This is a genomic window from Staphylococcus sp. Ze2, assembly GCF_048568365.1.
GTDB classification, from domain to species: Bacteria; Bacillota; Bacilli; order Staphylococcales; family Staphylococcaceae; genus Staphylococcus; species Staphylococcus xylosus.
Genome location: NZ_CP183486.1, coordinates 1,960,828 through 2,191,513 on the forward strand (window position 1 = coordinate 1,960,828; position 230,686 = coordinate 2,191,513).

Annotated in this window: 206 protein-coding genes, 1 tRNA gene, 3 pseudogenes and 2 riboswitches (2 of these 212 running past the window's edge); of the genes and pseudogenes, 30 read left to right on the forward strand and 180 right to left on the reverse strand. The window is 33.0% G+C overall.

Going from position 1 to position 230,686, the window contains the following annotated elements:
- The 4 genes from ACM591_RS09260 to ACM591_RS09275 all read right to left on the reverse strand — a co-directional run.
- On the reverse strand, positions 1-221 hold the beginning of the coding sequence (locus tag ACM591_RS09260; RefSeq protein WP_029377439.1) for a poly-gamma-glutamate hydrolase family protein. It extends 412 nt beyond the left edge of the window; 221 of the gene's 633 nt are visible here — the first part of the coding sequence; the start codon lies at positions 219-221; its stop codon lies off the left edge, out of view.
- 178 nt (positions 222-399) lie between these two features.
- A complete protein-coding gene (locus ACM591_RS09265) occupies positions 400-1,266 on the reverse strand; it encodes a 2-oxoacid:ferredoxin oxidoreductase subunit beta (protein WP_029377440.1) in 867 nt (288 codons plus the stop codon).
- Positions 1,267-3,027 carry a 2-oxoacid:acceptor oxidoreductase subunit alpha gene (locus ACM591_RS09270; protein ID WP_038678391.1) on the reverse strand — a complete coding sequence of 587 codons (1,761 nt, stop codon included), beginning with the start codon at positions 3,025-3,027 and terminating at the stop codon, positions 1,267-1,269.
- Between the two features lie 115 nt (positions 3,028-3,142).
- Complete coding sequence (locus ACM591_RS09275; RefSeq protein WP_017724325.1) at positions 3,143-3,931, reverse strand: TIGR00282 family metallophosphoesterase; 789 nt, start codon at positions 3,929-3,931, stop codon at positions 3,143-3,145.
- A 166-nt stretch (positions 3,932-4,097) separates the two neighbouring features.
- On the opposite strand from ACM591_RS09275, the gene ACM591_RS09280 reads away from it, so the two are divergent.
- Complete coding sequence (locus ACM591_RS09280; RefSeq protein WP_029377442.1) at positions 4,098-4,313, forward strand: hypothetical protein; 216 nt, start codon at positions 4,098-4,100, stop codon at positions 4,311-4,313.
- 201 nt (positions 4,314-4,514) lie between these two features.
- Here ACM591_RS09280 and rny read toward each other — a convergent pair whose 3' ends face one another.
- Positions 4,515-6,074 (reverse strand): ribonuclease Y, encoded by a 1,560-nt coding sequence (gene rny / locus ACM591_RS09285; protein WP_029377443.1) that lies wholly within the window; start codon positions 6,072-6,074, stop codon positions 4,515-4,517.
- Between the two features lie 486 nt (positions 6,075-6,560).
- Between rny and ACM591_RS09290 the strand changes: the two genes are divergently transcribed.
- Positions 6,561-7,702, forward strand: a protein-coding gene (locus ACM591_RS09290; protein WP_107539410.1) for an IS3 family transposase whose coding sequence is annotated in 2 segments (ribosomal slippage) — positions 6,561-6,831 and positions 6,831-7,702 — 1,143 coding nt in all. Because the reading frame shifts where the segments join, the coding sequence is not laid out codon by codon here.
- A gap of 128 nt (positions 7,703-7,830) precedes the next feature.
- Here ACM591_RS09290 and recA read toward each other — a convergent pair.
- From recA to rbfA, 17 genes and pseudogenes are all read right to left on the reverse strand, one after another.
- Complete coding sequence (gene recA, locus ACM591_RS09295; RefSeq protein ID WP_029377444.1) at positions 7,831-8,880, reverse strand: recombinase RecA; 1,050 nt, start codon at positions 8,878-8,880, stop codon at positions 7,831-7,833.
- A gap of 173 nt (positions 8,881-9,053) precedes the next feature.
- Complete coding sequence (locus tag ACM591_RS09300; protein ID WP_326006396.1) at positions 9,054-10,196, reverse strand: CinA family nicotinamide mononucleotide deamidase-related protein; 1,143 nt, start codon at positions 10,194-10,196, stop codon at positions 9,054-9,056.
- A 203-nt stretch (positions 10,197-10,399) separates the two neighbouring features.
- The gene (pgsA, locus tag ACM591_RS09305; RefSeq protein WP_326026835.1) at positions 10,400-10,978 is read right to left on the reverse strand and encodes a CDP-diacylglycerol--glycerol-3-phosphate 3-phosphatidyltransferase; all 579 of its coding nucleotides are present in this window, start codon (positions 10,976-10,978) and stop codon (positions 10,400-10,402) included.
- A 51-nt stretch (positions 10,979-11,029) separates the two neighbouring features.
- On the reverse strand, positions 11,030-11,422 hold the full coding sequence (locus tag ACM591_RS09310; protein WP_326026836.1) for a helix-turn-helix domain-containing protein: 393 nt from the start codon (positions 11,420-11,422) through the stop codon (positions 11,030-11,032).
- A 30-nt stretch (positions 11,423-11,452) separates the two neighbouring features.
- Positions 11,453-12,283, reverse strand: coding sequence for a DUF3388 domain-containing protein (locus ACM591_RS09315; RefSeq protein WP_058625741.1), 831 nt, complete (start codon positions 12,281-12,283; stop codon positions 11,453-11,455).
- A gap of 185 nt (positions 12,284-12,468) precedes the next feature.
- Entirely contained in the window at positions 12,469-13,173 is a 705-nt protein-coding gene (gene ymfI, locus ACM591_RS09320) for an elongation factor P 5-aminopentanone reductase (RefSeq protein WP_029377449.1), read from the reverse strand.
- The gene (gene yfmH, locus ACM591_RS09325; protein ID WP_029377450.1) at positions 13,173-14,468 is read right to left on the reverse strand and encodes an EF-P 5-aminopentanol modification-associated protein YfmH; all 1,296 of its coding nucleotides are present in this window, start codon (positions 14,466-14,468) and stop codon (positions 13,173-13,175) included. The genes ymfI and yfmH overlap by 1 nt, the downstream gene beginning before the upstream one ends.
- Positions 14,468-15,757, reverse strand: coding sequence for an EF-P 5-aminopentanol modification-associated protein YfmF (gene yfmF / locus ACM591_RS09330; RefSeq protein WP_037556964.1), 1,290 nt, complete (start codon positions 15,755-15,757; stop codon positions 14,468-14,470). Before yfmF ends, yfmH begins: the two co-directional genes overlap by 1 nt.
- Positions 15,758-15,767: 10 nt before the next feature.
- A complete protein-coding gene (locus ACM591_RS09335) occupies positions 15,768-16,481 on the reverse strand; it encodes a GntR family transcriptional regulator (protein ID WP_029377452.1) in 714 nt (237 codons plus the stop codon).
- Between the two features lie 2 nt (positions 16,482-16,483).
- Positions 16,484-17,956 (reverse strand): annotated as a pseudogene (locus ACM591_RS09340) (DNA translocase FtsK); the annotation flags it as partial.
- Between the two features lie 303 nt (positions 17,957-18,259).
- Positions 18,260-18,937: pseudogene (locus tag ACM591_RS09345) on the reverse strand (cell division protein FtsK); the annotation flags it as partial.
- Positions 18,938-19,245: 308 nt separating this feature from the next.
- Positions 19,246-20,919 (reverse strand): ribonuclease J2, encoded by a 1,674-nt coding sequence (gene rnjB / locus ACM591_RS09350; protein WP_029377454.1) that lies wholly within the window; start codon positions 20,917-20,919, stop codon positions 19,246-19,248.
- Between the two features lie 408 nt (positions 20,920-21,327).
- Positions 21,328-23,421, reverse strand: coding sequence for a polyribonucleotide nucleotidyltransferase (pnp, locus tag ACM591_RS09355; protein ID WP_029377455.1), 2,094 nt, complete (start codon positions 23,419-23,421; stop codon positions 21,328-21,330).
- Between the two features lie 343 nt (positions 23,422-23,764).
- A complete protein-coding gene (rpsO, locus tag ACM591_RS09360) occupies positions 23,765-24,034 on the reverse strand; it encodes a 30S ribosomal protein S15 (RefSeq protein ID WP_029377456.1) in 270 nt (89 codons plus the stop codon).
- Positions 24,035-24,138: 104 nt separating this feature from the next.
- On the reverse strand, positions 24,139-25,110 hold the full coding sequence (ribF, locus tag ACM591_RS09365; RefSeq protein ID WP_042362823.1) for a riboflavin biosynthesis protein RibF: 972 nt from the start codon (positions 25,108-25,110) through the stop codon (positions 24,139-24,141).
- Positions 25,111-25,123: 13 nt separating this feature from the next.
- The gene (gene truB, locus ACM591_RS09370) at positions 25,124-26,041 is read right to left on the reverse strand and encodes a tRNA pseudouridine(55) synthase TruB (RefSeq protein ID WP_058625742.1); all 918 of its coding nucleotides are present in this window, start codon (positions 26,039-26,041) and stop codon (positions 25,124-25,126) included.
- A 257-nt stretch (positions 26,042-26,298) separates the two neighbouring features.
- A complete protein-coding gene (gene rbfA, locus ACM591_RS09375) occupies positions 26,299-26,646 on the reverse strand; it encodes a 30S ribosome-binding factor RbfA (protein ID WP_029377459.1) in 348 nt (115 codons plus the stop codon).
- A 610-nt stretch (positions 26,647-27,256) separates the two neighbouring features.
- Here rbfA and ACM591_RS09380 point away from each other — a divergent pair.
- Positions 27,257-28,129 carry an HTH domain-containing protein gene (locus ACM591_RS09380; protein WP_029377460.1) on the forward strand — a complete coding sequence of 291 codons (873 nt, stop codon included), beginning with the start codon at positions 27,257-27,259 and terminating at the stop codon, positions 28,127-28,129.
- 305 nt (positions 28,130-28,434) lie between these two features.
- Here ACM591_RS09380 and ACM591_RS09385 read toward each other — a convergent pair whose 3' ends face one another.
- From ACM591_RS09385 to ylqF, 26 genes are all read right to left on the reverse strand, one after another.
- The gene (locus ACM591_RS09385; protein ID WP_069796592.1) at positions 28,435-29,433 is read right to left on the reverse strand and encodes a hypothetical protein; all 999 of its coding nucleotides are present in this window, start codon (positions 29,431-29,433) and stop codon (positions 28,435-28,437) included.
- 397 nt (positions 29,434-29,830) lie between these two features.
- Positions 29,831-31,939 (reverse strand): translation initiation factor IF-2, encoded by a 2,109-nt coding sequence (gene infB / locus ACM591_RS09390; RefSeq protein WP_326026839.1) that lies wholly within the window; start codon positions 31,937-31,939, stop codon positions 29,831-29,833.
- 4 nt (positions 31,940-31,943) lie between these two features.
- The gene (locus ACM591_RS09395; RefSeq protein ID WP_017724303.1) at positions 31,944-32,261 is read right to left on the reverse strand and encodes a L7Ae/L30e/S12e/Gadd45 family ribosomal protein; all 318 of its coding nucleotides are present in this window, start codon (positions 32,259-32,261) and stop codon (positions 31,944-31,946) included.
- Positions 32,258-32,542: an RNase P modulator RnpM gene (gene rnpM / locus ACM591_RS09400; protein WP_029377463.1), complete on the reverse strand. Its 285-nt coding sequence runs from the start codon at positions 32,540-32,542 to the stop codon at positions 32,258-32,260. The genes ACM591_RS09395 and rnpM overlap by 4 nt, the downstream gene beginning before the upstream one ends.
- 16 nt (positions 32,543-32,558) lie before the next feature.
- Entirely contained in the window at positions 32,559-33,731 is a 1,173-nt protein-coding gene (gene nusA / locus ACM591_RS09405) for a transcription termination factor NusA (RefSeq protein WP_029377464.1), read from the reverse strand.
- Positions 33,732-33,754: 23 nt separating this feature from the next.
- On the reverse strand, positions 33,755-34,222 hold the full coding sequence (gene rimP / locus ACM591_RS09410; protein ID WP_029377465.1) for a ribosome maturation factor RimP: 468 nt from the start codon (positions 34,220-34,222) through the stop codon (positions 33,755-33,757).
- Between the two features lie 355 nt (positions 34,223-34,577).
- A complete protein-coding gene (locus ACM591_RS09415) occupies positions 34,578-38,894 on the reverse strand; it encodes a PolC-type DNA polymerase III (RefSeq protein ID WP_186335277.1) in 4,317 nt (1,438 codons plus the stop codon).
- 412 nt (positions 38,895-39,306) lie between these two features.
- Positions 39,307-41,007 carry a proline--tRNA ligase gene (locus tag ACM591_RS09420; protein WP_029377467.1) on the reverse strand — a complete coding sequence of 567 codons (1,701 nt, stop codon included), beginning with the start codon at positions 41,005-41,007 and terminating at the stop codon, positions 39,307-39,309.
- A 20-nt stretch (positions 41,008-41,027) separates the two neighbouring features.
- Positions 41,028-42,314 carry an RIP metalloprotease RseP gene (gene rseP / locus ACM591_RS09425; protein WP_029377468.1) on the reverse strand — a complete coding sequence of 429 codons (1,287 nt, stop codon included), beginning with the start codon at positions 42,312-42,314 and terminating at the stop codon, positions 41,028-41,030.
- Positions 42,315-42,711: 397 nt separating this feature from the next.
- Positions 42,712-43,494: a phosphatidate cytidylyltransferase gene (locus ACM591_RS09430; RefSeq protein ID WP_029377469.1), complete on the reverse strand. Its 783-nt coding sequence runs from the start codon at positions 43,492-43,494 to the stop codon at positions 42,712-42,714.
- Positions 43,495-43,511: 17 nt separating this feature from the next.
- A complete protein-coding gene (locus ACM591_RS09435; protein ID WP_029377470.1) occupies positions 43,512-44,273 on the reverse strand; it encodes an isoprenyl transferase in 762 nt (253 codons plus the stop codon).
- A 229-nt stretch (positions 44,274-44,502) separates the two neighbouring features.
- Positions 44,503-45,057: a ribosome recycling factor gene (gene frr / locus ACM591_RS09440; RefSeq protein ID WP_038678378.1), complete on the reverse strand. Its 555-nt coding sequence runs from the start codon at positions 45,055-45,057 to the stop codon at positions 44,503-44,505.
- 17 nt (positions 45,058-45,074) lie between these two features.
- The gene (pyrH, locus tag ACM591_RS09445) at positions 45,075-45,797 is read right to left on the reverse strand and encodes a UMP kinase (RefSeq protein WP_017724293.1); all 723 of its coding nucleotides are present in this window, start codon (positions 45,795-45,797) and stop codon (positions 45,075-45,077) included.
- Between the two features lie 131 nt (positions 45,798-45,928).
- Entirely contained in the window at positions 45,929-46,807 is an 879-nt protein-coding gene (gene tsf / locus ACM591_RS09450) for a translation elongation factor Ts (protein WP_029377472.1), read from the reverse strand.
- A gap of 93 nt (positions 46,808-46,900) precedes the next feature.
- The gene (rpsB, locus tag ACM591_RS09455) at positions 46,901-47,689 is read right to left on the reverse strand and encodes a 30S ribosomal protein S2 (protein ID WP_017724291.1); all 789 of its coding nucleotides are present in this window, start codon (positions 47,687-47,689) and stop codon (positions 46,901-46,903) included.
- Positions 47,690-47,987: 298 nt separating this feature from the next.
- Positions 47,988-48,761, reverse strand: a complete 774-nt coding sequence (gene codY / locus ACM591_RS09460) for a GTP-sensing pleiotropic transcriptional regulator CodY (protein WP_029377473.1) — start codon at positions 48,759-48,761, stop codon at positions 47,988-47,990.
- 24 nt (positions 48,762-48,785) lie between these two features.
- Positions 48,786-50,195 carry an ATP-dependent protease ATPase subunit HslU gene (hslU, locus tag ACM591_RS09465; protein WP_029377474.1) on the reverse strand — a complete coding sequence of 470 codons (1,410 nt, stop codon included), beginning with the start codon at positions 50,193-50,195 and terminating at the stop codon, positions 48,786-48,788.
- A gap of 130 nt (positions 50,196-50,325) precedes the next feature.
- A complete protein-coding gene (gene hslV / locus ACM591_RS09470; protein ID WP_017724288.1) occupies positions 50,326-50,868 on the reverse strand; it encodes an ATP-dependent protease subunit HslV in 543 nt (180 codons plus the stop codon).
- A gap of 3 nt (positions 50,869-50,871) precedes the next feature.
- Complete coding sequence (xerC, locus tag ACM591_RS09475; RefSeq protein WP_326026841.1) at positions 50,872-51,762, reverse strand: tyrosine recombinase XerC; 891 nt, start codon at positions 51,760-51,762, stop codon at positions 50,872-50,874.
- A gap of 117 nt (positions 51,763-51,879) precedes the next feature.
- Entirely contained in the window at positions 51,880-53,187 is a 1,308-nt protein-coding gene (gene trmFO / locus ACM591_RS09480) for an FADH(2)-oxidizing methylenetetrahydrofolate--tRNA-(uracil(54)-C(5))-methyltransferase TrmFO (protein ID WP_029377476.1), read from the reverse strand.
- 142 nt (positions 53,188-53,329) lie between these two features.
- The gene (topA, locus tag ACM591_RS09485; protein ID WP_029377477.1) at positions 53,330-55,396 is read right to left on the reverse strand and encodes a type I DNA topoisomerase; all 2,067 of its coding nucleotides are present in this window, start codon (positions 55,394-55,396) and stop codon (positions 53,330-53,332) included.
- 197 nt (positions 55,397-55,593) lie between these two features.
- Positions 55,594-56,472 (reverse strand): DNA-processing protein DprA, encoded by an 879-nt coding sequence (gene dprA / locus ACM591_RS09490; protein ID WP_029377478.1) that lies wholly within the window; start codon positions 56,470-56,472, stop codon positions 55,594-55,596.
- A gap of 318 nt (positions 56,473-56,790) precedes the next feature.
- On the reverse strand, positions 56,791-57,696 hold the full coding sequence (gene sucD / locus ACM591_RS09495; RefSeq protein ID WP_029377479.1) for a succinate--CoA ligase subunit alpha: 906 nt from the start codon (positions 57,694-57,696) through the stop codon (positions 56,791-56,793).
- A gap of 21 nt (positions 57,697-57,717) precedes the next feature.
- Complete coding sequence (sucC, locus tag ACM591_RS09500; protein WP_017724282.1) at positions 57,718-58,884, reverse strand: ADP-forming succinate--CoA ligase subunit beta; 1,167 nt, start codon at positions 58,882-58,884, stop codon at positions 57,718-57,720.
- Between the two features lie 107 nt (positions 58,885-58,991).
- A complete protein-coding gene (locus ACM591_RS09505) occupies positions 58,992-59,762 on the reverse strand; it encodes a ribonuclease HII (RefSeq protein WP_029377480.1) in 771 nt (256 codons plus the stop codon).
- Positions 59,763-59,768: 6 nt separating this feature from the next.
- Positions 59,769-60,629, reverse strand: a complete 861-nt coding sequence (ylqF, locus tag ACM591_RS09510) for a ribosome biogenesis GTPase YlqF (protein ID WP_058625820.1) — start codon at positions 60,627-60,629, stop codon at positions 59,769-59,771.
- Between the two features lie 372 nt (positions 60,630-61,001).
- Between ylqF and ACM591_RS09515 the strand changes: the two genes are divergently transcribed.
- Together ACM591_RS09515 and ACM591_RS09520 are read left to right on the forward strand one after the other, a co-directional pair.
- Positions 61,002-63,581, forward strand: a complete 2,580-nt coding sequence (locus tag ACM591_RS09515; RefSeq protein WP_232164449.1) for a YfhO family protein — start codon at positions 61,002-61,004, stop codon at positions 63,579-63,581.
- A 41-nt stretch (positions 63,582-63,622) separates the two neighbouring features.
- Positions 63,623-66,268, forward strand: coding sequence for a YfhO family protein (locus ACM591_RS09520; RefSeq protein WP_326026844.1), 2,646 nt, complete (start codon positions 63,623-63,625; stop codon positions 66,266-66,268).
- 408 nt (positions 66,269-66,676) lie between these two features.
- On the opposite strand, the gene rplS is transcribed toward ACM591_RS09520, so the two are convergent.
- The 4 genes from rplS to rpsP form a co-directional block, all read right to left on the reverse strand.
- On the reverse strand, positions 66,677-67,027 hold the full coding sequence (rplS, locus tag ACM591_RS09525; RefSeq protein WP_029377484.1) for a 50S ribosomal protein L19: 351 nt from the start codon (positions 67,025-67,027) through the stop codon (positions 66,677-66,679).
- 102 nt (positions 67,028-67,129) lie between these two features.
- Entirely contained in the window at positions 67,130-67,867 is a 738-nt protein-coding gene (gene trmD, locus ACM591_RS09530) for a tRNA (guanosine(37)-N1)-methyltransferase TrmD (RefSeq protein ID WP_038678365.1), read from the reverse strand.
- Positions 67,867-68,373, reverse strand: coding sequence for a ribosome maturation factor RimM (gene rimM / locus ACM591_RS09535; protein ID WP_029377487.1), 507 nt, complete (start codon positions 68,371-68,373; stop codon positions 67,867-67,869). The genes trmD and rimM overlap by 1 nt, the downstream gene beginning before the upstream one ends.
- Positions 68,374-68,615: 242 nt before the next feature.
- A complete protein-coding gene (rpsP, locus tag ACM591_RS09540) occupies positions 68,616-68,882 on the reverse strand; it encodes a 30S ribosomal protein S16 (protein WP_029377488.1) in 267 nt (88 codons plus the stop codon).
- Between the two features lie 213 nt (positions 68,883-69,095).
- A riboswitch (TPP riboswitch) is annotated at positions 69,096-69,194 on the forward strand.
- Between the two features lie 108 nt (positions 69,195-69,302).
- Here rpsP and ACM591_RS09545 point away from each other — a divergent pair.
- Both ACM591_RS09545 and ACM591_RS09550 read left to right on the forward strand, forming a co-directional pair.
- Positions 69,303-70,055: a 3-oxoacyl-ACP reductase gene (locus ACM591_RS09545; RefSeq protein ID WP_029377489.1), complete on the forward strand. Its 753-nt coding sequence runs from the start codon at positions 69,303-69,305 to the stop codon at positions 70,053-70,055.
- 20 nt (positions 70,056-70,075) lie between these two features.
- Positions 70,076-71,377 (forward strand): LLM class flavin-dependent oxidoreductase, encoded by a 1,302-nt coding sequence (locus ACM591_RS09550; RefSeq protein ID WP_029377490.1) that lies wholly within the window; start codon positions 70,076-70,078, stop codon positions 71,375-71,377.
- Positions 71,378-71,835: 458 nt separating this feature from the next.
- On the opposite strand, the gene ffh is transcribed toward ACM591_RS09550, so the two are convergent.
- The 10 genes from ffh to fapR all read right to left on the reverse strand — a co-directional run bounded on the left by ffh (position 71,836) and on the right by fapR (position 83,029).
- Positions 71,836-73,203: a signal recognition particle protein gene (ffh, locus tag ACM591_RS09555; protein ID WP_029377491.1), complete on the reverse strand. Its 1,368-nt coding sequence runs from the start codon at positions 73,201-73,203 to the stop codon at positions 71,836-71,838.
- A 23-nt stretch (positions 73,204-73,226) separates the two neighbouring features.
- A complete protein-coding gene (locus tag ACM591_RS09560; protein WP_029377492.1) occupies positions 73,227-73,559 on the reverse strand; it encodes a putative DNA-binding protein in 333 nt (110 codons plus the stop codon).
- On the reverse strand, positions 73,546-74,763 hold the full coding sequence (gene ftsY / locus ACM591_RS09565; protein WP_029377493.1) for a signal recognition particle-docking protein FtsY: 1,218 nt from the start codon (positions 74,761-74,763) through the stop codon (positions 73,546-73,548). The genes ACM591_RS09560 and ftsY overlap by 14 nt, the downstream gene beginning before the upstream one ends.
- Positions 74,760-78,329, reverse strand: coding sequence for a chromosome segregation protein SMC (gene smc, locus ACM591_RS09570; RefSeq protein WP_418354372.1), 3,570 nt, complete (start codon positions 78,327-78,329; stop codon positions 74,760-74,762). The genes ftsY and smc overlap by 4 nt, the downstream gene beginning before the upstream one ends.
- Positions 78,330-78,476: 147 nt before the next feature.
- The gene (gene rnc / locus ACM591_RS09575) at positions 78,477-79,181 is read right to left on the reverse strand and encodes a ribonuclease III (RefSeq protein WP_369965323.1); all 705 of its coding nucleotides are present in this window, start codon (positions 79,179-79,181) and stop codon (positions 78,477-78,479) included.
- Between the two features lie 262 nt (positions 79,182-79,443).
- The gene (locus ACM591_RS09580) at positions 79,444-79,677 is read right to left on the reverse strand and encodes an acyl carrier protein (protein ID WP_029377497.1); all 234 of its coding nucleotides are present in this window, start codon (positions 79,675-79,677) and stop codon (positions 79,444-79,446) included.
- A 157-nt stretch (positions 79,678-79,834) separates the two neighbouring features.
- Positions 79,835-80,569, reverse strand: a complete 735-nt coding sequence (gene fabG, locus ACM591_RS09585) for a 3-oxoacyl-[acyl-carrier-protein] reductase (protein ID WP_029377498.1) — start codon at positions 80,567-80,569, stop codon at positions 79,835-79,837.
- Complete coding sequence (gene fabD / locus ACM591_RS09590) at positions 80,562-81,488, reverse strand: ACP S-malonyltransferase (protein WP_069795555.1); 927 nt, start codon at positions 81,486-81,488, stop codon at positions 80,562-80,564. The genes fabG and fabD overlap by 8 nt, the downstream gene beginning before the upstream one ends.
- The gene (gene plsX / locus ACM591_RS09595; protein WP_042362853.1) at positions 81,481-82,467 is read right to left on the reverse strand and encodes a phosphate acyltransferase PlsX; all 987 of its coding nucleotides are present in this window, start codon (positions 82,465-82,467) and stop codon (positions 81,481-81,483) included. Before plsX ends, fabD begins: the two co-directional genes overlap by 8 nt.
- Positions 82,460-83,029, reverse strand: coding sequence for a transcription factor FapR (gene fapR / locus ACM591_RS09600; RefSeq protein ID WP_042362854.1), 570 nt, complete (start codon positions 83,027-83,029; stop codon positions 82,460-82,462). The genes plsX and fapR overlap by 8 nt, the downstream gene beginning before the upstream one ends.
- A gap of 470 nt (positions 83,030-83,499) precedes the next feature.
- Here fapR and ACM591_RS09605 point away from each other — a divergent pair, with 470 nt between their 5' ends.
- On the forward strand, positions 83,500-85,059 hold the full coding sequence (locus ACM591_RS09605; RefSeq protein WP_069794453.1) for a M4 family metallopeptidase: 1,560 nt from the start codon (positions 83,500-83,502) through the stop codon (positions 85,057-85,059).
- 179 nt (positions 85,060-85,238) lie between these two features.
- Here the strand turns inward: ACM591_RS09605 and recG are convergent, their stop codons facing one another.
- The 5 genes from recG to ACM591_RS09630 all read right to left on the reverse strand — a co-directional run bounded on the left by recG (position 85,239) and on the right by ACM591_RS09630 (position 91,262).
- Positions 85,239-87,284, reverse strand: a complete 2,046-nt coding sequence (gene recG / locus ACM591_RS09610; protein WP_042362856.1) for an ATP-dependent DNA helicase RecG — start codon at positions 87,282-87,284, stop codon at positions 85,239-85,241.
- A gap of 2 nt (positions 87,285-87,286) precedes the next feature.
- The gene (gene sdaAA / locus ACM591_RS09615; protein WP_029377504.1) at positions 87,287-88,156 is read right to left on the reverse strand and encodes an L-serine ammonia-lyase, iron-sulfur-dependent, subunit alpha; all 870 of its coding nucleotides are present in this window, start codon (positions 88,154-88,156) and stop codon (positions 87,287-87,289) included.
- Between the two features lie 12 nt (positions 88,157-88,168).
- A complete protein-coding gene (gene sdaAB, locus ACM591_RS09620) occupies positions 88,169-88,834 on the reverse strand; it encodes an L-serine ammonia-lyase, iron-sulfur-dependent subunit beta (protein WP_326025717.1) in 666 nt (221 codons plus the stop codon).
- Positions 88,835-89,217: 383 nt separating this feature from the next.
- A complete protein-coding gene (gene fakA, locus ACM591_RS09625) occupies positions 89,218-90,876 on the reverse strand; it encodes a fatty acid kinase catalytic subunit FakA (protein WP_042362858.1) in 1,659 nt (552 codons plus the stop codon).
- A gap of 14 nt (positions 90,877-90,890) precedes the next feature.
- Entirely contained in the window at positions 90,891-91,262 is a 372-nt protein-coding gene (locus ACM591_RS09630; RefSeq protein WP_029377507.1) for an Asp23/Gls24 family envelope stress response protein, read from the reverse strand.
- A 248-nt stretch (positions 91,263-91,510) separates the two neighbouring features.
- Here ACM591_RS09630 and rpmB point away from each other — a divergent pair, with 248 nt between their 5' ends.
- On the forward strand, positions 91,511-91,699 hold the full coding sequence (gene rpmB, locus ACM591_RS09635) for a 50S ribosomal protein L28 (RefSeq protein ID WP_002483503.1): 189 nt from the start codon (positions 91,511-91,513) through the stop codon (positions 91,697-91,699).
- 85 nt (positions 91,700-91,784) lie between these two features.
- Here the strand turns inward: rpmB and ACM591_RS09640 are convergent, their stop codons facing one another.
- From ACM591_RS09640 to gmk, 15 genes are all read right to left on the reverse strand, one after another.
- On the reverse strand, positions 91,785-92,420 hold the full coding sequence (locus ACM591_RS09640; RefSeq protein WP_029377508.1) for a thiamine diphosphokinase: 636 nt from the start codon (positions 92,418-92,420) through the stop codon (positions 91,785-91,787).
- Positions 92,421-92,425: 5 nt separating this feature from the next.
- On the reverse strand, positions 92,426-93,070 hold the full coding sequence (gene rpe / locus ACM591_RS09645) for a ribulose-phosphate 3-epimerase (protein ID WP_326025714.1): 645 nt from the start codon (positions 93,068-93,070) through the stop codon (positions 92,426-92,428).
- Positions 93,071-93,946: a ribosome small subunit-dependent GTPase A gene (rsgA, locus tag ACM591_RS09650; protein WP_029377510.1), complete on the reverse strand. Its 876-nt coding sequence runs from the start codon at positions 93,944-93,946 to the stop codon at positions 93,071-93,073. It lies immediately after the preceding gene.
- Between the two features lie 406 nt (positions 93,947-94,352).
- A complete protein-coding gene (gene pknB, locus ACM591_RS09655; protein WP_058625814.1) occupies positions 94,353-96,392 on the reverse strand; it encodes a Stk1 family PASTA domain-containing Ser/Thr kinase in 2,040 nt (679 codons plus the stop codon).
- Entirely contained in the window at positions 96,389-97,132 is a 744-nt protein-coding gene (locus ACM591_RS09660) for a Stp1/IreP family PP2C-type Ser/Thr phosphatase (RefSeq protein WP_038678348.1), read from the reverse strand. The genes pknB and ACM591_RS09660 overlap by 4 nt, the downstream gene beginning before the upstream one ends.
- A gap of 4 nt (positions 97,133-97,136) precedes the next feature.
- Complete coding sequence (gene rlmN / locus ACM591_RS09665; RefSeq protein WP_038678346.1) at positions 97,137-98,234, reverse strand: 23S rRNA (adenine(2503)-C(2))-methyltransferase RlmN; 1,098 nt, start codon at positions 98,232-98,234, stop codon at positions 97,137-97,139.
- Complete coding sequence (gene rsmB / locus ACM591_RS09670; RefSeq protein WP_232164505.1) at positions 98,234-99,541, reverse strand: 16S rRNA (cytosine(967)-C(5))-methyltransferase RsmB; 1,308 nt, start codon at positions 99,539-99,541, stop codon at positions 98,234-98,236. Before rsmB ends, rlmN begins: the two co-directional genes overlap by 1 nt.
- 2 nt (positions 99,542-99,543) lie before the next feature.
- Entirely contained in the window at positions 99,544-100,476 is a 933-nt protein-coding gene (fmt, locus tag ACM591_RS09675; protein WP_029377515.1) for a methionyl-tRNA formyltransferase, read from the reverse strand.
- Positions 100,469-100,957 carry a peptide deformylase gene (locus ACM591_RS09680; protein ID WP_029377516.1) on the reverse strand — a complete coding sequence of 163 codons (489 nt, stop codon included), beginning with the start codon at positions 100,955-100,957 and terminating at the stop codon, positions 100,469-100,471. Before ACM591_RS09680 ends, fmt begins: the two co-directional genes overlap by 8 nt.
- Before the next feature lie 247 nt (positions 100,958-101,204).
- Complete coding sequence (locus ACM591_RS09685) at positions 101,205-101,894, reverse strand: GNAT family N-acetyltransferase (protein ID WP_029377517.1); 690 nt, start codon at positions 101,892-101,894, stop codon at positions 101,205-101,207.
- Positions 101,895-101,975: 81 nt separating this feature from the next.
- Positions 101,976-102,170 carry a hypothetical protein gene (locus ACM591_RS09690; RefSeq protein WP_029377518.1) on the reverse strand — a complete coding sequence of 65 codons (195 nt, stop codon included), beginning with the start codon at positions 102,168-102,170 and terminating at the stop codon, positions 101,976-101,978.
- 343 nt (positions 102,171-102,513) lie between these two features.
- Positions 102,514-104,922 (reverse strand): primosomal protein N', encoded by a 2,409-nt coding sequence (gene priA / locus ACM591_RS09695; RefSeq protein WP_326025711.1) that lies wholly within the window; start codon positions 104,920-104,922, stop codon positions 102,514-102,516.
- Position 104,923: 1 nt separating this feature from the next.
- Positions 104,924-106,132 (reverse strand): bifunctional phosphopantothenoylcysteine decarboxylase/phosphopantothenate--cysteine ligase CoaBC, encoded by a 1,209-nt coding sequence (gene coaBC, locus ACM591_RS09700; protein ID WP_326025710.1) that lies wholly within the window; start codon positions 106,130-106,132, stop codon positions 104,924-104,926.
- Between the two features lie 402 nt (positions 106,133-106,534).
- A complete protein-coding gene (gene rpoZ, locus ACM591_RS09705) occupies positions 106,535-106,747 on the reverse strand; it encodes a DNA-directed RNA polymerase subunit omega (RefSeq protein ID WP_029377521.1) in 213 nt (70 codons plus the stop codon).
- Positions 106,747-107,370, reverse strand: a complete 624-nt coding sequence (gmk, locus tag ACM591_RS09710; RefSeq protein WP_029377522.1) for a guanylate kinase — start codon at positions 107,368-107,370, stop codon at positions 106,747-106,749. Before gmk ends, rpoZ begins: the two co-directional genes overlap by 1 nt.
- 159 nt (positions 107,371-107,529) lie before the next feature.
- On the opposite strand from gmk, the gene ACM591_RS09715 reads away from it, so the two are divergent.
- A complete protein-coding gene (locus tag ACM591_RS09715) occupies positions 107,530-109,227 on the forward strand; it encodes an Rqc2 family fibronectin-binding protein (RefSeq protein ID WP_038678333.1) in 1,698 nt (565 codons plus the stop codon).
- A 235-nt stretch (positions 109,228-109,462) separates the two neighbouring features.
- Here the strand turns inward: ACM591_RS09715 and ACM591_RS09720 are convergent, their stop codons facing one another.
- The 31 genes from ACM591_RS09720 to bshC form a co-directional block, all read right to left on the reverse strand.
- The gene (locus ACM591_RS09720; RefSeq protein ID WP_326025709.1) at positions 109,463-109,870 is read right to left on the reverse strand and encodes a VOC family protein; all 408 of its coding nucleotides are present in this window, start codon (positions 109,868-109,870) and stop codon (positions 109,463-109,465) included.
- 148 nt (positions 109,871-110,018) lie between these two features.
- Positions 110,019-110,873, reverse strand: coding sequence for a YitT family protein (locus ACM591_RS09725; RefSeq protein ID WP_029377525.1), 855 nt, complete (start codon positions 110,871-110,873; stop codon positions 110,019-110,021).
- A gap of 613 nt (positions 110,874-111,486) precedes the next feature.
- Entirely contained in the window at positions 111,487-111,669 is a 183-nt protein-coding gene (locus ACM591_RS09730; RefSeq protein WP_029377526.1) for a hypothetical protein, read from the reverse strand.
- A 22-nt stretch (positions 111,670-111,691) separates the two neighbouring features.
- Positions 111,692-112,303, reverse strand: a complete 612-nt coding sequence (gene pyrE / locus ACM591_RS09735) for an orotate phosphoribosyltransferase (protein WP_029377527.1) — start codon at positions 112,301-112,303, stop codon at positions 111,692-111,694.
- A 1-nt stretch (position 112,304) separates the two neighbouring features.
- Positions 112,305-112,997, reverse strand: a complete 693-nt coding sequence (gene pyrF, locus ACM591_RS09740) for an orotidine-5'-phosphate decarboxylase (RefSeq protein WP_326026854.1) — start codon at positions 112,995-112,997, stop codon at positions 112,305-112,307.
- Positions 112,998-113,100: 103 nt separating this feature from the next.
- Positions 113,101-116,274 carry a carbamoyl-phosphate synthase large subunit gene (gene carB / locus ACM591_RS09745; protein WP_038678330.1) on the reverse strand — a complete coding sequence of 1,058 codons (3,174 nt, stop codon included), beginning with the start codon at positions 116,272-116,274 and terminating at the stop codon, positions 113,101-113,103.
- A complete protein-coding gene (locus ACM591_RS09750) occupies positions 116,267-117,367 on the reverse strand; it encodes a carbamoyl phosphate synthase small subunit (protein WP_058625810.1) in 1,101 nt (366 codons plus the stop codon). Before ACM591_RS09750 ends, carB begins: the two co-directional genes overlap by 8 nt.
- Positions 117,367-118,641: a dihydroorotase gene (locus tag ACM591_RS09755; protein WP_418354373.1), complete on the reverse strand. Its 1,275-nt coding sequence runs from the start codon at positions 118,639-118,641 to the stop codon at positions 117,367-117,369. The genes ACM591_RS09750 and ACM591_RS09755 overlap by 1 nt, the downstream gene beginning before the upstream one ends.
- Positions 118,638-119,540, reverse strand: coding sequence for an aspartate carbamoyltransferase catalytic subunit (locus ACM591_RS09760; RefSeq protein ID WP_029377532.1), 903 nt, complete (start codon positions 119,538-119,540; stop codon positions 118,638-118,640). Before ACM591_RS09760 ends, ACM591_RS09755 begins: the two co-directional genes overlap by 4 nt.
- Positions 119,541-119,572: 32 nt before the next feature.
- Positions 119,573-120,877 carry a uracil-xanthine permease family protein gene (locus ACM591_RS09765; protein ID WP_029377533.1) on the reverse strand — a complete coding sequence of 435 codons (1,305 nt, stop codon included), beginning with the start codon at positions 120,875-120,877 and terminating at the stop codon, positions 119,573-119,575.
- Positions 120,878-121,153: 276 nt separating this feature from the next.
- Positions 121,154-121,681: a bifunctional pyr operon transcriptional regulator/uracil phosphoribosyltransferase PyrR gene (pyrR, locus tag ACM591_RS09770; RefSeq protein WP_029377534.1), complete on the reverse strand. Its 528-nt coding sequence runs from the start codon at positions 121,679-121,681 to the stop codon at positions 121,154-121,156.
- Between the two features lie 428 nt (positions 121,682-122,109).
- Positions 122,110-123,027 carry an RluA family pseudouridine synthase gene (locus ACM591_RS09775; protein WP_029377535.1) on the reverse strand — a complete coding sequence of 306 codons (918 nt, stop codon included), beginning with the start codon at positions 123,025-123,027 and terminating at the stop codon, positions 122,110-122,112.
- A gap of 12 nt (positions 123,028-123,039) precedes the next feature.
- Entirely contained in the window at positions 123,040-123,516 is a 477-nt protein-coding gene (gene lspA / locus ACM591_RS09780; RefSeq protein WP_029377536.1) for a signal peptidase II, read from the reverse strand.
- Between the two features lie 212 nt (positions 123,517-123,728).
- On the reverse strand, positions 123,729-124,523 hold the full coding sequence (locus ACM591_RS09785; RefSeq protein WP_029377537.1) for a VOC family protein: 795 nt from the start codon (positions 124,521-124,523) through the stop codon (positions 123,729-123,731).
- A 249-nt stretch (positions 124,524-124,772) separates the two neighbouring features.
- Entirely contained in the window at positions 124,773-127,523 is a 2,751-nt protein-coding gene (gene ileS, locus ACM591_RS09790) for an isoleucine--tRNA ligase (RefSeq protein ID WP_058625808.1), read from the reverse strand.
- A 250-nt stretch (positions 127,524-127,773) separates the two neighbouring features.
- A complete protein-coding gene (locus ACM591_RS09795; protein WP_326026856.1) occupies positions 127,774-128,391 on the reverse strand; it encodes a DivIVA domain-containing protein in 618 nt (205 codons plus the stop codon).
- Positions 128,392-128,544: 153 nt separating this feature from the next.
- Positions 128,545-129,324, reverse strand: a complete 780-nt coding sequence (locus tag ACM591_RS09800; RefSeq protein ID WP_047172509.1) for an RNA-binding protein — start codon at positions 129,322-129,324, stop codon at positions 128,545-128,547.
- 91 nt (positions 129,325-129,415) lie between these two features.
- Entirely contained in the window at positions 129,416-129,706 is a 291-nt protein-coding gene (locus ACM591_RS09805; RefSeq protein WP_038678326.1) for a YggT family protein, read from the reverse strand.
- 12 nt (positions 129,707-129,718) lie between these two features.
- A complete protein-coding gene (locus tag ACM591_RS09810; protein WP_029377543.1) occupies positions 129,719-130,318 on the reverse strand; it encodes a cell division protein SepF in 600 nt (199 codons plus the stop codon).
- Positions 130,319-130,323: 5 nt separating this feature from the next.
- Positions 130,324-130,998 (reverse strand): YggS family pyridoxal phosphate-dependent enzyme, encoded by a 675-nt coding sequence (locus tag ACM591_RS09815; RefSeq protein ID WP_029377544.1) that lies wholly within the window; start codon positions 130,996-130,998, stop codon positions 130,324-130,326.
- 17 nt (positions 130,999-131,015) lie between these two features.
- The gene (gene pgeF / locus ACM591_RS09820; RefSeq protein ID WP_047172510.1) at positions 131,016-131,804 is read right to left on the reverse strand and encodes a peptidoglycan editing factor PgeF; all 789 of its coding nucleotides are present in this window, start codon (positions 131,802-131,804) and stop codon (positions 131,016-131,018) included.
- Between the two features lie 126 nt (positions 131,805-131,930).
- Positions 131,931-133,106 (reverse strand): cell division protein FtsZ, encoded by a 1,176-nt coding sequence (gene ftsZ / locus ACM591_RS09825; RefSeq protein WP_029377546.1) that lies wholly within the window; start codon positions 133,104-133,106, stop codon positions 131,931-131,933.
- Positions 133,107-133,135: 29 nt separating this feature from the next.
- On the reverse strand, positions 133,136-134,563 hold the full coding sequence (ftsA, locus tag ACM591_RS09830) for a cell division protein FtsA (RefSeq protein ID WP_029377547.1): 1,428 nt from the start codon (positions 134,561-134,563) through the stop codon (positions 133,136-133,138).
- 105 nt (positions 134,564-134,668) lie between these two features.
- A complete protein-coding gene (locus ACM591_RS09835) occupies positions 134,669-135,556 on the reverse strand; it encodes a cell division protein FtsQ/DivIB (protein ID WP_058625805.1) in 888 nt (295 codons plus the stop codon).
- A gap of 15 nt (positions 135,557-135,571) precedes the next feature.
- A complete protein-coding gene (gene murD, locus ACM591_RS09840) occupies positions 135,572-136,921 on the reverse strand; it encodes a UDP-N-acetylmuramoyl-L-alanine--D-glutamate ligase (protein ID WP_038678324.1) in 1,350 nt (449 codons plus the stop codon).
- A 1-nt stretch (position 136,922) separates the two neighbouring features.
- Positions 136,923-137,888 carry a phospho-N-acetylmuramoyl-pentapeptide-transferase gene (gene mraY, locus ACM591_RS09845; protein ID WP_029377550.1) on the reverse strand — a complete coding sequence of 322 codons (966 nt, stop codon included), beginning with the start codon at positions 137,886-137,888 and terminating at the stop codon, positions 136,923-136,925.
- A 184-nt stretch (positions 137,889-138,072) separates the two neighbouring features.
- Entirely contained in the window at positions 138,073-140,388 is a 2,316-nt protein-coding gene (locus tag ACM591_RS09850; protein WP_037556977.1) for a penicillin-binding protein, read from the reverse strand.
- Positions 140,369-140,761 carry a cell division protein FtsL gene (gene ftsL, locus ACM591_RS09855; RefSeq protein WP_017724210.1) on the reverse strand — a complete coding sequence of 131 codons (393 nt, stop codon included), beginning with the start codon at positions 140,759-140,761 and terminating at the stop codon, positions 140,369-140,371. The genes ACM591_RS09850 and ftsL overlap by 20 nt, the downstream gene beginning before the upstream one ends.
- A gap of 14 nt (positions 140,762-140,775) precedes the next feature.
- Positions 140,776-141,711 (reverse strand): 16S rRNA (cytosine(1402)-N(4))-methyltransferase RsmH, encoded by a 936-nt coding sequence (gene rsmH / locus ACM591_RS09860; protein ID WP_418354374.1) that lies wholly within the window; start codon positions 141,709-141,711, stop codon positions 140,776-140,778.
- A 15-nt stretch (positions 141,712-141,726) separates the two neighbouring features.
- Positions 141,727-142,158: a division/cell wall cluster transcriptional repressor MraZ gene (gene mraZ, locus ACM591_RS09865; protein WP_017724208.1), complete on the reverse strand. Its 432-nt coding sequence runs from the start codon at positions 142,156-142,158 to the stop codon at positions 141,727-141,729.
- A gap of 148 nt (positions 142,159-142,306) precedes the next feature.
- The gene (gene bshC / locus ACM591_RS09870) at positions 142,307-143,920 is read right to left on the reverse strand and encodes a bacillithiol biosynthesis cysteine-adding enzyme BshC (RefSeq protein WP_326007598.1); all 1,614 of its coding nucleotides are present in this window, start codon (positions 143,918-143,920) and stop codon (positions 142,307-142,309) included.
- A gap of 272 nt (positions 143,921-144,192) precedes the next feature.
- Here bshC and ACM591_RS09875 point away from each other — a divergent pair, with 272 nt between their 5' ends.
- Entirely contained in the window at positions 144,193-144,639 is a 447-nt protein-coding gene (locus ACM591_RS09875) for an N-acetyltransferase (RefSeq protein WP_029377553.1), read from the forward strand.
- Positions 144,640-144,770: 131 nt separating this feature from the next.
- Here ACM591_RS09875 and ACM591_RS09880 read toward each other — a convergent pair whose 3' ends face one another.
- The 23 genes from ACM591_RS09880 to zapA form a co-directional block, all read right to left on the reverse strand.
- Complete coding sequence (locus tag ACM591_RS09880; RefSeq protein ID WP_029377555.1) at positions 144,771-145,457, reverse strand: YjjG family noncanonical pyrimidine nucleotidase; 687 nt, start codon at positions 145,455-145,457, stop codon at positions 144,771-144,773.
- Between the two features lie 119 nt (positions 145,458-145,576).
- Positions 145,577-145,711, reverse strand: a complete 135-nt coding sequence (locus tag ACM591_RS09885; protein WP_037556984.1) for a beta-class phenol-soluble modulin — start codon at positions 145,709-145,711, stop codon at positions 145,577-145,579.
- 42 nt (positions 145,712-145,753) lie between these two features.
- Positions 145,754-145,888 carry a beta-class phenol-soluble modulin gene (locus ACM591_RS09890; protein ID WP_037556986.1) on the reverse strand — a complete coding sequence of 45 codons (135 nt, stop codon included), beginning with the start codon at positions 145,886-145,888 and terminating at the stop codon, positions 145,754-145,756.
- A gap of 53 nt (positions 145,889-145,941) precedes the next feature.
- Complete coding sequence (locus ACM591_RS09895) at positions 145,942-146,076, reverse strand: beta-class phenol-soluble modulin (protein WP_037556988.1); 135 nt, start codon at positions 146,074-146,076, stop codon at positions 145,942-145,944.
- A gap of 42 nt (positions 146,077-146,118) precedes the next feature.
- Positions 146,119-146,253 carry a beta-class phenol-soluble modulin gene (locus ACM591_RS09900; protein ID WP_037556990.1) on the reverse strand — a complete coding sequence of 45 codons (135 nt, stop codon included), beginning with the start codon at positions 146,251-146,253 and terminating at the stop codon, positions 146,119-146,121.
- A 46-nt stretch (positions 146,254-146,299) separates the two neighbouring features.
- Positions 146,300-146,434, reverse strand: coding sequence for a beta-class phenol-soluble modulin (locus ACM591_RS09905; RefSeq protein ID WP_326007595.1), 135 nt, complete (start codon positions 146,432-146,434; stop codon positions 146,300-146,302).
- Positions 146,435-146,941: 507 nt separating this feature from the next.
- Positions 146,942-148,825 carry a DUF5776 domain-containing protein gene (locus ACM591_RS09910; protein WP_326026857.1) on the reverse strand — a complete coding sequence of 628 codons (1,884 nt, stop codon included), beginning with the start codon at positions 148,823-148,825 and terminating at the stop codon, positions 146,942-146,944.
- A gap of 518 nt (positions 148,826-149,343) precedes the next feature.
- Complete coding sequence (locus ACM591_RS09915; RefSeq protein ID WP_029379025.1) at positions 149,344-149,592, reverse strand: GlsB/YeaQ/YmgE family stress response membrane protein; 249 nt, start codon at positions 149,590-149,592, stop codon at positions 149,344-149,346.
- A gap of 1,182 nt (positions 149,593-150,774) precedes the next feature.
- Positions 150,775-150,942 (reverse strand): hypothetical protein, encoded by a 168-nt coding sequence (locus ACM591_RS09920; RefSeq protein ID WP_156035524.1) that lies wholly within the window; start codon positions 150,940-150,942, stop codon positions 150,775-150,777.
- A 443-nt stretch (positions 150,943-151,385) separates the two neighbouring features.
- On the reverse strand, positions 151,386-151,547 hold the full coding sequence (locus tag ACM591_RS09925; protein ID WP_326026859.1) for a hypothetical protein: 162 nt from the start codon (positions 151,545-151,547) through the stop codon (positions 151,386-151,388).
- 188 nt (positions 151,548-151,735) lie between these two features.
- Positions 151,736-151,809: transfer RNA gene (locus tag ACM591_RS09930), tRNA-Arg, on the reverse strand.
- Between the two features lie 319 nt (positions 151,810-152,128).
- A complete protein-coding gene (locus ACM591_RS09935) occupies positions 152,129-152,638 on the reverse strand; it encodes a YfcE family phosphodiesterase (protein WP_058625608.1) in 510 nt (169 codons plus the stop codon).
- Positions 152,638-153,219 (reverse strand): XTP/dITP diphosphatase, encoded by a 582-nt coding sequence (locus ACM591_RS09940; protein ID WP_029379027.1) that lies wholly within the window; start codon positions 153,217-153,219, stop codon positions 152,638-152,640. Before ACM591_RS09940 ends, ACM591_RS09935 begins: the two co-directional genes overlap by 1 nt.
- An 11-nt stretch (positions 153,220-153,230) precedes the next feature.
- Complete coding sequence (gene racE, locus ACM591_RS09945; RefSeq protein WP_029379028.1) at positions 153,231-154,031, reverse strand: glutamate racemase; 801 nt, start codon at positions 154,029-154,031, stop codon at positions 153,231-153,233.
- A gap of 207 nt (positions 154,032-154,238) precedes the next feature.
- Positions 154,239-155,051 (reverse strand): succinate dehydrogenase iron-sulfur subunit, encoded by an 813-nt coding sequence (gene sdhB, locus ACM591_RS09950; RefSeq protein WP_029379029.1) that lies wholly within the window; start codon positions 155,049-155,051, stop codon positions 154,239-154,241.
- Between the two features lie 2 nt (positions 155,052-155,053).
- The gene (sdhA, locus tag ACM591_RS09955) at positions 155,054-156,817 is read right to left on the reverse strand and encodes a succinate dehydrogenase flavoprotein subunit (protein WP_029379030.1); all 1,764 of its coding nucleotides are present in this window, start codon (positions 156,815-156,817) and stop codon (positions 155,054-155,056) included.
- Positions 156,818-156,862: 45 nt separating this feature from the next.
- Positions 156,863-157,474, reverse strand: coding sequence for a succinate dehydrogenase cytochrome b558 subunit (locus tag ACM591_RS09960; protein ID WP_029379031.1), 612 nt, complete (start codon positions 157,472-157,474; stop codon positions 156,863-156,865).
- A gap of 328 nt (positions 157,475-157,802) precedes the next feature.
- Positions 157,803-159,590, reverse strand: coding sequence for an excinuclease ABC subunit UvrC (gene uvrC / locus ACM591_RS09965; RefSeq protein WP_029379032.1), 1,788 nt, complete (start codon positions 159,588-159,590; stop codon positions 157,803-157,805).
- A gap of 328 nt (positions 159,591-159,918) precedes the next feature.
- A complete protein-coding gene (trxA, locus tag ACM591_RS09970) occupies positions 159,919-160,233 on the reverse strand; it encodes a thioredoxin (protein WP_017724191.1) in 315 nt (104 codons plus the stop codon).
- Positions 160,234-160,314: 81 nt separating this feature from the next.
- Positions 160,315-162,663 (reverse strand): endonuclease MutS2, encoded by a 2,349-nt coding sequence (locus ACM591_RS09975; protein ID WP_029379033.1) that lies wholly within the window; start codon positions 162,661-162,663, stop codon positions 160,315-160,317.
- Positions 162,664-162,672: 9 nt separating this feature from the next.
- Positions 162,673-164,385 (reverse strand): DNA polymerase/3'-5' exonuclease PolX, encoded by a 1,713-nt coding sequence (polX, locus tag ACM591_RS09980; protein WP_038678313.1) that lies wholly within the window; start codon positions 164,383-164,385, stop codon positions 162,673-162,675.
- A gap of 116 nt (positions 164,386-164,501) precedes the next feature.
- Positions 164,502-165,023 carry a CvpA family protein gene (locus ACM591_RS09985; RefSeq protein ID WP_326026862.1) on the reverse strand — a complete coding sequence of 174 codons (522 nt, stop codon included), beginning with the start codon at positions 165,021-165,023 and terminating at the stop codon, positions 164,502-164,504.
- Positions 165,023-165,289, reverse strand: a complete 267-nt coding sequence (gene zapA / locus ACM591_RS09990; RefSeq protein WP_017724187.1) for a cell division protein ZapA — start codon at positions 165,287-165,289, stop codon at positions 165,023-165,025. The genes ACM591_RS09985 and zapA overlap by 1 nt, the downstream gene beginning before the upstream one ends.
- 310 nt (positions 165,290-165,599) lie before the next feature.
- On the opposite strand from zapA, the gene rnhC reads away from it, so the two are divergent.
- Entirely contained in the window at positions 165,600-166,529 is a 930-nt protein-coding gene (gene rnhC / locus ACM591_RS09995) for a ribonuclease HIII (protein WP_038678310.1), read from the forward strand.
- A 235-nt stretch (positions 166,530-166,764) separates the two neighbouring features.
- On the opposite strand, the gene pheT is transcribed toward rnhC, so the two are convergent.
- The 6 genes from pheT to ACM591_RS10025 all read right to left on the reverse strand — a co-directional run bounded on the left by pheT (position 166,765) and on the right by ACM591_RS10025 (position 173,201).
- The gene (pheT, locus tag ACM591_RS10000) at positions 166,765-169,167 is read right to left on the reverse strand and encodes a phenylalanine--tRNA ligase subunit beta (protein ID WP_058625607.1); all 2,403 of its coding nucleotides are present in this window, start codon (positions 169,165-169,167) and stop codon (positions 166,765-166,767) included.
- Positions 169,167-170,225, reverse strand: coding sequence for a phenylalanine--tRNA ligase subunit alpha (pheS, locus tag ACM591_RS10005; protein WP_029379038.1), 1,059 nt, complete (start codon positions 170,223-170,225; stop codon positions 169,167-169,169). The genes pheT and pheS overlap by 1 nt, the downstream gene beginning before the upstream one ends.
- Positions 170,226-170,558: 333 nt before the next feature.
- Positions 170,559-171,299 carry a TrmH family RNA methyltransferase gene (locus ACM591_RS10010; RefSeq protein WP_029379039.1) on the reverse strand — a complete coding sequence of 247 codons (741 nt, stop codon included), beginning with the start codon at positions 171,297-171,299 and terminating at the stop codon, positions 170,559-170,561.
- Positions 171,300-171,325: 26 nt separating this feature from the next.
- The gene (locus ACM591_RS10015) at positions 171,326-172,285 is read right to left on the reverse strand and encodes a M23 family metallopeptidase (protein WP_225489227.1); all 960 of its coding nucleotides are present in this window, start codon (positions 172,283-172,285) and stop codon (positions 171,326-171,328) included.
- Between the two features lie 113 nt (positions 172,286-172,398).
- A complete protein-coding gene (gene rpmF / locus ACM591_RS10020) occupies positions 172,399-172,572 on the reverse strand; it encodes a 50S ribosomal protein L32 (protein WP_029379041.1) in 174 nt (57 codons plus the stop codon).
- An 80-nt stretch (positions 172,573-172,652) separates the two neighbouring features.
- Positions 172,653-173,201 carry a YceD family protein gene (locus ACM591_RS10025; protein WP_029379042.1) on the reverse strand — a complete coding sequence of 183 codons (549 nt, stop codon included), beginning with the start codon at positions 173,199-173,201 and terminating at the stop codon, positions 172,653-172,655.
- A 126-nt stretch (positions 173,202-173,327) separates the two neighbouring features.
- Between ACM591_RS10025 and ACM591_RS10030 the strand changes: the two genes are divergently transcribed.
- Positions 173,328-174,461, forward strand: coding sequence for a nucleotidyltransferase (locus ACM591_RS10030; RefSeq protein ID WP_029379043.1), 1,134 nt, complete (start codon positions 173,328-173,330; stop codon positions 174,459-174,461).
- Between the two features lie 121 nt (positions 174,462-174,582).
- On the opposite strand, the gene coaD is transcribed toward ACM591_RS10030, so the two are convergent.
- Complete coding sequence (coaD, locus tag ACM591_RS10035) at positions 174,583-175,068, reverse strand: pantetheine-phosphate adenylyltransferase (RefSeq protein ID WP_029379044.1); 486 nt, start codon at positions 175,066-175,068, stop codon at positions 174,583-174,585.
- Between the two features lies 1 nt (position 175,069).
- Positions 175,070-175,612 (reverse strand): 16S rRNA (guanine(966)-N(2))-methyltransferase RsmD, encoded by a 543-nt coding sequence (gene rsmD, locus ACM591_RS10040; RefSeq protein WP_029379045.1) that lies wholly within the window; start codon positions 175,610-175,612, stop codon positions 175,070-175,072.
- A gap of 72 nt (positions 175,613-175,684) precedes the next feature.
- Here rsmD and ACM591_RS10045 point away from each other — a divergent pair, with 72 nt between their 5' ends.
- Entirely contained in the window at positions 175,685-176,074 is a 390-nt protein-coding gene (locus ACM591_RS10045) for a DUF7147 family protein (protein WP_029379046.1), read from the forward strand.
- 120 nt (positions 176,075-176,194) lie between these two features.
- Here the strand turns inward: ACM591_RS10045 and ACM591_RS10050 are convergent, their stop codons facing one another.
- Positions 176,195-176,446 (reverse strand): DUF2129 domain-containing protein, encoded by a 252-nt coding sequence (locus ACM591_RS10050; protein WP_029379047.1) that lies wholly within the window; start codon positions 176,444-176,446, stop codon positions 176,195-176,197.
- 129 nt (positions 176,447-176,575) lie between these two features.
- On the opposite strand from ACM591_RS10050, the gene ACM591_RS10055 reads away from it, so the two are divergent.
- Positions 176,576-177,496 (forward strand): glycerophosphodiester phosphodiesterase, encoded by a 921-nt coding sequence (locus tag ACM591_RS10055; RefSeq protein ID WP_029379048.1) that lies wholly within the window; start codon positions 176,576-176,578, stop codon positions 177,494-177,496.
- A 58-nt stretch (positions 177,497-177,554) separates the two neighbouring features.
- On the opposite strand, the gene ACM591_RS10060 is transcribed toward ACM591_RS10055, so the two are convergent.
- Both ACM591_RS10060 and ACM591_RS10065 read right to left on the reverse strand, forming a co-directional pair.
- Positions 177,555-177,989, reverse strand: coding sequence for a YlbF family regulator (locus ACM591_RS10060; RefSeq protein WP_029379049.1), 435 nt, complete (start codon positions 177,987-177,989; stop codon positions 177,555-177,557).
- Between the two features lie 17 nt (positions 177,990-178,006).
- Positions 178,007-179,056, reverse strand: coding sequence for a CAP-associated domain-containing protein (locus tag ACM591_RS10065; protein ID WP_029379050.1), 1,050 nt, complete (start codon positions 179,054-179,056; stop codon positions 178,007-178,009).
- A 188-nt stretch (positions 179,057-179,244) separates the two neighbouring features.
- Between ACM591_RS10065 and ACM591_RS10070 the strand changes: the two are divergent.
- Positions 179,245-181,492, forward strand: a pseudogene (locus tag ACM591_RS10070) (ATP-binding cassette domain-containing protein).
- 395 nt (positions 181,493-181,887) lie between these two features.
- Here ACM591_RS10070 and ACM591_RS10075 read toward each other — a convergent pair.
- A complete protein-coding gene (locus ACM591_RS10075; RefSeq protein WP_029379052.1) occupies positions 181,888-182,349 on the reverse strand; it encodes a DUF420 domain-containing protein in 462 nt (153 codons plus the stop codon).
- A 25-nt stretch (positions 182,350-182,374) separates the two neighbouring features.
- A complete protein-coding gene (cyoE, locus tag ACM591_RS10080) occupies positions 182,375-183,286 on the reverse strand; it encodes a heme o synthase (protein WP_029379053.1) in 912 nt (303 codons plus the stop codon).
- Positions 183,287-183,567: 281 nt separating this feature from the next.
- Between cyoE and ACM591_RS10085 the strand changes: the two genes are divergently transcribed.
- Complete coding sequence (locus ACM591_RS10085; protein WP_029379054.1) at positions 183,568-184,476, forward strand: COX15/CtaA family protein; 909 nt, start codon at positions 183,568-183,570, stop codon at positions 184,474-184,476.
- A gap of 312 nt (positions 184,477-184,788) precedes the next feature.
- On the opposite strand, the gene ACM591_RS10090 is transcribed toward ACM591_RS10085, so the two are convergent.
- The 3 genes from ACM591_RS10090 to ACM591_RS10100 form a co-directional block, all read right to left on the reverse strand.
- Positions 184,789-188,244 (reverse strand): pyruvate carboxylase, encoded by a 3,456-nt coding sequence (locus tag ACM591_RS10090; RefSeq protein ID WP_029379055.1) that lies wholly within the window; start codon positions 188,242-188,244, stop codon positions 184,789-184,791.
- A 360-nt stretch (positions 188,245-188,604) separates the two neighbouring features.
- Positions 188,605-189,840: a cell division peptidoglycan polymerase FtsW gene (ftsW, locus tag ACM591_RS10095; RefSeq protein WP_029379056.1), complete on the reverse strand. Its 1,236-nt coding sequence runs from the start codon at positions 189,838-189,840 to the stop codon at positions 188,605-188,607.
- A gap of 371 nt (positions 189,841-190,211) precedes the next feature.
- A complete protein-coding gene (locus ACM591_RS10100; protein WP_017724164.1) occupies positions 190,212-190,487 on the reverse strand; it encodes a YlaN family protein in 276 nt (91 codons plus the stop codon).
- 351 nt (positions 190,488-190,838) lie between these two features.
- On the opposite strand from ACM591_RS10100, the gene ACM591_RS10105 reads away from it, so the two are divergent.
- Positions 190,839-191,321, forward strand: coding sequence for a hypothetical protein (locus ACM591_RS10105; protein WP_029379057.1), 483 nt, complete (start codon positions 190,839-190,841; stop codon positions 191,319-191,321).
- Between the two features lies 1 nt (position 191,322).
- On the forward strand, positions 191,323-191,496 hold the full coding sequence (locus ACM591_RS10110) for a DUF2197 domain-containing protein (protein ID WP_080661282.1): 174 nt from the start codon (positions 191,323-191,325) through the stop codon (positions 191,494-191,496).
- A gap of 184 nt (positions 191,497-191,680) precedes the next feature.
- Here ACM591_RS10110 and typA read toward each other — a convergent pair whose 3' ends face one another.
- Positions 191,681-193,528 carry a translational GTPase TypA gene (typA, locus tag ACM591_RS10115; RefSeq protein ID WP_029379058.1) on the reverse strand — a complete coding sequence of 616 codons (1,848 nt, stop codon included), beginning with the start codon at positions 193,526-193,528 and terminating at the stop codon, positions 191,681-191,683.
- Positions 193,529-193,627: 99 nt separating this feature from the next.
- On the opposite strand from typA, the gene ACM591_RS10120 reads away from it, so the two are divergent.
- Positions 193,628-193,819: a DUF5325 family protein gene (locus ACM591_RS10120; protein ID WP_038678296.1), complete on the forward strand. Its 192-nt coding sequence runs from the start codon at positions 193,628-193,630 to the stop codon at positions 193,817-193,819.
- Positions 193,820-193,920: 101 nt separating this feature from the next.
- On the opposite strand, the gene ACM591_RS10125 is transcribed toward ACM591_RS10120, so the two are convergent.
- Entirely contained in the window at positions 193,921-194,736 is an 816-nt protein-coding gene (locus ACM591_RS10125; RefSeq protein ID WP_326007582.1) for an inositol monophosphatase family protein, read from the reverse strand.
- A gap of 265 nt (positions 194,737-195,001) precedes the next feature.
- On the opposite strand from ACM591_RS10125, the gene ACM591_RS10130 reads away from it, so the two are divergent.
- A complete protein-coding gene (locus tag ACM591_RS10130; RefSeq protein ID WP_069796859.1) occupies positions 195,002-195,613 on the forward strand; it encodes a YktB family protein in 612 nt (203 codons plus the stop codon).
- Positions 195,614-195,861: 248 nt separating this feature from the next.
- On the opposite strand, the gene ACM591_RS10135 is transcribed toward ACM591_RS10130, so the two are convergent.
- Positions 195,862-196,371: a DUF4064 domain-containing protein gene (locus ACM591_RS10135; protein WP_119610091.1), complete on the reverse strand. Its 510-nt coding sequence runs from the start codon at positions 196,369-196,371 to the stop codon at positions 195,862-195,864.
- A 205-nt stretch (positions 196,372-196,576) separates the two neighbouring features.
- On the opposite strand from ACM591_RS10135, the gene ACM591_RS10140 reads away from it, so the two are divergent.
- The gene (locus ACM591_RS10140) at positions 196,577-197,932 is read left to right on the forward strand and encodes an Nramp family divalent metal transporter (RefSeq protein ID WP_037557337.1); all 1,356 of its coding nucleotides are present in this window, start codon (positions 196,577-196,579) and stop codon (positions 197,930-197,932) included.
- A 97-nt stretch (positions 197,933-198,029) separates the two neighbouring features.
- On the opposite strand, the gene auxB is transcribed toward ACM591_RS10140, so the two are convergent.
- The 12 genes from auxB to ACM591_RS10200 all read right to left on the reverse strand — a co-directional run bounded on the left by auxB (position 198,030) and on the right by ACM591_RS10200 (position 210,148).
- On the reverse strand, positions 198,030-199,220 hold the full coding sequence (gene auxB / locus ACM591_RS10145) for a lipoteichoic acid stability factor AuxB (protein ID WP_038678287.1): 1,191 nt from the start codon (positions 199,218-199,220) through the stop codon (positions 198,030-198,032).
- A gap of 72 nt (positions 199,221-199,292) precedes the next feature.
- Entirely contained in the window at positions 199,293-200,366 is a 1,074-nt protein-coding gene (locus ACM591_RS10150) for an ABC transporter substrate-binding protein (protein ID WP_029379065.1), read from the reverse strand.
- The gene (locus tag ACM591_RS10155) at positions 200,363-201,175 is read right to left on the reverse strand and encodes an ABC transporter permease (protein ID WP_326007578.1); all 813 of its coding nucleotides are present in this window, start codon (positions 201,173-201,175) and stop codon (positions 200,363-200,365) included. Before ACM591_RS10155 ends, ACM591_RS10150 begins: the two co-directional genes overlap by 4 nt.
- 5 nt (positions 201,176-201,180) lie before the next feature.
- Entirely contained in the window at positions 201,181-201,984 is an 804-nt protein-coding gene (locus ACM591_RS10160; RefSeq protein ID WP_029379067.1) for an ABC transporter permease, read from the reverse strand.
- Positions 201,977-203,071: an ABC transporter ATP-binding protein gene (locus ACM591_RS10165; RefSeq protein ID WP_029379068.1), complete on the reverse strand. Its 1,095-nt coding sequence runs from the start codon at positions 203,069-203,071 to the stop codon at positions 201,977-201,979. Before ACM591_RS10165 ends, ACM591_RS10160 begins: the two co-directional genes overlap by 8 nt.
- Before the next feature lie 12 nt (positions 203,072-203,083).
- Positions 203,084-203,623, reverse strand: coding sequence for a helix-turn-helix domain-containing protein (locus ACM591_RS10170; protein ID WP_029379069.1), 540 nt, complete (start codon positions 203,621-203,623; stop codon positions 203,084-203,086).
- A 165-nt stretch (positions 203,624-203,788) separates the two neighbouring features.
- Positions 203,789-204,061: a UPF0223 family protein gene (locus ACM591_RS10175; RefSeq protein WP_326007577.1), complete on the reverse strand. Its 273-nt coding sequence runs from the start codon at positions 204,059-204,061 to the stop codon at positions 203,789-203,791.
- Between the two features lie 258 nt (positions 204,062-204,319).
- A complete protein-coding gene (lpdA, locus tag ACM591_RS10180) occupies positions 204,320-205,726 on the reverse strand; it encodes a dihydrolipoyl dehydrogenase (RefSeq protein WP_029379071.1) in 1,407 nt (468 codons plus the stop codon).
- Positions 205,727-205,729: 3 nt separating this feature from the next.
- Positions 205,730-207,028 carry a dihydrolipoamide acetyltransferase family protein gene (locus tag ACM591_RS10185; protein ID WP_029379072.1) on the reverse strand — a complete coding sequence of 433 codons (1,299 nt, stop codon included), beginning with the start codon at positions 207,026-207,028 and terminating at the stop codon, positions 205,730-205,732.
- 133 nt (positions 207,029-207,161) lie between these two features.
- A complete protein-coding gene (locus tag ACM591_RS10190; protein ID WP_017724146.1) occupies positions 207,162-208,139 on the reverse strand; it encodes an alpha-ketoacid dehydrogenase subunit beta in 978 nt (325 codons plus the stop codon).
- A gap of 3 nt (positions 208,140-208,142) precedes the next feature.
- A complete protein-coding gene (gene pdhA, locus ACM591_RS10195) occupies positions 208,143-209,255 on the reverse strand; it encodes a pyruvate dehydrogenase (acetyl-transferring) E1 component subunit alpha (RefSeq protein WP_017724145.1) in 1,113 nt (370 codons plus the stop codon).
- 266 nt (positions 209,256-209,521) lie between these two features.
- Positions 209,522-210,148, reverse strand: coding sequence for a YkyA family protein (locus tag ACM591_RS10200; RefSeq protein ID WP_225489229.1), 627 nt, complete (start codon positions 210,146-210,148; stop codon positions 209,522-209,524).
- A 122-nt stretch (positions 210,149-210,270) separates the two neighbouring features.
- On the opposite strand from ACM591_RS10200, the gene def reads away from it, so the two are divergent.
- Complete coding sequence (gene def / locus ACM591_RS10205) at positions 210,271-210,822, forward strand: peptide deformylase (RefSeq protein ID WP_029379074.1); 552 nt, start codon at positions 210,271-210,273, stop codon at positions 210,820-210,822.
- Positions 210,823-210,882: 60 nt separating this feature from the next.
- Here def and ACM591_RS10210 read toward each other — a convergent pair whose 3' ends face one another.
- A complete protein-coding gene (locus tag ACM591_RS10210) occupies positions 210,883-211,155 on the reverse strand; it encodes a hypothetical protein (RefSeq protein WP_029379075.1) in 273 nt (90 codons plus the stop codon).
- 502 nt (positions 211,156-211,657) lie between these two features.
- Between ACM591_RS10210 and ACM591_RS10215 the strand changes: the two genes are divergently transcribed.
- Together ACM591_RS10215 and rnjA are read left to right on the forward strand one after the other, a co-directional pair.
- On the forward strand, positions 211,658-211,873 hold the full coding sequence (locus ACM591_RS10215) for a DNA-dependent RNA polymerase subunit epsilon (protein WP_029379076.1): 216 nt from the start codon (positions 211,658-211,660) through the stop codon (positions 211,871-211,873).
- The gene (gene rnjA / locus ACM591_RS10220; RefSeq protein WP_038678279.1) at positions 211,873-213,753 is read left to right on the forward strand and encodes a ribonuclease J1; all 1,881 of its coding nucleotides are present in this window, start codon (positions 211,873-211,875) and stop codon (positions 213,751-213,753) included. Before ACM591_RS10215 ends, rnjA begins: the two co-directional genes overlap by 1 nt.
- A gap of 303 nt (positions 213,754-214,056) precedes the next feature.
- Here the strand turns inward: rnjA and ACM591_RS10225 are convergent, their stop codons facing one another.
- The 3 genes from ACM591_RS10225 to ACM591_RS10235 all read right to left on the reverse strand — a co-directional run bounded on the left by ACM591_RS10225 (position 214,057) and on the right by ACM591_RS10235 (position 217,183).
- Positions 214,057-214,716: a potassium channel family protein gene (locus tag ACM591_RS10225; RefSeq protein ID WP_017724139.1), complete on the reverse strand. Its 660-nt coding sequence runs from the start codon at positions 214,714-214,716 to the stop codon at positions 214,057-214,059.
- A 98-nt stretch (positions 214,717-214,814) separates the two neighbouring features.
- Positions 214,815-215,831: a cytochrome d ubiquinol oxidase subunit II gene (locus ACM591_RS10230; protein WP_029379078.1), complete on the reverse strand. Its 1,017-nt coding sequence runs from the start codon at positions 215,829-215,831 to the stop codon at positions 214,815-214,817.
- Entirely contained in the window at positions 215,828-217,183 is a 1,356-nt protein-coding gene (locus ACM591_RS10235; RefSeq protein WP_029379079.1) for a cytochrome ubiquinol oxidase subunit I, read from the reverse strand. The genes ACM591_RS10230 and ACM591_RS10235 overlap by 4 nt, the downstream gene beginning before the upstream one ends.
- Positions 217,184-217,381: 198 nt before the next feature.
- On the opposite strand from ACM591_RS10235, the gene ACM591_RS10240 reads away from it, so the two are divergent.
- Positions 217,382-217,612: a glutaredoxin family protein gene (locus tag ACM591_RS10240; RefSeq protein ID WP_029379080.1), complete on the forward strand. Its 231-nt coding sequence runs from the start codon at positions 217,382-217,384 to the stop codon at positions 217,610-217,612.
- 198 nt (positions 217,613-217,810) lie between these two features.
- On the opposite strand, the gene ptsP is transcribed toward ACM591_RS10240, so the two are convergent.
- The 5 genes from ptsP to auxA form a co-directional block, all read right to left on the reverse strand.
- Complete coding sequence (gene ptsP, locus ACM591_RS10245) at positions 217,811-219,526, reverse strand: phosphoenolpyruvate--protein phosphotransferase (protein ID WP_038678276.1); 1,716 nt, start codon at positions 219,524-219,526, stop codon at positions 217,811-217,813.
- A 2-nt stretch (positions 219,527-219,528) separates the two neighbouring features.
- Positions 219,529-219,795: a phosphocarrier protein HPr gene (locus ACM591_RS10250; RefSeq protein ID WP_017724134.1), complete on the reverse strand. Its 267-nt coding sequence runs from the start codon at positions 219,793-219,795 to the stop codon at positions 219,529-219,531.
- A 164-nt stretch (positions 219,796-219,959) separates the two neighbouring features.
- On the reverse strand, positions 219,960-220,502 hold the full coding sequence (locus ACM591_RS10255) for a hypothetical protein (protein ID WP_029379082.1): 543 nt from the start codon (positions 220,500-220,502) through the stop codon (positions 219,960-219,962).
- A gap of 59 nt (positions 220,503-220,561) precedes the next feature.
- Entirely contained in the window at positions 220,562-221,731 is a 1,170-nt protein-coding gene (locus ACM591_RS10260; protein ID WP_029379083.1) for a class I SAM-dependent rRNA methyltransferase, read from the reverse strand.
- A gap of 318 nt (positions 221,732-222,049) precedes the next feature.
- Positions 222,050-223,351, reverse strand: a complete 1,302-nt coding sequence (auxA, locus tag ACM591_RS10265; protein ID WP_029379084.1) for a lipoteichoic acid stability factor AuxA — start codon at positions 223,349-223,351, stop codon at positions 222,050-222,052.
- 242 nt (positions 223,352-223,593) lie between these two features.
- On the opposite strand from auxA, the gene graF reads away from it, so the two are divergent.
- The 4 genes from graF (at position 223,594) to ACM591_RS10285 (ending at position 227,069) form a co-directional block, all read left to right on the forward strand.
- On the forward strand, positions 223,594-223,728 hold the full coding sequence (gene graF, locus ACM591_RS10270) for a glycopeptide resistance-associated protein GraF (protein ID WP_194185128.1): 135 nt from the start codon (positions 223,594-223,596) through the stop codon (positions 223,726-223,728).
- A 362-nt stretch (positions 223,729-224,090) separates the two neighbouring features.
- Positions 224,091-224,192: riboswitch (TPP riboswitch) on the forward strand.
- 80 nt (positions 224,193-224,272) lie between these two features.
- Positions 224,273-224,848: an ECF transporter S component gene (locus ACM591_RS10275; protein ID WP_029379085.1), complete on the forward strand. Its 576-nt coding sequence runs from the start codon at positions 224,273-224,275 to the stop codon at positions 224,846-224,848.
- Between the two features lie 12 nt (positions 224,849-224,860).
- A complete protein-coding gene (locus ACM591_RS10280; protein WP_217971716.1) occupies positions 224,861-226,270 on the forward strand; it encodes an ABC transporter ATP-binding protein in 1,410 nt (469 codons plus the stop codon).
- Positions 226,263-227,069 (forward strand): energy-coupling factor transporter transmembrane component T family protein, encoded by an 807-nt coding sequence (locus tag ACM591_RS10285; protein WP_029379087.1) that lies wholly within the window; start codon positions 226,263-226,265, stop codon positions 227,067-227,069. The genes ACM591_RS10280 and ACM591_RS10285 overlap by 8 nt, the downstream gene beginning before the upstream one ends.
- Before the next feature lie 108 nt (positions 227,070-227,177).
- Here the strand turns inward: ACM591_RS10285 and purD are convergent, their stop codons facing one another.
- The 4 genes in view from purD to purM are tightly spaced (at most 20 nt apart) and all read right to left on the reverse strand, a layout consistent with a single transcriptional unit that may run on beyond the window.
- A complete protein-coding gene (gene purD / locus ACM591_RS10290) occupies positions 227,178-228,416 on the reverse strand; it encodes a phosphoribosylamine--glycine ligase (protein WP_418354375.1) in 1,239 nt (412 codons plus the stop codon).
- A gap of 20 nt (positions 228,417-228,436) precedes the next feature.
- Positions 228,437-229,915: a bifunctional phosphoribosylaminoimidazolecarboxamide formyltransferase/IMP cyclohydrolase gene (gene purH, locus ACM591_RS10295; protein WP_326007573.1), complete on the reverse strand. Its 1,479-nt coding sequence runs from the start codon at positions 229,913-229,915 to the stop codon at positions 228,437-228,439.
- 15 nt (positions 229,916-229,930) lie between these two features.
- Entirely contained in the window at positions 229,931-230,497 is a 567-nt protein-coding gene (purN, locus tag ACM591_RS10300) for a phosphoribosylglycinamide formyltransferase (RefSeq protein ID WP_029379090.1), read from the reverse strand.
- A 2-nt stretch (positions 230,498-230,499) separates the two neighbouring features.
- Positions 230,500-230,686, reverse strand: partial view of a phosphoribosylformylglycinamidine cyclo-ligase gene (gene purM, locus ACM591_RS10305; protein WP_029379091.1) — the final stretch only. It continues 842 nt past the right edge of the window; the window shows 187 of its 1,029 coding nt (coding positions 843-1,029); its start codon lies off the right edge, out of view — the gene reads right to left on this strand; the stop codon is at positions 230,500-230,502.

Consider the following 230,686-nt stretch of genomic DNA (forward strand, 5'->3'; position numbering starts at 1 on the left):
TCATTATTTTTATTATTCCTTATACCTTTAAAGGTATAAAAGCTATGGTTACCTTGCTCACTAATTAACTGTGCTATTTCTGTCGTTCCTCGTTCAATCGCCCCACCATGTATTGCAGTTATAAGTGTTGCTGATTTCTTACTTAATGTTAATATTTCCCATTCTTTATGTTCTGCAGTCTCTGCAATCAATTCAGTCATCGACTTAAATTTATCAACCATAAATATTGCCTCCGTCATTTAATAGCCTTATAAAATTTCATAGTAAATTCATGTTTAAATCAAAACATAAAAAACTGTTACACTATCGCTAATTGTATTTTGGCATATTTGCCTAATCTAATTGGTCAATAATGTAACAGTTATATTACTTAACGATGTTAAGTTTTAATTTATATATTTATACGAATTGTTTTGTTAGGGCTTCAAATTGAGCTTCATCAATATGAAGATCTTGTTTAGCAAGTGGCGTGCCATTCATTTCTTCAATTTGTGATTCATAAGATGGCGTTTCTGCATCTTGGTAAACAATACCTTTAAGCAGTGAATTATATTCTAAAACTTTTTGAGTCGCTTTTTGTTTGTCAGTTGTGTCAAAGTCTTCAATTTCTTCAATACTTGTTAAATTTTCTTTAAACCAATCATAAGTGTTTACTTTATTGTATGTCACACAAGGTGAAAATACATTTACAAATGAAAATCCATCATGATTAATGGCATCCTCAATCATTTTCGTAAGCCCTTTGATGTCACTTGAAAATCCTTGTGCTACAAATGTTGCTCCTGATGAAAGTGCAAGTTCTAGTGGTGCAACATTTTGTTCGATATTCCCTTTTGGTGTGGATTTAGTTACAAAACCTTGTGCGGAAGATGGTGATGTCTGTCCTTTAGTTAAGCCATAAATCTGATTATCCATTACAATGTAGGTCATATTCATGTTTCTACGTAAAGCATGGATTGTATGTCCCATACCTATCGCGTAACCATCACCGTCACCACCTGAAGCAATTACCGTTAAATCTTTATTAGCCATTTTCACGCCTTGTGCAAGTGGCAATGAACGTCCATGTATACCATGAACACCATAAGAATTTACATATCCTGACAAACGTCCTGAACAACCAATCCCAGTAATAATAGCTACTTCTTCAGGTTCTAATCCTACATTTGCCGCCGCTTTTTGAATCGCTGCTTGCACTGAAAAATCTCCACAACCAGGGCACCAATTAGGTTTGACGTTATTTCTAAAGTCTTTAAATGTTGCCATTTATACCAACTCCTTTATTTCTTTAGCAATTTCTAGGCCTTTAGACTCAATTTCTCTTGGTAAAAATGGTGTGCCATCATATTTTGTCTGATTAATTAATTTATCACCTAAATTTACATTCATTTTTAAAATGCTAGCAAGTTGCCCTTGATAATTATGTTCCACGACAACAACTTTAGAAGCTTTATCTACTTCTTTTTGTATCGATTCACTAGGAAAAGGATGTAATTGTCTAATTTGAAGATGGTTTACTTTTAGTCCTTCCTCTTCTAATCTGACTTTCCCTTCTTGAATCGCGCCTTTTGTTGAAATAAAACCTAAATATAAAATATCTGCAACTTCATTTTCTGCATCTAGCTCAACAGGATCTTGGATAAGTAAGTGCTCTGTTTTACGCATACGTTTATCCATTTGCTGTTGCCTATTGTCTGCAGCTTCGCTTGTTTTACCTTCTTCATTATGTTCAACGCCGGTTACATGATGTATACCACCTTTAACACCCGGGATAGGTCTTGGTGATACGCCACTCTCTGTAAGTGCGTAACGTCTAAAGTATGATTTATCATCTTCTTCACGTTCTATATCTGATTGGATGATTTCACCACGATTGATTTCAATTTTACTATAATCTAATTTTTCAACTGTTTGTTTACCTAATGATAATTGTAAGTCACTTAATATAATTACAGGACATTGGTACATTTCTGCTAAATTAAATGCTTCCATAGTTAAATAAAAGGCATCTTCGGCATCAGTCGGTGCTACTACAATTTTAGGAATATCACCGTGTGTACCATAAATCATTTGCATCAAATCAGATTGTTCCTGTTTTGTAGGTAAACCTGTAGATGGTCCACCACGTTGCGTATTAATAACTACAAATGGTGTTTCCGTCATGCCTGATAGGCCAATTGCTTCCATCATTAATGAAAGACCAGGCCCTGCACTCGCTGTGAATGAACGAACACCTGCATAATTTGAACCAATAGCCATGTTTGCCGCTGCAATTTCATCTTCAGTTTGAACAACCGTGCCGCCAACTTTTGGTAAGTTTTCAATCATATATTCCATAATTTCAGAAGCAGGAGTGATTGGATAAGCTGCCATAAATCTAGAGCCAGCTGATAAAGCACCTAGTCCAATTGCATCATTTCCAATCATATATAAGTGGGGGTCACCCTTTGTTTCCTCTAAAACAAAATCCCCATCAACAGTAGTTAATTGTTCTTGCATTAAGCGATAACCTTCATTCAATGCTTCTATGTTCATTTCGACAACTTTGTCACCTTTTTTAGTAAACATATTCGTAATTAGCGCCTCAAAATCTGAAATATCAAAATCCATGATTGCACAAGTCGCACCTACTGCAACCATATTTTTCATTAAAGCAGTACCTAATTCCTTCGCAGTCGCAGTAAAAGGTAAATCTATTAATTGTGCACGACAATCTTCTGGTTTTTCAGGTTTTGCTTTACTATCAGCGATAATCACACTATCTTCACGCATTTCTTGATGGTTTAGCTCTATTGTTTCTTGATCAAATGCAATTAATATATCTAAGTCATCGCTAATTGCATGTACCGGCGTAGTAGAAACTCTTATTTTATTATTTGTGTGGCCGCCTTTAATTCTACTTGAAAAATGACGATATCCATATAAGTAGTATCCCTTACGATTCATAGCAGTCGCGAAGATTTCTCCAGTGGATTCAATACCTTCGCCTTGTTGTCCGCCCACTTTCCATGATACTTGTGATTTCATATCATCTTGCCTCCTAGTGGTTATAATAATTCATTATTAATCATATCAAAAAACACCACTCTATTACTATGTTAAGAGTGGTATTTTTAAAATTCATACTAATGGACGATACTTTTTAAAAAGGGTGGTCATCATTAATTAGCACGCGTTCAATGTGTGTTGTTTTTCCTTCTTTATTGATATCGATAATAACGCCTGATAGTACACTTCTTCCCTCATCTGGTACTACGTGTCTTTGAGGTAAACTTGTGATAAATCGAGTAATTACTTCATCTCTATTAATCCCAAGTATACCATCATAAAAGCCTGTCATACCTACATCTGTGATATAGCCTGTACCACCAGGTAAAATACGTTCATCTGAGGTTTGGATATGCGTATGAGTACCTACAACCGCACTTACTTTACCATCTAAAAACCAGCCCATTGCATTTTTTTCTGAAGTAGTCTCCGCATGAAAATCTACAAAAATGTAATCAGTTTCTTTTTGAGCTTCTTTAATAAGCGCATCAGCTTTTTTAAAAGGATCGTCAATATCTTGCATAAATGCACGGCCTTGTAAATTGATAATCGCTAATTTGATTTCATTGATTTGAATAAATCTCATACCTACTCCTGGTGCTTCTTCTGGAAAGTTCGCTGGTCTTACCATACGATTTGCCGATTCAATGAAATCATAAATTTGACGTTGACCAAAAGTATGATTGCCCATCGTCATAAAATCTACGCCTTCTCGCAATAAATCTTTGTATATCTTTTCAGTTAATCCTTTACCATGTGCAGCATTTTCAGCATTTACAATGGTAACTGTAGGACGATACGTCTGTTTCAATTTAGGTAAATACGTTGTAATAGCCTCACGACCCACTTTACCTACTATATCTCCGATAAATAATAATCTCATTTACATGTTCATCCTCTCTCTTAATGTTAGTTTAATGCAATTTATTTACGATGAAAAGTATCATTATATAAATTTCATTAAATTAACTAAGTTTTAATCATAAAAATGGTGGTATAAATTATAATAGGAATTAAATAATTCAAAAAATAGGAGTTGGAAGTAATACATGGCAATTAATATTGACCCTCAACATTTTGCTGACTTAGTTGTTACAGCAAATCCATCCAAAAGTGAAGATCCGGAGGATATAGCAAAAGAAAGTTTAGAACTCTATATCCATGCTTATCGTTTAGCCGAAAGATACGCTAATATTTCAACAAATTGTTATGATACAGCTGAAATTATTCAAGAAGTTAAAAATGCTGATTTAGAATTAACTTAGTTTAGTAGGTTAGTCATTCAGCACAAAACATTTAAAGTTAATTTAAAAAATGAATATAAAAGAATTTAAACACCTTATTCGTGTTATTAGCGTTTGAGGTGTTTTTATTTGTTAATAATAATTTAAACATTAAAAAAACAAACTAAACGATGATTCGCTTAGTTTGTTTAATAATTCATTATTTATTAATAATTTTAAATCTTATTTTGCATATTCAATTGCTCTAGTCTCACGAACAACTGTCACTTTTATATGGCCAGGATATTGAAGTTCATCTTCAATTTGGCTCTTAATATCTCTTGCTAAGCGATGTGATTTTAAGTCGTCGATAGTATCTGGTGATACGATAACTCGAATTTCTCTACCCGCTTGGATTGCAAATGCTTTCTCAACACCATCATAGCTTTCTGAAAGTGTTTCTAGTCTTTCCAATCTTCTAATATAGTTTTCTAAAGTCTCTTTACGAGCTCCTGGTCTTGCTGCTGATAATGCGTCGGCAGCTGCCACTAATATAGAAATAATAGAAGTCGGTTCGACATCACCATGATGAGAATGAATCGCATTGATAACTGTTTCATTCTCACCATATTTTTTAGCTAATTCAACACCAATTTCAACATGGCTTCCCTCAACCTCGTGATCAATTGCTTTACCAACGTCATGAAGTAGTCCAGCACGTTTAGCCAATGTAATGTCTTCTCCTAATTCCGCTGCCAACATACCACTTAGGTGTGCAACTTCAATAGAATGTTTCAATACATTTTGTCCATAACTAGTACGATACTGTAAACGACCTAAGATTTTCACTAAATCTGGATGCATGTTATGCACATTTATTTCAAACGTAGCTTGTTCCCCAGCATCTCTAATAATATCGTCTACTTCTTTTCGAGCTTTATCTACCATATCTTCTATACGTCCAGGATGGATACGACCATCTGAAACAAGATTAACTAATGCAGTTCTTGCAATTTCACGTCTAATTGGGTCAAAACCAGAGAGAATAACCGCTTCTGGTGTATCATCTATAATTAAATCAATACCAGTTAACGTTTCTAAAGTTCTAATATTTCTACCTTCTCTACCAATGATTCGACCTTTCATTTCGTCATTTGGTAAATTAACAACTGATACTGTTGATTCAGATGTATGTTCTGCAGCTAATCTTTGAACAGTAGTTGCTAATAACTCTTTTGCATTTTTATCGACTGCTTCTTTTGCTTCTTTCTCTTTTTCCTTAACAAGTATAGCAATATCTTGTGACAATTCCTCTTCAACTCTTTGAAGTTGCTCTTGTGCAGCTTCCTCTTGAGAGAGACCAGAGATGCGTTCTAATTCTTGTTCATGCTTATTTATTAATGTTTGAACACTACTCTCTTTTGCATCTACTTGTTGTTGTCGTTCTTCAAGTTTAGACTCTTTTTGCTCTAAAATCTCATCCTTCTTATCTAACAGGTCAGATTTTCGCTCTAAGTTTTCTTCTTTTTGTAGAAGTCTTGCTTCTTGCTTTTGAAGATCTGCACGTCTTTCGCGAAGCTCATTTTCAGCTTTTTCTCTTATGACTTGGTTTTCTTCTTTAGCTTCTAGAAGCTTTTCCTTCTTAATATTCTCTGCTTCTTTATTACCTTGTTCGATAATATCATCGGCAGTCTGTCTTGCTTGTAATTGCTTTTGATGCAATATATTTCGGGCAACGACGTACCCTACAACAACTCCGAGAATAATACCTAGCAAAATGAGTAGGAGGCTTAACAAATTCACACAAACACCCCCTTTTATCTAGGATTTTGCTCTGTATATCAAAATTCAATATGATTATATGAAGTTATATAAGAATCATACAATGTAATTGTACGGTTTTAAACTAAGAAGTGTCAAGGTTTGACTACACAATAATTCAATATTTGGGGAATCATTTTTACACTAAATTTACTTTTATGTGTGCTAAACCTTAATTCATCTTGTTTTTGAAACAAAATAATTTAACATAATATTTTTATATTCTAATATGAACATCATACATAAGCAGAAATATAATATATTTTCTCTTTGATTAAGTTATATTAGAGCTTTATCCTCATAAATTTCTATAAAAGTTACAACCAACGAATAATAAAATTTGGAGTTTTTATTTATATTGAATAAAAAAACAAACTAAACACCTGAACTGACCCCAAATAGTGGGAAGGAAATAAAAACACTTTCGTTGAATTCATTTAAAATGAATCATACGGAGGTGTTTTTTCTATGAAAATAATGTCTTATTCAATAGAAACAAAATATAAGACTATTGAAATGAAAGAAGCTGGATATACTGTAAAAGAAATTATGGAAGTATTAAATATCAAAAACAGCACACAGGTAAAAACTTGGTGGCGATGGTATCGAAATGGTGAAACTTATAGATTTTATCAACAAAGAGGCAAGCAATATACTTATGGCAAAGGAGTGAAAGAATTATCAGAAATAGAACAATTAAAGTTAGATAATAAGAAAAAAGATATTGAATTAGATATTTTAAAAAAGTACAAGGAATTAGAAAGGAAGTGGTACCAAAAGTAATTGTAGAATTAGTTAATCAATTAAAGCATAAGTATTCAATCAAAATGATACTTGATGTTTTAGAAATACCTAAATCGACATACTATAGATGGAAACACAAGAACAATGAAAAAGATAAAGTGACTCAAAAGATTATTGAATTATGTGAAGAAAATAATTTCACCTACGGTTATCGCAAAATTACAGCGTTGATTAATCAATTGTATTCAGCATCAATTAATCATAAAAGAGTTCAGCGAATCATGCGAGAGTATAATCTGAACTGCCGAGTTAGGCCTAAAAAATCTAAAAAAATTGGCAAACCTTATTATAAAACAGAGAATTTATTACAAAGACAGTTTAAAGCTAACCAACCAATGGAAGTATTAACAACTGATATTACTTATTTACCTTTCGGTAACTCTATGTTGTATTTATCTTCAATTATGGATGTTTATAACGGAGAAATTGTGGCGTATAAAATAGATAACAAACAAGATCAAAGCTTAGTAAATGATACATTGAATCAAATAGATATACCTGAGAATTGCATACTACATAGTGACCAAGGCAGTGTTTACACCTCGTACGCTTACTATCAATTATGCAAAGAAAAAGGCATTATCAGAAGTATGTCCCGAAAGGGAACACCAGCTGATAACGCCCCTATAGAAAGTTTCCATTCCTCGCTAAAGTGTGAAGCTTTCTACATAAACAATGAGCTCAATAGCTCTAACCAAATTGTAATAGATATTGTCGAAAATTACATTAAAAACTATAATAATAATCGAATTCAACAAAAACTAGGCTACTTAGCTCCCATAAAATATAAGGAATTAGCAGCCTAGAACAAAGTGTTTTTATTAAGTTCCCATTCTAAGGGTTCAGTGCCCACCTGTTGAGGGTTTAGTTTGTTTTGCTACTATATAAATACAATAACTTAATGCTTCACGCTATATTATTGTAACTATTTAACCTATTCTTCTTCATCCAAAAGTGACGCTGTATTGTTAGCTTCTGGCTCTTCAACATCTCCATCAAATATTCCTAATTTTTCTCTTAGTTTTCTATCTATTTCTGCTTTGACAGCAGGGTTTTCTTTAAGGTAAGATTTTACGTTTTCTTTACCTTGTCCCATTCTGTCGCCATTATAAGAATACCAAGCACCTGACTTATCAACGATTTCATTTTCAACACCTAAATCGATCAATTCTCCCTCTTTAGAGATACCTTTACCATACATAATATCGACTTCAGCAACTCTAAATGGTGGTGCCACTTTATTCTTAACAACTTTAATTTTAGTTCTATTACCGACAATATCTTGTCCTTGTTTTAATTGTTCTGCACGGCGTACTTCTAAACGAACAGAACTGTAGAATTTCAGTGCACGGCCACCTGGTGTAACTTCAGGATTACCGAACATAACACCGACTTTCTCACGAATTTGGTTAATAAATACGGCTGTCGTATTTGATTTAGATATCGCTCCTGAAAGTTTTCTTAGGGCTTGTGACATCAAACGCGCTTGTAAACCAACGTGTGTATCTCCCATTTCACCTTCAATTTCTGCTTTAGGTGTTAATGCTGCAACGGAATCAACAACAACTATGTCTACAGCTCCACTTCTAACAAAAGCTTCTGCAATCTCTAAACCTTGTTCCCCATGGTCAGGTTGAGATAGGTATAAATTTTGAATATCAACACCCAATGCTTCTGCGTAAACTGGGTCTAATGCGTGTTCAGCGTCAATAAAAGCTGCCACGCCTCCATTTCTTTGAACTTCCGCAATGGCATGAAGAGCCACAGTCGTTTTACCAGAACTTTCTGGACCATAAATTTCTATGATTCTACCCTTAGGGTAACCACCTACTCCTAAAGCATTATCTAATGTTACAGAACCACTTGAAACACTTGAAACTTTGCGTGCCTCGTTATCACCCAATTTCATTACCGCGCCTTTACCAAATGATTTCTCCATATTTTTAATTACTGTATCTAAAGCCTTTTGACGATCGTTATCCAATGTTGGACCTCCTAAATGAGAATTCTCTCTGAAAAATATCTTAACCATACTATACCCTTATTTAGATTATTTCGCAAGTATTTTGCGAATATTTGTTCGCTAAAGGAAAGCGTTATTCGCTCAGAATAAGAACACACGTGCTATATTTTTATGTTTTAGCATGGCGTTACTATCTATTTAAATAAATTTAGTAACCTAATTAATACATAATTTTGTGTTCTACTTTTCATTAGATTTCTTCTGCGCGTCATTTTAAATGATTGTATCGTTAAGTTTTCACCTTTTAAAACACCTAAATATACAATATCATCTTGACTCAATATCGAAATACCAACTTCTGCATTATAAAAATCTCTTATAATTTGTGCCGTTATGGAAAGTTGAGATTCAATTGTATCATGTTCATTTATAAATTGTGAGTGATGAGGTAACATACCTCTCAAGATTTGATTATCATCAAAATTTTTCAATCTAGAGTATAATTCACCATCAGTCACACCATCATATATAGCAAATGCTTCATTAACTAATGACATAACAGCTTGTTCTAAAAGTATGTCATCAGAACCATAATAATATTCACCTATGCGATTTATTATTGAGTTTTTCACAGGTGCGATTAAATCCTTACATGCTTGCTGGGATGCACCATTGGCAGTTAATCTTATATTTACTTCATGTGTTCCAGCAAGAGGAGCAATAGTTGGATTTGTCTGTTCGTCTATCAAATCCATTAATTCAGTTTCTACTTTTGACTCACCAATGCCAGCAAAACGTAGTAACTCTGAAAATATTGTTTGCTCCCCATTAAGTAAGTAAGGTAATAACTCATGTTTCGCCATTGGTTGCATTTCTTTGGGTGGTCCTGGTAGCAATACAATTTTTTTATCTCCATGATTAACAAGCATACCTGGTGCCATGCCAACTTTATTTTCTAAAATGTGTGCACCTTCAATCACAAGTGCTTGCTGTCTATTATTTGGTGTCATATCGATGCCCTGTTCTCTAAAATATGATTCAATATAATTTAGTGCATGTTCATCAATTACTAATTCACGCCCTAATATTTTAGCTACAGTATGTTTAGTTAGATCATCTTTTGTTGGACCTAATCCCCCCGTTAAAATAACGGTATCATATTGAGTAAGGGCCTGGTTCACCACCCTTTCTAAACGTTGTGGATTATCCCCAATTACAGAATGCTCTACAACACTATGACCGACGCCATTTAGTAGCTTTGATAAATATTGGCCATTGGTATTAACAATTTGTCCTAGTAGTAATTCCGAACCTACTGCGATAATTGATATATTCACAAATACTCCTCCTCCAAAAACAAAGTTCCCATAATTATACATATAATTTTAATGACCTCTGTTTATACAATACATTTTTACTTCCCTTAATTATAAAATGAAAACCACTAAAAAACGAAAAATCTGATTTCATATTTATTAAGACAACAAAAAACTGGAAGATGTCAAAACGATAAGCACATCTTCCAGTTTATTAATAATTTTTATTTTACTTTAAAAACATCTTTACCTTTATAAAAATATTCTATACCAGATAAAATTGTAAAGAACACACCAATGTACAGCAACACTTGTCCTATTGGAAAACCAACCCATGTAGCTAATGGATCACCAAATAGTATCCAGATAATTGCTACCATTGTTACTGCAGTTTTAATCTTACCTAATTCACCAGCAGCGCTTACAAAGCCTTGTTCAATTTGCAATAAACGTAAACCGGTAACTGCAAATTCACGTGCTATAATAATAATTGCAACTACTGAATTTGTTAGTCCTAATTGAACTAATGCAATTAACGCACTGGAAACTAATAATTTGTCTGCAAGTGGGTCTAAAAATTTTCCCATATTAGTAACAAGTTCCCATTTTCTTGCTAAATAACCATCTAAGAAATCACTTAGAGATGCAACAATAAAGATTATACCACTTATTAATAATTCAATTTTTATTTCATATCCACCGATAAATGATACATTACCAAATCCAAAATCTACTAATGCAAAAACAAGAAATATTGGAATTAGTATAACTCTAAACACAGTTATCCAATTCGGTATATTCATACAAAGTCCTCTTTTCTATTTGTAACTTATAGCTTACGTTTGTTTATCACTTTAAAATACCAATACAGAAAATACCCACAATAATGCTGTGACAATAATCACTAGACTAATCACAACACCAACTTGTAAAGGTTCTTTATTCTTGCTACGATATGTTGGTTTATTGTCTTTCCCGAAGGCTGCAATTGTTTGATGTATCGCTTCATCATTATTAGGAATTTCTTCTCTATGTGCATTTATTAACTGCACTGAATCAATATTTACTGCTTTAGCATATTTTCTAATAAAACCTTCCGCATATTCAGCTTTTTTTAATGATTCGAAATCGTTATTTTCAATCATCACTAACGTTTGTCGTTTAATTTGTGCACGCGATTCTAATTCATTTAATGTCATACCTAAACGCTCTCGTCGTCCTTTTAATGTCTGACCAACTAAGCTCACGATATCAGCCCTCCTCAATCAACAATTTTATTATTCAAAGAAACCAAAGCCGCCACCAAATGGGTCATTACCAAAATCCAAATTGTTTTTACTCTTAACTGTTTGTTTTTTCATTTCTTCATAATGGATTTCTTGATTTTTATTTTCTCTTAACTCAATAATATAATCAAAATCGCTCATCGTATAGTCACTGGCTTCAACAAATAAGTCAGGGTGTTCAACTACTTTAATAGCAGGAAGACTCATAACTTCTTTCACTAATTCCTGGTGTTTCTGATTAGATTCTCTTGCTGTCACAGCACCATCAATGATATAAACGTGATCCGAATCATATTCACCTTTTATTAATGAACTACGCACAGTTTGTTTAATAAGTGTAGAGCTAATAAACAACCAGCGTTTATGTGCACAGACACTACCTGCTACAATCGATTCTGTTTTGCCAACTCTAGGCATTCCACGAATACCAATCAATTTGTGACCTTTTTCTTTAAATAATTCCGCCATAAAATCAACTAGTAAACCTAAATCTTCTCTTTCAAAACGAAATGTCTTTTTATCATCAGCATCCTGCTCTATGTATCTTCCATGTCTAACTGCCAACCGATCTCTTAACTCTGGCTTTCTTAGCTTAGTAATAGAAATATCATCTATTTCAGTTACAATATTTTCGAAACGACTTACTTTTTCTAGACTATCAGATTTAATCAATAGACCTCTACGACCTTCATCAATACCATTGATTGTTACTATACTAATCCCCATCATGCCTAACAAACTTGATATATCACCTAAAAGTCCTGCTCGGTTCATTGTTATCTCATACTCTAAATACCATTCTTTTTTAGTAGCAACTGTCATGAAATAAGCACCCCTTTATTTTGAAACCACATATAAATAATTTATACGTGAATCTAAAACTTATTTGAAACAACTTAATCTTGGCATATTTTCAGCTTAAATATGCATATAACCATTTTATTGTAATGATATTATATCATTGAATGTTTCATAGTTGGTTTATTTTCTGTATATTGTTCAAAAATCTATACGTACCAACCACCATTAACTTTCTGAATTGTTCCAGTGATGCTTCTTGCCATTGAATGACACAAATAACTGCAAGTGTGTGCAATCTCAATAGGGTCAATCAGCCTTTGCTGTGGCAATTCTTCAGTAATTGCCTGTAATTCCTCTGCAGACCATACACGAGTCATATTTCCGCTAACAAATCCAGGAGCAATCGCATTTACTGTCACTGATGTCATAGCTAACTCTTGGCTCAAAGCTTTCACAAAAGCAATTTGAGCACCTTTCATTGCAGAGTAAACAGTCTCCATACTTGCTCCAGTTTCTCCCCAAATAGATGATATAACAACAATACGACCATGACTACTTTGTCGCAATTGATCTGTAAAAAATCTACAAATCCTAATTAGCTGGCGAACATGGATTTGATAACAATCGTCTATCTCTTTATCAGATACATCTTGTAATTGACCATATAAAGCTGTCCCACTAGCATATACCAAACAGTCCAAATTAGAAATACAAGCAAAATATGCTTCTAAATCTATGTCTTGATTTAAATCACATCGTAAAAACTCAACTGGTTTTCCAATATAATCATTCTGTAGTGTTTCAATATTCGTATTATTATAATGTACAATTACTTCAAAACCATCCGATAATAATCTGTTAACAATCGCTTTTCCTATCGTTCCAGAACCGCCCATAACTAATGCCTTCACTATTTTTTCATCTCCAAGCGACTATCTACTACGTGTGTTAAATTTAAGCATTTTTGTGCTGTTTCATTCACACTTTCTAAAGAGATATTTTCAACAATTTCTAATAAATCGAACAAACTTACGCCTTCAAAATATAATTTTGTATATTGGTTCGCAATGTATTCGGGTGAGTTCAAACCTGAAATAAATTCTCCGATAAACTGTTTCTTCAACAGGCTGAAGGCTTCTAAATCATCAAGTTTTCCTAAATTATTTCTAATTTCATCTAATAATAGCGTTTTTAATTTATCAGGATATTGCGTTGCACTTGTTATAACTGAAAAACTGTATGTAGGTTCTAATAAAAATTGATATCCAAAAGTTTCATCTATTAATTCATCATTAAGAAGTGACTGATAAAAATCTGTTTCTTCACCAAATATCAATTCATAAAATAAAGTCATTTCTAAATCACGTTTAACAAAAGCTTCATTAGGTTCGTTTGATAATGGTTCATTTTTAAAACCTAACATTAATCTTGGCGATTGTAATTTCATCGTTTCCGAAATATTTGGTTCTCTCACTGAAGTTTGTTCAATCAGCGGGTCCCTTACAATTTGTGGTTGTGCTTCTTTATCACGTTGATTCTCATGATCTTCAATAACTTTATAAATATGATTTACGTCTACATCTCCAACGACGAACAACACCATATTCGAAGGATGATAAAAGGTTTCATAACATAAATATAAATCGTCTTTAGTTATTTCATAAATACTTTCAACACTACCGGCAATATCAACACGTATTGGGTGTGTATCATACATAGCTCTTAGAGTATTAAACATTAATTTATAGGCTGGCTGTTCTTGGTACATCTTGATTTCTTCGGCTATTATACCTTTTTCTTTATCTACTGTTTCTTTAGTGAAATAAGGTGTTTCTACCATAGTTAATAACCGTTTGATGTTGCGTTCTATATTACTCGTTGCACTAAATAAATAGCTTGTTCTATCAAAACTCGTAAAAGCATTGACCTGTGCATTGTCTTCAGCAAATGCTGTAAACAAATCTTCTTCATCGTCATCATTTTCAAACAACTTATGTTCTAAAAAGTGAGCCACTCCATCAGGGACTGTAACAAACTCATCACTACCATGTGGTTTGAATTTATTATCTAAAGACCCAAATTTCGTAGTATAAGTCACAAAGGTTTTCTGAAATCCTTTTTTAGGAATTATGAATAATTTCAGACCATTTTTTAATTCAGCTTCAAATACTCGCTCGTCAATTTGATCATAGTAGGTTTCATTCATTAGTCATCATCCCCTTTTGTCAAAATATAAATTGTATCTAATGTGGTTTCCTGTGCTAATTGTTGAATATCTGATTTATTAACGTTTTGAATGCCCGAAATATAATTTTCTTCCGACATAGGTTCGTCTAATAATATGTTGTTATTCATGATTTCTATAATACTTTTAGCTCTGTCGTAAGATTCTTGTCTTTGAGATAAAATCACTTTTTTTGCGAGTGCTAATTTTTCTTCTTCAAAATCCCCTTGTTGGAATTTCTCAAATTCAGACACAATCGTCTCTTTAGCAATTTCATACTTATCAGTTGAAACACCACTTAATACAAATAAAAAACCATTTTTTGCGTCTATTTGAGAATGGATGGAATATGCTAAACTTTGCTTTTCTCGAACTTCATTAAATAATACAGATGATGGATCGCCGCCGAACATAACATTAAACACAATCATTGCAAAATACTCTGGATCTCCGTATTTTGCTGGTAATGTGAAGCCCATATTTAATTTAGCTTGATCGACATCGTCTGTTTCTATAATAACTTGAGGTGTATTATGATCTTGTCCTATTGGATTAGGTTGTGACAATTCAAAAGAGAACGGATTAATATTAAAATATGTTTGAATTTGGGATTTCACCTGTTGTTCATCTACATTGCCTACCACATATACTGCACAATAGTCATTTTGCAACATAGATTGATATGTATGATATAGATTTTCTGGTGTTATGTCAGCTATGTATTCAACTTGCCCAGTTGCTAAATGTCGATATGGTTGTTCTCCTAACATATATTTCAATAAGTTCAAAAATGAAATTTGAGATTTGTTGTCGATCATAGCGTTTAATTTTTTTGATAATAATGATTTTTCTTGAGCAACAAATGTTTCATCAAATTGATTGTCTGAAATTAATGGATTGTATATCATTTCTCTAAGCAATTCTAGGCCTTTTTCGAAAAGTGGCGTTTGATCTTTTAAATAACGCTCATTAACTAATTCTAAAGATATGGTAATAACATGTTTATCTTTAAACTTTGAAACAAAACTATTGACATACGCACCATACAAATGTGATAAATGTCGATTAAAATCTTTATCTGACGGCCATTGTTTTGTAGCACGTACTAAAACCTTACTTAAAATAGATCGCGCAGTCATTGTGTCACTGTCTAAGGGTGCCATAAATTTAAGCGTAATTGTTGTGGTTTTAAATTTTGTTGTCGGTAATACTTTTACATGTAAATCTTTCTGTGGGTTTTCTATTTTCAAATTGTCATACCTCACTTTCATAAATTTATTATTATAATCTGTTTTTAACCGTTTTAAATGTAACTAAACTACTTTTAAAATAATTAAATGAATATAGCATTGGTTGATCGTCGGTATCGTAATGAACTAATTTTAACAACATGAGTCCTTCATGTGGTGAAGCACCTAAAATATCTGAGATATGTGGCTCATAACTAATTGCTTCCATTTCAGTGTCTGCGTAAGCCACTTCCTTATTAGTATATGCTTCAATTGCACCTAAAAGTGACTCATCACTACTTTGATATTGTGCACAAGTTAAATAATTTGCTGGCACTTTATCTAAACAATAAACGACTGGCTTTCTATCTGCAGTTCTTAATCGTTCTATAATTGTTACAGGCGCCTTGTCTGTAATATTTAATCTTTTAGAATCTAAAGAGGTCGCCGGTTTTTCATCGAAACTAATATATTCCGTCCCCGGAGTGTAACCTTGATCTTTAATCATTCTACTTATGCTTACAACTTCTCCCAATGGATAATAGAATGGGTGCAGTGATTTAACACGTGCACCTTCTTCTAAATTATTGGATAATACTTGTTCAGTAATTAGTTCGTCTACTGCGTCATAAACATCATCTGTTTTTACGTTTAAGGTTCTTGCTATGGCTAAATTACTCGGAAGTGGTTCCCCATGCTGTAATTTGCCTTCCTTAATTTGTTGAATCATCCATTCTTTTACTTTATAAACTGAAGTTAGTTCCATATTTACACCTCATCACTATCAATATCCACTAAAATTTGTCTAGGTTTACTACCTTTTTGCGGTCCAATAACTTGATTACGTTCTAAATCGTCCATTAATCTTGAAGCCCGGTTATAACCAATTCTGAATTGTCTTTGTAATAAAGAAGTACTCGCTTTTTGTTGTTCTAAAACAAACAAATATGCTTCATCATAAAGTGCATCTTCACTTTTCATTTCTGATTTATCAACTGGCGCATCTGGTTCCATTTCTTTTACATAATTGGCTTTTTGCTGTTCTACAACGTAATTAACAACATCTTGTACTTCTTGGTCGCTTAGAAATGCCCCTTGTACACGTGTCCTAGTAGAGCCACCATTAGCTACATAAAGCATGTCACCTTTACCTAATAATTTATCAGCACCAGAGCTATCAATAATCGTACGAGAGTCGATTTGCGAACTTACTGCAAAAGCTATTCTAGATGGTATATTATTCTTAATCAAACCAGTAATTACATCTACAGAAGGTCTTTGCGTTGCAATTATTAAATGAATACCTGCTGCACGTGCCATTTGCGTAATACGTTGAATAGCATTTTCTACCTCTTTACCAGCAACCATCATTAAATCTGCCAATTCATCGACAATAACAACAATATATGGTAATTCTGATTGCTTTTCTTCTAGTTCAGCATTTTGACGTCTAATTGCTTCATTATATCCTTCTATATTTCTAGTCGAAGAGTGTTGAAATAGATCATAACGACGTTCCATTTCAGCAACTACTTTCTCTAGTGCCTGCGATGCTTTGTGAGGATTAGTCACAACTGGTATCAGTAAATGAGGAATCCCATTATATATGTTCAATTCTACCATTTTTGGGTCAATTAACATAAGCTTAACTTCATGTGGTTTAGCATTAAGTAAAATACTGGTAATTATTCCGTTTATACAAACAGACTTACCACTACCTGTTGAACCAGCAACAAGCATGTGTGGCATTTTATTTAATTCAACCGTAATAGGTTCGCCCGATATATCTCTGCCTAAACCAACTTCTAATTTATTTTTAGCAGGGAACTTTTCATCTAAAACTTCTTTTAGTGAAACAAGAGAAATCTTATCATTAGGAACCTCAATACCCACAGCAGAGCGACCAGGGATTGGCGCTTCTATACGAATATCTTTAGCAGCAAGTGCGAGTGCAATATCATTATGCAAGTTAACAATTTTACTAACTTTAACCCCTTGTGCTGGTTGAATTTCGTATTGTGTTACTGCTGGACCTATTTTTATCTGTGTAACTCTCGCATCGACACCAAAGTTCTTAAGCGTCGTTTCTAATAATTGTCCTTTTTTCTGAACTTCTGCTTTAGACGTAGCTTTTTGTTTTGCTGGTTGTTTTAGTAAAGTGAGTGGAGGTAGAGAATATGCCTCATTTTCCACTTCGCCTGCTTCAGAAATTGAATTAATTGCTTCGCTTTGTTCTGAATTTATATCATCTAGTTGTTGATTGAGTGATGCTTGATTTAAATTAGAATTTTGTTGTGATGCTTTTTGATCTAGTTGCCCTTCTTGATCAAACATGCGTTTAGTTCTTTTACCTATAGGTTTTTCTGAGGTTTGCTTGTGATTATCTTCGCTTTCACTATGGCCATATATAGGGATAGATAATTGCTCTTCAGATGTTGAATTTGTAATTTCTTTTAAATCACTAACATCTGTAACATTGTTATCTGATTGTTGCGCTGCAGAACTTGCTTGTTGTTCTGCTTGTTGTTCTGCTTTTTTCTCAGCTTTAACACGCGCTTTAGCTTCTTTTTTCACTTTATTCTGCTTACGACGTTCTCGATAGTTTTCCGAAGCATCCTTGCCTTTAACTTTCAGCTTTTCAAATAACACCTTAGATACGTCACGATGTTTTTTCTTAAGTAATAAAATAATACTTGAAGCGATTAGCAATATCGTTACTATAATAATACCCACAATAGAAATAAGTGGGATAAACAGTGCTAACAGGTAATGACCTATTAAGCCACCCCCAAATACAGGAAAATTAGAATGCTCATAAGATTTATATACAAAAGATAAAACTGGTTCACGTTGAGCTTGAGCTTTATGTGAAAAGTAAAAAACAATATGAGTAACTAATAGTAAGGCTAATTGTAATATAAATGCGCCAACAGTACGTCTCGTTTTAGGTAGCGCTTTATAATATGTAATAAAAACTGTACCTATCAAAATAAGAATGTAAGTTAAGAATCTACTTGTACCAAATAAATAATTAAAGAAACTATCTATCATTGTTCCAACAATGCCAAGTTGAAAGGCACCCAACGTCACTATTACAAATATAGCGATTGCCACAATATACCTTAATGGACTATCTCCTTGCTTTTTCTTATTATTAGTAGTTTTCTTTCTTGTATTTGTAGGTTTTCTTTTTGATGTTTGTCTCTTTTTTGTTTGTGCCAAATTTACCACCTTCTTCTTCGCCTGTGCTCAAAATTAGTTTATATATATTCACACAATACTGTATAAAACAGATTATTTCATATTGGCATTAATAATATATTTGTCAGTTAAATATATATAAATTTATGTATGATTAATGTTTAATCCTTCTATCTATAATAACATAAAAGAGGTAAGACATTTAACGCTTGTAATCATTTCAAAGGGCACGTGAATGTCATTTCACTTCAAAACATTCAACCGCAATTCACCTTTCAAAATATTTACCTGAGCGCTTGTCTTAACCTCTTTGTTTAGTACAGAAATTATTAAATTTCAGAAATTACTGGAATAATCATTGGACGACGTTTTGTATTTTCAAATAAAAGCTTACTAATTTGATCACGCATGTTTTGCTTAATTTCAGACCATTCGATACGTTTCTCTTGTAAACCTAGTTCAACGATTTCACGGACTTTTTCTTCAGCTTCATTTAATAAAGCTTCGCTTTCTCTTACATATACGAAACCTCTAGATTGAATTTCTGGGCCGGCAGCAATTCGTCTATTTTTAGGATCAAGTGTTACAACTGCGATAAAGATACCATCTTCCGCTAACAAATGACGATCTCTTAGTACGATATTGCCGACATCACCGACTCCGATACCATCAATTAATACATTACCAGAGTGAACTTTTTCATTTAAAATCATTTCTTCTCCATCGTAATTAACTACGTCGCCTTTTTCGACAAGAAAGATTTTTTCAGGCTGCACGCCTGCTTCATTTGCTAATTTAGCGTGTGCAATCTGCATTTTAAATTCACCGTTAACTGGAATAAAGTACTGAGGTTTCATAATATTAATCATCATCTTCAATTCTTCCATACAACCATGGCTTGAAGTGTGAATCTTTTTACTATTTGGAATGATTTCTGCACCAGCACGTACTAATTCATTAAGTGTATTTCCGACAATCACTTCCATATTAGCAGAAGCAGTGATAGCTAAAAATACAGAATCTCCTGGTTCAATATTCATTATTTTGTGTTTTTTCTTAGCCATTTGGCTTAAAGCTTCTACAGGCTCACCTTGCATACCAGTAGCAATAATAATGACTTCATTTTTAGGATAATTCTCAACTTCATTAATTGGAATTAATAAGTCTTTTGATATATCGAAGTAACCCATTTTTCTAGCAGTATTGAAAGAGCTCTCTAATGAACGACCTAAGAATGACACTTTTCTATTTAATCTTTGTGCAAGATTTAAAACTTGTTGAATACGAATGAAGTTAGATGCGTAGCAAGACACAATTAGTCGGCCTTTAACTTTTGTAAACGCATCATACATATGTGATTCAATTACATTTTCAGGTGTATTGTATCCAGGTTTCTCTGCTTCAGTAGAATCACTGATTAACGCAAACACTCCCGCTTCACCAATTTCAGTCATTTTCTTTAAGTCTGGTGCATAATGCCCTTGTAAACTTTGGTCAAATTTAAATTCACCTGTATATACAATTGCACCATATGAAGTATGAATGCATACACCTAAACTATCTGGAATACTGTGTGTTGTATTAAAGAATGTTACATTAACACCTTTGAAGCGCATGATAGATTCGTTATTAACCGTATAATATCTTACTTTTTTATTAATATTGCGTGCTTTCATATTCTCTTTAATTAAAGCTATTGTAAGTTTCGATCCATAAACTGGTGCATCAACTTGTTCTAATACATACGTAACAGCACCAATTGCATGTTCGTGACCATGCGTTAAAAAGATTCCTTTTAATTTATCTTTGTTCTCAATAACGTATTGAATATCTGGTATAACAATATCTACACCTAACATCTCATCTTCTGGGAACATTAAGCCAGCGTCAAGCATGAACATTTCGTCATCTACTTCGACGACATACATATTTTTCGCTATCTCTCCAACTCCTCCGAGTGGAATGATGCGAATATTTTTATTATTTTTCTTTATTAAACTCAAAATGTTACCTCCTATTTAAATTCCCGTCCATATATAAACTCATAATTTATTATAAGTTAAAATAGGCTTTATGTACACTATTAAAGTAATAACCGATATAGTTTAAAAACTTATAAATGTAATCACAATTTCATTAAGTTAAATTGCTTAAGTCGAAATTAAGTGAAAATTTCATAATAACTTAAAATATTTATAACAAATCATATATTGTATGGCAATAATTTAATAATACTGAAATTTTATGTATAACTTTATTTTAAAGATGTAATCATTGATTTTTATATAATAAAAAAGAAACTAGTTCATACTGATTTAAGCATGCTTCTACAATAGAATTAACGGCATTCTACTATAAAAGCACAAATCAATAACTAGCCTCTAATTAAAAGAATTCAATGTAATTTGATTTTACAACAAGACTTTGTGAGATGCATTAACTCGTCCTTGTTTATCAATTTCAGTTACTTTTATTTTAAATGTGTCTCCAACTTTCAACACATCTTCTACTTTTTCAATGCGTTCATTAGCAATTTGTGAAATGTGAACAAGCGCATCTTTACCTGGGAACAATTCAACGAAAGCGCCGTATTTCTCAATACGTTTTACTTTTCCTTCGTATACTTGGCCAACCTCTGCTTCACGCGTGATATCTTCTATAATTTTACGCGCTTGATCTATTGCATTCTTATCAACGGCACCAATAAATATTGTACCATCTTGCTCAATGTCTAATTTAACGCCAGTTTCATCAATAATTTCATTGATTTTCTTACCACCTGGTCCAATTACATCTCTAATTTTTTCTGGTTTAATTGTCATAGTTACCACTTTTGGCGCAAATGCGCTTAATTCGTTACGCGGTGTATCAATTGTTTGTAACATATGATCTAGAATTGCAAGACGACCTACGCGTGCTTGCTCTAAAGCTTCTTTAATAATTTCTTTTGTTAAACCATCAATTTTGATATCCATTTGAATAGCAGTAATACCTTCAGATGTTCCGGCAACTTTAAAGTCCATATCACCTAATGCATCTTCCATACCTTGAATATCAGTTAAGATTGTATAACTATCATCGCGTGTTACTAAGCCCATTGCAATACCTGCTACTGGTGCTTTAATTGGTACACCGGCATCCATTAATGCTAACGTAGAGCCACAAATTGATGCTTGTGATGAGGAACCATTTGATTCTAAGACTTCACTGACAATTCTCACAGTGTAAGGGAAATCTTTTACATCAGGAATAATATGGCTTAGTGCACGTTCACCTAAAGCACCATGACCGATTTCACGACGTCCTGGAGAACGTACAGGTCCTGTTTCACCTACTGAATAGTTAGGGAAATTATAATGATGCATAAAGCGTTTTTGTTCTTCTTCGCCTAAACCGTCAAGAATTTGATATTCGCTCATAGAGCCCAACGTTAATACTGAAAGTGCTTGTGTTTGTCCGCGTGTAAATAATCCCGAACCATGTGCTCTCGGTAATACACCAACCTCAGATTCAAGTGGACGAATTTCATCCGTTTTACGGCCATCTGGTCTGATTTTTTCTTCTGCTATTAATCTTCTTACTTCTTCTTTGACTAAATCATTTAAAATGCTATTAACTTCTTTAATTAACGCTTCATTGTCAGCATCAGTTTCATCGATAAATTCAGCTGCAACTTTTTCTTTTAAATTATCTAAGTTAATATCACGTTGTTGTTTATCAAATGTTAAAACAGCATCTTTCAAACCGTTCGCTTCAGTCAATTGAGTAACTTTTTCTACAAGTGTTTCATCTTTTTCAACAGGAACAAATGCTTTCTTCTCTGGTTGAATATGATCAACAATTTCTTGTTGGAAATTAACTAAACGTTGAATTTCAGTATGTCCAAAGAAAATACCCTCTAACATTTCACTTTCAGTTATCTCACTAGCTCCGGCTTCAACCATGTTTACAGCATCTTTATGACCAGCAACTTCTAAATCTAAACGTGACACTTCTTTTTGTGCAACTGTTGGATTGATAATGTACTCTCCATCAATATAACCAACATTCACACCAGCAATTGGCCCTTGGAACGGAATGTCAGAAACACTTAATGCCATTGATGAACCTATCATTGCTGCCATTTCAGGAGAACAATCAGGGTCTGCACTTAATACCGTATTCATGATTTGAACGTCATATTTATAACCTTTAGGGAATAATGGACGAATTGGTCTATCGATTAAACGCGCAGTTAACGTCGCTTCATCACTTGGGCGACCTTCACGTTTTTTGAATCCGCCTGGGATTTTACCAGCAGCATACATTTTTTCTTCATAGTTAACCATTAATGGGAAGAAGTCACCATCACGCGGTTCTTTTGAAGCAACCGCAGTTGATAAGACAACTGTATCACCATAACGAACGAGTACAGCACCATTGGCTTGTTTAGCAAGTTGACCAGTTTCAATCGTCAATGATCTGTTTGCCCATTCAGTTTTAAAAACTTTTTTCTCTTGAGACATTACAAATCTCCTCTCATATATCTAATAGTACTATCATATCATTTCTTAGAAAATTTTTATATTAGTATATTATTTTTTAAAAATGCTCATTTCAAATTATAAAAAAGGAGCAGGATAGAAATCTAATAATTCAAATAAGATTTCATTATCCCACCCCAAGCAAAGATGAGTGGAAAAAGCATTTAATTTCTTGTATAAACACTACTCGCATTATAAATCAAGTCACTTATATTAGCAGTAGTATGTTTTACAAATACTTTTCCAAATCTGCCAGTGCCTATATCAAAGTTGAGGCTGAGACATTTAATTATGCCCCAGCCTCTATCAATATACGCCTTAAAAATTAACGACGGATACCTAATGATTTAATTAATTCACGGTAACGTTGAACATCTTTACCACGTAAATAGTTAAGTAAGTGTCTACGACGACCTACCATTTTTAATAATCCACGACGTGAATGGTGATCTTTTTTGTGCTCACGTAAGTGTTCATTTAATGCAGTGATTTCTGCAGTTAACACAGCGATTTGAACTTCTGGAGAACCAGTGTCCGCTTCGTGTGTACGGTATTCTTTAATTAATTCATTTTTACGCTCTTGTGAAATTGCCATTGTCAATTTCCTCCTTTAATTTTTATTCGCCTCTATCCGAGCAAATCGTCGGAGTTTCGATGTGCCAAGGTAAAGGTGCTAAAATGTGTTATAACACATTCGACTTAAATATTATATGACACTTCATCGCCAAAATCAACCGATAACAAGTATTTCGCTTTTTCTTTATCTTTATTCATTTGTTCCACTAACGGATCAATACCATCAAATTTAATTTCAGGCCTCAAATAATGATGCCAAAAAACTGTAACGCGTTCACCATAAATATTATCTCCAAAACCAAATAAATTTACTTCGATTACAACTTGAGCTTTAGAAGGATCATGAAATGTTGGTTTTACACCAACATTAGCAACTCCTCTATAAATTTGTTTATCAGCACCTATTTCCATGCTAACTGCATAAACACCATTCTTAGGTAATACATAATCACCACTTGGTTGTACGTTTGCAGTAGGAAAGCCAATTGTTCTACCTCGTTTCTCCCCTTGCACAACCGTACCTTTAATACGATAGCGATAGCCTAATTCATCATTAGCTTTTTGTAACTCTCCAGTTTTCAATGATTTTCTAATATCTGTAGTAGAAATTTTTTCCGAATTAATTTCTTGTTTACTTACTACAGTCGAATTAAATTCAGTCATTTCATCTAAAATCATCATATTGCCTTTGCCATATTTTCCGAAAGTAAAGTCAAAACCAGCAATGACTTCTTTAACATGATTCTTGATGATATAGTCTTGTATAAAATCCTCTGCACTTACTTCTGCAAACTTAGATGAAAAATTAATGACAATACAATAATCAATATCATAAGATTCTAGGATTTCTATTTTATCTTGAATCGGCGTTAAATAATCAGTTCGCTTTAGTTTAGGATTTAATACAACAGAAGGATGTGGATCAAATGTCATTACTGCCTTTTTTAGATTCGCAGCTTCTGCTTTTTGATTTAAAATATCAAATACTTTTGCATGGCCTTTATGCATCCCATCAAAAAATCCAAAAGCCATAGCAACATCTTCTGTTATATATTGTTCTTCCTGAATTGGATGAGTTACTTCTATCACTTTCATGCGTATTTCTCCTTTAGTTAAACACCTTTTTAGGTTTAATTTCATCTTTTTTCTCTGGATGAGGTTCATAAATTGCTAACACTTTTTGTGTTTTCTCATCTACCATTGTAACCATATCGTCTATATTTTGCTTGAACATTGCTTTTTCAAATTTTTGACCGTTCAAAATTTTAGACTTAATATTTTCTTCTGAAATTATAATTTGTGGTAAACCTTTCAAACCATATTCTATAGGAAATAGTTTGTCTTGTAATGATTCATGCTCATGTAATGCTGCTACATCATTTAAAGTTAAACTGTCATCAATGTCAAATCCACCACTCTGTGTACGTGTTAACTTCGACATATGCGCAGGTAATTGTAACGCTCTGCCTATATCTGTTGCAAGTGTGCGAATATATGTACCTTTCCCACATTCTACAATTATATCAAATTGGCAGTTTTTGTCGTCAAAACGTAGTTCAGATGTACGTTTGATTCTATATACATTCACCTGACGTTTAGGTCGTTCAACTTCCTCGTTATTTCTAGCATATTCGTATAATTTTTTGCCATTAACTTTTACTGATGAATACATTGGTGGTATTTGTGTAATAACACCTTCAAATTGTTTAAGTATTGTATCAACATGTCCTGTAGTAATTTCACCACTTAATATATCTTTCTCTTCTATCACATCGCCAGTTTGGTCTTCAGTAGTGGTTGCGCTGCCTATGCAAACTGTCGCTTCATAAGTTTTACCCATTTCCATTATGTAATCACTAACTTTTGTAGCAGCTCCTATACATATTGGTAACACACCCGAAACTTCAGGATCTAATGTCCCAGTGTGTCCTACTTTTTTAGTTTTTAATATTTTTCTTAACTTAAAAACCACATCATGACTTGTCAATCCACGGTCTTTAAACACAGGTAATATACCATTATACATTCTTATTTCACCTTCAAAGTTTGATTTTATAAATCTTTAATTTCATATTAACATGAAATTATTATTAAAAAGTTATGTAAAAAGAGCGGGACAGAAACCAAAACTAACTTTGGTTTCGTACTCCCGCCCCACAATATTATCAAAATATCTAGTTAAGTAATCTCATTACAACTTAGAATTAATTCGACAATTGCGCAAGTTCTAATTAACAGCATGAACATCATATGCAATATGGATGTGCTAGCTATTAAGAAAGATTAATCTTTCTTATGCAAATCTTGAATCATTTGTTCTATCTTATTACCATAGTCGATTGATTCATCATATTCAAAGTTTAACTCAGGAATAATTCTAAGTCTCATTCTTGAACCAAGCTCAGATTTTATAAAACCTTTGGCCTTTTCTAAACCTTTAAATGTGTCTGCTTTTTGTTTTTCATTTCCTAAAACAGTTAGATAAACCGTCGCAATGGATAAGTCATTAGTTAATTGAACTTCTGTAATTGTTAAGAATCCAATTCTTGGATCTTTAACTTTATTATTAGCGATATCCATGATTTCTTGTTTCATTTGTTCGCCTACGCGTTCTGCTCTCATATTCATTATATTTCACCTCTCATTGTTTATAAGTCCGTTAATCTTTCCCTTACTTACAGATTATATGACAGTTTATTTCATAACGTCAAACAAATTTCACTTATACAAACCCCAAAATAAAATATTGCAAATAGATAGCACTGTTAAAAAGGTAAATTGTATAGTATCAATAAAATTTAAACATCTTATGACAGTTGGGCATAATTTTATTCCCTAACTGTTAAATTTTGTAATAATTTTTCATAGAAACGCTATAAATTTCATTTTAAATTGCCTAACTGTTATGTTTTTGTGCCTTAGCGTTAAATTCAATTCACAAAACTTTGTAATAAAACATTCCTTTACTATTCATGTGATTAAAAATAAAATATTACACATTTTATAATTTATAATGGTATACTTCTAGGGAGCGAGATAGTATCTATATATTTTTTAAAATATATTATCGCCTTCCCTCATATGCATGACTTAAATTAACAAACGCACACATAAATATATAAGCACCTCTAGCTTTAATTAGCAGATTACATGCATTATTGCTTATGCTTAAGTGCCACTTTTAACGGTCAGGTCATTTTAATAACCTGGCTTATTTTCAAAATAATAGGAGCGTATATTATTGGAGAAACCAGAACGCCTTTTGTATATTTATACACGATTTTTGAACGGAAAAGCATTGAATAAAGAAGAACTCGCACAGCGACTCAACGTAAATGTAAGATCTATCCAACGAGATATAAGTGACATAAATAATTTTTTATATGAAGATCAAGAATGGCATGGTCTAGAAGGTCAAATTGTATATGACAAGACCATAGAAAAACATCGTTTGAAAATTGACAGGTATAAATTTAAGAACAATAGGTTACTTAATTTGATTTTTCGTATGAAAAACTTTACACCCATAATTCATGAAGATACATACAACCTTATAAGAGGGTTAAATGCCAATTCAAACTTAGCAGAAAAACTATTGTCTAATAAAATGTTAAGTCAATTCAATATACATCGCGAATTTAGTGAATCAACTTTAATCTTTAGAATACAATTAGCGATTGAAAACAATCATAAAATTTCTATTCAACTACAAGAAACCCATGTTACAGACATCATCCCTATTTATACACGTTATTTTGCCGATAAATATTGGTTCACTTATTTAACCAACGGAGAAGTGCACACTCTCGATTTGTCTGTTGTAAAAGAAGTAGAACAACTTAACGATGTTTATGACCAATCTGTATTTGAAGGTATTAACAGTGTGACTATGCTTATTCAAGATCATATATGGCCAAAAATTGAACGCCAGTTTATCATAGTAAACACTAAACTTGTAGATAATGGGCGAATTGTAGATATCATTATTTCAAAAGAAGAAAGCATGCACATTGCTTATGAACATCCAAATCAAATCACATTACTAAAGCCTCAACATTATGTCGATGATTTCAAAGTAATTATAAAATCATTGTTCAACTCTTACAATATTTAAATTAATTAACAAAAAATCATTTGTTAAATAACCAACGTTTGTAATTTCTCTCGACAACAAAGTTTCCATAGCTCAGTGAACTACAAAACATCATAAAAATAAGAAAACGTCAATTTCTATAATCCCAATAGAAATTGACGTTTGTACTTTATACGTGATGGTATTTAAATTCTACTCTTTCATATATGTTTATTATGCTTACTAGATAACTAGTCACAACACATGTATTCAGGTAATAGCATTTTCTACTCATACATAGATTAATTGATTAATATTACTACTTTTTTAGACACTTTATCAATTTACTAAATTTGTCTTTCCAAAGTATGTTGTAATTTTTTAATTTTTTCATGAAAATCAGAGTCCCCATTTTCACGTGCCACTTTTTGTTCTTGATTCCATCTATAATATTCAATTTTACTAAGTTCTTGCTTTTTCTTGATACGAAGACGGTGTTCTCTATAACTCAGCACATTACATACTGTAAGATGACGGTTTTGTTTCGATGATAATACGAATAAATGATCAATTAAATACTGACATAATTCACTATCTGCAAAGTTCTTAAATATAGAAATATATAGTTCCTCTTCACTTACGATATAAATACGTGGCTTGTCATCTTTGAGCATTTTTATTAATAACTCATAATTTTTTATTTGTGATGGAAGTTTATGATTAAATGTTAAAAAATCTTTAGGTATACCTGCAGAATGTCCAGTCTGATATGGAAAGAAATTGAGAACCATAACCCTGTTAGGATCGATATTAAATTGCTTTAATGTCGACGCATTACTATATAAATATTTCACAAACCATCTATGTCTATCTATATAAGGTAAAAATAATTTTTGTCCATTAAACAATAATTTACCTTGAATGTCTAATAAAATTCTTTTTCTATATTCAATTGCTTCATCATTAGCTAGATTTAATTGGTATGTTTGAAAATCATTTTCTGGTTGTTTTTTTAATATTACTATATCTGCAATTTCTGGATTACCAAAATAAGGCCTTGCAATAGCTGGATTTAAATCTGCATTTTCAAATGTGACTCTTTGTCTATCTTTATTTAAAGTAACTTTTCCATTCGCAAAGTCTATCATTTTTTTGAACCTTGGAATTTCAGTAAAATTATCTCCGAAATGTTTTTGAAAATAAGCATAATCCATAGGATGTAAAAACGCTATTGTATCATTATTTTTAATAATTGCCTTTAAAGTTGATTCGTCATAAATAGAGTTATACTGACTAAAATATTGTTCCCAAAATTCATTTATATCTTTTAAATATTCACTCATCATTTATAACCTCCCATTTAACTTGATTATAATTAAAAGGATAGACAACTATTGTCAGTCTGCCTCAATAAGTGTACATTTATAATATTTTTTAAATCTAATTTACAACTATAAAAAGGTATATAATTTATATAAATTAATATGTCAACGTTTGCAAGATTCAATTTTTATAATTTATTATTTTTAAATAAAGAAAAATATACATTAGTGTATTGTGCGTAATCTAACGTTATTCACTTGTTAAATTACGCACGTTTTCATTAATTGTTAACAAACTACTATAAAGAAATAATTAATGAAAATGAGACAAAAAAACAAAGCAAACAACATAATATAAGTTTGCTTTGTTTCTAATATATAAGTTTATTTCTAAAATAGAAATATAATTAAAGGTTAAAAGTTATCTTTTAATTTCAACCATTTCGAACGCTTCAATAATGTCGCCTTCTTTTAGGTCATTGAATTTTTCAACTGTTATACCACATTCATAGCCTTGAGCTACTTCTTTAACATCATCTTTGAAACGTTTTAATGTGTCTAATTCACCTTCGAATTGTACTACACCGTCTCTGATTACACGAACACCCGCATTACGTGTGATTTTACCATCTATCACATAACTACCAGCAATCGTACCTACTTTAGAAACTTTGAAAGTCTGACGAACTTCTGCTTGACCAATAACTTGTTCTTCAAATTCTGGATCTAGCATACCTTTCATTGCAGATTCAATTTCTTCGATAACGTTATAGATAACACGGTGTAAACGCATATCTACGCCTTCATTATCTGCAGCTCGTTTCGCACCAGTATCAGGACGCACATTAAAGCCGATAATGATACCATTTGAAGCGTTAGCAAGTGTAACATCTGATTCATTAATTGCACCTACTGCAGTATGAATAATTCTTACATTAACGCCTTCGACATCTATTTTCATTAATGATGCTGCAAGTGCTTCTACTGAACCTTGTACATCACCTTTAATAATGACGTTAAGATCTTTCATTTCACCTTGTTTCATTTGTTCGAACAGGTTATCTAATGAAACGCTCTTACTTTCTTGACGTTGTTGCATCACATTAGCTTCATGACGTGCTTCACCGATACGTCTTGCTTGTTTTTCATCTTTGAAGACAACAAATCTATCACCAGCTTGTGGTACATCGTTAATACCAGTAATTTCTACAGGTGTAGAAGGACCAGCTGACTTAATACGTTGACCCAAATCATTTACCATAGCACGGATTCTACCATAAGTATTTCCTACTACTAGTGAATCTCCAACATTAAGCGTTCCGTTTTGAACTAATAATGACGCGGATGGTCCACGTGATTTATCCAATTCAGCTTCAATCACAGTACCCACAGCATGCTTGCTTGGATTTGCTTTTAATTCTTGAACTTCAGAAGTTAGGACAATCATCTCTAGTAAGTCTTCAATACCATCTCCACTTAAAGCTGAAAGTGGTACGAAAATTGTATCGCCACCCCAAGCTTCAGGAATTAAACCATATTCTGTTAATTCTTGCATTACACGGTCAGGATTAGCTGTTGGTTTGTCAACTTTGTTTACAGCAACAATTGTAGGCACCTCTGCTTCTTTAGCATGGTTAATCGCTTCAATTGTTTGTGGCATTACACCATCATCTGCTGCTACTACTAAAATTGTAATATCTGTAACTTGGGCACCACGAGCACGCATTGTTGTAAATGCAGCGTGACCTGGTGTATCAAGGAATGTGATTTTTTTGCCATCATTTTCAATTTGATATGCACCGATATGCTGCGTAATACCACCTGCTTCACCAGCAGTTACTTTAGTATGACGAATTGAGTCTAATAATGTTGTTTTACCATGGTCAACATGTCCCATGATTGTAACAACGGCTGGACGCTCAATGCCATTTTCTTCGTCAGCTTCATCTTCAAAATAAATTGATAAATCTTCTTCATCAATAATAACTTCTTTTTCAATTTCTACGCCATAATCATCTACGATTAATTCTAATGTTTCATCATCTAAAGATTGATTAATGTTTGCCATTATGCCTAGTAAGAATAATTTTTTAATAATACCTGATGAATCTATATTTAATTTCTCAGCAAGTTCACCTACAGTTATACCATCGTGATACGTAATTTTAGAAGGTATTTCCTTTGGCTCTTCTTGTTTAGGTTGTTTAGGTTGTTTATTGTTTTTATTAGTATTCTTATTATTTTTGTTATTTTTCTTGTTGTTTGGTTTATTATTTTGATTACCTTTGTTACCTTGATTATTTTTATTGTTTGCCGTTGATTGTTTATTTTGAGCACTTTTCTGCTCTGATTTAGCAGCTTGCTGTGCTTGTTCTGGTTTATAGATTTTATCTAAAGCCTTAATTTGATCGTCTTCTAACGTTTGCATGTGGCTAGTTACCTCAACGTTCATTTTAGCTAACTCATCTATAATATCTTTACTTTTTAATTTTAAATCTTTTGCGTATTCGTAAATTCTTTTTTTACTCATATAGTCACTCCTTACGATATTCATCAATCATTGACAATAACTTTTTAGCAAAGCCTTGATCAGTGATTCCAATGTTTACACGTTCTGCTTTCCCTAAAGCTTGTCCTAATTCAGCTCTCGTTCCAAATATGCGTAATGATATATGGTAACTTTCACATTTGTTCTGTATCACTTTAGTTGTGTTATCAGAAGCATCAGTTGCAATGATTACGAGCTTTAACTTGTTCTTTTTTAAATCATTTAAAATGACAGATTCACCTGTTTTAACTTTTCCAGCACGCATTGCCAAACCTAAAAAATTTACGATGTTCTCTTTGGTCATTTAGGAATCTCTTCACGATAAATAAGACGTATAATTTCTTTATAAACAGGTTCTAGTGTCTCAGCATCAGCTTTATAGTATTTTTCTAATACACCTTTTTGCTGTGCCTCTTCTACTAATTTAACATCTTTTGATACATATGCACCACGACCTTGTTGTTTTCCAGTTGCATCAGCAAAAATTTCGCCTTCTTTGTTTATCACAACTCTTATCATATCGTTTTTCGGATGCATTTCATTTGATAGTATACATTTACGCATTGGAATTTTTTTCTTTTTCATAAAGTTTCACTCCAATTTATTTTTCAGTATCTACATCTTCTTCAATGACTTCACTTGTAACATCTTCAGAATGTAATACTTCTGTGTCAACTGTTTCTGAAGGCGCGTCATCTTCTTCAATGATACCTTCATCAGTTGGATAAACGCCTGCTTCTCTTGCATCAGTTTCAGATTTAATATCAATCTTCCAACCTGTTAATTTTGCAGCTAAACGCGCATTTTGGCCACGTTTACCAATTGCTAAGGATAATTGATAATCTGGTACGACAACAATTGTAGATTGGTTTGCTTCATCAACAATAACTTGTAAAACTTGTGATGGACTCAAAGCATTTTTCACAAATATCTTTGGATCTTCGTTCCATTGAACGATATCAATTTTTTCTCCACCAAGTTCTTCTACTACAGCTTCTACACGAGCACCTTTAGCACCTACACATGCACCAACTGCGTCAATATCAGGATTATCAGAGTGTACACTAATCTTAGAACGGTCTCCAGCTTCACGTGCTACAGATTTAACAATTACTGTACCATCAAATATTTCAGGTACTTCTTGTTCAAATAAACGTTTTAGTAAACCTGGGTGACTTCTTGATACATAAATTTGTGGGCCTTTTGTAGTTTGTTCAACCTTGTTTACGTATACTCTAATTCTTTCATTTGGAATATAACTTTCATTTGGACTTCTTTCCGCTTCAGATAACACAGCTTCAGTACGTCCTAAATTCACATAAACATAGCGATGATCTACTCTATCAATTAAACCTGTTACGATGTCATCTTCTTTATCGATAAATTCATCATACAAGATTTCGCGCTCTGCATCACGTAAGCGTTGCATCACTGCTTGTTTAGCCGCTTGAGCACCTACACGTCCAAAGTCATTTGGTGTGACATCTTCTTCATAAATATCACCAATTTCATATGCAGGGTTTTTAACAAGTGCAGTACTCAAATCAATTTCTTCTCGATCATCCATTGATTCTTCTACAACTTCTTTACGTGCGATAACATGAAATGTACCTTTATCCATATTTAATTCAACACGCACACTTCTTGCGCTATCATAATTCTTCTTATAAGCAGTGATTAAAGCTGCTTCTATAGCATCAACTAACACTTCTCTAGGAATCTTTTTTTCTTTTTCTAAGTACTCAGTTGCTAATAATAATTCATTACTTGACACGACTTATCATCCTCCTTATCACGTTATATCATTACAGCGTGACGTGCTTTAGCGATCTTACTTCTTAATATTTCAACTTGTTTAGTTTTTGACTTATCCTTAACTTCCATAGTTATCATATCTTCATCAACAGATTTCAAAATACCTAACCATTCTTTAGAACCTTCAATTGGTGCATATAAAGATACAAAAATAGGTTTTGATACAGCATTATGGAAATCTTTTTCTTTTTTAATAGGTCTTTCTGCGCCAGGTGACGCAACATCTAAGTAATACATTTCTTGAATAGGATCTTCTGCATCCATAACTTCGCTGATTTTTTCAGAAGCTAACGCACAATCATTTAAGTCTACGCCGCCTTCTTTATCAATAGATACTCTTAAAAAATGGTCTTTTCCTTCTTTTGTAAACTCAACTTCTACTAATTCAAAATTTAAGTCATTAAGGACAGGTTGAATAATTGCTTCAACTTGTTCAGTTATTTTACTCATGCTGACCTCCTTTTTTGGCAAATAGAAAAGAGCGGGTATTATGCCCACTCTTCCTGCCTGAGTCTAATTTTTTAAGCACTGTTATTATATCATATGTTTATTTTCTATACAAATAACTATATTTTAAAAATCCCATAATGACAAGCTAGTCACTTTATTGTGCTATATTTCAAACATTTACAATATTTATTTCATTCAAGTATTGTTTCAAACAAATCATGATTAAGCTCAATCACTTTATCATTTTAGAGCACTAATTCCATAAATTTTTATTGAAAAAACGTAACCATTCAGTCTGTTCAAACTTATTTTAACTAGTAATATTACTAACTTTTTGCATTAACGATATAACACATCACATGTCAAAAATAGAAAGTTGAGCTTTATCTGGTAAGTTAGGTAACGAACCTAATTCATCTAAATACTCGATTACTTTTTGTGATAAACCAGCTTTCTTATTCAAATCTTCTTTAGACAAGAATGGTCCTTCTTCACGTGCTTCAACTATTCTTTGTGCAACATTTTCTCCGAGACCTGGAACTGATATAAATGGTGGGATTAAAGTATCACCTTCAATAATAAATTCAAAAGCTTTACTCTTTTCTAAACTAATCGGTTGCATACGGTAACCTCGTTGAGCCATTTCATTCATAATTTCCAGCACAGTTAATGTATCTTTTTCCTTTTTAGCCAAATCCATATATCTTGAATACATGTCCTTTACTGTATTACGAATACTTTCTTTGTCTTTAATCATTGATATTAAGTCAAAATCAGAGGCACGTACTGTGAAGTAACTTGCATAATAATACAATGGATAATGAACTTTGAAATAAGCAATACGTACCGCCATCAATACATAAGCGGCAGCATGCGCTTTAGGGAACATGTATTTAATTTTTCTACATGAATCTAAATACCAATCTGGCACTTCATTATCGACCATTGCTTCAACCATATCGTCTGTTAACCCTTTACCTTTACGCACAAATTCCATAGTTTTGAAGGCAAGTGATGGTTCTAAACCGTTATACATTAAGTAAACCATAATGTCATCACGACAACAAATTACGCTAGCTAAATCACATTTTCCAGAACGAATTAAATCTTGAGCGTTACCTAACCACACATCCGTACCATGTGAAAGACCAGAAATTCTAACAAGCTCTGAGAATGTGGTAGGCTTGGTATCTTCTAGCATTTGTCTAACAAATCCAGTACCAAATTCAGGTACACCAAATGTGCCAGTTTTACATAGAATTTCTTCTGAAGTTACACCCAATGGTTCTGGTGAACTAAATATACCCATTGTATCTTTATCATCAACTGGAATTGTTTTCGGATCAATACCAGATAAATCTTGTAACATACGTATCATAGTAGGGTCATCGTGTCCCAGAATATCTAATTTCAACACATTATCATGAATTGAGTGGAAATCAAAATGCGTCGTCATCCAAGATGAAGCTTGATCATCTGCAGGGAATTGAACTGGTGTAAAATCATATATATCCATATAATCAGGTACAACTATGATACCACCTGGATGTTGTCCTGTTGTACGTTTTACTCCTGTACAACCTTTTACTAGTCTATCAATCTCAGCACCTCTTTTATGGATACCTTGATCATTTAAGTAACCTTTAACAAAACCAAATGCAGTTTTTTCGGCAACTGTACCGATCGTTCCAGCACGAAACACTTTATCTTCTCCGAAGAGTTCTTTTGTATAATTATGTGCTTCTGGCTGATATTCCCCACTAAAGTTCAAATCAATATCTGGTACTTTATCCCCTTTAAATCCTAAGAATGTTTCAAAGGGAATGTCTTGTCCTTCTTTAATTAAGTCACAGCCACAAGATTCACACTTTTTATCGGGTAAGTCGAAACCAGAACCAACTGAACCATCATTAAAGAATTCACTATTTTTACATTCAGGGCAAATATAATGCGGTGGCAATGGATTTACTTCTGTGATTTCTGTCATTGTTGCTACAAAGCTAGACCCTACCGAACCACGTGAACCTACTAAATAGCCATCATTCAATGATTTTTTTACAAGTCTCTGTGAAATTAAATAAATAACAGAGAATCCGTTTCCGATAATACTTTCTAATTCTTTCTCTAAACGATCAATAACAATTTGCGGCAAGTCTTCCCCATATAATGCTATGGCATTATTATAACTCATTTCACGAATTTCATCGTTTGCGCCTTCCATTCTTGGCGTATACAAATCATCTTTAATTGGTACTACACGTTCAATTGAATCTGCTAATTCATTTGTATTTTTAATAACAAGTTCATATGCTTTTTCTTCGCCTAGAAAATGTAATTCATCTAACATTTCATCAGTTGTTCTAAAATGTGCTTCTGGTAAAGTGGAACGATTTAATGGATTACCTGGTTGTGAAGCAATTAAAATTTTACGTGCAATTGCGTCGTGTTCATTTAAATAGTGCGCGTTGCCTGTTGCAATTACAGGAATATTATTAACATCACCCGCTCTTATTAAACGATTATATATTTCATGTAATGTTTCATTATCTCTCACAAGTTCTCTATCGATTAAATCTTGATAGAGCGCTGGTGGTTGAACTTCAATAAAATCGTAATATTTAGCGATTCGTTCCACTTGGGATTGATCTTTTTGCATTACTGCTGTAAATACTTCACCTTCATCACAAGCTGAGCCTACTAATATCCCTTCACGATATTCATCTAATAGTGAACGTGGAATTCTCGGTGTACGATAGTAGTATTGAACTAACGAAGCACTTACAATTTTAAAGAGATTCTTCAATCCTTCTTGGTTTTGGACAATGAGTGTAACATGGTTAGGTCTCGCACGTTTATATGCATCCTCATTTGTTAAAGAAGTATTGATATCTTGATGATTATGAACACCAAGCTCTTCTAATTGTTTCAACATTTTTATAAACATATACGCTGTTGCTTCAGTATCATAAATCGCTCTATGGTGTTGAGTCAATTCAACACCGTATTTTTTAGCTAAGAAATTCAAACCATGCTTACCATATTCAGTATTAATTGTTCTGGATAATTCTAATGTATCAATCACACCGTTTGTAGAAGCACCTATCCCTACATGTTCATAACCGGTGTCGATGAAGCCCATATCAAATGAAGCGTTATGAGCAACAAAGATTGCATCTCCGACCCATGATTTAAATTCTGTTAACACTTCTTCAATTTCTGGTGCATCTACTAACATATCATCAGAAATATGAGTTAAATTTTTAATCGTTTCTGATAAACGTTCATGCGGGTTACTAAAGCGTTCAAATTTATCTATGATTTCGCCATCTTTAACTTTGACAGCGGCAAGCTCAATAATCTTGTCGTATTGGTTAGATAATCCTGTCGTCTCCACGTCAAACACAACATAAGTTGCTGTTTTTAAATTGCAATCCTTAGGTTTATACGCTATTGGCACTCCGTCATCTACTAGCATACCTTCCATACCATAAATCATTTTAATGCCGTTTTTTTCTGCCGCAGCGTGTGCATCTGGAAATGCTTGGACAACGTTATGGTCCGTAACAGCAATAGCTTTATGTCCCCACTTAGCAGCTTGGTCTACATATGTAGAAATATTTGGGATACCATCCATTTGGCTCATCGAAGTGTGCAAATGGAATTCGACTCTTTTTTCTTCAGATTTATCTTGTTTTGTTGCTTTTTTAATTTCTTCTATGTCTGACATCATCATAACTAAATCTCGTACGAAAGTATCTTCTTCTATTCTACCTTGTGCACGCACCCATTTCCCTACGCTTAAAGCTTTAAAATGAGCTAAGTCATCTTTATTTTTACGCGTGAACATTTTTAATACGAGTGAATCAGTATAGTCTGTCACCTTGATTTCTACAATATGTCGGCCACTTTTCAACTCTTTTAGATTAATATCAAAAATAACACCTTCAACAGCTGCTTTAAACTCTTCTTCAACAATAGAATCAATTGTACGTACGTTCTCAATTTGAATTGGTTTACCAATTTGACATTTTGAAACAGCACTTTCGTTATTATCTTGTTGTTTCGCTTTTTCAGCTTTCATTTTTTCTAATTTTTCTGTTGCTTCACGTGCACTCTTTTCATCTTCTTCTTGTATGTGTGCCTCTAATGATGCTAAATCACCATCGTTTACCGCACTATCAGTTTCAAAAACAACTTTACTTATATTAAATCCACACTGTTGATATGCTGCAATTAAACTACCGTTACAAGCTTTATCAAAATGATCACGTTCAACATCGTTTTGGCACATCACTTTTAAAATATCTCCAGACATAATCAAACGCTTCTGCTTTAATTGGCCTTTAACTTTCGGTGATAACTTTGTTTGATCGATACAATGGCTAAAGTATTTAATCGCATATTCATCTTGATTAGCTTTATCTTTTATTGTAATATTGCACTTTACCTCGGCGATTGTTTTGAATTCTTCAGTAATTGCACTTGTGAAAAGTAAGTAATCTTCTATTGTTAAAAAATATGGGAACGTGATTTGAAATACCCATGAACGATCCACTGCTTTAACATCTACGCGTGTTAATTCACTTTTTGTTAATATTTCAGAATCCAAATGCTCTGCGATTTTAATTTGGTCAGCTAGGATTTTAAACTTTTCCTCGTTTGTCATTGACATGACGATAACCACCTTACTATTAATTACACTGTTTTACTTGTATATTATTAATTACATTTTATGACGGTGTATGTATTATTTTTCATTCTCTCTATTATAACTAAATATATTCGAAATTCTAATAGTTCAACTTATTTGATACAATGCATATTTTTACAAACAAATAAATAGGAGCGGGACAGAAATCAAAATTTTAAATTTGATTTCATATGCCCGCCCCCACAAGACTGAATAAATATTTAAAAATATCGAAACTACTATTTTTAAATATTAAACAGCTACTGTGTATGCTCAAACTTATACACATCAGCATTTAATGCTTTATTTTATTTCAGCCTCATGATTTTTTATAGGCATTTTCACCTATTTACATTAGCCATTATAACAAATTGTTATCGACTCTGCTTTCAAATTATATATTTGAATATAAGTCATTTACATAATTTGTTAAGTTATCAATGTGAACATCTTCACTGTCACCAGTATCACGACGCTTAACCTCAACGATACCTTCGGCAGCATTTTTACCAACAACGACACGTATTGGTAAACCAATTAAATCGGCATCATTAAATTTCACACCCGCACGTTCTTTACGGTCATCATATAATACATCAAATTGCTCTTTTAATTGTGTGTAAAGTTGATCCGCTAACTCACGTTGATCATCTTTTTTAGGATTAATTGTTATTAAATGTAAATCAAATGGTGTGATTGACTTCGGCCAAATAATACCATTTTCATCATTATTTTGTTCAACAATCGCACTTAATGTTCTAGAAACACCAATACCATAACAACCCATTAATAGTGGTTTAGCTTTGCCTTGGTTATCTAGGAATGTAGCATTCATACTTTCTGAATATTTTGTTCCTAGCTTAAATACTTGTCCTACTTCAATACCTTCGGCGAATTGAGCTAAACCTGAACCATCTACTAATGGCTCTCCTTCTAATATAAATCTGAAATCACCATATTCTGTAACTTCAAAATCACGGCCTACATTTGCATTCAATAAATGATAGCCATCTTCATTTGCGCCCACAACGATATTATTTAAATCTTGAATGTAATTATCGGCGTAAATCTTAATATCTTTATCGAAAATTGGACCTAAAGAACCTGGTTTTGCACCAAGTAGATTAACAATCTCATCTTCTGTTGCTAATTCAATGTTATCTGTGGCAAAGTATGCTTTTAATTTAATATCATTAATTTCATGATGACCACGCACTAAGACCATAATGAATTCTCCGTCTACTTTAAATATCATAGATTTCGTAATTTCATCTAATGGCTTTTCAAGGAATGACGCTAACTCTTGTGCAGTATGGACGTTAGGTGTTTCTATTTTAGTTAATGGTTTAACCTCATCGTGCTTTTCATTTGGTTGATAAACAACTTCTGCCTTTTCAATATTTGCAGCATAATCACTTTGGTCGCTAAATACAATCGTATCTTCGCCAATTTCACTTAATGCCATAAATTCATGCGTATGACTTCCACCAATTGCACCAGAATCAGCAACAACAGGTCTCGCATTAATACCCACTCGTTTAAAGATGCGACCATATGCATTGTACATATCTTGATATGAGGCATCTAAAGATTCCTCATCAGCATGGAAAGAATAAGCATCTTTCATAATAAATTCTCTGCCACGTAACAAACCAAAACGTGGGCGTTTTTCATCTCTGTATTTAGATTGAATTTGGAATAAAGTCATAGGTAATTGTTTATAAGATTTTAATTCGTCTCTTACTAAAGAAGTAACTACTTCTTCGTGAGTTGGCCCAAGGGCAAATTCACGACCATTACGATCTTGTAAACGCATGAGTTCCGGTCCGTATGCGCTCCAACGGCCAGATTCTTTCCATAATTCTGCTTGTTGCAATGCTGGCATTAAGATTTCCACTGCATCAATTCGTTCCATTTCTTCACGAACAACAGCCTCTATATTATTTAATACTCTAGCTGCGAGCGGCAAATAACTATATATGCCACTTGTACTTTGTTTGATTAAACCTGCTTTCAATAATAAACGATGACTTAATGCTTCAGCACCGGCTGGCACTTCTTTCATAGTAGGTATAAATACTTTAGACTGTTTCATTTATATACTTCTCTCCCTCTTTATAAAAAATAACGTTGGATATCGTTCCAAGTCACTAAGACCATAACGATTAATACAAATACTGCACCTATTGCAATAATAGTTGTTTCTGCTTTTTTATTTACAGGCTTTCTGAATATCGCTTCGTAAATGACAAATAGTATGCGACCACCGTCTAAAGCAGGTACAGGTAATAAATTCATTAATCCTAAGTTGACACTTAATAATGCCGTCCAAGAAATTAAGTTTATTATACCAGTTTTAACTACAGAATCGACTGAATGATAGATGCCAACAGGTCCATTCAACATATCAAAGGAGAAATTCCCTGTGAAAATACTAGCAATCATCCCTACAATTGCAGTGAAGATGATTTTTCCAGCTTCTAGTGTGCGGTCAAATCCTGAAACGATTGGTTTAAATAAAGTATGCTCTGTACTAGCTGTATAGCCAAATAAATATCTTGTTTGACTCTTATTTTTAGTAACTTTTTGCTCTACTTTTTTAGGTTTTATATCCATCGTATGGGTTTTACCATCACGTTCTACTGTGACTTTTGTTTTTTTGTCTTTATTCTGTTCAGTAATTTTATCGATATCACTTTTGCCTTCTATTTTTTTACCATCTAATTTCACAATTGTGTCACCAGATTTAAGTCCTGCTTGAGCCGCCGGAGAACCTTTCATTACTTCATCAACTGAATTCGTCGGTGTACCTTGATAATAAGCTAAACCGATAAATAAGACTAATGTAAGTAAGAAATTAAACAATGGTCCAGCAAATAACGTTAAGAATTTTTGATAAGGCTTTTTATATGTGAATTGTCTGTCTCTTGGTGCTATTTGAATTAAACTACCATTTTCTACAAAATATGATTTTTCTGCAATAGGGAAACGATGACGTTCATCATCATAGGCCGTCACACCTTCTACAAACAAGCCGTCTTTGAAATCACATTGTTTCACTTCCATAGCTTCAATTTGTTGGAATTTGTGTTGGTCATCTAAAATGATATGTGTAATTTCTTCTTTATCATTTAATTTAATTTTTACGTGCATTCCTGGTTGAACCGGTGGCTCTTCTAGGCCATCCCCTGCCATACGAACATAACCACCTACAGGTAATAGTCGTATTGTATATAATGTTTCATTTTTTCTAAAACTAAAAATTTTCGGTCCCATACCGATTGCGAATTCTGGACACATAATCCCTGCTCTTTTAGCAAAAAACATATGACCATATTCATGCACGGTTACGAGGACACCAAAGACGATTATAAAAGAAATGATTGTTACTAGAAAACTCAATTTGATACACCTCATATATTCTTAATAAATTAACTACGTTTAACTTTAAAAACTAGCGATTTCAAGTTTACTGTTCGCACTACAGATTACAAAATTATAACACAATAATGCTAACTGACACACGTAACTATTATATAACATTGTACTCGTTTTTTTACGTAAAAACATACTAGCTTATAATTTAGTTTTATTTAATTCCTCAGAGCTATGATTATGGATTAATATTCAACTAATTTAACTTAATACTATATTTCACGATAGCAAAATATAGTATTAAGTTAAATTCTTTAGATTTATTAAAGGAGTTAAGAATCATATTAACTGTATGCTTTGCGCAGTTACTCCAATTCATTAACTCCTTGTATATAATTTATAAAATTTTAAAAAGCAAATATGTTTAGCTTTGAATTAATAATATGTTCAATAAAGGCAATACAAACATAAAACTATCAAATCTATCTAAAATACCACCATGTCCCGGGAGGATTCTACCTGAATCTTTAACACCAAAATGACGTTTAAAACCAGATTCAACAAGATCTCCCAATTGTCCGAACATACTTAAAATGATTGTAACTATAATTAATAACCAAATAGCTATATTAAAATCAACAAATTGCAGCATTACAAGCGGTACAATAATACTACAAATTAATCCGCCAATAAAACCTTCTATCGTTTTATTAGGACTGATAACTGGCCATAACTTATGTTTGCCCATCAATCTACCAAAAATATAAGCCCCTGTATCAGTTAGCCACACAACTAAAAATGCAAATAATATAAAATGTAAGCCTTCTGAGCGAGTTTCATATAAATACATAAACCCAATACCCACGTATGCAATTGACATAAGGCAGAAAGCTGCATCCATAAAGCTAAATCTATTTTTAGATAGTACAGTATAGCTTAATAATATAAAACTCATAGCTATTAAAGATTTCAATTGGAAATTATTAACCCAGTCACCCGCCTCTTGAGGCAACATAATAATTAAAATACCTAATGCACTTATAATACCTGGTATCGATAAGAACTTAATCATATTCATATTAAGCAATTCTTTTAGAGCTATAAAAGCTAATAAATATGAAAATAGCATTAGAATAAAGCCGCCCTTTAGTAATACAGGGAGAAAAATGATAAGTGCTATGATTGCTGTTAAAGTTCTAACTTTCATACTAATCTCCTAACTATTTATAACCCACCAAAGCGACGTTGGCGTGATTGATAAATTTTAATACAATTTATTAATTCTTCCTTATTAAAGTCTGGCCATAATTTTTCGTTAAAAATAAATTCACTATACGATACTTGCCAGATAAGGAAATTACTAATTCTTTGTTCTCCTGAAGTTCTTATCAAAAGATCTGGGTCAGGATATGCATGAGTCATCAAATGCTCATCAATCATTTGTTCAGTGATTTCATCACTTGATAAACCTTTAGCAGTTAATTGGTCATAGATTTTTTTCACACTGTTTACAATTTCGGCACGTCCACCATAGTTCATAGCAAAGATTAATTTTAAGCCTGTATTATGTTTAGTATCTTCTTTCGCTTTAGCTATTGCTTTAAGTGTAGAATTTGGCAAATGTTCCAAAAAGCCAATTGTCTCTACTTTAACATTATTTTCTATCAATTCCGGTAGAAAAGTTTTTAAAAATGTACCTGGTAAGCTCATAATATAGTTAACTTCATTTTCCGGTCTTGACCAATTTTCTGTAGAGAATGCATATAATGTTAAGTATTTAATTCCTAGATCACTGGCTACTTTAGTGATGTTTTTAACGGTTTGTGTACCTTGGTAATGACCTTTAATTCTAGGCAATTTCCTTTGCTTCGCCCAACGACCATTACCATCCATTATGATTGCAACATGTTCAGGTATATTATGTAAATCCAATTCAAAATCGGATTGGTTAGGCTGATTTTTCTTCTTATTTAACTTTTTAAACATGGTATTTCCTCCGAGCGTGATCATCTATGTTTATTATAATAGGTTCTAAATGCAATTATCTACCATTTTATCATAATAGATAGGTGCATTGAATAAACAAATAAAAAAACTGTACCAAAGTCTGATTTGATACAGTTCAGATAAAATATGATAAACCTCTGATTCTTGAATTCCGCTGATTAAATCTAACAACAGAAGTGAAGCGAAGTCTTACCATTCATTACCATGTTTATACTGACATAATATCTTGTTCTTTTTCTTCTAACAATTTATCGATTTCTTTAATTGATTCGTCAGTGAGCTTTTGTACATCTGCTGTTTGTGATTTTAAATCATCTTCAGTGATGTCAGCATTTTTTTGTTGTTTTTTAAGTTCGTCATTAGCATCACGACGTACATTTCTAACAGCTACTTTAGCATCTTCGCCAATTTTCTTAACATCTTTCACTAAGTCTTTACGACGTTCCTCTGTTAAAGCAGGAATACTTATACGAATAACTTCGCCATCACTCGAAGGATTGACACCTAAGTTTGCAGCATTGATTGCTTTTTCAATGTTGCCTACAGATGATTTGTCATATGGCGCAATTACTAATAAACGTGCTTCTGGCACACTGATGCTTGCAAGTTGTTGTACAGGCGTAGGCGCACCATAATAGTCAACAGTTACACCGTTTAATAAATTTGAGTTAGCTCTACCTGCACTGATATTAGCTAATTCTCTAGAAAGATTATCTACAGATTTTTGCATTTTTGATTTCGTGTCATTTATAATGTCACTCATAGTCATACACCTCTAAATTATTTTGTAATTAACGTTCCTATTTTTTCACCCATAACAGCACGTTTAATATTGCCTTCTTCTGTTATCGAGAATACATTCAATGGAATATTATTATCCATACAGAATGATGAAGCCGTTGAATCCATGACTTGTAAACCTTCTTGTAACATTTGAATATGTGTTAAATGTTCATACTTAATTGCATTTTGATCTACTTTTGGATCGGCAGAGTATACACCGTCAACGTTATTTTTACCCATTAAGATAACATCAGCTTCAACTTCAGCTGCACGTAATGCTGCTGTAGTATCAGTAGAGAAGTAAGGGTTCCCTATACCAGCCGCAAATATTACAACACGTTTCTTTTCTAAATGTCTAATTGCACGGCGACGAATATATGGTTCCGCAACTTGTTTCATCTCAATTGATGTTAAGACGCGTGTATCGCACTCTAATTGTTCAAGGCTATCTTGTAATGCTAATGCATTCATAACCGTAGCTAACATACCCATGTAGTCAGCAGTACCACGATCCATGCCTAAGTCACTACCAGTTTTACCTCTCCAAATATTGCCTCCACCAACGATAACAGCAATTTCACAATCCATTTTTGCTACTTCAGCTACTTGTTTTGCAACACTTTTAATTATAATTGGGTTGATTCCAAACCCATCGTCACCTGCTAGTGCTTCGCCACTTAATTTTAATACAACACGTTCGTATTTAGAAGTTTGAGCCATTGTCTTATCCTCTCTATTGTAAAATATGTAATTATACAAGTAAAGAAGACACAATAGGTCTTCCAATACAAAAGTGAATCTTTCATACGGAGCACAAAAGGTGTCTTCTTTCTTGTTTTAACTATGAAAAATTATTTCATTTGTCCTTTAACTTCGTCAGCAAAGTTTTCTTCACGTTTTTCCATACCTTCGCCTACTTCATAACGTACGAAGTCAACAAGTTTACCACCTTTAGATTTTAAGAAAGCTTCAACTGTTTGATCAGGATCTTTTACAAAGTTTTGGTCAACCGCACAAATTTCTTGTAAATATTTACGTAAACGACCTTCTACCATTTTTTCAACAATTTTTTCTGGTTTACCTTCATTTAAAGCTTGTTGTTTTAATACTTCTCTTTCGTGATTAATTTCATCTTCACTTACTTGTTCAGATGAAACATATTTAGGGTTGATTGCAGCAATGTGCATAGCTACATCTTTAGCAGCTTCTTCTTCAGTTGAACCTTCAACTACAGTTAACACACCAATGCGTCCGCCCATGTGTAAGTATGCACCAAATGAATCGTTATCAGTTTTAGTTCTGATAGCAAAACGACGGATACTTAATTTTTCACCGATTGTAGAGATAGCTTCTTTAACACGTTGGTCAACTGATTTACCATCTGTTAATTCAGTTTCTAATAAAGCTTCTACAGATTCAGCTTTTGTATCCAATACTTGGATAGCAATTTCTTTCACTAATTGTTGGAATCCTTCGTTACGAGCTACGAAGTCAGTTTCTGAATTAATTTCTACAATTGCTGCTTCGTTCCCTCTTGCTTCAACGTGTACTAAACCTTCTGCCGCAATACGGTCAGATTTTTTAGCAGCTTTAGCAATACCTTTTTCACGTAGGAAGTCTACTGCTTTATCGATGTCACCATCAGTTTCTGTTAACGCTTTTTTACAATCCATCATGCCAGCGCCAGTTTTTTCACGTAATTCTTTTACAAGTTTAGCTGAAATTGCCATTTCATATTCCTCCATTATTTAATGAATTTTATTATATTTATTTTAAAAAAAGGTGATAAGCTTATATATCTTATCACCCATTTTACATTATTCTTAGTTTGATTCAACAGAAGTGTTTTCTTCAGTTGTTTCTGCTTCAGTAGCTTCAGTTGATTCGTTTAAATCAATGTTTTGTTCAGCTGCTACTTCTTCATTTGATACACCTTGTTGACCTTCTAAGATTGCATCTGCCATTTTACCAGTTAATAATTTAACTGCACGAATAGCATCATCGTTTGCAGGGATAACGTAATCAATTTCATCTGGATCACAGTTAGTGTCTACAATACCAACGATTGGGATGTGTAATTTACGTGCTTCAGCAATTGCGTTGCGCTCTTTACGAGGATCAACTACAAATAATGCTTGAGGCATAGATTTCATATCACGAATTCCGCCTAAGAATTTAATTAAACGGTCATATTCTTTTTTAAGTTCTACAACTTCTTTTTTAGGTAATACTTCGAATAAGCCATCTTCTTCCATTTTTTCAATTTCAGAGATACGTTTGATACGTTTAGAAATTGTTTTATAGTTAGTTAAGATTCCGCCTAACCATCTTTGGTTTACGTAAAATTGACCAGCACGTTCTGCTTCAGATTTAACTGAATCTTGTGCTTGTTTCTTAGTACCAACGAATAAAACTTTTCCGCCATCTTCTGATACTTGTTTAATGAAGTTATAAGCTTCTTCTACTTTTTTCACTGTTTTTTGTAAATCGATAATGTAAATACCGTTTCTTTCAGTGAAGATATATCTTTTCATTTTTGGGTTCCAACGGCGTGTTTGGTGACCGAAGTGAACACCTGCTTCTAGCAATTGTTTCATTGAAATTACTGCCATAATAAAATTCCTCCTATTGGTTTTTTACCTCCACAAAAAGCTCATATAAACACGACACAAAATATGTCGCACCCTTTATACTTTCACTTTTTATGTGTGTATTGGCTTCATAGCCGTCAATAAATATAACATATACATTATTATAAATCAATACTTTCAAACTACTATTTTAAACAATTAAGAGGCTCAAACGTCGTAATCCGTTTCAGCCTCTAAGTTAGTATTGTAGGTGATTTATTGAATCTAAATCCTCTAATAAAAATTTGATTTAGATTTGTATGATTAATAATCAAACAAATTATTTAATACGGTCTAATTCGTCCAAGAATTTTTCTTTTTTAACTTTGATGAAAGTACCTTTCATTCCAAGTGAACGTGATTCGATTACACCAGCACTTTCAAGTTTACGCAATGCATTAACAATTACTGAACGTGTGATACCAACTCGATCTGCTACTTTAGAAGCAATTAAAAGGCCTTCTTTACCGCCTAATTCTTCAAAAATGTGTTCAATCGCTTCACTTTCTGAATATGATAAGGAATTAATTGCCATACTAATCGCTGCTTTATCTCTAGCTTCTTTTTCTACTTCATTATGTTTCTCACGTAAAATTTCCATGCCAATTACTGTAGCTGCATATTCGCCTAACACTAAGTCATTTTCCGAGAAATCGTCAGTTACACGACCAAGTACTAATGTACCTAATCTTTCACCACCGCCTAAAATCGGGAAAATCGTTGTCTTGCTTTCACCAAATAAATCTTTATTTTCTGGTGGGAACACAGTTAACACATTGTCAATGTTGATATTAGATTCAGTTTCTTTAACATCCATCAACTTATCGGTATATTCAACAGGTATATGTCTGTTTTCTAACATTTGGATAATACGTTCGTTTTTTAATAGTTCATTTAAACTTGATCCTAAAATTTTACCTTTTCTTGAAACTATAAATACATTAGTAACCGTTACACTACTGATCGTTTGTGCTACATCTTTAAAATCTACAGCAATACCTTTATGTTTTTGTAAAAGCGTATTTAATTCTCTAGTTTTCGATAATAAGCTCATATTCCTTCTCCTTTTTCATTTATATTATAAAATAAATGCACTTAAATCTTTATTTGTTGAAATTGTTTTCAACTTATCGTCTACATATTGTGGTGTGATATCTACAACCGCATTCGGCATACTTGGTGCTTCAAAGGATAAATCTTCCAGCATTTTTTCAAGTATAGTATGCAATCGACGCGCGCCGATGTTATCAGTATCTTGATTCACCTGGAATGCTATCTCTGCCAATCGTTTGATTGCATCGTCGGTAAAATTGACTGTTACTTTCTCCGTATCAAGTAATGCTTCATATTGTTTAATAAGTGATAGTTTAGGTTCAGTCAAGATTCTAACGAAATCTCCTACCGATAGACTTTCTAATTCAACACGAATTGGAAAACGACCTTGTAACTCTGGAATTAAATCACTTGGTTTAGACACGTGGAATGCTCCTGCACCAATAAATAGCATATGTTCAGTATTAACAGTACCATATTTCGTTTGAACCATGCTACCTTCAAGAATTGGTAAAATATCTCTTTGAACACCCTGGCGTGATACATCTTGACCTGAGCTTTGACTATTTGTCGCTACTTTATCTATTTCATCGATAAAAATAATTCCCATTTGTTCCGCTAATTCAATCGCTTCTTGATTTGCAGTCTCTTGATCGATTAACTCGTCAGCAAATTCATCCGTCAATATCTTGCGAGCTGTTTTAACAGGTACTTCTCGTTCAACTTTTTTCTTCGGCATTAATTGGTTCATCATATCCTGCATCTGTTGATTTTGATTCGTACCTAACATTCCCATCGCAGCAGGATCTTGCTCAACCTTTAACCTTACTTTTTCTTCTTCTAACTTACCATCTAATAGTTGCTGTTTGATTTCTGAACGTTTTGTTTTCACTTCTTCAGTAGGTGCTTCTTCCTCTTCGTCATTATTTTGACCGAAATTAGGCATTGAACCTCCGAAAAGTGATTCTAATGGATTAGCGTTATTGTTTGTTGCTGCCTTTTTCTTCATGCTCGGCACTAATAATTTAACTAACTTTTCATTAGCTTTATTTTGTGCCTCATCATGTACTAATGTTTTTTTCTGTTCTTTTACTAATCTTACCGCAATATCAACGAGATCACGTACCATACTTTCTACGTCTCGACCTACATAACCAACTTCTGTAAACTTCGTAGCTTCTACCTTGATAAAAGGTGCGCCCACTACTTTCGCCATGCGTCTAGCGATTTCTGTTTTCCCTACACCAGTTGGTCCAATCATCAATATGTTCTTTGGGGCAACCTCTTGCTTTTCTTCTTCAGTCAAAAGGCTTCTTCTATATCGATTTCTTAAAGCAATCGCAACTTTTCGTTTTGCATCATCTTGTCCGACTATATATTCATTAAGTTTTGTAACAATATCTTTAGGTGTTAATTTGATACCATTCGTCTCCATTAGACAAGTTACCTCCGTTATAATCATTTTTTATCTCTGTAACATATTAATAGCAATTTATGGGAAATTCTACTATTTAAACTATATCCTAATGATAAACATTTATACATTGCAATCATATTTTTATTATTTACAATTCTTCCACGATGATTTGATCATTTGTAAATACACAGATATCTGAAGCAACTTTCAAACTTTCATATGCCATTTCACTCGCTGTTAAATGTGTTGCGTTACTCTTTAGTGCTCTACCTGCACTTAATGCATAGTTGCCGCCAGAGCCTATAGCGATCAAATTATCATCTGGAGCTATAACTTCACCAGTACCACTAACTACAAGTATTGAAGTTTCATCCATAACTATGAGCATAGCTTCTAATTGTCTAAGTTGTTTATCGCCACGCCATTCTTGCGCCAATTCAACCGCAGCTCTTTCTAGATTACCGCTAAATTGTTGTAATTTAGTTTCAAACTTTTCAAATAAGGTGAATGCATCAGCCACACTTCCAGCAAAACCTGCCAAAACTTTATCATTATATAAGCGTCTTACTTTTCTAGCTGTTTGTTTCATAATGACTTGCTCTCCAAGAGTAACTTGACCATCGCCAGCCATTGCTGAGTGACCATTATGTTGTACTGCAAATATAGTTGTTGCATGGATAGATGTACTCATAAACTAATTCTCCTTTTTTGCACGTGGGTGTGCATTTAAATAAACTTTTCTTAACTGCTCATTTGTCACATGTGTATACCGCCCTGTTGTAGACAAATTGACATGCCCCAACAACGATTGTACTGTACGCAAATCAGCGCCTTGATTTAACATATGTGTTGCAAACGTGTGCCTCAATTTGTGAGGATGAATTTCTGTCACGCCTGCAGTACGTTTTACTACATCATTTAATACATAACGTATACCACGTTCTGTAATTGGTTCTCCATTCATGTTGACTAATAAGTATACATGGTCGCTATTTGCTTTGGGTTTAAATTGTGTTAAGTACCGTTCAATACTTTGCTTACAAAATTCGCCAAAAGGTATAAACCGTTCTTTGCCACCCTTCCCCAAAACTTTAACTCCTGGTGAATACATATCTACATCTTGTTCTTTTATATTAATCAATTCAGAAACCCTAATTCCAGTTGCGTAAAGTAATTCTAAGATCACTCTATCTCTCAACCCTTTTTTAGCATCACCTTCAACAGTATCAAATAAGGCTTCCATTTCTTCTTCATAAAAAAAGTGAGGTAAATATTGTTCTTTCTTAGGATGTACTAATTGTATAAATGGATTAACTACTTGTTCATCTTGTGTCATCCAGTATTCGTAAAAACTTCTCAGCGTAGAAATTTTACGAGAAACAGATGTTCTTTTCAAGTTTTTTGAATATAAGTAACTTAAATAATTCCTAGCATCTTTGTATTCGAATGTTGCTAATTCAAGATGTTCCTGTGATAAGAAATCATTAAACTGGTCTAAATCATCGTGATATGATTTCAATGTATGCTCTGAAAAATGTTTCTCCACTTTCAACATATATAAATATACTTGCTGGATTTTTTCCATTAAAAACCCCTCCATCAATATGAATTGTAGCATATTGAAAGAGGAGTCTGCGAAAAAAAAGTATTAAATTGAGTAAAACTTTCAAAATTTTCGAATTTGTTTGTTAAATACGATATTTTATAGTGTTTTTTTATAGTTATCTAAATAATCTAATGCGCGATTTGCTAACGTTTCATAACGTAACTTTTTGTCTTTAATTCTATTTTCCAAAGTAGGTAAAAGCCCAAAGTTAGCATTCATAGGCTGGAAGTTCTTTTCATTTTTAGCATGTGAAATATAATATGCCATACTTCCGATCATTGTTTCTCTAGGGAAAACGACCTCACCTTTGTTTTGAATTTTATGTGCAACATTTATACCAGCAACAAGCCCACTCGCTGCACTTTCTACATAGCCTTCAACACCTGTCATTTGACCTGCAAAATATAGTTCTTCTCTACCTTTTAGTTCATACGTTTCTGTTAAAACATCAGGAGAATTAATGAAGGTATTACGATGCATCACGCCATATCTTACAATTTCAACATTCTCTAAGCCTGGTATAAGGCGAATGACGTCTTTTTGTGCACCCCATTTTAAATGTGTTTGGAATCCAACAATATTATATAACGTACCTGCTGCATCATCTTGACGCAATTGAACAACAGCATATGGTCTTTTCCCAGTTTTAGGATCTTCAAGTCCTACTGGCTTCATAGGACCAAATAGTAAAGTCTTTCTACCGCGTTCAGCCATAACTTCAAACGGCATACAACCTTCAAAGTATTTTTCTTTTTCAAATTCATTGACTGGAGCAACTTCTGCTTCCATTAAAGCGTCATAAAATGTATTAAACTCTTCTTCAGTCATAGGACAATTTAAATAGGCAGCTTCACCTTTATCATAACGTGATTTTAGATATGCTTTTTCTAAATCTATACTATCTTTTTCAACTATTGGAGCTGCCGCATCATAGAAATATAATTGATCCTTACCAGTGGCTTCAACAATTTCATTTGCCAATTTATCTGTTGTTAAAGGTCCAGTAGCAATAATAGTATAACCTTCTGGTATGCTATTAATTTCTTCATTTAATACAGTTATATTTGGATGTTCTTTTAATGTTTCTGTGACATAACCTGCAAAATCATGGCGATCAACCGCTAAAGCACCTCCAGCTGGTACCCTTGCTTTATCTGCAGCACTGATAATTAATGAATCCAAACGTCTCATTTCTTCTTTAAGTACACCTACTGCATTTGTTAACGCATTTCCTCTTAACGAGTTAGAACATACTAATTCAGCAAACTTATCCGTGTGATGCGCAGGCGTTTGCTTAACCGGCCTCATTTCAATAAGATTGACTTTTACACCTCGTTGCGCTAATTGATATGCAGCTTCTGATCCAGCAAGCCCAGCACCTACAACGTTTACTACTTGGGTCATTTATTTACCTCCTACTTATAAAATAGCAACTTAGACATTCTAACATATTTATAAATATATCATTCAAATTATAAATATTTGTCGTAAGCTGCTACTATCATTCATATATAATTATTTAAAACAATAATCGATATTTCATTATTTATTTCTGCTCTTCTTCTTTGTAATCACAGTTAGAACATACAACTTGGCTCTTACGTCCTTGTTTTTTCTCAACAAGATATTGTTCACATTTCGGACAGTCTCGACCTATTGGTTTATCCCATGTAACGAAATCACATTCTGGATATTTTGAACAACCATAGAACACACGATTTTTCTTCGACTTACGTTCTACTACGTCGCCCTCTTTACATTTTGGACAAGTTACGCCGATTGTTTTAACAATGGCTTTTGTATTGCGGCAATCGGGGAAATTTGAGCACGCCATAAATTTACCATAACGTCCCATTTTAATGACCATTGGCGAACCACATACTTCACAGTCTTCACCAGCTGGTTCATCTTTGATTTCAATTTTTTCCATTTCCTCTTCAGCACGCTCAACATCTTGACTGAAACTACTGTAAAAGTCTCTTATTACCTTTTTCCATGGAATTTCACCATCAGCCACTTTATCAAGTAACGTTTCCATATTTACAGTAAAATCAACATCTATGATTTCTGGGAAGTAATCTTTTACTTGTTCGTGTACAATTTCGCCTAACTCTGTTGGTACAAAACGTTTACTTTCATTTTTTACATAATTTCTTTTTTGTATTGTATCAATAGTTGGTGCATACGTAGAAGGTCTCCCAATCTTTAACTCTTCCATCGTTTTAACTAGACGAGCTTCAGTATAACGTGGTGGTGGCTGAGTGAAATGTTGTGATGGTTCAATATTTGTAGCTGTAACCATTTCACCTTCTTCAATATTAGGTAATTTATTATCTTTACCCTCGTCGCTATCATCTTTAGCTTCAACATATAATGTCATAAAACCTTTGAATTTGATCGTTTGGCCATTTGCACGGAATTTTATATCATTTTGCGTTATATCCATGGCAACCGTATCTAATATTGCCGGTGCCATTTGACTAGCTACAAAACGCTCCCAAATTAGTTTATATAATCTATGTTGATCTCTAGTTAAAAATGCTTTCATTTCATTTGGCGTACGTAAAGTACTTGAAGGTCTGACTGCTTCGTGAGCATCTTGAGCTCCTTGACCTTTTGCTTTGCGACCTGATGTATAATTTTGACCATACGTCTCTTCAATATAGTTTTTAGCTTCTGCCTTAGCTTGATCAGATATTCTCGTTGAATCAGTACGCATATAGGTAATTAAACCAACAGTGCCTTGTTTTTTCAAGTCAATACCTTCATATAATTGTTGTGCTAACATCATTGTTTTACGCGCTTTAAAGTTTAACTTACGCGCAGCTTCTTGTTGTAGCGTTGAAGTTGTAAAAGGATTTGCAGGGTAACGTGTTTTTTCTTTCTTCGTTACTTTCGTTACTTCAAATTGATCTCCGTCCAACTGTGTCGTTACTTTTTCAACATCATCTTTGTTTGTTAACTTATATGGTTTGTTTTTTAAATGTAAAAATTTAGCTGTAAATTTAGACTTTTTATATCTAAATTCGCCCTCAATTTTCCAATATTCTTCTGGTTTGAAGTTTCTTATTTCATTTTCTCGATCAATGACAAGTCTCAGTGCCACTGATTGTACACGACCGGCCGATAACCCTTTTTTTACTTTTTTCCAAAGTACTGGTGAAATATTATAACCTACTAAACGATCTAATATACGACGTGCTTGTTGTGCATCAACAAGTTCCATCTCTATACCTCTTGGATGTTTGAAGCTATCTTTCACAGCATCTTTTGTTATTTCATTAAATACTACTCTATTTTCTTTTGAATCTTCTAAATTTAATATATTTGCTAAATGCCAAGCAATAGCTTCACCTTCACGGTCCGGGTCACTCGCTAGGAAAACTTTTTTGGCTTTCTTAGCATGTTTCTTTAATTCTTTAACTACTGGCCCCTTGCCGCGTATTGTAATATATTTGGGTTCATAATCATTTTCTGCATCTACGCCCATTTGACTACGAGGCAAATCTCGAACATGGCCCATCGATGCGATAACTTTGTATTTTTTCCCTAAATATTTTTCAATAGTTTTAGCTTTTGCAGGCGATTCAACTATGACTAAATTTTCTGCCAAAGTAGTTACCCCCTTGCATTTTCTAATTACAAAGATAAATGATAAACGGTGTATTTTGTTTTTGTCAATCTTTTTAATTCTTAATGTGTATTAAATCAACGTATAATTGTGGTTAAAATTCATCATTGTCATTGTTTTTACATATATTTTCTACAAAACTATATTTCTAGCTATTTAACGTGTCATATACCATTGTTTTATAATGACTGACTGTAATCTTCTAAAATATCGTACGCCTTCAACACAATCTTTGCGCCTTCTTGTGCGCTAACTAAATTTCCTTGGGTCATAGGATTATAAATAGATCCAGGTAATACATATACTTCCCTATTTTGATCCAACGCGCAATCTTTCGTTATATTTGTCCCACTTCTCACAGTGGATTCTGTGATAAAAACTCCCCTAGAAAGTCCACTAATAAGTCTATTTCGTTCGGGGAAATGATATTTTCGAGGCCTTTCTGTTGGTACATACTCACTAATCACTATACCTTTAGACTCAATTTGTGTTCGAATAGCATAAGTTTCTTTAGGGTAGTGATGTTTATGGCCAAATCCCAATACAGCAATCGCTCCCATATTATGTTTAAGCGTTTGTGCGTGAGCTATTCTATCAGCACCTTTTGCCAAACCAGACACGATAATTAAATTCTCATTTTTAAAATTAGGGAAAAAAGTTTCTAATGTTCTTCGAGTATAATTAGTAGCTTGTCTCGAACCAATAATAGCAAGTGTTCGCGTAGATTGCATTAAAGAAAGGTCACCTTTATAGAAAAGGATAAATGGCGGATCATGTATTTCACGTAATAATTTAGGATAAGCATCGGATTCAATAGCCACATAACTAATATGCCATTGTTTTAGCAGTTTGAAAATATAGTCACACTCTAAATTTAAAAAATTGTCATAAATGATGCTTTTTCTATTTATTGCTGACTTTGATAAAAAAGCTTTAAGGGTATGTTTTTGCTCTAATTCATGATCATATGCAAATGATGGTGAAAATTCAAATAGTTGGTGCAAATGACGTGTAGTTAAACCTGCAAATCTCAGTTTCAAATACAGCTGTTCTTTCATGTATCGCTCTCCTTTATATGTACATTATAAAGGAATTTCTATTGAACTTATTTTACATTATGAAATCATTTTTTTATGAAATTTAATATAACTTTAAAGAGTAATTTCTGCTATTAAAACGTGTTAGCCTTAATGAATCGAAAGACATTATTGTTCTTAGTAATATGACGTATGCAAAAAATGTTAGATCTCTAACAATAAAATTGAACATAACTTCTAATGATAGAAAATCCCACTATTAATATGGTAGGAACTCAACCTAAAAAAGCACAAACTCCGACATATTATCGGAATTTGTGCGTGTTATAAGACAAACAATTACTTAACAGTTAATAATTGTTCGTATATGCCTGCTTCTTTTGCTGCATCAATCAATGTAGTACCAATTTCAGAAGGTGTATCTGCAGTTTTCACACCACAACTATTAAGTGTTTTAATTTTTTCTGCTGCAGTACCTTTACCACCTGAAATGATAGCGCCAGCATGACCCATACGCTTACCTGGAGGCGCTGTTTGTCCTCCAACGAAACCTACGACAGGTTTAGTCATATTAGCTTTAATCCACTCTGCAGCTTCTTCTTCTGCAGTACCACCGATTTCACCAATCATAACAACTGCTTTAGTTTCTTCATCTTCATTAAATGCTTTTAATACATCAATAAAGTTTGTACCGTTAACTGGGTCTCCGCCAATTCCTACGGCAGTAGTTTGACCAATACCCTCTTCAGTTAATTGATGAACTGCTTCATAAGTTAATGTACCTGAACGTGAAACTACGCCTACATGACCTTTTTTATGGATATAACCTGGCATAATTCCGATTTTACATTCATCAGCAGTGATTACACCTGGACAGTTCGGACCAACAACACGTGTTTTCTTACCTTCTGAGTAACGTTTAACTTTAACCATATCAACTACTGGAATGTGTTCTGTAATACAGATTGCTAAATCTAACTCAGCCTCAATACATTCTAGAATTGCATCTGCAGCGAATGGCGCAGGTACGTAGATTACTGAAACTGTAGCACCTGTTTCTTCTTGTGCTTCTTCAACTGTATTGAATACTGGAACGCCTTCAACAACTTGTCCGCCTTTACCTGGAGTGACCCCAGCAACAATTTGTGTACCATATTCAAGCATTTGTTTTGTATGGAAAAGGGCAGTTGACCCTGTGATACCTTGTACAATTACTTTTGTATTCTTATCAATAAATACGCTCATCTTCGTGCTCCCATCCTTTCCTTATGCTTCTTTAACAAGTTTTACGATTTTTTGTGCGCCTTCAGCCATTGTAGCTGCTGGTTCAATTGCTAATCCAGATTCTTTAAGGATTTCCTTACCTTTTTCAACGTTTGTACCTTCTAAACGTACAACAAGTGGTAGTGTAAGTTCTACTTCTTTAACCGCGGCAACTATACCTTCTGCAATGATGTCACATTTCATAATGCCACCAAAGATATTTACAAAGATACCTTTAACTTGCTCGTCACCTAAAATAATTTTAAATGCTTCAGTAACTTTTTCTTTAGTTGCGCCGCCCCCTACGTCAAGGAAGTTAGCCGGATTTCCGCCGAAGTGATTAATTGTATCCATAGTAGCCATCGCTAAACCAGCACCATTTACCATACAACCGATATCTCCATCTAATGCAATATATGATAAATCATATTTAGATGCTTCGATTTCTTTTGGATCTTCTTCTTCTAAGTCACGTAATTCTTGAATATCTTTATGTTTAAACAATGCATTATCATCAAAGTTAACTTTTGCATCTAAAGCTAATACTTCACCTTCACCTGTAGTTACAAGTGGGTTGATTTCAACGATAGAACAATCTTTTTCGATGAACACATTATATAATGATACTAAAAATTTAGCCGCTTTATTAATCGATTCTTTTGGAATATTAATGTTGAATGCGATTCTTCTAGCTTGATATGGTGCTAACCCAACAACAGGATCAATTGTTTCTTTGAATATTTTTTCAGGTGTTTCAGCAGCTACTTCTTCAATTTCAGTACCGCCTTCCTCTGAAGCCATTAAAGTAACTCTGTCTGTTGCACGATCAATTACAAAACCAACATAATATTCTTTTTGAATATCGCAGCCTTCTTCTATGTAAAGGCGTTTAACTTCCTTACCTTCAGGCCCAGTTTGATGTGTAACAAGCGTCTTACCTAATAATTCATTTGCATAGGTTTCTACTTCGGATAGTGATTTTGCAATTTTCACACCGCCAGCTTTACCTCTACCCCCTGCATGAATCTGTGCTTTTACCACATAAACTTTTGAATCTAGTTCTTTTGCCTTTTCAACCGCTTCCTCAGCAGTATATGCTACGCGTCCTTCTGGGACAGCAACGCCCATAGAACGAAATATTGCTTTACCTTGATACTCGTGGATATTCATTCTCCATCCTCCTGTTTCTTAGGTTAAGTTCATATTCAATTATAAGAAATGAAAGCGCTATTGTAAACTCATTTATTCTAGTTATTTCAATTATTTCATTTTAACTATTAATTTGTGAGCGATTTAATTGGCTCAAACGTTTTCCTGTGTTCAGGTAGAATACCAAACTGTTTAATGCCGTCTAAGTGTTGTTGGGTACCATAACCAGCATTTTTTTCAAAACCGTACCCAGGATATTTCTCAGCTAATTCACGCATATATTTATCTCTATGCTCTTTAGCTAACACGCTTGCAGCCGCAATAGATACACTCCTAGCGTCACCTTTAATTAATGATGTTTGCGGGATATCTATATCTAACGTCATCGCATCGACAAGTAAGTGTGTGGGACGAACTGGTAATGCTGCAATCGCTCTTAACATTGCTACTTTTGTAGCCTCATAAATATTTAATCGATCTATCTCTTCCACTGATGCATACCCGTAAGCATACGCAAAAACATCATTTAGTAAATGTTTTTCTATACTTTGCCTTTGCTTTGCAGATAATTTTTTCGAGTCATTTAATCCCGCAAAATGATGATTCTCATTTAAAATGACTGCACATGTTACAACCGGCCCTGCTAACGGACCACGCCCAACTTCATCGATGCCGCAAATAATCGCATCGCTATCTTGCGCTAACAAAGCGGCTTCAAACTCTGACATTTCTTCATATTTTTTTAACAATAATGCTTCTTTTTCTAATTGTTTCCGTCTTTGTGCAATAGCATTTTGCACACCTTTACGTTCATCTTCAACAAATATGTGCGCATTAAGATCTTCTATAGATTGTATTGTTTGTAATATTGTTTTCACTTCTTGAATCGTTTGTTTCATATTAGGCTACACGTCCATTTCATTGATGATATCAAACGTGTACGTGCCAACCTTGGCATTCCTAACTTCGTGAATAATCAAATCAATTACCGCTTCATAATCTATTTCGTTACCTCGACGCAACAACCCACGTCTACGTCCGATTGCATCAAACCACTCGATATTCTCAGCATCTACTGCAACATCAATTTTATAGTGTTGTTTTAAACCTTCGTAGTCATGTACCTTCATGAAATCCAAAGCATAAATAGCTACTTCATCTAAATGGACAATACTATCTTTAATTGCCCCAGTAACACTTAGTTTCTTCCCAACGAGTTGATCTTCGAATTTCGGCCATAAAATCCCAGGCGTATCTAGCAATTGTAGTGAATTCCCTACTTTTATCCACTGTTGCTGTTTGGTTACACCTGGCGTATTGCCTGTTTTAGCTATAGATTTATTAGCTAATTTATTGATTAATGTTGATTTCCCTACATTAGGTATACCGACAATCATCGCTCTAATCGCTCTAGGCTTTAGGCCCTTTTGCTTCTCTCTTTCGAATTTTTCTTTGGTAGCTTTAATGGCCATCTGTTCTACTTGCTTCAGTCCTTTGCCATGTTTTGCGTCAATTGACACAGGGTAATAACCTTTATCTCTAAAAAATGATTCCCACTTTTCTAATTCTTTTAAATTTGCCATATCTTTCTTATTTAAAATGACTACGCGTGGTTTTTGTTGTATCACTTCATCAATCATAGGATTTCTAGAACTGTACGGAATTCTAGCATCAACTAATTCAAATACGACATCTACTTTTTTTAATTGTTCTGATACTTCTCTTTTTGCTTTAGCCATGTGGCCTGGATACCATTGTATTACCATATCTATATCACCTTTCTATTTTTGCGATTTTCAGATTTTTTATTAAATTAAATATATAATTATAGTTGCACGTTGCTTTGACTTTAAAATCATAACACGCTACATAGTGCTTGATAAACAAAATAACGTCATAGCTTATTTACCATCTTCAATTTTACACTATTCTTTAATATATAAATATAGATGATTTAAAGTTGCGCTTTAGATATCTGTATATAGGTTAATGTTTTATTTATATCTTGTTTTTTGAGAAAATTAAGATATATATATTAAAAAGATTAATTTCACATAAAATATATAGTCTTTTTAAACTAAATTCGCAAAAAATCGTTACAATAGAATTATATTTAATACATATATAGGAGATTACCTATGAAACCTAAATTATTGTACGTCTGTTTGTTTATTATATTAGCAATTATTGGACATAGTTATGTTATTTATAGATACGTTTATGATGGTGTATTGTTTACTGGTCCTAATGATGGGATAGAACAGATGGTGCCAATTCAAATGTACTTATTTGATAATTGGAGTAAGGGGAATTGGTTTTACGCCTCTGACTTCGGTTTAGGGGGAGATTTTTTCACTGATTTAAGCTACTATTTCTCCACCAACATTATTTTTATATTAAATGTAGCGGTCATTGTACTACTTAAAATTTTCATTCCTTTAAACACTTCAGATGTTTTATTTTGGACAACAAATGCCCTAATTGTGTCAATCGTTAAATCTGCTATTGCTATGCTAGGAACCTTTATATTTGTGCGTAAAATTTCATTTAATCGCAATATCGCTATACTTGCTGCGTTTATTTTTGTTATATCACCGCTTTACTTTAGGTTCACTGTATACTGGCCATTTTTTAGCGATATATTTATATGGCTTCCACTATTGTTATGGTCCATAGAACGTTTCCTCAAAAACGGGAAAATAGGTTGGTTTATATTAATTGTTACTATTTCACTAATTAATAATTTTTATTTTGCATATTATCAGTTATTAACTGGTGTTTTATACTTATCAATTCGACTCTTATTCAGACATAAAAATGATTTAGTCCCTAAATTCAAAGCATTTTTGTCGTTGACTTTAGCATCTTTCGTTGCCTTAGGCTGTAGTTTGTTTATTTTTTTCCACGCCGTCCAAGGTTTCTTTAACAATAGACGTATACCTTTTGATAGCAAAGTTGATTTGTTTGAACCTTTTAATCAGAATACAAATGTTTTTTACGATAACTATTTAATTGTTTTATCTTTTATTGTTTTACAAGCGTTATTATCGTTTAAATTATATAAGCATTATTATTTTAAATTATTTGCATTATTTACCATTGTATCTATTGGCGCAAGTTTCATTCCATTTATCGACCAAGTATTTAATGGATTTTCTGCGCCCCAAAAGAGATGGCATTTTCTTATTGCATTAAATGCTGCAGTTTTAGTTAGTCTCTACATCAAATATTTTCGAACACTATCACTAAAAAATTATATCTTGTCATCTATAGTTGCATTAAGTTATCTATTTATCAGTGCTTGGTACTATAATGACTTTGTTTCGTGGTTGTGGTTTACACCTATCGTAAGCGTAATTGGCTTTCTGATCCTTTTAGTCAATGATGCAAAATCACGTGTTAAATTAACATATTTATTTATTATTTCTATTATGATTCTAAATTCATTAATTTCATTTGTCTTCATCCGTAATCAAATTTACTTTGAAGACCATGTTGAACGAGCTAATAAAAATTATATTAATGCCAGTCTTTTTAATACTCCTCTTCAACGACAATTAGTATCACAAATGACCCATCATAAATCTGAGGATGAACGTATTGATTGGCGTGTTAATGAACAAGATAATACACCTATGTATCAACATTTCAAAGGCGTGAGTATTTATTCAAGTATTTTTAACCATAACATTTTAGATTACTACTATGATGAGTTGAAGATTAATATGCAAGAGGAATCAGTCAGTAGGTATCAATCTACCAATGCACGTCAGAATATTAACAGCTTATTTTCAATCAAATATTTAATGCTTAAAGATTATCAAAATAACGTGCCAACATTTTTCAAGACAGTAAAAACCGAAGGACAGTATCAAATTTATGAAAATACATTGAACCTTCCGTCCGTTCGTGTAACTAATCAAGTTTATGATTCAAACTCTATTAATACAGCTATCGATAGAGAACATGCCATGATTGATGGCGTTGTAGTTAATGGTGAAGGAAAAGAATATACGGACACTTCAAAAAATTTATTAAACCAAACTCAAATATCATATAACAATATAAATAAGATGAACGGGCATCGTATACATCTTAATAACGATGATAGTCAAATTCAGTTGCACATCCCAGATCACCTGAGACAACGTTTTAATGATTTTTATTTAACTTTAAAAGTCAAACGCGGTTACCCAGATAGTAATTTCACTGTAAATATAAATGACTATGCAAATCATCGATTATTTAATAATTCTACGTATCGAACAGGCGTAGATACTCAACTTTATAAAACACAACCAGATGAACAGGGCAACATAAATATTAATCTCAGTCCAACTGGAAATTATCAACTAGATATCAAAAGTTTTCACGGGGAAAATTACCATAAATTACAATCTGCCCATGGCTCAAAAACCAATATAGGTAACTATCAAGATATTAAAAACGGTGTCAAAGTTGACTTAGCTTCACATCAAAAAGGAATTACTTCTATTAACATTCCATATCGTGACGGTATGACAGCTTATATTGATGGTAAAAAAACAGCGCCATTTAAAGTAAACTATATGATGACAGGCGTTTCTGTAAATAAAGATACGAAGCAAATAATTATCAAATATCGCCCTAAATATTGGTATACCATGATAATTATTTCCGCTATATTTGTATTAACTACAATTACCTGGTTAATTCGTAAAAAATTAAAAAACAAATAAATTACTATATAAAAGGAGTTTGTCAGAGATGAGGTATGACCATGTTTCGTAAGCTTTGGTCCAATAAAACAACAAGATTACTATGTATTATTTCGATGGGTGTTTTCGTTGCACTTCTTACATTCACACCTTATATTTATCGTTACCTAACCCAAGGCGTTGTTTTTAGTGGTTCTGGTGACGGTTATAGACAAATGATGCCTTTTCAAATGTACTTATATGAACATTTTAGCCAGTTCAAAAGCGCATACGATCATTCATTTGGACTTGGGGGCGATTTTGTACAAGATTTATCTTATTACTATTCAACCTCCCCCTTTACATATATTAATTTTATATTTGTATGGTTGTCGGAAGTAATATTTAATAGTAACCCAAGTCAAATTACTTTTTGGGCCAGTAATCAGTTAATCGTTGCCTTTATTAAAGGCGTAGCAACTTTTGTTATAACTTTTTATTACTTTAAATATTTAAAGTTTAAAAGTTATTCAATATTTTTAGCTGCATTGCTCTACGGAGCTTCTACAACAGTTATATACTTTAATTTTACGTGGTCTTACTACGGCGATTTGCTAATTTTTCTGCCATTATCATTATTAGGCATTGAACGTTTTTATAAAGAAAAAAAATTTGGTCTTTTTATTTTCGCAATAGCTTTAACACTTTTTTCAAATTTTTATTTTAGTTATTATGAAGCGATTGTGATATTAGCTTATGTAATTTATCGTTTTATATTCCCACATCCAACAGATATAGTTTCTCGCAAGCAGCAATTGTGGATGATTCCTATTGCAGTTATATTGAGCACATTAATTGGTATTTGGGGATTCTATACTGGAGTATCTTCATTTCTTAATAACGACAGAGTAAGTAATCCACATTTTAGTATAGAAATATTTACAGACTTTGCACGTCAGAAAAACTTTTTTAGCAATGGATTTTACATTACAGTATCGATGATCACTATCATTGCTTTATTTTCTTTCAAACTTTACAAACACTATTACTTTAGATTTTTTGCAATTGCAACATGGGTTATGTTAATTGGTTCATTAACACCTTATTTCGATAGTATGTTTAATGGTTTTTCAACTCCTGAACGGAGATGGATTTATATTTTCGCATTAACAACATCAGGATTGATTGCTTTATTTATTCAACATCTTTCTGAGTTAAATCTAAAATCTTATATCGTCTCCTGTTTACCAGTTTTTATAATTATGGGCACTATGTCATTTGTTGTGACTGATCAAAAAATTTCATGGATGGGCATATGTTTAATACTAATACTTTTCATAGCAGTTACATTGCTTAAAAAAGATCTATTGCAACAACGATGGGTTATATTTACCACCTTATGCTTGTTTATTGTGCAGCAAGCATTTATATTATCTAACAATCATTTTAATAACGTTAAAAACTACGAATCAACAATTTCAGCTATGCACGATGCTAAATATAAAAGTCCTGCGTTAACTAAAAAAATAAATATGATTAATCGGCAACATAATGACGATCCATTAAATCGAATTGATTATATGTCGCAATACGGTTTGAATTCGCCGATGCTATATCATTTTAATGGCACAGCGTTATATTCAAGTATATTCGATGGTGATATCTTAAAATATTACGATAAAACTTTACAAATCAACATGCACACTGATAAAAATAGTACGTATCGTTTATTATCTAATCGCGCTAATCTAATGGCTTTATGGAATGTACAAGATCGTATACGCCGTCCAAATGATTTAAATATCCCTTACGGTTTTAAACACGAAAGCACTGTTGAACATTCTAAAGAAGAATCATTTTTACATTCTACAAATCAAGTAGCATACCCGAGCGCACACATCACGGATAAAGTTTTCGATTCCAAAGACCTTAAATCACCATTAGACAGAGAGCAAGCCATGTTACAAGGCGTTGTATTAAATGATAGTAGCGTTTCATCCAATCAAACATTCACAGCCAATAAAAATTTATTAGCAGATGCGACATCAACATTTAGCAGCGCTCATAGAGATAAAGATAATCATTTAATCGTTTCTAAAGACAATGGAGGCATAAGTTATCATTTACCTAAATCTATTACCGACAAATACGAAGATATGTATGTCGAAATGGATGTAGAGTTGCTCTCACCTAACAAAGCACATGATGTTAGCGTTAACGAATATAGCCAACAACGCAATGAATTAAGCTACAAATATAGACGCTTTGTTACACCAGTAACCATGCGTGTTAAAGCAAATAAAGATTTAAATATTCAACTATCTAAAGGTGAGTATCGATTTAATATCAAAGGAATTTATGGTGAAGATTATCAAACGTTACGTAACGCTACAAAATCTTTAAATCCAGTCAAAGTTTCTCAACAACGTACTGGCTATACAGTAACTAAGCACAAAGAAGATGAAGGATACATTGTACTTCCTATGGCTTATCGTAATGGTATGAAAGCTTTTTCGGGCAAACAAGAATTGCCTGTCAAACAAGGTAACGGTATTATGACGGTGATTCTTACTGAGAAAGGTCAAGAAACAATCACCTTAAAATATACACCACCGCACACCATACTATTAATCACGCTGTCTCTTTTTGGCGTAATTTCCAGCATTGTCTTCTTATGGTGGTTAAGAAATAAATCTAAAAATAATATACGCGGTAGAAAATATCATTAAAAGTGCCAATACAAAATAAATTTCTTTATTTTGTATTGGCACATCGATATTAAAACATTACTCATTTAGCTAGTATACAAAACGCTACTTTTTAGTAACTATAAGAATATTTACTATCTATATACAGCTTGTGTAGGTCCAAATGGATATTTAGAGATCGTAGTCTCTATTTAAGCTCTATTAATCTCAGTAAAAGTTTCAAGATTTTTATATGTTATACATTGAAATAACTAACCATAATTAAAAATATATTCTGTTTATACTTACATCTTATCCCACAAATGTTAACTAGTACTCTTTGAATAACGAATTACATCTTGTATATTTATGTTCTTCTTTCTCATTGTCAGTAAACAAAAAAAGCGATCCTCATAAAGAGGACCGCTTTTTTTATGCTTATTATGCTGATTAACGAATTTCTTTAATTCTAGCAGCTTTACCACGTAATTCACGTAGGTAGTATAATTTAGCACGACGAACTTTACCACGACGTGGAACTTCAATTTTTTCGATTTTTGGTGTGTGTAATGGGAATGTACGTTCCACACCTACACCTGAAGAAATCTTACGTACAGTGAAAGTTTCTGAAATACCTCCACCACGGCGTTTGATTACTACACCTTCGAATACTTGGATACGTTCACGTGTACCTTCAACAATACGTACGTGCACTCTTAAAGTGTCACCTGGACGGAATGAAGGTAAATCTGTGCGTAATTGCGATTGAGTTACTGCTTCGATTAATTTGTGATTGCTCATTATTTTTCTCTCCTTCAACCTATGTTCTTGCCTTGACAAAATATAGCAGCGGATCATAGTGATTTTTCGTGTGTCGCACACTTAAAATATGTTAGCACATAGTCAGTCTTTTTTCAAATGCTTTTTATATCTTTCTATAATCTCTTTGTCTGCTTGTGACATTGTATCGTAATTCAAAAGATCTGGTCTCTTCGTCCAAGTTCTGATAATTTTCTGCTCATGACGCCACTTTTCAATATTTGCATGATTACCTGACAACAATACATCTGGAACACCCATCCCTTTATATTCACGCGGTCTTGTATATTGAGGGAATTCTAGCAAACCATCTTGAAACGAATCATCTTCGTGTGATTGTTGATTACCTAATACACCAGGAATTAGTCTAACAATTGCATCAGTCATTACCATTGCTGGCAGTTCTCCACCAGTTAATACATAATCCCCCATAGAAATCTCATCCGTTACTAAATGTTCACGAATTCTCTCATCATAACCTTCATAATGACCACAAATAAAAACGATATGCTCTGCTTGACTAAGTTCGTTAGCAATAGCTTGAGTAAATGGACGTCCTTGAGGACACATTAGTATAACTCTTGTATCAGCTGTCTTGTCGATACTATCCATCGCATTAAAAATGGGTTCAGGCTTTAATACCATCCCTTGTCCACCACCAAATGGGTAATCATCTACTTGGTTATGTTTATTTTCTGCAAAATGTCTAAAATCTACAGTATTGACTTGTAACACATCTTTTTCTTGAGCACGCTTCAGTATAGAATGATTTAACACGCCATTAAACATGTCTGGAAATAGAGTTAAATAATCAATCTTCATTAATCTAACAATCCTTCCATTGGGGAGATTTGAATACGTCTACCTTCGACATCAATTTCTTTAACTACGTCTGCAATATAAGGTATTAAATATTCTTTATCTCCTTTAACAACCCAAACATCATTGGCTCCTGTTTCAAAAATTTCTATAACACGACCAATTGGACTATCTTCTTCATCAAAGACCGTACAACCAATAATATCTGAATAATAATATTCATGTTCTCCTAATTCAATTTCCTCATGGTCACGTTCTTGAACTAACGTTTCTCCTTTTAGATGCTCAATATCGTTAATATTATTAATTCCTTCAAATGTTAACATATGCAGTCCTTTATGCATTCTGTACGAGGCAATCGTAAATGTTAATGATTCTTTGTCTTTACGCTCTATCTCAACGGTTTCCCCTGGCTGAAAACGTATATCAGTAAAATCCGAATTAGATTTCACCTTAATTTCTCCTTTAATCCCATGTGTATTTACAATCTTCCCTACTTCAACTTTCATATATGTTCCTCCATAATAATTTGGCTATTTCATTCATATTTGTTTATGTATATTCGCTATTTTATTAGCCTATTATAACACGTAAGTTCAATCACTGTGTCTCATTACATATAAAAAATAAAGCTTCTATAATATGACTTCATTTTTTATTTTTGTTCAACTATATTTGATATTTTTCAATAAAAAAAGAGCACCTCTGGAGGTACTCTTAGAAATATACACAATGTATATTAGGTTAAAAATTATTTTTGGTCATCAAATTTTTTCAAGATACCTTCTCTTGATAAAATGTTATGAACTGTATCAGTTGGTTTCGCACCATCTTTTAACCATTTAAGTGCTAATTCTTCGTCGATTTTAACTTCAGGTGCATTTACATTGTTAGGGTTGTAAGTACCGATTTGTTCGATATTACGACCGTCACGTGGTGCACGAGCATCAGCTGCTACGATACGATAGAATGGATTTCTTTTTGAACCTAAACGTGTTAAACGTAATTTAACTGCCATTTATATTCGCTCCTTTAATTTTCATAGTTTTTATTTTCTACAAGAAATAATAATAACAGTAATCCCCAACTTTGTAAAGAGTTTCTTCTTTACCAATTTCAATATTCTACAAATTTCTTTTCTCCAACTCAAAATGATATCGTATAAAATTTTAAATTATCCTAAACTTGACATTATTCACTAAAAAATATACATTGAAATTAAATTAAATAACGAATGCACTAGGGGTGTTTCTAACTGAGATGAGTCTGACTCAAACCCTTTGAACCTGATCTAGTTTGAACTAGCGGAGGAAAGTGTGAAGTCTAGCATATTTCAAAAACTTTTTGAATCACTACATATATGTTGATATTTCTAATACACAACTTTCTTTCTGAAGGGTTGTGTATTTTTTTTATGGAAAATTAAGGAGTGTATATAATGAACAAAAACGTAATAGTAACTGGCAGTAGTCGTGGATTAGGTGCAACCATAGTAAAAACACTAGCTCAGCATGGCCATAACGTTGTTATAAACTATCATAAAAGTGAAGCCGCTGCACAAAAACTTGTTGATGAAATAGGAACTCGACAAGCAATTGCTTTACAAGCAGATGTGACACAACGAAATGAAATTGACAGGTTAGTTGATGAAGCTACACAATATTTTGGCCAGATAGATGTTGTAATTAATAATGCACTAGTTGGATTTAAATTTGATCCTGTTCAACAAAAAGCATTTGCCGATTTGTCATGGGAAGATTATCAGCAACAAATTGATGGTACATTAAAATCAGCTTTCAATATATGTCAAAGCGTTATACCTCAATTCATCCAAAGACAAAAAGGTAACATCATCTCAATTGGTACTAATCTATTTCAAAATCCTGTCGTCCCTTATCATGAATATACAACAGCTAAAGCTGGATTGATCGGATTTTCACGTAATTTAGCTGCAGAATTAGGACAATATGGTATCACATCAAACATAGTATCTGGTGGTTTGTTAAAAACAACGGATGCAAGTGCAACTACAACAACTGAGGTCTTTGATTTAATTGCTCAAACAACACCACTCAAAAAAGTTACCGTACCACAAGATGTAGCTAATATGGTTGCATATCTCGTATCGGATCAATCTGATGGCATCACAGGGCAGAATTTTACAGTCGACGGCGGCTTAACAATGAATTAATAAGGAGGACTGAGTTATTTATGACACAAACAAAACATCTAAACATCGGTGTACTCATCTATGGATGTGGTCATCATCAAGCTGCATGGCGCATGCCTAATTCAAGCGTTGAACGTATTGGTGATATTACATATTATCAATCGTTAGCAATAATTGCAGAACAAGGGTTATTTGATGCTGTATTTTTCGCTGACAATCAATCGTTTCCTGCCACATCTAAAAGTGATATGCCAGCATTTTGGTTCGATCCTTTAGTTAATTTAACAGCATTATCGCAAGTTACTCAACACGTTGGACTAGTTGCTACAATATCTAGTACATTTTCTAACCCTTTTACAGCCGCTAGACAACTACTGAGCATCGATCACATTAGTCAAGGTCGCGCTGGTTGGAATTTGGTAACTTCGATGACAGATTTAGAAGCTGCAAACCATGGTATGGATCATTTACCTGAACATGAAGAACGCTACAAAAAAGCAGATGAATTCGCTCAAGTGATGAATCAATTACTTGAATCTTGGAGTGTTGATGACTTTTTACATAATAAAGAAGAAAATAGTTTAATTAATAATTCTGCAATCGCCCCTATCAATCACCAAGGTGCACATTTCAATGTTCAAGGACCACTAACAACACCAAGTAGCCCTCAAGGAAAACCAATTGCAATGCAAGCCGGTGCATCGGATCCTGGTATCGAATTGGCAACTAAATACGCAGACGCAGTCTATGCTGTCGCTTGGAATTTTGATCAAGCAAACAATTTTAAAAAGAAATTAAATCAAAAATTAAAACAACAGGGAAAGCCAGAAAATACTTTGAAAGTATTCCCTGGTTTAGTAACATATGTTGGACGATCATATGAAGAAGCATATGCAAAGAAACAACAACTTGATGAATCTTTAGAAGTTGATACAGCTTTAAATCAACTAGAGTTTTTTATTCGCCAAGATTGTCATAATTGGGATTTAGATGAACTTGTTCCATCATTACCACCCGCAGAATCTTTTAATGGTCCTAAAGGACGCTATCAAACTGTGTTAGAAATTATCAAAGATAAAAATCCAACATTACGAGAATTACTAGGCTATTTAAGCGCAGGTGGTGGACATTTAACACTTATCGGTACACCAGAGGACATCGTGGATGAAATGGAACGCTGGTTCGATGAGGGGGTTGCAGATGGTTTTAACTTAATGCCTCCAGTGTTCCCAAATAGTTTACAAGATTTCGTCGATGATATCGTACCTGAATTACAAAAGCGTGGTTTATACCGAACTGAATACGAAGGCAAAACATTTAGGGAAAACATAGGTATTCATTAATAATTTATTTTTATTGGAGTATTCTTTTCAAAACGTTTGTTATAAGCAAAATCGCCGAAATATAAGTGGTTTCATATCATCGACAAATCCTTCAACTTTGTAAGCAGCTTTTTGTGCACGCTTACCACAGACACTGCCTTAGCCTGTATTCTCCCCTTAAGAGTCATGCCAAATCACTACTAAAATAATAGTATAAAGATGATAGTACATATAAATTAAACAGTGGTTATGTGAGATTGTTTTGAATAAATCAATTGATAATAGAACCAACTTTAATCTGAAAGACCGTTCCTATTATGAAAAAATAGCTATAAGAATATAAACAAACTTTAGTTGATAGTTCTGCTAAAGTTTGTCTACGCTCTAAAACCAATACAAAAAAAGTAGTAATCCACGCTTTCGATGTGGATTACTACTTTTTGAATTATTGTTAGATTAAACTTTTTAAGAAACATACTTTAAAATGGTAAATTCATACCATTCATCATATTTTCCATTTGCTTACGCTTACCTTTTTTGCCTTTTCCGCCACCAGAAAATTGTTTCATCATTTTCTTCATGTCGTTAAATTGTTTCATTAGTCTATTTATTTCTTGAACTGAACGGCCAGAACCTTTAGCGATACGTTTTTTACGAGATACATTTAACTTCTCTGGTTCATTACGTTCGCTTGGTGTCATAGACTGAATAATCGCCTTAATATGATCGATTTGTTTTTCGTTCATATTCAATTTATCCATGCCTTTCATCTTGTTCATACCTGGTATCATTTTCATAATATCATCAAGCGGTCCTAGATTTTTAACTTGGTCTAATTGTTCTAAGAAATCTTCTAATGTAAACGATGAAGTACGCATTTTTTTCTCTAAATCTTTCGCTTTATCTTCATCAACATCTTGTTGCGCTTTTTCAATTAAACTTAATACATCTCCCATACCAAGGATACGTGATGCCATACGTTCAGGATGGAATGGTTCTAGACCATCGAGTTTTTCACTCATACCTACAAATTTAATTGGTTTTTGAGTTACGGATCTAATGGATAATGCAGCACCACCACGGGTATCTCCATCTAGTTTCGTCAGTGTTACGCCTGAAACGTCAAGCTGTTCATCGAATGATTGTGCTACATTAACAGCGTCTTGACCTGTCATCGCATCAACAACAAGCATGATCTCATCTGGTTTTGTAATTTCTTTAACGTCTGTCAATTCTTCCATTAAGGCCTCATCGACATGTAAGCGGCCTGCTGTATCAATAATTACAAAATCTAAATGTTCATCTTTAGCATGATTAATAGCATTTTCAACTATTTGTTGTGGCTTTACTTGATCACCTTCACTGTATACTGGTATATCAATTTGTTTACCTACAGTTTGTAATTGATCAATTGCGGCTGGACGGTATATATCTGCTGCAACAAGCAGCGGTTTTTTATTATACTTTTTACGCATTAGCAACGCTAATTTACCTGCAGTTGTTGTTTTACCTGCACCTTGTAAACCAACCATCATTACTACTGTTGGTGGTTTATTAGCCATTGTAATGGTTGAATTTTCCCCACCCATTAATTGAGTCAGTTCTTCTTGCACTATTTTAATTACTTGTTGTCCAGGTGTTAATGATTTCATTACATCTGAACCTAGTGCTCTATCTGATACAGTTTTGATAAAATCTTTAACGACTTTAAAGTTAACGTCTGCTTCTAATAATGCTAATCTAACTTCGCGCATCATCAATTTAATATCCGCTTCTGTGACTTTACCTTTACCACGGATTTTTTGCATCGTTCCTTGCAAACGATCGGACAATCCTTCAAATGCCATATCAAATACCTCCTTTGTGTTCTCTAGTCTAAATCTTCTAGTGCTTGAATGTATTGCTTTATTTTTTCTGGTTCATTAACATGCTGCTTAATTTGTTCATATAATTTTTGTCTTTGTTCAAAATTACGGTATAAACCTAATTTCGTTTCATAATCTTCAACTAAATCGCCAGTTCTTCTTATGTTATCATACACTGCTTGTCGACTCACATCAAATGTATCAGCTATCTCGCTTAAAGAATAGTCCTGTAAATAGAATAACTCTAAATAGTTTCTTTGCTTTTGAGTGAGTAACGCTTGATAAAAGTCAAACAAGTAGTTCATACGAATCGTTTTAATTAAATCATTTTGACTCATCTGAGTGACCATCAATTTCTTCCGCGTTTTTATTTGGCGCTTCATTTTCATCTACATTTTGTTCAATCATATCAGCAAATAGTCCATAAACATAACTTTCTGGATTAAATGGTTGTAAATCATCTAATTTTTCACCTAAACCTACATATTTTACTGGTATGTGTAGTTCATTACGTATTGCTAACACGATACCACCTTTGGCAGTACCATCTAATTTCGTAAGTACAATACCCGTCACGTTAGTAACTTCTTTAAATGATTTCGCTTGTGACAATGCGTTTTGACCTGTAGTTGCATCTAAGCATAGTAATACTTCATGAGGTGCTTCTGGGACAGCACGTCCTATGACACGCTTCACTTTTTCTAATTCATTCATTAAATTAGATTTGTTTTGTAAACGCCCTGCTGTATCACAAATAAGAATATCTACATCCTTACTTTTCGCAGCATTTATTGCATCATACATTACTGCAGCTGGGTCTGAACCTTCGCTCTGACTCATTACTTCAACTCCAACACGTTCTCCCCAAACTTTAAGTTGTTGAATCGCACCCGCTCTGAATGTATCTCCTGCAGCTAACATTACTTTCTTACCTTCTGCTTGATAACGGTGGGCTAATTTACCGATTGTTGTTGTTTTACCAACACCATTGACACCTACCATTAAAATGACATTAAGTCCTTCATTTTCTATATTCATTACTTCTGAATTATCATCATCTTGATGATAAATTTCCACTATTTTTTCTACAATAACTTCTCGTAAATCTTCTGTTTCTGAAATATTACGACGTTGTGCTTCTTCACGCAATTCTTCAACTAATTGCATTACCGTGTTAAATCCAACGTCAGCCGTAATAAGCATTTCTTCTAAAGCTTCGAAGAATTCTTCATCAACTTTACGATAACGTGCAATTAAATTGTTAAGTTGAGCTTGGAAGTTTTCACGAGATTTCTCTAATCCTGCTCTAAATTTCGCACCTAATTGCTGTGCTTCAATTTCTTCAAAGTCTTCTATAGATATTAGGCCATCATCATCAAAATCTGCTTCTTTTAATTTTTTTGGCTTTTTGGCTGGTTGTTCATCTTGGGACTCATCTATCTCTTTTTGAGAGTCCTCAGATAATTGTTCTAGATCTTCTTGTTGCTTTGGTTCTTCTGAGTTACTAGAAAATTTATCCTTTAATCGTTTGAAAAAGCTCATGCTTGTTCCTCCTTAATAACTTCATCAATTGTATTTAAATTCACACTCACTAATTTGGATACACCAGATTCTTGCATCGTTACACCATATAATCGGTCTGAAAATTCCATCGTGCCCTTGCGGTGAGTAATCACAATAAATTGTGTTTGGTCTGATAAAGCTTTAAGATATTGTGCATATCTAATAACATTTGCTTCGTCCAATGCAGCTTCTACTTCGTCTAATATAACAAATGGTGCTGACCTTACTTTTAATATTGCAAATAATAGAGCAATAGCACTGAGTGCACGTTCTCCACCACTTAATAAAGATAAGTGTTGTAGTTTTTTGCCTGGAGGTTGAACAATAATATCTACGCCTGCTGATAAGTAATCGTCATCCGTTAAACGTAATTCTGCTTGTCCGCCACCAAATAGTGATTTAAACACTTCAGCAAAATGGCCTTGTACAGCATGGAAAGTCTCTTTAAAACGGTCTTTCACTTCTTGATCCATTTCTTCTATAAGCTGTTCCAATGTTGCTTTAGCTGCCCTTAAATCAGCACGTTGTTCATCTAAAAATGTATAACGTGCGTTAACTTCCTCAAATTGTTCAATCGCATTTAGATTAACATGTCCTAATTCTTCAATAGACATTTTTGTTAACTTGACTTTTTTACGCAACACTTCAATATCCTCATCTAATTCATATAACTCACTCGCACGTTCATACGTCATATGATAAGTATCATTCAAGTGGTTGATTGCATAATTAATTAGCACATCTAAACGTGATTGCTCAGATTTAATATCTTGGTAGCGATTTTCAATAGATAAAATATCTTGATTCGCTTCTTGTAACATTTGATCTGTTTCTTCAATTTTATCATTTAATTCTAGTCTACGCGATTTCACTTCTTCGATGTCTTGTGCTAATTGAGCTTTAGCATTTTTACTTTGCTCAATATTACTTTGAATTGTCTCAAAGGCTTTTTCACCGGTCATTTCATCAGAATTAAATAACTTTATTTGGTCATCTAATTTTTCTTGTTGACTAGCAACCGTTGAGAGTTGTTTAGTAATTCTTGTGTGTGTTTGTTTTTGTGCACTCAATCTTTCTTTTACTACTGCTAAATCCGACTGCTTTTGGTGTAACTGTTGTTGGATTTGTGTTGTACTCTCTTTGCCTTCTTTAGATAATTTTGTATAAAGGTCAATATCTTCCTCTAACTTTTGTAATTGGGTTTTAATTTCAACCAATTTTTGTTTTTTATCATTTAAGGTTTGCTTGCTCGTTGCACTTTGATATCCATCATTTTTTTCAAATTCAAATTCTTCATGTTCATCTTTTAAATGTGCTTCATTTTTTCGTAATCTATCTAACTCTAACTCATAATCATGAACTTTTTGTTTTGCTAAATTATAAATTTGACTTGTGGCGAAATAGTTTTCGCTAGTACTATCTGCATTTTCTTTGATTTCTTGGAATTGTTTCTCAAATTGAACAGTTTGCTTTTGATAATCTGCTAATTGTGCACGCATTTTAGCAAGTTCATCTTTTTGTGCTAAAATACTTTTCGATTTTCGATCGCCGCCTCCGGTCATAGATCCACCAGGATTAACTATATCTCCATCTAATGTAACAATACGTGTACGGTATCTTATTTTTCGAGCTAGTTCATTAGCATTTTTTAATTCATCAACGACAATTGTATTACCTAATAAATTTTGTACGACGTTTTGATAATCCGCTTCAACTTGAATCGCTTGAGATGCGATGTTAATAAAACCTTCTGCCTCTTGAGCTGTCGTCAATATATCACTAGCAATTTGACGTGGTTGAATAACATTTAATGGTAAAAATGTTGCTCTTCCTAAACCGTGTTGTTTAAGATATTGAATCGCTTGACGTCCTTCTTTTTCAGAATCAACAATAACGTGTTGTAAAGATGCGCCTAAAGCCGTTTCAATAGCTTTAGTTAAATCTGAAGGTACTTGGATAACTTCTGCTACCGCACCTCGAATTCCTGTTAACTGATTATTTTTTGCTTTTAATATATGTTTAACTCCATTAAAGAAATAACTATATTCTTCTTGTTGTGTCGCAGCACTATCTATACGAGACTTAAGCTTTTCATTGAACCTATATGCCTGATGTAATTTTTCTTCATATTCACTACGTTGTTGTTTGAGTTCTGTTAATTTGTGTTTATACTCATTAAGTTGCTGCTCTGCTTTTTTTAATTCTTTCTGTGCCATTGTGCTGTTTTTTTCAGCTTCGTTAATGTCGTGTTGAATTTGTTTCAATTGTTCAAATGCTTCAAGTAGTCTTGAATCTAAGCGTGATTGTTTAGATTCATTTTCTTGTATCGTATGCTCTAAAAAGCGTATATCATTATTCACATCTGACTGTTCCGACATCAACTGATAATATTTGTTTTTAATTTCTTCTAACTTTTCATCATGTTGATCATCCGTCACATAAAGTTGAGATTCAAAATATTGTATTTTTTCATTTAATTCTTTTTGTTGTGATTTAAGTCGATCTATCTCTGTTTGTGCTTCCGCTTTCTCTTGCTTTAATGTAGCAGTTTGATTCAGAAGGCTTTCTTGCTCTTCTTCAAATCTTGCGTTTGTTTTAGATTGATTCTTTTTACGTTCTTCTAACACATTTAATTGACCCGTATATTTTTCAACTTCTTCTGTAGCTTTTACGAGTTGATAATTTAAAGATTCGATGCGTTCATCTAATTGCTGTCTTTCAGCTTTAAACTTATTTAGTGATTGTGTGTGTTGAACTTTTTCACCATCTTTTGTTGATTGCTGGCTTTTTAAATAATTTAACTTTTCGTCTAGTTCGTGGATATTATTGTTATATTGTTCAATATCATAGACCGTTACTAGTACATCACTCTTTTCCATTTCTTTTGAAAGATGCTTATATTCTTTGGCAATTGCTGCCTCTTCTCGTAACGGTTCAACCCGACCTTCTAAGTCGTATAAAATATCTTCTACTCGTGAAAGGTTATCTTCAGTTTGAGCTAATTTTTGTACTGAAGTTGCCTTTCTTTTTTTATATTTCAACACACCTGCAGACTCTTCTAAAATTTGTCTTCTATCGATAGGCTTGGCATTTAATATTTCATCTACTCGACCTTGTGAAATAATACTAAACGCTTCTTTTCCTAAACCTGAATCTAAGAATAAATCTAGAATATCTTTTAACCTTGCTCTATCATTGTTCAGGTAATATTCACTTTCGCCACTTCTATACAAACGACGCGTCACTGTTAATTCATCAGCTTCTACCTGCAACTTGCCTGCACTATTATCTAACTTTAATTTTACTTCTGCATAATTCTGAGCTTTACGATGTTCTGCGCCGGAAAAAATAATATCTTCCATCTTAGCACCACGTAAAGATTTAGCTGACTGTTCACCTAATACCCATTTTATTGCATCAGTGATATTACTTTTCCCACTACCGTTTGGTCCAACTATTGCTGTTACGCCTTCATCAAACTGAACGTTTGTATGCTCAGCAAAAGATTTAAAACCAAAGGCATCTATAGATTTTAAATAAACCATGCTATTCTCCTTCAAGGTGTTCCTTCTCTTGTATCAATTTAGAAACACTTTTACATTAACCTTTAAGTTAATACATTTCTTAATAAACAACATTTTAGAATTAATCCTATCAATGTATTATTTATCATAAAAATGCATTTGCTATATTTACTTATTTTTTAATTTTTTATATGCTTGTTCAGCAGCTTTTTGTTCTGATTCTTTTTTAGTCTTTCCTTTTCCTTCTGCTACGGCTTTATCTTCTAAAATAACTTCAGAAGTAAACAGTCTATGATGTGCTGGTCCTTCTTCATTGATGAGTCGATAAGTCACATCGCCTTGGTTTTGTCTGTGCACAAACTCTTGAAATTGTGTTTTAAAGTCTACCACACCATCTAATTCATCATCTTCTACGTAAGGGAATATAATCTTTTCAGAGAATTTCCATACTGCTTCTAAGCCTTGATCTAAATACAGTGCACCTACAAATGCTTCAAAAGCATCAGAAACTAGTGAAGGACGACTTCTGCCTCCTGTTTTTTCTTCGCCTTTACCTAATAAAATTAATTCATTCAATTGAATTTTTTTCGCAAATATTACAAGTGATGGCTCACATACAATTGTTGCACGCATTTTTGTTAAATTACCTTCAGGCAATTCTGGATATTTATCAAATAAATAGCGTGAAACCGTCAATTCTAATACCGCATCTCCTAAAAATTCTAATCTTTCATTGTGATCTAAGCGATCCATATTAAAATCATTTATGAAACTAGAATGCGAAAATGCCTGTTGATATAAATCGACTTGATTAAAATTCAAATCTAATTCTTGCATTTTTTGGGCAAACTTTTTTTGGAATGCTTGAACCATTTCTTTCTTTTTATGATTGGTCAATCTCTTTCCTCCTCAGATAAAAACAACTATATGCTAAAATTACTGTATACGCTTTTATTCTACGTGAAAGTTCAATAAAACTAAAGAAAAAACTGTTTGTCATATATAAGATTGTTACGCTCTACAACTAGTGTGTAATACATTTATATTAATGTTTAATTAATCTACAGTTTAAATATAGATGTTTCTCAAATAAAAAAATCTGAGCCGTTTTTACTACGACTCAGATATTTGCTTATTATTTTTCAATACTATTGATAAAGTTAACCGCATCACCAACTGTGTTGATTTTTTCAGCTTCTTCATCTGGAATTTCAGTACCAAATTCGTCTTCTAATTCCATTACTAATTCAGCGATATCTAGTGAGTCAGCGCCTAAATCATCTTTAAAAGATGCATCTTTAGTAACTTTTTCAGCGTCAACACCTAAACGGTCAACTATAATATCTTTTACTTTGTCGAAGTTTTCCACGTCGATTCACCTCCTTTTAAAAAAGTCTAATTATAGACTTTTATATTTTCCCATTTTATCAATTGAAATACAAGTAGTAATTCATAGTATTACACTAGAAAAACTAATATCATGTTCAAACGAACAACGACTTGTGAACAATTGAATAGCTCATAGGTTACATATACATGCCACCATTGACATGAATTGTTTGACCTGTAATATATTTAGCTTTTTCAGAAGCTAAAAATGCTACAGTATGAGCTATATCGGAATCTTCACCAAATTCAGCTAATGGGATTTGTTCTAACATTTGTGCTTTAAGTTCATCACTTAAAGCATCTGTCATATCTGAAACAATAAATCCTGGCGCAACAGCATTAACAGTAATGTGTCTAGACGCTAATTCTTTTGCAGCTGACTTGGTTAATCCGATAACACCTGCTTTAGTGGCAACATAGTTAGCTTGTCCTGGATTTCCGACCGCGCCAACAACGCTTGATAAATTGATGATAGAACCGCCTTTTTGTCTTAACATTTGTGGTGTGACTTTTTGAATACAATTAAAGACACCTTTTAAGTTTGTATCAATTACATCATCCCACTCTTGCTCTTTCATTCTCATCAATAAATTATCACGTGTAATACCTGCATTGTTTACAAGTACATCTACTGAGCCAAATTGACTAACTACTTCTTTAATCATCGCTTTGACTTCATCACCGTTTGCTACATTCGCTTGAATCGCAAAGCTTTCTACGCCTTTAGCTTTGATTTCTTCTACGACAGCATCAGCTTTCTCTTTATTACCGGCATAATTTACTACAACATTATAACCTTCTTCTGCTAATTGGATAGCAATACTGCGTCCGATACCTCTTGACGCTCCTGTTACTAATGCACTTTTAGTCATTTTCATTCCAACCTTTCACGTCTTCTAGTGTTTGAATTGAAGTTACTTTTACATCTCTGTTAATTTTTTTAATTAAACCTGATAATACTTTGCCAGGGCCAATTTCAATAAATTGATCCACACCTTGATCAATTAACCACTGCGTTGAATCTATAAATTGAACAGGTGAATATAATTGTTCTATCATATTTGCTTTAATGACGTTTGCATCAGTTTCACCTTTGGCATGTACATTTTGTACCACGGGATATTGAGCATCTCGCCACTCGAACTGATCAATAAATGATGCAAAATCATCTTTGATTACTTGCATCATAGATGAATGGAATGGACCCGATACTGCTAATGGTAAAACACGCTTAGCGCCTAATGATTTACCTTCAGCTACTAAGTGATCAATTAATGTTTTATGACCTGAAACAACGATTTGTCCAGGAGAATTAATATTTGCTGGTTCAATAATTTCCTCTTCAGTTGATAATTGCTTACATATAGCATCAACTTCCTCGTAATCCAAGCCTAATACAGCCGCCATGCTCCCCACACCATTCGGGAAAGCTTCAGCCATAAGTTGACCACGCTTTCTTACAATCTTTACTGCGTCTTCGAATTTCAACACATTGCTAGCGACTAAACTCGCATACTCGCCTAAGCTATGCCCCATTGTATAATCTGCATTCAACTCATTTAACGCATTAAATAATGCAATGCTATGGGTTAATAAAGCGGGCTGTGTATTTTCAGTTTGACCAAGTTTTTCTTCGCTATCTGTAAACATTGTTTCTAAGATATCGAAGTCTAAAGCTTGTTGTGCTTGATTTAGGATTGAAGTTGCTACTTCGTCTTGTTCATATAAATCGTTTGCCATACCAACTTTTTGTGAACCTTGGCCTGGAAATATTATCGCTGTTTTACTCATCTTGTGTACCCACCGTTTCTTTCATAGTTTCAACAATTTTTTGTTCTCCGGCAATTTTTGCCTGACGAATCGCTGAATAAAATGCTTTAGCACTAGAACTACCATGCGCTTTCACTACCGTGCCGTTCAGTCCTAATAATACAGATCCACCATACTCAGCATAATCCATTTTCGTCATTAATCCTTTTAGGTCTTTTTTCAAAATTAGTGCTGCAACTTTATTTTTCAAGCTGCTTAAAAGTGTTGACTTAAACATTTTACCCATCGCTTTAGCTACACCTTCTAAATTTTTCAAAATCATATTACCGGTATAACCATCAGTCACTACAACATCAGCAGCATCATTCATCAATCCTTTAGCTTCTACGTTACCTGTAAAATGAAAGTCATTTTGTGTTTCCATTAAATGATAAGCCTTTTTGGTCAATGTATTGCCTTTGGCTGCTTCAGTACCAATATTCAATAAACTTACTGAAGGTTGTGAAATACCTCTAATCTTTTGTGCATAAATATTACCAAGTTGAGCATATTGCAATAAATGTTCTGCCTTTGCTTCAGCATTTGCGCCAACATCCATAAACACAAAACCTTTGCCCGAAACTGTTGGCAACGTCACAACTAATGCTGGACGCTCTACACCCTTGATACGGCCGACTATAAATAACCCTGCTGACATTAGAGCACCTGTGTTTCCAGCTGAAACACACCCATCTGCTTCTCCAGATTTCACCGCTTCTGCCATTCGAACCATTGAGCTATCTTTTTTACGCTTAATCGCTCTAACAGGTTCATCATGCATAGTTATAGACTCTGTACAATGACGTACTTCTACACGGTCATGCTTTAGGGTACATTTTGACTCATCACCAAATAAAATGATTTCTAAGTCTTCAAATTTGTTAACCGCCATTTCAACAGCTTCCAAAACGATTTCAGGTGCGTCATCTCCACCCATCATATCAATCGCTAATTTAACCATTTTGTTCATCCTCACTTGTATAATACATTTTAAATGTTCCTTTAAAAACAACCGTATCTTTAACATACGATTCGACTTTTATAATATAATATTTATTTGTTATTTCACTGGTTTGCGCATTAGCGCGTACCGTTTCGTTTAATTTCACTGGTTTTGTAAACACAACATTACTTTCACTTGTTAATACGACTGATTTATGTATAAGTGCTACACATAAAGAGTTTGCTTGTGCAAATAGAACGTGCCCTCTCGCGATTTTATTTTTGGTGAAGACAGATTCTTCATCAATATTAATAATTGAAGTGGCATATTTGTCAGGTTCTACATTAATCACGTCACCTATGATTTCATTTCCTTCAATAGAACGGATACTTTCATAGTTTTTCCTAGCTACAGATTTAATTCGTGTTCTTAACTCAGGAATATTTAAGTGTGTACGATCCAACCTTATTGTTTGGATGCTTACTGAAAATAAAGTACTTAAATCTAAATCTGTAATAAACGGATTTTTAGCTATCTCTTTTTTTATTGCGTCACGCCGCTCTTGTTTTTTTAATTTCATCGCATTCAAACTCCTATGTTTTTAGTACCAAGTCTTAAACACTCCTAACATATCATAACACTTTCCTTTTCAATTGCTCAACAAAAAACATACGTAAGTTCGAATTTAATAACTTTTAAGTACATATTTTTTATAATATCTAAATCAGTGTACTTTTTCAGCTAATAAACAATGATAGTCATCATTCATTAACTCCTCCAAATTCATTTAAAAATAAACTTACTAAAATTTCTTCGAATTGAACAATAACACAATACTTAATAGCGTTATTTAAATGTTTATGCATAATAAATTTCAACATTTGTTATACATATTATTTATTTATTCATTTTAAATAAATAAATATTTTCGCTATTTCCTATTGAATTAATTATAAACTATACGTATAATTTTAAATAATTTGAAATTTCAAATATATTTAAAATAATCAGAAATTTATTTTTTATACCATTCATTTCTAGGAGGATATTATGAAGAAAATTTTTTCTACCACGCTACTAGCTAGTTCTATTTTAGCTATTACATCAGGTAACGTTCACGCTGAGGAAAGTAATAGTATACAACCTGAGAGTTTTAAAAAGGCTGATAATTCAACTATTCAAAATGAGACAGACGTAAAACAATATCTAAATCAGCATGCACAAGATTTGGTCAAAGACTCAAGCAAAACTAAAAATGAAGCTTTTAATAAAAATGCTTTTAAACAATATGAAGTAGCAAATAAAAATACAGACAAAACTGGTGTGACACACTATACTCTAAAGGCTAAAATTAATGACATCACTTCTAGTGATAGTACACTTAAGGTACATGTAAACAAAAAAGGCGACGTAAAATTAATCAATGGTAGTATTGACAAACCATACATAAATGTTAAAAATTCAAACGAGATAACTTCTGCTCAAGCCGAAAAAAACGCTTTTAAAGCCATTGGTAAATCAAAATCAAAAGTTAAAAATATCAAAGGTTATGACATCGTTAGTAAAAATAATTTGGATATAAATAGTGATAAACAAAAACTCGTTTATAATATTGAATTGAATTATGTTTCACCTAAGGTAGCACATTGGAAGATTCAAGTTGATGCAGCAACAGGTAAAATCATAAAAAAACAAAACACACTTCAAAAAGCAACAACTGAAGGGAAAGGTACTGGCGTTAACGGAGATGTAAAATCACCACTTAACTTAACTCAATCACAAAATCAATATACGCTACATGATACATCTAGTAATGCAACAATTGATACACAAACTGCTAATAATACGACAAATACTATGGCGCCAATTACTAATGATAGTACAAACTTCAATAAAAAATCTCAACGAGCTGGTGTTGATGCACATTATTATGCAAAAGAAGTTTATGACTATTATTTAGATACATTTGATAGAGACAGCTATGACGATAATGGTGGCGCAATTAATTCTATTGTCAATTACGATAAGAATTTCAACAATGCTGCGTGGACTGGACAATACATGATATACGGTGATGGCGACGGCCAAACCTTTAAAGAACTATCAGGTGCTAGTGATGTCGTGGCCCACGAACTAACACATGCAGTAACAGAGCGTACTGCTGGCTTAGAATATAGCTATCAACCAGGAGCATTAAATGAATCATTTTCTGATGTATTTGGGTATTTTGTCGATCCAGATAATTGGTTAATGGGTGAAGATGTTTACACGCCTGACCAAGATGGCGATGCTTTAAGAAGTCTGAAGAACCCTGAAGATTACAACCAACCAGCTCACATGGATCAATACCAAAAAGGCAGCGAAGATAACGGCGGTGTTCATACCAATAGCGGTATACCAAATAAGGCTGCATATTTAACAATCACAGATATCGGGAAAGACAAAGCAGAACAAATTTATTATCTTGCCCTCACAGAATACTTAACACCAAATGCTCAATTTACAGATGCTAAAACAGCACTTACTGTTGCGGCAGATAAACTATATGGCGATAATAGCGAAGAAGGTAAAGCAATTGAAAAAGCATGGGATGATGTTGGTGTGAAATAATTTAAAAGTGTTTATCATTGTTAACACTTAGAAAACACACGATAAGTCAGTTTAAAAAACAAACTCAAAACTAGCATATTAATATCACATTATGTTGACCTAAAAACCAAGGCACTTTCCAGTAAAACAATGACAAAGTCATTTTATTTTACTGGAAAGTGCCTTAATTTTACTTATGATTAATCGAAGCTCATATATAGTAAATTCTTCTCAATAAATGATCTTAAAGTTTGGTATTGTGGCTCAAAAAATATTCCTGTTTGAATTAATTCTGCCGCTTCATCTCTAGCAACTTCTAACATTTTATAGTCTTCGACGACGTTTGCGACTAAGAAATCTGGCAAACCACTTTGTTTTACGCCGAAGAAATCTCCAGGACCTCTCATTTCAAGATCTCGTTCACTGAGTTCAAAACCATCTGTTGTTTGCGTCATGATATTCATACGTTCTATACCTGTTTCGGTTTTTGGTGAAGCAATCAATACGCAATAACTTTGATGTTCACTTCTACCTACACGACCTCTCAACTGATGTAATGTAGATAATCCAAAACGATCGGCATCGTATATCATCATAAATGTAGCGTTTGGTACATTTACCCCTACCTCGACAACGGTTGTTGATACTAAAATATCTATTTCATGATTACTGAATTTTTGCATAACCTCATCTTTTTCATTGGAATGCATTTTACCATGTAATAACCCCACTTTGTCAGTACCATAAAAAGCTTGTAATGATTCATATAATTCAACCACATTTTGAACATCTTCTAGGTGTTCAGAGCTTTCAATCAATGGACATATGACGTAGGCTTGACGACCTTTCTTCAATTCAGAAGTCATTTGGTTCAAAACACTTTCGTACGCTTCATGTTTTGACCATGAAGTAATAATTGGTTTTCTACCTTTTGGCAACTGCTTAATTGATGAAACATCCATTTCACCAAACACTGAAATAGCTAAAGTTCTAGGGATAGGCGTTGCTGTCATGAATAGTACATTTGTCATAGCACCTTTTTCTCTAAGTAGTTGTCGTTGATTCACACCAAAACGATGTTGCTCATCAGTAATAACAAGTCCAACATTATTAAATTTCACGTCATCCTGAATCAATGCATGTGTTCCAATTAAACAATCAATTTCATTATTATTTAATTGATCTAATAATAATCGTCGCTTTTTACCTTTTACTGAACCCGTTAATAACGCGACATTCATCCTGTCACCAAATATATCTACTAAACTTTCAGCATGCTGTTCTGCTAAAATTTCAGTCGGAACCATTAATGCCGATTGAAAACCAGCTGTTTTTAATGCATACATGCAGATAGCTGCAACAACAGTTTTCCCAGAGCCCACATCACCTTGGAGTAAACGATGCATACGTATTGGAGCCTTCAAATCACGAAAGATTTCATTAACGCTATGTTTTTGGGCATCAGTGAGTTCAAAAGGCAAACTATCAATAAAATGTTTAACTAAATTGATATCATAATCAACCTCAATAGCTTCATCCGAAGTTTTCTCAAGCCTATTCAACCATTGCATTCTTAGTTCGAACATAAATAACTCTGTAAATGCATAAGTTCTGCGCGCCTTTAGTAATGAAGCTTTATCAGTTGCAAAATGAAGTGCTTTAATTGTATTTTCTAATGATTCTAACTTATATTTTTTTCTTAACTCTGCTGATAACCATTCATGTATAGATACTTGATCTAATACTTGACGTATCATATCTCTTAATGGTTTTTGCTTAATACCCTCTTTTATGCGATACACAGGTTCGAATTGGGCAGACTCTGTAACCTGTTGATTGAAAAACATTCTATTTCCATTAATTTCTTGCTTTCTTCTATCCCATTTACCTTTTACCGTAACTGTGCCATGTAGTTCAATTTTCTTTTTTAAATAAGGCTGATTGAAAAAAGTGCATTTTACTGCAATGTTATTGACCATGATATGTACTGTTAACTTAGATTTATTACGACCAAAAAAAGCGACAGTCGGTGTTGAATATACTTCACCTACCACTGTCACTGTCGCTTGGTCTTCTGCTTCATTTAAGTCAATTACAGTATTATCTTCGTAACGTGTCGGTAGATATAAGATTAAATCTTCAACGGTATAAATATTTAATTCATTTAACACCGCTAAACGTTTAGGTCCTAGACCTTTAATTTGAGATAACGGAAATGGACTTTCTATTAAATTGACTTTTGACATTATTAATCACCAAATATTTCTTGTTTTAGACGCTGACCTGTCGGTGTGCCAGCTAAACCTCCACGACCAGTTTCACGTAAAGCAGATGGCATCGTTTGGCCAATCTTATACATTGCTTCTATCACTTCATCTGTCGGTATTCTAGATGTTACACCTGCTAATGCCATGTCTGCAGATACGATTGCATTAGAAGCACCGGCAGCATTTCTTTTCACGCAAGGAACCTCTACTAAACCAGCAACTGGATCACATACTAAACCTAGCATATTTTTCAAACAAATTGCAAAGGCTTCAGCTGATTGCTGTGGTGTACCTCCAGCAAGTTCAACTGTTGCACCTGCCGCCATAGCCGCTGCCGAGCCTACCTCAGCTTGACAACCACCAGCCGCACCTGAAATTGATGCATTGTTTGCTACAACGAAACCAAACGCACCTGAGGTTAATAAAAAGTTAAGCATATCTTTACGCGTGGGCTCAAGACGAGGTTTTAAGCCAAATAATACTCCTGGTACTACACCAGCTGAACCTGCAGTAGGCGTTGCACAAATTTTTCCCATCGCTGCGTTGACTTCGTTTGTTGCAACTGCTTTACTAACTGCATCTAATAACGTTGCACCTGATAATGATTTCCCTGTTTTTAAATATTCTTTAATTAATACAGCATCACCACCAGTTAGTCCCGTCGTTGATGTTACTCCCGCTAGTCCTTCATCCAATGCATTTTCCATTGTTTGTAAATTTTTATCCATATGTGCATAGACATCAGCTTCAGATAAACCTGTCACTTCCATCTCTTGTTCTAACATGATTTCATGAATTTTCTTATCTTGTGCCTCACACATCTCTATTAATTCTTTCACGCTTTTAAACATGCAATACCTCCGTTAGGCGTCTCCCATGAGTGAAACCGTCACTACACCATCGACGTTTTTAATTTTCTCTATAATATCTTTGTTTACAGCATCGTCTAACTCGCAAGTCATTAACGCTTGATCGCCTTTTTCTTTTCTCGATACTTGCATACTTCCCACATTAATACTTGAATCTCCTAAAATATTAGCTACTTTACCGATCGTGCCGAATGTATCCTTGTGAAATACAAGCAATGCTGGGTAATTCCCACTAATTGCAATATTAAAGCCGTTAATTGCTACAACTTCAATTTTACCACCACCGATAGACACACCTTCCACCGAAATCTCCTTTTCAGCATTACTCATATTTATAATAGCTGTATTAGGATGTGATCTCTCTTCAGCCATTTCTATAAAATTAACTTTCATTCCTGCAGTTTCTGCTGCTTCTAAACTCTTTTGTATTCTATCGTCGTCCGTATCATAGCCTAATAAGCCACCTACAAGTGCAACATCTGTGCCATGACCTTTATAAGTTTCCATAAATGAGCCATACAAATAGATATCAACTTGATTCGGTAATTGATTAAATAAATCTCTTGCTACCAATCCAATTCTTACCGCCCCTGCTGTATGAGATGACGACGGACCTATCATTGTTGGACCAATTATATCGAAAACTGTTTTATATTTCATAATTATACCCCACTCTTGTTTTTAATGTTTCTAAAGTGTTGCGCTTACATTCTCAAACATCTAGTTTATTATAACAAGTCCATTAGACATTATAAACCAAAACTGGTTGCATTGTTCTTTTTAAGTTAAAAATATAATTGACTGCAATTCATATAAATTTGCATAATTAAATTAAATCACTACATAAAAACGAGAGCGAAATAGAAATCAAAACTAAATTTGATTTCGTACTCTCGCTCTCAAAACATCAGAATGTTTAATATTAAACCTACAATAAAACAATATTCAAACCATTGTTTAACAACATAGCCTATTTACAATGATGCTTAATTTTTAGTCACATCTATATATCATTGCGTTTAAATCAATAACTATTTCGGCGATCATTCTACTGAAAATAAATATTGGTATACAGGTTGCTGGCCATCATGTTGATCTAGCTCGATATCTGGATAAGTTTCCTCAACCCATGTTTCTATCTCGGCAGTAACAGTTTCATTCGCATCTTCCCCAACAATCATAGTTATGATTTCACTATCTTCTTCAATCATTTGTGAAAGCAAGCCTTTAACTGTATCAAACTCATTATCTTGACTTGTAACAATTTTATCTTCTACTAAGCCCATAAATGCGCCTTTTTTAATTTCAACGCCATCTATTTTAGTATCTCTAACTGCATAAGTAACTGAACCAGAATTAACCGCTTCTAATGACTCAACCATACGAGATTTATTATCATCAAGTGAATCAGACGCATCATAGTTAAATAATGCAGCAATGCCTTGAGGAATAGATTTTGTTGGAATAACAATCGCTTCTGCTTCAACAATATCAGCTGCTTGTTCACTAGCCATAAGGATATTTTTATTGTTAGGTAAAATGATCGCGCGTTTACATTGTGATTGTTCAATCATTTTCACTATGTCTTCCGTCGATGGGTTCATAGTTTGGCCACCACTAATCATATGTGTTGCGCCCATTGATTTAAATAACTCAGAAACGCCATCACCCATTGATATAGCAATTACAGCAGTTTCAACAGTTTCGTTTTCATCACTTTGAGGTACAGATTGATTATTTTGCTCTTTTTTCACAACTTCTCTGTGTTGTTCACGCATATTTTCTACTTTTAATTTAATTAATTCACCATATTGTTGACCGTAATTAAATACATCACCTGGTTTTTCAGTATGTACGTGTACTTTAACTATTTCTTCATCATTAATCACTAATAAAGAATCACCAAATGCACTCATATCTTCTCTGAATTCTTGTTCATCGAAAGTTTTTTTATTTTTACCAAAACGAACCATCATTTCAGTACAATAACCATATTCAATGTCTTCAGTATTAATCACACCATGAAAATCATGCGCTTCATTTACCAATGAATCTTTGTCTAATTTTGGTGATTGTGCGGATACTTTTTCTCCTTTTAATGCTTTTAGGAAACCTTCGTAAACCACTACCAAACCTTTACCACCACTATCAACAACTCCTACTTCTTTTAAAACTGGTAATAAGTTTGGTGTGTTTTCAAGTGAAATTTCTGCTTGTTCTAAAATATAAGTCATCAACTCAATACAATCTTCAGTTTCTTCAGCTTTACGCATTGCAGCATCTCCTGCATCTCTAGCTACTGTTAAGATTGTACCTTCTACTGGTTTCATAATTGCTTTATAAGCTGTATCTACACCAGCTTTAAAGCTTTCAGCAAATTGTTGTGCATTGATTTCGTCATAATCTTCTAAATTTTTACTAAAGCCTCTAAATAATTGAGAAAGTATTACTCCAGAGTTACCTCTAGCACCCATTAATAAACCTTTAGAATATGTCTTTCCTAGTTCACCTATATGTTGTGACAAATTCTCTTCTACTGCTTCTCTACCAGATGTCATAGTCAAATTCATATTAGTTCCTGTGTCTCCATCAGGTACTGGATATACATTTAATGAATCGACTAAATCTGCATGATTTGATAAATTTTGTGCCCCTTGTATAATCATTTCGGCAAATAATTTACCATTTATTTTGCTAACCATTGCGTAATATCCTCCTAGTTCTTCGTGCCATTATTGACGCGCACACCTTGTACAAATATATTTATTGAGTTTACTTTTACTTTTAATGTTTGTTCTAATGTATATTTCACAGTTGATTGTACATTGCTTGCAACTTCTGATATTTTTGTCCCGAAGCTGACAATTGTATACATATCAACATCAATCACTCCATTGTTTTCTCTTACAACAATGCCTTTAGAATAATTTTCATGCCCTAATATTTCGGCAATACCGTCTCTTACTTGTTGTCTAGAAGCCATGCCTACAATTCCATAACATTCTACTGCTTTACTGCCCACCACTGATGCTATTACTTCGTTTGAAATATCTATGCTACCATAATCATTTGTGATTTCTAACGTCATAAAATTGCCTCCTAAAGTTAATGGTTCTGAAACTAACTGTAAATAAACAATTATTTAAGATGAGTTTAATAATAAAATACTATATTTATCCACAGTTTACAATTATACCATAATTTATTTCTAACAAAAGTAGAAGTCATGTAAATCAGAAAAATTTCTCATAACATTGCTATATTTTTCTATTTATGGTACATTATTCAAGTATGTAGTAGATACGTGTATTTATATTTATTAAAGGAGGTACTTTCATGGGCAAACAATGTTTCGTAACAGGTCGTAAAGCTTCAACTGGAAACAATCGTTCACACGCTTTAAATTCTTCTAAAAGAAGATGGAATGCTAACCTTCAAAAAGTTAGAATTCTTGTAGACGGAAAACCTAAAAAAGTTTGGGTTTCTGCACGTGCTTTAAAATCTGGTAAAGTAACTAGAGTTTAATAAATATAATGCACGAAAAAACCAATCCTTATGTGGAGGATTGGTTTTTTTTTCAAATAATTTTCTCAACGTAGAATGACTGATATTAATCTCTACTACGAATCATTAATACATTCCCTTCAATTACCTCAACTTCTCCATGCGAAGATGTAATCTCATTAGAAATAGTTAATGTAGAACCCTGTTCAAGCGTTTCTTTATAAAGATTATATTTAAAATACTTTAACGTGATGACTGTTGGATACGAAGCGGGAATAAAAGAAATATATGGATACAAGTCATTCGCTTCAATATCATATAGTCCTCGTTTTAAAAATTGAATTTCATTCGACTGATCAATTAATTTTATAACTATATCTTCTTCTACATATTCAGGTTTCTCCAAGATTTGTAAAGCACCCAAAAAATGATCTAATCTACCACCTGTAGCACCAAACACATGTATCTCTTTATATCCACTTTGTATCGCTTGAGCTATCCCTAATGCTAAATCTGTATCATCTTTTTCTGAATTATAGGGATTTATTTCAATTTGTCGCTCTATAAATGATTTCTCTTCTTGTGTAATTGAATCAAAATCACCAACTGCAAATTGCGGTGTGATACCAGCTTCTAACAAAATTAATGTACCTCTATCTATGCCAATCCAATCGGCATCAGCGCTATTAACCAGTATATCTTTAGGTAAATTTCGATTACCACATAATAAATTGGCTTTCATTAACGTCAACCTTTCAGTGTTTTAGTAACTGACTTATAATCATTTTGTTTGAAGAAGTATGATCCTGCAACTAACATATTCGCGCCATGATCAATCACGGTTTGGACTGTCTTATCATTAATACCACCATCAACTTCGATATCAAAATCTAAATTCAATCTTTGTTTAATTTCAGATAGTTGATCTAGTTTCTCAACCATATTAGCAATAAATGATTGTCCCCCAAAACCAGGATTCACGGTCATTACTAATACATAATCCACCATTTTTATAATAGGTAGAATTGCATCTACTGGTGTCCCTGGATTTATCACCACGCCAGCCTTTACATCTGCGTTCTTAATTTGTTCTATCACACGATGAATATGCGGTGTAGCCTCTACATGAACCGAAATCATATCTGCACCATGTGCTGCAAATAGTTCTACATACTTTTCTGGTTCCTCAATCATTAAATGTACATCAATAGGTAAATTCGTTCCCTTTCTAACTGCATCTAAAATTGGAATACCAATTGAAATATTGGGTACAAATTGACCATCCATAACATCAAAATGTACACCATCTACGCCAGCTTCTTCTAACTCCTTTAATTCCTGTTGTAAATTTAAAAAATCTGCTGATAATAAAGATGGATAAAGTTTTGCCAATTAATATCTTTCCTTTCTATTTGCAATCTCATTAAATAGTTGAACATAATGATCATATCTAAACTGAGTAATATTCCCTTGTTCCACTTTAATTTTGACATTGCACTTAGGTTCATTAATATGATTACAATCTCTAAATTTACATGACTCTCCATACTCATGAATTTCCATAAAATAATTTTTCAGTTCATCTTTTTGAATATGGTCAAAATCTAATGCGCTAAACCCCGGCGTATCTGCAATATATCCATGTGTTCTTTCAAAAAGTTCTACATGTCTAGTAGTATGACGACCGCGATTAAGGGCTTTTGAAATATGTTGTGTTTCAATATCTAAATCTGGAAAATATTTATTCAGCAATGTAGATTTCCCAACACCGGATTGACCACTTAATACGGCTAATCCATCACCCCATTGTGCAAAAACATTTTCGATGTCATCATTAATACTAATGAATTGAGTCTTATAACCCATGTCCTCATAAACGTTTAATAATTGTGACACCTTTTGTTGCATTTCAATTGAAGTTAAATCTTTTTTAGTTATAAGTATGCGTGGACGCATGTGATATGAGTGTGCGATAACTAAAAAACGATCTAGTAATTGTGTAGAAAAATCAGGCTCTACTGCACTCATTACTAAAATAAGATGATCAACATTACTTACAGGTGGTCTTTTGATTTCGTTTTTTCTTTCATGCACATGTTGAATATAACCTTCTGTTACATTTTCAACTTCAAAATCCACTACATCACCGACGATGGGAGAAAATTTATTTTTTCTAAATAGTCCTCGCGGCTTGGTGTCATACATTTCGCCATCTACATCTACACGATATACGCCACTAATTGATTTTATGATGCGTCCTGTCTTCACTTAGGCACCTCTCTTATAATTACTTTTACTCTTTACATTATAGCAAAGCCTTTTTAAATTAAATATGATTTGAGTTTATTTTGAATAAAAAATTAGTGATTAGTATGGAAATTTACTATAAAGACTTATACCATTTTTATAATTCACTTTAATTGATATACAAAACACCAATGTAGTCAATTAAATGATTACATTGGCGTTAAATTTGTTAGCGACACTAAACTCGTTCTCTCGCTCGGTTCGCAAGATCTTTGCTCTTGCATAAGCGACACTAAACTCGTTCTCTCGCTCGGTTCGCAAGATCTTTGCTCTTGCATAAGCGACACTAAACTCGTTCTCTCGCTCGGTTCGCAAGATCTTTGCTCTTGCATAAGCGATACTAAACTCGTTCTCTCGTTAAGTGTCGCTAAAAATCATAAGGAATATCTTTATCAGCAACAACCTTATCATCAACACGAACAGTAAAACCAGCCGTCTTACCTTTTTCAATTGTCATCGGTATCTTGATAGTCTTGTTTTCTTTAATCTTATAAGTCTGTGCTGCTGATGACCCTTGGTCATCTTTATCTCTAATATATACTTTCACTTCTTGACTTTTATCATCATCACCAGTATATTGCACTTGGTATGTTTCAGTATATTCTTTCGTTGCAGTTTCTTCATCTTTAGAATCGTCTTTCTCTTTGTCTTTAGCGTCATCCTTAGGTTCTTCTTTAGTCTCTTCTTTACCTTTAGATACGACAAAGGATATCGTAGAACCTTCATCTACTTCCTCACCTTTTGGTGACTGGCTAATAACGTCATCTTTTTTGACTTTATCATCATTTCTTTCTTCTGAAACTTCTACTTTAAAACCTTTAGATTCTAGGTCTTCTTTAGCAGCTTTAAAGGATTTATTTTCATAATCATCAACATAAACTTGTTTGGTTCCTAGTGACTCAATTAATTCAATATTACTGTCATTAACTTTCACTTTATCACCAGGTGAAATGTTTTGTGATTCAATTAAACCTTTAGCTACATTTTGTTTAGTATAAGATTGTTTAACTTTAGTATCTTTTATACCTAAATCTTCCAGCTTACTGATTGCATCAGATTTTGACATACCATATAAACTTGGCATTTCAGCTAATTGTGGTCCTTTAGACATCACAATATCAACTTTACTATTTTGCTCTAGTCGCTCGCCTTTTTCGGGCTTCGTTTTTATTATTTTATTTTCAGGGTATTTATCACTATACTCACGAGTAGTTTTACCCATTTGTAATTTATGTTCTTTTAAAATATGTTCGGCTTCTTTTTCAGTTTTCCCAGTTATATCTGGCGTTTCTAAATATTTGTTACCAAACATACCCATAGCCATAAAGCTAAACAGACCAAATAACAACAAAACAATAATTAAAGTATATAAAAATTTCTTTTTCTTAGAACGTTTTTTTCTAGGAACTGCATAGATATGTTCTTCACTGGATTGAAATTGTTGTTGATTGACAATAGGTATTTGCATTGTCTCACTAATGCTCTTCCCTTTGTCTTCTTCGCGTGTTTGATTAGCAATTTCTGATTTATTTATCGGTACTGTCTTAGTACTCGTGATAGAAGATTGATATCTGTCTTCTGATGCACGTTCATCTGACATAACAGTTTCTAAATCATTTTGCATTTCTCTTACTGATTGGTAACGCTCCATCTTGTCTTTTTCAGTTGCTTTTAGTACAACATTGCTTAAAGCTTGACGAATATCTGAACGTTCATCAGTTACATTAGGCATAGGATCTTGAATATGCTTTATAGCAATACTGACAGCTGTTTCTCCAGAAAATGGCGGTTTACCAATAAGCATTTCATATAATACAACACCCATTGAATAGATATCTGTGCCATTATCTGTAATATCTCCACGTGCTTGTTCTGGAGATAGATATTGGACAGTACCTAACACATGATTTGTTTCTGTCATTGTTGTTTCACTTAATGCTTTAGCTATACCAAAATCCAATATTTTTAATGTTTCATCTTTATCCACTAAAATATTTTGCGGTTTAATATCTCTGTGCACAATTTTTGTATCATGAGCGTGTTTAATACCATTGATAATTTGATTTATAAAATTTAATATTGTGTCTATATCTAATGGATGATTCTTTTGAATGTATTCCGATAATGTTAAACCTTCAATATATTCCATAACTAAATAGAAGTTTTCATCATCTTCTGTAACATCAAAGACATTAACAATATTACTATGGGATAATTGCGTTAAATTATGTACTTCTCGCTCAAATCTTTTAATTGCTTCTTCTTTTTCACCTGGTGGAATTCTTATAGCTTTAATTGCAACACTTCGTTTGAGGATCGAGTCTTCAGCAAGATAGACTCTGCTCATTCCACCGCCACCAAGTTTTTTAGTTACTTTGTAACGTTCATTAATTATTTTGCCTATCATACTTTATCACCTTCGACCTCAGCCAAAACTAAACTCACATTATCATTCGTACCTTCTGTTAATGCAAGTTCAATTAAATATTGACCTTGTGTTTCTAATTCGTTGTCTTGGAGCAATGCTTCTTGAATTTTATGATTACGTACAAAATCAGTTAAACCATCTGAATTCAACATGAGATAGTCATAAAACTTTGTCTTTTTCACAAAAATATCTGGTGTCACCAATCTATCTGTGCCCATTACTTTTGTAATGATATTACGTTGTGGATGCGTATATGCTTCTTCAGCACTGATTTGTCCAATCATAACAAGGTGATTCACGAAAGAATGATCATTTGTAATTTGCTCAATCTCTCTACTATTGACTAAATAGGCACGTGAATCTCCAATATTTGCAACGACCACATAATTATCAAATACTAAAGCACAAACACAAGTTGTACCCATACCTTGGTATTCTGGGTTTTCTACTGATTTGTCATAGAGTTCACGGTTAATAGCTTTTAAAGTTGTTTTTAACCAAGTTTCAGCTTGATCTGCCTCGATTAAATTTTCTTCTTCAAATCTTTGCTGTAACTCTCTTGTTACGAACTGGCTAGCTACTTCACCTGCTAAATGACCTCCCATGCCATCACAAAGCACTAATAATTGTTGTTCTGTACGATTGTAAAAAACGCCACCAGCATCTTCGTTTTTATCACGATATTGTCCTGTGTCAGTAAAAAATTGTGCATTTAGCATGTCTCTACCTCGTTTCTACTTTTCGTTCCTTAGCTCTTAGTTGTCCACATGCAGCATCGATATCTGCACCTTGTTCACGTCTAATTGTTGCATTGATACCTAATCGTTTTAACTCTTTTTCGAACTTAAAGATATCCTCTTTCGGAGTTTTAACGTAATTTCTTTCCGGTACGTGATTTACTGGAATTAAGTTAACATGACAATTTAATTTTTGTATTAAATGCGCAAGTTCCCTAGCGTGTTCTACTTGGTCATTTACACCGCCAAATAAACCATACTCAAATGTAATACGTCTGTTTGTTTTTTCTTGATAATAATTAATTGCTTCCATTAATTTTTCAACATTATAAGCTCTATTAATTGGCATCAATCGTGAACGAACTTCATCGTTTGCACCGTGCAAGCTAACTGCAAAGTTAATTTGAATATCTTCATCAGCAAAATCATAAATACGTGGAATAATACCTGAAGTAGAAACTGTAATATGACGCGCACCGATATTTAAACCGTTATCGTCATTAACAATCTTCAAGAAATCCATCATTTCATCATAATTTTCAAATGGTTCGCCGATACCCATAATTACAATTTGAGATACACGTTCCTCTGTTTCGTCTAATGCCTTTTGTACTGTTAATACTTGTGAAACGATTTCGCCCGCTTCTAAGTTACGTTTTAAACCACCTAATGTAGAGGCACAGAACGTACAGCCAATACGACAGCCAACTTGTGTAGTTACACATACTGAATTTCCATATTCATGTCTCATCAATACTGTTTCAATCGTGTAACCATCTTGTAGTTCGAAAAGGAACTTAATTGTACCATCTTTACTTTCTTGTTTAACCACTGTAGTCATTGTAGTCATAGTAAAACTGGCTTTTAAAACTTCACGTAATTCTTTTGATAGGTTTGACATCTCATCAATACTATCAACGCGTTTTTCATATAACCATTCAAAAATTTGTTTTGCTCTGAATTTTTGTTGACCATTACTAACTAACCATTCTTGCATCTCATCGTATCTTAGTGAATAAATTGATTGCTTTTCAAAATCGGGAAGAAATTTATTCTTTTTTTCTTTTCTGTAGTTATCATTTATTACGTTTCCTTTCTTTTTATCCTAGTAATGAAAAAGCCATCAGAGTTAAAATCTTGAGGTAGAACTTGCATTGTCTTCACTTTTTCTCCAGTTATTGGGTGTTCAAAAGCATCGAATTCAAAATCGTTATTCGCTTTTAAGAACGTATATATTACGTTTTCATTTTCCATTTGTTCAATCGTACAAGTTGAATAAATAATTGTGCCACCTGGTTTCACGCTATCTTTTACATTATTCAAAATTTCTAATTGAATTTCAACTAATGACTGAATTGAATGTTGTGATTGCTCGTATTTAATTTCAGGCTTGTGTCTTAACACACCTAACCCGCTACATGGTGCATCAACTAAAATCTTATCATACACTTTATCATATTTTTCAGTTGCATCGTGTTCAAAAGCAGAAATGTTAGATAAACGTAATTTTTTAATATTGAAATCAATTAAATCAATTTTGTGTTCATGAATATCAGTCGCATCAACATGACCTGTACCGTTTAATATTTCAGCTATATGACAAGCTTTGCCACCTGGTGCACTACATGCATCAAGTACTTTATCGCCTTCTGTTAATGACATAATTTCACCGACGAACATCGAACTTTTATCCTGAATTGACACGAGTCCATCTTTAAATAGTCTTGATTCAATAATTGGCTTACCACTAATATGCAGACATGTATCAATTTCTTTATCTAGTTCTACAATATAATCATCATCTGTTAATCTTCTTATTGCTTCATCAACAGTAATTCTCGTTAGATTTACTCGCACAGTAGTTGATACTTTATCTAAGAAAGATTGCGCAATCTCTTCTGTCTTTTCTAAGCCAAGATGTGTAACCCAGTGATCGACTAACCATTTAGGCAAGCTGTATTCAATAGCAATTCTCTTCTTGTCATCTGTAATTTCCGTAAAGTCTGGCAATTCACTACGCATCATGTTTCTTAAAATACCATTAACTACGTTTCCATTATGTGGTCCACCTTTATATTTAGCGATTTCTACCGCTTCATGGATGATAGCATGTTCAGGAATTTTATCTAAATAAGCATATTGGTAAATACTCATCCAAAGTAGTTGTCTAACCCAACCTTTAAGTTTTGTCTGTACAAATGGTTTTAATAAATAATCTAATGTATATTTTCTTTTCAATGTGCCATATACAAGTTCTGTAAACAAACTTTTGTCTGCTCTGTTTAATTCATTATTTGATAATACTTCGTTAATAATAATATTACTGTAAGCTTTATCATTTATAATATCTTGGATTGTTTCAAATGCTAATAATCTTACATTTGTATCGATTGTCATGATAGTACCTTCCCAACAAGCGCAGTTTGTACTCCGCTTAAATAGTTTGCAGCTAACATACGTTTTTTACCTGCAACTTGTATATCTGTTAATGCGATAGCATCGTTAGAACCTGTAGCAACAATAATTGCTTTTTTCGTTGTTTCTATAATTGTTCCGGGTTCACCTGTCTTACCCTGTTCAATACGACTAGCATATATTTTTAAGTTACCATCGTCCATTTCTGTATATGCGACTGGCCAAGGCGAAAGACCTCTTATATGATTGTATATTGATTCGGCTGACTGAGACCAATCTATTTTTTCTTGATCACGGCTAATGTTTGATGCAAATGTTGCTTCGTCTTCATTCTGTTCTATGCGTTGATTTGTTCCATTTATAATTGAAGGCAATGTCTCTTTTAATAAATCTGCACCCAAGAAACTTAATTTATCATGCATTGAGCCAACATCATCTTGCTCTGTTATTGCAATTGCACGTTGGGAGATGATATCTCCTGCATCTAATTTTTTAACCATATACATGATAGAAATACCTGTTTCTTTTTGACCATCTATAATTGCTTGATGTATTGGTGCTCCACCTCTGTATTTTGGTAATAATGACGCATGTACATTGATTGCTCCTAACTTAGGAGCATTTAATAATGATTCCGGTAAAATTTGACCGAAAGCTGCTGTGACAATTAAATCTGCATCTAAAGCAATAAGTTTTTCTAAATCTTCTGATTGAGCTAATTTTTCTGGTTGATACACCGGTAATCCATGTTTTGTCGCCACTTCTTTAACAGGCGGTGGTGTTAATGTTCTCTTTCTACCTACTGGTCTATCTGGTTGTGTTACAACAGCAATCACATTATGTTCAGCAATTAACATTTCTAATACTTTTGTTGAAAAATCAGGTGTTCCCATAAAGATAATTTTACTCATTGTCAAAATACGCCTCCATCTCAGCTTCGTCTAAAATACGCTCTGCACGTTCTGTAAATAATATGCCATCAAAATGATCAATCATATGTAAAATCATTCTAGCAATATCATCGTATGCTGTCATTTCTACTTCATTACCCTGCTTATCATTGCTTTTAACCACAATCATTTTACTTCTAGTTACTTCAGCGAATACATCGGGCATACTAATAGAACCTTCTAAATCTGTCACTTTTTCTTCAGATTCACTTACTAATTGAGGATTAATCAGTTGTAACAAACCATCTATCTCCATATCTATAATAGCTACTTTTTGTTCAATACCTATTTGGGGTGCACAAATTGCAGATGCTTCAACATCATACATCGTATCTTCTAAATCTAACAACAGTTGTTCTAATCGTTTATCAAATTGAGTTACGCTTGGTATTGTCTTTTTAAGTATTGGGTGTTTGCTTGTTACAAGCTGCTTAATTGTCATAGTTATATCTCCTCATAAAAATTCATCATATCATTATAACTTATTTTAATGGAAATTGCATCATACATTCAAATTTATGATTTTAATATATCGCGTAAATTTGTATTGTTGTATCCCTTTTCAACGCGAGCGTTAAGTTATTTGTCCTTATTATTTTTTTATAAAAAAAGGAATGATTTTATCACAATTCGATAAATTCATTCCATAAAAATTGACTGCTTTTCATATTTTATATTAAAGATTAATATTAGATAGATAAGCGATGAATTTGATTACCTAATTCATCGAAATTCTTCTCATCTAACCACTTTTCATATTGTTGCTTATATTTAGGCCATTCGCTATCAATGATAGATAACCAACAGGTGTCTCGATTACGTGCTTTATAAACTTTATGATTTCGAAAGACACCTTCGTATTTAAAGCCTAAACGTTTTGCAGCTTTAATAGAAGGTTTATTAAGTGCATCGCATTTCCATTCATATCTTCTATAGCCTAGCGTTTCGAAAACATACCTAGCTAGTAAAAATTGAACCTCAGTTGCAATACGTGTTCGTTTTAAAATATTAGCATAATGAATATGACCAACTTCGATGGAGCCATTTGACTGATCTATTCTAAGCAAAGCAATGATACCCACTGCTTGTTCTGTTTGTTTATCGATAATAGCAAAAAAATACGGATCTTTAGTTTCAAATTTTTTATTTAGGTACACTTGAAATGCTTCTAAATCTTTAGGTTGCTCATCTGGCAAATAAGTCCAATTAGGTAAATCCTCAACCGTACCAAAATGAGCATATAAGCCTTCACCATGTTTTGGTTTCAACTTTTCTAAACGACAATATCGCCCTTCTATAGATAACGCATTCGGCAAAATAGGTACTTGAAAACCAACTACTTTCTTACCAATAGGTTGATTGAATTCGTTATACTCCATATGTATTTGCCCCCTCGATTCTCAGTATCCTTAAATAGTTATGTGACTGTATCCTATTTATAACTATATAATTTTGTTTATCTAATATACATCCTCTGAAGTTGTATTAAAAAATTCTGCTAATATTTGCGCATCTTGATGATTTAATTTCGTTTTTTTCTCCTCTATCAATTCAATCATTTCAGGACTAAGTGACGTATTATATAATGATGTAATACGATTTGATAATTCCACTACGCTTAAGCCAACCGCTTCTCTATTGCTAAGCAAACTCATAAGCACAACTCCTTTAACATCAATTTTAAAAACCAACTTCAACATTAGAAAATATACTTTACTTCTTTTTTACTACAAGCTTATATCAACTTGCCTACAATTTAAGTAGTACTCCTTACTCTTTAATATAACTTCATTTATCATTAAATGCAAAGTTAAAATTGATTATTTTTTGTAAATATTATTAAATTATATATTTCTTATGTTTTTTATAAATATTTTAATGTTTTAGACCGAATTATACAAAAAAACAAGTAGCATGTGGATATTTTATCCAAACTAGCTACTTGTCTAATTGATTATCTACTTTAAGCATTACATTATTTTTCAGGTTTAAATAAAATCACATCATCATTTGTGGATTTATGTCTATCTTTAAAGATAGTTTTTCTTTTAAGTATTGATCATGATAATAATCATCTAAGTATTTTAGTGCCTCATGTAATGCAGGTTCACTTTTATATTTCACTAAAATTTGAAAACGGTATTCATTGTTGATACGAGATAATGCTGCTGGCGATGGGCCAAGTACTAATGCTTTATCCGTTAAATGTTGTAACAAAATTTTATGAATATGTTTCGATGCTTCCATAACTTTTTTCATCTCTTTATGAGCAATCGTGAAGTTGATTAAAAAGAAATAGGGAGGATATTTACCCATTTTACGATAATTCATTTCCTTATTAAAAAAAGCTGTATAATCGTTAGCTTGAACATCTTTAATAGCATAGTGTTCTGGATTATATGTCTGAATGATAACTTCCCCTTCTTTTTCATGTCTACCAGCTCGACCAGAAACTTGAGTTAATAACTGATACGTTCTTTCACTAGCTCTAAAATCCGGAAGATTTAACATGGTATCAGCATTTAAAACGCCTACTAGTGTAATATTAGGGAAATCTAAGCCTTTTGCAATCATTTGTGTGCCTAGTAAAATATCTCCTTTACCTGCTCCAAAATCATCTAAAAGTTTTTCATGTGCGCCTTTTCTTGAAGTTGTATCCACATCCATACGTATAATACGTGCCTCTTGGAACGCCTCTTGTAATAATTCTTCTACTCGTTGTGTTCCTGTACCTACTTGTCGAATATGCTCACTTTCACAGTTCGGACATTTATTGGGGGGCACTTCTTGATGTCCACAGTAATGACATTTGAGTTGATCTGTTGATTTATGATAAGTAAGAGAGATATCACAGTTTGGACATTGAGGTACATGACCACAATCCCTACATAACATAAACGAAGCATATCCCCGTCGATTTAGAAACAATACGATTTGTTCTTTTTTATCTAATCTTTGTTGTATAGCTTTACGTAATTGTTCTGAAAACATTGACCGATTACCTGAACTAAGTTCAGTTCTCATATCGACAATTTCAATTTCTGGCAATGCTTGTTGATTGACTCTATTGGGTAGTGACAACAATTCATAGACGCCTTTTTCTGCTCTCGCGTATGTTTCAAGACTTGGTGTCGCACTCCCTAAAATTAATGGACATTGATGATATTGACTTCGCCATTGAGCTATATCTCTAGCCTGATACCTAGGGTAATCTTCTTGTTTATATGAAGACTCATGTTCTTCATCAATTATAATCATCCCTAAGTTTTTAAATGGCGCGAAAACACTTGACCTTGCACCTACACTTACACTCGCTTTACCATCTCTTATTTTCTGCCATTCATCATAGCGCTCACCTTTGGACAAACCGGAATGTAACACCGCTACTTCGTCACCGAATCTCCTTTTAAACCTTAAAACCATTTGAGGTGTCAAAGCAATTTCTGGCACTAACATCATCGCTTGTCTTCCTAATTTCAAAACTTCTTCAATCGTTTGTAGATAAACTTCTGTCTTTCCTGATCCAGTGACACCATGAAGTAAATAAGTACGTTGTCGATGCGCTTGAATACTTTCAAGTATAGATTTATAAGCCTCTTGTTGGTCATAAGTAAGTTGTTGTTTTTGATCTTGTTCAAAAACGCGTGTTTCAAATGGATCACGTTCAACAATGGCATCATACTTTTCTACAAAACCTTTACGCATTAAAGTATCAATACTTGATTTAGAAAAACCCATCTCTTCTAAATCTTTTAATAGTACCGTATGATGACGCTCATCTAACAAATAGGCATAGAGCTCGTACTGTTTTTTAGATTTTTCCAATGAATTTAAGATGCTATCATAGTCGAAGCCTTCAATTATACTTACGGCACGTTGTTTCTTTTTACTAACATTTTGAGATAAAAGTGTCATTTCCGATACTATACCTTGCTTGAGTAACGGTACGATTTGGCCTAAGTCATCATTATATTGAGCTTCTTTATAAGGATACTGGCCATCCTTATCAAACTTAACTTTAAGTTCTTCTGGAACTGCGTCAACATCTACAATTGAAAATACTTTTGTGTATTTTGCCTTTATAGCACTTGGCAACATTACCTCTAACATTGAAATCCGTTTAGTTACGAAGTAATTATTATACCATTCAGTTAATTGGATGAGTTCTTCTGTTAATTCTGGTTTGATATCTTGTATTTCTTTAATTTCTTTTAATTTTGCGATATCTATATTGTCATCAGGTTTATCCGTGACTTGCATAACATAACCTTGAATGGTTCTTGGACCAAATGGAACAATAACTCGCATACCTACCTGAACCATTGACTGTAATCTCGAAGGAATTATATAGTCAAATGTGAAATCAACGCTCTTGGAAGGTATATCAACAATTACCTTAGCTATCATATTATTGCCACCTTGTTTCTAAACTATTCAGTATGTGCTCCGCTAATTCGACTTTTTTATGTTTCCCTAACGCTGCCGTGTCGCCTGTTTTATAGTACATTGTGTAGTCATTATCATCTGAACTAAAACCAATGGTTCTATCCCCTACATTATTTGCAATGACTACATCCGCATTTTTATTTTTTAGTTTCTTTTGAGCATATTCAGCTATATTTTGAGTTTCTGCTGCAAATCCCACTAAAAATTGATGTGTTTTATGCTCACCTAAATATTTTAAGATATCAGGGGTACGTTTAAATGAAACTGACAGGGTGCCTTCTTGTTTTTTCAATTTATGTTCAAGTGTATTGACTGGTGCGTAGTCTGATACTGCTGCTGCTTTAAACACAATGTCTTGATTCTCGAAATGTTTTTTTACTGCATGAAACATGTCTTCCGCACTTTGAACTTGGACTACTTCTACATTTGCTGGTGGTGTTAAATGAGTTGGTCCCGTAACGAGTGTAACTATAGCGCCGCGTTTTGTAAGTGATTCTGCTAAAGCATATCCAATTTTACCTGAAGCACGGTTAGATAAATAACGCACAGGATCGAGTTCTTCGACTGTAGGACCAGCAGTAACTAATGCGTGTTTTCCTTCAAAGCGGCTGTTTTTATAAATCGGATTTTGAGTCCCTTCATTAAAATATTGATTCAATCGTTCTACAATTTGTAATGGTTCTTCCATTCTTCCTTTTGCAACATAACCACATGCCAAAAAGCCTTCACCTGGTTCAAGGAAGTAATAACCATCTGAACTCAAAGTAGCTAAATTTTGTTGTGTTCTGCGATTTTCATACATATTGACATTCATAGCAGGTGCAATGAATTTTGGTGTCTCAGTAGCTAACAATGTAGAGGTTACCATGTCATCAGCAATACCATTAGCTAATTTGGCGATTGTATTTGCAGTAGCAGGAGCAACAACAATAGCATCCGCCCAATCTCCTAGCGCAACGTGTTGTATTTCCTCAGGGTTTTGTTCTTTAAAAGTACTTGTATACACTGGATTTCTACCAATTGCTTGAAACGCTAATGGTGTAACAAACTCTTGCGCATGATCAGTAAGCATTACTCTTACATCATAATTTGCTTGTGTTAATTTACTAGTTAAATCGATAGCTTTATATGCCGCAATACCACCTGTAACAGCGAGTAATATTCGTTTCATATTATTGTCATTCTCCTTCAAATGAATTAAATATGACTTTTTAAGTCAACATTTTTGTGTAAGCCTAAATTAAGTTTAATGATTTAAGCTTTTAAGAATACTTTGATTACTCATCATTATACACAAATTAATAACTAAATTAAAAAGAGTAAGACGGAAATCTTATTTTTCTAAAATGATTTCTTGGTCTCACCCTAAAAAGTATGATTCATTGTTAAAAATCTTTAAGTGAAAATATCATTTTAAATCTTTACTCATGTATAAGAATACGCGCAATACTTTATTTAAAGCGTGGTCTTTATAATTAAAAAGCCTGAGACATTTGTTGATGTCTCAGGCTCACTTTAAAATTCCACTTTCAAAAACGCATATGTTCTATACTATATCTCAAGTTTGTTATTTTTAGAAAGATTTTAGGAATAGTTCGTCAGGAAAAACTTCACCGTCAGCAATTTCTTCTAAGGCTTTACCTACAGGTTTTTTTGAAATATATTTATTTAATAATGCAGTTTCAGGTTTTTCATCCAATTCACGTGCACGTTTTGCAGCAGTAGTTGCTACTAAGTATTTTGAGTTTATTTTATCTGTTAATTGGTTTAATGGTGGTTGTAACATTATTTTTTTGCCTCCAGTATCATTTTTCTGTATTTTGCTTCAATACGTTCCCTCTTCAAGTGCTCAGCTTCTACTATCGATTGAATGCGTTGTTTTGCTAAGTCTACTTCATCATTCACAACAACATAATCATACAAGTTCATCATTTCAACTTCTCGACGCGCTTCATGCACTCGGCTTTGAATCTTCTCACTGGATTCTGTTCCACGACCCACGAGTCGTTCACGTAAATGATCTAAACTTGGTGGCGCAAGAAAAATAAATAGTGCATCCGGGAATTTTTTGCGCACTTGTTTAGCACCCTCTACTTCAATTTCTAAAAACACATCATGACCTTGATCCATTGTGTCTTTAACGTATTGCACGGGTGTCCCATAATAATTTCCTACAAACTCAGCATATTCTATAAATTGATCTTGCTTAATCAATTCTTCAAATTCTGATTTAGCTTTGAAGAAATAATCAACACCATCGACTTCACCTTCACGCTTGTCACGTGTTGTCATCGAAATAGAATACTTATAAGATGTGGACGGATCATCAAATATTTTTTTTCTAACTGTACCTTTTCCAACGCCAGAAGGTCCAGATAGTACAATCAACAAACCTTTCTCATTTTCCATGACTTACTACCTCTCTAAACTGTTCTACTATTATTAGACAATGATACCACAATCTCTAATTAGTTGTATAGCATAGGAAAGGACAAACTTTGACCATGAAGATTTCTTATTGCCATGTTACAATATGATGAATGACTAAAAATAAGGTGGCTGATAGTAATGGCATATGATGGTTTATTCACTAAAAAAATAGTGGAATCTCTTCAATTTCTTGTAGATGGAAGAATTCATAAAATAAATCAACCCGAAAACGATACGATGTTAATCGTTATTCGACAAAATCGTAAAAATCATCAGCTTCTACTTTCTATCCATCCTAGTTTTACTAGAATGCATTTAACGAATAAAAAATATGATAATCCATTTGATCCACCAATGTTTGCTCGTGTTTTTCGTAAACACATCGAAGGTGGTATTGTTAAAGCAGTAAGACAAATTGGTAATGATAGACGTGTAGAGATAGATGTTCAAAGTAAAGATGAAATCGGTGATACAATTTACCGTACAATTATTTTAGAAATTATGGGCAAACACAGTAATTTAATATTAGTAGATGATAATCGTAAAATTATTGAAGGATTTAAGCATTTAACACCAAATACTAATCAATATCGTACAGTTATGCCTGGCTTTCAATATGAAGCGCCCCCAACTCAAAATAAAATTAATCCTTTTGAAATTTCTGGAGTTGAAGTGTTAAAATATATCGATTTTAATAGTGGAAAAATAGCGAGACAATTGCTTAATCATTTCGAAGGTTTTAGCCCGCTCATAACTAATGAGATTGCAAATCGTAGACAATTTATGACGACGCAAACTTTACCGGAAGCTTTTGATGAAGTACTCGAGGAAATCCAAGGCGAGCCAACGCCTGTTTTCCATAAAAATCACGAATCTGGAAAAGAAGATTTCTATTTCATGAAATTAGACCAGTTCTATGATGACATAGTACTTTACGACTCACTTCATGATTTATTAGATCGCTATTATGATGCGCGTGGAGAAAGAGAACGTGTTAAACAACGTGCCAACGACTTAGTAAAATTTGTTCAACAACAACTTCACAAGTCTCAAAACAAATTAAGTAAGTTAATAGATGAACGTGAAGGTACCAAAGAAAAAGAGCAGCAACAATTATTTGGTGAACTTATAACTGCTAATATCTATCGTATTGAACAGGGTGATGAATCACTTACTGCGCTTAATTATTATAATGGCGAGGAAGTGACAATACCACTTAATCCTACAAAATCACCTGCTGTTAACGCACAAAATTATTATAAAAAGTATAATAAATTAAAAACGCGTGAACACGAGTTACAACATCAAATCCAATTAACTAAAGAAAATATTGACTACTTTGAAAGTATCGAGCAACAACTTGCCCATATTTCTGTCGATGAAATTGATGATATTCGCGACGAGTTAGCCGATCAAGGATTTATGAAGCAACGTAAACAAAGTAAGAAGAAAAAGAAACAGACGATGCAAATCCAAGCATACACATCAACAGATGGCGATACAATCTTGGTTGGTAAAAATAATAAGCAAAACGATTATTTAACTAATAAACAAGCTAAAAAACATCATCTTTGGTTCCATACTAAAGATATCCCTGGTTCACACGTTGTCATTCTGAGCGATGAGCCAAGTGAAGAGACAATTAAAGAGGCTGCAATGTTGTCAGCGTACTTTTCAAAAGCTGGTAGTTCTGCACAAGTACCAGTTGATTACACTGAAATCAAACATGTACACAAACCTTCAGGAGCTAAGCCTGGTTTTGTAACATATGACAATCAAAAAACACTTTATGCTACCCCAGATTATGATCACATTCAACAATTAAAAGTTAAATAGCATAATGGGGATGGGATATAAATTCCAATTCTCAAAAAGGACTAATCCGTATTTTAATGGATTAGTCCTTTTTTATATAAAACTCTCACGATTTTGATTGTGCGTGCTTGCCTGGGGGTATGTTTCGTGCCTATAGTCTCTCATTCATACTATTCCCTCAGGCGTCAGCACGTTACAAAATATTATAGATGATAAGACTATTTTTATAAAATAATTTATTCACTTATATTTATAATTAATTACTTTCTGGGAGTGCCAATTGGAAATTCACACCAAATTTGTCTTGTATCCATGTAAATTCTCTAAATGGTGGCATTGCTGTTTTAGGCATTAATATTGCACCACCACTTTTCAATTTATTAAATAATCTTTCCATTTCAATTGGACTATCAACTGTAACATATAGTGACATAGCTGGATTCATTTCAATATCTACGCCATTCATGTTGTCAATTGCCATGAATACTTGATCTTTCAACCTAAAAATTGCATGTTGCACGGCCCCAGTGGGTTCATTATCACTTTCACTATAACGGACCAATGCTAATATTTCAGCATCTTCAAAAGTATTTACATATAAATTTATTGCTTCTTCTGCGTTGCCGTTAAACATTAAAAATGTCGTAATTTTCGGTATTGCCATTATTTTACCCCCTAAATACTTCTTATCATTAGCATAAAGGATATTTCATAAAAAATCGACAAAGCAGAACAAAAATCAAAGAGTTACACGTTTTTTATAGTGATATCAACGAAACAATTTAATAACGTTTTACAAAGAATATCATCATTTAAGATAAGTTAATGAAACCATTGCCAAGTACATCTCGTACATCATGAATGACTAAAAAGGCGTTTTCATCTTCTTCATTCACCAATTTTTTCACTCTTGTTACTTGTGATTGAGGAACAACAACGTATAACATACTCGTTTCATGCTTACCGTAACCACCTTTACCATTTAATAAAGTAGAGCCTCTCCCCGTAAAACTATTAATTCTGTCACTAATAACTTCATTTTTACTAGAAATAACTGTAACTGCTTTTTTAGGATTAAATCCTTCAATTATAAATGAAGTTGCTCTTTCTGTAACAAATAGCATTATTATAGTAAATAACACATTGATAAGAGGTAACACAAAAAGAAAAGATAGTACGACTAAACCATCTAATAGGAAAATAGCTTGGGCTGTTTTTATATCTAAATATTTATTTAACATCTTTGCAATTACAGATGTTCCACCAATAACGCCACCTGCAGCAATAACTAAACCAATACCTACACCAACTAAAACACCACCAAAGGTTGCATTTATAACAAAGTTATCTATTCCTGTATTAAAATTTTTAGTTAAATCTAAAAAAATAGAGATGGCTGTATTCGCTATAAATGTATAAACTGCAGTACGTGTACTCAAAAATTTCCAACCAACGATGATAACGATTGTGTTAATAATCAATGATGTTAGTGCAGGTGACCATCCAAACGCATATTTTAATGCTAGTGATATACCAACTGTTCCACCATCACCTAAATTAGATCCTAATATAAAACAATTAACCGCTAGCGCACTTACAAATGCTCCTAATATACAAATAATGATATTTTTTGTGTGATCTTTAAACAACTGTTTCAACATTTTCATATAAGTCCCCCTTTTTTTAAAATTTTTCATAAATAAAAAAGCGTTTTATAAATTAATTTAAAATTATTGTGCATCAATCTTCAAAAATTTTCATTTATATTGTAACGCCCAATGTACCACAACCGATAAAGCCATACTACCTTTAATCGCACACAACGTTTATAATATAATTTAAAGCATTACATCTTAATGTCTATTATTGTTATACTTTATTTATGATCATAACACTTTTACTTTTTACGTTTCACAGTTAAAATATAAATAAAATTGCTGGAGGTATTTCATGTCTTATTATATTATTCCATTACTTATAGCTGCCTTAGTAATATTGGTGTGCTATATTATTATTAAAATAATGATACGCTAGTTTTAAATTTAAAATATACGTTTTAAATTGTACATCTATTTTAACAACATAAATAAGCGCCTCCGTTTAAACTGACGGAGGCGTTTTTTTCTATACAATACCGAGTAATAGTATTATCGTATAGCATTACTTTAAGTTGTCGTGTATAAATGAGAACGAGAGATAAAGTTATCTCTCGTTCTCTTCATTCTAAATTATGATGTTAAACAACAATAAAACTATATAGAAGTCACATTGAGTTCGTTATTAAATGTGTCCTTTTTGTTTAATAGTTGATTTGGATTTTTTATAAATATTTTCTTCAGCTGCATGCATTGAATCCATTTTGTCATATACTACATTATCTTGATTTCTATAATCTTGTTCTTTTTTTAAAAATTTGTTTAAGTGTGCGAAATGATTATAAGCTTCTTTCGGGTCATTTGCCATAACATCCCCTCCACTTAGTATCTTATGATAAGTTGTCTCTCCAATCAACTAATCTACTAATATCATTATCAGAAATTTCTCCATTTTCTTTTGCGACTTCTATAAGCTCATTATAATCGCTCAAAGTGTAAAATGGTACTCCGACGTTTTGAAATTCTTCATCAGCTTTTTTCAAGCCATAAGTAAATATAGCAACCACACCGACAACCTCTGCGCCTGCTTCTCTAAGCGCATTAACTGCTGTAATTGATGAACCACCAGTAGAAATTAAATCTTCTATAACTACAACTTTTTTACCGTTACTTGATGCACCTTCAATTTGATTTTGCTTACCGTGGCTTTTACTTTTTGAACGTACGTAATTCATCGGCAAATTAAGTACTTCAGATACATAGGCTGCATGAGGAATACCTGCAGTTGCAGTACCAGAAAGTATTTCAACATCTTCAAAGTTTGCTTTAATCAATTCGCTTAAACCATCTCTAATATCGCGTCGTACATTTGGATAACCAAGTGTTACGCGATTATCACAATAAATTGGAGATTTAATTCCTGAACTCCACGTAAACGGATCATTTGGAGATAATGAAACTGCTTTAATATCTAATAATGATTTTGCAATTGCTTTTACCATTTTACCTCAACCAACTTTCTTTAATTTTATGGTAACTTTCGACTGGATTATTACTTTTAGTAATAGGACGACCGATAACGATATGTGTCGCTCCCATTTCTTTAGCATCTTCAGGAGTTGTTACTCTTTGTTGATCATCTTTCGTTGAATCTAATGGTCTAATACCTGGCGTTACTTTTAAAAACGCTTCTCCTAGTTCACTTTTCAACAATTCAGCTTCGAGTGGTGAACATACTACACCATGCAATCCAGATGATTGAGCCAACTGAGCATAATTAAGTACAGCATCTTCAATGGAACTTTGAATATTTTGTTCATCTCTCAACATTGTTTCTGTTGTAGATGTCAGCTGCGTTACTGCTATGAGTTTGATGTTAGGGTTATGCTTTTTAATTCCTGCTAAAGCACTTTTCATCATTTCAGTTCCACCGGCAGCATGCACATTTACTAAATCGACGTTCAATTTACTTAATCCTTCCATCGCTTTTCCAACAGTATTTGGAATATCATGCAATTTTAAGTCTAGAAAAATATCATGACCGCGATCTTTAATCGATGATATCAAGTGTGGACCAGTTTGATAAAAAAGCTCCATTCCAACTTTTACAAATAATGGTTCTTCAAATCGATCTAAGAATGCATCTACCGCTTCCACAGAATCAAAGTCTAATGCAATAATAGGTAAGTTTTTCATTTTAATTACACCCCAACACTTTTAATTTCTTTATTCACTTAATTAAAAGGTAAAATAGTAATTTATTAAAACACTATTTTACCTTAAATTATTTTGATGTCTATTACATGTTTTTCATTGTAAAAGTCATACTTTCAAGGACACTTGTTAATGCGTCTACTGTATCTAATGATGTAAGACAAGGTACACCATTTTCTACTGATGCACGTCTGATTTGGAAGCCATCACGTTCAACTTCTTTTCCTTTTGTCATTGTATTGACGACAATTTGTACTTCACCATTTTGAATACGATTTAATAGATTGTCTTCGCCACCAATTTTGCCAACGATTTCTGAAGGAATTTGATTTTCAGTTAATTTCTGGGCAGTACCTTCTGTCGCTAAAATTTTATAACCGACTTCATTTAAGCGATGTGCGATAGATACAATTTCATCTTTATCTTTATCACTTACCGTCATCAAGACTGTACCATGGTCACTGACTTCCATACCACTTGCAGTTAATCCTTTGTAAAGCGCCTTTTCCATTGTAGAATCTTTACCCATTACTTCACCTGTTGATTTCATTTCAGGTCCAAGCGTGATATCTACGTTTTTCAATTTATTAAAACTGAAGACCGGTGCTTTGACAAACACGCCATCTGCGTATGGTTGAATTCCAGCTTCATAACCTAAATTGACAAGTTTTTCTCCCATTATGGAACGCATTGCCAATTGTGCCATTTGAATGTCAGTAATCTTACTTAGGAATGGTACCGTACGACTGGCACGCGGATTTACTTCTAAGACATATACACCATCGTGTGCGATAACAAATTGAATATTAATAAGACCAATTATATTTAAACCTTTTGCCAATTTAATAGTGAAATTTTCTAGCGTATCCATTTCCTCTTGAGTTAATGTTTGTGGTGGATATACTGCAATAGAGTCACCGGAGTGAACACCCGCTCTTTCTATGTGTTCCATGATACCCGGAATGATTACAGTCTCTCCATCACATATAGCATCAACTTCAATTTCTTTACCTGTTAAGTATCTGTCTACTAGTACAGGATGATCAGGGCTAGCTTTAACAGCTTGATTCATGTAGTCTTCTAATTCTGCATCACTATTAACAATCTCCATCGCACGTCCACCTAATACGTATGATGGTCTTACAACGACTGGATAACCGATGTTTCTAGCATTTTCTAGTGCTTCTTGAGGTGATGTAGCCGTCTTACCATTTGGTTGTGGCACACCAATTTTATTCAATAACGCTTCGAACTCTTTACGGTCTTCTGCTCTATTTAAATCTTCTAATGATGTTCCTAGAATTTGAACGTCATGTTTTGCTAATTTATCAGCTAAGTTAATCGCTGTTTGGCCACCAAATTGAACGACTACCCCTTTTGGTTGTTCTAAATCTATGATATTCATGACATCTTCTTCAGTCAGTGGTTCAAAGTATAATTTATCTGATATTGAAAAGTCAGTTGATACAGTTTCTGGATTATTATTTACAATAATTGCTTCGTAACCAGCTTGTTGAATCGCCCACACAGCGTGCACCGTTGCATAATCAAATTCAACACCTTGACCAATACGTATTGGACCTGATCCTAGTACTAGAATTTTCTCTTTCTCCGTAACGGTAGATTCATTTTCGTATTCATATGTTCCATAATAATAAGGTGTTGCTGACTCAAATTCTGCAGCACATGTATCTACCATTTTATACACTGGCGTAATACCATTTGCTACTCTTAAATCGTGAACTTCAGTTTCTGTCATATCGAAACGATGCGCAATGACACGGTCACTAAAGCCATAATTTTTAGCAAATTTCAGGTAATTAATATCACCTTTATTAGCCTTTAAATCATGTTCTATATTAATAATATGTTGGAATTTATTTAAGAAGAAATAATCTATTTTTGTCATTTCATGAATTTCTTCTAATGTCGTACCTCTGCGGATCGCTTCTCCTATAAAGAATAAACGTTCATCATCTTGGTCTTTGATACGCGATTTAATATAATCTAAATCGAACGTTTCACCATTCGGTAAACCTAAGTGATGTACACCGTATTCTAAAGAACGAATCGCTTTAAGTAAGGACTCTTCATATGTTCTACCGATTGCCATTACTTCGCCTGTTGCTTTCATTTGTGTACCTAGAACACGTTCACCTTTTTCAAATTTATCAAATGGAAAACGTGGAATCTTAGAAATCACATAATCTAATGTAGGCTCAAAGGCAGCGTATGATGTTTCAGTAATCGGATTCAACATTTCATCCAACGTCAATCCTACTGCAATTTTGGCAGCTAATTTGGCAATTGGATAGCCCGTTGCTTTTGACGCCAACGCAGATGAACGAGATACACGAGGATTCACCTCGATGATATAGTAATCCATAGAATGTGGATCTAGCGCAAGTTGTACATTACAACCACCTTCAATGCCTAATGCGCGTATCACTTTTAATGATACGTCACGTAACATTTGATATTCCACATCTGACAACGTTTGACTAGGTGCTACTACGATTGAGTCACCTGTATGTATCCCCACAGGGTCAATATTTTCCATATTACAGACAACGATAGCATTGTCATTTTTATCACGCATAACTTCATATTCAATTTCTTTAAAGCCAGCGATTGATTTTTCAATTAAACACTGTGTGGCCGGACTATAATGTAAACCATTACCTACGATTTCTTTAAATTCTTCATCGTTATAACAAATGCCGCCGCCAGTACCGCCCATTGTAAATGCGGGTCTTACAATTAACGGGTAACCAACTTCTTCTTTAAATGCAAATGCTTGCTCAATTGTATTAACGATATCACTTTCAGGAACCGGTACATTTAGTTCATTCATCAATGTTCTAAATAATTCTCTATCTTCGGCTTGTTGAATCGACTCCAATTCTGTACCTAATAGCTGTACATTATTAGCTTCTAATTCTCCACTATCATGTAATTGAATTGCCATATTCAACCCTGTTTGGCCACCTAATGTAGGTAGGAGTGCATCAGGTTGTTCTTTACGGATAATACGTGCAATGAAATCATGCGTTAGTGGCTCAATATAAACTTTATCAGCAATTTCAGTATCTGTCATGATTGTGGCTGGGTTTGAGTTAACTAATATTACGCGGTAGCCTTCTTCTTTTAATGCTAAACATGCTTGAGTACCTGCATAATCAAACTCTGCAGCTTGACCGATAATAATTGGTCCTGATCCTATAACTAAAATCGTTTCTATATCTTGACGTTTAGGCATTGATTGTATGCTCCTTTGTTTTATATTCTTTCATCATATCGATAAATTCATCAAATAAATAATTTGAGTCTGATGGCCCTGGACATGCTTCGGGATGATATTGTACCGAAAAAGCTGGTAATGTTTTATGTCTTAAGCCTTCAACTGTACCATCATTAATAGCAATATGTGTAACTTCTAAATCTGTATTTGTTAAAGAATCTTTATCAATTGCATAACCGTGATTTTGACTCGTTAATGCAATTTTTCCAGTTTTTAAATCTTTGACTGGATGATTAGCACCTCTGTGACCAAATTTCATTTTGAAAGAAGTCGCTCCTTGAGCTAGTGCAAATAATTGGTGACCTAGACAAATACCGAAGAATGGTACCTGTCCTAAGATACCTTTAATCATTTCCACTGCTGTTTCAACCGCTTCAGGATCGCCAGGTCCATTAGATAACATCACACCATCAGGTGACATTCTTATAATTTCTTCTGCAGTAGTGTCATATGGTACTACCGTTACATTACAACCACGAGCATTAAGTTCTCTTACAATATTTTGTTTTTTACCAAAATCAACTAAGACAACACTTAAGCCATAACCGGTAGATACATAAGGAGATTTTGTAGATACAGTTGTCACTTCATTACGCGGTAATTCTTTTGTTTTTAGTTGTGTAACTATTTCCTCAATCTCAGCTTTATTATCTGTAAACGCAGCTTTTAGCACACCATATTTTCTAATTTTGCGTGTAATACTTCGTGTATCTACACCTGAAATACCTGGTATATCATACTCTACAAGTACTTCTTCAAATGTTTTTTGTTTTCTAAAATTACTTGGTTGGCTGCTGCTTTCTTTTACAACAACACCATTTAAAGTAGGCACAAGTGATTCAAAATCATCTCTATTTATACCGTAATTCCCTATTAAAGGGTAAGTAAATGTAATAATTTGACCGGTATATGAAGGATCTGAAATCGTTTCTTGATAACCCGTCATTGCCGTATTAAAGACAATTTCACCTAGTGTTAAATTATCGGAGCCTATTTGGTACCCTTCATAGTATGAACCATCTTCTAAAACAAGATAACGTTGCTTTAACATTATTTTTCCTCCTTAAATTTAACTTCACCTTCAACCATTGTTAATACTGGTGTTCCATAAACGTTATACCCTATAAACGGTGTGTTACTACCTTTAGACGCAAAGTCATCTGCGTTTATTTCAGTTTCCTTATCTAAATTAATAACTGTTAAATCAGCTAATCCACCTTCTTCTAATTTTCCATATGGTAAATCAAATGTCTGAGCTGGTTTAATTGTCAAATAATCGACTAACTGTTGTAATGTCCACTCACCATTTTTAACAAAGTGTGTATAAAGTAATGGGAATGCTGTTTCACTACCTACGATACCAAATGGTGCTTTAGTCATTGGTTGAGCTTTTTCTTCAGCTGCATGTGGTGCATGGTCTGTCGCAATACAATCAATAGTGCCATCTAATAATCCTTCAAGCAATGCATCTCTATCCTCTTTACTTCTTAAAGGCGGATTCATTTTATAAATCGCATCATCTCCAGGAACATCGTCTTCAGTCAATAGTAAGTGATGTGGGGTAACTTCAGCTGTTACATGTATGCCTGCTTTTTTAGCATCTCGGATAGCTCTAACACTTTCTTTAGTAGATACATGGCAAACATGGTAATGAGCGCCTGCTGCTTCCGCTAATAACACATCTCTAGCAATTTGTACTGCTTCACAAATATTTGGAATACCTGGTATATCTAATGCTTTACTACGTTCCCCTTCGTGCATGGCACCGCCATAAATCAAGCTATTATCTTCACAATGCGCTACGACAGCTTTATTAACTTTTGCAGCTTCTTGCATAGCTTCGTACATCATATTTGCTTGTTGTACACCTACACCATCGTCGGTAAAAGCAAATGCACCATTTTGTGCAAGCGTAGAGAAATCAACATGTTCCTTACCTGCTTGTCTCACTGTTATAGCAGCATATGGTAATACTCTAACCTGCGCATTTTCTACTATTAATTGATTTAAGCGATTAAGATTTTCTTCAGAATCTGGTACTGGACGTGTATTTGGCATGGGACAAACTGTAGTGAAACCACCTCGAGCTGCTGCTTTAGTCCCTGTTTCAATCGTTTCTTTATGTTCTCCACCTGGCTCACGTAAATGAACATGAACATCGACTAATCCTGGTGAAACAAATTGTCCTTTGACGTCTATTTCTTCTGTGTCTGCATCAACCTCTATTTGAGGTGCAATTTTCTTAATATGTTTCCCATCTATTAAAATTGATACCTTTATTAGTTCACCGTCTTGTAATATTTGCGCATTTGTTAATAATTTCATTTTGCTGTTGCCCCTTCCATTTGTAAGATATAGTCAATAATTGCCATGCGGATATACATACCATTTTCCATTTGTTTAAATATACGAGACTTTGGTGCTTCTACAAGTGCATCTTCTATTTCTACGCCTCGATTCACTGGAGCTGGATGCATAATAATCGCTCGATCATTAAGCTTGTTATATCGTTGTTGCGTAAGTCCAAACTGTTCATGATATTGCGTAGTTTCAAAACTAGCTATTTCACTATCACCATGTCTCTCGTGTTGTACCCTAAGTAGCATCACGATGTCTATTGAATCAATTACCTCATCTATTTCTACATAAGGTGCTTCTAATGTTTCATCTTTCCATGACTCTGGACTTGAAAACATCACATTTGCACCTAAAGCACTTAAACTTTGAAAGTTACTTTTGGCAACGCGTGAATTTTTAATATCGCCACAAATCAAAATATTTAAGTTTTCAAATGTTTTATATTCTTCGTATATTGTCATAATATCCAATAAACTTTGAGTGGGATGTTGTCCACTTCCGTCACCAGCGTTGATAATCGGGATGTTCAACTTTTCTAATTCATCATAATAATTTGTTTGAGGATGTCGAATTACTAACACATCTGCACCTACTTGTTCTAATGTCTTACAAGTATCATATAGTGATTCACCTTTTTGAACAGAAGATGTATCTGTTTCAAAATCAATTAATTTTAATCCTAATTTCTGTTCGGCTACTAAAAAACTACTTTTCGTGCGTGTGGAATTTTCAAAGAATAAATTTGCTACGAATTTATCATCAAAACAATATGGTTTCGTGTCACCATTTTTCAAAGCGCTCGCGCGTTGGATCAATTCATAAATTTCAGTCGTATTTAAATGTTCCATTGTTAGTAAATTATCCATATTTTTCAGCTCCTTATTATGACAATTTTTTATTAATCTGCTAGTGTTTCTTTGGGTAAAATTAAATTCAGTGTTATACCTGCTAAAGCAGCTAGTGCCATGCCTTCAATTTCTAAATTAATACCTAGTCCGTTTAAATTAAATACAAGGTTACCTATTCCTATGACTAAAATGACAGAAGCAATAACTAAATTTCTGTTACTTGCGAAATCCACTTCACTTTCGACTAGCATCCTCAAACCACTTGCGGCGATAATACCGAAAAGTAAAATGGAAACCCCACCCATTACTGGTGTTGGTATGGATGAAACCAATGCTGTGAATTTCCCTACAAATCCTAAAATAATTGCAATTGTTGCAGCACCGCCAATAACATAAACGCTATATATTTTTGTTATTGCCAGCACACCAATATTTTCTCCATAAGTTGTACTTGGAGGGCCACCAATGATGCTCGCAAACATCGTTGATACGCCATCACCGATGATGGACTTATCTAAACCTGGATCTTTAAAAAAGTTGCGTCCTACAATTTTGTTAATTACCATTTGATGACCAATATGTTCACTAACAGTCACAAACACAATAGGTATTAGAACTAATACTAACCCCAAATGAAACGAAGGTGTGTAATCTTTAAATGGTATGTATACTTCTGGAAATTGTAACCATTTGGCCTCAGCGATGGGCGCAAAGTTTACTAATCCCATAGCAATTGAAACAATATAGCCAGTTACTATGCCGATGAGTACCGGAATTAAAGATAAGAAACCTTTAAAATAACCTTGCGCTATAATCGTTACCAGCAATGTAATCATTGCTACTGCTAAATAACTTAAGTTATAACCTTTCATATCTCCCGAGTTCTCAAACATTGCCATATTGACAGCGGTTGGCGCTAAACTCAAGCCGATAACCATAATAACTGGACCAACAACTACTGGTGGTAGTAAGTTCATTAACCAATTTGTTCCACTAATTTTAATTGCTATACCTATCAGAACATACATGACGCCGCTCATAAAAAGTGCCACAAGCATGTCGCCTAAGCCATGTGAATTTAACCCTGTAATGATTGGTGTTATAAAGGCAAAGCTTGATCCGAGATAAGCAGGTATTTTTGCTTTAGTAATTAAGATATATAACAATGTCCCGATCCCTGATGCTAAAAGTGCCGATGATATTGGTAATCCAGTTAAAAATGGTACTAGTACAGTTGAACCAAACATTGCAAATAAATGTTGCGTGCTCAAGAAAGCCCATTGTCCAATTTTAGGTCTATCACCCACATCTAATACTGGTTTGACTGTCCGTTCAAACATTGTTTCATTTTCCATGTTTATGCTTCCTCTCATAAAAAAATCTCTTTACATTGAATTCATGTAAAGAGACTAAAAAGTATATATTATCTGTTTAGATTATAGAAAACCAAGCTTTATTCGTAAGTTAAAACGATAGCTCGATATAATTAATCAAGATAATATGAAGAGGTGTTTGTATTAAGCCGGTAGCTTATCTTTCTAAAAGCCTATATGAATCCCTCTCAAATAGTGATTATCATATTAGCTTTTACCTCTTCCCTTTTCCAGTCTCTCGTACTGAATTAAAAGGTGCTATTTAATTACAACTGCATTTCTATCATCTATTTCTTGAAGAAATACTGATACATCTTCTTCTTTTGCAGTAGGAATATTTTTTCCTACGAAGTCTGCGCGAATTGGCAATTCTCTATGACCTCTGTCTACTAAAGTAGCTAAGCCAATTTTTTTGGGCCTCGCATACTGTAGAACAGCGTCTAATGAAGCTCGCACTGTACGCCCTGTGTATAAAACATCGTCAATAATAATGACGACTTGATTTGTAATATTAACGTCTATTTCATACGCCTTTTCATCAACTTGATTTATTGTTTGTTCTAAATCATCTCTAAATTGTGTAATATCTATTGTTCCAGTTGGTACGGCTATCTCTTCTATTTGTTCGATCTTTTGTTGTATACGTCTCGCTAAAAATGCACCACGTGTTTTAATTCCTAACAAGATTAAATTATCAGTACCTTTGTTATATTCTAAAATTTCATGTGCGATACGTGTAACTGTTCTTTGTATTGCTGCTTCATCCATAATAACGCGTTCTGACATTTTTAAACACCTGCCTTTAATTAAGTGATGATATAAAGAAAACCCCATGTCTTTATTAGACATGAGGTTTAGTTAAAAAAGTCTACAAACTTCAAGAGACATCACTCATTAACATGAGATGCTTTCTCTTCCATAGTTTAAAAATTATACTATGGCTCCTATTGCGTTAAGATACTATAACTACAACAGTGTTTCTTCATTCGTATGAATAAACAGTAAGTTTATAACCTTTTTTATTAAATACATGTCTTCGGAGCCTCTCTGGACTCTCAATTAAAGACGTTCGCTCTTTATTAAACTGACATAATGATACCATGAATCATATTACCTTGCAAGTCGGTAAACACGAAATAACAAGTATACTATAGTAATAGTTAATTTAATGCATCAAAAAAATCTGAGACATTTATCAATGTCTCAGATTTTAGTTATTTTTCACTTCTACGTAATTCAGTTAATAATTGTTCAAAATCATCAGGTAATGCGGCTGATTTTTCAATATTTTCATGCGTAATTGGATGTTCAAACCCTATTACACCAGCATGTAGCGCTTGGCCACCTATATCCATCGTTTTTTTCGGTCCATATTTTGGATCACCGACTAATGGGAAACCGATATATTTCATATGCACACGAATTTGGTGTGTACGACCAGTTTCTAAAATACACTCGATTAATGTATACTTATCAAAATGCTCTAATACATTAAAATGCGTAATTGCATCTTTACCATCATCTACAACATCCATCGATTGACGGTCATTTTTGTTTCTACCAATTGGCGCATCAATTGTGCCGTAATCATGAGGAATATTACCATGTACCAATGCAACATATTTACGAGTAACTGTCTTTTTAACTAATTGGTCTACTAAACTACGATGTGCTATATCATTTTTAGCAACCATTAATAATCCAGATGTATCTTTATCAATACGGTGTACAATACCTGGACGAATTTCACCATTAATTCCTGATAAATTCTTCATTTGATACATAAGGCCGTTAACTAATGTGCCTGTGTAATGACCCGCTGATGGGTGAACTACCATTCCTTTAGGTTTATATACTATAGCCACATCATCATCTTCATAAAAAATATCTAAATTTAAATTTTCTGGTTGAATATCTGCTTCTACTATTTCTTTTTCAGTTACAACTATATGGTCATTCATCTTAGTCTTGTAGTTAGATTTAATGACTTTATCATTAACTTTTACAAGATCCTCTTTAATCCAATCTTGGATTTGAGTACGTGACCAATCTGAATTATATTCAGGTAATAACTTATCAATACGTTGACCTGTATCGTTCTGGTCTTCTATCTTAAACTCATGTATATCCATACGATATCTCTCCTATTCTTCTTTCTTCATATCTGTTAACAAAGCGATTACTATTAACAACACGCCTATGGTCAAACTAGAATCCGCTACATTAAAAATCGGGAAATTATAACCAAAAATATTTGTGTCAACAAAATCTACAACTTCACCATGTAACACACGATCAATAAAATTACCTAATGCTCCTGCAAATAACAAACTGATAGCTACTTGCATTAATAAATGCTGTTTCGCTTCTTTAATGTAAAATACAATTAATACAACAAGTATTATAATTGTAATAATATAGAAAAAACTCATCTTCCCACTCAATATACCCCAAGCTGCACCGTTATTACGATGAGAAGTTATATTTAAAAAATGAGGAATTACGTTAAAAGAATCTCCAACTCTCATAGAACTGGCAACAATAAACTTTGTGATTTGATCTAATAATAATATAACGATTGTTATGAATAAAGAAATACTAATATAGTACTGACGTTTCATGCCTGTACCTCCTATTCTGCGTTCAGTCGCTTTTACAACATCTTTCATTATATCCTAATAAAACTTATAAAAAAAGTTACAGTTTGATTATATATATAAAAGTTAGTAATTCATAATCAACCATTGATATAATGCTATATTTTTAGATGAAATTCATTTAGTGAATTTTCCTAGTATCATAACAAAAATAATTTGTCTTCTTTTCACATTAATTACATAACTTTATAAAAATTAAAACGAAACAGTATACCATCTGGGCCTGTAATATTCTTGTGAGTCGTCTCAGGATAGTGATAATCTACACATGCCAATCCGTATGTTTTATGGTTTTCAATACGCTTAATTCGAGAAAACCAATTATTGACTACAATATGTTGGTGATAACCATTAGAAGATAAATACAATGCTGTGTTTGTTTCTAAGGATGAGGCTTCTAAACCAAAGAAATTTTTATAATATGAAATTACGCGCTTTAACTCAATCGTTTTAAGATTAACATATCCTATTATAGTTTCATCAGGTATGCCTTGCCATTTCTCATTCGAAACATAGGTTAATAAATTAGGTACATTGATTGGTTGTGTTTCTAAAACAACTTTGTCATCTTCAAACACCCAATCTTCAATAGGATGATCCACATAAAATTCTAAACCATTGCCTTCCGGGTCCTCTAAAAATAATGACGTTGTAATATCATGTTCACCACCATTAATAGGCAATTCATACTCACTTAATTGAACAAGCAAATCCGCTAAATCTGCTTTCGATGGTAGTCTAATAGCTAAATGAAATAATCCCGCTTCTAAAGTTAATGGTTCTCTACCATAATTGATTTGCTTTAAGGTTAGAAAATGATTTGAATTACCGATTTCATAATGGACAATCGAATATGATTCATTCACTACATTGAGCCCTAAGATATGTTCATAAAATTGTTTCATAGCTTCTTTATCTCTTACATTTAATGTTATGCCGTTTACAAAATGCGCACTTTGGTTATGAAACATAAAAAGCACCCTTCTAAAATCAAGTTTTACTTAAATTCTACTAAATTGCTTTGCTCCTGTCCTATTATCAATGTTCACCATCAAAAAATAAAATAAAGCAATCGGAAATATTGAGTGGTAATGACCCTTATATTTTATAACATAAGCTTTAATATCATCCCACTCCAGCAAAGATGAGGCTAAGACACTTAATTATGCCCCAGCCTCATCCAAATCAATATATTTAATTAATAACAACTAGCGTCTCAATTATACTAGTGTTTTGACAACTTCTTGACAACGTGGACACAGGTTATTTAGTTCACCTACAGAACCTAATGATTCACTGTAATTCCAGCAACGCTCACATTTTTCACCATGTGCATGCTCAATACGGATATCTCCATATTGATATGGAATTCCATCTTCCACATGATCTACTACTTCTGCTTGAGAAGTAATAAATAATTGTTGTAAGTCAGCAAATTGTTGTAAGAATGATGTCGCATCAAAGTTATCATTTCTTCCAATCACAACCTTAGCTTCTAATGATTTACCAATTACTTTTTCGTTACGTGCAACTTCTAATGCACGGTTAACATCATCACGTAATTTCATAAATGTGTTCCATCTATCTACAAATTCACGGTCTACTTCAACTCGCTCTGGCATGTTTGTTAAGTGTACACTTTCTTCCTCTACGTGAGGAATATGTGACCAAACTTCTTCAGATGTATGCACTAAGATTGGAGCTAATAATTTCGTCATATCAACTACGATTTGATATAAAACTGTTTGCATACTACGACGTTTATGTGAATCACGTTCTTCAATATAAAGAATATCTTTACCATAATCTAAGTAGAAGTTACTAAGTTCTACATTAATAAAGTTTTGAACTTCTTGGAAGATATCTAAATAATCATAGTTATCATAGTGGTCTAAAGTATTTGCAGTAAACTCACGTAATCTGTTCAATAAATATTTATCTACTTCTAATAAATTATCTTCAGCGATTGCATCCGTAGCAGGATTATAATCATTTACGTTACCTAACATAAATCTTAAAGTATTTCTAATTTTTCTGTAGACGTCAGAAGTTTGTTTTAAGATTTCATCTGAAATACGTACATCTGCTAGATAATCAACACTACTAACCCATAGACGTGCAATATCTGCACCTTTTTGTTTCACAATTTGATCCGGCACAATCACATTGCCTAATGATTTACTCATTTTCTTACCTTCTCCATCCATTACAAAACCATGTGATAATAACATTTTATATGGAGATTGACCTCTTGTAGCTACAGAAGTTGTAATTGATGAGTTGAACCAACCACGGTATTGGTCACTACCTTCAAGGTATAAATCAGCTGGGTATGATAATTCCGGACGTGCCTCTAATACACCACGATGTGATGAACCTGAGTCAAACCAAACATCCATGATATCAGTTTCTTTTGTAAATTCACCATTCGGGCTACTTGGATGCGTAAAGCCTTCAGGTAGTAAATCTTTCGCCTCACGTTCAAACCAGATGTTTGATCCATTTGCTTCAAATAAATCAGCAACATGGTTAACTGTTTCTGATGTCATAATAATGTCACCATTTTCAGCATAAAACACTGGTAATGGCACGCCCCATACACGTTGACGTGAAATAACCCATTCGCCACGGTCACGAATCATATTATAGATACGTGTTTTACCCCAGTCCACTTTGAATTGTGTTTCATCAATAGAATCTAAAATATCTTGACGCACCTTATCTATAGATGCAAACCATTGTGGTGTCGCTCTAAAAATAACTGGTTTTTTCGTACGCCAATCATGAGGATAACTATGCGTAATAAATTCTAAATGCAATAATGCACCATTTTCTTTTAGTAAGTCTGTGATTTCTTTATTCGCTTTATCATAAAACATGCCTTCAAATTGGCCAGCTTCATCAGTAAATACACCTTTATCATCAACTGGGCTAATAACAGGTAAATTATATTTTTGACCAACTATATAGTCGTCTTCACCATGTCCAGGCGCTGTGTGTACACATCCAGTACCTGCATCAGTAGTGACATGCAAACCATTAATCACTAATGATTCACGTTCAAAGAATGGGTGTTGCGCTTCAACATATTCTAATTCTTTACCTTTAAATTCATTTTCTAATACTAAGGTATCTTCGTCCCAGCCTAACGCTTCTACAACATCACTCGCTAAATCTTTACCAATGATATATTTTTGGCCATTTACATTATATTGACCGTAAGTTAAATCAGGATGCACAGTAATCGCCACATTTGACGGTAATGTCCACGGTGTTGTAGTCCAGATAATAAATTTCGCATCTGGATCGACAATGCCTTTACCATCTTTAACATCAAATGCTACATAAATAGATGGTGAACGTTTATCTTGATATTCAATTTCTGCTTCTGCTAATGAAGATTCACTTGATGGTGACCAATATACTGGTTTTTTACCTTTATAAATTAAACCTTTATCTGCCATTTCTCCAAATAAACGAATTTGAGCTGCTTCATATTCTGGTTTTAAAGTAATATAAGGATTATTAAAATCGCCTTTAATACCTAAACGCTTGAAATCTTTTTTCTGATTTTCAATTTGTTCTAATGCAAATGCTTCACATTTTTTTCTGAATTCTGCTATAGACAATTCTTTGCGTTTAACACCTTTTTTAGTTAACGCTTGTTCGATTGGTAAACCATGAGTATCCCATCCAGGCACGTACGGTGCATAATACCCACGCATTGATTTATAACGTGTTATGATATCTTTTAAAATTTTGTTTAATGCATGTCCCATGTGTAAGTTACCATTCGCATATGGTGGGCCATCATGTAGAATGTATGAAGAGTTTCCTTCATTTTTATCTAATACTTTTTGGTAGATATTTTTTTCATCCCATTCTTCTTGTATCTTAGGCTCTTTATTCGGCAAACCACCACGCATTGGGAAATCTGTTTTTGGCATTAATAATGTATCTTTATAGTCCATTTCTATACACTCCTCGTTCCGATTTTCATACTTTATTCATTTTAAATAATAAAAAGAACTCTAAGTTCAATTAACAGGGACGATGTATACCGCGTTACCACCCTGATTAACTCAACTTAGAGTTCTCTCATTATCTTTATTACTTTGTGATGACATAACAGTGATATAAGAAACTAACATATGAAAGGCTTCCACCATCCCTAACTCGCTGTGATATGTTTAATATTTCAAACGCGTCTGTTATCAAATATTATTTATTCTCTGAATCAGTAGCTGATGCTTGGTTACTAGCATTGGCATTATTATCTGCTTCTGCTCTAGCTTTCATAGCTTTTTCTTCTTCAGTCAATTCATTATCGTTTAAATGATTAATGTTTTCTTCAGTAACTTGTTCAGAATCAAGATCATAATTTAATAAATAATCCCAATCTTCATTTTTAAGTAAGTCTAATTGCGCTTCAACTAACATACGGAAACGTGATCTAAATATTTTAGATTGTCGTTTCATATCTTCAGTTTGGAAAGAAAGTCTACGTGCTTTTTCAACTGCATCGTTAACAATTCTATCTGCTTCTGCTTTCGCTTTAGAAACGGTTGCTTCAGCATCTTTTGTCGCAGCTACTTTAGTTTCTTCTCCTGCTTGTTTAGCTTGTATTAACGCGTCACTTACAGATTGATGTACCTCTTTATATGATTGAATATTACTTTCTTTGTCTTCAATCACTTTTTCCAATTGTGCTTTGTCTTCTTTCAAATGTTCAATTTCATTACTAAGTTGTTCTAAATAACTTTCGACTTCAGTTGGCTCAAAACCATTTCTTGCATTTGTAAAAGTTTTATTCTTAATTTCATTTGGTGTAAAAGGCATAAATATCCTCCTTCTATAATACACTATTTTCTCCATCGATTAAATAACAGAAATAGTGTTTTATCTACAATATGTTTTTATAATATATCATTTACTAAATTGTGCAAAGCGTTAAAGACGTAGTCTCAAATTATAAGATAGCTTATTATACCACTATTTGAATAACGTTTTGTAAGAAATTCTAATTTTATCTTTTTTAGTTTTACCGCCTATGTCAGTAATCATAGCTCTACCAAATCCTTGTATTGACAATAAGTCACCACTATCAAGTTGAAAGTCTGTGGCATCAATTACTGTATGATTTACTTTAACACGTTTTTTGTCTATTAGTTGTTTTGCAATAGTTCGAGATTTGCGTATCATGTCTTTTAATACAACATCTAACCTTAAGCCACTTACTGTTGTATCAAATGTTTGCCAATTCTCTTTTGATTGTATCATATCTTTTATAGGAATAGAATTAAGTTTAACTGTTGCGCCTTTGATTCTATTTAATTCTAATATAATATAAGATTCAAGTTGCTTTGTCAAAGTGAATTGAATCTTATCTGATACAACAATATCACCTAACTGTTCTCTTTCAATTCCGAGCGACATAATTGTACCTAAAATATGTTGATGTTGAAGTGTTACAAATTTTTGTGGATAATCAACATCAATCAATACAATTTCAAATGCTTCTTCAGTTGGTTCAAAGTAACTTGGTGCTATAATAGCCCTTTTTCTTTCAGCGTATGGCCCACCATAGTATGTAACGTTCAAATCGTCAAAGCTACCTGCAACAACCTCCATTATATATTGACCCCGTGGATCAAGAAACGCTGTCAATACAGGAGCATATTGATCATTTGCACGATTACATTTATCAATAAGTTGATCTATTAAATCGTGTTCTTCTTTTCTGAAATGCTGATAAATATCGATGTGTATCACTCCAAATACAATATAAAGCACCTCTCGTTATTCAACGTTAGGTGCTTGTCATTTATTTTATATTAGTTCTTTAAGTATTATACAATACCTTTTACATTAGATTCCTTAAAATCAAATTAAATATGCTCGCTAAACCACTACGGAATAGTACAAGTACTACTATGGCAACAATCGATGAAATGTCAATCATTCCTATTGGTGGTATAACTTTACGGAATTGTTCTAAAAACGGTTCATATAACTTCGCTAAAAATTGACCGAATTTATTTTCACGTGCATTGGGAATCCATGACATAACAAAGTATACAATCATCCCATAATAATAAATCTGAACCAAGAATAAAATAAAATTAAATATGTTTGCTAATAAACCAATATCCATCTACTTTTACCTCTATTCACCTTGGTATTCCATATTTTCTATTTGATCAGTGATACTTCCAGCAACTTCAACATTGTCAGGTGTGCATAAGAATATATCTGATCCAACGCGTTGAATATCTCCACCAATTGCATAAACTGTACCACTTAAAAAGTCGATAATGCGTTTAGCAGAAACTTTATCAATACGTTGTAAATTAACTAATGTTGCACGACGATTCTTAAGTTCGTCTGCAATATCTTGTGTATCTGAAAAAACACGGGGTTCAAATAAACACATCTTAGAACTTTCTTGTGTAAAATCGAATTGATCTTGTTCTTGATTATTCATATTCACAACGTTCCTTGTATTATTTTTAGATGAACTGTTATTCATTTGATACTTCCTTTCACCCGATGATTGTTGTAATCTTGTTGACTGTTTCTTGGGAACGGACTGTATTGATCTTGTTTTTTCTGTATAACCATTGTTTGATTGTTCATTAAAGTTACTTTGAGACTGTGCTTGTTGTTTGTTTTGGTTTCTATTTTGTTCTTCTTCGGGCGGCGCTTCTAATTCGTCATCTTCCTCTTCTACAACGAAAAATCCATTAAATAAATCTTTTAAAGCCACGGGGCTCACTCCTCTTTTCCTACAAGTTTAGTCCCAATTCTCACAAACGATGCACCTGCTTCAGTGGCTAAATGATAATCATTACTCATTCCCATAGATAGCTCAGTACAAGGTGCATTATTTAAATTGAGCGCTTTAATTTCATCTCTTTTTGTTTTTAATAATTGAAATAAGCTTTTTATATATGGCTCATCTTCAGTCAAAGGAGCCATCGTCATAAGACCAACGATTTCTATATTTTCATATTGCTTTAACTCTTCAATAAAAGTGTTAACCTCTGATAAAGAAACACCTTGTTTAGATGATTCACCAGATACATTCACTTGTACAAAACATTTAATTTTATGTTCTGCTCTTTTATCAATTTCTTTTGCTAATTTCAACCGATCTAATGCATGGAAATAATCAACTTCATTAATAACTTCTTTAACTTTTCTAGTTTGTAAAGAACCTATAAAATGCATCACCGCGTCCTTAGGTAAGGCTGCTTTCTTTTGTTGAAATCCTTCCAAACGATTTTCACCGAAATGTCTAATTCCTGCATTATAAGCATCATTAGCTCGGTCTATTGTAACATACTTTGTCACTGCAATCACGTTTGGCATTATTGAAATATTACTCTTTTCGCAATGTGTTTGTATTTGTTCATTTATACACTTTAAATTATATTCTACGTCCAATTCTATACACCTCTTCGTTATTGACCAATAAATGCTAACATTCGACCCGTATTTCCCTTTTCTACTCTATAAGAAAAGAATAAAGATAAATCTTCAGATGTTGCATAATCTGTTATATAAATATTACTTTCAGGAACCCCTGCATTTTCTAGCAATAATGCATTTGCAAGTTTTAAATCAATACCGTGTCTATTTACATCTCTAGTTTCTATATATTGATTAATATCTATCGGTAATGCTTCAAATTTAGACTTTATATCATCGTTAATTTCATAAGATGAGGATGTTGCCGGACCAATAACAACACTTAAATCGCTTAACTCGAAATTTAAATGCGAAACCATTTCAGTGACAATTTGACCAACAGTACCTCTCCAACCAGCATGTGCAAGACCTATGAAATGATGTTTTTCACTATAAAAGTAAATAGGTACACAGTCAGCATAGCACATTGTAAGCAAAATATTTTCATCATATGTGTATAAAGCATCTACACCATGCAAACGATCTGTGAGTGAATCAATATTAGTACCTCTATCTTGCTCAGTTACTTCTACAACTTTATTTTCATGAGTTTGAATTGGAAAAACCCATTGCTCTCTAGGAAATTCAATTGCAGTTGCAAGCATTTCTTGATGCTGAGTGATACTTTGTTGATTATCATCAATATATCTTGCCATATTAAAGGCGTTACGAGGGAAGGGACTAAAACCATCTTCTCTTGTTGTTATACCCAATTTCACTTTTTTTAAATAATCGTCCTCATATTCTAATATATGATGCTTTTTTTTAAATTTATCTTGCATGACCACAAACCTCCATAGGATATATAAAAGCAACAATTTTATTATTAATTAAATTTAAAAAAGTCATCAGATCTACTGACCTGATGACACTTTATTATTTAATTTAGTCTACAAAACTTATTGCGACTAACGTCTAGTTCTTCTAGAACGTCTTTCTTCTCTATTTCTGATGAAGCTTGGAATATCATCTTCATTAGTTGTATGCGCTCTACCTTCACTAGCACTTTCTGATGATGCTTGTGAAGCACCTACTGAACTTGAAGAAATTGTGTCTTCTTTGGTAGTACTTCCGCTTGTTGCACTATTACCAAAACCAGTGTTTGAAGCTTTGCGACCTTGTGATGAAGGTTTGTCTTCAAAGCCAGTTGCAATAACTGTTACAACGATTTCATCTTGTAACTCTGGGTTGATTACTGTACCGAAAATCATGTTTACATCTTCGTCTGCTGCATCTTGAACGATGTCTGCTGCTTCTTGCGCTTCGAAAAGTGATAATGATTCTCCGCCTGTAATATTCATAAGCACACCTTGTGCTCCTACAATAGAAGTTTCTAACAATGGTGAAGAAATTGCTTTTTTAGCAGCTTCTACTGCACGATTTTCACCTGAAGAAACACCGATACCCATTAAAGCTGAACCTTGGTTAGACATAATTGTTTTAACGTCTGCAAAGTCTAAGTTAACTTCACCAGATACAGCGATTAGGTCAGAGATACCTTGAACACCTTGGCGTAACACGTTATCAGCTTCTTTGAATGCTTCCATCATTGGCGTTGATTTATCAACAATATCTAATAAACGATCATTAGGGATAACGATTAATGTATCAACAGCAGCTTTCATTGCTTCAACACCTGCTGCAGCTTGTGTTTGACGTTTACGGCCTTCAAAACCAAACGGACGAGTTACAACACCAACTGTTAATGCGCCCATTTCTTTAGCAATTTTTGCTACAACTGGAGCAGCACCTGTACCAGTACCGCCACCCATACCAGCAGTTACGAATACCATATCTGCGCCTTGGATAGCATCTTCAATTTGTTCACGTGACTCTTCAGCAGCTTTTTTACCAATTTCAGGGTTTGCGCCAGCACCTAAACCACGTGTTAATTTTTCACCAATTTGGATTTTAGACTCAGCTTTTGATAAATTTAAAGCTTGTCCATCCGTATTAATTGAAATAAATTCAACATTATTCATACCATGATCAATCATACGGTTTACAGCGTTATTACCGCCGCCCCCTACACCGATGACTTTTAACGTCGCTAAATGATTAAATCCTTGTTCAAATTCTAACATTTATATTTCCTCCTAGTTTTAATGGCCAATCAATCGAATAGAGATTTCATAAGTTTTTTGAATTTACCTTCTTCTTTGTCTTGAGGTTTACGTTCTTCATCATGATCGATGTTTACTTCGTTATCGTACACCTCTGGCTCTTCTTCTGCTTCAACAGTATCAGTTGCTTCTCTTGACTCAGTTGATGACGTTTGAGGTTCTTCATGTTTGTTCGATTTTTTCTTAAACCAATCAAATCCACTTGATTTTGTACTATGTTCTCTTTCATCAGATTCGATGACTTCTTCCTCGAATTCTTCACTGTCATGATTACTAATTGTAACATAATCTAGTAATTCGTCGAAAGTAATGCTACTAGAAATTGTTGAAATTGCTGATGAGAACTCAGGCTTTCTAATTCCCATTTGTGATGGTGTGTGAATTCTCACTTTCTCACTCACCATATCTTGAAGCAATTCCTTAACTCCTAATAAGTTTGCAGAACCACCTGTAATAACAAAACCACCATTTACTTTTGTAAGTCCTAATTCTTGTAACACTTCAAACACATTAAAGAAAATATCTTCGACGCGTGCTTCGATAATGTCTGCTAAATCTTTTTGAGTAAATTCCGCTTCTTCGTCACTATTGACTTGTTCAACGGTAAACACATCATGATCAGAAGCAGATTCAAAGAAAGCGTGTCCATATTGGTGTTTAATTTTTTCAGCAGTCTCATATGAGGTGTTTAAGCCTGTAGCTATATCTTCAGTAATATCTCGACCTGCCATTTCTAATGCGTCTGCATCAACTAGTTCACCACGCTCGTAAAATGCAAGTTGCGTGATATCTTCACCAATGTCGATTACACATGCGCCTAATTCTTTTTCAGTAGCTGAAAGTACTGAGCCATAGTTATATGCATCTGAATATACATCAAGTACATCCACACCACATGATTCAACACATTTAATCATATTAATTAATATTGATTTTTGTATTGCAATAACACCAGCTTCAACTTTCAGGCTATGTCTAGCAATCAATTCTTTTGGATCAGAAACCTCATTCTCGCCATCAACAATAAATTTAATTGGGAATGCGTTAATAATTTCAGTTTCTGGTACGTCATTTTTATCACGAATACTTTCAAGTACACTTTCAATGTGTGTACCATCTAATTCTGTATCTTCATAAAATTCTATTTCATTGGATTCATCAAATACTTCTGTTCCGATAATAGGTAGTTTTAAAAATACTTCCTTAATATCTACTCCTGAAGCAATAGAGGCTTTCTTGATTGTATCTTTAATTGCTTGTTTAGCAATATCGAAATCATCAATAAGACCATTTTTAATCCCACTTGTGTAGGTCTGTCCTGTACCTATCACATTTATACCGTTGTGAAATTTCTCGCCTACTATCGTTTTAACGCTCGATGAACCGATATCTATACTTACGTAATAATGCTCTTCCATAGATAGGCACCTCCTGACAATAACTTATTCAAATTCACACTATTAATAGTTTACAATAGCTTTTGACGCTTGTGAACTATAAAGATAAGTATTTGTCGAAATTTTTTAATTATTTTTGTCCGTTTTTTCATTAATCTTATTTAATGCACTTTGAAGCTCATCTTTAGCCTTATCTTCTTCTGTTGTACCCTTATCCACATTTTGGTCACTTGAAGATTTTGTATTGCTACCACCATTATATGGAATAAAGGATGCACCTACTGATAAATCAATATACCCTGCTTTTTTTAACTCTCCGGATTCATCACGTTCTAATGATTGTGACATTTGCGGATAATATTTCATTTTTTTACTAATTGTGTTTAAATTACCTAAAATTTGAATATCATCTGTTGTGAATAATTTGATTTGATTTTGTGCATTTTCTTGAGGGTCAAATTTAATTTCTGCTATCATCCCTCTAACCTTCGCAGGCATTTCAGAAAGCGCTTGTATAACCTTTTCTTTTTTGTCTTTTTCAAATCCTTCAAGAATCGGGCCATTATCAGTAGCATTACCATCATAATCTTCTAACTCTGTACCGTCTTCTAAAACAGGTACATATTTATCTTTCTTTTTAGTCAGAGCTACAATTTGCTTTTCTGATACTTTCACAGTTAACTTGTTTGGAAAATGTTTTTTTACTTCTGCACTATCGATAAGTGTACTTTCTTCAAGTTTGTTTTGAGCATTCGTAGTGCTATAAGTGTACATTCTCGAATTGTCTTTTACGTTTATAGCTTTGTTAATTGTATTCTTAGATGTATTATTATTCCCACTAATCTCTACACTACTAATCTTACTTAAAGGTGTAAACATATAAATCAATATTAAAATAATTATAAATAATAAAACACCAAATACTGAATATTGAATTTGCTTTTGTCTTTTCCGTCTTTTTGCGCGTTTCTCTTTTAAGTAATCAGAGTCAAACTCACTAACTTTGTCAGACATTTAATATCACATCCTTTAAAAAGAAGGTAAATTAGCTTGGAAACTCTTAATAAATTTATCTCCGCGCTCTTCAAAAGTATTGTACTGATCCCAACTTGCACATGCTGGCGATAATAATACTACGTCATTTGGTTCTATGACTGATTGTATTTTATCTACGGCATCTTGCACATCAGAAGCTGTTATAACGTACTTACCTTGACTTTCACCTAACTTCACGAATTTTTCTTTTGTCTCACCGAAAGTTACCATAACTCTTACATTTTTCATATGTGGAATAAGTTCATCAAAGTCATTACCACGATCTAACCCACCACATAACCATATGATTGGTTGTTTAAATGAGTTTAATGCAAATTGTGTAGCTAATGTATTTGTAGCTTTTGAATCATTGTAGTACTTATTTGTTTTATTCGTTCCAATATATTGTAAACGGTGTTCAATACCTGAGAATGATGTCAAACTATCAATTATTGCTTTAACAGAAACTCCAGAAAGTAATGCAGCTAATACTGCCACAAGAATGTTTTCCAAATTATGTTCACCAGGTAGTACAAGATCATCTATATGGATTATTCTAAATCCTTTAAACACGATATAACCATTCTCAACATAAATGCCATCTACTTCTTGATGCGTTGAGAAATAATACGTTTTTGCTTTCAATGACTCAGATTCAATTAAGTGACGTTGATGATAATTACAAATTAAATAATCATTTTCAGTTTGATTAATATATATCTTCTTCTTAGCATTTTGATAATTTTCTAGAGATTCATGATAATCAAGATGTGCTGAATATATATTCGTAATTATAGCGATATGAGGTTTATACTTATCAATCCCAAGTAATTGGAAAGACGACAACTCAGTAACCAAGTAGTCATCAGCTGTGACTTCTTGTGCTACTTTTGAAGCCACATAGCCAATGTTACCTGATAGTTTGCCAGTCACCCTACTTTTTTGAAACATATCTCCAATTAATGAAGTCACTGTTGTTTTACCATTTGTACCTGTTACACCGATAATTGGTGCTTCTGATATTAAATAACTTAATTCTACTTCTGTTAATATTTTCAATCCTTTTTCGGTTGCTGCTTCTATTAGCGGAACATTATAAGGAATACCTGGATTTTTAAAGATAATAGGATTACTATCTAACAAGGAGAGTGGGTGTTCTCCACCAATCACCGTGATTCCCATATTTTCTAAATCTATTGCATGTGCATCTTGACTTAGATCTTTGCCATCGTTGACGATTACATTTGCACCAAGTTTTTTTAATAATTTGGCAGCTTCATAACCACTTTTCGCTAATCCAATAACTAATACATTTTTATTTTCCAATTCTGTATATTTCAGCAATTTAGTTCACTCCAATCCATAAACCTATGAGTCCTGTAATCAAGCCTACTGTCCAGAATACTGTCGTTACTTTCTTCTCATTCCAACCAATTAACTCGAAATGATGATGCAACGGTGACATTTTAAAAATACGCTTTCCAGTCAATTTGAATGAAGTTACCTGTATCATAACTGATAAGGTTTCTGCCACAAATACGAAACCAATGAAAATCAGTGATAATTCTTGGTTAAGCATGATAGAAATAGTAGCAAAGATACCACCTAAAGCTAAACTACCTGTGTCTCCCATGAAGACTCTAGCAGGATTTAAATTGAATGGTAAGAAACCAATCAATGCAAAAATCATAATAACACAGAACAATCCGATAGATGTTGCACCTTGGAAGTAAGCCATAATTGCATACATTACAAAGCCAATAATAGATAATCCTGTCGCTAATCCATCTAAACCATCTGTTAGATTGACTGCATTTGAAAAGCCTACTTGCCAAAAGACTATGAAAATTACATATGCTATTGAAAGTGGTACTTCAATATTTGTAAAAGGCAAATGAATTCCAGTAGAAAAATCAGTCAAGTTAAATACTTGGCTTAAAATAAAGAAAATAACTGCAATACCTATTTGAGCTAAGAATTTTTGCTTGCTTGTTAAACCTTCATTATTTTTCTTTACAACGATAATGTAATCATCAATAAATCCGATCAAACCAAAACCTACTGTTACAAATAACAACAAGATAATCGGATTAGAATTGTCCATGAAAATGATTGCTAAAATTGAAGTTACAATAATACTAATGAGAAAAGTTAATCCACCCATAGTTGGTGTGCCTGTTTTCTTCATGTGGCTCTGCGGACCTTCTTCTCTAATACTTTGTCCAAATTTCATTCGTTTCAACGTTGGTATTAGCACTGGAACTAATATAAACGTGATTAACAGTGCGATAATTGCGAGTAAATAAACCATATTGTGCTCCTTTATTTAATTGGATTAAGTCGTTATGCTTGTCGGTTTGCCATATGTATTGAGGTTCGTAGCTAATCAATTGAACATGTCGCTACTTTATTGCAACGTTCAATGATTAGTCTACTTCCAAATTCCACCTCAAAATTCATTACATAATAAATTTAAAAAATCAACTTAGCTCAGGCTATGATTCATTGTCTTTTGAATCTTTATTTTCATCTGAGTCTTTGTTTTCCTCTTTATCTTTTGAATCCTTGTTGTCTTCAGATTCTTTTTGATCGTCTGAGTCTTTGTTCGAATCAGATTCAACTTTTGAAGTTTGACCGTTAACATCTTCCGATGATAACGTTACTTCAATTTTATCTTTGCTGCTTATTTTTTGTCCTTTAGTTACTGATTGGTTCGATACAAATCCGCTACCTTTTGTTGTTACTTTCGTCTTAGTAAGTAACTCAAATGCAACAACCTCTTCTTTCGACCAACCTGTCATATCAGGCATCGTAAGATCACTGTCTGTCAGTAATAATACTTTACTGTTTGGTAATACTTCTTTATTAGCGCTCACAGATTGCTTAGTAACTTTTTCTCCATTACCAATAACTATTGGTTTTAAAGATTTACCGTTTATTTTATCTTGCGCTTTTTGAGTTTCTTGTCCTTCAACGTCAGGAACTTCACTGTATTTCACATCTGAGTTGTCTTTAGATTTTTTATCTCCAACATTTAAGTATTTCAGTGTATTTTCCATAATAGGTTTAAATGCTTTACTTACACCCATCTCATAAGCTTCTTGATCATTTTTCTGGGCTAAACTCATACCAGCATAAACGATTACCTCAGGATCATCTTTTGGTGCGTCACCTATAAAGCTAACAAAATATGGATTTTCACCTTCCACATAACCACCGTTATCTGGATCCGCAACTTGTGCTGTACCTGTTTTACCTGCAACATCATAACCATCAATTTGATAGTTCTTAGCATGGCTATCTTCACTATTTACAACTTTATCTAATTCAGTACGCACTTTTTTAGCAGTATCTTTTGTTATAGGTTTACCATCATATTCTTTCTTACCTTTATAAAAAGTATCTTTGCTAACAGGATTCGTTACGTTATCAACATACCAAGGCTTAATCATATTACCACCGTTAAAGAAGGCAGATTGCGCTTTAAGCATTTGCACTGGTGTTACCGTGGTAGATTGACCGAATGAAGAAGTTTTCTGTTGCGCTTCATTATCCCAAGCGATACCGCCAGTAGCTTCACCATCAAACATACCATTTGTAGATTGGCCGAAACCGAATTTCTCATACCAGTCTTTCATTTTATCTGCGCCAACTAAATCTTGTAGATGCATCATTAACGTATTAGATGAATATGTGAATCCTAGTGACATTGGAATTTCTCCCCAACCCACTTTATTCCAGTCAGAAATTTTTGATCCCATAACTTCTCTAGGTTCAGCTGTATATTTTTTATCTGGGTCAAATTTCCCTTCTTGAATAGCGGCTGCTAAACCGTAAGACTTAAAGGTTGAACCCGGCTCATAAGTGTTTTGATATAAATCATTTGCCCATTTCTTACCAAAGTCTTTTCCTGTTTCTGGATTAAAAGTAGGTCGCTGACTAAATGCCAGTATTTCACCAGTATGTGCATCCATTACCACAGCGAATAAATCTTTCGGTTTATAATGTTCGACCATGCCATCTAATGCTTCTTCAACAAACACTTGAATATTAGAGTCTAGTGTTAAATGTACATCATCACCACGTTGAGGTGTTTTTTCTTTCTTAGTATTAGGTGCAATATAGCCCCAAATATCATGTATATAAGATAGCGCTCCTTTTTGTCCAGATAAGTAACTATCAAAGATTTTCTCAACGCCCATTGCGCCTTTTAAATCACCGCTATCTGGATCCTTTTGAGCCATTCCAATTAAATGTGATGCAAAGTTTCCATTAGGATAAAAACGTTCAGTCTCTGGATAAAGTGTTACACCAGGTAACTTCATTTTTTCAATCTTTTCTTTTTCTTGATATGTTAAATCAGTTCCTTTTTGTCCAAATTCAACTTGGAACGCTTTTTTATTATCTAGTTTGTCTTCAATTTCTTTAGCTGACATATCAATAACTGTTGCTAATTTTTTAGCTGTTTCTTTCTTATCTGTAACGTGTTTAGGCTTCTCGCTACCTTCACTCGCTTTTTTATCAACAATAGCAACAAGTTTATACCGTTCTACATCTTCTGCCAAAACCTTTCCGTTCCGGTCATAGATTTTTCCACGTTCAGGTTGTTGCTGGCTATTTACTAAATACTTCTCATTTGCCTTCATGATTAAATCTTCACCTGAAGAATGTCCAGTTAACATTATATAAGAATATCTTAAAACCAACGTAAAAAAGAGCAGTCCAAATCCAAGAATGAGTAGGACTGCCCCTATTTTACTTTGTTTAATAAGAAACTTGGGTTTTTTTAATCTAATTTTTCGCTTCGCCATTATTACGCACTACCTTTACATTGTCGTTCTTAAGGCTCATTCCTTCGTTTTTGGCCTTATCGTAAATGCGTTCATATGAAGAATTCTTTTTAATTTCAGATTCTATTGCGCTATTTTCACTTGATTGTTTTTCGATTTTTGTATCTAAATCCGCAATTTTTCCTCGAGTATCATACGCATCCATTTTTAAAGATAGCATATAAATACTTATCAATGCAATTACTGTTATAAGTCCTATGTATAACATTTTCTCAAATTTCGTAAGTTTAACTACAACTTTGCGTTTTACGGTTTTGGGCTGGGTCGACGGTTGCGACTCAGGAATTTGTGTTTCTGGTTCATTATAAGGTTGATATATCTTTTCTACTGCCACTCAACATTCACTCCTTATTTTAGTATTTCTGCAACACGTAACTTCGCACTACGCGCTCTATTATTATTTTCTAAATCTTCATCAGTAGCGGTAATAGGTTTACGGTTAACGCGTTTCAATTTAGGTGTGTATGCTTCAGGTATGACTGGCAATCCCCTTGGTACATCTGGTCCCTTTTCGTACTCTTGAAAAATTTGCTTACATAAACGATCTTCCAATGAATGGAAAGTTATGACTGAAATTCTACCATCTACTTTTACTAAATCTATCGCTTGTTCTAATGAGTCTTCAAATGATGATAATTCATCATTTACCGCTATTCTAATTGCTTGAAAAATTCTTTTTGCTGGATGTCCACCTTTTCGCCTTGCTTTGGCAGGTATACCTTCTTTTATGACATCAACAAGTTCTAATGTCGTTTCGATTGGCTTTTGTTCCCTATTTTGTTCAATGCGTCGGGCAATTTGTTTAGCAAATTTCTCTTCGCCATAGCGATGAAATATTCTCACTAATTTTTCAAACTCCCAATCATTAACGACTTCATACGCTGATAATGTTTGGGATTGATCCATACGCATATCCAACTTCGCATCGTGATGATAACTAAACCCGCGCTCAGGAACATCCAGCTGTGGACTAGATACACCTAAGTCGTAGTAAATACCATCAACTTTTTCAATATTCAAATCATTTAAAATTTCAGTTAATTTTCTAAAGTTGTTATGGACAAAGGTTACTTTATGCAAATGATCTTTTAAAACTTCTTTTGCATTTTCAATAGCCGTAGTATCTTGATCTATTGCTATCAGTCTTCCTTTGTCACCAAGTTGATTTATTAAATATAGTGCATGACCTGCTCCACCTAATGTACAGTCGACATACACGCCATCTTCTTTTATATTCAAATAATCAATGGTCTCTTTGAGCATTACGCTGACATGATGAAACAAAATAACGCCTCCATATTAAAAATCAAAGTCAATTAAGTCTTCAGCAATATCTTCAAAACTATCTTCAGATTCATCATAGAAGCTGTTCCAAGTTTCTCTATCCCAAATTTCTATTCTGTTTGAGACACCTATTACTGTACATTCCTTACTTAAGTTTGCGTATTGGCGTAAGTTCTGTGGAATGTTAATACGCCCTTGTTTATCAAGCTCTACTTCAACAGCACCAGAAAAGAACATACGCATAAATTTACGTGCATCCTTTTTAGTCATTGGTAAGGTTTTCATTTTCTCTTCAATAACTTGCCATTCTTCCAAAGTATAACCAAACAAACATTTATCAAGGCCTCGGGTGATTATAAAACGCTCATTTAAGTCATAACGAAATTTTGATGGAACAATCATGCGTCCTTTTGTATCCAACTGATGTTCGTATTCTCCCATGAACATTTATAATCACCTCACCTTCTCATATATATAATTTACCACATCTCACCACTATCCTCCACTAATTATACAATATTCAGCAAATTTTATCGTTTTACATAAAAAAATGCCCGATTCATCAATTTGATGAATCGGGCTAACCCTTGTGGCTCTAAGGTTTAATGATAATATGATCAAAAGTGTAAGAAAGTGGTGGATAGGTGGAGGGACTGAACACATCTATCCCAAAATCATTCATAATTTGTAAAGGATTCCAAATTCTTTCTTGTAAGCCTCCCATTGGATGGAGCACTTCACTTAATTCTTTAAAATGTTTAATACTAATTTCATTTTCTCGTTCTATATTTAATAAATATCTGTTGATTAAATAATCATATTGCTTCTGGTGTATTTCATTATTTTTATCTAATAATTGTTTATTATCATTGTTATCAGCTACTTCAACTTGCAATGTTTGATATAACTGATTTTGTTGCTCTTTCAAGCGCTCTATTTGATTTATAAATTCTTGTGAAGCTTGTGCACGTATGAACTGTGCTTTTTCATCTTCAATACCATTTTCAATAATTAAATTTTTATCCAATTGATATTGTTTAACCAGTTTTTCAGTTTTTTCATATAAATAGCTAATACGTAAACGTGGTAATACAATCGGCATCTTTACATCTAATATTTTAAATACGTCGCTTAATTCAGTCCAATATTTAATTTCACTCGGCCCTCCGACAAAAGCAACTGTATTAAACAACCACTCTTCCATAACTGGTCGCGTAACAACATTATTCGAAAAGAGATGCGGATCAGAATCTACTATTTTTAATAGTTCTTCTTTTGAAAAATACTTATTTGATTTATTTAAATAAAATTTGTCGTCTTTAAAGGTTAATAATTGTCTCATATCATCATCGTGCATGAATAAATGGACATTAGTATCTGTTTGAATCATTTGTTCTAGTCCACTTGCTATGGTTTGTTTTTGTGTATTTCTAAACGCTTCATCCACTTCACTATGATGTTCAATAATATGCTTAATAAATGGTTGTTCCAAACTTCTTAAGCCAACATCATTTGCATCTATAATTAACAAACCATAAAACTTGAACACTTCATGTAACAATGCTTTAAACATATCTGTCCAGCTATCATACGCTTCAATAATGTCATTACACATTTTTAATAAAGGCTTAGAGTGAGCCGTTTCGGTCATTTGTTTAAAAAATTGTTCTAAAGTTTCTTTTAATTGTGCTTTATCCGGGTAATACCTAGAAACACTCGTTTCAGGAGGTGTCATTGTATGATATTTTATTTTTTGTAATTTAGCATTTTGTGTATTAAAGGCATAAGTATGATTAACTTCATCAAAATCATGATCTTCCCCAGCAATCCAAAATACAGGGACCACGTTTTTATCATATTCATTCGATAATTTATCACTTAATGTAATAATAGAAAAGATTTTATGGAAAGTATATAATGGACCGCCGAACAAGCCAGCTTGTTGTCCTCCAATAATCACCTTCGCACCATCTCTTAATAGCGCAATGTTACTTTCTTGTTGCTCAGTTAAAGATAAATCGCTCATATATTCTTTTATAATATTAGCTAATTCAACTTCTCTACCATTATTAGAAGCCGTTAAGCGTTCATAATAACTCTTTTCATCCATGGCATCTAAATTATAAAACTGCCCTAGCGTTGAATCACTTTTTTTAAGTTTTGATATAAATTGGTCTTTCTCATTGAGTTTTGTAGTCATACAATCCATGCGTAATTCTCCTTATGTTACTCTATTCCTAATCAGTATAAAGTTTATATCCAATATTGACAATTATACGGCTTACAAATATCAAATTTTCAAAAATCGGGGCTATATAATAAGCTTGAACATTAATGTTTTAATAGTTTAAATTTTTTATGTTTACATAGTTGTAAAAACGATAATAAATTAACAAAATAGAGTTTCAAGCAGTCATTTTTGTGAAAAAACTCATAAAATAAGGTATAATAATACTTAATAATACAAAGGGGGAAGATGCGATGAGTAGCGTAAAGCGTCTTGATATTAATTACAGAACTGACGAATTATTCGAAGATTTTAGGAACTTTGGAAATGAAGATTTATATTTAGTCGATGAGCTTCGCGGTGAGATGATTGATGCAAGTTCAGACTCACCATTTTATGGCATTTATGTCGGTGATCGATTAGGTGCAAGGATGGCACTATATCGTAAAGGTGATGTAGAAGAAAAACATTTCCCTAATTTCGACGATTATAATGTATTGTGGAAATTAGAGGTTTTACGTGATTTCCAAAATCGAGGTTACGGTAAAGCATTATTAGCTTTCGCAAAGGATCAAGGATTACCAATTAAAGTAATTGCACGTAATCAATCAAAACAATTTTTCATCAAACATGGCTTCACCGATTTAGAAGAAGCCAACAAAGAAGGTCATGATGTTTTAGTATGGTCACCAAATAAATAAATTACTTTTATAATAAGTATTCACACTAATTTCGACTGTGAATTTAGTATATTTTTTAGAAATATAGAGCATGATATAAAAGCGGGTCTTTGAAATCAATTTTTAAACTTTTGATTTCCGTCCCGCCTTTTTTATTGGATATGAACTACTATTTCATCTAGTGCAGTAATTGTATAATCAGGTCTTATTGTTGTGTCATTCACCTTTTTTCGAGGGTTAAACCAGCAAGTTGCTATTTCAGCATTTTTTCCCCCTAATATATCAGAAGTCACAGAATCACCAATAATCATTGATTCTTTACGTTTTTCTTCGCCAATTTTATCAAATACATAATCAAAAAACTCAGGCATCGGCTTTTGATAACCTGTTTGTTCTGATACAAATACACCCTTAAACCAATGACCGATATTTGTTTTCTCAATTCTACGTTCCTGTGTTTCTAAAACACCATTAGTCACTATATACAAATCATAATCATCTTTTAATATGTTTAGCGTTTCAACAGTATTTGTAAAATGTTTAATAGGCGCATTGGCTAACTCATCTCTAAATATATAATCTGCTTCTGCACCATCTATTACTAAATCGTGTAATTTAAAGTACGCTTCAAATCTTTTACTTAACACCTCATCTTTAGTAAGCTCATTTTTTTGAAATGCATCCCAGTGTGCTTGGTTAACTTTCATAAAAACTTCTAAATCTGCTTTATTTGTTTTTAAGTTATAATTTTTTGTCAGTTTATCGAATGCATAAGCTTCAGCATCATGAAAATCTACTAGCGTATCATCAAAATCTATCAATAAACTTTTGATTGTCATTTAAATCCTCCTACATTCATTATTAATAATCTTTAACCATTTCATTATACACATTTTTCACACAATAAAAAATGGCCAAGGTTATCACCTTGACCATTGTATATATATATATTGAATAACTAGAATCCGAATAATTTTGAAACTAATCCTACACCATTTTCTACGATGCTTACGATGCTTGTTCCTAATTTAGCGCCATCTCCTGCGATGCCTGCTTGTACTGTTTCTTTGATTGCGTCAAATAATCCTGCCATAATTAATTACCCCTTTAATTTGTGTTTTTATTTTTAAAAGACTTATAGTCCGAATAATTTGCCTACTAAGCTTGCACCACTTGATACGATATCTACAATACTTGAACCTAAATCTGCACCATTACCTGCTTTAGCTGCTTCTACTGTATTTGCAATTGCTTCTGCTAATTTAGTCATTTAAATTTCTCCTTTGTTAATTATTAGTTAATTGATTTATATAAAATTAAAATCTAGAATCCGAATAATTTTGAAACTAATCCTACACCATTTTCTACGATGTTTACGATGCTTGTTCCTAATTTAGCGCCATCTCCTGCGATGCCTGCTTGTACTGTTTCTTTGATTGCGTCGAATAATCCTGCCATAATTAATTACCCCTTTAATTTGTGTTTTTATTTTTAAAAGACTTATAGTCCGAATAATTTACCTACTAAACTTGCACCACTTGATACGATATCTACAATACTTGAACCTAAATCTGCACCACTACCTGATTTTGCTGCTTCTACTGTGTTTGCAATTGCTTCTGCTAATTTAGTCATTTGAATATCTCCTTTATTAGTTAATTGATTTATATAAAATTAAAATCTAGAATCCGAATAATTTTGATGCTAAAGCTACACCATTTTCCACGATAATTACAATGCTTGTCCCTAATTTAGCGCCATCTCCTGCGACACCAGCTTGAACTGTGTTTTTAATTGCTTCGAATAAACCTTCCATTGTAAACACTCCTCGTTAAATTTTAATTATAATGACTGTTTTTATGTTGAAAACGATGCTTTTAATAAATTATTTTGTTTAGCTATCGTTCCTTGAATTAACTATAAGATAATACGTAATTAAATTGTCTATTTTTTCTTACTCAACTATAAATTTGCTTTATCTGTTAATTTATTTAATTCACGAAACAGTTTCGAATTCCTAAGTGTATTACGCACAATTAAATCAATCACAACTATGTTAAAATTCAATTAAAATAGCGTGTTGAATTCATTAATGATATTAGATAATTCAAAAATCACTATTTATATTGAATTTTATCTTTCAAACAAAAAAATAGTTATTTAGCGATGATTTGAATTTAAATTTAAATTTAATATCACACCTGAAATAATTATGCTATGTAGCAGAAAAAAGCTATGGAGACATCTATACAGATATCTTCATAGCTTAATTTCAATTCTTAACATTCTATAAATTATTATAGGTCAAATAACTTCGAAAAATTTATGTTTCTGTTACAAATCCAAGATTTCCCGTAATAAAGGTACCACGGCTAGTTTTGAGTCTTGGTGTACCTTTAGGCGATAAAACTATTTTTTCAATTTTTAAATTATCACCTGCATTTAAAATATTAACTGGTTCGCCCTCAAAACTTCTATTTTTGTACTCTTTACATTTCTTCAATACAGTAACATGATTGGGTTTACTATATATATACTTATCTTCCTTGTCTTTATCAACAGGGTATACATACTTTTTATTAGTAGTTAGGTAATAACCATCAGATGTAATAAACCTCGGCGTGCCTTTAGCAGTTTTTACAACATCCGCAATATCTACCAATTCTCCAATTTCTAAACTTTTTTCAGCAAGTTGTTTAAATTCAACATCTTCATATAATTTCGCTTTTTTAATAAGCGATACCGAATTGGGCTTATATGACAGATATTCATTTAAATAACTACCTTTATTTGTAGATTTTGTTACCGATACAAACTCAGCTTTAAAGTTTTGTCTTTTTAAACTTGCCATTCTACTTGCATTAGGTAAATTCATATTCACATAAATTGATTTATATCCATCATAGATTAAGGATATATTGAATGCGAAATCACATTGGTTCAAATCTTCCGTATCGATATAAATATAATTATTAATCATTTCAAAATCGATAGTCGCATCATGTATTTCATTATTTATTTCACTCAGCACTACTTTATCAATAATTGTTTGATCATCTTTATACACACGAATTACATCTTTTAAAACGCCTTCGATTAAATGTGTACCTTCATATACAGCAAATACTGGATCTTTAATTGGTAAAACATCATTTAAAGTTTCTGGCATTAAGAAATGTACTCGGTTATTTTCAACAAATTTATTTGCTTTACCACCTTGTTGCAGCATAGTTATAAATTCAATTAGTTTTTGATATTCTTTGTTCCTCAATAATTGATAGATATTTTTAAATGTATCAGCCAATAAGTAATCTTCAATATTTTTACCATATGATTCTAATATTAATACCATTTCATCAAACAATTCATAAAACACTGATTTATTTTCAGCTTTTAAAAATCGATTGTTTTTAAATAGTCGAGACATATAATCAACTTCCACGATTCGACTAATCGCTTGAAATTCTGCGCTATTTGGAAGTTCAAGTTTCAAAACTTCATCTAAAACTGTTAAATTTAATTTAGTTTTTTTAATTATATCTGTTTGGCCAACTAACGATTGATTATAAGTATAGCGGTTCACATGGTACGTTGCTTTAGGATTCATTGAAGCTGTTTTACATTTAGATATTGCTTCTATAAAAAACAATTTATCTTCGCCATATTTCATATGTTTAAAATAAATATCATTATCAATGATAATGTCGCGCTTAATTATTTTACCTGGTGGACCAACTGCTCTAAATATTTTTTCGATTTCGTATGGAACCAAGTGATTAGCATATTTATAAGAACTAAATCTCCCAATTTTCTTTGTAACTTTTTCTGTATGTTTAATGCTTTGACCAAACGCTACATCAGAATGATGATCTTTCGCTTGATTTAATAATATAGGAAGACCTTCCGGATCTAACCAGTCATCAGCATCCAAGAAAGTTATATATTCACCTGTAGCGGTCTTCATACCTACATTTCTCGGCTCAGACGGACTACCTGTATTTTCATCTAGTTGTATTAACTTTATAAAATCATATTTAGTAGCAAATGACTCAACAATTTCTAAAGAATTATCACTTGAACAATCATCAACAAAAATCGCTTCTATTACATCTTTATTGATATTAAGTTTATTGATAGATTCTATACACGTTTCTAAAAAATATGCTTTATTATATACGGGTACTATGATAGATAGTAATTTTTTCAATTCAATAATCTCCTTCTAATTCGTTTTTTGTATTAAAACTGTTTATATTGATTTTCAAAATGTGTACTTTCTTTCGTATTTGAACTATTCAATATGGAGATATGTTTTATACAAACCCTTAAATATTTTTTTAAATAAAGAGCCCTAATAAGATAACATAATTTAATCACTTACAACACAAATAACCTATTTGATATAAATTTAAGATCGAAGTTGTTACTATTAAATCTATTTACACTTTTCAAATTATTTTTAAACAAACATTTTGAAAAATTCACATAAAAATAACCACCTTCCAAGGGAGAAGGTGGCTCAAAAAGAATGAAGTAATGGAGTACTTCATAACGCTATTTTATTACGTAAAATAAAATTGTTCAACACCTTTTACAATAACTTAATATTTCACTTTTTAAATTCTCCAAAATTGAGAGAATATAGCTAAAAGATAGATGATCAATAAATATAAAAAAGTAAATTAACACCCTAAAGGATGTTAATTTACTTGTATAAACTATAATTTATTTTCTAATAACTTTCATTACTAATGAAACAATTAAAATTAAAACAATTGCTCCAATTAAAGCTGGTAAGATTGGCACTCCACCTAATACAGGTCCCCATGTACCAAGTAAACGACTACCTATTGCTGAACCTATTAATCCCGCAATAATATTTCCAATAATTCCACCTGGGATGTCTTTACCTAAAATGGTACCAGCAAGCCATCCAATTATGCCACCTACAATAATCATTAATATAAATCCCATATAAACACTCCTTTTTTTGCTAGACAAATTAATAGACAACTTATAGGCGTCTATGTTGATAGTTTTAAAATACGACAAATACATTAATAACTAAATCTCTAAATTAACTTTACACTCAAGCATTTACCAAAAAAATGACTTTCGCTTAATTAAATAGATAACTTTATTGCCCGCTATTCTTTAATACCCTGATAATATTTATCGAAACATTTTAAGAATCTATTGTAGCAGATACTTTAATAATAAATAAAATAACAATACATGAATTAAGTTACATTTAAAAATGTTCCAGAAATTCATACAATTAATTATACTTTTAGACAAGGTATTTTTACACTTTAAATTATTAGTATGACAAATTAAAAATAACGAAATAAAATCCACCTATTCATTCAGATGGGTTTTATGATTATATTTAAGAACTAACCGTTGAATTAAAATAGAAATTAACGTTAAACGACATGGTATGAAAATTCATTATTTAAATTATTCAAAATCAACGCCTTTACTTTTACTATGGAAAATTTATTCATAATTAACTTATAGAGTCATTAAGTAAACCAAAAATAAAATCGCTATTATTACTAAACAAATAGAAACTCTATAAATTTTTCTTTTAATTTTTAAATCGCATTCTTCACATGATATTTTCAAATATTTTACTTTAATTGTAATTCTTATAAAGTCAATAGCATCCATTAATATTAAAATAGAAATTAAGTATATACAAATCAATATGAAAGTTATTATGCGAAGCACCTCCAATAATAATTATTTCATTTTTATCATTGCTATTCGCCATCATAAAGCAAACTAAAACAAATAATCTAAAAAAATAAAAACACAGTTATTACCTCTAAACAAAATTATTATCTCTTATAGAACATTACACAACTATAATAACAAAAATTAATAATTCAAAAGCCAGCATATTCGTCACATTTATTTTTTTATAAATAAAGTATAGTAAATAAATATGCAAAAAGCTCAAACACATAAACGCCTGCCCTATCATCGAGATATGACAGATATATAATTTAATTTCCTAATACTATTACATACATGAATAATCCAATCGGCAGCATGCCTTTGATAAATACCATCCTCGTCATGCTGGATGCCTATACGAGAATTAACATACTTTAAATGCTTCACTCTTCTTTGCTATTACGCATCACTGTACTAGTTATTGGAATCATCTTTCCATGTCGTATTTAATGGTTCTGCCATTGTTAATAACGTTGACTCATCAACTAGAATAGGGTTAACACCTTTATTTGATAACCTTTGGTTAACTAACGTCAAAACCAAACTTAATACTCTTGCTATTACTGTTACCTTTACATACATTTCTTTTTTCTCCTTATAACAAAAAGCCAACATGACTATGCTGACTTAAACAATTGATAATATATTTATGTTGTGTTAATTTATAGATAGAAAAAGGGCAACACACCATAAATGTATCGCCCTAATGAGCCCGTTAAAAAGACGGTGACCATTCTTTAATGATTATCTTTAATAACCATCGAACCGGTCAAAGTTAGCGATGGTTATTTTTTATGGCTATTTTTACTAACTAATAATAAGCCAATGATTGTCATAACAACCATCAACATTTCATAATCAGTCAATGTTACTCCTTTCTAGGAGTCAAACCATATTTCATAGCCATCACCCCATTTATAATGAGATTAGCCACCATCTATCCAACTTGCTCACATTAATATTTTACCACATACACTAATATTCTTTCCCCAAGTCTTCTTTGATTTCATCCACTATTTTGAGCATTATACACTCTGTGCATTAAGTTTATGAATTAATTTCAAATCCTCATTTTGTGTTTTCAAATCTTCTTTTATATCTTTCAAATCATCATGTTTACTTATCATACTTTCAATTACTGCCAACCTATTATCATTCTCTTGCTTATCTTTATTAAATTCTGACATGCTTTTACATTCTATTAACGCATCTCACGGGCAACTGAATAATCTAAATTTGCGATTAAATATTCATATTTGGCTCTTTAACAAAGAGGAATTTTATTTACTATTGTATCGCATTGTAGACAAAATAAAAGAAACCCCGTCGTAACGGGGTTTCTAAGTTTGAAATGTGCGCTATTTAACGCTATTAGTGTCCTGGGAGGGATTCGAACCCCCGACCGATGGCTTAGAAGGCCATTGCTCTATCCAGCTGAGCTACCAGGACATATTCTTTTTGAACACAAGAATTATTATATCTAACTTATCGCTATAAAGCAATACTCCAAGCAATAAAAATAAATATGATTTTTCACTTTAATAGACTTTTTATCATCTTTTTTAAATTTCGTTAAAAAATTCACTAATTTTAGCATTTTATTAGGATAAAATAGCTTAATATTTCAATAATTTTAGGAGCGAAAGAGAAAAAAACTGCTTTAATCGCTCCTAAAAAATTCTATTCCAACAATATTACTTTATTAATCCAATCACTACATAGTATTTCACATAATTTATGTAACTGTTAAGCAATATACCTTCATTACTTATAAACTGAACGTTTCACTATCAATGATTTGGTGATTACGATTATAAAAATTCAATTTTACATCTTTTTCAGTTTCATCTATCAATAATTCGGCATAAGTCTCTTCTATATTACTTCTCGACTGCGAAATACTTCCAGGGTTTATGACATGAACGTCGCTAATATGCTCATGTTTAGCCACGTGTGTATGACCATAGAAAGCAAATTGGCATCCTGATGCTTTTGCTTGTTCTGCAAGTTGCATACGTGTAAGGTTCACATTGTATAAATGACCATGTGTATAAAATGCTCTAATATCATTGACTTCTATAATTTCTTCATTTGGAAATTCTGGATAAAAGTCCGTGTTCCCTTTAACTCTATAAAAATGACTTAATTCACTGTCATGATACTCAAATTCTGAATCACCTAGATGAATCGCAACGTCAACATTATCATGATGACTTATTACATCAAAAAGAATACCTTGTTCTGTGTGGTTATCACTAATTATGATCCATTTCAACATTATTGTTCACCTTCTAAATATTGTTGTAACTTTTCAATTGCTTTACCTCTATGACTTACCTCACTTTTTTCCTCAGCTGTAAGTTGAGCCATCGTTTTATTTTTGTCTTCTAAATAAAATATAGGATCATAACCAAAACCTTGTTCTCCAATTTTACTTAAAGTAATTTCTCCTTCAACTGTTCCTTTAAATTGAACAGTTTCTTCTCCAGGAGCACTCATACTAATGACACACACAAATTGTGCAGCACGATTAGTTTCATCACCTAAAGTGGTTAGCAATTTTTCTATATTAGCATTATCATCTTTTTCAGTTCCGGCGTATCGTGCAGAATATATACCAGGTTCTCCACCTAGCGCAAACACTTCTAGTCCACTGTCATCGGCAATTACTCGTTTATTTAATGCTTTTGCAGCAGCTTCTGATTTCAACTTTGCATTTGCTTCAAATGTATCTCCTGTTTCTTCTACATCAAAGTCCTCAATTAACTCTGTGATGCCTATTACATTATAGTTAGGAAATATAACTCTAAAATCATTTATTTTCCCTTTATTATTTGATGCAATTACGATATCTTCCATCGTTTCGTCTCCTATTCTTGTATTTCAATTTTTTCAACTTTCACTTTCATTTTTAACCATTCTTCAATAATTAATTCTATATGTTCAGTTTCTCCTGTAGCAAAAAATTTATGTTCAGGCTGTCGTTTATACCCTGCATGTTCATTACTAAATGTTAGTAAGGCACTTACCTCACGAGCAGTTTCTAATCCCGAAGAAATCACTACTTTTTCTCCACCAAAATAATCATTGATTGGCTGGTATAATAATGGATAGTGTGTACAACCTAAAATCACTGTATCGGCGTTACTATTTCTCCAATGCTTTAATGTTTGATGAATAATAATACTTGTGATTGTAGGGTCTTGGTAGCGCATCTGTTCAACTAAAGGTACAAAACCAGGACATGCAATCCCAGATACTTCAACATTTGGGTTTATATTTTTAATATGATGTCTATAGGCTTCAGATTTAATTGTACCTTCTGTACCTAAAATTAAAACATCATTATTTTTAGTAGTCATAATTGCAGTTCTTGCACCGGGTTCTATTACACCAATTACGGGTATCGGCAATATGTTTTGCAGATGTTTTAACGCTACTGCTGTAGCCGTATTACAAGCAATAACTAACATTTTAATATCAAATGCCATTAATTTCTGTGCTAATTCTGTAGTGAATTCCCTAACCTGTGAACCCTCTCTCGGGCCATAAGGGCAACGCTTAATATCACCTAAATAATATATTGTTTCGTTTGGAAGTTGACGCATAATTTCTTTAGCAACTGTTAAACCACCAACTCCAGAGTCAATTACACCTATCGGTTTGTCCATATTCAATTACATCCTTATTTATTATCTTGTACTTTATTGTAGCATAGTCTTGTTTTCAAAATCATTAATCATGCTAATAGTTAAGTCGTCATTCATAATATATACAATATATATTTACCCTATTTAACTATAAAATAATTATCTAATTTTATAAAAAAGGACTTAACATTTGTTACTCAAATGTTAAGTCCTTAAAATATTGTTCAATTAATGTACTTGATGATCTGAACCAAAGAATGATTTGAACATATGGAATGATGTTTCTCTATTTAAAGCAGCAATAGATGTAGTCAATGGTATCCCTTTTGGACATGCATTTACACAGTTTTGAGAGTTACCACATTCTTGTAAACCTCCGCCACCCATTAATGCTTCCAAGCGTTCGTCTTTTGTCATTGAACCTGTTGGATGTAAGTTAAATAGTCTAACTTGTGAAATTGCTTGGGCACCAACAAAGTCATTTTTACTAGTTACATTTGGACAAACTTCTAAACAAACACCACATGTCATACATTTAGAAAGTTCATAAGCAGTTTGACGTTTTTTCTCAGGCATACGTGGACCTGGACCTAAATCATACGTACCATCAATTGGAACCCATGCTTTCATTCGTTTCAAGTTATCGAACATTCTTGTTCGATCTACTTGTAAATCACGAATAACTGGGAATGTACTCATTGGTTCTAATTTAATAGGTTGTTCTAATTGGTCAACAATTGCAGAACAAGATTGTCTTGCTTGTCCATTAATTACCATTGAACATGCACCACAAACTTCTTCTAAACAGTTCATATCCCAAATAACAGGTGTTGTTTTTTCACCTTTACTATTAACTGGGTTTCTTCTGATTTCCATTAAACATGCAATAACATTTAGATTCTCTCTATAAGGAATTTCAAATTCTTCATTATATGGTGTTGATTTGTCATTGTCTTGACGTTTTATAATTAATTTAATTGTTTTTTGGCTAGGTTGCTCGTTTTGTGCAGGAGTTTCATTAACTTCTTTTGTTTCTACCATAATTATTTACCTCCCTTTGACGCCTTAGAGTAATCACGTTTACGTGGTGGTATTAAACTAATATCAACTGGTTCGTAAGTAAACTTAGGTGCTTCTGTTTTGCCTTGATACGTAGCTAATGTTGTTTTTAACCATTCTTCATCGTTTCTTTCTGGGAATTCTGGTTTATAATGTGCGCCACGAGATTCATTTCTATTGTATGCACCAATTGTGATTACACGTGCAAGTACTAACATATTCCATAGTTGACGTGTAAAGAATACGGCTTGGTTACTCCAAGTTTGAGTATCTTCAATATCAATATTTTGATAACGTTCCATCAATTCTACAATTTTCTTGTCTGTTTCTAATAAAGATTTATTTTCACGCACAACTGTAACATTTGCAGTCATGATTTCCCCTAATTCTCTATGAAGTTTATAGGCATTTTCAGTGCCCTTCATGTTTAATAGTTGATCAAATTTTTCTTGTTGATCTTTAACGTGTTTTTCGTAAATGCTCTCATCTAAATCTGTATATGAATCTTCAATATTTGAAATATAATCTACTGCATTTGGACCAGCAACAGTACCACCATAAATTGCTGATAGTAAAGAGTTAGCCCCTAAGCGATTACCACCATGTTGTGAAAAATCACATTCGCCTGCTGCAAATAAACCTTTAATATTTGTCATTTGATCATAATCTACGTATAAACCACCCATTGAGTAATGTACTGCTGGGAAGATTTTCATTGGTACTTTACGAGGGTCATCACCAGTGAATTTTTCATAAATCTCAATGATACCACCTAATTTAATATCCAGTTCATGTGGATCTTTATGTGATAAATCGAGATATACCATGTTTTCACCGTTGATACCTAATTTTTGATTCACACATACATCAAAAATTTCACGTGTCGCGATATCACGCGGAACTAAGTTACCATAATCTGGGTATTTTTCTTCTAAGAAGTACCATGGCTTACCATCTTTATATGTCCAGATACGACCACCTTCACCACGTGCTGATTCACTCATTAATCTAAGTTTATCATCGCCAGGGATAGCAGTTGGATGAATTTGAATAAATTCACCATTAGCGTACATTGCACCTTGTTGGTATACAATTGAAGCAGCTGAACCTGTATTAATCATTGAATTTGTTGTTTTACCAAAGATAATACCAGGACCACCAGTCGCCATAATCACAGCGTCTGAACCAAATGATTGAATTTCAGCAGTTGTCATATCTTGAGCAACGATACCTCTTGCCATATTATCGTCATCTTTAACTATACCTAAGAATTCCCAGCCTTCGTATTTTGTAACTAATCCGTCAACCTCAAAGCTACGCACTTGTTCGTCCAATGCATAGAGTAATTGTTGACCTGTAGTAGCACCGGCATATGCAGTTCGGTGATACATAGTACCACCAAAACGTCTAAAGTCTAATAGTCCTTCTTTAGTTCTATTAAACATTACGCCCATACGATCAAGTAAATGAATAATTTTAGGTGCTGCATCAGTCATTGCTTTTACAGGTGGTTGGTTTGCTAAGAAGTCTCCACCATAAACAGTATCATCTAAATGCACTGACGGAGAATCTCCTTCACCTTTCGTATTTACCGCTCCATTAATGCCACCTTGTGCACAAACAGAGTGTGAACGTTTAACAGGAACAAGTGAGAACAGGTCTACATGCGCACCCTGTTCTGCTGCTTTAATTGTTGACATTAGACCAGCTAGTCCACCACCGACAACAATAATTTTCTTCTCTGCCATAAATTGTCACTCCCTCAAATATATGTGAAACTTTATTTTATAATTTTATAAAAATGCTAATATTGCGCTAATACCAATGTATGAAACTACTAAGAATACAATAAGCGAAACCCATGTAAAGATTTGCTGTGATTTTTTAGATTGTAATATCCCCCAAGTAACTAGGAATGACCATAAACCATTCGCAAAGTGGAATGTTACAGCTAATAAACATACAATGTAAAAAATCAACCATACCGGATTAGTTACAATGTCGTGTACCATATCAAAGTTCACTTCATGTCCTAATGCACGTTGTATTCTTGTCTGCCATAAATGAATCCCTATAAACACGAAAGTAATGATACCTGTCAAACGTTGTAACAAGAACATCCAGTTTCTAAACGCTGAATAGTGTCCAACGTTCTCTTTTGCCGTAAAGGCAATATGTACACCGTATACTGCATGATACAGAATTGGAATATATATAACTACAAATTCCAACACGATTAAAAAAGGTAATGATTCCATAAATCCAGCTGCCTTGTTGAACGCTTCAGCACCTTTAGTTGCTTGATGGTTTACAAGTAAATGGACTAATAAGAATCCACCTATTGGTATTACACCTAATAAAGAGTGTAATCGTCTTAAATAGAATTGATTTTTCGAGTATGCCAAAAGGAAGTCCCCCCTGTGAAACAATTAATTTTTAGATTTCTTTTTTTGATGTGAAAGTAATTAGAAATCTCATACAAACCCTGAGTACAATAACTTTCTTTGCATTGTATGTTTGTTACAACACAATATTATTGCACAATTTTAAACATAGAAGTATTATACAAAGTCTACTTTTATACATAATTTAAAATACAGTGTCGATGAGAATATTCTCAATTAGAAAACGCTTCCACATACATGTAAAAAAAGAATTCCTGTTATTTGCTATTGTAACACTAATTAAATAGAAAATGGGCATGAGAATGATTCTCATGCCACAAAGTTTTCACTATTTTTTGTCATATAACGCTTGACGAAGATTCTCAGCAACATTTTGAGGGAGACCTGATTTTTTAAAATCTTCTACACTTGCTTCTTTCATTTTCTTAATGGAACCAAATGTGCGTAATAATTTAGTTTTTCTTTTAGCGCCAATTCCATCTACAGTATCTAACACAGATTGCAATCCAGTCTTTTGTCTTGTTTGCCTATGAAATGTTATTGCAAATCTATGAACTTCATCTTGTATTCTTTGAAGTAAGTAAAATGGTTGACTATTTTTCTTCATAGGAACAACTTCAGCGTTTTCACCATAAAGAATTTCTGATGTTTGGTGCTTATCATTTTTACGTAGACCTGCTACAGGTATATCTAGGCCTAATTCATTTTCAAGGACATCAAGTACACCGCTCATATGCCCTTTGCCACCATCTACAATAATCAAATCTGGTAATGGACTGCCTTCATTAAGTACTCGCGTGTAACGTCGGCGCACTACTTCGCGCATAGATTTGTAATCATCTGGCCCAACTACTGTCTTTATCTTATATTTGCGGTAACCTTTTTTATTGGGTTTACCATCCACAAATGAAACCATAGCCGAAACAGGGTTAACGCCTTGAATATTTGAATTATCAAAGGCCTCTATACGAATTGGTGTTTGAATACCCATCACATCGCCAAGTTCTTCTATTGCTTTTACTGTACGTGATTCATCTTTTGCAATTAACTCGAATTTATTTTCAAGTGTAATTTCCGCATTATGATTAGCTAAATCTACCATATCTTTCTTCTTACCTTTAAGAGGCTGAACAATTTTGGTATCTACAACTGATTGAATGATATCTTTATCAAGTTGCTTCGGAACATGTACTTCTTTAGGTAAAATATGTTGATTTAAATCATAAAACTGGCCTATAAAAGTGTAAAACTCCTCTTCTTCGGTCTGTTGAATAGGTATCATCGTAGCATCTCTTTTAATCATATTTCCTTGTCTTATAAAAAAGACTTGTATGCACATCCAACCTTTTGACACACTGTAGCCGAATACATCTCTTACAGTACTGTCAGAGGACGTAACTTTTTGTTTTTTATTTAAATTGTGTATATGTTGAATTAAATCTCTATACTCTTTTGCACGTTCAAAATCTAAAGTTTCACTGGCTTCTTGCATTTTTTGTTCTAAATTATGCAAAATGGTTTTATCTTCCCCGTTTAAGAAATCAGTAATTTCTTTAGTCATCTCTGCATATTTTTCTAAATCAACCGGATAAACACATGGTCCTAAACATTGTCCTATATGATAATAAAGGCACAATTTATCAGGCATCTTATCACATTTTCTAAAAGGATAAATACGATCTAATAGTTTTTTAGTTTCTTGTGCTGAATATGCATTAGGATATGGACCAAAATACTTACCGCTTCCCTTTTTAACTGTACGTGTAACAATTAACCTTGGGTATTTTTCTTTAGTTATTTTAATAAAAGGATAGCTTTTATCATCTTTTAATAAAATATTATATCTAGGTTGATATTGTTTGATTAAGTTCAATTCTAACAATAAGGACTCTGTTTCACTCGATGTTACTATAAATTCAAAATTCCTAATTTCACCAACTAAGCGTGTCGTTTTAGCATCATGTGCGCCTGTAAAATAAGATCTTAATCTATTTCTTAACTTCTTGGCTTTACCAACATAAATGATTTGGTCATTGCGATCTTTCATTAAATAACAACCTGGTTCAGTAGGTACAACTGTAAGTTTTTGTTTAATCTCTTTTTGATATGTTTCCATAATTTGTGCAGCCTCCTTTCTTTATCATTTATATATCAATGGTGTTTCGTTTATATATTCATAAAATTACTGCTAAAAATCTATAGCTACTCTATTATAAAATACATTAGCTATATTATACAATTTATTGCGATCTTTACGTTTTAACTCTATGAAGGTTCATATAGCATCACAGCCATTAAATAAGCAATACTAACCTTTAAAATAGACTATTTAACCTTTTACTCATTTGTAAGATATAGGTATTATTAATCTAATAAACTATTGTCCATCTGATTAAAAAATCCAGGACATTGATATGCCCCGGACTTAGTAATTCTTTAGTATATTATAAGTGTTTTTCGATTACTTCAGCTAAGTTTTCTTTTGGTTGGAAACCTACAACTTTATCTACTGGTTCGCCATCTTTAAATACAATTAAAGTTGGAATACTCATAACTTCAAATTTAGCAGCTGTTGATGGATTTTCATCTACATCAAGTTTTAAAATATTAGCCTTACCTTCAAAATCACCAGCTAAATCTTCTAATACTGGAGCAATCATCTTACAAGGACCACACCAAGTTGCCCAAAAATCTACTAAATTTACCCCTGATTGAATATTTTCATCAAAGTTTGAATCTGTTACTTTTACGATTGCCATAACTGCCAATCCTCCTTAAATTTCAAATGATGAAGAAATTATAACAGACTTTATATTATTCTGCATACCTCTTGCTCACGATTATTTTAATTCTACCACGGTTACGCCAAATCCGCCTTCACTTGGCATACCGTTTCTATATGATGACACACTTTTATGTCGTTTTAAATGATTTTGCACACCTTTTTGTAAAGCACCCGTACCTTTACCATGGATAATATAAACTTGTTCATAGTTACTCAGTACAGCTTGATCTAAATATTGATCTACAGCAGTCATAGCTTCATCGTAACGATAGCCACGTAAATCAAGTTCCATTTTGATACTTTGTCTATTTTCACGCTTAATCATTCTAGTAGGTTCTTCTTTAGTTTTCTTAGTTTTTTCCAAGTCCTCTAGAGGTAATTTCATTTTGATGATACCCATCTGAACTACTGCCTCATTATTATCGATCAGTTCTAAGACTTCACCTTTTTGACCATAAGTCAATACTTTAACTTCGTCACCAGCTTTAATGGCATCCCATTTTTTCTTCTCAACATTTTGCTTAATTGATTTAGCTTCATATTGGTCATCCAGTTGTTTCTTCTTATCAATTAGTTCATGTTCTTTTACATCTGCACCTTTTTTATCTCTCAATTCACGTAATTCTTTTAGAATCTCATCCGCTTCATTAGTTGCTGATTTCACACGTTGATTTGCTTTTTCTTTCGCTTCATTCATAAGTTGCTTTTCATGATTTTGATATTGTTCATATTGTTTTGCTAAAGCATCATGTGTATCTTGAGCTTCTCTAAGCAGTTGGTCTAACTCAATTCGTTGCTCATCTACACGTTTTGAATTTGTTTCAAGCGAAGCTATCATTTCATTAATTTCTTGTTCGTCTTGGCCAATCATAGATTTAGCTTTTTGAATAACTTGAATGTTTAGGCCTAGTTTTTTTGAAATGTCAAAAGCATTTGAACGGCCTGGGACACCCATCAACAATTTGTAAGTTGGGCTCAATGTATTAACATCAAACTCTACACTCGCATTCATAACACCGTCTCTATTATAGCTATATGCTTTTAATTCTGGATAATGTGTAGTTGCCATTACTAAAGAACCAATATCATGTACATAATCTAAAATACTCATTGCTAATGCAGCACCTTCACTTGGATCAGTACCTGCCCCTAATTCATCAAATAAAATCAGACTATGTTTTGTAGTTTCTTGTAAAATTTCAACAATATTTTTCATATGAGAAGAAAATGTAGAAAGAGATTGTTCAATAGATTGTTCGTCACCGATGTCACAGAACACATTTTCAAACACACTCAACTTACTACCATCTAGTGTAGGTATCAACATACCTGATTGTGCCATCATAATAATTAAGCCGAGTGTTTTTAGCGTAACAGTCTTACCACCCGTATTAGGACCAGTAATAATAACCGTTTCAATATCTTCTGCAAATTCAATCGTATTAGCTACCACAGTATCTCGGTCCAATAAAGGATGATAAGCTTTTGGTAAATACACTGTTCTTTCAGTACTAAACTCTGGTTTAGTCCCTTTAATTGAACTTGCATAACGTGCTTTGGCAGTTAGAAAATCAATTTGTCCCATTATAGATTCTGACATCAAACAAGCTTCAGCTTCTTCGGCCACATAACCTGTGAGTTCCGATAGAATCCTTTCTCTTTCAACAGCTTCGTCATTGCGCAAACGACTAATTTGATTACTCATTTCTACGATAGATGACGGCTCAACATATAACGTTTGTCCTGAAGCCGATTGATCGTGAACAATACCATTAAAATCTTGTCTATATTCCGCTTTAACCGGGATAACATTACGCTCATTACGTACAGTTACGATTGCATCGGATAACTTTTTCTGATTGGCTTGACTTTTAACAATTTTATCTAAGTTTTGTTTGATACGCTGTGTGGTACTAGATATTTTACTTCTAATACCTTGTAATTCATAACTGGCATTGTCATACAAATCATATGCATCACATTTTTCATGTATACTTTGGTATAAATCAGTCAAGATAGGTAACTGTTCCATTCTGTCATTGAGAATTGGATAATTAATCGTCTCTTCTTCGTTTATAAGATTATTGTAAAATGTCTTATATTGATTTTGTATTTGTATAAGACGTTTGATTACATTTAATTCACTCACATTCAGCACACCACCAATACTGGCTCTATGGATAAATGCTGAAACTTTTGCCAATCCACTTAAACTAGGCATGCGATGCTTATTGTAAATTTGTGCAATTTCATCGGTCTCATTCATTTGAAATTCTACAGTATCAAAATCCGTTGCAGGTGCCATAGCGATAACTTTTTCTTTTCCTAAATCACTAATTGCTTCATTTTCAACTAACAATTTGATTTTATCGAATTCTAAGACATCTAATGATTTCTGTCTCATCTAATCCCTCTATTTCTTCAATTTAATATTATTTTCTATTAGCGATTTGAAATCTTTGCGAGACATTGTATTAATAACTCTGTCTTTTTTCACAAATCCTTTTTGTGCAGTTGCAATACCATATTTCATAAATTCTAAATGGTCTATATGGTGCGCATCTGTATTAATAGTTAATTTAACATTCGGGTGTTTTTTTACAGTTTCTGCATTTAAATCTAAGCGCTTAGGATTTGCGTTGATTTCTAAAATTGTATTAGTTTCAGCAGCTATTTCACACAACTTGTCAATATTCGGTTCATAACCAGGACGTTTCCCTATGATGCGTCCCGTCGGATGCGCAATGTGTCTAACATATGGATTGCGGCATGCATTTTCCAAACGTTGCATAATTTCATCTTGAGATTGATTAAAACTTTGATGGATTGCGGCTATAACATAATCTAATTGCGCTAATACTTCATCATCATAATCTAAACGTCCATCTGGTAATATATCCATTTCTATCCCTGAATAAATATCAATTTCATCATATTTCTCATTTAAAACTTTTATTTCTTCATTCTGGCGTAATAACCTTTCTACAGACAAACCATTTGCTACTTTCAAACTCTGTGAATGGTCTGTAATCACCATAAATTGATACCCTTTTGCGATATTAGCTTTGACCATTTCTTCTAAGCTAAATGCACCGTCACTATAGGTTGTATGCATATGAATATCTCCTTGGATATCATTTAATTTTATAATTTCTGATAAGTCTTTATCAAACTCACTGCCATCTTCTCTAATTGCAGGTTCTATCCAATTAACACCAAAATGTTCATAAATCTCTTTTTCACTTTGATATTGAATAATGTTCCCATCTGCTTGTTCAATTCCGTATTCACTTACTTTTTCATCTTGTTCTTTTGCTAATTGGCGTATGCGAATATTATGATCTTTGGAACCTGTAAAATGCTGTAATGTATGATAGAAAGCTGATGGTTCAATTAATCTAAAATCAACACCAATCGTTTCATCATCAAAGCTTAGTTCTAAAGATACCTTTGTTTGGCCAACTGCGACATCTTTTACTTTATTCGGAATATTTAATAATGCTTGTTGTACATCAGCTGGTTCATTTGTACTAATGATATAATCCAAATCCTTACTCATTTCTTTATATCTTCTAAAACTTCCAGCAACTTCATATTGTACAATAGTGTCTATTTGAGCCAAGTATGCATCTATTATTTTGTTCAATCCACGCATTTGATCAATAGGGTAACTATCTTTTTTAGCGCCTAATGCTTTTACAGCTTCTAATATATTCTGTTCTGTCTTTTTGGCAAAGCCACTTAATTCACTTACTAATCCTTGTTCACATGCAGCTTGTAATGATTCTTTCCCGTCAATATTCAATTCTTTATACAGTTTAGCTATTTTTTTGCTACCCAAACCTTGAATTTTCAATAATGGAATAAGACCTTCTGGCACTTCTTGCTTTAGTGATTCTAGTGTAGACGAAGTAGCGTTTTTTCGGTATTCATCTATTACTTCACCTACACCTTTGCCGATACCTTTTAACTGAGTCACATCTTCTATTTGTTCTATAGGACGTTCGTCAATTTCAAGGCTTTGAGCGGCTTTTCTATATGCCGATACTTTAAATGTATTTTCACCTTTTAATTCCATATAAGTAGCTATTTTTTCTAATAATTGAATAATATCTTTTTTTGTCATTATTTTCACTCCATAGAAAAAGGTCAAGACAGATTACTGTTTCAAATTCAGTAAATTGATTATGTCCTGACCTCCTATATTTTATAAAATCTTATATGTTTATATTTTAAAACACCCTATATATTTAGTACATAAGTTGATATGAATGGCGCATGAATGATAAGGTATTCAGCCAAATGCCCTTTCATCAACTGTTGCTGTATGAATTCAAGAGGATATATTGAAATCATATAAAACAAAGTAGCACAAATAATAGTTGAAGAAATCACACTCATTATTACACCTAACGCACGACTTATCAAATTGGGCTTTCTAGATGTTATTACATTATCAAATAGAACGATAATACCATAGCAAAGTAATTTCGTAATAGTTGCTATAATTAAAAATGCTACGATATGATCAAAACGCTGCTGTAGGTTATCAAATTGAAATGCATAGTTCAAATCATATGCACGCGTTTTAGGAAATGGCACAAATAATTCTAATCGCTGTGAAATTTGTGAATGTAAACGATGAGCCACCCAAAGTGAAAACAAGGTTGAACCTAGATGTAATGAACTTAACCAAGCGCCTCTTCTAAATCCAATCATGCCTATGTATAGGAAAATAATTACGATTATTAAATCAATGATCATTATTCTTCTCTATTTTTTAATTGTTTTATTTCTTGTTGTAAACGGTAATTTTCTTCTTCTAGCTGTACTTTTTCATGCATTATGTTTACAGCTGTGAGAATAGCTTTTCTAGTAGTATCAAGACCTGCACTTTTACTAGCTAGTGTTTTCAATCTCTCATCTACTAAATGCGCTACATAACGGATATGCTCAGGGTTGTCCTCTCCGACGATTGTATAATGTTGATCATTTATAGTTACGTTAATCCGATTTTTAAACTCACCCATATAATAACTCCTGACTTTGAATGTAAATTTCCGAACTTATTCTTTCATTAATTCCATTAAGTATGTAATCTAGTTATTTAGAATATTTATCACGAACTATTATACACGACATAATATTAATTTGTAAGTGGTGAGATTTGTTATATTAAAAATTCTTTTGAATTATTTCAATTTTGTCTATATTGATAAAAATTTTCTTCAACTTATACATATGTTATCCATACAATCTATTCTCAAATTTCATACATGTGATATGATGTTAAATGTCTAAAATTTAATTTAGCTACTTATATAAAGCGAGGTCAATTACATGTCTAATGTTGTACACAAATTAACTAAACAACAGATCGATCAATTAATGTCGAAAATATCTTTTGATACTACAAACGTTTCTCAAGGTATGAAAGCTAAAACAAAATATAAAAACACATCTATTTCTGTATATAATTCAAATAAAGTAATGTTTCAAGGTAAAGATGCTGAATCTATCGCAGCACAATTATTACCAAGTGTTGTTCCAGCTAAAAAAAATACAGCTAAATCGTCAAATTCACAGCAAACAATACAATATAATCGTTATAATTGTATTGGTAGTGATGAAGCTGGCAGTGGCGATTACTTTGGACCACTTACGGTATGTGCCGCTTATGTTTCCCAAAAAAATGTTCAAATCTTAAAAACTTTAGGTGTAGATGACTCTAAAAAATTAACCGATGCTAAAATTGTTGAACTGGCAGAACAACTTGTAACTTTCATCCCTCACTCGTTGTTAACCATGAACAATGATAAATATAACGAAAAGCAACAAGTGGGTTGGTCTCAAGTGAAAATGAAAGCTGTTCTACACAATGAAGCTATTAAAAATGTGACACAAAAAGTGGACACAGAGGAATTAGATTATATTGTCATTGACCAATTCGCTGAATCTGGTGTTTACAAGCGCTATGCGTTAACTGAACTACCATTTAGCAGTAAAACCAAATTCGAAACTAAAGGAGAATCTAAATCCATTGCTATTGCAGCTGCAAGCATCATCTCAAGATACGCATTTGTTAAGCACATGGATAGTTTATCTCGTTCAGCCAAAATGGAGATCCCTAAAGGTGCAAGTAATAAAGTTGACTTAACCGCCGCTAAATTAATTGAGCGTAAAGGCATAGCCTATCTTGATAGTATTTCAAAAAAACATTTTGCAAATAGACAAAAGGCTGAAAAACTAGTACAAAAAAAGCATAAATAAACATATATCTCTACATTCAATGTTAGCAGTATTAAATACACTAAATACTGCTAGTCTATATGTAAAACACACCTCCAAATTTGAATTCGTACTAATCCCTGAAAGTTGGACTAAAAATCTAACTTTCAAGGACACATCAAACGGAGGTGTGTTTTTATTTATGGGTTTAAATCATTTTCAATCATTTACCATGCTTGTTATAACCTTAAAAGCATATCGCACTATTTGAGTATAACTATCTGATTGTAGCGCCTTCTGCTTGTAAAGCAGTCAATATTGCTTCATGTACCGCATTCACTTTATCATCTGTAAGTGTATCTTCAGTGTCTAAATATGATAAACGAATTGCAATGGATTTTTCATCTTCAGCGACATGTTCACCTTCATAAACATCAAATACTTCAGCTTCTTGTAATATATCGCCACCATTTTGATGAATTGTATTTACTAATTTTGCTGAAGGCATATCACGGTTGATAACTAACGCAATATCTCTAGATACACCTGGGAATCTAGGTATTGGTTGATAGTTAATATAACCTACAGATACTGCCATTAATTCATCATAATTCAACTCGAATACGTAAGTACGTTTTAAATCATTGTCTTTTTCAATTTGTGGATGTAATTCTCCTACAAATCCAATAACTTTTTCATTTAATTTCACGTAAGCCGTTCTACCTGGGTGTAGACCGTTTATTTCACCAGCTTCATATTCAAATTGTATATCTAACTTCTCAGCCACTCGATCCACAATTCCTTTAGCTACGAAGAAGTCGATTTCTTCCTTCTTACCTTGCCAAGCGTTCACAGTGTAATCACCGGTTAAGATACCACTTAAATATTCAACTTCGTCTGGCAATTCACCTTCACCGTTACCAAAGAAGACACGACCAAGTTCGTATAAGCGCACATGGTTATTTTTACGTGCTACATTGTATGCAACAGCATCAATTAAATGTGGGATTAAACTTTGACGCAACGTAGAGTGAGCTTCACTCATCGGCATTAACAACGCAACTGTATCACGGTTCTGTAATGCAAAGTGGTTAGCTCGTTCTTTATCGACAAGTGAATAATTTATAGCTTGGTTTAAGCCTGCACCTTCTAAGGATGCTTTTACAATACGAGATTTAGACTGTCTATCTGTTAACGAACCATGTGTAACATGTTCAAATACTGGTAATGTTGAAGGAATTTCATCATAACCATATATACGTGCGATTTCTTCAATCAAATCTTCTTTAATTGTGATGTCTTTACGACGTGAAGGCACCATAACAGTTAGTACATCATCATTGTTCGTTGTTTCAAAACCAAGTTGCACGAAGATAGCTTCAATGTCTTTTGCAGCTAGTTCAAAACCAATTGTTTGATTAACTTTTGAAACTGAAATATCAATAGGTGTTACAAACTCACCTAAATCACCTTCAGCAACACGTCCTTGTGTGACAGTACCATCTGCGTATGTTTGAAGTAAATAACAAGCACGATCAACCGCTTCATCTACAAATTCTGTAGCAATTCCTTTTTCAAAACGGCTAGAAGCTTCACTTCTTAAATTCAAACGTCTTGATGTATGGCGAATGGATACTGGATCAAAGATAGCACCTTCAATAACAACATTAGTTGTCGCTTCAGTTACCTCTGAAAAGTCTCCGCCCATCACACCAGCAATAGCGATTGGTGAATTACCGTTTGTAATTACGATATCAGATGCAACTAATTTACGTTCTTGATCATCTAATGTTGTTATAATTTCATCTGCTTTTGCTTGGCGAACTTCGATTTGTTTAGAACCAATTTGGTCTTTATCAAACATGTGTAATGGCTGACCATATTCGATTAAAACATAGTTTGAAATATCAACCACATTATTAATAGGACGAATACCTGCTTTAATCAAACGCATTTGCATCCATTCAGGTGACGGTTTGATTGTCACATCTTTTACAACGCGTGCACTATAATAAGGTACCTTATCGTCATTTTGAATAGTTACACTAATTTCATCATTTGTGTGTTCATCATTTTCATTACTTTGTGTTTCTGGTTTGACCATTGGTACATTATATAATGCTGCTGTCTCGTAAGCTGTACCAATCATACTCAATGCATCAGCTCTATTTGGTGTAAGGTCAAATTCCATAACTTGATCATCTAAATATAATGCACTCAACGCATCTGTTCCTGGAGTCACTTCTGATGAAAATACATAGATACCGTTCTCGAATTGTTTAGGCACTAAGTTAGTTGGTACACCAATTTCTTGAAGTGAACAAATCATGCCTTCTGAACGTTCTCCACGTAACTTTGCACGTTTGATTTTCACTCCGCCAGGTAATCTACCTCCTACTGTTGCGACAATAACTGTTTGACCAGCATCTACATTTGGTGCGCCACAAACGATTTGAACTGGTTCTACTTCACCAATGTCAACTTGACAAACATTGAGTTTATCAGCATCAGGGTGTGCTGCTATTGATTGTACATAGCCTACAACTAGATTTTTAATACCTTTTGTATAATCAATAATATCGTCTACTTCTATTCCAGTGCGTGTGATACGTTCAGCAAGCACGTTAACAGGTTGATTAACCTCAACATATGATTCTAACCATTCTTTTGAAATAAACATTATTTTTCACCTCTATCTTCTACTGCTTTAAATTGACTTAAGAAACGTACATCATTGGTATAGAAATGTCTTATATCTTCAATACCATATTTCAACATTGCAATACGGTCTGGCCCCATCCCAAATGCGAAACCAGAATATTTAGTTGAATCAAATCCTGCCATTTCAAGTACGTTAGGATGTACCATTCCAGCTCCTAATATTTCAATCCAACCTGTGTGTTTACATACATTACAACCATCACCTTTACATTTGAAGCAAGATACATCTACTTCTACTGAAGGTTCTGTGAATGGGAAATAACTTGGACGTAGGCGAATCTCTCTATCTTCACCGAATAATTGTTTTGCCAATAATTCTAATGTCCCTTTTAAATCACTCATTTTAATATTTTCATCTACAACTAATCCTTCAATTTGAGTGAATTGATGGCTATGTGTGGCATCATCTGAGTCACGACGGTAAACTTTTCCTGGACATAAAATTTTAACAGGTCCTTGTCCATTACGCTTTTCCATAGTTCTTGCTTGAACTGGAGATGTGTGTGTACGCATCAATATCTCATCAGTTATGTAAAAACTGTCTTGCATATCTCTAGCTGGATGAGATTTTGGTAAGTTTAATGCTTCAAAATTATAATAATCTTGCTCTACTTCAAAACCATCTACAATTTCGTAACCAAGACCTAAGAATAAATCTTCAATTTCTTCGATTGTGCGTGTTAATGGATGTTTTGCACCATTAGCAATTTTACGGCTAGGTAATGTCACATCGATTTGTTCTTCTTTAAGTTGTTGTTCTAATTGTTCGTTTGCTAACAATTCACGGCGAGAGTCAATCTCACCTTCAATTGTCTGTCTCACTTCGTTTACTTGTTGACCATATGCAGGCTTTTCTTCATTCGGCAAGTCTTTCATATGCTTCATTAAACCAGTAACTGAACCTTTTTTACCTAGATACTTGACCTTTACATCTTGTAATTCTTTTTCATTTCGAGCTTCATTGATATCGACTAATGCTTGTTGTTTTATTTCTGACATAGCTTCTGTTTGTGTCATACTTTACCCTCCTATTTTAAAAATATCATCGAGTTATTTAAATTAAAAAACCGCACAAAAAAAGACTTTCATCCCTTGAAACTGGGACGAAAGCCTTCCGTGGTACCACCCAAATTTATGCATAAGCATACACTTGTTGTCATTGATAACGGAAATGATGTCCGACTTAAATTTCTTTAAGTAACCAAAAAGGTGAAAAAAACTAAATACAGTGGATTATCTTTCAGTCTTGAATAATCTCCCTTATACATCTGTAAGATATAGTTTACGCCTTTTTATCGGTAACTATTTAAATTTCATTGTCTTTATTATATACGATTATTCACAAAAGGGTCAACCTTTCAAGTGATACATTACGATACTTCCTGCAATAGCAACATTTAAACTTTCAGCTTTACCATAAATCGGAATTATTAAATTTTGCGTTGTTTGTTCTAATAATTTCGGATTTACGCCATCACCTTCATTACCTAGTAATAATGCAAATGCATCTTGACTTGAAACTTGATGGTAATCTACTGCATTTTCTAATGCTGTACCATATACTTCACCTTCAAAATTATCAATAAACTCACTTAAATCCTTTGTGACGATTGGTAAATGAAATACGCTTCCTTGACTTGCACGTAATACTTTATCCTGATAAGGGTCTGCAGTGCCCTTTTCAAGCACTATTAAATCTAATCCTACCGCATCTGCAGTGCGGATTAAAGTACCTAAGTTACCTGGATCTTGAATACAATCAATAAGCAACACTTGTTTAGCAGAAGTTATTTCATATTCTGGCTTCTCAATAACAGCGAAAAAACCTTGTGGTGTCACTGTTCCTGATAACACTTCCGCAACTTTCAGATTAATTTCAAATACTTCTTTTGCATAATCCTTTAAGTTGTCATCCAATCTATCTACATCGACAACGTATAACTGTTGGATTATCAAATTACTTTTATATGCTTCTTCGATTAAGTGATAGCCTTCAATCAGTGCTAATCCAGTTTTATCTCTTTCTCGTTTCTTTTTTAATTTATTTGCGCTTTTAACTTTACTATTTTGTGCCGAAGTAATCATTTCCATAGCATAGCCTCTTTACCTTTTTATTTTCAACCTTTGAATAAGTGTGTAATATTTGTATGAATATTTTTTACAATTTTAGAAAACGGTTGTTCTTTTTCTATTAATATACTATCACCATTATATGATATTTCATCTCCTTTAACAGGGGAAATATCATTGTGGAATTGAATTTTCAATGTTTGTGCTACTTGCAAGTTTTTGTCATCCATTACTTGAAAATGGATATGCGGTTCGGATGAATTGCCGGAATTACCAACGTTAGCTATATGTTGACCACGTAATAATTCGTCACCCTTTTCAATTTTGAAGGAATGTGGCTTAATGTGTGCAATTAGACTATATTCTTTGTGACCATGTTTTATAACTATATAATTCCCTTCAGGATGAACTGTATTCATCTCACCCGGTATACAATCCGAGATACCGTCGACAATTTCTTCAACAACTCCGTTCGCTGGAGCAACAATCGGCAAATCATAAATATGATAATTTTCACATTGATTTGAATCACCTTTATATGTAAATCCATCTTCAACTTTTATAAGGTCCATTGCTAATCTCTGGTTTTTATATTGATAGTGATAATTGTTTAACTCATTATCCCCACCCCAATAGACAAAACATTTGGATTTGGTTGGTATCGTATAATATTGTTTCGATTTTTTCATACCACGTTTATGCTTAATCGGTAACAACGTCATACCAATAATCTCTTGATATTTATTCAGAAGAACACTTATCCCTGTTGTCATTTTATCATCAAACCAAATGAATTCATGTTGTCGGTTTATGTGTAAGTGCTTATATAAATGATTTTGACCTCTAATAGCATTATAATTACTTAATATTTGTTCCAAGTCATTTATAGATGTAACATCTTGAAAATATTCACTAAAGTGATTATATAGCCACTGAAATTCGTTGTTTTCTATTTTATTTATAATAATTTGTGCATTTATCGTTTCCATCAATTTTACACAACCCATCAGTTGATAATAAAAAATCCTATCTCTAAAATAAAAAATCGCTCAAAAATTATCAAGTGAATAATTAATGAACGATTCGATTAGGTTATAATGTAACCTTTAAATTATTAAAATTATTTAGATACAACATCTTCGCCATTGTATGAACCACAGTTCTTACATACACGGTGAGATAATTTGTATTCTCCACAATTTGGGCATTCTGTCATACCAGGTACTGAAATTTTAAAATGCGTACGACGTTTATTTTTTCTTGTTTTTGACGTTCTTCTTTTTGGTACTGCCATGATAATCCTCCTTATATTCAAACACTAAATAGATATTTTTAGACTCAATAATCCATTATACTATAGATTAGTTAAATCCGCTATTGCTCTTCGTCATATAATTGTTGTAGTTTTTGAAGCCTAGGATCGATTTGCTCTGATTCGGAAGATTCCTTCTCTTGTGCAAGTTCAATCGCTTGTTCTTCGTCAATAACTTCCCAACCTTTACCTTCTCGTAACATCTGATCGCTTTCATTTGAAAAAGCACGCATTGGCTTTTCAATAATAACTAATTCTTCAGCAATATCCTTTAGATTTATCATACCGTTTGTTGCATCATGGTAATGTTCATCATCTTCTTCATCGTTGCCATATTGCTCGTATCCTTCTAAATCAAAAATCTCTTGAGATTTGATATCTAAAGGTACTTCAACTGGAACCAATGTACGTGCACACGCCATTGTGTATGTTCCTGTTATATGCATATCTGCAATGACTTCATTTGATTTGACGGTTAATTCACCCTCAACATCAATATCAGATAGATCTATTAAATCTAATGATTTTACTAAATAATCAAAATTAACCGTTTGATGGAACTCAAATGGTTTATCTTGGAATTTTCTTAATTGTGTTATTGACCATTTCATATGGCTTCACCTCTATCAAGCACAAAATTTATTTTAACTTTATAGACATAAGTTGTCAAGATTTTTTCTTAACACAATTATATCTGTTACAATAACTATAATGAATTCTGAAAGGAAGAATTGCAAATGAAAAGTGTTGCACTAGTCACTGAATATAATCCTTTCCACAATGGTCACTTATACCATGCTCAGCAATCAAAGTCAATAACCGGCTCTGAAGTTTCTGTCGCAATAATGAGTGGAAGCTTTGTGATGAGAGGACAACCAGCAATTTATAATAAATTTAAGCGCACGCGTATGGCATTAAGTGCGGTCGACTTGGTAATTGAACTTCCTATCTTCGCATCGTTATCGGCTGGACAATATTTTGCTGAATTAGCCGTAAAAGTTGCTGATTATTTAAATATTGATCATTTATCTTTTGGTAGTGAGTCTGGAAACATTGATGCATTTTTGACATTAGCAAAAGACATCTCAAATGCAGAACAATCATTACAATTTGCCGAAAAAACAAAAGAAGGTAAAAGTTATCCTAGAATCTTAAGTGAAATAATAACAAACAATGAGTTGCTATCTTCACCAAATAATACACTAGGTATTTCTTATATCAGAGCAATTCAAAAATGGGCGCCAACTATACAACCATGGACTATACCACGTTTACAAAGTGCACATCATGACATAGAAATAGCAAACTTAGGTTTTGCGAGTGGCACATCAATTCGCAAATCACTTCAAAATGCTAATACCCAATGGAAACAAGTAGTTCCGGAATCTTTACACCCCTACTATACTGTCCCAAATGTTTCAGTTGCTGACACATTCAATTATTTAAAATACGCAATATTAAGCCAAGATACAGATTCCTTAAATCAAATCTATACCATGAGTGAAGGTTTCGAAAATCGTGTTATTCAGTTTATTGACCAAGCAGAAAATTTCGAACAGTTTATGACACTATTAAAAACGAAGCGCTTTACCTATACACATATCCAACGGTTGTTAATGAATATTTTATTGAATTTTAAACAGCAACAAAAGCCTGAAGCAATAGATGCCGTTAGGGTTTTAGGAATGACTCAGAAAGGACAACAGTATTTAAAACAATTGAAACAGCTCTTCCCTGAACGCAATTATATTACTCAACTCAATAAACAAAATGCACATTTTTTCAAGCATGAAATACATGCAACAAAAATTTATAACCTCATTTCAGGTGAAACTGCCGATGATTTCAATACACACGTCATACGCCTTTAACGCCCATCTTTATAACATAAATTCATAAACTTTATTAATCTAAAATACTTGTTTATAAAAATAAAAAAAGAGTGGTTCAATAATCAATATCTTTAAATTAGATTATCGAACTACTCTTTTTTTATTTCTTAAATTTTTCATTTAAAGCTTTTTCAACATGTACAGGTACAAAGTCTGACACGTTTGCTTTATATGCTGCTACTTCTTTTACTACACTGGAACTTATAAACGAATAATTTGTACTCGTCATCATATACATCGTTTCTACGTTGCTGTTAAGTTTTTTATTCATAGATGTTAGTCTTAACTCATATTCAAAGTCACTCACAGCTCTTAATCCTCTGATTATTGTTTGTGCACCGATTTCGTCACAAAAATCAACCAACAATCCATTAAAATGATGCACTGTCACATTATTTAAATGTTTTACTGATTCCTCAATTAGCTCAATACGTTCTTCAATCGAAAAAGTACCTGCTTTGCTACTGTTTTTCAAAACACAAATGTGTAATTCGTCAAAGCGATCCGCACTTCTATCTATAATATCAATATGGCCGTACGTAATTGGATCAAAACTCCCTGGAATGACTGCTTTAGTTGTAGACATTTTAATCTCCCTTTTCTAATAACAAAGTGTCTGTCAATCCATAATGATAACGTTTTATCACATGGAATGGCTCAGTTTTTATATTCTCGTGATGATGGAACTCACAAACGATAATACCATTTTCTTTTAACAAATTAAACTTTGCGATACCTTCAAGCGCTTCATCTATCAAACCTTTTTCATAAGGAGGATCTAAAAATATCACATCAAATTGTATATCTCGCTTAGATAATGCTTTTAAAGCCCGGTCGGCACTGTTTTTATATACTTCTGCTTGTGCTTCAATACTTAATGCTCTTAAATTTGCTTTAATCACTTTTACCGCTTTAAAATTTTGGTCGACAAAAATCATTTGATCCATACCACGTGACAAAGCTTCGATCCCTAAAGCACCACTTCCAGCAAATAAATCCAAGCCTATGCCTGAAACTTCATGTAAACTATTAAAAATACCTTCTTTGACTTTATCCATTGTTGGTCTCGTATTGCGTCCTTCCATACTTTCTAACGCTTTACTTTTATGGATTCCAGATATTACTCTCATGTAATAGACACTTCCATTCTTAAAATAAATTTTATATAATGCTTAATGCACGATTAAGGAGGAACAATATCAATGAAACAATCATTTATAAAATTAGGTGAAGGGCTAACAGATTTGTTTGAATTTAATACATTAATCGAATACAATTTCGAAAGAATCGATCATCTTGTGTATTTCCATTCACCTAAATCTGAAAAACAACGTTCATCTGTCGCTCTAATTATGAAACCAACTAGTGGTCAGCATTTTCAAGCAATGTATATTATGCTAAATGCACTTAATTATCCATATCCAACTGCAAACAAAAAATTTGAAATGATTAACAATCAAGCAGCTAAATATAATATAGACGTAAAAGCCGTTGAAGTTCAACCTCTCGAAGTATTCCACGAAACTGAGCTGTATTTCAATTATTTAACTAGCGTCTTAAGATTACAAAGATGGATACCACCTTTACAATAAAGAAAAAAATAAGCCACACTAGACAGTCGTTGTACTATTGTGGCTTCCATATATTCATCCGCTAATGAAACTATTATTTATATACTATTGATTTGCAAAGGTTATGACCAAAAGTATAACTTACATGATTTCATGCTGCTCTTTTTCATAAGTTTTCTTCAAATACTTATAAGGTGAACCTTCTACATGTTTAACATATTTAAGTTTCATCAATTTGTTTACAATCTCATCCGCTTCTGCCTCGTTAATATACATAACTACGAAACGACTTTGTCTATTTGCACTTACAATATGACCAAATTTTCTTATCTGTCTTTCATGTTTCATATGTTTCAAATATATAATCAAACTTACTCTAGGTATAATATTCATTTCTTATCACTCCAATTATTAGCCATTATATAATATCATGTCTTTTTCCATTTATAAATAACAATTATTTTGAACTCTCTTGTACTTTTGCTATATTACTTTATATACACAACTTGAGGAGGAATTTTCGTGACTAAATTCAACAAACTAATTAAAGGTGGATTTTTAGGTACTGTTGGCTTAATAGGAAGCATTTTCTTTTATACTAAATACAGCACTAAACCACATAATCAAAGTATACCACCTTTCTTTTCTAAACCTGCACCATATATTTTTGCACATCGCGGTGGTATGGCGGTTAGACCCGAACAAACTAAATTAGCTTTTGATAACGCGGTTGCCCACGAAATAGATGGATTTGAAACAGATGTAAGATTAACTAAAGATCATGAACTTGTTGTTTTTTATGATAATGACGTAGATCGTACTACGAATGGTTCAGGAAAAATATCAGAACATACTTTAGCAGAACTTAAACAATTAGATGCTGGCTACCATTTCACTGATATCAATGGCGTTCAACCTTATCGCGGCCATGAAGATGCAAAAATTTTAACGTTTGATGAATTATTAAAAACGTATCCAAATCAACTTATAAGTGTTAATTTACAAGATGACCCAAAAAGTGAACAAGGTCAACTTGCCCCTGAAATCATCTACGAAATTATCGTTGCTAATAATGCACAACAACGTGTTTTAGTATCAAGTTTCTACAGTAAACAGATTGAACGATTTAATATAATAAGTAATGGCACTGTAGCTACTGGTGCAAGTCAAAATGAAGTAATAGAAGGTTTATTGAAATTTTACACCGGTCTGGGTAACACTTTTCAACCTCGTGCCAATACGTTCCAATTATTTGTATCATTTAAAGGCATAAAGTTAACTTCACCTAAGTTTATTAAATGGTTAAACGAACGCAATATTGTCCCAGGTTATTGTGGTGTGAATAACCTTGATTTAATGAACGATTTAGTTTTTTACGGTGCACACACATTAGTAACTGACAGACCTGATTTAGCACAACGATTTAAAAATACTTACCATTAAAATAAAAAACAGGCCAACGATACCAAAATACATTTTTGATTTCGTTGGCCTGTTTTATTTATAACGAACAGCTACATGATCCACCTGTTGCACAACCACCTGCGTCTTTTTGAAAGAATGGGTTGCCCGCTTCAATCTTTACATTTTCAGAAACAGCATATGCAATTTTCACAATTACTTGATCAATTAATTCCTGCAATGCAACTTCTTTTTGTTTGTGATCCATAACGACTGGCAGCATTTCATAAGCCCTTTTACGTTTGCGTGTATCTAACATCACGCTTTGATAATCTGGGTGATATTTACCAAAACGCATAATTTCATCATATTTATCTTTTGACTTTAAAAAAGCTTGATACAAGAGATGTGCTTCGTCATTATCAGCAAGCGCTTGTTCTGCCTCTCTGTACTCTTGATACAAACGTGATTCTAATATTTTATCGCTTAAGGCTTCTATTTCATCGAGTACGGTCAGCGTTTCTTCAGTTATCATAATCAACTAACTCCTATCTATTTATCTTCTACAAAAATGAGCGTATAGTAACCATTCGTTACTTCTCCACCCATTTCATTATATTTTGAGTTCAACATTCTAGATCGATGAATATCCGAATTTAACCAACTATGAATAAGTGTTGGCACTTCATTGAAATCATAACCTACGTTTTGGCTCGTAGATACGAATGGTATCTCTTGCTCATTCAATTGCTGTTTTAAGGCATCTTCAGTAAATTCAACACTATCAGTCCCAATTGCTTCATACAAGTTAAATGATGCAATATGAGCTAAATCATTATTTATACGCAATGGTTTAGCATCTTTTAATTTTCTCATTTCATTAGTAATTTCATACAAAGTCATCAATTGGTTGGCATTTTGCTCATATGGTAAATCTTTTTGCTTACGTGCAATTTCCTCATCGTCTTTATCACTCAACATTTGATAAGGTTTGAACGCTGCTAATGCATCACTATCTAAATACCTTACCGCAACAATTTTATTAGCTTGTTGATCAATATAGATTTGAGCATAAATGTTTTTAAATTTTATAAGCGTTTGAGTTTTCATATCTGAATCGGAAATTTCTAATTCATATTTTTTTCCATTCGCCTTGATTGTCGGTTCTGGATTAATACTAAATTTCTCAAATACATTTGAAGCATTATCAGATATTTTAACTGGATTTACTTTTGCTTCTTTTCCAGTAGCATATACAGATTTAATTATATTATGTTTAGTAGTAACTAAATAATATTGATCCTTTTCTTTAAATACATAATTTTTAAAATCACCTTTATATGAATACACTCTTTCAGCTTGTCCATATGTATCTGTAAGTTTTTTTAGGTTTTGGCCAACCCAAGTTCCTATCCCTTCCTTGGGCATTGGATTTTCAACATTTTGCTCATTTTTTTGAAAGTCTTTGTTTTGAGTTGTTTTTGTCGAATTTTTATTTGGATTTTCCAAAACATCAAACTTCAAACGTGGCGAGTAAAAAAGATATATCAAGAAAGAAATCAATAATAGCACACCAATAACTTTAATTATTAGTTTTTTCATCACTCACCCACCTATAGTTATCTTTTATTTATTGTACATGTTTCAATATATCACAAGCAAGGTATGTCATTATATAATGACGAATTAATAAAATTTATACGCTTTTCTATACGCATACACTTTTCTACTCATTTTTTAATATTACCCAATAATTTCAGGGTAAACTTTATAATAAGAGGTGGATGACAATGACAATGATTCGTGTACATGGTGCTAAGCAAAATAACTTAAAAAATATTTCAGTTGATATACCAAAACATCAAATAACCGTATTTACAGGGCGTTCTGGATCTGGAAAATCTTCTTTGGTTTTTAGTACTATCGCTGCAGAATCTGAACGTTTGTTAAACGAAACTTATTCAACTTACATACAACATCAGTTAGCTCAATTTCCAAAACCTAATGTAGATTTAATTGAACATTTGCCAGTAGCAATGATTATTAACCAAAAAAGATTAGGTGGTAATTCACGATCTACAGTTGGCACTATTTCAGATATCTATGCATCTGTCAGATTACTATGGTCACGCATTGGCAAGCCATTTGTTGGGTACTCTGATATATTCTCCTTTAATAACCCTAAAGGCATGTGCCCAGAATGTTCAGGTTTAGGTTATGTCGAAGATATCGATTTAGACGAATTGTTAGATTATGATAAATCACTCAATGAAGATACAATTCAATTCCCATCATTTAGACCAGATAGTTGGCGCGGTAAACGCTATTTATATTCTGGACTTTTTGATAATGATAAAAAATTAAAAGATTATTCTGAAGAAGAATTCAATACTTTACTTTATACAAAACCAACTAAATTAAAGAATCCTCCAGAGAATTGGCCGAAAACTGCAAAATTCGAAGGCTTAATACATCGGTTTAGACGTTCTTTTCTATTAAATGATAACTTTGAAAAAAATAGATTCAAAGAAGCTATCGATCGCGTAGTAACATCTAGAAAATGTCCAACGTGTCAAGGTAAAAGACTCAATCCAGATGTATTACAATGTAAAATCAATAATTTAGATATTGCAGACTTTACTAATTTATCCATAGACGAAGCATTAAAATTTATAAGTCAAATTGATTCACCAAAAGCAAAAGTAATTATCGAGCCATTACAGCAACAGCTATCTTCTTCAAGCTATATTGGACTCAATTATTTAACGCTTTCCAGAGAAACAACTACTTTATCCGGTGGTGAATCTCAGAGAATTAAATTAATAAGACACCTTAATAGTGCACTAAGCGACCTCGTTTATATTATTGATGAACCAAGTGTTGGGTTACATCCTAATGATATACAACGCATTAACGAAATCATTCAATCATTAAAAAATAAGGGCAATACAGTTTTAGTAGTTGAGCATGACCCTGATGTCGGATCACATTATTGATTTAGGCCCTTATGCAGGCAAAAATGGCGGAGAAATTACTTTTACAGGAAGTTATGAAACTTTGTTAAAATCAACTACTCATACAGGTTTAGCATTACAGAAACACCATCACTTAAAACTAAATCCTAGAACACCTAATGATTTTATCCATTTAGAACATATTGATAGAAATAATTTAAAAGATGTATCTGTTAAATTGCCCAAACAAGCAATGACTGTTGTTACAGGTGTTGCTGGTTCTGGAAAAAGTTCACTGATACACGCAGGTTTAAAACAAGAACCTAATACAATTTTTATAGATCAAAAACCAGTACATGCATCAAGTCGCTCAAATTTACTCACTTATTTAAGTATATTTGATGATGTAAGAACTTATTTCAGTGAAGAAACGCATTTAAAAAAAGCAATGTTCAGCTACAACTCTGAAGGTGCATGCCCAGAATGTAATGGTAAAGGTATCATTAAAACGGAATTAGCCTTTATGCCAGACTTTACTCAAACTTGTGATTTGTGTCATGGAAAGCGTTATAAACCCGAAGTATTAAATGCAAAAATAAAGGGATATAATATTGCAGATATTTTAGCATTAACAGTAGATGAAGCAATTTTATTTTTTCAAGAAAAGAAAAATATTGCCCAGCATTTAGAAGCGTTAAAATCTACTGGACTGAATTATATGACTTTAGGACAAACACTCGACACATTATCTGGCGGTGAAATACAACGCGTTAAACTCAGTAAATATTTAACACAGACTGTCCACCAACATACTTTCATATTTGACGAACCTACTACTGGATTACATGAAGATGACATCCCTATTTTATTAGACTGTTTCGAAAGTCTAATCCACGATAAAAACACAGTAGTTATTATCGAACATAACTTAACAATGATGACTCATGCTGACTGGATTATTGATATCGGTCCATTTGCAGGAGAAAAAGGTGGCAGGTTACTTTATCAAGGAATACCTCAAGAATTGTTAGCTGTAAATGATTCTGTAACGGCTAAACATTTACAAAGATATATCACGAACTGACAACACAGTGTATCATTTACCGCATGATAACAGAAGCATAGAAGTAGTTAAGATTTAAAAATAGTTATTATATAGATAGATTGCGTTTATAATAAAATCATTTAAAGTAAATTTTTTTCTACTTTTACATTTAAATTGTACTACCTATCTCTCTTTTAAATTATCATTAAAAAAATTAGCTATGAAGCAATCTACCATCTTGGATAGATATCTTCATAGCTATTTTTAACATGTTACTTATAAATCGTACTTATCAACCTAGTAAATTCATTTCGTATCTTCTAATAGTGAATAATGGAAACGGGCTAACAAACCTGTTTATAAAACAAATTTCTGCCCTCTGCCCTTTCCATATTCCCTAGTTCAAATAAAAGACTAACATTTTTTAATGTGAATTATAAACCAAATGTCGCTTTAATTAGTGACGTCGTTTCTCCACCTGGATAAAATACATAAAGTAATAAATACACAGCTACACCTGTTATTGCTGTGAAGAACCAGATTATAGAGGCAATTGGTCCTACAAATCTATGTACTTTAAACTTATCTTTAAAAGCAGTAATGATTTGTAAAAGTCCTAAAACTCCACCAATTGTTGCTAAGTTTATGTGAAATACTAAGAAAATTGTATAATAAAGTTTAACTGAGTCTGGACCACCAAATGCAGTATTACCAATAAAAATAGTCCTTGATGCGTAAATAATAAAGAACGCTAGTGCAAAAAATGCAGCAGCTAACATTACTTTTTTATGGCTTTCAATTTTTCTCAGCCAAATTTTGCGCCATCCGATAGCGACAAGGATTGCACTAATTACAATAAAGCTTGTACTGATTGTAGGTAAGATAGGTAAATTCATATATTACATCCTCTATTTATAATTATTAAAACATTTGAATTAATGACACGACAACGACGAGTACAAAGAAAACCACTAAATAGTTTAATGAGTATATAAACATTTTTGTTGCCCATTTTGTTTGATCTGAATTCTTTTTAAAGCTTGTTAATCCTAAATATAACCATCCTAAATTTAACAGCGTAGCCAATACTATAAATGTTGTTCCTAAGCTACTTAATAAGAATGGAAGTGGTAATAAGATTACTAGCCATAAAAACATACTTACTCTCGTACGTTTAAACCCTTTTACTGATGGTAACATTGGAATATTTGCTAATGAATACTCATCTTTACGTTTAATTGCTAAAGCGTAAAAATGAATAGGTTGCCAACAGAAAATCACTAAAAATAGCGCTACTGCTACCAAACTAATATTTCCTTCAATTGCCGTCCACCCAATTAAAGGTGGAACTGCACCTGGGAAACTACCAATCACTGTATTCCATACCGTATGACGTTTAGACCAAATCGAGTAAAACGATACATAACCCACTATACCTAGCAGTCCAATTACACCTGAAGGTATATTTAACGCAAATAGTAATGCTTCCCCTATTAGCATCATTCCAAAGCTGAGCATTAATAAATTTCTATCCGAAATTCTGTCATTAACTGTTGGTCTTTGTTGTTTACTTGGCATGATACTGTCAATATCTTGATCGTAGTAATTATTTAAAGCACATGCGCCCCCCATAATTAACGTAGAGCCCACCAACATCATTAAGATTTGTGGTATTGACGAGAGGAAGGAATGATTTGCCAACACAATCGCTAACCATGATCCAGCAAATGCAGGGATCAAATTACCTTGTACCAATCCCATCTTGATAATTTGCTGCAACTCTTTAAAAGTCACACGACTAGAATTATGCGACAAAGTTTGTTCTTTGTTCATAATTTCCCTCCTAATTTTTCCATATAATACAATGATATATTAAATTTGTATCATTGACTACATTTATGTAAACTTATTTGTGACACTTTAACGACATTACTAAAAAGTCATTTTTGTGACACAATTAAAATAGTTTTTATTGTTATAATTATATGTGAGATTTATTAAAATAACTTTAAATGTATCATTACGGAATAAAATAATTACAGTTACAATAGCTATATATTTAATAACTATTTATAATTTAGTTTTCTGTCTTATTTTATGTGGGGGGTTAATTCTTGTTTAGCAAAAAAAACCTAAAATGGTTATCCGTGTTGGCCGCTGTAATTATGGCTTTTGTTCAATTAGGAGGCGCATTAGTTACTAAAACCGGATCAGCAGATGGTTGCGGATCCGATTGGCCTCTATGTCATGGCGCATTTTTACCTGAGAACTTACCAATACAAACGATTATCGAATTAAGTCACCGTGCTGTTTCGGGCTTATCTTTAATCATCGTTCTCTGGTTAGTCATCGTTGCTTGGAAACACATTGGTTACATTAGAGAAGTTAAACCATTATGTATCATTAGTGTTGGCTTCTTACTAATACAAGCACTTGTAGGCGCCGCGGCAGTAATGTGGCAACAAAATGCCTATGTTTTAGCGTTACATTTTGGAATTTCGCTCATTTCATTTTCTTCAGTATTTGTATTAACTTTAATTATATTTGAAATCGATCGCAAATATGAAGCAGATGAACTATTTATTAGAAAGCCATTACGAATTTATACATGGATAATGGCAATTATTGTTTATTTAACAATTTATACTGGCGCATTAGTCAGACATAAAGAAGCTAGTTTAGCATATGGTCAATGGCCATTACCTTTTAATGATTTGATGCCTCACAATGTCCAAGATTGGGTAAACCTTACTCACAGAGGAATGGCATTAATCGCTTTTATCTGGATAATGATTACGTTCATTCATGCTGTAAATAATTACAAAGACAACCGCACAATACGTTATGGTTACACAGCTGCATTTATATTAGTTATCCTGCAAGTAATTACTGGCGCATTATCAATTATTACAGAAGTTAATTTATTTATCGCCTTATTACATGCTTTATTTATTACATTACTCTTTGGTTTAATAGCCTACTTCATTGTATTGATGTTACGGACAATTAGAAGTGGTGGCTAACTAAAACATTAAATATGTTATATCAATGAAAAACTGTCAACAAGATAAAACACTTGTTGACAGTTTTTCATTGCAAATTTTTTGTACATATACTCCAAATTACTTTTTTACATTAGATACATAATGCAACCTTGAAAATTTTCTAACAATATCAACGCCACTATGCATTATGTAATTCCATAAAAATACAAACAGATGTGATTAGCACGTAAATCACAGAAAAATAGCACTCAGATGATTCAATTCATCTGAGTGCTTCTTTTGATTCAACAATACATATTGAATAATCTTATAAATCATTTTGCTGAAAATTTAATCCACAGGTTCTTTTTCAATTTCTATTAATAAATCTCCCGTTTCAATTGCCTCTCCACTTTGCACTGTCACTTGCTTCACAACACCATCGAATGGAGCCTGAATCGTTGTTTCCATCTTCATAGCTTCAGTTATCAATAATGCCTGTCCACTTGTGACTGTTTCGCCTACTGAAGTCTTAACTTCAGTAACTGACCCCGGCATTTGAGCACCGATGTGGTTTGGATTTAATTTATCTGCTTTCGGTTTAACACTTTCATTCGCTTTTACATTTTCGTCTTGAATGAATATACGTCTCGCTTGTCCATTCATATCATAGAAAATGGTACGAATACCTTTGTCATCTGGTTCCGTAATCGTCTTCAATGTGATGATTAGACGTTTACCTGTATCAATTTCAATTTCCACTGTTTCATTTGAACGCATTCCAAAGAAGAATGTAGGTGTATCTAACAGAGATACATTTCCAAACTGTTCTTGCGTAGCAATGAACTGTTCATAAACTTTAGGATATAGAACATAACTAATAATATCTTGTTCTGTCACTTCTCTCTCTTGCTTCTCTTCTAACTCTGCTCTTACCGCTTCAAAATCAACAGGCTCTAAATATTCTCCTGGACGATCTGTAATTGCTTTTTGACCTTTTAAAATCACTTTTTGTAATTCCTTATTAAAACCATTCACTGGTTGGCCAATATCCCCTTTGAAGAACGAAACAACTGATTCAGGGAAGTCTAATTTATAGCCATCTTTTATCACTGTGTCTTCATCTAAATCATTTTGTACCATATATAATGCCATATCCCCAACAACTTTAGAGGAAGGTGTCACTTTAACAATGTCACCAAACAAGAAGTTAACACGTTGATACATTTCTTTCACTTCATTAAATCTATTGCCTAACCCTAGGCTCTTCGCTTGTTGGCTAAGATTTGAATATTGTCCACCTGGCATTTCATGTTTATAAATTTCAGTATTTGGTGATTTAATATCACTTTCAAAGTCATTGTAATATTGACGTACAGTACCCCAATAATGTGACAATGTTTCCATTCCATCAACATCGGCACGCATATTTCTATCAAAACCATTTAATGCATAATACAGTGAATTACCACTAGGTTGACTTGTTAAACCACTCATTGAAGCAACAGCTGTATCAATAACATCCACACCTGCATCTATCGCTTCTTTATAAACTAACAAACCATTACCACTTGTATCATGTGTGTGTAAGTGAATTGGTAGGTCGACAGCTGCTTTTAATTCACCAATCAATTCATTTGCTGCTTTAGGTTTCAACAGACCTGCCATATCTTTAATTGCTAATATATGGAAACCTTCACGTTCTAATGTTTTCGCCATATTTACATAATACTCTAACGTGTATATATCCGAGCGATTCGGATTTAGAATATCACCTGTATAACAAATAGTACCTTCTGATATTTTACCAGCTTTTAGTACAGCTTCATTTGCCACTTTCATTTGATCTACCCAGTTTAATGAATCAAAAATTCTGAAGACATCAATACCAGCCTCTGCACTTTCTTTCACAAATTTTTCAATGACGTTATCAGGATAGTTCTTATAACCGACAGCATTAGATGCACGAAGCAACATTTGGAATAATACGTTAGGAATTGCTTTTCTAAGTCTTTCTAAGCGTTCCCAAGGATTCTCTTTCAAGAAGTTATACGCTACATCGAATGTAGCACCTCCCCACATTTCTAGGGAGAAACTATCTTTCATTACTTGCGCTGTTTTCGAAGCAATGTTCATCATATCTTTCGTTCTAACACGCGTTGCTAGTAACGATTGATGCGCATCCCTAAAAGTAGTATCAGTTATTAAAACATCGTCTTGCTGTTTAAGCCATTCAGCTACAGCATTTGGGCCTTTACTATCTAATAGTTGTTTAGTACCTTCTAATGCTGCAACTTCTTTTTTAGAGACTTGTGGTATAGGTGAAGTTTCATAAATAGGTTTAGGGCGCTTTTCTACGTTTGGAAAACCATTAATTGAAACATTACCAATATATTCCAGTGTCTTTGTACCTCTATCGAGTGTTGGTGCAATATCAAACAGTTCTGGTGTTTTTTCTATAAATTTAGTTGTGTAATCACCTGTTTTAAATTGTTCATTTCTCATAACATTAATTAAAAATGGAACATTAGTTTTAACTCCACGAATTCTCATTTCTTGTAGTGAACGGTCCATTTTTTCATTCGCTTGTTTGAAAGACATTGCATGCGTTGATAATTTCACTAAAAGAGAATCATAATAAGGTGATATTTCGGCACCTTGGAATCCGTCACCAGCATCTAACCTTACGCCAAAACCACCACTCGAACGATAAGCAATGATTCTACCACTATCAGGCATAAAATCATTTGTCGGATCTTCGGTAGTAATACGACATTGAATCGCATAACCAAGCGTTTGTATGTCTTGTTGTTGTGGCATACTAATTGCTTCATCATATAAATTCTCGCCATCAGCAACTAATATTTGTGTCTTAACGATATCAACACCTGTAATCATTTCAGTTATCGTATGTTCAACTTGTACACGCGGATTTACTTCTATGAAATAAAATTCATCGCCAGCAACTAAAAATTCTACTGTACCCGCATTCACATACTCAATGTTTTCCATTAATTGAATCGCAGCAGCACATATACGTTCTCTTAAATCGTCTTCAAGCGCAACTGAAGGTGCTACTTCAACAACTTTTTGATGACGTCTTTGTACCGAACAGTCACGTTCATATAAATGGACTATATTTCCATGTTCATCACCAATGACTTGAACCTCAATATGTTTTGGATTATCGATATATTTTTCTATATAAACTTCACTATTACCAAAGGATTTTTCAGCTTCTGACTTAGCACGACGGAATGCATCTTCTAGCTCATCTTCTGAACGCACGATACGCATACCTTTACCGCCACCACCGCTTGTCGCTTTAATCATCAATGGATAGCCAGCTTTATTTGCAAATGCAATTGCATCTGGTTGATTATCTATCGGGCCATCTGTACCTGGTATAACCGTTAGATTTGCATTAATTGCTGTGGTTCTAGCTTTAACTTTATCGCCAAACATATCTAAGTGCTCAACACGCGGGCCTATAAATTTAATGCCTTCTTCCTGACATCTTTTTGCAAAAGTTTCATTCTCACTTAAAAAACCATATCCTGGATGAATTGCGTCTACATCTGCTTGTTTAGCAACATCAATAATTCTTTCAATGTCTAAATAAGATTCAGCTGGTCCTAAATCTTCACCCACTAGGTATGATTCATCCGCTTTATATCTATGTAATGATCCTTTATCTTCATTTGAGTAAATAGCAACTGTTTTAACATCTAACTCTGTTGCTGCTCTAAAAATCCTTATTGCAATTTCACCACGATTGGCTACCAAAAGCTTGTTTATTTGTTTCACATCATGGTCCCCCTTAAATTTAGAATTTTCAAAAAAGTTTGATATAAAATTCATTATAGCAAAATCCGAACAATGTAGACAGTAAAAAATATATAGCCATCATGTTAAAACAGCTCAAAGTTCATGTATCACTTACTGATGGATAGCTAACAACCATCGCGTTACAAACTACATAAGACCCTGCTATCATCACTTTCTCACAAAATTATATCATAAGATTTACATAATAAAAAGTTATTAATTACGATAAGTTTTAGTTATCATTATTATACTTTGCTAAAAGTTTTTCAAAATTAATTTAAAAATGTAAAAAAATAAGCAAACGTTTTCAATACATTTGTATCAAAACGTTTGCCTTTATTAAGAATATCTAGTTGAGTTAATTCTTGTTCTGTTTTTTCTTACTTTTTTATATTTTGCTTGTTCGATTTTAATTTGTTTTGCTGTTATTAACAATAAGCCCATCGCTATACTTAAACTAATCATCGAAGAACCACCAAAACTAATGAATGGTAAAGGTACACCTGTTAATGGGATCGTACCTGAAATACCACCTAAATTAACAAAAGTTTGACTACCTATATAACTTGCTACTCCTACACAAACTAGCTTATAAAAATAAGAATTTGTTTTGCTTGCAAGTTCAAAAGCTCTATAAACAATAAAAAAGAGTAAACATATAACGAATAAACCACCTAATAAACCTAATTCTTCGCAAATAATAGAAAAAATAAAGTCTGTATGTGGCTCTGGTAAATACCCTAATTTCATAATACTGTTTCCTAAACCTCTGCCTAGTAATCCTCCATTACCAATTGCAATCAACGAGTTTGAAATGTGGTACCCTGTACCAGACTCTTGACTAAATGGATTCGTTAACGTACTGAATCTCGCTGTTAAGTAATCCGGAACCAACCCAACTAGTAAGAAAAGCGAGCCAATAATTACGATCCCTACTATAATTAACAATCCATATTTGATTGATTTTTGAACACCAATACCTGCATAGAATAATATTGAAAAGAAAATAATCATAATAAGTAACGTTTGACCAACGTCGCGTTGTAATAAAACAAGACCTATACATATGCCTGCTAAAACGATAGGATATGTTAGCAATTTAGGTTCTTTGAATACTTTAGGGCGTTTTTTTTCAATCATATATGGTATATATAAAATTATGCCAATTTTTAGTAACTCGGAAGCTTGTAAATTCATAAAGCCTAAATTAATCCAACTTTTTGAACCATTGATATTGCTACCAATTAACAACGTCGCAACCAATAATATAACGATGCCAAGCATCATGCCTTTTTGGAACCTGCTCGTTTCAAGAAATTTGACGTTCATAAAGAAAGCCATAAAAAATACAATAATCAAACTCATAATTACATACATTAACTGTCTAGTATAAAAGTATGTACCAGCTACTGATATACCACCCGTTAACGACCCTTTAGTGGCAGCGACCATACTTGCGCTGTATACCATTACCAAACCTATTAAACATAGTAATAAATAGGTAATGACTAACGGATAATCAATATACTTTGCATTTCGACCTATATATCGAAAAAATTGTTTTACATTATTCATTTGACATATCATCCAATTCTCATTATTTATTATCACTAACTAAATACTTTTATTAATTCGACTTATGTTCAATAACTTAGTTGTCTTTAAAACTTTACCAACATTATGTAAAAATAAATTGTACATCAAACATTATAACAAACATTCTATCAATTTCTCGAATAAACATAATAAAATATTCTTTTTAGATACTCATATATTTAATCTTTTAAACACGACAAAAGTGGCTAAGATATAATCAACAATTATCGATATCCTAGCCACCCGCAGTATACTTATGTAGTTTGACAATGAACAATATATAAGTTTTTATATTTTTCGAACATGGAAAACAACTTTCCCAGTTATAAAACTAATTTATTTTACCCCAATTAAACGTTTGTAAATGCATCATGCAATTTAGAAAGTTCTTTTTCTAATCGAAGCATTAAATCTTTGCCCACTTCTCTATCAACTAAACCAAGTTGTACAGCGAAATCTACTTCTTTTTGTAATCCAAACATCTGTGTATCAAGTACTTCTTCATACAATGGGCATTGAGGTAATGTAAGATTATCCATCTGTACTTTAATAAGTTGGAGAATCCTATCAGCATCTTTATTCAACTGGTCATATGCCACATTACTAATATTTTGATTTTTTACCAAGACATACTCCCCCTATCAATTGTAACTTTATATGACGAGTTTATCTCAATGCATACCAAAAAGCAAGTAAATTCAGGAATATACGTAATACTAGTATTTATGATAAAATTATAATTAACAATTATTTATTTTGATTGAATTTATAACGTTACTAAGTGTCAGACGAACAATATCAATATATCTACTGATTTTTGTCAGAATTTTTTCGCTTTAACAATAGGATAAATATTTTTATTTTAAACATTTATTTGTTCACAAAAAAGTCAGATTCAATCTCATATATTTACGTTGTGAGTCATTACTTAATAACGTTTTAATTTAGAAACAAGATATGCAAATAGGAGTGGGATTATGATTCAAATTAAGGGTGAAGTTAAATTTCCAATTACTTTAGATAGTACAACTTGGATTTTTGACGACAGAAAAGTTCAAATAGAAGATTTAGAGCAAGGTATATTCGACGGTACTAAACCAATCAACTTTGATGATAACCGCGAATGGAATAGAGCAATCTTAGAAGGTCAAACTAATCCACCAACGTTAAATTCTGAAATTAAATATAAAAAAAGAGCCATATTAGAAAATTCATTTGTCATTAACATGTCTCCATTTTTCAAGAATGCTGAACCGTTTGATCACGCAAAAGCAATTCGTTTATTTAATGATAATGAGTCAATTGAAGTACCTATTGACTTATTACCATATCTTTTTTTCCAATTTGCAAAAGACGGCAAAAAATTATATGACGATTATTCAGTAGATAGCTTTGTATATATTCCAGAAGAAGGTTATTCATACGAATTTAAGTATGTCACTCATATCGAGGTGATTTAATATGAAGAAAGTTCAATGCATAATTTGTGATACTGAAGTATTTATAGATCAAAATACTTTAGAAGCTAAAAGATTACGCAATGATCCAATGCATACCTTTATGTGTGATGAATGTAAAAGTAGACTTGATACCCCTAAACAGCGCAATCAAGTAACTACTTACAATCATCGTTAATATAAACATAATAAATACTCCCCATCGTAAAACGATGGGGAGTATTTATTAACATATTATTTAACCTAACTATAAACAAGAATAGTTACCGTTATTTTTGTGTTTTATTGTTATGCTATTACTTCAACAATAAATGGTATGAGCCTTTTATGCCCCTATAAAATACTAAATATAATTTAGTATTTTATTCATCTTCTTGCATTAGTTGTTTAATACGTTTCGCTTCTTTTTCACGAGCATTTTTTTCTAATACTGTTTTTCTAATACGGATATTTTCTGGTGTAGCTTCTACAAGCTCATCATCATTAATAAATTGTAAAGCTTCTTCAAGAGTTAAAATTCTTGGACGCTTCATAGTTACAGTTTGGTCTTTGTTAGATGAACGTACGTTAGTTTGGTTTTTCTCTTTCGTAACATTAACTGTTAAGTCGTTTTCACGATTATGTTCACCAACAACCATACCTTCATAAACTTCAGTACCTGGTTCCATGAAGTTAATACCACGGTCTTCTAAGCCCATAAGTGCATATGAACTTGCTTTACCTGTGTCTAATGATACTAATGCACCATTTCTTCTACCGCCAATACGACCTTTAACACGAGGTTTAAATTCTTCAAATGTGTGGTTGATAATACCATAACCACGTGTTTGAGACATAAATTCAGTAGTATAACCAATTAATCCACGTGCTGGTACCATAAAGATAATACGCGTTAAGCCATTATCTGTAGTTACCATATCTAACATTTCACCTTTACGTTGGCCTAATGATTCAATAACAGCGCCTGTATATTCTTGAGGTACTTCACATTGTACACGTTCAAATGGTTCACATTTTACGCCATCAATTTCTCTTAAAATAACTTGTGGTTTAGAAACTTGTAATTCGAAACCTTCACGTCTCATATTTTCAATTAAAATTGATAAGTGTAATTCACCACGTCCAGCAACTATCCATTTATCTGGTGAATCAGTTTGTGTAACTTTTAGCGACACATCTGTTTCTAATTGTTGATCTAAACGTTCTTGAATTTGACGAGAAGTTACATAATCACCTTCACGTCCAGCAAATGGTGAATTATTTACTCTGAATGTCATTTCTAACGTTGGTTCGTCAATTCTTAATACAGGTAAAGCATCTCTATTATCTGTTGGGGTAACAGTTTCACCAACGTTGATGTCTTCCATTCCTGATACAGCAATTAAGTCGCCTGCGTATGCTTCATTAACTTCTTCACGTTTCAAACCAAAGTAACCAAAAATCTTAGTTACACGGAAATTTTTAACAGTGCCATCTAATTTAATTAACGAAACGCTATCACCTACACGCATTGTTCCTCTAAACACACGTCCAACACCAATACGACCTAAATAATCACTATAATCTAGTAATGCCGTTTGGAATTGTAATGGCTCATCTCTATTATCAACAGGAGCAGGAACATAATCAATGATTGTTTCATATAATGATTGCATGTTTTCGTCTTGTTTCTCTGGATCTAAACTTGCTGTACCATTAACAGCTGAAGCATAGACTACTGGGAAATCTAATTGCTCATCATTTGCTTCTAATTCGATAAATAAGTCTAATACTTCATCTACTACACCTTCAGCTCTAGCTTCAGGTTTATCAATTTTATTAACTACAACTACTGGTTTTAAATTTTGTTCTAAAGCTTTTTTTAATACGAAACGAGTTTGTGGCATTGTGCCTTCATATGCGTCAACTACTAAGACAACACCATCAACCATTTTCATAATACGCTCAACTTCTCCACCAAAATCGGCGTGACCTGGTGTATCTAAAATATTAATACGATTATCTTTATAATTTACTGCTGTATTTTTAGCAAGTATTGTAATACCACGTTCTCTTTCGATATCATTTGAATCCATTGCTCTTTCGTCTACATGCTCATTCTCACGGAAAATTCCTGATTGTTTTAATAATTCATCTACAAGTGTCGTTTTACCATGGTCAACGTGAGCGATGATTGCTATATTACGAACATCTTCTCTTAATTTAGTCATTTTATACAATTTCCTTTCTCGAGTAAATTCCCACTTTTCTTTGCAACTTTTTTATTATATCATATAATTGGTTAAAGAAAACTATAAAGGTGTGGTATAATGCAACAAAAAAAATCCAAATCAATTTTCTGGGTACTCGCTGTAATAGCTATTGTCTTTTTGCTATTATTTAGCTTTAGTATAGCTGCTACAAATGTTCCATTCATGATTTTAACATTTATATTATTCATTGCAACATTTGGTTACGGTTTCACATTAAAAAAGAAATATCGTGAAAATGATTGGCTATAATTGAATGATTTTGACTATATATAATAACTGAGTGTCCCATTCCTTCAAACTAGGATTGAGACGCTTTTTTTATAAATAATTATAAAATATATACACTAATTCTATTTTTTTAATCGCTGCTGTAATAATTCAATAATTTCGTTATTTTTTTGAAAATGGCGTTCGATTAATTCGGAATGTAACTGTGCATTAGCCATAACGATTGAATTAGGTTCATAAATCGATAATGTATCTCCCATTAAATTTGTACCAAGCCCGCCTACTTCATTTAAAACAATCAAACCACCTGCGAAATCCCAAGGTTGTAATCTGGGGGTAACATAACCACCCAATTTTCCTGTTGCGACATGTATAATCTCTAAAGCTGCGGAACCATATGCTCGTGCACTTCTGGCTTCCTCTACTATAGGTTTAAACACTTCTCCTAATCTAGGCTTTGTAAGCCAATTCGGATTAATTCCAATAATACTTGTCTTTAATGGCGTATTCTCGATTTCAGGTAACAACGTACCATTTTCATATGCACCTTCACCGCTTTTAGCATGATATAGCACATCATTCATAACGTCATAAACAAATCCAGCGTATGGTTTTCCGTTATTATAAATACCAATAGATATTGCAAAATTCTCTTTTTGGTGCACAAAATTTAATGTACCATCTATTGGATCGATGACCCATACTACACCTGTTTCATCTTTTAGGTGATGCCCATGACCTTCTTCTCCAATAACTAAATGATTAGGATAAGTTTCTGTTATATTGTCAAAAAGGTATTTTTCTGTAGCTTTATCGACATTTGTCACTAAATCATTAGGATTAGATTTAGTTTCTACTTTTATATCTTCTTTCATTATTTTTCTAACATTAATTCCTGCTTCTAATATAAGTCCTTTGGCATATTCATAGACAGTCATCGTATCAGCTCCTTATTCACTCTTCATTATACATTAACTAACTTTCAAAAAGATATTAACCAACCTTTATTTTTTCAATATTTATACGAATTAAGAATAAGGTAAATTTAAGATTATTCAATATAATTTATCTCTACCCTTTTCAAACATAGTGTACACAATACACAGCAAATCATTTACTATCTTAAATAAGAAGCATGTAAAATGTCTATATGAGTATAATGTGCTACAATACATACGAAAATAATGATTATAGGAGGCACAAATGACTCAATATACATTTAAACCAAAAGACTTCAAAGTATTTACAGTAGATGGCTTAGATGCCAGAATGGAAGCACTTAACAACCATATCAGACCACAATTACACGCCTTAGGTGATTATTTCTCACAATATTTAGAAACCGCTACAGGTGAAGTGTTCTATCCTCACGTAGCCAAACACGCTCGTCGAAGTGTTAACCCACCTAAAGATACATGGGTAGCATTTGCGACTAATAAACGTGGTTATAAAATGCAACCTCATTTCCAAATAGGACTTTTTGAAAATCAATTATTTATTATGTACGGCGTTATGCATGAGGCGAAAGATAAAGCGCAACAAGTTACTGTTTTCGAAAATCAATTTGAAACATTAAAAAATCTACCAAATGATTTTAGTATAAGCTTAGACCATATGAGCCAAGAAAAGACATACATACACGAAATGACCGATGAAGATATATACAAAGCATTTAAACGTGTTAAAGAAGTTAAAAAAGGTGAATTTTTCGTAGCTCGTACGTTAACACCTGGTTCTGAAGTCCTTAAGAACGATAAGTCATTTTTAGAATTTTTAGAAGAAACCTTTGAATATCTATTGAAATTTTACAAATAACACATTCCTTATTTTTTATTCGTAAACTTCATAAAACCAAAGAAAACATCAATTTCTATATATTTTCAGTAGAAATTGATGTTTATTCTTTAGTCACAGATATTTATGTCCCGGACCTAATCATTATATTAGGAATAGCTTAAAATCTTACTTCTTTGAAAGATTACTTTAAAATCCATTGAGTTAGTGTTCCTTATACAACAATTCAAAGTCTTGTAAATTCATTAAATCACCTAATCAAAACCATTTTAGTAAATATATGGGTCATCCTCTTTTTTCTTTTTCATTTCATTTTCTGGGTTTATTTCTGATTGTTTGCGCTGATTATTTTGCTCATCAAAATTTTGTTGATAAAATGCTCTATCATTTTGATTTTGTCCATCGTGCGGATCTTTTCTTACAAACAACATGATAGCAACAACAAACCATAATATCAGTGCAATAAAGTTCCCTGCAAATATACCAGTAATTGCTGCAATAATTAAAATACAACCTGCTAATATACGATTACCTTTAATAGTCAATGTTCCAATAATACCTAGTATCGTTGAAATAATTAAAAAGGTACCTTGGAAAATCACAGAAGTTTTAAATGCTTCAACTGACATTTCTACACCTTGTTGCTGATTCATCTCTTTAAATGTTTCTTGAAACTCTGGCACATTTAGGAAAGAAAATACAAGGATCATGAGTAACAAGAATAGTATACTTAGACCATTTGCTACCCAGGCTGTGATTCTTTCAGCTTTTCTTTTCATAATCTTCCTCCTACTTATTTTATTAATTCTATCATAGCAAATTTATATTGAGTAAAAAATCATCACGTCCTAATTGCTACACATCTTTATTCAATATGTTTAAATTTAATAATAAATTCAGTAAAAATAAAGTGACTATCACAGTACTGTTTAGGTTGACCTAATATTTTTTTTGGAGTAATCTATGAAATGTTAATAAATGTATATGGAGGTGAGGGTATTGACCAAAACGAATCAATCCCATAACAAGAGTTTAGATGAAATCAATAATACGGTTTCCGTCAATGCTCATGGCAAGTTTAGCCAAAAACTTTTTTCATATTTAGGACCTGGCCTATTAGTAGCAGTAGGTTATATGGATCCTGGTAATTGGATTACATCTATGCAAGGTGGTGCACAGTTCGGCTACATTTTGCTATTCGTGATTTTACTTTCAAGTCTGTCAGCCATGTTATTACAAAGTATGACAGTAAGGTTAGGAATAGCAACAGGTATGGACTTAGCACAAGCAACAAAACACTATTTAAATAAACCGATTGCTTTTATATTTTGGATTATTGCAGAACTAGCAATTATCGCAACAGATATTGCTGAAGTAATAGGTAGTGCAATCGCACTTGATTTACTCTTTGGCATCCCCTTATTGGCAGGGGCATTAATCACTGTCTTAGATGTTTTTCTATTATTGTTCATTATGAAATTTGGCTTTAGAAAAATTGAAGCTATTGTAGGCACACTTATTTTTACAGTGCTTGTTATATTTATCTTTGAAGTCTTTGTAGCTTCCCCACATGTAACAGAAGTTTTAAATGGATTCGTCCCTAATAAAACAATCGTCACAGATAATAGTGCTCTCTTTATTGCTTTAGGTATAATTGGAGCGACAATCATGCCTCATAACTTATATTTACATTCATCCATTGTTCAATCAAGAATGTATGATCGTAAAAGTACTAAATCTAAAGCACAAGCGATTAAATATGCAATTATAGATTCAAACATTCAATTGTCCATTGCTTTTATAGTTAACTGTTTACTTTTAGTACTAGGTGCCGCGCTTTTCTTTGGTGTTAATTCAGACCAACTCGGTGGATTTTATGACTTATTCAATGCGTTACAAAATCAACCTGTATTAGGAGCTTCGTTAGGCGCAATCATGAGTACACTTTTTGCTGTTGCATTACTAGCTTCTGGTCAAAATTCTACAATAACCGGGACAATGGCTGGTCAAATTGTGATGGAAGGTTTTATCAATTTAAAAATACCAAATTGGTTACGTAGATTGATTACTCGTTCAATCGCGATATTACCAATTATATTGTGCTTAATTATCTTTAAAAGCAACGAAGCAAAAATGGAACAATTACTAGTGTTCTCACAAGTTTTTTTAAGTTTAGCCCTACCATTCTCACTAATCCCATTACAACTTTCAACTAATAACCATAATTTAATGGGACAATTCAAAAATAAAACGTGGGTTAATATCATCTCTTGGATTTTAATCATTATTTTAAGTTTATTAAATATATACTTAATTATACAGACTTTTCAAGAACTATAAACGAAGCACAAAAAAGGAACGAGACCTAATGTCTCGTTCCTTTTTTAACTTTCAAATACGCTATCATATCTCATAACACATTTTAAAATATTTATACTTATTTATTGTCTTCTTTGTCGTCGGATTCAGATGCTTTCTTATTATTATAATCAGCTGAATCATCCGTAGTTTGTGAAGTCATTTTTTTACGTTCTTCAAAATTTTGTCTGCGTTGATTTACTGCACTTGGTTGTTGTTTACGTCTTTCTTTTTCACGTTTTCGACGTTCTTTTTTCTCTTGTTTAATGCGAGCCTTTTCTTCTGCTTTCTCTTGTTTCAATCTTGCCGCTTCTTCTGCTTGAGCTTGCTTACGACGTTGTTCTTCTTCGTATGCTTCTTGCTGTTTTCGTTGCTCTTCTTCATACGCTTCTTGTCTTCTCTGAGCAGCTTCTGCTTGAGCTTGTTCTTCATACTCTGTTGTTGTATCATCAACTTCTGTTTGACTTTGATTTGAAACTGGCTCTCCATCTTCATCATAAACATCACTAACTGCACCAAATTCATCAGTTTGCTGTTGGTTATCTTCTGTCTGTTTTTTCTGTTTATAATTGTATTTCGCTTGTCTTGAAAGTACTTGGGGTTCTTCATGTGCCTCTTGTGTTTCAGCGTTCACTTTTTCTGCTATTTCAGAAGAATAGCCACCTCTTCTTAGCTGATTCTCTTTGCTCACTTGTTGTTCAACGTCAGAAGTATGTTCTCTCTCACTATATTGTGGTGTTGATTCAACCTGTGGTTCATATTCTGAATAACGACCTTGATATCCTTCACCATAATAAGTAGGCACCGTTTCCAACTTATCTTTACGTGCAAACATCATAACTGCTACGATTAAAAATAAGATTGGAATAATAAGTGGAACAAACAATAACACTAACGGCAATGTAACTATTGTAGCTAAAAGGAATAAAAATCCTGATAGCATTCTAATATTCATTGAGATAAGTGCTAAGAATGATAATAATAAACATACAATAAAGTAAACGATAATAGCCCAAACTCCATTTTGTAACCAAATAACAAATTGAGTTGTATTCAAGCTATTATTAGCTAAAATTTGCTGAACAAAATCATTACCATTTAATGTTGTTTCTAAATTTTGTATTGATGTCTCACTACTAAAAGATACTAGTGCAATAAACATCGTAATAATGGTTAGTAATAATAAAAATACCCAGCTTAACCAACCTAATACTTTTTCTGCTAGTCGACTCACAGGTCGTCTAACTTGAGTATATTGCTCTCCTGACATGTCTATACAACTCCTTATAATGCTTTCAAACTATTATAGCGAAAATACGCTAAAATAACTACTAACTTAGATTTATTTTAATGACATTTTAAAATTTAAAAATCGTTCATTATATTCACTCAATGTTTCTTTTCCTAAATCTCTGTATACTTCTAATTTTTCTTGTGACTCTTGTGATGGATAAAATCGTTCATCATTTTTCACATCATCTGGAAGTAAATTTCTTGCTGCTTTATTTGGTGTTGCATAACCGACCCATTCTGTATTCTGTTTATTATTTTGTGCGTCTAGTAAGAAATTCATAAACTTATATGCGCCTGCTTTATTTTGAGCAGTTTTAGGTATAACCATATTATCAAACCATAAATTTGAACCTTCTTTAGGCACAACATAATCAAATTCATCACTACCCTGAACCATAGGAGCAGCAACACCACTCCACACAACAGCAACATTCGCTTCATGTTGTTCTAGCATCATTGTGATTTCATCACCTACGACACCTTTAACGTTTGGACCTAAATGCCTTAAAGTTCTTTCCGCTTTTTCTAGGTGTTGTGAATTCGTATCATTTAAACTGTATCCTAATTTATTCAATGCTAAACCTATTACTTCTCTTGCACCATCTACTAATAATACATCATTGCTATACTTTTTATTATATAATTGATTCCAAGAGTCAAAATTGTCATTAGGATAAGCTTTTTTATTATAAATAATTCCTACAGTTCCGAAAAAATACGGCAACGAATATCGATTATTTTTATCAAAAGACATATTCATATAATCCGAATCTAAATTTTTGATATTAGGGATTTTATCATGATTTATTGGTAATAACATGTTTTGTCTTTTTAATTTTTGAACAGTATATTCACTAGGAAAAGCAACGTCGTAGTGCGTACCGCCGTTACGTATTTTTGCTTCCATAGCCTCATTAGAATCAAAAGTTTCATAGATTACTTCAATACCTGTTTCCTTTTGGAATTTTTTAATTAAACTAGGATCGATATATTCTCCCCAATTATAAACGTAAATTTTTTCGCCAGTTTTTGAATGATCTTTCGCTGTATACTTATGACTGACAAACAGACATATCAATCCCACAACAACTGAAACTATGATTAATTGTAAGAATCGCTTCATTGCTGTAAACCTCGTTTCACTTGCTTTTTATGTTTCATCATATTTCGAATGAAGTAATAACCAAAAATACCTAACATAATAACTACAAATAATATTGTAGAAATAGCATTGATTTCCATGCTTATACCTTTTCTAGCCATGGCATACACTTCTACTGATAATACACTAAACCCGTTACCTGTCACAAAGAAACTTACAGTAAAATCATCTAGTGAATATGTGAGAGCCATAAAAAACCCACCAATGATTGCTGGCATCAAATGCGGTAACATTACTTTATTTAGTACTTGAAATTCAGTTGCACCTAAATCACGCGCTGCATTAAGTGTATAATCATTCATTTCATAGAGTTTGGGTAAAACAATAATAACAACAATGGGTATACAGAATGCAATATGAGATATTAACACAGTCGTGAATCCAAGTCCTAGACCCGTAAAATGACCAATTGCTGTAAACATAATTAAAAATGATGCTCCAATAACAACATCTGATGAAACCATCAATACATTATTTAATGTTAATAATGAAACTTTTAACTTTTTATTTCTAAAATGAAATAAACCAATCGCACCCATCGTACCAATCACCGTTGCAAAGGCTGCAGCTAATAAAGCAACAGCAATTGTATTAAAAATAACTGCCATAAGGCGTTCATTACTAAATAATGATTGATAATGTTCTAATGTAAATCCTTCAAAGTGAATCATGTTACCTGCGGAATTAAAGGAATAAAGCATTAAAAATAAAATTGGAACGTATAATACTGCCGTTAATATGCAGATATATGCCTTACCATACCATTTCACGTGATTCACCCTCTCCCATTCGAAGATTTAGTATTAGTAATGATTAACACTATTGCCATAAACATAATGAGGCATAGCGCAATCGTTGAACCCATCCCATAATTTTGAATTACAAGAAATTGCTCTTCAATCGCAGTTCCTATATTAATTACTTTGTTTCCTGCAATTAATCTCGTTATCATAAACAATGATAAGGCAGGAATGAACGTCACTTGAATACCTGTTAATACACCTTGTTTAGTTAAAGGAAGTATTACTTTTCTAAAGGTAGTGAGCGGACTTGCACCTAAGTCGCTAGATGCTTGTAATATATTATTGGGAATGTCTTTCATACTATTAAAAATAGGCAAAATCATAAATGGGATATAAATATAGCTTGCTACAATTAAAAATGCTGGAACAGTAAACAATAAATCCATTTCAGGTAAATGTAATAATTTGAGCATTTGATTGATAATACCATCATGACTTAATAACCCAATAAATGCATAGGTCTTCAGTAGTAAATTAATCCATGTAGGTATGATTAATATCAGTAACCATAAATTTTGAAATTTTGAAGACCTGATAAAATAAGCTGCTGGATAACTGATAAGCAACGTGATGAGCGTAATAACAGCTGCAAAAACTACTGAGTCCCATATCATATGAAAATATTTCCATGTCAGAATTTGCTTATAATTGTCAAAACTAAAATGCCCGTGTAAATCAAATAATGAAAAGTACACAAGCAAAAGTACTGGAACGATAATAAATAGTATCATCCACAACACATACGGAATAAATAAGAACTTGTTTATTTTACTCATGGTTAAGCTCCTCATAACTTTCGATACGTTGATCAAATTCTTCTTCAGTTTCTCCTGGTACCATAATGTGAATCGCTTCAGGATCAAAATACAAGCCAACTTTGCTTCCTATTTCCGCTTTTTTAGTAGAATGAATCATCCATTCATAGCCTTTTCTATCTATACAATTAATTTCATAATGAACGCCTCTAAATAGCATTGAATCAACAGTAACCTCAAATAGACCTTCTTCCGCTGCTATCAAACTAATATCTTCTGGCCTTATAACAACTTCAACCTTTTTCTGTGAATCTATCCCCATATCAACACAGTCAAAATCTTGACCATAAATATTAACTAAATAGTCATCGATCATTGTACCTTCAACGATATTAGATTCTCCTATAAAATCTGCCACAAAGCGATTGACCGGTTCATCATAAATGTCAGTAGGCGTACCAAATTGTTGAATTTTACCATCTTTCATAACAAAGATATAATCACTAAGTGCTAAGGCTTCCTCTTGGTCATGTGTTACAAAAATAAACGTTATTCCTAATCTTGATTGTATCTCTCTTAACTCATATTGCATTTGTGTACGTAATTTTAAATCTAGTGCAGACAGTGACTCATCTAACAAGAGTATTTCAGGCTCATTGACAATAGCTCGTGCAATTGCAATACGTTGCTTTTGACCGCCACTCATACCATCAATTGTGCGGGTCTCATACCCTGTTAATTTCACAAGCTGTAAAGCTTCATCAACTTTGTTTTTAATTTCAGTCTTAGTCATTTTTTTAAGTTTTAATCCAAAAGCTATATTGTCATAAACATTAAGATGAGGAAACAATGCATAATCCTGAAACACTGTATTTACTTTACGTTTATTTGCAGGTGTTTGATTGATTTTCTTATTTTGATAAATAATTTCTCCATTATCTGCAGTCTCAAAGCCAGCAATGAGTTTTAATATGGTTGTTTTACCACAACCCGACGGACCAAGTAGCGTATAAAAATAACCTGACTCTATATCAATATCAATCTTGTCTAGAATCTGTAAATCATCATAGCTTTTACTTACAGATTTGAAAGATAATAAAGGTTCCATGTATATATCCTCCTATAAATAAGAAGCAGTAGCGACTATCATCACTTGAGCTTCCTCTGATGTTGGGTTTATTAATCTATGTAACTGGTTTGCCTTAAAATAAAGTGCGTCACCTACTACAGCATGGTGCTCATCATCGCCTAATTTCAAAGTAACTTGCCCTTTTAAGCAATAGATGAAAGTATCTGATTCTGAAGGTTCAAAGTTTTTATATGAGGCATTTCCTTTTAAAGTTAATAATAATGGTTCCATTTCAAATTCATTTGATTGTGTAACCGGCCAATTTAATATATAACCCTTATCATATTCATCATAAGTAACTTGTGATGCTTTTTTGTATAATACCTTTTCTGTTCGGGCTTCTTTGAAAAAATCACCAGGGGTCGTGCCCAAAACTTCTAATATATTCAAAAATGTTTCCATACTTGGCGATGCATGTTGACTTTCTATCTGTGATATATAACCTTTTGATAAGTCAGTACGTTCTGCTAATTCTTCTTGTGTTAAATGCTTTATAATACGTAAATTCTTAATTTTCTTACCTATATCCATTTCTTTCACCTTTTCAAAAATTATAGTGAAAAGTTTTAATTTTTCATTATAAAAAAGTTTATAGTCTTAAAAAATAAAAAGCCATATTCTGTTTACTTTTATCAAACATTTTGTTTAATGCTTAATAAAAATATCAGAATATAGCTTTTATGACAATAGTTATTTTTATTTTGACGAAAAATATTTTTGTTCTGGTGAAGTTTGCACTGCTTTAACTACTTGATAACTGTTATAACCACTACTATTTTCGAATTCTTTGAAAATCTGTTTTTCTTCAGCTTTGCCAGGTACAATTTCTTTAAATTGTTTATAGCGATCTAGTACGAGTTGCCCTTCGACTTTAGATTCATAATAAGCCTCAACAGCATTGAAAAATGACACGACTTGCATCATCTCGTCATTCGTCCAATCTAAATCTATCGGATATTGATATTCCATTGTTCTTTACCTCCAATTCCCTTGATTTATATTCATAATATTTTAAATTAATATTTAGTATCATCTACATAGTATATACAAAAAAATCCGAGACATCTATTTATGCCCCGGACTCATTTGTCATATTGGTAATAAATGATTACATTGAGCATGAACTTAATTTAAGCTATGCTCAATTGTAAACATCTGTACCAGTGTGATAACAAATATTTGTTATATCACATTCATTTTTAACTTTAGTATGAAAATCTAAAGTAATTACATTGTATGGATAGGTAATCCTAATGCTTTTTCAGCAGCTTCCATAGACATTTCACCTAATGTTGGGTGAGCATGAATAGTTAAAGATAAGTCTTCAGCATTCATACCTGCTTCAATTGCTAAACCTAATTCAGAAATAATATCTGAAGCACCAGTACCAACTACTTGAGCACCTACTAATGTATTATCTTCTTTAAGTGTTAACAATTTAACAAATCCAGTTGTATCATCTAATGATAAAGCACGGCCATTAGCTGCATAAGGGAATTTAGAAGCTGTAACTGCTAATCCTTCTTCTTTAGCTTGAGCTTCAGTGTAACCTACAGTAGCAAGTTCTGGTTCAGTGAAACATACAGCAGGCATACCAATGTAGTCTACTTCAGATGCTTCGCCAGCAATTACTTCAGCAGCAACTTTAGCTTCATAGCTAGCTTTATGCGCAAGTGGTAAACCAGGAACGATATCACCAATTGCGAAAATGTTTTCAACTGAAGTACGGCTTTGTTTGTCTACTTCTAATAATCCACGATCTGCAAATTTAAGACCTAACTCTTCTAAGCCTAATTCGTCAGTGTTAGGACGACGTCCTACAGTAACTAATACGTAATCAGCATCGATTGTTTGTTCTTCACCTTTTACTTCATAAGTTACTTTAACACCATTTTCAGTTTCTTCAGCAGATTTAGCCATTGCTTCAGTTACAATTTCAACGCCTTTTTCTTTCATACCTTTTTTAACAGGTTGCGTCATTTGTTTTTCGAAACCACCTAAGATGTCTTTTGCACCTTCTAAGATAGTAACTTCTGAACCAAAGTTAGCGAAAGCAGTTCCTAATTCTGAACCAATGTAGCCTCCACCAACAACAACTAATTTACCAGGAACATCTTGTAAATTTAAAGCGCCAGTAGAATCAATTACGCGGTTACCAAACTTGAAGTTAGGGATTTCAATTGGTCTAGAACCAGTTGCAATAATCGCGTTTTTGAAGTTATAAGTTTGAGCACTTTTTTCATCCATAACACGTAGGCTATTGTTATCAACAAAGTAAGCTTCACCTTTTACGATTTCAACTTTATTACCTTTTAATAATCCTTCAACTCCACCAGTTAATTTCTTAACAACTGATTGCTTGAATTCTTGAACTTTATCAAATTTTAGTGAAACACTTTCAGCGATTACACCTAAATTTTCAGAGTTCTTCGTTTCGTCGTAACGATGCGAAGCGTGTAATAACGCTTTTGAAGGAATACATCCTACGTTAAGACATACACCACCAAGTTCGCCTTTTTCTACGATTGTTACTTTTTGACCTAATTGTGCCGCACGAATTGCTGCAACATATCCACCAGGTCCTGCTCCGATTACAATAGTATCTGTTTCAATTGGGAAATCTCCAACTACCATGTTTTACCCCTCCATTAATAATAATTCTGGATTATTTAATAAACGTTTAATATGATTCATAGCATTTTGTCCAGTAGCACCATCAATTTGTCTGTGGTCAAAGCTTAATGATAATGATAATACTGGAGCTGCAATAATTTCACCATCTTTAACGATAGGTTTTTGTGCAATGCGTCCAATACCTAAAATTGCAACTTCTGGGTTATTGATAACTGGCGTGAACCATTGTCCACCAGCTGAACCGATGTTACTGATTGTACAAGTAGCACCTTTCATTTCATCAGCTGATAATTTACCATCACGAGCTTTAACAGCAAGTTCATTAATTTCGTCTGAAATTGCAAACATAGATTTGCGATCAGCATTTTTAACTACTGGTACTAATAATCCTCTATCTGTATCAGCTGCGATACCAATATTCCAGTAATGTTTATGCACGATTTCGCCAGCTTCTTCGTTGAATTCTGTGTTAAGTGCTGGATATTTTTTAAGTGCAGAAACAAGTGCTTTTACAACGTAAGGTAAGAAAGTTAATTTAGTACCTTGCTCAGCTGCAACTTCTTTGAATTTTTTACGGTGATCCCATAATTCTTGAACATCAATTTCATCCATTAATGTTACGTGTGGTGCAGTGTGTTTTGAGTTAACCATTGCTTTAGCAATTGCTTTACGCATTGCAGGAATTTTTTCAGTAGTTTCTGGGTATTCACCTTCAGTAGAAACTGCTGCTGGTTGTGAAGCACCTGTGCTAGTTGTTTCTTCGCTAGTAGCTGCTGCACTTTCGTTAGAAGCAGATGCTTGACCACCATTTAAGTAAGCGTCAACGTCTTCTTTAGTAGTGCGTCCGTTTTTACCTGAACCTGAAACAGCTTTAATATTAATACCTTTTTCACGTGCGTATTTACGAACTGAAGGCATCGCTTTAACGCGTTTGCTTTCATCTACTTCTTCATCATTTGAAGATTGAGCAGGTGCTTCTGATGTAGTTTCTTCTGCTGGCGCTTCTGTTTCTTCGCTAGCAGCTTCGTCACTTTCGCTACCTTTAAATTGCATGTCTTCTGCATCTGGTGCGTCGATTTTAACAATTGTATCACCAACAACTGCTACAGTACCTTCGTCTACTAAAACTTCTTCAACAGTACCTGAAACAGGAGATGGAATTTCTACAACTGATTTGTCGTTTTGTACTTCTGCTAATACATCGTCTTCTTCAATTGTATCTCCAGCTTTAACAAACCATTTTACAATTTCACCTTCGTGGATACCTTCACCAATGTCGGGTAATTTAAATTCAAATGCCACGTTATTATCCTCCTAAAAATTCATATTAAGTCAAAAATTAGAAAACAGGTCGAGATAATTTACTCATACCTTCTTTGTTGTATATATAAACTTGAATGGAGTGTCGTATACGCTACTCCATTCAATGAGTATATTAAAATTCTAATGTTTCCTTTGCTTTTTCAATGATATCGTTTTTGTTTGGTAACCAAACGTTTTCAGCTTGTGTAAACGGATAGACAGTGTCAGCCGCTGCAACTCTTGCAATAGGAGCTTCTAATGAAAGAATTGAACGCTCAGCTAATTCAGATGCAACTGTAGCACCAACACCAGCTTGACGTTGAGCTTCTTGAACTACTACCGCACGACCAGTTTTTTCAACTGAAGCGACAAGTGTTTCAATATCAATTGGTTGAACAGTACGTAAGTCAATAACTTCTACTGAATAACCTTCTTTTTCTAATTCTTCTGCTGCTTTTAATGACTCTTGTACCATTGCACCATATGCAATAAGTGTTATGTCATTACCTTCTTGTTTTACGCTAGCTTTACCGATTTCAATTGTGTACTCTTCTTCAGGTACTTCATCACGGAAAGAACGGTATAATTTCATGTGCTCTAAATATACAACTGGGTCATTACTTCTAATTGCAGAAATTAATAATCCTTTAGCGTCGTACGGATTTGAAGGGATTACCACGTGTAAACCAGGTGATTGAGCTAAAATACCCTCTAAGTTATCAGCGTGTAATTCTGGTGTATGAACACCGCCACCAAATGGTGCACGAATTGTAACTGGAGCTTGTTTAGAGTTACCAGAACGGAAACGCGTACGCGCAATTTGTCCTGCTACAGAGTCGAATACTTCAAATACAAATCCTAAGAATTGTATTTCCATAACTGGACGGTATCCTTGTGTAGTTAAACCTAGAGCTAAACCACCAATACCAGATTCCGCTAAAGGTGTATCGAATACACGATCTTCTCCGAATTCTTTTTGTAAACCTTCAGTTACACGGAAAACACCACCGTTAACACCGACGTCTTCACCGAAAAGTAAGACATTTTCATCATTTTGTAATTCGGTTTTAAGCGCATTATTAATCGCTTGAACCATTGTCATTTGTGCCATCGGTTACTTCGACTCCTTCTCTTTATAAATTTCATATTGCTCAGCTAAATTTTGAGGCATTTCATCGTACATATTTTCCATCAAGTCAACAACTGTTTGTTTTTCAGTGTTGTCTGCTTCTTTAATAGCAGCTTTGATTTCAGATTTAGCACGTTCGATAACTTCGTTTTCTTTTTCTTCAGTCCATAAACCTTTATTTTCAAGGAATTTTCTAAAGCGTACTAATGGATCCTTTTTCTCCCATTCAGAATCTTCATCAGATGTTCTATATTTAGTTGGATCGTCACCAGCCATTGTATGAGGACCATAACGGTATGTTATTGTTTCAATTAATGTTGGACCTTCACCATTTACAGCACGATCACGCGCTTCTTTAGTTGCTTGATATACTGCTAATGCGTCCATACCATCAACTTGGATACCAGGGATACCAACTGAGATTGCTTTTTGAGCTAATGTTGTAGCTGCTGTTTGTTTACTACGTGGTGTAGAAATCGCATAGTTGTTATTTTGAATCACGAAAATTGCAGGTGCTTTATAAGCAGAAGCAAAGTTAATACCTTCATAGAAATCACCTTGTGACGAACCACCATCACCAGTGTAAGTGATTGCTACAGCTTGTTTACCACGTTTTTTAATACCTAATGCTACACCAGCTGTTTGAACATACTGTGCACCGATAATAATTTGTGGACTTAGAGCGTTAACTCCTTCAGGCATTCTATTACCTTTAAAGTGACCTCTTGAGAATAAGAAAGCTTCTGTTAAAGGTAAACCTTGCCAGATTAATTGTGGTACATCACGGTAACCTGGTAAAATAAAATCTTCTTGCTCTAAAGCATATTGTGAAGCTAATTGTGAAGCTTCTTGTCCTGCTGTTGGAGCATAGAAACCTAGTCTCCCTTGTCTATTTAATGAAATAGAACGTTGATCGAGGATACGTGTCCATACCATTCTTTCCATTAATTCAACTAATTGCTCGTCTGACAATTCTGGTAATAAATCTTCATTAACAACATTGCCATCTTCATTCAAAATTTGAATCATTTCAAATTTAGATTCAGTATCATTCAATACCTTCTCTGCATCGAATTGGGCTTTTAATTTCTGAGCCATTCAATTCACCAAACCTTTCCCGTATAGTAGAAATTCATTTTATCCTATCACATTGTACCACAAAACTGTTACACTGTTAAACAATTTGAAAAAGTTCTGTAATACTCAAAATGAGTACAGTTTTTCAATCTGTACTAATGAAAATTATAACACTGTACCACCAAAAATCCTGCGTTTTAATCTAGAATCTTCCTTTTAAATGTAAGCGCCCACAATGTTCATGCTATAATCGATTAACACAAATTTCAAATGTATTGCATCCAGTTTTAAGCAAGACTATCTACATCTTCTTTTTCTTGATTAACTTTGTTCATTGCATCTGAATATTTTTTAAACGCTTTATTCATATCTTTGTATGTTTTTGATACTGCTTCCGACTTTTTATCGATTTCAGCTTGATCCACTTGATTACCTGACGTGTATTTGAACATATCTTTCTCTTTAGTCAATATATTTTTATAAGCTTTAGAGTAATTGTCGTGTGCTTTGTACTTATCTTTAAGGGCATTATTCAATTCTTTAACTTCTTTTTTCTTTTGTTTATCACTTATGTTATCGACATGCTCTTGTGCTTTTTCAAACTCTTTTTCAGAATCATCAAGCGCTTTTTCTTCTTTTTCAAACTCTTTTTCTCTTTTTTCTACGTTATCCACTACTTTTTTTGAAGTTTCTTTAACTTCCTGCTGATCTTTTCCATTTATTTCTTTTACTAATTTTTGTTTTTCTTGCTCAAGGCTATTTAATTTTTTACCCACTGATGAAACAGGTTTCTCTTCATCAAATGCTTTTTGTACTTTTTCATTGTAGTCTTTAATTTCACCTTTATCTGTTGTACAACCTGCTACTAAAATTGTAGAAGCAAGAACTGCACCGATGCCATATTTTAATTTCATTTTGAGAAATCCTCCTTTATTTGTATGATATATTATATAATATTTTATGATAAATCAAATCTATCACTGTATTTTTCCTATTAAGTTTTGGTATATTTTATATTAAGGAAGGTGTATGAACAATGTTAACAATGAAAGATATTATCCGTGATGGACATCCAACACTTCGACAAAAAGCACAAGACGTGCCACTACCGATTTCTGATGAAAATCGCAATATATTAAAATCAATGCGAGAATTTTTAATTAATAGTCAAGATGAGGAAACTGCTAATAAATATGGTCTGCGTTCAGGCGTTGGGCTTGCTGCCCCTCAAATCAATGTTTCTAAAAAAATGATAGCTGTATACTTACCAGATGATGGTGATGGCAAAAGCTATGACCTTATGTTAGTGAATCCAAAAGTAGTAAGTCATAGTATACAAGAAGCTTACCTACCCACTGGTGAAGGATGCTTAAGCGTAGACGAAAATATTCCTGGTCTTGTCCATCGTAAATATAGAATTACAGTAAAAGCTACTGATATTGATGGTAAAGAAGTTAAATTACGTTTGAAAGGTTATCCTGCAATTGTGGTCCAACATGAAATTGACCATATTAATGGTGTTATGTTCTATGATCACATAAACCAAAACAATCCACTTGCACCACACGATGATGCAGTAGAAGTTTAACTTACACAGATTAAAAAATACCGTTAGCAATTTGATAATTTCAAATTGCTAACGGTATTTTTACATAAAGTCATCTCTTCGTTCATGGTAAGGAATTTCGAGTTCTTTTAATTCTGATTTCAATATATTTAACTCTTGAATATCTATAAACTCTGGATCATGATTATGTTTTACGTAAATTTGATTACCATTCACATTATCAATAATTTCATTATAATTAAAAAACATGATTACTTGTTCAGCACGCACCTCAAAAGTTACATCTTGAAATATTTTATCAGTTCGTTTTTTTTCAACTTTTACATCTTCAATAATTCTCTTTACTTGATCCATTTTTTCATCACCCTCAACATCACTTTCACTACGTTAATCTTCTTACTTTGCAATGATAATTATTTTCCTTTTCAATATTATCTTATAATAACTTTCATTTCTTACTCAAGCTTAAACTTATTTTTTTACAAATTTTCTGAAAAAATATGAAGTTAATTTTACATTCTATATAAAATATGAGCCTAATTGTTCGTATTAATGGCACGCAACAAGATAAAACTGCTTTATTTATTCTACTACATCATGTAAAATGAGAGGTAACTGAAAACATACAAACAATTATATTTGTGTTTTTCTAATCGAACGAAATTAAGAAAATCGCCCTAGCAACATACTGGGATAACTAGTATGTTGTATTTCTATAATGGTAGCGTAAACATCACGTTTTTGAAAATAATGATGATTCATCATAATCCTCGTCATTTTCATCCCACTTATAACACTAGGGTTTTACAATAAAAAAAGAAAATCAATAGATGATTTTTAGGAGGAAAATAATAAAATGGCAGTATTTAAAGTATTTTATCAACATAATAGTGAAGAAGTAATCATACGTGAAAACACGCAAACGATTTATGTTGAAGGACAAACAGAAGAACAAGTTAGAAGATATCTAAAAAACCGTAATTTTAATATTGAATTTATAACTAAATTAGAGGGCGCACATTTAGAGTATGAAAAACAATCAGATCATTTCAACGTGGAGCAAGCTGAATAATGAAACAAATTCATAAAAATGAAGTTGCGGTTTATGCACTTGGTGGCTTAGGTGAAATTGGTAAAAACACTTACGCCGTTGAGTATCAAGATGAAATCGTTATTATCGATGCCGGAATTAAATTTCCTGATGACAATTTATTAGGTATCGATTACGTTATTCCTGATATTACTTACCTAGAGCAGAACCAAGATAAAATCGTTGGGCTGTTTATTACTCATGGACACGAAGACCATATAGGTGGTGTGCCCTACCTATTAAAGAAAATTAATGTCCCTATATATGGCGGACCATTAGCTTTAGGCTTAATTAGAAATAAATTAGAAGAACATCATCTGCTAAGAACTACAGAACTTATTGAAATTGAAGAAAGTAGCGTAATTAAATCAAAACACTTTGAAGTTTCATTCTATTTAACTACGCACAGTATTCCAGAATCCTATGGTGTCATTGTAAACACACCTGAAGGTAATATCGTGCATACAGGAGATTTCAAATTTGATTTAACACCGGTTGGTGAGCCTGCTAATATAGCTAAAATGGCTAGACTTGGTGAAGAAGGTGTTCTATGCTTACTCTCTGATTCAACCAACTCATTAGTACCTGATTTCACATTAAGTGAACGCGAAGTTGGTCAAAACGTCGAAAAAATATTCAGAAATTGTAATGGCAGAATTATATTCGCTACATTCGCTTCTAATATTTATCGTGTTCAACAAGCCGTAGAAGCCGCAATTAAACATAATCGTAAGATTGTAACTTTTGGTCGTTCGATGGAAAATAATATAAAAATCGGTATGGAATTAGGTTATATCAAAGCACCACCAGAAACATTTGTTGAACCTAATAAAATCAACACAGTTCCGAAACATGAACTCTTGATTTTATGTACTGGTTCACAAGGTGAACCAATGGCTGCACTTTCAAGAATTGCCAATGGTACCCATAAACAAATTAAAATAATACCCGAAGATACGGTTGTCTTTAGTTCATCACCTATCCCAGGTAATACAAAGAGTATTAACCGTACGATTAACTCATTATATCGTGCTGGTGCAGAAGTTATTCATAATAAAGTATCGAATATCCATACCTCAGGACATGGTTCTAAAGGCGATCAACAATTGATGCTACGCTTATTACGCCCTAAGTTCTTCCTACCCATTCATGGTGAATACCGCATGCTAAAAGCACACGGTCAATCTGGAATCGAATGTGGTGTCGAACCCGATAATGTCTTTATATTTGATATAGGTGATGTCTTAGCTTTAACACGAGACACAGCACGTAAAGCTGGTAGAATTCCTTCAGGAAATGTACTTGTCGATGGTAGTGGCATTGGAGATATAGGTAACGTAGTTATTCGCGATAGAAAGCTATTATCTGAAGAAGGCTTAGTAATCGTTGTAGTTAGTATAGACTTTAATACGAACACACTGTTATCAGGCCCAGACCTTATTTCAAGAGGTTTCGTATATATGCGCGAATCAGGGCAACTGATTTATGATGCACAACGTAGAATTAAAACAGATGTAATTGCTAAGTTAAATCAAAACCCAGAGATTCAATGGCATCAAATTAAGTCATCTATTATCGAAACGTTGCAACCTTATCTATTTGAGAAAACTGCACGTAAACCAATGATATTACCAGTTATTATGAAAGTTAACGAAGATGGTAATCAATCATATTCTAAAAAGACTAATAATAATCAGCCTAAACCTAAGAAAAACAACACGAAGGCACCCGCTAAATCTAAAAAGCCAATAGATAAGAATAATAAAAAAGTTAATAATAATAATAAACAAAAACAAAATATTAATAAAAAGCAATCAACAGATTCAAAAGATTCAACAGATACACCATCAAACAAAGAATAGTGGTAAGTTGTACAAAATGTTGATTTGCGATAGCAAACATAAACAGAATTAATATTAATTAATAACGGTTCGTTTAGTAAGTACCAATACAAAGATGAAGTTGAGACGTCATTTCAAGTCTCAGCTTCATCTTTTTTATTGAAATTTAATCACTAGCATCTTAATCCCTAAATAAAAAATACGCTTAAAAGTAGCTATTGTATAAGTGGCTACTTTTAAACGCATTTTCTATCTTTAACTTTTATGAAATATATAATCATTATAACTTTTCATAAATTATTAATTTTAATAATCTTGTGCTAATTATCTCACTACTTTTTTCTCAAAACGATTTAAATCATTATCGTGTCCTATCATTATTAAAATATCGCCTATTTCTATACTTAAATTAGGATCTGGAGATACTAAGATTTCTCTACCACGCTTAATGGCAATAATACTAATGCCAAATTGTGCACGAATGTCCAATTGTATAATTGTTTGACCGGCCATTTTCTCACTTGCTTTGATTTCAACAATAGAATGTTCATCTGCCAGTTCTAAATAATCCAACACACTTGCACTAGCAACATTATGCGCAATTCTTCTTCCCATATCTCGTTCTGGATGCACGACCGTATCAGCACCAATTTTATTTAAAATCTTAGCATGATAATCGTTTTGGGCTTTTGCTGTTACTTTCTTCACGCCTAACTCTTTTAAAATTAAAGTCGTTAAGGTACTAGATTGAATATTTTCTCCAATAGCAACAATAACATGATCAAAGTTTCTAATACCTAAACTTTTCATCACAGCTTCATCCGTTGTATCTGCTACAACAGCGTGTGTTGCAATATCACTATATTCATTTACTCGAGCTTCATTCATATCTATTGCCATAACATCCATGTCTAATGCATTTAGTTCTCTTACTATACTTCCACCGAATCGACCTAGACCGATCACCACATATTCTTTATCCATATGCGTCCTCCAATTTAAAAATTGTGGCATATTAATTGAAATCGTTACTTTTAGAAGTATTACTTTCAATTAATATAACCACATTTGAAAATATTAAGTTATTTTTTGCCTTCTACATATTTTTTATCGAAAACAAATAATCTTAATAATAATATTAACGATGGAATGAGTAAAAGTAAACCTAAAATAAACACAATAATTAAAGCTATTGCCATACTACTATTTACAACACCTTCATCTATGCGAATGTAAGGATACAATATATACGGCAATTTACTTGCGCCATACCCGAAGAATGCAAAGCCCATTTGTAAAATCACTAATATAAATGCAAAGCCATGCCCTTTTTTCATAAGTGTTAATAGCATTGCTCCAACAAAACATATAAAGCTTAGTAGGAACACCCACCAATAATTTGTTACTGCATTTAAAAAGTGCCCTTCATTTTGCAAACGCAATGACAAGAATACAAATAATGATACTGCGATCATAGGTGCTCCCCAAATTAAGAACCAATATCTCAATAAATTGTAAGCTGGTTTATCTTTTGCTTTAGAAGCGTAAAATGTAAGAAACCCTGATGAGATATAAAGTACTGAAATAATCGCTAAAAAGACTACTGACCATGAATATGGACTAAGCAATAATTCTAACCAGTTTAAATCTAAATGATTTTCTGTGCCAGTGATATAACCACCTTCAGATATCGTTAACGTTGTAGCCAGTGCAGCTGGAATCAATAATCCAGCAATGCCGTACATTGCTAACCAAGGTAACTTTGTATCTGGACCATAGTTTTCAAAAGCGTAAAAGCCACCTCTAATTGATAGTAAAATCAACGCGATTGACGCTGGCAATAGTAACACTGTGCCAAAATACTTCGCTGCATCCGGGAAGAATCCAACCATTCCTACGAAGAAAAATACAAAGAACACATTTGTTACTTCCCATACTGGATTTAGATAACGTGCGATTAAATGATTAATTTTCTTATCCTGCTTCGTAATTTTTGCATGTAGTGTAAAAAAGCCTGCACCAAAATCAATTGAGGCGATAATGATGTAACAGAACAAGAAAATCCAAAGCACTGAAATACCAATATAAGCAAATATCATTCTGCTTCACCTCTTTCTGAAGCTAATGCTTCAACGTCTTTATAAGCTGGCTTATGTCTAAACATACGAATCAGTACATAAGCAGAAGTAACTATAAGCACGATATAAAGTAATCCAAATAATATCGTCACGAGTGTTAGGCCACCTGCTTGTGTTGCGGCATCAGCTACTTTTAGATAGCCCCGAACCATCCATGGTTGACGGCCTTGTTCTGTTAAGAACCAACCAAACTCAATTGCCAACATGGCTGCAGGTCCAGTCAATAATGCACCATATAACATTGGTTTAGAATGTGTAAATTTCCGTAACTTTTTAAATACAAGCGTCAACACGTATGCACCTGATACTACAAGGCAAAATACACCCATAGAAACCATTAAGTCAAAATAATAATGTACAATCATCGGCGGATGTAATTCCTCAGGGAAATCATTTAACCCTTTTACTTCCGTATTTGTATTATTATCTGCTAAGAAGCTTAAAATACCAGGGATTTTAACCGCACCTGAAACCTCTTGTGTTTTTTCATCTAAAGAACCAAATAGTACTAAATCTGCATTTGATTCTGTATCAAAATGCCACTCATATGCTGCTAGTTTTTCTGGTTGCTCTTGATGTAAGAATTTTGCTGACATATCCCCAGCTAACATTGAGCCCAAGGTGAATATCACACCTAGAATCATAGTTAATTTAAGTGCTTTTTTATGATACTCAGTATCTTTTTTAAATTTATTTCTTAATAATTTGAATGCTGCAATAGCTGCTAATACAAATGCCATCGTCATTAACGCAGTGGCTACAACGTGAAATGAACGTATTAAGAATGAATCATTAAACATTGCTACTAGTGGCTGTACGTTAACCATTTTACCGTTTTTCATTTCAAATCCAGCAGGTGTGTTCATGAATGAGTTAACTGCTGTGATAAAGAACGCGGAGAATGAGCCACCTAATATAACCGGAATACTTATTAGAAAATGTGTCCACTTCCCTTTAAAACGATCCCATGTATATAAGTAAATACTCAAGAAAATTGCTTCAAAGAAGAAAGCAAAAGTTTCCATAAACAATGGTAATGCTATAACGTGACCGCCCATTTGCATAAACGTTGGCCAAAGTAAAGACAATTGCAAACCAATAATAGTACCGGTTACAACACCAACCGCAACTGTGATGGTATAGCCTTTAGACCACCTTTTAGCCATAGCCGTATATGATGGATCATTTTTCTTAATCCCTAAAAACTCAGCAACAGCAAACATGACCGGTACACCTACTCCGATTGTTGCAAAAATTATATGAACTGCGAGTGTCATCGCAGTTAAAAAACGTGCTAATTCAACTGAATCCATAATATCACCTTTTTTATTTATTTGTGACAAAAATCACAACGTCTATTCATTATAAACTGCTTTACTTTTTTTTGAAATAAATTGCGCTCAAAATAAAGTGACAAATTAATGACCAATAACATGTAATTTTTAAACTTGAATAATTTATTAAAGTTTCTTATATTTAAGTAAATTACAATTATGAAAGGACAAAGTACCATGACTGAAATTATAATTTACACTCAAAATGATTGCCCCCCTTGTACGTTTATCAAAAATTACTTATCAGATAAAGCAATTGACTATACTGAAAAAAATATTAGCAATTCAAAATTCAGAAAGGAAATGATAGATTATGATGCATTTGCTACACCATTTATCTTAATAGACAACGAACCAATGTATCAAATTGATATGGATAAAATCAATCAAAGTCTAAACTTAAGTTAATTGGCTTTGTCCTCATTAACTCATATATCAAACCTAACTCAGAAAGTTTCTTTTTACAACAATTGTGTATTGAAAGACTTGAATAATAAAAAAACTGTTCACAAAGTTATTTAACTCTGTGAACAGTTTTTTGGTTAAAGCGATACACTAAAGCAATTCAAACTTATATGCATTCGCTTACAAAATTATTCAAAATTTTTATTTTGCGTATTGTTCAACCAATTCTTGCACTTCTTCTGAAGTCGCACAATTAATTGCTCTATCCGCTAGTTCTTCCATTTCATTTTGACTTAAACCTTTGATTTGTCGACGTGCTTTCAATATAGATGTCGCACTCATTGAAAACTCATCTAAACCTAGACCTAATAGCAATGGAATAGCAGTTTCATCTCCAGCCATTTCTCCGCACATACCAGTCCATTTTCCTTCATTATGTGAAGCTTTAATCACTTGTTTTACTAAACGTAAAATTGAAGGATTGTATGGTTGATACAAGTAAGAAACACGCTCAGACATACGATCAGCAGCCATTGTATATTGAATCAAATCATTTGTACCAATACTAAAGAAATCAACTTCTTTAGCAAATACATCTGCTAAAGCAGCAGTTGATGGTATCTCTACCATAATACCTAATTCAATATCGTCAGATACCTCAATGCCTTCGTTTGTTAAATTCTCTTTTTCTTCCAATAATAATGCTTTTGCATCTCGAAACTCTTTAATTGTGGCAACCATTGGGAACATGATATTTAATCTACCGTAAGTAGATGCACGTAATAATGCTCTTAATTGTGGTCTGAAAATATCAGGTTGATCTAAGCATAAACGAATTGCACGATATCCTAAGAATGGATTCATTTCTTCAGGTAAGTTTAAATATGGTAACTCTTTGTCGCCACCAATATCTAAAGTACGTACAACAACACGCTTATCTTCCATTGTTTCCAACACTTTTTTATAAGCCTCAAATTGTTCATCTTCAGTTGGCATTTCATCTCTACCCATATATAAGAACTCAGTACGGTATAATCCAATACCTTCTGCGCCATTTTCGATAACACCTTTTAAGTCATCTGGTGTACCTATGTTAGCAGCAAGCTCTACATGCGTTCCATCAGCTGTTGTTGAAGGTTCATCACGTAATTGTTGTAACGCTTGCTTATCTTCAAAGAAACGCTCACGTTTATTTTGGTACGCTATAACTTCGTCTTCAGTTGGGTCAATAATTACTTCACCAGTTAAACCATCAACGATAATCATATCGCCTTGTTTTACTTCTTTAGTAATTGATTTAGTGCCTACAACTGCAGCAATTTCTAATGAACGACTCATAATTGCAGAATGTGATGTTCTACCACCAATATTTGTAACAAATCCTTGTACAAATTCTTTGTTTAATTGAGCAGTATCTGAAGGTGTTAAATCGTTTCCGATTATAACAACGCTTTCATCAATCATACTAGGATTCGGTAATTCTACACCTAAGATGTGTGCTAATACACGTTTGGAAACGTCTCTAATATCAGCAGCACGCTCTTTCATGTATTCATTATCCATTGATTCGAATATTGTGATAAATTGTCCAGTTACATCAGATAATGCAGTTGGTGCGTTAACTTGTTCGTTTTTAATTTTATCTTCAATCGGTTGAATTAATTCAGGATCATCTAAAACTAATAAATGTGCATCAAAAATCGCTGCCTTATCGGCACCTAAATTCTCTTCTGCATTATTTCTAATCTTAGTTAATTCAACTTTAGATGTTTCGATAGCATGATTAAACTTAGCAATTTCAGCGTCGATATCCGTTACTTTTTCATTATCAAATGAAAGATCAGGTTCAACTAATAAATATGCTTTAGCAATAGCTACACCATCAGATGCAGCTATGCCATTAATATGATTAGACATAATTATTTAGTTAATCCTTCTTTAGATAAGATATCTGTAATTGCTTCGATTGCGTCAGTTTCATCGCTACCATCAGCGTAGATAGTGATTTCAGCATCTTTACCTACACCTAAACTCATAACACCCATGATTGATTTCAAGTTAACTTTTTTACCATTATATTCTAATTGAATATCTGAGTCGAATTTTGAAGCTGTTTGAACAAGCATTGTCGCTGGACGAGCGTGGATACCTGTTTCGTCAATAATTACATATGATTTTTGTTCCATAATATGATATCTCCTTCGTATAGTTAGAATCGTTAGTTTATTATAAAACCTAGCATAGTTTTATATAATAACATTACCAAATTATACATATAAATTCAATTCGTTGCACCCATGATATGACAATATTCAACGAATTTTAATCATTTTGTGAAAACGCTATAGTTCTAAACAAGTGTTTTCACAACTTTTTCACATTTTTGAATGTGTTCTTCCCCTATTTTCTTCATGAAGTAATAGCTTATTGAAGCAGAGATTGCTTGGCCAAGAATAGGAAACCATTTAGTTTGTTTAGCCGCTACTCGTTTTGCTACATCTCGAATAACTACTTTCAATATTGCATTAGATACTTTTTTACCTATAAATTGACTTCCTTGAATGGCAGCCGCTGCAAAAACACGTTCTTTCATATCGTCTCCCATATTATTAACTTGTTTATGGTCAAGACCATAAATCTTGTTTACATCTTCAATTATATCTCTCATGAGTTTAATATCTACACCAAAGTCTAAACCTGGAATTGGTACAATACTCACACTCGAAGATAAAACTGATTTTTTTCTAACAAGTGCTTGTGCTCTTTCACGGCGTTCCTCAATTTCAATATTAGTTGTAGGTATACTACTTTTTTGTTTAATATCTTCAATTTTTAATACTTTATTGCCTACTTTATTTGTAAATTTATTTGTTATTTTATTTTTAAAGCTCATCTCGTTCACTCCTTAAGTAAATTCATTCACATTAAAAATAATACCCTTTTTTCAAAGTTTTACTTTATTTTTACAAAAATAGCTTTTAAATATTTAGAAGGTTTATAATGAGGATGTGTTTTAAAGTCTTTAGGCAAGCCCATTACATCAACAATTTCATAATCTACATTTTCAGCTTTTAATGTTGTATTCACTACATTTTTAAATGCTTTTAATGAAAATGCACTATTATTTGTACACAATAATAACGTGCCGTCTGGTCCAAGTATATCTAGCGCACCTAAAATTAATTTATCGTAATCTTTTTGTACAGAAAACGTTTTTTTCTTATTTCTAGAAAAACTTGGAGGATCTATAACAATTGTGTCATAAAATAAATCATGACGACGTGCATAATTATAAAAATCAAATGTATCCATTACATAAATATATTGCGATTTAGGATCGATACTATTTAACCCTAAGTTTTCTTCAGTTAACGCACGAGAACGGTTTGCTAAATCTACACTTGTTGTCATTTCAGCTTTTTCTGCTGCAACGACTGAAAATGCACCCGTATAACTAAAAACATTTAATATTTCTTTATTTTCTGCGTATTGGTCTTTTAATTTTTTACGTACTTCTTTCTGATCTAAAAAGATGCCAGTCATCGGCCCATCGTCTAAGTGTACATTATAAAAAGTAAAGTTCTCTTCAATTACAATTGGAAATTCTGGTGCTTCACCATCAACAAAGCCACCTTCGATTTCTGCATCTTTAAAACGCATTTTTTCATATACTGAAGTGTAAGGAAAGACCGCTTTTAAGGCTGACAGTACATTATAACGGAATTTATAAATCCCTTTTGAATACCATTGAATTAAGAAATGTCCATCGTAGTTGTCTATTGTCAGACCGCCAACGCCATCTCCTTCACCATTAAAGACTCTAAAAGCGTTTGTTCCGTCGATATTATAAAAATACGTTCTTTCAGATTTTGCTGTTTCAAATAGTCTTTCAAAAAATTGCGTGTTAATCACTTCATTTTTATCATAACTTAAAACCCATCCGATTCCTTTATGTTGTTTACCAACATATGCAGTAGCAATATATTGTTCCTGATTATTAACTAAATAAAATAAATCTCCTTCTTTTAAATGGTCATGTGAGTAAATATCATCTTCATCTATAAGTGGATATTCATTTAAATACTTTGTTTCTTTACCTCTATTTAATGTGGCAGTTTTCATAAAATTATGTCAGCCTTTCTGCTTTTTATATTTATAATTTTTCTTCGCTTACTTATTCTATCATCTCAACCTTATGGTAACATCAATTATCTTTAAATAACTACATTATTGTTAGTAAATATTAAAGGCCGAGACAACTAATATATGTCTCAGCCTTTTAAAGATTATATTGGAAAAATCTGACTAAAATTGAAAAGTATGCTCATTTGTCACAAACTTGATTCTTTAATAGTCACTATTACCAGAGTCAGTCGATATCATCTTATTTATTCAATAAGATTTAACGCTTCGTCTTATCTGCTTCAATGTCCTAGTGCATTAATATTTACTTGGTTCACGTAATTTCATTACAAAAGCTACTACAATAGCAATTAACATAATTAGTAATATTGGTGTTATGAAAATTGATAGTAATAAGCCATGTACCATAATATTCACAAATTCAGTTAGTAATTTGAAAAATAATAAACTGACCATGAATAGTTGTAAATAGTAAAATCTATCTTTCAAGAAATTTGTTAATGTCGTTAATATATAAATAATGATGATAAACATTAACAGCAGCAATGTTATCCACTCAATTACGTATTGTGTTTGAGAAATCTCCCAATTGCCAGACACAAACAATGAATTTCTATTGTTAAATTCAATTAAAGTAAAAAACAATAGGACTGCGCCACAAAATAATTCTACATACGCTGATTTTACCCATTTTGGTATTTTCATCCAATTAGGAATATCATCCTCTTGAATATCAATTTTTTCTTTCCACTTCGTAATGAATTTATCTTTTTTATCTCTTGCTTTTTGAATATCTACACTTCTACGTGTCTTCCTAGTAAATTCTGTCGTTTTATCTTGTATGTTTTTCCACGTTTCTTTCGTTTGATTTGTTACTGTGCCTTTACTTGTTCTAGATAATTCCGGTTCTTCTTCACCAAGTTCTTGCTTAGTTAGTGGAAGGGATCTTCTTAAGAATAAAAAGTTCCAAATTGACATTTGACCTAGTAACCACATGATTATGAAAAATGTGTTCACACTTAAAATATCAATCGGTATAATTTCATCACTATCAATTCTTCCGTATAGCACAATTTGCGTGAGTAAATAACTAATACCATAACTGAAAATAATCCAAAGATAATGGTATTTTCTATGATCTGTATTTAACTCATCCTTATAAACGATGTAACCAATGTGAATTACAAATGGTATTACGAAAATAATAGCAAAGAAGCTATAAACTTGAGTCATTAATATTAACGTGATAATAAAGAACAATATACCAACAACTAAAAAGAATATTGAAATATCATAGTCGTATCTTGTTGTTCTAAATAGAGTGAAACCAAGCAAAATAACACCAATACCGAATAAAATGATTATAATGGCACTAATTACTGGGAAATTCCCAATATAATTGCTTATTACTCTAATTATTTCACCAAAGAATGCGTTTATAAAATCCCATACATTATGAATATGTAAGTCAATTTTACCCTTGTTATTTAATTTATCAATTAAAGGTAAATTAATTAAAATGATGAGACCTGTGAAAAGCGAAACGATGCCTATAATATAACTATACAATATCTCAGCGTGTTTCTTCAAAAAAGACATACCATTCACCTCAAAAGTTATTATATATTAACATTTAGTTCTTGTCTTTAAGAATTTAATAAATACGTCCATAGTATGATATAAATCGATGTATAGTCAACTTTCCACTTATATCATACATTTAAACAATAAATTGATTATAACTAAGACTAAAATTTAAATCACTAGTTTTGTTTGATTTTTTTATGTTGTGGTATGTATATATTATACAAGCCATATAGTTTAAAAGGAGTGTTTAATCTATGAGTAAAGAAGAATTAAACAAAAAAGCCGCAGAACAAGCAAAAGAAGCGGAAGATAAATTAAAAGATAAGAAAGAAAAAGCTGATGATAGTACAGAAGAAACTAAAAAGAATGTACAAGATTCATTAGACTAAATGTTTCAATAATATAAGTATCACGTGCTTTAAAATATAAATGTAAATTCGACAAGTGAGGGTAGAGCATAATTATGCTCTACCCTCACCTTCTTATGTGATTTTTCAATGTCATTTCATTAGTATAGATATGATATGCTTTAAAACAATATTTCTAGATGAAAACATTATATATTAAAATGCAATGCGATAAGATGTGTATTAATATAATAGCTCATCTTCGTCTTATATGAGCACCTTGATTAAATGATAGAATTATTAGCTCTAATGGCAGTAAAGTACATACATTATATATTAAATTTAATGGACAGTCTTGACATTATCCCACAAAAGTCATACATTATAGTTAAATTTAAAATTATCATTCGCACTAGGGGTGTTTTGTGACTGAGATGAGGTATACCCTCAAACCCTTTGAACCTGATCTAGATGAAACTAGCGTAGGAAAGTGTACTAATCACCTATTTTCAGGTATTTGTATGCCTATATTTTAACGCGCAACTTTCTAGAAGGTTGTGCGTTTTTTATATTAGGAGGCGTTTTAATGTCAAAAGGATTAAAGCTTTCAGAAATTCTAGTGACTGTATTAATTGCTGTTGTTTTTGCAGTTATTTACAACATATGGAATTTTGTGTATAAAGCGTTACAAGTTACAGGATTACATTTTGAAGAATTAACATATGGTGCTTGGTTCATGGCTGCTATCGTTGCATACCTAATTATTCCTAAAGCTGGTATTGCAATTTTAGCTGAATTTGCTGCTGGTGCCGGTGAAACTATTGTCATGGGCCGTTTTGATATAGCAACTATGGTCTATGCCTTATTACAAGGTGTAGCCTGTGAAATTGTATTTGCTATTTTCAAATATAAATCTCGTTCAGCAATGATTGCAATGCTCGCTGGACTCTTAGCTTCTATTTCAACATTACCTTTAGACTTTGCTTATGGTTATTTAGGTGAAATTGCAGGTTGGAATCTAACGTTATATATTGGCTTCAGACTTATAAGTGGTATCGTCGTTGCCGGCCTAATTTCCTACTATATTGTAAAAGCATTGGATCAAACGGGCGTAACCAAATTGTTTAGACCTGCTTCAGCAAGTGACTATGATAATTTATAAGGAGCAATCACGTTGATAGCTACAAAAAATTTACGATTAAAATATCCAAACGGTAAGAGAAAGATATTTGATAATTTATCACTTCAAATCAACGAAAACGAAAAAGTACTTTTACTAGGTCCATCAGGTTCTGGCAAAAGCACTTTGTTAAATGTATTAAGTGGCATTGTACCAAACCTTATTGATTTACCTATCAAATATGATGAATTGATTATCGATGATTCTAGTAGTGTTATATTCCAAGATCCAGATAGTCAATTTTGTATGCCTAAAGTTGACGAAGAATTAGCTTTTGTTTTAGAAAATCAACAAATTCCTCGCCACGAAATGGATGAACGTATAGATAACGCATTAAAAGCCGTCGATTTAAAAGTTGATAAAAACCAATACATTAATCAGCTAAGCGGTGGTATGAAGCAGAAACTAGCAATTGCCGAAACGATATTACAACAATCGAACACCTTATTTTTAGATGAACCTACCGCAATGTTAGATGTTGAATCTACTGCAGAATTATGGGGTAAAATCAAAGCCCTGTGGCAAGATCAAACAGTTATTATTGTCGAACACAAAGTGAATCATATATGGCAACATATGGATCGTGTCATCTTATTAAATTATGAGGGTGACATCATTGCCGATAACACGCCCGAGGAAATCTTGAATGAACATGAAGATTTGTTAACAGAATATGGTGTTTGGCACCCGAACGCATGGCAATATGCCCCACCAACTATGCATTTCAATAGTGGTAGCTCAAACTTAGACCTTGAATTTGATAATGTAACTATAAAACGTGGTAAGCGAAATCTTGTTAATATATCTCAATTAAATGTAGGTACTGGAGAATGGATTACAATTACAGGCGCAAATGGCTCTGGAAAAACATCATTACTCGAATCAATGATGCAATTAATTAAATATGAAGGACGTATGTTAGTGAATCATCGGCCTTTCAATAAAATTAAAGTAGCCGCTAAATATATGTATTTAGTTTATCAAAATCCAGAGTTACAATTCATTACCTCCTCCGTTTATGATGAAATTTATATTCAATATAGAAATAAATTTAATTCTAAACAAGAAGCTGAGACGCAGACTGAAGCGATGTTAGAAACGCTTAACTTGTTATCAGTAAAGTCTCAACATCCTTATGAACTTTCAATAGGTCAAAAAAGACGTTTAAGTGTTGCAATCGCACTAAGTTCATCATCTGATTTCATATTACTTGATGAGCCTACATTCGGCCTCGATAGTCATAATACATTTAATTTAATAAAATTATTTCAACAACGTGTAGCAAGTGGTCAGACTATTGTTATGGTTACACACGATTCAGAAATTATATCTCGTTATCCAACACGAAGACTACATTTATCACATCACGTCATAGAAGAAATGGCCGGTGATTCTTATGTTTGATATTTGGAAGAAACATTATACTTTTGTAGATGATGTAAATATAATTACTAAGTTAGCAATCGCTATTATTTTATTTTTCTTTGTTATATTTGTTCATCAATTTGATTTCATGCTCTACATTGTATGCTTGATGCTACTATTTTTGTTGGCTTTTAATGGTTTGCAATTAAAAATCACTTTAACTTTTGTTATTTTAACAATGCTATTCAGCCTCATATCTGCGTTGTTTATGATTTTTTATGGTGATGGTACGCACACACTATTCCAATTTGGTTTTATCCATATTACTTCAGAGAGTTTATATCGTGGCTTACATTTAGCCATGCGTACGACTACCATCTCATTTTTCGGGGTTTTAATTGCTTTCACTTCTCAGATTGTTTTAGTTTTTTACAGTTTAATGCAACACTTAAAAGTAAAACCTAAAGTTGCTTATGCCTTTATGGCAGCAATTCGTATGGTTCCACTTATGTTCATTTCATTAATACAACTTAGAAAATCATTAAAAATGCGTTATCAGTTAATTAACGCACAAAATTATCGTGGCTTTAAAAAATTAAAACATTTATTAATTCCTTTGTTAAGCCAAAATATTCGTAAAGCACATCAGCTATCTGTAGCAATGGAAAAAAATGGATTTAAAGATGGTCCAAGAACATATTATTATTATGCGCCTTTCTCGTATAAAGATTTTCTATTAATTTTAGTAATGGGTATCATGTTATTAAGTGCTTATTTATTAGCTCAATACATTCCCATTACTGGCATTGAAGATATACGTGTAACAGATATTTATTAAAAGGATTAACCACTTTTTAAGTAGACATATTATCCAAAAAGAAAAGCGATTGGACAAAATTTAAACCACTTTGTCCAATCGCTTTTTAATTTCATGATAAACTTTTAACTATTTTATTGCTTTATTACTAATATCTTTACGATAGAAAAGACCATCGCTTTCTATTTTGTCGACCGCTTCATAGGCATTAAATTTAGCTTCAGCAATATTTTCACCTTCGCCTAATGCTAATATGACACGACCGCCCGAAGTAACATACTCATCATTTTCTTTCTTTAAACCACTTATAAAGTAATCTCCATTTAAATTAAACCCTGATACTCGATGCCCTTTTTCATATTGTCCTGGATAACCTTTTGAAGCTAACATAACACCTACAACCGCATTATCTTTCCATTCGAAATTGATAGGCGCTTTTTCTTCTAAATCAATTATATGTTGCATCAAGTCGCTCTCCATACGTGTGAGTAGTACTTGTGCTTCAGGATCACCAAAACGAGCATTAAATTCTATTACTTTTGGACCGTCTGCTGTAATAATTGCGCCTATATAAAGCACACCAAAAAATGAATACCCTTCTTGGACCATAGCTTTGGCAATTGGTTGAGCAATTTCGTCGTTAGTACGTTTCAAGATTGATTCATCAATATGAGGTACTGGACAATAAGCACCCATCCCACCTGTGTTTGGGCCTTGATCATTATCGTATGCACGTTTATGATCTTGCGCAATACAATCAAATGGTACTGCGTAGTCACCATTAACCATAGTCATAAGTGAAAATTCTTCGCCTTTAAGGAATTGTTCAAATACAACAACACCCTTTTCTTCAGGATATAAAGTTTCTACACCTGCTTGTGCTTCTTCATAATTATTTGCAATAATAACACCTTTACCAGCAGCTAACCCATCTTTCTTTAATACAACAGGATATTCACAAGATGCAATATATTGTAAGGCACTCTGTTTATTAGTAATTTCTTTGTATTCTGCCGTTGGTATTTTATATTTTTCCATTAATTGTTTTGCAAATAATTTTGAACCTTCTATTTGCGCAGCAGCTTGATTTGGACCAAACACTTTGACATCTGCTGCTTGTAATTTATCAGTTAAACCTTCTGTTAGTGGTAGTTCTGGCCCAATAATCGTCCACGCTATTTCATGTTGTTGTGCAAATGCCACTATTTTTTCATGATCAGTTTCAGCTATTTCCGTATGGATTATCGCTACATCTGCCATTGCATCATTACCTGGGATAGCATGTATTTCATTAACGAGAGGTGATTGACTTAATTTATGTGCTAAAACATGTTCTCTACCACCTGCACCAATTACAAGTACTTTCATATAATATATGGCCTCCATTATTAATGTTTAAAGTGTCTAACGCCTGTAGTTACCATAGCAATACCGTGTTTATTTGCCATATCAATAGATGCTTGGTCTTTAATTGAACCACCTGGTTGAATAATCGCTTTAATGCCTGATTTAGCAGCTAGCTCAACAGTATCATCCATTGGGAAGAAACCATCGGAAATCATTGCTACATCGTCGTTAATTTCAATCGCACGATCAATAGCGATTTGCGCTGAGCCAACACGGTTCATTTGTCCTGCACCAATACCCATAGTTTGTTTGGCGTTACTTAATATAATTGCATTACTTTTAACTGAAGCAACTACTTTCCACCCTAGTAACATCGCATCCCATTGTGCTTCTGTAGGTTCAACATCAGTTACGACATTCATTTCTTCACGTTTCAAAGCTACATTGTCTTTATCTTGTACTAAGTAACCACCTGAGACTGATACAACTTCTTGTTCACTATTATCAATAGTCATATCAATTTCTAATAATCTAATATTTTTCTTTTGACTTAAAACATCTAAAGCTTCTTGCGTGAATTTTGGTGCAATAATAACTTCTAGGAAAATACCATGCAATGTTTCAGCTAATGATTTTTCAACTGTTCTATTTAAAGCTACAATACCACCAAAGATAGATTGGCTGTCAGCTTCAAAGGCATGTTGGTAAGCTTCATCAATTGAACTAGCAACGCCAACGCCACAAGGATTCATATGTTTCACAGCAACTGCTGCTGGTTGTTCAAACTGTTTAACAAGTGATAAAGCAGCGTCAGCATCTTTAATATTATTATAACTTAATTGTTTACCGTGTAATTGCTTAGCACCGGCAAGTGTATGTGATGCATCCGAAGTACGTACAAAATATGCAGACTGTTGTGGGTTTTCACCATAACGTAAACTTTCTTTATTATCTTTAAAATAATCGACAATTGCAGCATCATATTCATTTGTATGTTCAAATACTTTAATCATTAATGATTTACGATAATCTTCATCTAACTGGTCTTCTTTTAATCTATTTATGATTTCATTATAATCAGCAGGGTGAACTACTGTTGTTACGTGTTTATAGTTCTTAGCTGCTGCACGTAACATTGTAGGACCACCAATATCTATATTTTCAATCGCGTCATCATCTGTAACATTTGGATTAGCAACCGTTTCTTTAAATGGGTAAAGATTCACCACGACCATATCTATTAAATCAATTTGTTGTTCTTTTAATTGTTCTAAGTGTTCAGGTTTATCACGATCTGCTAAAATACCACCATGCACCGATGGATGTAACGTCTTAACTCTGCCATCCATAATTTCTTCAAATTGCGTTAAGTCAGAAATAGATTTTACAGGTACGCCCGCTTCTGCGATTGCACGCATCGTTCCACCTGTTGAATATAATTCATAACCATTTTTTGTAAGTGATTGCGCAAACGCTACAATCCCTGTTTTGTTAGACACACTTAAAATTGCTTTCTTCATTATTACTTGCACCTCTTATTGAATGATTTTTGAAATGACTGCTGGGTATAATTCATGTTCTAATGCTTTTATTCGCTCTTCTAAATCAGCTTTAGTATCGTCCGGGTATATATCACATGTTCTTTGTTCGATAATTTCTCCTGTATCCATCCCACTATCGACATAATGTACCGTTGTACCCGTTATGTCGTCACCACTTGCTAGCGCTTGCCCCACCGCATCTTTACCTTTGTATTTAGGTAATAAGGATGGATGAATATTTAAAATCCTTTTATCATAGGCTTTCAAAATATTTTCGCCAATTAATTTCATATAGCCTGCTAAGACTATCCATTCAACTTTTTCTGAAGTAAGCCACTCTATAATTTTCCGTTCGTAGTCTGCTTTAGAATCAAAGTTTTTCAATTCGTTAATATGTACATCTAGATTGTATTTCCTAGCACGTTCAATACAATGTGCACTCACTTGATCTGTGTACAATGCTGTCACTTCAATATGAGGAAGATTACCTTGCTCAATTTGTGTCATTATACTCTCAAAATTACTACCTGACCCTGACGCAAAAATAGCTATTTTGGTCACTTTTATACCCCCGTTAATTGAATTGGTTCTTCGCCTTCAACGATTTCTCCAATTGCATAAGCATTTACATTTTGTTTTTTTAGTATATCTAAAGTCGTTTGTACTTGAGCCTCATCTACGACAAGCGTAAAACCAATACCCATATTAAAAATATTGTACATTTCTTCAGTTTCAATTTCTCCTTGTTGT

Bases quoted from the DNA above. Each gene is read 5' to 3' on its own strand.
- ACM591_RS09630 (WP_029377507.1), bottom strand. From the start codon at position 91,262: ATGACGTTAGAAATCACAAATGATTATGGTAGCATAGATATTTCAAAC.
- pheT (WP_058625607.1), bottom strand. From the start codon at position 169,167: ATGTTTATTTCAAAAGAATGGTTAGAATCATATGTTGAGGTTAATCAA.
- ACM591_RS09835 (WP_058625805.1), bottom strand. From the start codon at position 135,556: ATGTCTGACAAAGTTAGTGAGTTTGACTCTGATTACTTAAAAGAGAAA.
- ACM591_RS10135 (WP_119610091.1), bottom strand. From the start codon at position 196,371: ATGAAAAGAAAAGCTGAAAGAATCACAGCCTGGGTAGCAAATGGTCTA.
- ACM591_RS09660 (WP_038678348.1), bottom strand. From the start codon at position 97,132: ATGCTAAATGCACAATTTTTTACTGACACAGGACAATATCGTGATAAA.
- ACM591_RS10190 (WP_017724146.1), bottom strand. From the start codon at position 208,139: ATGGCACAAATGACAATGGTTCAAGCGATTAATAATGCGCTTAAAACC.
- ACM591_RS09925 (WP_326026859.1), bottom strand. From the start codon at position 151,547: ATGTCAGAATTTAATAAAGATAAGCAAGAGAATGATAATAGGTTGGCA.
- ACM591_RS09420 (WP_029377467.1), bottom strand. From the start codon at position 41,007: ATGAAACAGTCTAAAGTATTTATACCTACTATGAAAGAAGTGCCAGCC.
- ACM591_RS10065 (WP_029379050.1), bottom strand. From the start codon at position 179,056: ATGAAAAAACTAATAATTAAAGTTATTGGTGTGCTATTATTGATTTCT.
- lpdA (WP_029379071.1), bottom strand. From the start codon at position 205,726: ATGGTAGTTGGAGATTTCCCAATTGAAACAGATACTATTGTAATCGGA.
- ACM591_RS10225 (WP_017724139.1), bottom strand. From the start codon at position 214,716: ATGGATAAAGAATATGTGGTGATCGGTCTAGGTCGATTCGGTGGAAGT.
- trmFO (WP_029377476.1), bottom strand. From the start codon at position 53,187: ATGACCCAAGTAGTAAACGTTGTAGGTGCTGGGCTTGCTGGATCAGAA.
- ACM591_RS10130 (WP_069796859.1), top strand. From the start codon at position 195,002: ATGACTCAATATACATTTAAACCAAAAGACTTCAAAGTATTTACAGTA.
- rpsB (WP_017724291.1), bottom strand. From the start codon at position 47,689: ATGGCAGTAATTTCAATGAAACAATTGCTAGAAGCAGGTGTTCACTTC.
- ACM591_RS09435 (WP_029377470.1), bottom strand. From the start codon at position 44,273: ATGTTTAAAAAGTTAAATAAGAAGAAAAATCAGCCTAACCAATCCGAT.
- ACM591_RS10240 (WP_029379080.1), top strand. From the start codon at position 217,382: ATGACTGAAATTATAATTTACACTCAAAATGATTGCCCCCCTTGTACG.
- ACM591_RS10175 (WP_326007577.1), bottom strand. From the start codon at position 204,061: ATGGAATATCAATATCCGATAGATTTAGATTGGACGAATGACGAGATG.
- ACM591_RS09520 (WP_326026844.1), top strand. From the start codon at position 63,623: ATGTTTCGTAAGCTTTGGTCCAATAAAACAACAAGATTACTATGTATT.
- ACM591_RS09315 (WP_058625741.1), bottom strand. From the start codon at position 12,283: ATGACAGTTGCTACTAAAAAAGAATGGTATTTAGAGTATGAGATAACA.
- rimP (WP_029377465.1), bottom strand. From the start codon at position 34,222: ATGAGTAAAATAACTGAACAAGTTGAAGCAATTATTCAACCTGTCCTT.
- fapR (WP_042362854.1), bottom strand. From the start codon at position 83,029: ATGAAATTAAAAAAACAAGAGCGGCGTGACGCAATAAAAAAAGAGATA.
- pyrH (WP_017724293.1), bottom strand. From the start codon at position 45,797: ATGGCTCAAACTTCTAAATACGAACGTGTTGTATTAAAATTAAGTGGC.
- ACM591_RS10250 (WP_017724134.1), bottom strand. From the start codon at position 219,795: ATGGAACAAAAATCATATGTAATTATTGACGAAACAGGTATCCACGCT.
- pgsA (WP_326026835.1), bottom strand. From the start codon at position 10,978: ATGAATATACCGAATTGGATAACTGTGTTTAGAGTTATACTAATTCCA.
- ACM591_RS09640 (WP_029377508.1), bottom strand. From the start codon at position 92,420: ATGAAAGCCAATTTATTATGTGGTAATCGAAATTTACCTAAAGATATA.
- rpsP (WP_029377488.1), bottom strand. From the start codon at position 68,882: ATGGCAGTTAAATTACGTTTAACACGTTTAGGTTCAAAAAGAAATCCA.
- ACM591_RS09275 (WP_017724325.1), bottom strand. From the start codon at position 3,931: ATGAGATTATTATTTATCGGAGATATAGTAGGTAAAGTGGGTCGTGAG.
- rnpM (WP_029377463.1), bottom strand. From the start codon at position 32,542: ATGAAAAAGAAAAAAATTCCAATGCGTAAATGTATACTATCAAATGAA.
- ACM591_RS09280 (WP_029377442.1), top strand. From the start codon at position 4,098: ATGGCAATTAATATTGACCCTCAACATTTTGCTGACTTAGTTGTTACA.
- polX (WP_038678313.1), bottom strand. From the start codon at position 164,385: ATGACAAAAAAAGATATTATTCAATTATTAGAAAAAATAGCTACTTAT.
- smc (WP_418354372.1), bottom strand. From the start codon at position 78,329: ATGGTTTATTTAAAATCTATAGATGCCTTTGGTTTTAAATCTTTTGCT.
- ACM591_RS09775 (WP_029377535.1), bottom strand. From the start codon at position 123,027: ATGGATATACATGAGTTTAAGATAGAAGACCAGAACGATACAGGTCAA.
- rpmB (WP_002483503.1), top strand. From the start codon at position 91,511: ATGGGCAAACAATGTTTCGTAACAGGTCGTAAAGCTTCAACTGGAAAC.
- ACM591_RS10110 (WP_080661282.1), top strand. From the start codon at position 191,323: ATGAAGAAAGTTCAATGCATAATTTGTGATACTGAAGTATTTATAGAT.
- ACM591_RS10160 (WP_029379067.1), bottom strand. From the start codon at position 201,984: ATGAGTAAAATAAACAAGTTCTTATTTATTCCGTATGTGTTGTGGATG.
- lspA (WP_029377536.1), bottom strand. From the start codon at position 123,516: ATGAAACGTCAGTACTATATTAGTATTTCTTTATTCATAACAATCGTT.
- ACM591_RS09685 (WP_029377517.1), bottom strand. From the start codon at position 101,894: ATGGAGTATAACGAATTCAATCAACCTATTGGTAAGAAAGTAGTTGGT.
- ACM591_RS10045 (WP_029379046.1), top strand. From the start codon at position 175,685: ATGAAACAATCATTTATAAAATTAGGTGAAGGGCTAACAGATTTGTTT.
- dprA (WP_029377478.1), bottom strand. From the start codon at position 56,472: ATGAAAGAACAGCTGTATTTGAAACTGAGATTTGCAGGTTTAACTACA.
- ACM591_RS09850 (WP_037556977.1), bottom strand. From the start codon at position 140,388: ATGGCGAAGCGAAAAATTAGATTAAAAAAACCCAAGTTTCTTATTAAA.
- ACM591_RS09690 (WP_029377518.1), bottom strand. From the start codon at position 102,170: ATGAGTTTGCTTAGCAATAGAGAAGCGGTTGGCTTAAGCGTAGTGGAA.
- uvrC (WP_029379032.1), bottom strand. From the start codon at position 159,590: ATGGAAACATATCAAAAAGAGATTAAACAAAAACTTACAGTTGTACCT.
- ACM591_RS09415 (WP_186335277.1), bottom strand. From the start codon at position 38,894: ATGTCAATGACAAACGAGGAAAAGTTTAAAATCCTAGCTGACCAAATT.
- bshC (WP_326007598.1), bottom strand. From the start codon at position 143,920: ATGGATTGTATGACTACAAAACTCAATGAGAAAGACCAATTTATATCA.
- ACM591_RS09395 (WP_017724303.1), bottom strand. From the start codon at position 32,261: ATGACCAAAGAGAACATCGTAAATTTTTTAGGTTTGGCAATGCGTGCT.
- ftsY (WP_029377493.1), bottom strand. From the start codon at position 74,763: ATGAGCTTTTTCAAACGATTAAAGGATAAATTTTCTAGTAACTCAGAA.
- trxA (WP_017724191.1), bottom strand. From the start codon at position 160,233: ATGGCAATCGTAAAAGTAACAGATTCAAACTTTGATGAAAATATTCAA.
- ACM591_RS09915 (WP_029379025.1), bottom strand. From the start codon at position 149,592: ATGGGATTTATATTAATGATTATTGTAGGTGGCATAATTGGATGGCTT.
- pdhA (WP_017724145.1), bottom strand. From the start codon at position 209,255: ATGGCTCAGAAATTAAAAGCCCAATTCGATGCAGAGAAGGTATTGAAT.
- trmD (WP_038678365.1), bottom strand. From the start codon at position 67,867: ATGAAGATTGATTATTTAACTCTATTTCCAGACATGTTTAATGGCGTG.
- ribF (WP_042362823.1), bottom strand. From the start codon at position 25,110: ATGAAAGTGATAGAAGTAACTCATCCAATTCAGGAAGAACAATATATA.
- ACM591_RS09725 (WP_029377525.1), bottom strand. From the start codon at position 110,873: ATGAAAATGTTGAAACAGTTGTTTAAAGATCACACAAAAAATATCATT.
- ACM591_RS09720 (WP_326025709.1), bottom strand. From the start codon at position 109,870: ATGGCAATACCGAAAATTACGACATTTTTAATGTTTAACGGCAACGCA.
- ACM591_RS09920 (WP_156035524.1), bottom strand. From the start codon at position 150,942: ATGTATGTAAAGGTAACAGTAATAGCAAGAGTATTAAGTTTGGTTTTG.
- pknB (WP_058625814.1), bottom strand. From the start codon at position 96,392: ATGATAGGCAAAATAATTAATGAACGTTACAAAGTAACTAAAAAACTT.
- rpoZ (WP_029377521.1), bottom strand. From the start codon at position 106,747: ATGTTACAACCACCATTAAACCAATTAACAGATAAAATAAACTCAAAA.
- ACM591_RS10050 (WP_029379047.1), bottom strand. From the start codon at position 176,446: ATGAATATTATACCTAGAGTAAGTTTGATTATATATTTGAAACATATG.
- pyrR (WP_029377534.1), bottom strand. From the start codon at position 121,681: ATGTCAGAACGCGTTATTATGGATGAAGCAGCAATACAAAGAACAGTT.
- ACM591_RS10235 (WP_029379079.1), bottom strand. From the start codon at position 217,183: ATGGATTCAGTTGAATTAGCACGTTTTTTAACTGCGATGACACTCGCA.
- hslV (WP_017724288.1), bottom strand. From the start codon at position 50,868: ATGAGTACATCTATCCATGCAACAACTATATTTGCAGTACAACATAAT.
- rpmF (WP_029379041.1), bottom strand. From the start codon at position 172,572: ATGGCAGTACCAAAAAGAAGAACGTCAAAAACAAGAAAAAATAAACGT.
- ACM591_RS10105 (WP_029379057.1), top strand. From the start codon at position 190,839: ATGATTCAAATTAAGGGTGAAGTTAAATTTCCAATTACTTTAGATAGT.
- rnhC (WP_038678310.1), top strand. From the start codon at position 165,600: ATGTCTAATGTTGTACACAAATTAACTAAACAACAGATCGATCAATTA.
- ACM591_RS10075 (WP_029379052.1), bottom strand. From the start codon at position 182,349: ATGAATTTACCTATCTTACCTACAATCAGTACAAGCTTTATTGTAATT.
- ACM591_RS09875 (WP_029377553.1), top strand. From the start codon at position 144,193: ATGAGTAGCGTAAAGCGTCTTGATATTAATTACAGAACTGACGAATTA.
- ACM591_RS09550 (WP_029377490.1), top strand. From the start codon at position 70,076: ATGACACAAACAAAACATCTAAACATCGGTGTACTCATCTATGGATGT.
- ACM591_RS10275 (WP_029379085.1), top strand. From the start codon at position 224,273: ATGTCAAAAGGATTAAAGCTTTCAGAAATTCTAGTGACTGTATTAATT.
- rnc (WP_369965323.1), bottom strand. From the start codon at position 79,181: ATGGTTCAAGCATTCCAAAAAAAGTTTGCCCAAAAAATGCAAGAATTA.
- rnjA (WP_038678279.1), top strand. From the start codon at position 211,873: ATGAAACAAATTCATAAAAATGAAGTTGCGGTTTATGCACTTGGTGGC.
- ACM591_RS09265 (WP_029377440.1), bottom strand. From the start codon at position 1,266: ATGGCAACATTTAAAGACTTTAGAAATAACGTCAAACCTAATTGGTGC.
- ftsW (WP_029379056.1), bottom strand. From the start codon at position 189,840: ATGAATAATGTAAAACAATTTTTTCGATATATAGGTCGAAATGCAAAG.
- ACM591_RS09940 (WP_029379027.1), bottom strand. From the start codon at position 153,219: ATGGAAGATATCGTAATTGCATCAAATAATAAAGGGAAAATAAATGAT.
- auxB (WP_038678287.1), bottom strand. From the start codon at position 199,220: ATGTCAGGAGAGCAATATACTCAAGTTAGACGACCTGTGAGTCGACTA.
- ACM591_RS10200 (WP_225489229.1), bottom strand. From the start codon at position 210,148: ATGAAATTAAAATATGGCATCGGTGCAGTTCTTGCTTCTACAATTTTA.
- ACM591_RS09935 (WP_058625608.1), bottom strand. From the start codon at position 152,638: ATGTTGAAATGGATCATAATTAGTGATAACCACACAGAACAAGGTATT.
- ACM591_RS09680 (WP_029377516.1), bottom strand. From the start codon at position 100,957: ATGACAATTAAGCAGCTTGTAACAAGCAAACACCCAATACTTAAAAAG.
- frr (WP_038678378.1), bottom strand. From the start codon at position 45,057: ATGAGTGACATTATAAATGACACGAAATCAAAAATGCAAAAATCTGTA.
- auxA (WP_029379084.1), bottom strand. From the start codon at position 223,351: ATGTCTTTTTTGAAGAAACACGCTGAGATATTGTATAGTTATATTATA.
- pheS (WP_029379038.1), bottom strand. From the start codon at position 170,225: ATGACACAAACAGAAGCTATGTCAGAAATAAAACAACAAGCATTAGTC.
- cyoE (WP_029379053.1), bottom strand. From the start codon at position 183,286: ATGAACAAAGAACAAACTTTGTCGCATAATTCTAGTCGTGTGACTTTT.
- tsf (WP_029377472.1), bottom strand. From the start codon at position 46,807: ATGGCAATTTCAGCTAAACTTGTAAAAGAATTACGTGAAAAAACTGGC.
- sucD (WP_029377479.1), bottom strand. From the start codon at position 57,696: ATGAGCGTATTTATTGATAAGAATACAAAAGTAATTGTACAAGGTATC.
- ACM591_RS09890 (WP_037556986.1), bottom strand. From the start codon at position 145,888: ATGACTAAATTAGCAGAAGCAATTGCAAATACAGTAGAAGCAGCTAAA.
- ACM591_RS09335 (WP_029377452.1), bottom strand. From the start codon at position 16,481: ATGGAACTAACTTCAGTTTATAAAGTAAAAGAATGGATGATTCAACAA.
- ACM591_RS10150 (WP_029379065.1), bottom strand. From the start codon at position 200,366: ATGAAGCGATTCTTACAATTAATCATAGTTTCAGTTGTTGTGGGATTG.
- ACM591_RS09545 (WP_029377489.1), top strand. From the start codon at position 69,303: ATGAACAAAAACGTAATAGTAACTGGCAGTAGTCGTGGATTAGGTGCA.
- ACM591_RS09730 (WP_029377526.1), bottom strand. From the start codon at position 111,669: ATGGCAAATGACCCGAAAGAAGCTTATAATCATTTCGCACACTTAAAC.
- fmt (WP_029377515.1), bottom strand. From the start codon at position 100,476: ATGAGTAAAATTATCTTTATGGGAACACCTGATTTTTCAACAAAAGTA.
- ACM591_RS09560 (WP_029377492.1), bottom strand. From the start codon at position 73,559: ATGAGTCAAAATGATTTAATTAAAACGATTCGTATGAACTACTTGTTT.
- pgeF (WP_047172510.1), bottom strand. From the start codon at position 131,804: ATGCAAGATAAATTTAAAAAAAAGCATCATATATTAGAATATGAGGAC.
- gmk (WP_029377522.1), bottom strand. From the start codon at position 107,370: ATGGAAAATGAGAAAGGTTTGTTGATTGTACTATCTGGACCTTCTGGC.
- ileS (WP_058625808.1), bottom strand. From the start codon at position 127,523: ATGGACTATAAAGATACATTATTAATGCCAAAAACAGATTTCCCAATG.
- hslU (WP_029377474.1), bottom strand. From the start codon at position 50,195: ATGGAGACGAATGGTATCAAATTAACACCTAAAGATATTGTTACAAAA.
- ACM591_RS10230 (WP_029379078.1), bottom strand. From the start codon at position 215,831: ATGATATTTGCTTATATTGGTATTTCAGTGCTTTGGATTTTCTTGTTC.
- ACM591_RS10255 (WP_029379082.1), bottom strand. From the start codon at position 220,502: ATGAGCTTTAAAAATAAAATAACAAATAAATTTACAAATAAAGTAGGC.
- ACM591_RS09505 (WP_029377480.1), bottom strand. From the start codon at position 59,762: ATGAAACAAACGATTCAAGAAGTGAAAACAATATTACAAACAATACAA.
- graF (WP_194185128.1), top strand. From the start codon at position 223,594: ATGAGTAAAGAAGAATTAAACAAAAAAGCCGCAGAACAAGCAAAAGAA.
- fakA (WP_042362858.1), bottom strand. From the start codon at position 90,876: ATGGTTAGCAAAATAAATGGTAAATTATTTGCCGAAATGATTATACAA.
- ACM591_RS10165 (WP_029379068.1), bottom strand. From the start codon at position 203,071: ATGGAACCTTTATTATCTTTCAAATCTGTAAGTAAAAGCTATGATGAT.
- ACM591_RS09985 (WP_326026862.1), bottom strand. From the start codon at position 165,023: ATGATCATTGATTTAATAATCGTAATTATTTTCCTATACATAGGCATG.
- sdhA (WP_029379030.1), bottom strand. From the start codon at position 156,817: ATGGCAGAGAAGAAAATTATTGTTGTCGGTGGTGGACTAGCTGGTCTA.
- mraY (WP_029377550.1), bottom strand. From the start codon at position 137,888: ATGGTTTATTTACTCGCAATTATCGCACTGTTAATCACGTTTATATTA.
- ACM591_RS10015 (WP_225489227.1), bottom strand. From the start codon at position 172,285: ATGGGTTGTGTAAAATTGATGGAAACGATAAATGCACAAATTATTATA.
- xerC (WP_326026841.1), bottom strand. From the start codon at position 51,762: ATGGAAAAAATCCAGCAAGTATATTTATATATGTTGAAAGTGGAGAAA.
- ACM591_RS10170 (WP_029379069.1), bottom strand. From the start codon at position 203,623: ATGGATATAGGTAAGAAAATTAAGAATTTACGTATTATAAAGCATTTA.
- typA (WP_029379058.1), bottom strand. From the start codon at position 193,528: ATGACTAAATTAAGAGAAGATGTTCGTAATATAGCAATCATCGCTCAC.
- pnp (WP_029377455.1), bottom strand. From the start codon at position 23,421: ATGTCTCAAGAGAAAAAAGTTTTTAAAACTGAATGGGCAAACAGATCA.
- ACM591_RS10125 (WP_326007582.1), bottom strand. From the start codon at position 194,736: ATGACTGTCTATGAATATGCCAAAGGACTTATATTAGAAGCAGGAATT.
- pyrE (WP_029377527.1), bottom strand. From the start codon at position 112,303: ATGGTAAAAGCAATTGCAAAATCATTATTAGATATTAAAGCAGTTTCA.
- truB (WP_058625742.1), bottom strand. From the start codon at position 26,041: ATGTATAATGGTATATTACCTGTGTTTAAAGACCGTGGATTGACAAGT.
- ACM591_RS09270 (WP_038678391.1), bottom strand. From the start codon at position 3,027: ATGAAATCACAAGTATCATGGAAAGTGGGCGGACAACAAGGCGAAGGT.
- ACM591_RS10260 (WP_029379083.1), bottom strand. From the start codon at position 221,731: ATGAAAACTGCCACATTAAATAGAGGTAAAGAAACAAAGTATTTAAAT.
- ACM591_RS09805 (WP_038678326.1), bottom strand. From the start codon at position 129,706: ATGGATATTGGTTTATTAGCAAACATATTTAATTTTATTTTATTCTTG.
- yfmH (WP_029377450.1), bottom strand. From the start codon at position 14,468: ATGAATGAAACCTACTATGATCAAATTGACGAGCGAGTATTTGAAGCT.
- ACM591_RS09765 (WP_029377533.1), bottom strand. From the start codon at position 120,877: ATGGAAAATGAAACAATGTTTGAACGGACAGTCAAACCAGTATTAGAT.
- ftsA (WP_029377547.1), bottom strand. From the start codon at position 134,563: ATGGAAGAGCATTATTACGTAAGTATAGATATCGGTTCATCGAGCGTT.
- sdaAA (WP_029377504.1), bottom strand. From the start codon at position 88,156: ATGTTTAAAAGCGTGAAAGAATTAATAGAGATGTGTGAGGCACAAGAT.
- fabD (WP_069795555.1), bottom strand. From the start codon at position 81,488: ATGAGTAAAACAGCGATAATATTTCCAGGCCAAGGTTCACAAAAAGTT.
- sucC (WP_017724282.1), bottom strand. From the start codon at position 58,884: ATGAATATCCACGAGTATCAAGGTAAAGCAATATTTCGTTCTATGGGC.
- ACM591_RS10215 (WP_029379076.1), top strand. From the start codon at position 211,658: ATGGCAGTATTTAAAGTATTTTATCAACATAATAGTGAAGAAGTAATC.
- ACM591_RS09515 (WP_232164449.1), top strand. From the start codon at position 61,002: ATGAAACCTAAATTATTGTACGTCTGTTTGTTTATTATATTAGCAATT.
- purH (WP_326007573.1), bottom strand. From the start codon at position 229,915: ATGAAGAAAGCAATTTTAAGTGTGTCTAACAAAACAGGGATTGTAGCG.
- yfmF (WP_037556964.1), bottom strand. From the start codon at position 15,757: ATGAAAGTGAGGTATGACAATTTGAAAATAGAAAACCCACAGAAAGAT.
- ACM591_RS09385 (WP_069796592.1), bottom strand. From the start codon at position 29,433: ATGATGAGTGAATATTTAAAAGATATAAATGAATTTTGGGAACAATAT.
- coaBC (WP_326025710.1), bottom strand. From the start codon at position 106,132: ATGAAACGAATATTACTCGCTGTTACAGGTGGTATTGCGGCATATAAA.
- recG (WP_042362856.1), bottom strand. From the start codon at position 87,284: ATGTCAAAAGTCAATTTAATAGAAAGTCCATTTCCGTTATCTCAAATT.
- pyrF (WP_326026854.1), bottom strand. From the start codon at position 112,997: ATGAAAAACTTACCTATTATTGCATTAGACTTTGATTCTGTGGAAGCG.
- ACM591_RS09900 (WP_037556990.1), bottom strand. From the start codon at position 146,253: ATGACTAAATTAGCAGAAGCAATTGCAAACACAGTAGAAGCAGCAAAA.
- ACM591_RS09895 (WP_037556988.1), bottom strand. From the start codon at position 146,076: ATGGCAGGATTATTCGACGCAATCAAAGAAACAGTACAAGCAGGCATC.
- def (WP_029379074.1), top strand. From the start codon at position 210,271: ATGTTAACAATGAAAGATATTATCCGTGATGGACATCCAACACTTCGA.
- rplS (WP_029377484.1), bottom strand. From the start codon at position 67,027: ATGAGCAATCACAAATTAATCGAAGCAGTAACTCAATCGCAATTACGC.
- ACM591_RS10060 (WP_029379049.1), bottom strand. From the start codon at position 177,989: ATGATAACTGAAGAAACGCTGACCGTACTCGATGAAATAGAAGCCTTA.
- ACM591_RS10140 (WP_037557337.1), top strand. From the start codon at position 196,577: ATGGAGGTGAGGGTATTGACCAAAACGAATCAATCCCATAACAAGAGT.
- ACM591_RS09880 (WP_029377555.1), bottom strand. From the start codon at position 145,457: ATGACAATCAAAAGTTTATTGATAGATTTTGATGATACGCTAGTAGAT.
- priA (WP_326025711.1), bottom strand. From the start codon at position 104,922: ATGATAGCTAAGGTAATTGTTGATATACCTTCCAAGAGCGTTGATTTC.
- plsX (WP_042362853.1), bottom strand. From the start codon at position 82,467: ATGGTTAAATTAGCGATTGATATGATGGGTGGAGATGACGCACCTGAA.
- ACM591_RS09605 (WP_069794453.1), top strand. From the start codon at position 83,500: ATGAAGAAAATTTTTTCTACCACGCTACTAGCTAGTTCTATTTTAGCT.
- ylqF (WP_058625820.1), bottom strand. From the start codon at position 60,629: ATGGTAATACAATGGTATCCAGGCCACATGGCTAAAGCAAAAAGAGAA.
- ACM591_RS09885 (WP_037556984.1), bottom strand. From the start codon at position 145,711: ATGGCAGGATTATTTGACGCAATCAAAGAAACAGTACAAGCAGGCATC.
- ftsZ (WP_029377546.1), bottom strand. From the start codon at position 133,106: ATGTTAGAATTTGAACAAGGATTTAATCATTTAGCGACGTTAAAAGTC.
- ACM591_RS09975 (WP_029379033.1), bottom strand. From the start codon at position 162,663: ATGAGACAGAAATCATTAGATGTCTTAGAATTCGATAAAATCAAATTG.
- codY (WP_029377473.1), bottom strand. From the start codon at position 48,761: ATGAGCTTATTATCGAAAACTAGAGAATTAAATACGCTTTTACAAAAA.
- purD (WP_418354375.1), bottom strand. From the start codon at position 228,416: ATGAAAGTACTTGTAATTGGTGCAGGTGGTAGAGAACATGTTTTAGCA.
- coaD (WP_029379044.1), bottom strand. From the start codon at position 175,068: ATGTCTACAACTAAAGCAGTCATTCCAGGGAGTTTTGATCCAATTACG.
- ACM591_RS09785 (WP_029377537.1), bottom strand. From the start codon at position 124,523: ATGTTTCATAACCAAAGTGCGCATTTTGTAAACGGCATAACATTAAAT.
- infB (WP_326026839.1), bottom strand. From the start codon at position 31,939: ATGAGTAAAAAAAGAATTTACGAATACGCAAAAGATTTAAAATTAAAA.
- rpsO (WP_029377456.1), bottom strand. From the start codon at position 24,034: ATGGCAATTTCACAAGAGCGTAAAAATGAATTAATTAAAGAATACCGT.
- ACM591_RS10025 (WP_029379042.1), bottom strand. From the start codon at position 173,201: ATGAAATGGTCAATAACACAATTAAGAAAATTCCAAGATAAACCATTT.
- rimM (WP_029377487.1), bottom strand. From the start codon at position 68,373: ATGAAAGTTGAAGTAGGGAAGATTGTAAATACACATGGGATTAAAGGA.
- ACM591_RS09715 (WP_038678333.1), top strand. From the start codon at position 107,530: ATGGCATATGATGGTTTATTCACTAAAAAAATAGTGGAATCTCTTCAA.
- ACM591_RS09430 (WP_029377469.1), bottom strand. From the start codon at position 43,494: ATGAAAGTTAGAACTTTAACAGCAATCATAGCACTTATCATTTTTCTC.
- rsmD (WP_029379045.1), bottom strand. From the start codon at position 175,612: ATGAGAGTAATATCTGGAATCCATAAAAGTAAAGCGTTAGAAAGTATG.
- mraZ (WP_017724208.1), bottom strand. From the start codon at position 142,158: ATGTTCATGGGAGAATACGAACATCAGTTGGATACAAAAGGACGCATG.
- ACM591_RS10285 (WP_029379087.1), top strand. From the start codon at position 226,263: ATGTTTGATATTTGGAAGAAACATTATACTTTTGTAGATGATGTAAAT.
- ACM591_RS09755 (WP_418354373.1), bottom strand. From the start codon at position 118,641: ATGAAATTATTAACAAATGCGCAAATATTACAAGACGGTGAACTAATA.
- racE (WP_029379028.1), bottom strand. From the start codon at position 154,031: ATGGACAAACCGATAGGTGTAATTGACTCTGGAGTTGGTGGTTTAACA.
- fabG (WP_029377498.1), bottom strand. From the start codon at position 80,569: ATGACTAAAAGTGCATTAGTAACAGGAGCGTCAAGAGGTATCGGACGC.
- zapA (WP_017724187.1), bottom strand. From the start codon at position 165,289: ATGGGTGAGTTTAAAAATCGGATTAACGTAACTATAAATGATCAACAT.
- sdhB (WP_029379029.1), bottom strand. From the start codon at position 155,051: ATGGTAGAAACAAAAGAAGTTAATGAAACTCCTGCACAAAACGAGCAA.
- ACM591_RS09750 (WP_058625810.1), bottom strand. From the start codon at position 117,367: ATGTTAAAGCAACGTTATCTTGTTTTAGAAGATGGTTCATACTATGAA.
- sdaAB (WP_326025717.1), bottom strand. From the start codon at position 88,834: ATGAAATATAAAACAGTTTTCGATATAATTGGTCCAACAATGATAGGT.
- ptsP (WP_038678276.1), bottom strand. From the start codon at position 219,526: ATGTCTAATCATATTAATGGCATAGCTGCATCTGATGGTGTAGCTATT.
- ACM591_RS09905 (WP_326007595.1), bottom strand. From the start codon at position 146,434: ATGGAAGGTTTATTCGAAGCAATTAAAAACACAGTTCAAGCTGGTGTC.
- ACM591_RS09795 (WP_326026856.1), bottom strand. From the start codon at position 128,391: ATGCCTTTTACACCAAATGAAATTAAGAATAAAACTTTTACAAATGCA.
- ffh (WP_029377491.1), bottom strand. From the start codon at position 73,203: ATGGCATTTGAAGGATTGTCCGATCGTTTGCAAGGAACGATGCAAAAA.
- carB (WP_038678330.1), bottom strand. From the start codon at position 116,274: ATGCCTAAACGTCAAGATATAGAAACGATTTTAGTTATAGGATCAGGA.
- ACM591_RS10120 (WP_038678296.1), top strand. From the start codon at position 193,628: ATGCAACAAAAAAAATCCAAATCAATTTTCTGGGTACTCGCTGTAATA.
- ACM591_RS10210 (WP_029379075.1), bottom strand. From the start codon at position 211,155: ATGGATCAAGTAAAGAGAATTATTGAAGATGTAAAAGTTGAAAAAAAA.
- ACM591_RS10030 (WP_029379043.1), top strand. From the start codon at position 173,328: ATGAAAAGTGTTGCACTAGTCACTGAATATAATCCTTTCCACAATGGT.
- ACM591_RS10010 (WP_029379039.1), bottom strand. From the start codon at position 171,299: ATGGAAATGATTACTTCGGCACAAAATAGTAAAGTTAAAAGCGCAAAT.
- ACM591_RS09760 (WP_029377532.1), bottom strand. From the start codon at position 119,540: ATGGATAATTTACTAACAATGGAACATTTAAATACGACTGAAATTTAT.